Source organism: Agromyces sp. Root81, assembly GCF_001429165.1.
Taxonomy (GTDB): Bacteria; Actinomycetota; Actinomycetes; order Actinomycetales; family Microbacteriaceae; genus Agromyces.
In genome coordinates, this window is record NZ_LMIR01000004.1 from 442,923 (window position 1) to 627,827 (window position 184,905).

187 protein-coding genes, 2 tRNA genes, 2 rRNA genes and 2 riboswitches are annotated in these 184,905 nt (G+C 70.3%); of the genes, 71 read left to right on the plus strand and 120 right to left on the minus strand.

The window, feature by feature from the left end; genetic code table 11:
• Window positions 1-10: 10 nt before the first annotated feature.
• Complete coding sequence (locus ASE14_RS21470; protein WP_056658730.1) at window positions 11-595, plus strand: HNH endonuclease signature motif containing protein; 585 nt, start codon at window positions 11-13, stop codon at window positions 593-595.
• Between the two features lie 53 nt (window positions 596-648).
• Window positions 649-1,026 carry a hypothetical protein gene (locus tag ASE14_RS18895; protein ID WP_235511487.1) on the plus strand — a complete coding sequence of 126 codons (378 nt, stop codon included), beginning with the start codon at window positions 649-651 and terminating at the stop codon, window positions 1,024-1,026.
• Window positions 1,027-1,029: 3 nt separating this feature from the next.
• On the opposite strand, the gene ASE14_RS18900 is transcribed toward ASE14_RS18895, so the two are convergent.
• The gene (locus tag ASE14_RS18900; protein WP_056658733.1) at window positions 1,030-2,586 is read right to left on the minus strand and encodes an aminotransferase class V-fold PLP-dependent enzyme; all 1,557 of its coding nucleotides are present in this window, start codon (window positions 2,584-2,586) and stop codon (window positions 1,030-1,032) included.
• The gene (locus ASE14_RS18905) at window positions 2,586-3,977 is read right to left on the minus strand and encodes an MFS transporter (protein ID WP_056659342.1); all 1,392 of its coding nucleotides are present in this window, start codon (window positions 3,975-3,977) and stop codon (window positions 2,586-2,588) included. Before ASE14_RS18905 ends, ASE14_RS18900 begins: the two co-directional genes overlap by 1 nt.
• 89 nt (window positions 3,978-4,066) lie before the next feature.
• Here ASE14_RS18905 and ASE14_RS18910 point away from each other — a divergent pair, with 89 nt between their 5' ends.
• Window positions 4,067-5,617 (plus strand): succinic semialdehyde dehydrogenase, encoded by a 1,551-nt coding sequence (locus ASE14_RS18910; RefSeq protein ID WP_056658736.1) that lies wholly within the window; start codon window positions 4,067-4,069, stop codon window positions 5,615-5,617.
• Between the two features lie 71 nt (window positions 5,618-5,688).
• On the opposite strand, the gene ASE14_RS18915 is transcribed toward ASE14_RS18910, so the two are convergent.
• Window positions 5,689-6,087, minus strand: coding sequence for a twin-arginine translocase TatA/TatE family subunit (locus tag ASE14_RS18915; RefSeq protein WP_056658739.1), 399 nt, complete (start codon window positions 6,085-6,087; stop codon window positions 5,689-5,691).
• 91 nt (window positions 6,088-6,178) lie between these two features.
• On the opposite strand from ASE14_RS18915, the gene ASE14_RS18920 reads away from it, so the two are divergent.
• The gene (locus ASE14_RS18920) at window positions 6,179-6,811 is read left to right on the plus strand and encodes an O-methyltransferase (protein ID WP_056658742.1); all 633 of its coding nucleotides are present in this window, start codon (window positions 6,179-6,181) and stop codon (window positions 6,809-6,811) included.
• 85 nt (window positions 6,812-6,896) lie between these two features.
• Here the strand turns inward: ASE14_RS18920 and ASE14_RS20210 are convergent, their stop codons facing one another.
• From ASE14_RS20210 to dapE, 3 genes are all read right to left on the minus strand, one after another.
• Window positions 6,897-7,070: a DUF3117 domain-containing protein gene (locus ASE14_RS20210; protein ID WP_067875042.1), complete on the minus strand. Its 174-nt coding sequence runs from the start codon at window positions 7,068-7,070 to the stop codon at window positions 6,897-6,899.
• Window positions 7,071-7,210: 140 nt separating this feature from the next.
• Entirely contained in the window at window positions 7,211-8,443 is a 1,233-nt protein-coding gene (locus ASE14_RS18925; protein WP_235511488.1) for a hypothetical protein, read from the minus strand.
• A gap of 25 nt (window positions 8,444-8,468) precedes the next feature.
• Entirely contained in the window at window positions 8,469-9,566 is a 1,098-nt protein-coding gene (gene dapE / locus ASE14_RS18930) for a succinyl-diaminopimelate desuccinylase (protein WP_056658745.1), read from the minus strand.
• Between the two features lie 187 nt (window positions 9,567-9,753).
• Between dapE and ASE14_RS18935 the strand changes: the two genes are divergently transcribed.
• Window positions 9,754-10,800 (plus strand): LacI family DNA-binding transcriptional regulator, encoded by a 1,047-nt coding sequence (locus tag ASE14_RS18935; RefSeq protein ID WP_056658746.1) that lies wholly within the window; start codon window positions 9,754-9,756, stop codon window positions 10,798-10,800.
• Here ASE14_RS18935 and ASE14_RS18940 read toward each other — a convergent pair.
• Window positions 10,777-11,676, minus strand: a complete 900-nt coding sequence (locus ASE14_RS18940; protein ID WP_082601068.1) for an ROK family protein — start codon at window positions 11,674-11,676, stop codon at window positions 10,777-10,779. The genes ASE14_RS18935 and ASE14_RS18940 overlap by 24 nt on opposite strands.
• 157 nt (window positions 11,677-11,833) lie before the next feature.
• Window positions 11,834-16,471 (minus strand): GH92 family glycosyl hydrolase, encoded by a 4,638-nt coding sequence (locus ASE14_RS18945; protein ID WP_056658752.1) that lies wholly within the window; start codon window positions 16,469-16,471, stop codon window positions 11,834-11,836.
• Window positions 16,472-16,620: 149 nt separating this feature from the next.
• Between ASE14_RS18945 and dapD the strand changes: the two genes are divergently transcribed.
• Both dapD and ASE14_RS18955 read left to right on the plus strand, forming a co-directional pair.
• Window positions 16,621-17,574 carry a 2,3,4,5-tetrahydropyridine-2,6-dicarboxylate N-succinyltransferase gene (dapD, locus tag ASE14_RS18950; RefSeq protein ID WP_056658755.1) on the plus strand — a complete coding sequence of 318 codons (954 nt, stop codon included), beginning with the start codon at window positions 16,621-16,623 and terminating at the stop codon, window positions 17,572-17,574.
• 188 nt (window positions 17,575-17,762) lie between these two features.
• Window positions 17,763-20,306: a penicillin acylase family protein gene (locus tag ASE14_RS18955; RefSeq protein WP_082601070.1), complete on the plus strand. Its 2,544-nt coding sequence runs from the start codon at window positions 17,763-17,765 to the stop codon at window positions 20,304-20,306.
• A gap of 61 nt (window positions 20,307-20,367) precedes the next feature.
• Here the strand turns inward: ASE14_RS18955 and ASE14_RS18960 are convergent, their stop codons facing one another.
• The 5 genes from ASE14_RS18960 to ASE14_RS18980 all read right to left on the minus strand — a co-directional run bounded on the left by ASE14_RS18960 (window position 20,368) and on the right by ASE14_RS18980 (window position 24,167).
• On the minus strand, window positions 20,368-21,678 hold the full coding sequence (locus ASE14_RS18960; protein ID WP_082601108.1) for a citrate synthase: 1,311 nt from the start codon (window positions 21,676-21,678) through the stop codon (window positions 20,368-20,370).
• A gap of 183 nt (window positions 21,679-21,861) precedes the next feature.
• The gene (gene dapC / locus ASE14_RS18965; protein WP_056658758.1) at window positions 21,862-22,977 is read right to left on the minus strand and encodes a succinyldiaminopimelate transaminase; all 1,116 of its coding nucleotides are present in this window, start codon (window positions 22,975-22,977) and stop codon (window positions 21,862-21,864) included.
• A gap of 2 nt (window positions 22,978-22,979) precedes the next feature.
• A complete protein-coding gene (gene fdxA / locus ASE14_RS18970) occupies window positions 22,980-23,300 on the minus strand; it encodes a ferredoxin (RefSeq protein WP_056658762.1) in 321 nt (106 codons plus the stop codon).
• A 37-nt stretch (window positions 23,301-23,337) separates the two neighbouring features.
• On the minus strand, window positions 23,338-23,721 hold the full coding sequence (locus tag ASE14_RS18975) for a DUF6113 family protein (protein ID WP_056658764.1): 384 nt from the start codon (window positions 23,719-23,721) through the stop codon (window positions 23,338-23,340).
• The gene (locus ASE14_RS18980) at window positions 23,718-24,167 is read right to left on the minus strand and encodes a hypothetical protein (RefSeq protein WP_056658767.1); all 450 of its coding nucleotides are present in this window, start codon (window positions 24,165-24,167) and stop codon (window positions 23,718-23,720) included. The genes ASE14_RS18975 and ASE14_RS18980 overlap by 4 nt, the downstream gene beginning before the upstream one ends.
• A gap of 156 nt (window positions 24,168-24,323) precedes the next feature.
• Here ASE14_RS18980 and ASE14_RS18985 point away from each other — a divergent pair, with 156 nt between their 5' ends.
• Window positions 24,324-25,133 carry an enoyl-CoA hydratase/isomerase family protein gene (locus ASE14_RS18985; RefSeq protein ID WP_056659355.1) on the plus strand — a complete coding sequence of 270 codons (810 nt, stop codon included), beginning with the start codon at window positions 24,324-24,326 and terminating at the stop codon, window positions 25,131-25,133.
• A gap of 13 nt (window positions 25,134-25,146) precedes the next feature.
• On the opposite strand, the gene ASE14_RS18990 is transcribed toward ASE14_RS18985, so the two are convergent.
• The 6 genes from ASE14_RS18990 to ASE14_RS19015 form a co-directional block, all read right to left on the minus strand.
• Window positions 25,147-25,986, minus strand: a complete 840-nt coding sequence (locus tag ASE14_RS18990; RefSeq protein ID WP_082601071.1) for a M23 family metallopeptidase — start codon at window positions 25,984-25,986, stop codon at window positions 25,147-25,149.
• 200 nt (window positions 25,987-26,186) lie between these two features.
• On the minus strand, window positions 26,187-28,091 hold the full coding sequence (typA, locus tag ASE14_RS18995; RefSeq protein WP_056658772.1) for a translational GTPase TypA: 1,905 nt from the start codon (window positions 28,089-28,091) through the stop codon (window positions 26,187-26,189).
• Between the two features lie 232 nt (window positions 28,092-28,323).
• A complete protein-coding gene (locus ASE14_RS19000) occupies window positions 28,324-30,093 on the minus strand; it encodes an ABC transporter ATP-binding protein (protein WP_056658776.1) in 1,770 nt (589 codons plus the stop codon).
• Window positions 30,090-31,043 (minus strand): ABC transporter permease, encoded by a 954-nt coding sequence (locus ASE14_RS19005; protein WP_056658778.1) that lies wholly within the window; start codon window positions 31,041-31,043, stop codon window positions 30,090-30,092. The genes ASE14_RS19000 and ASE14_RS19005 overlap by 4 nt, the downstream gene beginning before the upstream one ends.
• Entirely contained in the window at window positions 31,033-31,962 is a 930-nt protein-coding gene (locus ASE14_RS19010) for an ABC transporter permease (protein ID WP_056658781.1), read from the minus strand. The genes ASE14_RS19005 and ASE14_RS19010 overlap by 11 nt, the downstream gene beginning before the upstream one ends.
• A 186-nt stretch (window positions 31,963-32,148) precedes the next feature.
• Complete coding sequence (locus ASE14_RS19015) at window positions 32,149-33,771, minus strand: ABC transporter substrate-binding protein (protein ID WP_056658784.1); 1,623 nt, start codon at window positions 33,769-33,771, stop codon at window positions 32,149-32,151.
• A 206-nt stretch (window positions 33,772-33,977) separates the two neighbouring features.
• Between ASE14_RS19015 and ASE14_RS19020 the strand changes: the two genes are divergently transcribed.
• Window positions 33,978-34,742, plus strand: a complete 765-nt coding sequence (locus ASE14_RS19020; protein WP_056658787.1) for a CPBP family intramembrane glutamic endopeptidase — start codon at window positions 33,978-33,980, stop codon at window positions 34,740-34,742.
• Here ASE14_RS19020 and ASE14_RS19025 read toward each other — a convergent pair.
• Window positions 34,688-35,140 carry a hypothetical protein gene (locus ASE14_RS19025; protein WP_056658790.1) on the minus strand — a complete coding sequence of 151 codons (453 nt, stop codon included), beginning with the start codon at window positions 35,138-35,140 and terminating at the stop codon, window positions 34,688-34,690. The genes ASE14_RS19020 and ASE14_RS19025 overlap by 55 nt on opposite strands.
• Before the next feature lie 191 nt (window positions 35,141-35,331).
• On the opposite strand from ASE14_RS19025, the gene ASE14_RS19030 reads away from it, so the two are divergent.
• Window positions 35,332-35,547: a hypothetical protein gene (locus ASE14_RS19030; RefSeq protein WP_056658793.1), complete on the plus strand. Its 216-nt coding sequence runs from the start codon at window positions 35,332-35,334 to the stop codon at window positions 35,545-35,547.
• Window positions 35,548-35,558: 11 nt separating this feature from the next.
• On the opposite strand, the gene ASE14_RS19035 is transcribed toward ASE14_RS19030, so the two are convergent.
• The 3 genes from ASE14_RS19035 to ASE14_RS19045 all read right to left on the minus strand — a co-directional run bounded on the left by ASE14_RS19035 (window position 35,559) and on the right by ASE14_RS19045 (window position 37,399).
• Window positions 35,559-36,059, minus strand: coding sequence for a hypothetical protein (locus ASE14_RS19035; protein ID WP_082601072.1), 501 nt, complete (start codon window positions 36,057-36,059; stop codon window positions 35,559-35,561).
• 123 nt (window positions 36,060-36,182) lie between these two features.
• Complete coding sequence (locus ASE14_RS19040) at window positions 36,183-36,896, minus strand: anti-sigma factor (protein ID WP_056658796.1); 714 nt, start codon at window positions 36,894-36,896, stop codon at window positions 36,183-36,185.
• The gene (locus tag ASE14_RS19045; RefSeq protein ID WP_056658799.1) at window positions 36,893-37,399 is read right to left on the minus strand and encodes a sigma-70 family RNA polymerase sigma factor; all 507 of its coding nucleotides are present in this window, start codon (window positions 37,397-37,399) and stop codon (window positions 36,893-36,895) included. Before ASE14_RS19045 ends, ASE14_RS19040 begins: the two co-directional genes overlap by 4 nt.
• Before the next feature lie 100 nt (window positions 37,400-37,499).
• Here ASE14_RS19045 and ASE14_RS19050 point away from each other — a divergent pair, with 100 nt between their 5' ends.
• Window positions 37,500-38,015 carry a DUF2231 domain-containing protein gene (locus ASE14_RS19050; RefSeq protein ID WP_056658802.1) on the plus strand — a complete coding sequence of 172 codons (516 nt, stop codon included), beginning with the start codon at window positions 37,500-37,502 and terminating at the stop codon, window positions 38,013-38,015.
• Window positions 38,016-38,030: 15 nt separating this feature from the next.
• Here ASE14_RS19050 and gcvP read toward each other — a convergent pair whose 3' ends face one another.
• Genes gcvP through gcvT form a run of 3 tightly spaced genes read right to left on the minus strand, consistent with a single transcriptional unit; the run spans window position 38,031 to window position 42,522 of the window.
• A complete protein-coding gene (gene gcvP / locus ASE14_RS19055) occupies window positions 38,031-40,928 on the minus strand; it encodes an aminomethyl-transferring glycine dehydrogenase (RefSeq protein WP_056658805.1) in 2,898 nt (965 codons plus the stop codon).
• Window positions 40,929-40,936: 8 nt separating this feature from the next.
• Entirely contained in the window at window positions 40,937-41,308 is a 372-nt protein-coding gene (gcvH, locus tag ASE14_RS19060) for a glycine cleavage system protein GcvH (RefSeq protein ID WP_056658808.1), read from the minus strand.
• Between the two features lie 44 nt (window positions 41,309-41,352).
• Window positions 41,353-42,522 carry a glycine cleavage system aminomethyltransferase GcvT gene (gene gcvT / locus ASE14_RS19065; protein ID WP_056658812.1) on the minus strand — a complete coding sequence of 390 codons (1,170 nt, stop codon included), beginning with the start codon at window positions 42,520-42,522 and terminating at the stop codon, window positions 41,353-41,355.
• A gap of 164 nt (window positions 42,523-42,686) precedes the next feature.
• A riboswitch (glycine riboswitch) is annotated at window positions 42,687-42,792 on the minus strand.
• 166 nt (window positions 42,793-42,958) lie between these two features.
• On the opposite strand from gcvT, the gene ASE14_RS19070 reads away from it, so the two are divergent.
• The 7 genes from ASE14_RS19070 (at window position 42,959) to ASE14_RS19095 (ending at window position 50,439) form a co-directional block, all read left to right on the plus strand.
• Entirely contained in the window at window positions 42,959-43,690 is a 732-nt protein-coding gene (locus ASE14_RS19070; RefSeq protein ID WP_056658814.1) for an NUDIX domain-containing protein, read from the plus strand.
• Complete coding sequence (gene nadA, locus ASE14_RS19075; protein ID WP_056658817.1) at window positions 43,687-45,060, plus strand: quinolinate synthase NadA; 1,374 nt, start codon at window positions 43,687-43,689, stop codon at window positions 45,058-45,060. Before ASE14_RS19070 ends, nadA begins: the two co-directional genes overlap by 4 nt.
• Window position 45,061: 1 nt before the next feature.
• Window positions 45,062-46,612, plus strand: a complete 1,551-nt coding sequence (gene nadB / locus ASE14_RS19080; RefSeq protein ID WP_056658821.1) for an L-aspartate oxidase — start codon at window positions 45,062-45,064, stop codon at window positions 46,610-46,612.
• Entirely contained in the window at window positions 46,612-47,466 is an 855-nt protein-coding gene (gene nadC / locus ASE14_RS19085; RefSeq protein WP_056658824.1) for a carboxylating nicotinate-nucleotide diphosphorylase, read from the plus strand. The genes nadB and nadC overlap by 1 nt, the downstream gene beginning before the upstream one ends.
• Window positions 47,463-48,608 (plus strand): cysteine desulfurase family protein, encoded by a 1,146-nt coding sequence (locus tag ASE14_RS19090; RefSeq protein ID WP_056658827.1) that lies wholly within the window; start codon window positions 47,463-47,465, stop codon window positions 48,606-48,608. The genes nadC and ASE14_RS19090 overlap by 4 nt, the downstream gene beginning before the upstream one ends.
• Window positions 48,605-48,739 carry a hypothetical protein gene (locus ASE14_RS21365; RefSeq protein WP_255356112.1) on the plus strand — a complete coding sequence of 45 codons (135 nt, stop codon included), beginning with the start codon at window positions 48,605-48,607 and terminating at the stop codon, window positions 48,737-48,739. Before ASE14_RS19090 ends, ASE14_RS21365 begins: the two co-directional genes overlap by 4 nt.
• A 242-nt stretch (window positions 48,740-48,981) precedes the next feature.
• Complete coding sequence (locus ASE14_RS19095; RefSeq protein ID WP_056659361.1) at window positions 48,982-50,439, plus strand: DHA2 family efflux MFS transporter permease subunit; 1,458 nt, start codon at window positions 48,982-48,984, stop codon at window positions 50,437-50,439.
• A gap of 98 nt (window positions 50,440-50,537) precedes the next feature.
• On the opposite strand, the gene ASE14_RS19100 is transcribed toward ASE14_RS19095, so the two are convergent.
• A complete protein-coding gene (locus ASE14_RS19100; RefSeq protein ID WP_056658830.1) occupies window positions 50,538-52,247 on the minus strand; it encodes a VWA domain-containing protein in 1,710 nt (569 codons plus the stop codon).
• A gap of 163 nt (window positions 52,248-52,410) precedes the next feature.
• Between ASE14_RS19100 and ASE14_RS19105 the strand changes: the two genes are divergently transcribed.
• Window positions 52,411-53,535 carry an N-formylglutamate amidohydrolase gene (locus tag ASE14_RS19105; protein ID WP_056659364.1) on the plus strand — a complete coding sequence of 375 codons (1,125 nt, stop codon included), beginning with the start codon at window positions 52,411-52,413 and terminating at the stop codon, window positions 53,533-53,535.
• Between the two features lie 129 nt (window positions 53,536-53,664).
• Window positions 53,665-54,315, plus strand: coding sequence for a phosphoribosyltransferase (locus ASE14_RS19110; RefSeq protein ID WP_056659368.1), 651 nt, complete (start codon window positions 53,665-53,667; stop codon window positions 54,313-54,315).
• Window positions 54,316-54,327: 12 nt separating this feature from the next.
• Here ASE14_RS19110 and ASE14_RS19115 read toward each other — a convergent pair whose 3' ends face one another.
• Complete coding sequence (locus tag ASE14_RS19115; protein WP_235511489.1) at window positions 54,328-55,140, minus strand: putative protein N(5)-glutamine methyltransferase; 813 nt, start codon at window positions 55,138-55,140, stop codon at window positions 54,328-54,330.
• Between the two features lie 170 nt (window positions 55,141-55,310).
• Here ASE14_RS19115 and ASE14_RS19120 point away from each other — a divergent pair, with 170 nt between their 5' ends.
• A complete protein-coding gene (locus ASE14_RS19120) occupies window positions 55,311-57,218 on the plus strand; it encodes an anthranilate synthase family protein (RefSeq protein ID WP_056658836.1) in 1,908 nt (635 codons plus the stop codon).
• On the opposite strand, the gene ASE14_RS19125 is transcribed toward ASE14_RS19120, so the two are convergent.
• Window positions 57,181-57,720, minus strand: a complete 540-nt coding sequence (locus ASE14_RS19125) for a DUF2510 domain-containing protein (protein WP_056658839.1) — start codon at window positions 57,718-57,720, stop codon at window positions 57,181-57,183. The two genes, ASE14_RS19120 and ASE14_RS19125, sit on opposite strands and share 38 nt — an antisense overlap.
• 133 nt (window positions 57,721-57,853) lie before the next feature.
• On the opposite strand from ASE14_RS19125, the gene ASE14_RS19130 reads away from it, so the two are divergent.
• Entirely contained in the window at window positions 57,854-58,282 is a 429-nt protein-coding gene (locus ASE14_RS19130; protein ID WP_157373094.1) for a hypothetical protein, read from the plus strand.
• A gap of 178 nt (window positions 58,283-58,460) precedes the next feature.
• On the opposite strand, the gene ASE14_RS19135 is transcribed toward ASE14_RS19130, so the two are convergent.
• The 4 genes from ASE14_RS19135 to ASE14_RS19150 form a co-directional block, all read right to left on the minus strand.
• The gene (locus tag ASE14_RS19135) at window positions 58,461-60,137 is read right to left on the minus strand and encodes an ABC-F family ATP-binding cassette domain-containing protein (RefSeq protein ID WP_056658845.1); all 1,677 of its coding nucleotides are present in this window, start codon (window positions 60,135-60,137) and stop codon (window positions 58,461-58,463) included.
• Window positions 60,138-60,169: 32 nt separating this feature from the next.
• Window positions 60,170-60,958: a GNAT family N-acetyltransferase gene (locus ASE14_RS19140; protein ID WP_056659371.1), complete on the minus strand. Its 789-nt coding sequence runs from the start codon at window positions 60,956-60,958 to the stop codon at window positions 60,170-60,172.
• 97 nt (window positions 60,959-61,055) lie between these two features.
• Window positions 61,056-61,631 carry a GNAT family N-acetyltransferase gene (locus ASE14_RS19145; RefSeq protein WP_056658848.1) on the minus strand — a complete coding sequence of 192 codons (576 nt, stop codon included), beginning with the start codon at window positions 61,629-61,631 and terminating at the stop codon, window positions 61,056-61,058.
• Between the two features lie 26 nt (window positions 61,632-61,657).
• A complete protein-coding gene (locus ASE14_RS19150) occupies window positions 61,658-62,518 on the minus strand; it encodes an Fpg/Nei family DNA glycosylase (protein WP_056659374.1) in 861 nt (286 codons plus the stop codon).
• A gap of 133 nt (window positions 62,519-62,651) precedes the next feature.
• Between ASE14_RS19150 and ASE14_RS19155 the strand changes: the two genes are divergently transcribed.
• The gene (locus tag ASE14_RS19155; protein WP_056658851.1) at window positions 62,652-63,449 is read left to right on the plus strand and encodes a hypothetical protein; all 798 of its coding nucleotides are present in this window, start codon (window positions 62,652-62,654) and stop codon (window positions 63,447-63,449) included.
• A 9-nt stretch (window positions 63,450-63,458) separates the two neighbouring features.
• Here ASE14_RS19155 and ASE14_RS19160 read toward each other — a convergent pair whose 3' ends face one another.
• From ASE14_RS19160 to ASE14_RS19180, 5 genes are all read right to left on the minus strand, one after another.
• A complete protein-coding gene (locus tag ASE14_RS19160; RefSeq protein WP_157373095.1) occupies window positions 63,459-64,844 on the minus strand; it encodes a hypothetical protein in 1,386 nt (461 codons plus the stop codon).
• Between the two features lie 81 nt (window positions 64,845-64,925).
• Window positions 64,926-65,447 (minus strand): RNA polymerase sigma factor, encoded by a 522-nt coding sequence (locus ASE14_RS19165; protein WP_056659376.1) that lies wholly within the window; start codon window positions 65,445-65,447, stop codon window positions 64,926-64,928.
• Window positions 65,448-65,548: 101 nt separating this feature from the next.
• Window positions 65,549-66,409 carry a DNA-formamidopyrimidine glycosylase family protein gene (locus tag ASE14_RS19170; RefSeq protein ID WP_056658857.1) on the minus strand — a complete coding sequence of 287 codons (861 nt, stop codon included), beginning with the start codon at window positions 66,407-66,409 and terminating at the stop codon, window positions 65,549-65,551.
• A gap of 101 nt (window positions 66,410-66,510) precedes the next feature.
• Entirely contained in the window at window positions 66,511-66,768 is a 258-nt protein-coding gene (locus ASE14_RS19175; protein ID WP_056658860.1) for a DUF6458 family protein, read from the minus strand.
• 45 nt (window positions 66,769-66,813) lie between these two features.
• On the minus strand, window positions 66,814-66,996 hold the full coding sequence (locus ASE14_RS19180) for a CsbD family protein (protein ID WP_056658862.1): 183 nt from the start codon (window positions 66,994-66,996) through the stop codon (window positions 66,814-66,816).
• 159 nt (window positions 66,997-67,155) lie between these two features.
• Between ASE14_RS19180 and ASE14_RS19185 the strand changes: the two genes are divergently transcribed.
• A complete protein-coding gene (locus tag ASE14_RS19185) occupies window positions 67,156-67,383 on the plus strand; it encodes a hypothetical protein (RefSeq protein ID WP_056658865.1) in 228 nt (75 codons plus the stop codon).
• Between the two features lie 54 nt (window positions 67,384-67,437).
• The gene (locus ASE14_RS19190) at window positions 67,438-68,160 is read left to right on the plus strand and encodes a hypothetical protein (RefSeq protein ID WP_056658870.1); all 723 of its coding nucleotides are present in this window, start codon (window positions 67,438-67,440) and stop codon (window positions 68,158-68,160) included.
• 20 nt (window positions 68,161-68,180) lie between these two features.
• Here ASE14_RS19190 and ASE14_RS19195 read toward each other — a convergent pair whose 3' ends face one another.
• From ASE14_RS19195 to ASE14_RS21315, 3 genes are read right to left on the minus strand one after another with little or no spacing between them, the layout of a single operon-like run.
• Complete coding sequence (locus ASE14_RS19195; protein ID WP_056658873.1) at window positions 68,181-68,585, minus strand: DUF4279 domain-containing protein; 405 nt, start codon at window positions 68,583-68,585, stop codon at window positions 68,181-68,183.
• Window positions 68,586-68,611: 26 nt separating this feature from the next.
• The gene (locus tag ASE14_RS19200) at window positions 68,612-68,902 is read right to left on the minus strand and encodes an NIPSNAP family protein (protein ID WP_235511501.1); all 291 of its coding nucleotides are present in this window, start codon (window positions 68,900-68,902) and stop codon (window positions 68,612-68,614) included.
• Window positions 68,787-69,350: an N-acetyltransferase gene (locus tag ASE14_RS21315; RefSeq protein ID WP_235511490.1), complete on the minus strand. Its 564-nt coding sequence runs from the start codon at window positions 69,348-69,350 to the stop codon at window positions 68,787-68,789. Before ASE14_RS21315 ends, ASE14_RS19200 begins: the two co-directional genes overlap by 116 nt.
• Between ASE14_RS21315 and ASE14_RS19205 the strand changes: the two genes are divergently transcribed.
• Both ASE14_RS19205 and ASE14_RS19210 read left to right on the plus strand, forming a co-directional pair.
• Window positions 69,343-69,687 (plus strand): LysR family transcriptional regulator, encoded by a 345-nt coding sequence (locus ASE14_RS19205; RefSeq protein ID WP_056658879.1) that lies wholly within the window; start codon window positions 69,343-69,345, stop codon window positions 69,685-69,687. The two genes, ASE14_RS21315 and ASE14_RS19205, sit on opposite strands and share 8 nt — an antisense overlap.
• Window positions 69,688-69,718: 31 nt before the next feature.
• The gene (locus ASE14_RS19210; protein ID WP_056658882.1) at window positions 69,719-70,168 is read left to right on the plus strand and encodes a VOC family protein; all 450 of its coding nucleotides are present in this window, start codon (window positions 69,719-69,721) and stop codon (window positions 70,166-70,168) included.
• A gap of 74 nt (window positions 70,169-70,242) precedes the next feature.
• On the opposite strand, the gene ASE14_RS19215 is transcribed toward ASE14_RS19210, so the two are convergent.
• The 4 genes from ASE14_RS19215 to ychF all read right to left on the minus strand — a co-directional run bounded on the left by ASE14_RS19215 (window position 70,243) and on the right by ychF (window position 72,514).
• Window positions 70,243-70,797: a GNAT family N-acetyltransferase gene (locus ASE14_RS19215; RefSeq protein ID WP_056658885.1), complete on the minus strand. Its 555-nt coding sequence runs from the start codon at window positions 70,795-70,797 to the stop codon at window positions 70,243-70,245.
• Window positions 70,794-70,979: a hypothetical protein gene (locus ASE14_RS19220; RefSeq protein WP_056658888.1), complete on the minus strand. Its 186-nt coding sequence runs from the start codon at window positions 70,977-70,979 to the stop codon at window positions 70,794-70,796. Before ASE14_RS19220 ends, ASE14_RS19215 begins: the two co-directional genes overlap by 4 nt.
• Window positions 70,980-71,087: 108 nt before the next feature.
• Window positions 71,088-71,444, minus strand: coding sequence for a zinc ribbon domain-containing protein YjdM (locus ASE14_RS19225; RefSeq protein WP_056658890.1), 357 nt, complete (start codon window positions 71,442-71,444; stop codon window positions 71,088-71,090).
• Window positions 71,441-72,514 carry a redox-regulated ATPase YchF gene (gene ychF, locus ASE14_RS19230; protein ID WP_056658894.1) on the minus strand — a complete coding sequence of 358 codons (1,074 nt, stop codon included), beginning with the start codon at window positions 72,512-72,514 and terminating at the stop codon, window positions 71,441-71,443. Before ychF ends, ASE14_RS19225 begins: the two co-directional genes overlap by 4 nt.
• Before the next feature lie 104 nt (window positions 72,515-72,618).
• Here ychF and ASE14_RS19235 point away from each other — a divergent pair, with 104 nt between their 5' ends.
• Entirely contained in the window at window positions 72,619-72,933 is a 315-nt protein-coding gene (locus tag ASE14_RS19235) for a helix-turn-helix transcriptional regulator (RefSeq protein WP_056658897.1), read from the plus strand.
• Complete coding sequence (locus tag ASE14_RS19240; protein ID WP_200953391.1) at window positions 72,930-73,373, plus strand: SRPBCC domain-containing protein; 444 nt, start codon at window positions 72,930-72,932, stop codon at window positions 73,371-73,373. Before ASE14_RS19235 ends, ASE14_RS19240 begins: the two co-directional genes overlap by 4 nt.
• Before the next feature lie 38 nt (window positions 73,374-73,411).
• On the opposite strand, the gene ASE14_RS19245 is transcribed toward ASE14_RS19240, so the two are convergent.
• Both ASE14_RS19245 and ASE14_RS19250 read right to left on the minus strand, forming a co-directional pair.
• The gene (locus tag ASE14_RS19245; RefSeq protein ID WP_056658900.1) at window positions 73,412-74,317 is read right to left on the minus strand and encodes a DMT family transporter; all 906 of its coding nucleotides are present in this window, start codon (window positions 74,315-74,317) and stop codon (window positions 73,412-73,414) included.
• A gap of 78 nt (window positions 74,318-74,395) precedes the next feature.
• The gene (locus ASE14_RS19250; RefSeq protein ID WP_056658903.1) at window positions 74,396-75,193 is read right to left on the minus strand and encodes a class I SAM-dependent methyltransferase; all 798 of its coding nucleotides are present in this window, start codon (window positions 75,191-75,193) and stop codon (window positions 74,396-74,398) included.
• A 135-nt stretch (window positions 75,194-75,328) separates the two neighbouring features.
• Here ASE14_RS19250 and ASE14_RS19255 point away from each other — a divergent pair, with 135 nt between their 5' ends.
• Together ASE14_RS19255 and rmuC are read left to right on the plus strand one after the other, a co-directional pair.
• Window positions 75,329-75,946: an exonuclease domain-containing protein gene (locus tag ASE14_RS19255; RefSeq protein ID WP_056658906.1), complete on the plus strand. Its 618-nt coding sequence runs from the start codon at window positions 75,329-75,331 to the stop codon at window positions 75,944-75,946.
• A 55-nt stretch (window positions 75,947-76,001) separates the two neighbouring features.
• Window positions 76,002-77,360, plus strand: coding sequence for a DNA recombination protein RmuC (gene rmuC / locus ASE14_RS19260; RefSeq protein ID WP_056658909.1), 1,359 nt, complete (start codon window positions 76,002-76,004; stop codon window positions 77,358-77,360).
• Between the two features lie 47 nt (window positions 77,361-77,407).
• Here the strand turns inward: rmuC and ASE14_RS19265 are convergent, their stop codons facing one another.
• Both ASE14_RS19265 and ASE14_RS19270 read right to left on the minus strand, forming a co-directional pair.
• Window positions 77,408-78,040, minus strand: a complete 633-nt coding sequence (locus ASE14_RS19265) for a MurR/RpiR family transcriptional regulator (RefSeq protein ID WP_056658912.1) — start codon at window positions 78,038-78,040, stop codon at window positions 77,408-77,410.
• Window positions 78,041-78,174: 134 nt separating this feature from the next.
• Window positions 78,175-79,092 (minus strand): LD-carboxypeptidase, encoded by a 918-nt coding sequence (locus ASE14_RS19270; protein ID WP_056658915.1) that lies wholly within the window; start codon window positions 79,090-79,092, stop codon window positions 78,175-78,177.
• Between the two features lie 210 nt (window positions 79,093-79,302).
• On the opposite strand from ASE14_RS19270, the gene ASE14_RS19275 reads away from it, so the two are divergent.
• Complete coding sequence (locus tag ASE14_RS19275; RefSeq protein ID WP_056658918.1) at window positions 79,303-80,175, plus strand: serine hydrolase; 873 nt, start codon at window positions 79,303-79,305, stop codon at window positions 80,173-80,175.
• Between the two features lie 7 nt (window positions 80,176-80,182).
• Here the strand turns inward: ASE14_RS19275 and ASE14_RS19280 are convergent, their stop codons facing one another.
• The 4 genes from ASE14_RS19280 to ASE14_RS19295 form a co-directional block, all read right to left on the minus strand.
• Window positions 80,183-80,578: a VOC family protein gene (locus ASE14_RS19280; RefSeq protein WP_056658921.1), complete on the minus strand. Its 396-nt coding sequence runs from the start codon at window positions 80,576-80,578 to the stop codon at window positions 80,183-80,185.
• A 100-nt stretch (window positions 80,579-80,678) separates the two neighbouring features.
• The gene (locus ASE14_RS19285) at window positions 80,679-82,058 is read right to left on the minus strand and encodes an MFS transporter (protein ID WP_082601073.1); all 1,380 of its coding nucleotides are present in this window, start codon (window positions 82,056-82,058) and stop codon (window positions 80,679-80,681) included.
• Between the two features lie 173 nt (window positions 82,059-82,231).
• A complete protein-coding gene (gene glpX, locus ASE14_RS19290; RefSeq protein ID WP_056658924.1) occupies window positions 82,232-83,233 on the minus strand; it encodes a class II fructose-bisphosphatase in 1,002 nt (333 codons plus the stop codon).
• Window positions 83,234-83,417: 184 nt separating this feature from the next.
• On the minus strand, window positions 83,418-84,383 hold the full coding sequence (locus ASE14_RS19295; RefSeq protein ID WP_056658927.1) for a fructose-bisphosphatase class II: 966 nt from the start codon (window positions 84,381-84,383) through the stop codon (window positions 83,418-83,420).
• A gap of 181 nt (window positions 84,384-84,564) precedes the next feature.
• Here ASE14_RS19295 and fbaA point away from each other — a divergent pair, with 181 nt between their 5' ends.
• Window positions 84,565-85,593, plus strand: a complete 1,029-nt coding sequence (gene fbaA / locus ASE14_RS19300) for a class II fructose-bisphosphate aldolase (protein ID WP_056658929.1) — start codon at window positions 84,565-84,567, stop codon at window positions 85,591-85,593.
• Window positions 85,594-85,600: 7 nt separating this feature from the next.
• Window positions 85,601-86,257 carry a DUF6264 family protein gene (locus ASE14_RS19305; RefSeq protein WP_056658932.1) on the plus strand — a complete coding sequence of 219 codons (657 nt, stop codon included), beginning with the start codon at window positions 85,601-85,603 and terminating at the stop codon, window positions 86,255-86,257.
• Between the two features lie 111 nt (window positions 86,258-86,368).
• Here the strand turns inward: ASE14_RS19305 and ASE14_RS19310 are convergent, their stop codons facing one another.
• Genes ASE14_RS19310 through ASE14_RS19320 form a run of 3 tightly spaced genes read right to left on the minus strand, consistent with a single transcriptional unit; the run spans window position 86,369 to window position 90,869 of the window.
• The gene (locus ASE14_RS19310) at window positions 86,369-88,492 is read right to left on the minus strand and encodes an ABC transporter ATP-binding protein (RefSeq protein ID WP_369816512.1); all 2,124 of its coding nucleotides are present in this window, start codon (window positions 88,490-88,492) and stop codon (window positions 86,369-86,371) included.
• Entirely contained in the window at window positions 88,489-90,222 is a 1,734-nt protein-coding gene (locus tag ASE14_RS19315) for an ABC transporter ATP-binding protein (RefSeq protein WP_056658935.1), read from the minus strand. Before ASE14_RS19315 ends, ASE14_RS19310 begins: the two co-directional genes overlap by 4 nt.
• The gene (locus tag ASE14_RS19320) at window positions 90,216-90,869 is read right to left on the minus strand and encodes a TetR/AcrR family transcriptional regulator (RefSeq protein WP_082601075.1); all 654 of its coding nucleotides are present in this window, start codon (window positions 90,867-90,869) and stop codon (window positions 90,216-90,218) included. The genes ASE14_RS19315 and ASE14_RS19320 overlap by 7 nt, the downstream gene beginning before the upstream one ends.
• A 164-nt stretch (window positions 90,870-91,033) precedes the next feature.
• Between ASE14_RS19320 and ASE14_RS19325 the strand changes: the two genes are divergently transcribed.
• Complete coding sequence (locus tag ASE14_RS19325; RefSeq protein WP_157373096.1) at window positions 91,034-91,546, plus strand: hypothetical protein; 513 nt, start codon at window positions 91,034-91,036, stop codon at window positions 91,544-91,546.
• A gap of 31 nt (window positions 91,547-91,577) precedes the next feature.
• Here ASE14_RS19325 and ASE14_RS19330 read toward each other — a convergent pair whose 3' ends face one another.
• Window positions 91,578-92,618 carry a 4-hydroxy-3-methylbut-2-enyl diphosphate reductase gene (locus ASE14_RS19330; RefSeq protein ID WP_056658943.1) on the minus strand — a complete coding sequence of 347 codons (1,041 nt, stop codon included), beginning with the start codon at window positions 92,616-92,618 and terminating at the stop codon, window positions 91,578-91,580.
• 88 nt (window positions 92,619-92,706) lie between these two features.
• Here ASE14_RS19330 and xseA point away from each other — a divergent pair, with 88 nt between their 5' ends.
• Genes xseA through ASE14_RS19355 form a run of 5 tightly spaced genes read left to right on the plus strand, consistent with a single transcriptional unit; the run spans window position 92,707 to window position 97,029 of the window.
• Window positions 92,707-93,996, plus strand: coding sequence for an exodeoxyribonuclease VII large subunit (xseA, locus tag ASE14_RS19335; RefSeq protein WP_082601076.1), 1,290 nt, complete (start codon window positions 92,707-92,709; stop codon window positions 93,994-93,996).
• Window position 93,997: 1 nt separating this feature from the next.
• Complete coding sequence (locus tag ASE14_RS19340) at window positions 93,998-94,246, plus strand: exodeoxyribonuclease VII small subunit (RefSeq protein ID WP_056658946.1); 249 nt, start codon at window positions 93,998-94,000, stop codon at window positions 94,244-94,246.
• A complete protein-coding gene (locus tag ASE14_RS19345) occupies window positions 94,246-94,887 on the plus strand; it encodes a DUF4245 domain-containing protein (RefSeq protein WP_056658949.1) in 642 nt (213 codons plus the stop codon). The genes ASE14_RS19340 and ASE14_RS19345 overlap by 1 nt, the downstream gene beginning before the upstream one ends.
• A 10-nt stretch (window positions 94,888-94,897) precedes the next feature.
• On the plus strand, window positions 94,898-95,554 hold the full coding sequence (locus ASE14_RS19350; RefSeq protein WP_235511491.1) for a carbonic anhydrase: 657 nt from the start codon (window positions 94,898-94,900) through the stop codon (window positions 95,552-95,554).
• Between the two features lie 59 nt (window positions 95,555-95,613).
• A complete protein-coding gene (locus ASE14_RS19355) occupies window positions 95,614-97,029 on the plus strand; it encodes a class II fumarate hydratase (RefSeq protein ID WP_369816513.1) in 1,416 nt (471 codons plus the stop codon).
• Between the two features lie 68 nt (window positions 97,030-97,097).
• Here ASE14_RS19355 and ASE14_RS19360 read toward each other — a convergent pair whose 3' ends face one another.
• The 3 genes from ASE14_RS19360 to ASE14_RS19370 all read right to left on the minus strand — a co-directional run bounded on the left by ASE14_RS19360 (window position 97,098) and on the right by ASE14_RS19370 (window position 100,640).
• A complete protein-coding gene (locus tag ASE14_RS19360) occupies window positions 97,098-98,465 on the minus strand; it encodes a PhoH family protein (RefSeq protein WP_082601111.1) in 1,368 nt (455 codons plus the stop codon).
• 200 nt (window positions 98,466-98,665) lie between these two features.
• Window positions 98,666-99,784: an aminotransferase class V-fold PLP-dependent enzyme gene (locus ASE14_RS19365; RefSeq protein WP_056658951.1), complete on the minus strand. Its 1,119-nt coding sequence runs from the start codon at window positions 99,782-99,784 to the stop codon at window positions 98,666-98,668.
• 70 nt (window positions 99,785-99,854) lie between these two features.
• Window positions 99,855-100,640, minus strand: coding sequence for an isoprenyl transferase (locus tag ASE14_RS19370; RefSeq protein WP_056658954.1), 786 nt, complete (start codon window positions 100,638-100,640; stop codon window positions 99,855-99,857).
• Window positions 100,641-100,713: 73 nt separating this feature from the next.
• Here ASE14_RS19370 and ASE14_RS19375 point away from each other — a divergent pair, with 73 nt between their 5' ends.
• A complete protein-coding gene (locus tag ASE14_RS19375) occupies window positions 100,714-101,517 on the plus strand; it encodes a hemolysin III family protein (protein ID WP_082601078.1) in 804 nt (267 codons plus the stop codon).
• 48 nt (window positions 101,518-101,565) lie between these two features.
• Here the strand turns inward: ASE14_RS19375 and ASE14_RS19380 are convergent, their stop codons facing one another.
• The gene (locus ASE14_RS19380; RefSeq protein WP_082601112.1) at window positions 101,566-101,877 is read right to left on the minus strand and encodes a hypothetical protein; all 312 of its coding nucleotides are present in this window, start codon (window positions 101,875-101,877) and stop codon (window positions 101,566-101,568) included.
• A 98-nt stretch (window positions 101,878-101,975) separates the two neighbouring features.
• Here ASE14_RS19380 and ASE14_RS19385 point away from each other — a divergent pair, with 98 nt between their 5' ends.
• Both ASE14_RS19385 and greA read left to right on the plus strand, forming a co-directional pair.
• Complete coding sequence (locus ASE14_RS19385) at window positions 101,976-102,386, plus strand: DUF4307 domain-containing protein (protein ID WP_056658957.1); 411 nt, start codon at window positions 101,976-101,978, stop codon at window positions 102,384-102,386.
• Window positions 102,387-102,507: 121 nt separating this feature from the next.
• Window positions 102,508-102,999 (plus strand): transcription elongation factor GreA, encoded by a 492-nt coding sequence (greA, locus tag ASE14_RS19390; RefSeq protein WP_056658960.1) that lies wholly within the window; start codon window positions 102,508-102,510, stop codon window positions 102,997-102,999.
• A 56-nt stretch (window positions 103,000-103,055) separates the two neighbouring features.
• Here greA and ilvA read toward each other — a convergent pair whose 3' ends face one another.
• Together ilvA and ASE14_RS19400 are read right to left on the minus strand one after the other, a co-directional pair.
• A complete protein-coding gene (gene ilvA, locus ASE14_RS19395) occupies window positions 103,056-104,303 on the minus strand; it encodes a threonine ammonia-lyase (RefSeq protein WP_056658963.1) in 1,248 nt (415 codons plus the stop codon).
• Window positions 104,300-105,523 carry an AI-2E family transporter gene (locus tag ASE14_RS19400; protein ID WP_082601080.1) on the minus strand — a complete coding sequence of 408 codons (1,224 nt, stop codon included), beginning with the start codon at window positions 105,521-105,523 and terminating at the stop codon, window positions 104,300-104,302. Before ASE14_RS19400 ends, ilvA begins: the two co-directional genes overlap by 4 nt.
• A 105-nt stretch (window positions 105,524-105,628) precedes the next feature.
• Here ASE14_RS19400 and ASE14_RS19405 point away from each other — a divergent pair, with 105 nt between their 5' ends.
• The gene (locus tag ASE14_RS19405; protein ID WP_056659397.1) at window positions 105,629-106,843 is read left to right on the plus strand and encodes a winged helix-turn-helix domain-containing protein; all 1,215 of its coding nucleotides are present in this window, start codon (window positions 105,629-105,631) and stop codon (window positions 106,841-106,843) included.
• A 28-nt stretch (window positions 106,844-106,871) separates the two neighbouring features.
• On the opposite strand, the gene ASE14_RS19410 is transcribed toward ASE14_RS19405, so the two are convergent.
• Window positions 106,872-107,750, minus strand: coding sequence for a M48 family metalloprotease (locus ASE14_RS19410; RefSeq protein WP_056658966.1), 879 nt, complete (start codon window positions 107,748-107,750; stop codon window positions 106,872-106,874).
• A 9-nt stretch (window positions 107,751-107,759) separates the two neighbouring features.
• Entirely contained in the window at window positions 107,760-108,326 is a 567-nt protein-coding gene (locus ASE14_RS19415) for a LemA family protein (RefSeq protein ID WP_056658969.1), read from the minus strand.
• 133 nt (window positions 108,327-108,459) lie between these two features.
• Between ASE14_RS19415 and ASE14_RS19420 the strand changes: the two genes are divergently transcribed.
• The 3 genes from ASE14_RS19420 to ASE14_RS19430 are packed head-to-tail and all read left to right on the plus strand — an operon-like array spanning window position 108,460 to window position 110,634.
• Window positions 108,460-109,122 carry a TetR family transcriptional regulator gene (locus tag ASE14_RS19420; RefSeq protein ID WP_235511493.1) on the plus strand — a complete coding sequence of 221 codons (663 nt, stop codon included), beginning with the start codon at window positions 108,460-108,462 and terminating at the stop codon, window positions 109,120-109,122.
• Complete coding sequence (locus ASE14_RS19425) at window positions 109,112-109,903, plus strand: ABC transporter ATP-binding protein (RefSeq protein ID WP_056658973.1); 792 nt, start codon at window positions 109,112-109,114, stop codon at window positions 109,901-109,903. Before ASE14_RS19420 ends, ASE14_RS19425 begins: the two co-directional genes overlap by 11 nt.
• Window positions 109,900-110,634: an ABC transporter permease gene (locus ASE14_RS19430; RefSeq protein WP_056658976.1), complete on the plus strand. Its 735-nt coding sequence runs from the start codon at window positions 109,900-109,902 to the stop codon at window positions 110,632-110,634. Before ASE14_RS19425 ends, ASE14_RS19430 begins: the two co-directional genes overlap by 4 nt.
• Before the next feature lie 54 nt (window positions 110,635-110,688).
• Here ASE14_RS19430 and ASE14_RS19435 read toward each other — a convergent pair whose 3' ends face one another.
• The 4 genes from ASE14_RS19435 to ASE14_RS19450 form a co-directional block, all read right to left on the minus strand.
• Entirely contained in the window at window positions 110,689-112,002 is a 1,314-nt protein-coding gene (locus tag ASE14_RS19435; RefSeq protein ID WP_056658979.1) for a D-arabinono-1,4-lactone oxidase, read from the minus strand.
• A 164-nt stretch (window positions 112,003-112,166) separates the two neighbouring features.
• Window positions 112,167-113,414, minus strand: a complete 1,248-nt coding sequence (locus tag ASE14_RS19440) for an amino acid deaminase/aldolase (RefSeq protein ID WP_056658982.1) — start codon at window positions 113,412-113,414, stop codon at window positions 112,167-112,169.
• Window positions 113,414-114,694 (minus strand): MFS transporter, encoded by a 1,281-nt coding sequence (locus ASE14_RS19445; RefSeq protein ID WP_056658985.1) that lies wholly within the window; start codon window positions 114,692-114,694, stop codon window positions 113,414-113,416. The genes ASE14_RS19440 and ASE14_RS19445 overlap by 1 nt, the downstream gene beginning before the upstream one ends.
• Window positions 114,691-115,287: a TetR/AcrR family transcriptional regulator gene (locus ASE14_RS19450; protein ID WP_082601081.1), complete on the minus strand. Its 597-nt coding sequence runs from the start codon at window positions 115,285-115,287 to the stop codon at window positions 114,691-114,693. Before ASE14_RS19450 ends, ASE14_RS19445 begins: the two co-directional genes overlap by 4 nt.
• Window positions 115,288-115,373: 86 nt before the next feature.
• Here ASE14_RS19450 and ASE14_RS19455 point away from each other — a divergent pair, with 86 nt between their 5' ends.
• Entirely contained in the window at window positions 115,374-116,300 is a 927-nt protein-coding gene (locus ASE14_RS19455) for a Ppx/GppA phosphatase family protein (RefSeq protein WP_056658988.1), read from the plus strand.
• A gap of 184 nt (window positions 116,301-116,484) precedes the next feature.
• Complete coding sequence (locus ASE14_RS19460) at window positions 116,485-116,925, plus strand: iron chaperone (RefSeq protein WP_056658990.1); 441 nt, start codon at window positions 116,485-116,487, stop codon at window positions 116,923-116,925.
• Window positions 116,926-116,973: 48 nt separating this feature from the next.
• Here the strand turns inward: ASE14_RS19460 and ASE14_RS19465 are convergent.
• The 10 genes from ASE14_RS19465 to ASE14_RS19510 all read right to left on the minus strand — a co-directional run bounded on the left by ASE14_RS19465 (window position 116,974) and on the right by ASE14_RS19510 (window position 126,070).
• Window positions 116,974-117,047 (minus strand) — tRNA-Leu (locus tag ASE14_RS19465).
• A gap of 53 nt (window positions 117,048-117,100) precedes the next feature.
• Window positions 117,101-118,507 carry an NAD(P)/FAD-dependent oxidoreductase gene (locus ASE14_RS19470; RefSeq protein ID WP_056658992.1) on the minus strand — a complete coding sequence of 469 codons (1,407 nt, stop codon included), beginning with the start codon at window positions 118,505-118,507 and terminating at the stop codon, window positions 117,101-117,103.
• Window positions 118,508-118,556: 49 nt separating this feature from the next.
• Complete coding sequence (locus ASE14_RS19475) at window positions 118,557-119,888, minus strand: S8 family serine peptidase (protein WP_235511494.1); 1,332 nt, start codon at window positions 119,886-119,888, stop codon at window positions 118,557-118,559.
• Window positions 119,885-120,454, minus strand: coding sequence for a DUF501 domain-containing protein (locus ASE14_RS19480; protein ID WP_056658995.1), 570 nt, complete (start codon window positions 120,452-120,454; stop codon window positions 119,885-119,887). Before ASE14_RS19480 ends, ASE14_RS19475 begins: the two co-directional genes overlap by 4 nt.
• On the minus strand, window positions 120,451-121,209 hold the full coding sequence (locus ASE14_RS21320) for a septum formation initiator family protein (protein ID WP_235511495.1): 759 nt from the start codon (window positions 121,207-121,209) through the stop codon (window positions 120,451-120,453). The genes ASE14_RS19480 and ASE14_RS21320 overlap by 4 nt, the downstream gene beginning before the upstream one ends.
• A gap of 78 nt (window positions 121,210-121,287) precedes the next feature.
• The gene (eno, locus tag ASE14_RS19490; RefSeq protein WP_056658998.1) at window positions 121,288-122,568 is read right to left on the minus strand and encodes a phosphopyruvate hydratase; all 1,281 of its coding nucleotides are present in this window, start codon (window positions 122,566-122,568) and stop codon (window positions 121,288-121,290) included.
• Window positions 122,569-122,807: 239 nt separating this feature from the next.
• Entirely contained in the window at window positions 122,808-124,082 is a 1,275-nt protein-coding gene (gene hisS / locus ASE14_RS19495) for a histidine--tRNA ligase (protein WP_056659409.1), read from the minus strand.
• A gap of 64 nt (window positions 124,083-124,146) precedes the next feature.
• Entirely contained in the window at window positions 124,147-124,587 is a 441-nt protein-coding gene (locus tag ASE14_RS19500; protein WP_056659001.1) for a hypothetical protein, read from the minus strand.
• 75 nt (window positions 124,588-124,662) lie between these two features.
• Window positions 124,663-125,367, minus strand: a complete 705-nt coding sequence (locus tag ASE14_RS19505) for a MazG family protein (RefSeq protein ID WP_056659004.1) — start codon at window positions 125,365-125,367, stop codon at window positions 124,663-124,665.
• A 49-nt stretch (window positions 125,368-125,416) separates the two neighbouring features.
• Entirely contained in the window at window positions 125,417-126,070 is a 654-nt protein-coding gene (locus ASE14_RS19510) for a LysE family transporter (protein ID WP_056659006.1), read from the minus strand.
• A gap of 171 nt (window positions 126,071-126,241) precedes the next feature.
• Here ASE14_RS19510 and ASE14_RS19515 point away from each other — a divergent pair, with 171 nt between their 5' ends.
• Both ASE14_RS19515 and ASE14_RS19520 read left to right on the plus strand, forming a co-directional pair.
• On the plus strand, window positions 126,242-127,441 hold the full coding sequence (locus ASE14_RS19515; RefSeq protein WP_056659009.1) for a Na+/H+ antiporter NhaA: 1,200 nt from the start codon (window positions 126,242-126,244) through the stop codon (window positions 127,439-127,441).
• Between the two features lie 20 nt (window positions 127,442-127,461).
• On the plus strand, window positions 127,462-127,758 hold the full coding sequence (locus ASE14_RS19520; protein ID WP_056659012.1) for a hypothetical protein: 297 nt from the start codon (window positions 127,462-127,464) through the stop codon (window positions 127,756-127,758).
• 130 nt (window positions 127,759-127,888) lie between these two features.
• Here the strand turns inward: ASE14_RS19520 and mfd are convergent, their stop codons facing one another.
• The gene (gene mfd / locus ASE14_RS19525; RefSeq protein ID WP_056659015.1) at window positions 127,889-131,596 is read right to left on the minus strand and encodes a transcription-repair coupling factor; all 3,708 of its coding nucleotides are present in this window, start codon (window positions 131,594-131,596) and stop codon (window positions 127,889-127,891) included.
• A 142-nt stretch (window positions 131,597-131,738) separates the two neighbouring features.
• Here mfd and ASE14_RS19530 point away from each other — a divergent pair, with 142 nt between their 5' ends.
• Entirely contained in the window at window positions 131,739-132,461 is a 723-nt protein-coding gene (locus ASE14_RS19530; protein WP_056659018.1) for an RNase H family protein, read from the plus strand.
• Between the two features lie 58 nt (window positions 132,462-132,519).
• Here the strand turns inward: ASE14_RS19530 and pth are convergent, their stop codons facing one another.
• Both pth and ASE14_RS19540 read right to left on the minus strand, forming a co-directional pair.
• Window positions 132,520-133,149 carry an aminoacyl-tRNA hydrolase gene (gene pth / locus ASE14_RS19535; protein WP_056659021.1) on the minus strand — a complete coding sequence of 210 codons (630 nt, stop codon included), beginning with the start codon at window positions 133,147-133,149 and terminating at the stop codon, window positions 132,520-132,522.
• Between the two features lie 99 nt (window positions 133,150-133,248).
• A complete protein-coding gene (locus ASE14_RS19540) occupies window positions 133,249-133,887 on the minus strand; it encodes a 50S ribosomal protein L25/general stress protein Ctc (protein WP_056659023.1) in 639 nt (212 codons plus the stop codon).
• 217 nt (window positions 133,888-134,104) lie between these two features.
• Here ASE14_RS19540 and gndA point away from each other — a divergent pair, with 217 nt between their 5' ends.
• The 4 genes from gndA to ASE14_RS19560 are packed head-to-tail and all read left to right on the plus strand — an operon-like array spanning window position 134,105 to window position 136,828.
• A complete protein-coding gene (gene gndA / locus ASE14_RS19545; RefSeq protein ID WP_082601083.1) occupies window positions 134,105-135,706 on the plus strand; it encodes an NADP-dependent phosphogluconate dehydrogenase in 1,602 nt (533 codons plus the stop codon).
• A gap of 43 nt (window positions 135,707-135,749) precedes the next feature.
• Window positions 135,750-136,103 (plus strand): YidH family protein, encoded by a 354-nt coding sequence (locus ASE14_RS19550; protein WP_056659029.1) that lies wholly within the window; start codon window positions 135,750-135,752, stop codon window positions 136,101-136,103.
• Between the two features lie 24 nt (window positions 136,104-136,127).
• Window positions 136,128-136,466, plus strand: coding sequence for a DUF202 domain-containing protein (locus ASE14_RS19555; protein WP_056659032.1), 339 nt, complete (start codon window positions 136,128-136,130; stop codon window positions 136,464-136,466).
• Window positions 136,463-136,828, plus strand: a complete 366-nt coding sequence (locus ASE14_RS19560; protein WP_056659034.1) for a hypothetical protein — start codon at window positions 136,463-136,465, stop codon at window positions 136,826-136,828. Before ASE14_RS19555 ends, ASE14_RS19560 begins: the two co-directional genes overlap by 4 nt.
• Window positions 136,829-136,857: 29 nt before the next feature.
• Here ASE14_RS19560 and ASE14_RS19565 read toward each other — a convergent pair whose 3' ends face one another.
• From ASE14_RS19565 to ASE14_RS19585, 5 genes are all read right to left on the minus strand, one after another.
• Window positions 136,858-137,352, minus strand: a complete 495-nt coding sequence (locus ASE14_RS19565; protein WP_056659037.1) for a hypothetical protein — start codon at window positions 137,350-137,352, stop codon at window positions 136,858-136,860.
• A gap of 11 nt (window positions 137,353-137,363) precedes the next feature.
• Window positions 137,364-139,064: a long-chain-fatty-acid--CoA ligase gene (locus tag ASE14_RS19570; protein WP_056659040.1), complete on the minus strand. Its 1,701-nt coding sequence runs from the start codon at window positions 139,062-139,064 to the stop codon at window positions 137,364-137,366.
• 8 nt (window positions 139,065-139,072) lie between these two features.
• Window positions 139,073-140,050, minus strand: a complete 978-nt coding sequence (locus ASE14_RS19575) for a ribose-phosphate diphosphokinase (protein ID WP_056659043.1) — start codon at window positions 140,048-140,050, stop codon at window positions 139,073-139,075.
• A 38-nt stretch (window positions 140,051-140,088) separates the two neighbouring features.
• A complete protein-coding gene (gene glmU / locus ASE14_RS19580; RefSeq protein ID WP_056659045.1) occupies window positions 140,089-141,531 on the minus strand; it encodes a bifunctional UDP-N-acetylglucosamine diphosphorylase/glucosamine-1-phosphate N-acetyltransferase GlmU in 1,443 nt (480 codons plus the stop codon).
• A 54-nt stretch (window positions 141,532-141,585) separates the two neighbouring features.
• Window positions 141,586-141,657: transfer RNA gene (locus tag ASE14_RS19585), tRNA-Gln, on the minus strand.
• Between the two features lie 132 nt (window positions 141,658-141,789).
• Here ASE14_RS19585 and ASE14_RS19590 point away from each other — a divergent pair.
• Together ASE14_RS19590 and ASE14_RS19595 are read left to right on the plus strand one after the other, a co-directional pair.
• On the plus strand, window positions 141,790-142,281 hold the full coding sequence (locus tag ASE14_RS19590; RefSeq protein ID WP_056659048.1) for a MarR family winged helix-turn-helix transcriptional regulator: 492 nt from the start codon (window positions 141,790-141,792) through the stop codon (window positions 142,279-142,281).
• 104 nt (window positions 142,282-142,385) lie between these two features.
• The gene (locus ASE14_RS19595) at window positions 142,386-143,909 is read left to right on the plus strand and encodes an HNH endonuclease signature motif containing protein (RefSeq protein ID WP_056659051.1); all 1,524 of its coding nucleotides are present in this window, start codon (window positions 142,386-142,388) and stop codon (window positions 143,907-143,909) included.
• A 35-nt stretch (window positions 143,910-143,944) separates the two neighbouring features.
• Here ASE14_RS19595 and ASE14_RS19600 read toward each other — a convergent pair whose 3' ends face one another.
• From ASE14_RS19600 to rsmI, 12 genes are all read right to left on the minus strand, one after another.
• Window positions 143,945-144,163: a hypothetical protein gene (locus ASE14_RS19600; RefSeq protein WP_056659055.1), complete on the minus strand. Its 219-nt coding sequence runs from the start codon at window positions 144,161-144,163 to the stop codon at window positions 143,945-143,947.
• 40 nt (window positions 144,164-144,203) lie between these two features.
• A complete protein-coding gene (locus tag ASE14_RS19605) occupies window positions 144,204-144,863 on the minus strand; it encodes a methionine ABC transporter permease (protein ID WP_056659058.1) in 660 nt (219 codons plus the stop codon).
• Window positions 144,863-145,891, minus strand: coding sequence for a methionine ABC transporter ATP-binding protein (locus ASE14_RS19610; RefSeq protein ID WP_056659412.1), 1,029 nt, complete (start codon window positions 145,889-145,891; stop codon window positions 144,863-144,865). The genes ASE14_RS19605 and ASE14_RS19610 overlap by 1 nt, the downstream gene beginning before the upstream one ends.
• A 100-nt stretch (window positions 145,892-145,991) precedes the next feature.
• Window positions 145,992-146,882: a MetQ/NlpA family ABC transporter substrate-binding protein gene (locus tag ASE14_RS19615; RefSeq protein ID WP_056659061.1), complete on the minus strand. Its 891-nt coding sequence runs from the start codon at window positions 146,880-146,882 to the stop codon at window positions 145,992-145,994.
• A 184-nt stretch (window positions 146,883-147,066) separates the two neighbouring features.
• On the minus strand, window positions 147,067-148,926 hold the full coding sequence (locus ASE14_RS19620) for an ABC-F family ATP-binding cassette domain-containing protein (RefSeq protein WP_056659063.1): 1,860 nt from the start codon (window positions 148,924-148,926) through the stop codon (window positions 147,067-147,069).
• Between the two features lie 49 nt (window positions 148,927-148,975).
• Window positions 148,976-149,908, minus strand: a complete 933-nt coding sequence (locus ASE14_RS19625; RefSeq protein WP_056659066.1) for a 4-(cytidine 5'-diphospho)-2-C-methyl-D-erythritol kinase — start codon at window positions 149,906-149,908, stop codon at window positions 148,976-148,978.
• 9 nt (window positions 149,909-149,917) lie between these two features.
• Entirely contained in the window at window positions 149,918-150,490 is a 573-nt protein-coding gene (locus ASE14_RS19630) for a hypothetical protein (RefSeq protein WP_157373097.1), read from the minus strand.
• Window positions 150,491-150,511: 21 nt separating this feature from the next.
• Window positions 150,512-151,384: a 16S rRNA (adenine(1518)-N(6)/adenine(1519)-N(6))-dimethyltransferase RsmA gene (gene rsmA / locus ASE14_RS19635; protein WP_082601084.1), complete on the minus strand. Its 873-nt coding sequence runs from the start codon at window positions 151,382-151,384 to the stop codon at window positions 150,512-150,514.
• Entirely contained in the window at window positions 151,381-152,319 is a 939-nt protein-coding gene (locus tag ASE14_RS19640) for a TatD family hydrolase (RefSeq protein ID WP_056659072.1), read from the minus strand. Before ASE14_RS19640 ends, rsmA begins: the two co-directional genes overlap by 4 nt.
• A gap of 22 nt (window positions 152,320-152,341) precedes the next feature.
• Complete coding sequence (gene metG / locus ASE14_RS19645) at window positions 152,342-153,901, minus strand: methionine--tRNA ligase (protein ID WP_056659075.1); 1,560 nt, start codon at window positions 153,899-153,901, stop codon at window positions 152,342-152,344.
• Between the two features lie 9 nt (window positions 153,902-153,910).
• Window positions 153,911-155,023, minus strand: coding sequence for an NADP-dependent oxidoreductase (locus ASE14_RS19650; protein WP_157373098.1), 1,113 nt, complete (start codon window positions 155,021-155,023; stop codon window positions 153,911-153,913).
• Window positions 155,024-155,120: 97 nt separating this feature from the next.
• The gene (gene rsmI / locus ASE14_RS19655) at window positions 155,121-155,945 is read right to left on the minus strand and encodes a 16S rRNA (cytidine(1402)-2'-O)-methyltransferase (RefSeq protein WP_056659418.1); all 825 of its coding nucleotides are present in this window, start codon (window positions 155,943-155,945) and stop codon (window positions 155,121-155,123) included.
• 51 nt (window positions 155,946-155,996) lie between these two features.
• Between rsmI and ASE14_RS19660 the strand changes: the two genes are divergently transcribed.
• Window positions 155,997-157,664 (plus strand): dolichyl-phosphate-mannose--protein mannosyltransferase, encoded by a 1,668-nt coding sequence (locus ASE14_RS19660; RefSeq protein WP_082601085.1) that lies wholly within the window; start codon window positions 155,997-155,999, stop codon window positions 157,662-157,664.
• 30 nt (window positions 157,665-157,694) lie between these two features.
• Entirely contained in the window at window positions 157,695-158,666 is a 972-nt protein-coding gene (locus tag ASE14_RS19665; RefSeq protein WP_056659078.1) for a YeiH family protein, read from the plus strand.
• Between the two features lie 18 nt (window positions 158,667-158,684).
• Here ASE14_RS19665 and ASE14_RS19670 read toward each other — a convergent pair whose 3' ends face one another.
• The 4 genes from ASE14_RS19670 to ASE14_RS19685 are packed head-to-tail and all read right to left on the minus strand — an operon-like array spanning window position 158,685 to window position 161,345.
• A complete protein-coding gene (locus ASE14_RS19670) occupies window positions 158,685-159,650 on the minus strand; it encodes an NAD(P)-dependent alcohol dehydrogenase (protein WP_056659080.1) in 966 nt (321 codons plus the stop codon).
• Window positions 159,647-160,672 carry an NAD(P)-dependent alcohol dehydrogenase gene (locus ASE14_RS19675; RefSeq protein WP_056659084.1) on the minus strand — a complete coding sequence of 342 codons (1,026 nt, stop codon included), beginning with the start codon at window positions 160,670-160,672 and terminating at the stop codon, window positions 159,647-159,649. Before ASE14_RS19675 ends, ASE14_RS19670 begins: the two co-directional genes overlap by 4 nt.
• Window positions 160,669-160,920, minus strand: coding sequence for a helix-turn-helix transcriptional regulator (locus ASE14_RS19680; protein ID WP_056659087.1), 252 nt, complete (start codon window positions 160,918-160,920; stop codon window positions 160,669-160,671). The genes ASE14_RS19675 and ASE14_RS19680 overlap by 4 nt, the downstream gene beginning before the upstream one ends.
• A complete protein-coding gene (locus tag ASE14_RS19685; protein WP_056659424.1) occupies window positions 160,914-161,345 on the minus strand; it encodes a hypothetical protein in 432 nt (143 codons plus the stop codon). The genes ASE14_RS19680 and ASE14_RS19685 overlap by 7 nt, the downstream gene beginning before the upstream one ends.
• 191 nt (window positions 161,346-161,536) lie before the next feature.
• Between ASE14_RS19685 and ASE14_RS19690 the strand changes: the two genes are divergently transcribed.
• Window positions 161,537-162,703, plus strand: a complete 1,167-nt coding sequence (locus ASE14_RS19690) for a low temperature requirement protein A (RefSeq protein WP_082601086.1) — start codon at window positions 161,537-161,539, stop codon at window positions 162,701-162,703.
• Here the strand turns inward: ASE14_RS19690 and ASE14_RS19695 are convergent.
• Together ASE14_RS19695 and ASE14_RS19700 are read right to left on the minus strand one after the other, a co-directional pair.
• Entirely contained in the window at window positions 162,700-163,026 is a 327-nt protein-coding gene (locus ASE14_RS19695) for a multidrug efflux SMR transporter (RefSeq protein WP_056659093.1), read from the minus strand. The genes ASE14_RS19690 and ASE14_RS19695 overlap by 4 nt on opposite strands.
• A 13-nt stretch (window positions 163,027-163,039) precedes the next feature.
• Window positions 163,040-163,104: riboswitch (guanidine-III (ykkC-III) riboswitch) on the minus strand.
• Between the two features lie 79 nt (window positions 163,105-163,183).
• Window positions 163,184-163,483: an antibiotic biosynthesis monooxygenase gene (locus ASE14_RS19700; RefSeq protein ID WP_056659427.1), complete on the minus strand. Its 300-nt coding sequence runs from the start codon at window positions 163,481-163,483 to the stop codon at window positions 163,184-163,186.
• A gap of 128 nt (window positions 163,484-163,611) precedes the next feature.
• On the opposite strand from ASE14_RS19700, the gene ASE14_RS19705 reads away from it, so the two are divergent.
• From ASE14_RS19705 to ASE14_RS20740, 4 genes are all read left to right on the plus strand, one after another.
• On the plus strand, window positions 163,612-164,907 hold the full coding sequence (locus ASE14_RS19705) for an O-acetylhomoserine aminocarboxypropyltransferase/cysteine synthase family protein (RefSeq protein WP_056659096.1): 1,296 nt from the start codon (window positions 163,612-163,614) through the stop codon (window positions 164,905-164,907).
• Window positions 164,908-165,038: 131 nt separating this feature from the next.
• Complete coding sequence (locus ASE14_RS19710) at window positions 165,039-165,557, plus strand: CoA-binding protein (RefSeq protein ID WP_369816517.1); 519 nt, start codon at window positions 165,039-165,041, stop codon at window positions 165,555-165,557.
• A 136-nt stretch (window positions 165,558-165,693) separates the two neighbouring features.
• Complete coding sequence (locus tag ASE14_RS19715; RefSeq protein ID WP_157373099.1) at window positions 165,694-166,164, plus strand: hypothetical protein; 471 nt, start codon at window positions 165,694-165,696, stop codon at window positions 166,162-166,164.
• A 42-nt stretch (window positions 166,165-166,206) separates the two neighbouring features.
• A protein-coding gene (locus tag ASE14_RS20740; RefSeq protein ID WP_157373100.1) for an IS5 family transposase occupies window positions 166,207-167,104 on the plus strand; the annotation gives its coding sequence in 2 pieces (ribosomal slippage) (window positions 166,207-166,557 and window positions 166,559-167,104; 897 coding nt in all).
• Here ASE14_RS20740 and ASE14_RS19730 read toward each other — a convergent pair.
• The 4 genes from ASE14_RS19730 to ASE14_RS19745 are packed head-to-tail and all read right to left on the minus strand — an operon-like array spanning window position 167,101 to window position 169,629.
• Window positions 167,101-167,946, minus strand: a complete 846-nt coding sequence (locus ASE14_RS19730) for an ABC transporter permease (protein WP_056659104.1) — start codon at window positions 167,944-167,946, stop codon at window positions 167,101-167,103. The two genes, ASE14_RS20740 and ASE14_RS19730, sit on opposite strands and share 4 nt — an antisense overlap.
• Window positions 167,943-168,872, minus strand: coding sequence for an ABC transporter ATP-binding protein (locus tag ASE14_RS19735; protein ID WP_157373101.1), 930 nt, complete (start codon window positions 168,870-168,872; stop codon window positions 167,943-167,945). Before ASE14_RS19735 ends, ASE14_RS19730 begins: the two co-directional genes overlap by 4 nt.
• Window positions 168,873-168,908: 36 nt before the next feature.
• Window positions 168,909-169,400: a Clp protease N-terminal domain-containing protein gene (locus ASE14_RS19740; protein ID WP_056659110.1), complete on the minus strand. Its 492-nt coding sequence runs from the start codon at window positions 169,398-169,400 to the stop codon at window positions 168,909-168,911.
• Window positions 169,393-169,629: a hypothetical protein gene (locus ASE14_RS19745; RefSeq protein WP_056659112.1), complete on the minus strand. Its 237-nt coding sequence runs from the start codon at window positions 169,627-169,629 to the stop codon at window positions 169,393-169,395. The genes ASE14_RS19740 and ASE14_RS19745 overlap by 8 nt, the downstream gene beginning before the upstream one ends.
• A 123-nt stretch (window positions 169,630-169,752) precedes the next feature.
• Between ASE14_RS19745 and ASE14_RS19750 the strand changes: the two genes are divergently transcribed.
• Window positions 169,753-170,190, plus strand: coding sequence for a GNAT family N-acetyltransferase (locus ASE14_RS19750; protein WP_056659115.1), 438 nt, complete (start codon window positions 169,753-169,755; stop codon window positions 170,188-170,190).
• Between the two features lie 36 nt (window positions 170,191-170,226).
• Here ASE14_RS19750 and ASE14_RS20220 read toward each other — a convergent pair whose 3' ends face one another.
• The gene (locus ASE14_RS20220) at window positions 170,227-171,279 is read right to left on the minus strand and encodes a GNAT family N-acetyltransferase (RefSeq protein ID WP_082601089.1); all 1,053 of its coding nucleotides are present in this window, start codon (window positions 171,277-171,279) and stop codon (window positions 170,227-170,229) included.
• 173 nt (window positions 171,280-171,452) lie between these two features.
• On the opposite strand from ASE14_RS20220, the gene ASE14_RS19760 reads away from it, so the two are divergent.
• On the plus strand, window positions 171,453-172,826 hold the full coding sequence (locus tag ASE14_RS19760) for an L-serine ammonia-lyase (RefSeq protein ID WP_056659118.1): 1,374 nt from the start codon (window positions 171,453-171,455) through the stop codon (window positions 172,824-172,826).
• A 74-nt stretch (window positions 172,827-172,900) separates the two neighbouring features.
• Window positions 172,901-173,098 (plus strand): hypothetical protein, encoded by a 198-nt coding sequence (locus ASE14_RS19765; RefSeq protein WP_056659120.1) that lies wholly within the window; start codon window positions 172,901-172,903, stop codon window positions 173,096-173,098.
• An 83-nt stretch (window positions 173,099-173,181) separates the two neighbouring features.
• Here the strand turns inward: ASE14_RS19765 and ASE14_RS19770 are convergent, their stop codons facing one another.
• Window positions 173,182-173,700, minus strand: coding sequence for a rhodanese-like domain-containing protein (locus ASE14_RS19770; protein ID WP_056659123.1), 519 nt, complete (start codon window positions 173,698-173,700; stop codon window positions 173,182-173,184).
• Window positions 173,701-173,828: 128 nt separating this feature from the next.
• On the opposite strand from ASE14_RS19770, the gene ASE14_RS19775 reads away from it, so the two are divergent.
• Complete coding sequence (locus ASE14_RS19775) at window positions 173,829-175,490, plus strand: sodium:proton antiporter (protein WP_056659126.1); 1,662 nt, start codon at window positions 173,829-173,831, stop codon at window positions 175,488-175,490.
• Between the two features lie 16 nt (window positions 175,491-175,506).
• Here ASE14_RS19775 and ASE14_RS19780 read toward each other — a convergent pair whose 3' ends face one another.
• Together ASE14_RS19780 and ASE14_RS19785 are read right to left on the minus strand one after the other, a co-directional pair.
• Window positions 175,507-176,781: a M18 family aminopeptidase gene (locus ASE14_RS19780; protein ID WP_056659129.1), complete on the minus strand. Its 1,275-nt coding sequence runs from the start codon at window positions 176,779-176,781 to the stop codon at window positions 175,507-175,509.
• A gap of 27 nt (window positions 176,782-176,808) precedes the next feature.
• On the minus strand, window positions 176,809-177,741 hold the full coding sequence (locus ASE14_RS19785; protein WP_056659132.1) for a J domain-containing protein: 933 nt from the start codon (window positions 177,739-177,741) through the stop codon (window positions 176,809-176,811).
• A gap of 220 nt (window positions 177,742-177,961) precedes the next feature.
• Here ASE14_RS19785 and ASE14_RS19790 point away from each other — a divergent pair, with 220 nt between their 5' ends.
• A complete protein-coding gene (locus tag ASE14_RS19790; RefSeq protein WP_056659136.1) occupies window positions 177,962-178,390 on the plus strand; it encodes a DUF1761 domain-containing protein in 429 nt (142 codons plus the stop codon).
• Window positions 178,391-178,402: 12 nt separating this feature from the next.
• Here the strand turns inward: ASE14_RS19790 and ASE14_RS19795 are convergent, their stop codons facing one another.
• A complete protein-coding gene (locus tag ASE14_RS19795; RefSeq protein ID WP_369816515.1) occupies window positions 178,403-180,028 on the minus strand; it encodes a methyltransferase in 1,626 nt (541 codons plus the stop codon).
• A gap of 60 nt (window positions 180,029-180,088) precedes the next feature.
• Window positions 180,089-180,673: an alpha/beta hydrolase gene (locus ASE14_RS19800; protein ID WP_056659139.1), complete on the minus strand. Its 585-nt coding sequence runs from the start codon at window positions 180,671-180,673 to the stop codon at window positions 180,089-180,091.
• Between the two features lie 211 nt (window positions 180,674-180,884).
• Here ASE14_RS19800 and ASE14_RS19805 point away from each other — a divergent pair, with 211 nt between their 5' ends.
• Entirely contained in the window at window positions 180,885-181,217 is a 333-nt protein-coding gene (locus ASE14_RS19805) for a hypothetical protein (protein ID WP_056659141.1), read from the plus strand.
• On the opposite strand, the gene pnuC is transcribed toward ASE14_RS19805, so the two are convergent.
• The 5 genes from pnuC to ASE14_RS19830 all read right to left on the minus strand — a co-directional run.
• A complete protein-coding gene (gene pnuC, locus ASE14_RS19810) occupies window positions 181,168-181,851 on the minus strand; it encodes a nicotinamide riboside transporter PnuC (RefSeq protein WP_056659145.1) in 684 nt (227 codons plus the stop codon). The two genes, ASE14_RS19805 and pnuC, sit on opposite strands and share 50 nt — an antisense overlap.
• Window positions 181,848-182,264 (minus strand): DUF3054 domain-containing protein, encoded by a 417-nt coding sequence (locus ASE14_RS19815; RefSeq protein WP_056659148.1) that lies wholly within the window; start codon window positions 182,262-182,264, stop codon window positions 181,848-181,850. Before ASE14_RS19815 ends, pnuC begins: the two co-directional genes overlap by 4 nt.
• A gap of 54 nt (window positions 182,265-182,318) precedes the next feature.
• On the minus strand, window positions 182,319-184,208 hold the full coding sequence (locus ASE14_RS19820; RefSeq protein WP_056659151.1) for a thioredoxin domain-containing protein: 1,890 nt from the start codon (window positions 184,206-184,208) through the stop codon (window positions 182,319-182,321).
• A gap of 169 nt (window positions 184,209-184,377) precedes the next feature.
• Window positions 184,378-184,494, minus strand: a 5S ribosomal RNA gene (gene rrf / locus ASE14_RS19825).
• Window positions 184,495-184,714: 220 nt separating this feature from the next.
• A 23S ribosomal RNA gene (locus ASE14_RS19830) occupies window positions 184,715-184,905 on the minus strand; the annotation flags it as partial.

Below are 184,905 nucleotides of genomic sequence, written 5' to 3' on the forward strand. Positions count from 1 at the left end.
CGCACGGCACATGATCTGCACCGGCGGCATCCAGACCGTCGTCCACGACGACGCGGGCCGCATCCTCAGCCTGGGCTCGCCCGAGCGCTGCTTCACCCCCCACCAACGCCGCGCCATCACCCTCCGCGACGGCGGATGCCTCATCCCCGGCTGCACCGTGCCCGCCGCGTGGTGCGAGATCCACCACGTCACCCCCGACAGCGACGGCGGCCCCACGCACACCGACAACGGCGTGCTGCTCTGCTGGTTCCACCACCGCTCGATCGATACCTCAGGCTGGGCGATCCGCATGCGCCACGGGGTGCCCGAGATCCGGCCACCATCCTGGCTCGACCCCGGCGGCCGATGGCGCACCACCACCACCTCACCCACCCGACTCGCCGACCGACTCGACCGCCGCTACGCGCCCACCATCCTGGCTCGACCCCGGCGGCCGATGGCGCACCACCACCACCTCACCCACCCGACTCGCCGACCGACTCGACCGCCGCTACGCGCCACCCGAACTCGTATCGGCCTGAGCGCAGGTGCGGGAAACCGACCCGGTGTTGACAGGCGCCAGGGCTGCGTGAAGATGGAGAGCACGTGCCGTTGACGCTCTGACGCTCTGACGCTCTGACGCTCGGCATCATGGTGAAGGAGAGAGCAATGGCGGTGCCTGCTGACTGGATCGCGCATCGTCGCCGCGACGGTGAACTGCTCGGGTGGATGCGCCCCGACGGCGACGGCTTCGTCGTCATCGATCTGCTCGGTCGGCCCGTGACCGAGGCCGTCGACTGGCTGAACGCTGAAGAGACGCTCGAGTCGACCGGCATCGGCTACCTCGCCGAGGTGTACGAACTGCGTCTCGACGACGGCACCTGGCTTCGCGTGCGCATCACCGAGGTCTCCTCGACCGCGGTGCGGGTGAAGAAGGACGACTTCGGCGCCATCGACGCGCCCGTGATCGAGCACGAGGTGCCGTTCCCGATCACCGATCGGCTCCGCCCGCTGACCGGCGAGCGGGCGTACATCCTCGATCTCTGACGGTCACCCGAGTTCGGAAGCCGACGGCGGCTCGACGACGCGAGCGAGCAGTTCGACGAGCAGCCGCTCGGTGAGCTGCGGCGGCAGCGCGCCCACGAGCGCGAGCACCGGGGCGAGCCGGTCGGGCAGCGCACCGTCGGCACCCGCCGCCGTTGCGCCGGCCGCCGGTGCCCCGCCGAGCAGCCCGAATGCGCGCAGCAGGCCCGCAGCGCTCTCCGAGTCGAGGTCGACGGATGCCGCGGCGAGCGCGTCTGCGCCACCCGGCAGCGCCTCGGCGAGCCCCGCCACGAGCGCCTGCCCGTCGACGGCCGGTTCGCCGCGCACGGCGTCCGCCGCGGCGACGAGCGCTTCCGACAACTCACCGACCACATCTTCGGTCACGGGCGTCACGGTGAGGTGCGTCGTGTGCGGCAATCGGGTGCCGTCGGCCTGGGTGAGACCGGGCTGCAGCTGCAGGTGCCAGCCCGCCGCGCGGGCGGCATCCGCCCAGTGGTGCGGGTCGACCCGGAGCTCGGCCGGCGCCGACTCGTCGGTGGCGACCGCGAAGAGCGGGCCGGTCGGAGCGCCGACGACCCGCAGGCCGGCGATGCCCTCGACGACCTCGCGCAGCGCAGCGGTCGCGCGCGCGGCGCGCGCCGTGAGCTCGGTGAACCCGTCTTCGCCGAGGGCCTCGACGATCGCCCACGCCGCGGCGAGGGGCCCGGCGGGCTTCGAGCCGGTGAGCGTGGGGTTCACGACCGGGTAACCCGGCCAGGCGGTCGTCGCGAAGTACTGGAACCGCTGGCGGTCGCGACCGCGCGTGAGCAGCACCGAGACGCCCTTCGGCGCGTAGCCGTACTTGTGCAGGTCAGCCGAGAGGCTCGTGACGCCGGGCACCGACAGGTTCCACGCCGGCAGCTCGTCGGGCCAGAAGGCGAGCGCGAAGCCGCCGATGCACGCGTCGACGTGCAGCGCGATGCCGCGCGGCCCGGTGATCGCCGCGACATCCGCGACGGGGTCGAGCGCCGCGAACGGATACGACGGCGCACTCACGACGACGAGGGCGACATCGTCGCCGAGCCGCTCCTCGATCGCGGCGGCCGAGACGACGCCCGTGACCGGGTCGACGGGCACGAGATCGAGCTCGAGCCCGAAGTACTCGGCCGCCTTGTGGAACGCGGCGTGCACGGTGACCGGGGCGACGATGCGCGGCACGCGCGGGCTGCCCGCGCGTACCGACCGCCACAGGTCGCGGGCCGACTTCACCGCGAGCAGGCAGCTCTCGGTGCCGCCCGAGGTGACCGAGCCGACGATGTCGTCGTCGCCCGCACCGCCGAGCACGCGACGCGCGAAGCCGACGACGCCGGCCTCCATCGCGGCGACCGAGGTGAAGGTCGTCGGGTCGAGGCCGTTCACGGGCTGCACGAGGCGGGCGGCGTCGGCGGCGAGCTCGTCGAGCTCGTCGAGTCCCGAGTCGTACACGTACGAGAGGACCCGGCCGCCGTGCGTGGGGGCGTCGACGGCTCGCATCGCCTCGAGTTCGGCGAGGATCTCGGATGCCTCGCGGCGGAAGTCGGTCATCAGGCCACTGTATCTGCGGTCGTGGCGGCGGCATCGGCTTCGATGTCGCCGCGGCGGAGGGGGTACTTGCGCAGGGCGACGAGGCTCGCTGCGACGAGCAGTGCCGGGATCGCGCTGAAGCTGATCGCGATGCCGGCGATCGCGGCCGGCGACTGGGTCACCGTCTGGGAGCCCACCGACTCGACGTAGCCGGTGAGGGCGAGCACGATCGTGAGCACGGTGGCGCCGAGCGCCATGCCCGCGGTCTCCCCCGCCGTCCAGACGCCGCCGAAGCTGCCGGCGCGGCCGATGCCGTGGGTGCGGGCGTCGTGCGAGATGACGTCGGGCAGCATCGCCATCGGCAGCGACTGCATGCCCGCGTAGCCGGCGCCCGCGAGCGCGACGGGCACGTAGACCCACGCGCCCGGCGCCCAGATCATGCCGACGAGGCTGAGGGCGGCGATGCCGAAGAGGGTGCTCGCGAGCGCGAACCCGCGCTCCTTGCCGACGCGGCGGGCGACCGCCTGCCAGACCGGCGCGAACAGTACGGCCGGGCCGATGAGGGCGACGAAGAGGTAGGTCACCGCGCGCTCGTCCTGGAGCACCCAGGTGGCGACGAACTGCGCACCGGCGAGCATGAGGCCGGTCGCGAGGCCTTGCAGCACGAACGCGACGAGCAGCGCGCGGAAGGCCGCGCTGCGCTTCACGGCGGCGAAGCCCTCGGCGTAGCCGGCACGGATGTCGCGGCGCGGCGGGGCATCCGTCGAGGCGCTGGGCTTGGACGCACTGCCCTTCGCGGCCGTCGACGTCGCGACGAACATGCCCGCCCCGATCACGAGGCCGGCGATGATCGCCATCACGAGGTAGCCCGTGTGCTCGTCCTCGAACGCCGCCCGGATCTCGGGGCCGCCGGCGCCGAAGAGCAGGATCGCGATCGTGAGCACGACGACGCGCCAGGTGAGGAGCCGCGTGCGCGCGTCGTAGTCGGCCGTGAGCTCGGCCGGCAGCGCGATGTAGGGCACCTGGAAGAGGCTGAACGCCGTCGCCGTGGCGAGGAAGGTCAGGAACACCCAGGTGCCGGATGCCCCGGGGTCGAGGCCCGCGGGCACGGCGAAGGTCAGCACGAAGCCGACGGGCAGCGCGAGCGCGCCGACGACCATCCACGTGCGGCGGGTGCCCGTGCGGGCGAGCGCCCGGTCGCTGCGCTCGCCGATCCACGGGTCGATCACGACGTCCCAGACCTTCGCCGCCGTGACGACGAGTCCCGCGACGAGGGCGGTCACGCCGAGCGTGTCGGTCAGGTAGTACACGAGCACGAGGCCGGGCAGCGTGGCGAAGCCGCCCGTGCCGATGGAGCCGATCGCATAGCGGGCTACGACACCGCGGGTCAGGGAACGCTCCGATGCGGTCATGGAGGCAGTGTACTCACCCGGCAGGGCCTTCCCGACTGCGAACTGGGTCAACTGACCTAGAACTGGGTCGACTGTCCTAGACTGTGCGCATGCGCGCCCCCACGGCCTCCCCCGACCTGTACGCGAGCCTCACCGACGACGTCGTCGCCTCCGGCTCCGAGACCATCGCCGTCCCGACCCCCTCGACGGGCGAGACGCTGCACGAACTGCCGCGCTCGAGCGCCGACGACGTGCTCGACGCGTTCGCTCGCGCCCGCCTCGCCCAGCTCGCCTGGGCGCGCGCCGGCTTCGCCGAGCGCAAGCGCGTGCTGCTGCGCGCGCACGACCTCATCCTCGAGCGACGCGACATGCTGCTCGACCTCATCCAGCTCGAGAGCGGCAAGACGCGCGGCCAGGCCTTCGAGGAGATCTTCGAGGCCATCTCCGTCACCCGCTACAACGCGCTCTCCGCCCAGCGCGTGCTGCGCGGGCGCCCCGTCCGCTCGGGCCTCCCGATCGTCGCGACGACCCGGGTGCGGTACAGCCCGAAGGGCGTCGCCGGCGTCATCACGCCGTGGAACTTCGCACTCAGCCTCGCCGCGATGGATGTGGTGCCCGCCCTCGCGGCCGGCTGCGGCGTCGTGCAGAAGGCCGACGACCAGGGCGCCCTGTCGATCCTCGCCCTGCGCCGCGCCTTCATCGACGCGGGCGTTCCCGCGGCGCTCTGGGCCGTCGTCACCGGTCCGGCGGCCGAGGTCGGCGAAGCGCTGACGGATGTCGCGGACTACATCTGCTTCACGGGCTCGACCGCGACCGGCCGCAAGATCGGCGAGAAGGCCGGCCGCCGACTCGTCGGCTCCTCGCTCGAACTCGGCGGCAAGAACGCCCTGCTCGTGCTCGACGACGTCGACCCCGCGACGGCTGCGGCCAATGCCGCACACGCCGCCTTCTCGGCGATGGGCCAGCTCTGCGTCTCGATCGAGCGCATCTACGTGCACCAGAAGGTGGCCGGACCGTTCCAGCGCGCCCTCGTCGAGCGGCTGCGGGCCTCCAAGCTCGGCTCCTCACTCGACTTCGGCGCGGACTTCGGCTCGCTCGCGAGCGCCGCGCAGCTCGCTCGCGTCCAGGAGCACCTCGACGACGCGGTCGCGAAGGGCGCCGTCGTGCTCGTCGGCGGCAAGCACCGCCCCGACATCGGCCCGTGGTTCTTCGAGCCGACCGTCCTCACCGGCGTCACCCCCGACATGCTCGTGTACGCCGAGGAGACCTTCGGCGCGATCGCCTCGCTCTACCTCGTCGGCAGCGACGAGGAGGCCGTGCTCGCCGCAAACGCGAGCGAGTACGGACTGAACGCCGCCGTCTTCACGGCTTCGGCCGGCCGGGCGCGACGTGTCGCCGACGCCCTCGAAGCGGGCAGCGTCAACATCAACGAGGGCTACCGCGGCTCGTTCGCGTCGGTGGCCGCGCCGATGGGCGGCGTCAAGCAGTCCGGTCTCGGCCGGCGCAACGGCGAAGCCGGACTCCTGCGCTTCGTCGAGCCCGTCACGGTCTCATCGGTGACGGGGCTGCTGCAGCTGCCGCGCACCGCCCGCGAGTACGAGGAGCAGGCGCCGCTCCTCGTGCTGCTCGCGCAGGCGCTGAAGGCGCTGCGCCTGCGCTGAGCCCCGTCGGCACGTGGCATCCGCTCAAGTGCCGCTCAGCTCGCTCCGGAGCCTGAGCCGAAGCGTGCCGTTCAGGTCGCTTCGGAGTCGAACGGCGCGATCTCGTCGGCGCCGAGCGGCTCCCGCTTGCGCTTGCGCTGCAGGTAGGCCGAGTTCTCGTTGACGGAGGCGCGCGCCACCACGGGCGCGGCGGGAGTCTCCTCGGCGAAGGGGTCGATGTCGGTGAGCGCCTCGCGGATGATGCGTCGCGGGTCGTATTGCCGAGGGTCGAGCTTCTTCCAGTCGACGTCATCGAAGTCGGGGCCCATCTCGTCGCGCATGCGGTCCTTGGCGCCGTTGGCCATGTCCCGCAGCGATCGCACGAGGCGGCCGAGCTGCGCCGCGTAGTGCGGCAGTCGCTCCGGCCCGAGCAGGAAGACTGCGATGACACCCACGATGAGGAGCTTGTCGAACGTCAGTCCACCGAACATCCCTACAGGATAGTCGGCGGCGAGGCGTGCGAACGACACGCCGTCCGCGCTCTAGGCTTAGGGGCTGAGAGATGCATCCGGGAGCCGCCACGTGTCCGAACACGACTTGAACTGGAAGTACGTCGACGACTCGGTCGCCGTGACCGAGTCGATCGCCAAGGCCCGTCAGCAGTCCCTCGAGCTCGGCGTCGAGCCGGTCTCGCCCGCCGTGGGCGCCCAGCTCGCCGTGATCGCCGCCGCATCGCGCGCCCAGTCGATCATCGAGGTCGGCACGGGAGTCGGCGTCTCCGGCCTCTGGATGCTGCAGGCCGCGCGCCGCGCCCTGCTCACCTCGATCGACACCGAGACCGAGTACCAGCAGCACGCCCGCCAGCACTTCGCCGACGCCGGCATCGCCGCCGCACGTGTGCGACTCATCGCCGGCCGGGCGAGCGAAGTGCTGCCGCGCATGAACGAGAGTTCGTACGACATCGTCTTCATCGACGCCGACGCCCCGTCGGTCATCGAGTACGCCGAGCACGGCCTGCGCCTGGCCAAGCCCGGCGGCATCGTGCTCGTCGCACGGGCGCTCTGGAAGGGCCGAGTGGCCGATCCGGCGCGACGCGACGAGTCGGCGAGCGCCTACCGCACCCTCATCTCGGAGCTGTCGACGTCGACGGCGGTGGCGACGGCGATCTCGCCGGCCGGCGACGGTCTGCTGCAGATCGTCAAGCTCGGCGTCTAGCACCGCGCGACCCGGCATCGAGGTTCGAACCCCGGAAACGACTCGAGCCCCGAGAGATCTCGGGGCTCGATTCGAGTGATGTGACTCAGGCGGGATTCACGACGCCGCCGAGGACGTCGTACAGCTCCTTGGCCTCAGCATCGTTCACCGAGACGACGAGGCGACCGCCACCCTCGAGTGGAACTCGAACGATGATGAGTCGCCCCTCCTTCACAGCCTCCATTGGCCCGTCTCCGGTGCGTGGCTTCATGGCCGCCATTGAGCTCCCCTTTCGTGGCTGAGATTCCATTATCTGCTAACACAGGCGGTGCTGGGAAATCGCCGCGAGCCTGTGGACAAGCCGATTGACGACATCCCACAGACGGAGAGCGTCCTCCGTTACCTCGAATCCCCCTCCGATCAGGGAGGCGTCCAGTCGCGACCGTCCACGCCCCACGCGATGAGGAGCCATCCGAGCTGCAGCAGGATGGAGAGCGCGACCATCCCCCAGCGGTACCAGCGCGAGCGGGGCTGCGCGAGCGCACCGACGAGCGGGAACATCGGCGCGAGCAGGCGGAACGTGCTCGACTGCGGAAAGAACACCGCGAGCAGGTACAGCGCGTAGCTCGCGAGCCAGAGCCGAAGGTCGACGCCGAGTCGGCGCACCGCGGGCAGGAAGAGCGTCACCACGAACCCGGCGATGAGCGCGATCACGACGATCGGGCCGAGCGGCTGGCCGATCCACCAGTCGGCCGACTGGAACCACGCCGTGAACGGCACGAGCTCCTGATAGCCGATGTACGCCGAGCGCCAGGCGAGTTCGGTGGCCGTGTAGCCGTGCAGTTCACCCGTCGCCAACCAGACGACGCCGGGCCATGCGAGTCCCACGAGCCCCGCGAACACGGCGACGGATGCCGCGACCACCCGCTCTCTCATGGGGAACGGGTCGCTCCGCCGCGAGAACCAGCGCCACACCCAGTGCAGGCCGAGCGTGAGGGCGAAGGCGAGTGCCCCTGGCCGCGTGAACGCCCACACGGCGAGCACGGGCACGAGCCATCCGTATCGCCGATCGACGAGGAGGAGCAGCGCGAGCGCGAGCCACAGCAGGCCGAGCGACTCCGCGTAGCCGAACTGCATGATCGGCGAGACCGGCGCGACCGAGAAGAGCACGATGGCGAAGATCGCCCGGTCGGGTTCGAGGAAGCGCGACATCAGCCGGTAGGTGACGAGCGCGGCGCCGAGTCCCGCGGCGAGCGAGACGACGACGGATGCCGCGTTCCACGGCACCCCGAACCAGGTCACGACGCCGACGAGCATCGGGTAGACCGGCAGGAACGCCCACGCGTTCTCGGCGACCTGGCCGGTCTCGGTCAGCGGGAGCTCTCGCGGATAGCCGCCCAGCCAGATGATCTGGTACCACCTGGCGTCCCAGAGGTTCGCGTACTCGAAGAAGCCGGGTCGGGCTTTCGTCCACGGGTTCGAGCCCTGCACGCTTGCGAGCACGAGCACCATGACCGTGGTGATCGCTCGGGCGCCGAGGAAGATCGCGACGACCTTCGCCCACCACGGGGCGAGCCGCCAGCGCACGCGCGGCGACCAGCGCGTCACGCGGAACGGGTCGGGTTCGCGAAGGGCGGCCGACGGCGTGGTCACGTATGCCTCGTTCCAGCCGGGCCGCTCAGGCGGCGGTGCCGGTCAGCCAGGCGCGGAGCGCGTGCTCGGTGTGCAGGATCTGCGCGACGTCGACCCGTTCGTCATCGGCGTGCGCCTTGAGCGGGTCGCCCGGGCCGAAGTTCACCGCTGGGATGCCGAGTGCGCTGAAGCGCGCGACATCCGTCCAGCCGTACTTGGGGCGCGCCTCGGCGCCGACGGCGCGCACGAACTGCTGGGCGAGCGGGTCGTCGAGTCCGGGCCGGGCGCCTTCGGCGCTGTCGACGATCGCCACCTCGTAGCCGTCGAAGAACCCGGTCACGAAAGCGGATGCCTCGGCGACGCTGCGGCTCGGCGCGAAGCGGTAGTTGACGGTGAGCACCGCCTCGTCGGGGATCACGTTGCCCGCGATGCCGCCCGAGACGAGCACGGCGTTCAGCCCCTCGCGGTAGGCGAGGCCGTCGACCTCGACGGTCTCGGCCTGGTACTCGGCGAGCTTCGCGAGCGCCGACGCGAGCTTGTGGATCGCGTTCTCGCCGACCCAGCTGCGCGCCGAGTGCGCCCGCAGGCCGGTGGCCCACACCTCGGCGCGGAGAGTGCCGTTGCAGCCGCCCTCGACCTGCCCGTTCGACGGTTCGCCGAGGATGGCGAAGTCGCCGGCGAAGAGGTCGGGCCGGTTGCGGGAGAGCCGCCCGAGGCCGTTGAGCGAGGCAGCGACCTCCTCGTTGTCGTACCACATCCAGGTGAGGTCGACGATGGGGTCGGTGAGCTCGAGCGCGAGCTTCAACTGCACCGCGACGCCGGCCTTCATGTCGACGGTGCCACGCCCCCACAGGTATTCGACGCCGTCCTCGGTCTCGAAGCGGGTCGGCAGGTTCTCGTTGATCGGCACGGTGTCGAGGTGCCCGGCGATCACGACCCGGCGCTCGCGACCGAGGTTCGTCCGTGCGACGATCGTGTCGCCGTCGCGGATCACCTCGAGGTGGGATGCCCCGGCGAGCGCCTGCTCGACGAGGTCGGCGAGCGGCGTCTCATCGCCCGACACGCTCGGCACGTCGCAGATCGCCTGCGTGATGGCGACGGAATCGGCGGTCAGGTCGAGCGTGAGCGGTGATGCGTCGGGCATTCCCCGAGTCTATTCGCGCTGGTCGTGCCCGCGCGGCGGTGCTGCTTCTCTCAGACATGCGGCTGGCAGCGGCCGACAGCGGCGGACTCGGGAGGAGGCACCGAGAACCCGGCGGCCCCGCGGGGCTCAGCCATGACGACGGCCCTAGGAGATATTGTCGTTGATCCGACGCACGTCGAGGAGAGGCATGCAGGACGCACAAGAACACGTACGGAGGGTCACACTCGCCCAGGTCGCCGATCTCGCCGGGGTGAGCCTGAAGACGGCGTCACGGGCGCTCGGCGGAGAACAGTACGTGAGCCAGGAGACCCTCACGAACGTCCTTGCCGCGGCAACTTCCCTGGGCTACCGACGCAATGCAGCGGCGAGCATGCTGGCGAGCGGGCACCTCGCCGAGTCGCTCGGGCTCATCGGCGGCGACTTCACCAACCCGTTCTACTCCGCGCTCGCGCAGAGCTTGGAGAACGATATCCGCCGGCAGGGGATGCTGCTGTCCGTCGCCACGTCAGGAGAGTCCGCCGAGCAGGAGCGGCGCATCGTCGATGACCTTGCCAACCGCCAGGCCAAAGCGCTCGTCGTGGTCTCGGCCATGTCGGATCATGCCGAGTACGCACATGTGCAGGCGCGCGGCGTTCCGGTCGTCTTCGTCGATCGTCCCGCAGTCAATCTCGATGCTGATTCCGTCGTGTTCGACAATCGAATGGGCGGTCGCCTCGCCGCTCAGCACCTCCTCGACACCGGCCATACCCGAATCGCATTCGTCGGCGACTACGCGTGGCTTCACACCTATCGAGAGCGACTCGAGGGCATGGCCGCAGTCCTCGACGGAGCAGCGCCCTCGTCATGGCGGGATCTTCTGCGGGATGATGCGCATGACATCGATTCATCCCGCGCACGAACCCGCGAGCTCTTGGCGCTCCCGAAGCCGCCGACGGCGATCGTCGCGGGCAACAACCGGATCCTCCTCGGGGTCCTCGAGGAACTGTCGGTGACAAGTACGGGCGACGTCCCCGTTGTCATCGGCATCGACGAACCCGAATGGGCGCGCGTGATGGGCATTACCACCGTGGCGGGAGACGTTGAAGAAGTCGGGCACCACGCCGCCCGCTTGGCCGTCTCGCGACTCACCGATCGCACTCGTCCCGTCGAACACGTCGTGCTCCCGATGCATCTCACTCCCCGCCGGTCGACGGCGAGACACGACCCCGATTCAGAGGGCCTGCGCGCCGAGTAGTGCCGCGTCGGCGGCGTAGGCGGCGCCGATCATCGGTGCTTCGTGGGAGAGTTCTGCCCGGATGACCGGGAGGCCCGGTCGTCCGAGTCCGTCGGAGAGCTGCGGTTCGAGGAGATCCCATGAGCGGGCGATGGTTCCGCCGATGATGAGCGCCTCTGCCTCGAACCGGGCGAGCGGACCGGCGAGCGCTCGGCCCAGGTACGCGAACGCATCCTCGAGTACCTCGCGCGCGATCGGGTCGCCGCTGCGGGCGAGGTCGGCGATCTCCTTGACGTCGGGCACGGCCGCCGTGGGTCGCGTCCGTCGTGCGAAGGCGGCCCTGATCGCTCGCCGCGACATCCGCGCCTCGATACGTTGCCCTTCGAACTCGAGCAGGTGCAGTTCACCGCCCGGTGCCGCACCGTCGGTGCGCTCGCCGGCGACCACCCACCCGGAACCGACGCCGGTGCCGAGTGTGACGCAGCAGAACCTCGACAGGCCGCGTGCTGCGCCTGCGGCGTACTCACCGAGGGCGAACGCGTCCGCGTCGTTGACGAACGTGAACGAGATCGCCTCCCCGTCGAGTGCGTCGGTGAGTCGTGCGCGAACATCGACCCCGTACAGCGAGTCGAACTTCCCCACATCGGAGTACCGAGCGATGCCCGCAGCGAAGTCGAACGGGCCCGGAACGGCCACCGCCCAGCGCCCAGCATGGTCGGATCCGAGTCCGCGAGCCGCAGCAGCGATGTTCTCGAGGATCTCATGGACGTCGCTGCCCGAGTTCAGCGGTCGGCTCCGGTAGGTGCCGTCGATGATCGCGCGGGCGCTGGTGTCGACGACGGCGACAGCCACGTGGGTCCCCCCGAGTTCGATGGTCGGTACCCGGTTGCGTGTCACGGTGCCCTTTCAATCTGGGTCGCCGGTGGATCGACGAACTCCGTGGTCTCAGCATGCTCGAACCGGTCGACGGTGCGACCGGTTCGAATCGACGGGTGCTCGACGGGCCGGCGCGAGGCCGACCCGCCGAACGATCAGTTCGCGTTCATGATCAGCGCTATGACTTCGCTTCGACCAGGCGTTCGTATGCCCAGACGAGGCGGGACACCGCTGCCACGTACTCGTCGTAGGTGCTCGTCGCCGCGTCGAGCGCGGCCGCCGCGGCGATCGCGTTCTGGAGCTTGCGATACGACACCGGCGTGACCTCGTCGGCCTCGACGGCCTCGGCCTTCGCACGCCAGTCGGCGACCTGCTTGACGACCTTCCACTGCAACTTGCCGGCGGCGACGTTCAGCACGCGCAGCGCATCTGCGACTCCGCCTGACGTCGCGGCGGCGTCCGCGTCGACGGCCTTCGCCGCGTCGAGCGCTCGCGTGAACACCGCGAAATCGGTCGCGAGGTACAGGCCCGCGTCTGCGGGAATCGCCGAGTACTTCGTGATCGCCGCCTGCAACGCCGTCTTGTCGACGGCGTACTCGAGCGAGAACCAGTCGAGGTTGCCGACGTAGGGCTGGGTCGCCGTCGGCGTGCTCTGGAGCGCGAAGTACAGGGTGTGGTTGCCGGTGATCCCGGACGGAAGCGCGACCTTCGCCGTGCCGTAGGTGCCCCAGCCCGAGCCGGTGGGCTGGAGCGGGACGGTGACGAACGGGTCGCCGGACATCGCGTCCAGGTAGACGGCGAGTCGGCCATCGACCACCTTGCCCGTCGGCGCGTCGTAACGCACGCTGAGCGTGGAAGCGCTGCGAGCACCGAGATCGACATCACGGTACCGAATCCACGCGCCGTCCTTCGTGCCCGCGAGCTGACCACCGACCGATCCGGCCTCGGTCTTGAGGTCGGCACCCGAGAAGTCGGTTCCTTCCACGAGACCCGAGTCGGCGGCGTTCAGCATTCCGTAGCCAGCCCGGATCGATTCGAACTGAACCGTCTTCGACGTCTCGGTGGCATCTGCCGCAGCTTGGAACTGGAACCAGTCGACGTTCGCGACCCAGCTCTGGCCCGAAGCGAGGGCGCCCGTGAACACGAAGTACACGTCGTTGACACCGGCGAGCTTCGCGATTTCGTCCGCCGTGAACGTGTGCGTGAGCGCCTTGTAATTCGCCCAGCCGTTCGTGGTGGGCAGCGAGACCGTGGTCACCACTGGACCGGTCGCCGAGCCGGTGCGGATCTCGACCGCGGAGCTCGCCGATGCCGAGGCGGGGTTGTGAGCGTAATTGATCACGACCGACGCGAGCGGGGACGCGGAGAAGTCGAGCCCGCGGAACGCGAGCCAGGCACCGGGTGAGATTCCGCCCACGGTGGTCCCGCTGCCGCCGCTCTCGGTCTTGAGTGAACCACCGGACCATTGGTCGTAGCTTTCGGCCTGCAGCACCCGGTAGCTGTCGCCGGCGATCGTGAGGCCATCGGCCGCGACCTGCAGGAGCGCAAGCGCAGTCGACAGCGTGCGCTCCGACGAGTTCTCGTCGTCCAGCGCCTCCTTCGCCTTCGCAATTGCCGACTCGAGTTTCGCGAACGTCGCCGCGGAATAGCCGTCGGCTGTCACGAGGCGCGCATCGTCGTACAGCGCCTGGAGCTCAGCGCGCGTGTCCGAGGACGGCGACACGGTGAATGGGTCGAGCGCCGTCGTGCCGGCGCCGGTCACCTGGGCCGCCGTAGCGCCCTCGAGTGCGGAGTCGGCGAGCAGCAGCGTGAACTTGGTACTCGTCGGGCTCTCGGGCTTTCCCTTGAACGTGACCTGGGCGGTGGTGTCGCTCGTCCGCCTGACGGTGGCCGTGATGCCCTGGTCGAGTCCGGGGAACGTGATCTCGCCGTTCGAGAGCGCCGGCTGGTTCTTGCCGGTGAACGTGGCACCGCCGCTGAGGGTGAGGTCGATCGTGGCCTTCACGGCGCCTTTTGCGTCCGCCGTGAGGGTGGTGGTACTCGGCGTGAGCTGGTGTCCGGCGTAGCGGACCTTGAGGGCGAGTTCCCGCTCCGCAGCGCTGGGCGCCGTTCCGGAGAAGGCGGCCGGCGCGAAGGTGATCGCGAGGGCGTCGGTCGAATCATCGACCAGGTGCTGGTCCGCCTTTCCCTGCAGGGTCAGGTCGACCGTGTTCGTCCCCGACTGCGTCGCCACAAGTGTGAGGCCGGCCGGCACGCCGGTGGCCTCGAGCTGCGAAGTCAGGTCGGATCCGATCTCGCCGGTGAACGTCGCCCCGCTCACCTGCACGGAGATCGCGTCGTCGATGGATCCGTCGTTCGCGCCGGACTCCTCGAACACCTGCGACGTCGTGGAGACTGAGTCGGCCGGGTGGTACAGGGCGCTGCTGACGTGGTCGTTGAGCGAATCCGCGGCGACGCCGTCGGCGCCCCATGACGACGGGCTCGAGCCCATCGTGAAGTGCAGGACGCCTCCCGCGTTCATCTCCGCGGCCGTGAGCCACGTGCGGTTCAGCGGCTGGCCGTTGAGGGTCGCGCTCTGGATGAAGTGATTCGTCGTGCTGACACCGGGCGCCTCGACGACGAAGTCCTTGCCTCCGGGGTAGTGCATCGTCGTGCGGTCGAAGATCGGCGTGGTGATCTGGAACGAGTCGCCTCCCGCCATCACGGGGTACAGCCCGATCGCGCTCGACACGAAGTACCCCGACATCGTCCCTGCGTCGTTGTCCATCGTCTGGAGCAGGCCCTTCGGGTCGTTCTGGAACACCATGCGCTTCGACGGCGTCGTGCCGCTGCCGTCGGCGGTGTACCGCACACACACAGGCTCGGTGACCGCTCGGTACGTCCAGTCCTGCGTGTTCGCGGGCTGGCCGACGTAGTTGAAGAGGAATGGCGCGTGAACCGAGATCTCGTTGGCGAACAGGTGGAGGTTGCGCGTGCAGTCATCGGGTGCCTGGTTGCCGAAGAAGTAGTTCACGGCCTTCGCAGCGTCCGCCTTGCCGCCCATGAGATCGACCATGCCGCCAAGGTCCTGGGCGTCGTACCAGTTGTACTGCCAGAACGTGCCCTGGTAGAGCCCGCTGCTCCAGCTCTCCGGATTCTTCACCGTGAAGCTCGCCGAATCGTCGTTGCTCGAGCGCGGCATCATGAGGCCGACTTCGTCGACCCCCGCAGCGACGCCGGTCGCCGCGGTCGCATTGGCATCCTTCTTGAGGGCATTCGTGTCGAATGCCTTCGCCCAGCGCGCTCCCTCGTTCCGGTAGTGCTCGGCGTCGGCCGTCTCGCCGATCGCGTCGGCGATGACCGAAAGACCATAGGCGTCGTAGGAGTACCCGAGGAGGCCGCCGCCGACAGAGTTGAGGTTCGTCAGGTTCGCGGACTTCCCGGTCTGTGCCACGAGCGCAGGGTACGCATCTTCGAGTCCCTGCAGCGGCACGCCCTTCGAGATCGCATCCGCCACGACGACCGGGGCGCGCTCCCACCGCACCGTCGGCACGGACTGCAGCAGACCTCCGACCGAGCTCTTCCCGCTCGTGGCGTAGAGGTCGACGAGCGACTGGACGACGTCGCGATAGACGTCGGGGAAGACGGAGGCCACAGCCGAGTACTTGTGGAAGTCATCCCACAACGACCATGAATCGTAGTGCGTGTAACCCGTTGCCTCGTAGATGACGCCGTCGGCGCCCCGGTATGTGCCATCCGTCGATGTCGCGTTCATCGGGGTGTTGGCGAGCCGGTAGAGGTGCGTGTAGAACTGGGTCTTGAGGTCGCCCGTGGGGTCGTTGGTCGCGGTGGCGTCGACGTCGACCTTTCCGAGGCGATCGTTCCACTCGTTCTTCGTCGCGGCGCGGATCTCGTCGAACGTCTTCCCGCCGACCTCGACGGCCGCGTCGCGTTCCGCCTGCTCTGCGCTCACTGGGGAGAGCGTGATCCTGAGACCCACGTGCTCGCCCGCAGCCCGGTCGAAGTTGAGAACCGCCCCGATGTCCGTGCCGTCCTGCTTGGTCGCCGTGGAGCTGAGCCCACCGCTCCCCCACGTCTGGACGGAGGAAGCCGGGACCGTGGTCTCCGCGTAGTAGAACAGCTTGTACGACGAGTTGTAGAAGAATCCGGTGAAGGATCCGGAGATCGTCGTGTTGCCGTCCGCGCTCGTCCCGATCTCGAGGTCGGTGGCTTTGCGACCGTTGCCGGTGTGCTTGAGGTCGACCACGAGGGCGGCGTGGCCGCCGGCGTCGAAGGCATAGTCGTGAACGCCCGTACGAGTGGCAGCCGTCACCTGGGCGTCGATGTCGTCGCCCGACTCGTCGAGGCCGACTTGGTAGTAGCCCGCCGTGGCCGACTCGTCCTTGACGCCGTCGCTCGTGCGGATCGTCTTGGCGTAGCTGCCGGTGCCGGGTCGGGACGTATAGCTCTGGTAGGTGGGTACGACGAGCACGTCGCCCGCTCCACCCCCGCCCCCGACCCCGTCGAGCGCGATGTTCGTGAAGCCTCGGAGCGTGCCCGCCGTGTACTCGTAACCGACGTGGTTCCCGGGCGTCGTCGTCGGGGTGACGGTCGCGAGCCCGTACGGCGCGAAGGCCCCCGGGCCGTCCTGACCGTGGTCGCCCTCGGTGCCGATGAACGGGTTGACGTACTGGGTGTAGTCCGTCGGATCGATCGAGGCATGCGCCGCGTTCGCCGGCCCGGCCAGGGGCAGGATGGCCGACGCCAGCAGCGCGAGCGCGATGGGCAGGGCGGCCAGTCGTGGACGGGGGGCGCGAATCGAGGGGGCAGTGTTCACCTGGGCCGGATCCGGATAAGACAGCGCTGTCATGCGGTGGACAGTAGCACACCTGTCGGGCGTGTCCAAGAACTCATCCATCACTCCTCGATCAAGAGCCGCCCGACACCCCATGTCACACTCAAGCCGCCGCTCGGTACCCTTGAACCATGCCCACGAACGCCGCCGTGCCCAGCTCCGCCCGCCTCGCCTCCGGTTCCGGACTCGCCACCGTCGCCGCCGACGGCACGGTGCTCGACACGTGGTTCCCCGCACCGGTGCTCGGCGACACCGCCGAGCCGCTCGCCGCCGAGCACGGCGCCCTCGCCGGCGCCGACGAGCGCCGCGCCGTCACCGTGAAGGCCGTCGAGCTCACGATCGACCTCGACGCAGCACCGACGGGAACGAGCGACGCATACCTCCGGCTTCACGTGCTCTCCCACCTGCTCGCGGCGCCGAACACGGTGAACCTCGACGGCATCTTCGCCCACCTGCCCGCCGTGGTCTGGACCAACGCCGGCCCGGTGCATCCGACCGACTTCGATCGGCTGCGCCCCGCGCTGCAGCGGGCCGGCATCCACGCGGTCGGCGTCGACAAGTTCCCGCGCCTGCTCGACTACGTCACGCCCGACCGGGTGCGCATCGCCGACGCCGCCCGGGTGCGCCTCGGCGCCCACCTCGCACCCGGCACGACGGTCATGCACGAGGGCTTCGTGAACTTCAACGCCGGCACGCTCGGCGCCTCGATGGTCGAGGGTCGCATCTCGCAGGGCGTCGTCGTCGGCGACGGCTCCGACATCGGCGGCGGGGCATCCATCATGGGCACCCTCTCCGGCGGAGGCACGCAGCGCGTCGTCATCGGCGAACGCGCGCTCCTCGGCGCGAACTCCGGCATCGGCATCTCGATCGGCGACGACAGCGTCGTCGAGGCGGGCCTCTACGTCACCGCTGGCACCAAGGTCGTGCTGCAGGGCCGACCGGGCGAACGACCGAACACGGTCAAGGCCGTGGTGCTCTCGGGGGTGCCGAACCTGCTCTTCCGTCGCAACTCGCTGAACGGCCAGGTGGAAGCGCTCTCGCGCTCGGGCGAGGGCGTGCAGCTGAACGCCGCGCTGCACGCGTAGCGCCCGGTACGCCGCGGCTCGGGCCCGGCGGTTCTGCGCACATCACAGCCCTGCAACGACCCTGCCGGAACACGGGTCGTCTCGGCTACAGTTGGTGACCCGGGCCGCCGAGTGGCGGCCCCTCGTCTTGCGCATCACGAAGGAGTGGCGTGGGTACCGACGCATCGCGAACCAGTCGGCATCGGGCGATGAGGTTCGTCATCGGCCTGCTGATCACCGTGCTCGTGCTGGCCGTCCTCGCGGCCGGACTCGGCTGGTGGACGGTGCAGCGCTCGTTCCCGACCACGAACGGTGCCGTCGCGGTTCCGGGGCTCGGCGCCGAGGTGACCGTGATCCGCGACGATGCCGGCATTCCGCAGCTCTACGCCGAGACCGACCGCGACCTGTTCTTCGCGCAGGGCTACGTGCACGCCCAGGACCGGTTCTGGGAGATGGACTTCCGCCGCCACGTCACCGCCGGCCGGCTGGCCGAGCTCTTCGGCGAGTCGCAGGTCGGCACCGACGCGTTCATCCGCACGCTCGACTGGCGGGGCATCGCCGAGCAGGAGTACGAGGCGCTCGATGACACGTCGCAGGCGCACTACGACGACTACGCCGCGGGCGTCAACGCCTACCTCGCCGAGCGCAGCGGCCCCGACCTCTCGCTCGAGTACGCGGTGCTCGGGCTGCAGAACCCCGGCTACTCCCCCGAGCCGTGGTCGGGCGTCGACTCGATCGCCTGGCTGAAGGCGATGGCGTGGGACCTGCGCTCGAACCTCGGCGACGAGATCGACCGCGCCATGCTGTCGACCGCGCTGCCGGCCGACGAGGTCGCCCGCCTCCACCCCGACTTCGCGTGGGGCACCATGCCGACGATCGTCGACGGGCAGCCGGTGGCGGCCCCCGCAGCATTGTCGTCGACCCCGCTCACTGCAGGCGATGACCCCGACGAGACGGATGCCGCGGCGGCATCCGCTCTCGATCCCGGCGTCGCCGGCGCACTCGCCACGCTGAGCGCGGCGATCGACGGGGTGCCCGAACTCCTCGGCCCCGAGGGCGGCGACCTCGGCTCGAACTCGTGGGTGGTGTCTGGTGCACTGACCGAGTCGGGTCTGCCGCTGCTCGCCAACGACCCGCACCTCGGCCCCGCCATGCCGTCGATCTGGACCCAGATGGGCCTGCACTGCGTCGAGATCACCGAGACGTGCGGGTTCGATGTCGCCGGCTACTCGTTCTCGGGCCTGCCCGGCATCGTCATCGGGCAGAACGCCGACATCGCGTGGGGCTTCACCAATCTCGGACCCGACGTCGCTGATCTCTACCTCGAGCGCGTCACCGGAGACAGCTACACCCTCGACGGCGCGCAGGTGCCGCTCACGCTCCGCGAGGAGACGATCGAGGTCGCCGGCGGCGACCCCGTCACGATCACCGTGCGGTCGACCGCGCGCGGCCCGATCGTGACCGACATCGGCGACGACTTCGGCGCCGTCGCGGCCGAGTATCCCGCAGCCTCGACGCAGCCCGACGGCGACTACGAGGTCTCACTGCAGTGGACGGCACTCTCACCCGGCACGACCGCCGGCGCGATCTTCGCCCTCGACCGCGCCCACGACTGGAACGGGTTCCGCGCGGCCGCGGCGCTCTTCGACGTGCCGGCGCAGAACCTCATCTACGCGGATGCCGCGGGCAACATCGGCTACCAGGCACCGGGCCGCATCCCCGTGCGCAAGTCGGGCGATGGCACGCTCCCCTTGCCGGGATGGACGAGCGCCAACGGGTGGTCGGGCACGATCCCCTTCGACGATCTGCCGTCGGTGCTGAACCCGCCCGCCGGCTACATCGTCACGGCCAACAACGCGGCCGCCGGACCCGACGGTCCGATGCTCACTATGGACTGGGACTACGGATACCGCGCCGCGGGCATCGACCGCCTCATCCGCGACCGCATCGACGCCGGCGAGGCGTTCACGGTCGACTCGCTCGCCGCGATCCAGCTCGACACCGGCGACGCGAACGCCGACGCCTTCCTGCCGGTGATCGCCGAACTCGAGCTCAGCGGTGACGCCGCCCGCGGCGCCGAGCTCCTCAGCGACTGGGACGGCAGCGCCGAGGCCGACAGCGCGCAGGCCGCCTACTTCGCCGTCTTCTGGCGCACCCTGCTCGACGACATGTTCGGCGACCTCCCCGATTCGGCGCAGCCGCAGGGCGGCGACCGATGGTTCAACGTCGTCGGCACCCTGCTCGCCGAGCCCGACGACTCGTGGTGGACGAACGAGGAACTCGGCGTCACCGGCCGCGACGCGATGATCGCCCACGCCCTCGACTCGGCGTGGAGCGAGAGCGAACAGCGTCTGGGCTCGAACCCCGACTCGTGGCGTTGGGGGCGGCTGCACACGCTGACCCTCACGAACCAGAGCTTCGGCGAATCGGGCGTCGGCCCGATCGAGTGGCTCTTCAACCGTGGCCCGTACGAGCTCGGCGGCGGCTCGTCGATCGTCAACGCGATCGGCTGGGACGCGAGCATCGGCTACGGCGTCGACTGGGTGCCGTCGATGCGCATGGTCGTGGACCTCTCAGACCGCGACGCTTCGCGCTGGATCAACCTCACCGGAGCGTCGGGCCACGCGTTCCACCCGAACTACTCGGACCAGGCGCCGCTCTGGCAGCGCGGCGAGCTGCGCGACTGGGCCGTCACGACCGATGCCGTGAAGGCGAACGCCCGCGACATCCTGACGCTGACGCCCGAGGGCTGAGGCCCGGAACGACGAAACGCCGGTCGCACCCGAAGGTGCGACCGGCGTGGACGTCTGCGACTCAGACCGAGGGGTAGTGCCGCTCGGGCTCGCCGATGTAGAGCTGCTGCGGGCGCCCGATCTTCGTCTGCGAGTCGACGTTCATCTCACGCCAGTGCGCCATCCAGCCGGGCAGGCGTCCGATCGCGAACAGCACGGTGAACATGCGCGTCGGGAAGCCCATCGCCTTGTAGATGACACCCGTGTAGAAGTCGACGTTCGGGTAGAGACGACGCTCCTTGAAGTAGTCGTCCTGCAGGGCGAACTGCTCGAGCTCCTTGGCGATGTCGAGCAGCGGGTCGGCGACGCCGAGCCCGGCGAGCACCTCATCGGCCGACTGCTTGACGATCGTCGCGCGCGGGTCGTAGTTCTTGTAGACGCGGTGCCCGAAGCCCATGAGCTTCACGCCGTCTTCCTTGTTCTTCACGCGCTCGACGAACTTCTCGACGCCTTCGCCGGAGTCGCGGATGCGGGCGAGCATCTGCAGCACTGCTTCGTTGGCGCCGCCGTGGAGCGGGCCGGAGAGCGCCTGGATGCCGGCGGAGATCGAAGCGTAGAGGTTCGCGCCGGTCGAGCCGACGAGTCGCACGGTCGAGGTCGACGCGTTCTGCTCGTGGTCCTCGTGCAGGATGAGGAGCCGGTCGAGCGCGGTGGAGAGCACCGGGTCGACCTGGAAGGGCTCTGCCATGTTGCCGAAGTTCAGCTTCAGGAAGTTGTCGACGAACGACAGCGAGTTGTCGGGGTACAGGAACGCCTGCCCGATCGACTTCTTGTGCGCGTAGGCCGCGATCACCGGCAGCTTCGCGAGCAGGCGCACCATGGTGAGCTCGACCTGCTCGGGGTCGTTCGAGTCCGTCGAGTCCTCGTAGTACGTCGAGAGCGCCGACACGGCGCTCGAGAGCACCGACATCGGGTGGGCCGTGTGCGGCAGCGACGAGAAGAAGCGCTTGAGGTCTTCGTGCAGCAGCGTGTGGTGACGGATCTTCTCGTCGAACTCGCCCAGCTGATCGGCCGTCGGCAGCTCGCCGTAGATGAGCAGCCACGCGACCTCGAGGTACGTGGAGTTCGCCGCGAGCTCTTCGATCGGGTACCCGCGGTACCGCAGGATGCCCTGCTCGCCGTCGATGTAGGTGATCGCCGACCGCGTCGACGCGGTGTTCACGAACCCGTAGTCGAGCGCGGTGAGCCCGGTCTGCCGGGTCAGCGTCGACACGTCGATGCTCGAGTTGCCCTGCACCGCACGGTGGACGGGCAGTTCGGCGGTCGTGCTGCCGAAGCTCAGGGTCGCGGTCTGGGGGGTCTCCCCTGCCGCATTGTTCCGGACGTCGCTCACGGCGCCTCCTGTGATCGTCACTTGCGCGGTCACCTGCTTTCCGGTCTCGGCCGCTCTGACGGCCTCGACCCGACTACAGCCTAGACGGGGTCCGAACACACTGTCGCACCCGCCAACAGATCATCCTATCCGTTGGCGAGAGTCACAGTCGGCAGGGCGATCCCCCACGCGAACGAGCGGATGTCACGCCGCAGCAGCGGCCCGAAGTCGCTCGGCCGCCGCCGAGATGCGCTCGTCGGTCGCCGTCAGCGACAGACGCACGTGCTCGGGGTGGTGCACGCCGTAGAAGTGGCCGGGGCCGGCGACGATGCCGAGGTCGGCGAGCCGTCCGATCGAGTCCCAGGCGTCTCGCCCCTCGGTCGCCCAGAGGTAGAGGCCGGCCTCGCTGCGGTCGACTCGGAACCCTGCGGCTTCGAGCGCGGGCTTGAGCAGCTCGCGACGAGCGCGGTAGCGCTCCTTCTGCTCGGCGACGTGCTCGTCATCGCGCAGCGCCGCGATCATCGCCGCCTGCAGCGGCTGCGGGAGCATGAGCCCGGCGTGCTTGCGCACGGTCGTGATGCGCCCGATGACGGTGCGGCAGCCGGCGATGAACGCGGTGCGGTAGCCGGCCATGTTCGACTGCTTCGAGAGCGAGTAGGCGACGATCGTGTTGCGGCGGCTGTCGCCGACGACGCGCGGGTCGAGCAGGCTCGGCACCGGGGCATCCGCCCATTCGCCCTCCCAGCCGAGCTCGGCGTAGCACTCGTCGCCGACGATGATCGCGTCGAGCTCGAGGGCCCGATCGCGTGCGGCGCGCAGTTCGTCGATCGTGAGCACGCGGCCGTCGGGGTTGCCTGGGCTGTTCAGCCACACGAGCTTCGTCGCGGCCGGCCACTCGGCCGGGTCGTCGGATGCCATCGCGGTGGCGCCGACGAGCACGGCGCCCATCTCGTAGCTCGGGTACGCGGCACGGGGATGCACGACCACGTCGCCCTCGCCGAGGCCGAGCAGGAACGGCAGCAGCGCGACGAGTTCCTTGGAGCCCACCGTCGGCAGCACGTTCGCCGCGGTGAGTCCGGTGACGCCGCGACGACGGGCGAACCAGTCGATGATCGCGCCGCGCAGTTCGTCGGTGCCGGTCGTCTGGGGATAGGCGTGCGCATCGGTCGCATTCGCGAGCGCTTCGCGGACGAGGGCCGGGGTCGGGTCGACCGGCGAGCCGATCGAGAGGTCGACGACGCCGTCGGGGTGCACCGCGGCGCGCTCGCGGAAGGGAGCCATCAGGTCCCAGGGGTAGTCGGGCAGTTCGCCGCGGGCCATGCTCAGTGCGCCTGCGGAGGGAGCACCGCGATCACGGGGTGGTCCTTCGGGATGACGCCGATCTTGGCCGCGCCGCCGGGCGAGCCGATGTCGTCGAAGAACTCGACGTTCGCCTTGTAGTAGTCGGCCCACATCTCGGGCAGGTCGTCTTCGTAGTAGATCGCCTCGACGGGGCAGACCGGCTCGCAGGCACCGCAGTCGACGCATTCGTCGGGGTGGATGTAGAGCGAGCGCTCACCCTCGTAGATGCAGTCGACGGGGCATTCGTCGATGCAGGCGCGGTCTTTGACGTCGACGCACGGAAGGGCGATGACATAGGTCACGGTGTTCGCTGTCCCTTCGGGAGGATGGGACTCCAGTCTAGGCGTCGCGCGGGCGCGGCGATGGCAGCTTCGGCCATGCCACCACGAGTACCGCGATGAGCGCCGGGGCGATCGACCACACCGTGCCGGTGAGATCGCCCACGATGAGCACCGAGCCACCGGGGCCGGGCAGCGTGAGCACGAAGGTCGCGACGACGATGCCGGCGCCCGCTGCGGCCGCGGCACCCCTGCCGCCCGCGACGAGCCGGATGCCGAGCAGCAGCCCGGCGACGCCGACGAGTGCGGCAACGAGACCCCACGGGATCGAGACCTCGCCGATCTGCAGCGACGCCCGGTGCCCGACCGTGCCGAGCGCGCCGTAGACGAGTCCGATCACGAACGCGACGACGAACGTGCCGATGCGGCTGCCGCGGTCGGTCATTTCGGCTGCTGGGTGACCGTGTACGAGACGGCCTCGCCGTCGCCGGCGAGCAGCACGAGGTATTCGCTGTCGGAGTACACGAGGGCACTCGCCGCGTCACCGGACAGCGTGGTGTCCTTCGTGAAGCCGGCAGCCTCGAGCTTCGCGGCCGCGTCGCCCACTGGATCGGCCGCACTCGACGAGATCATCACGATCCAGCCCTCGCTGCCGCCCGCGCCGGCTGCGAACGCGATGTCGCCGTCGATGAGCGCGACGGACTCGGGGAAGTCGGCCGGCAGTTCGCCGCCGAGGCTGACATCGCCGCCCGTGGCATCCTCGATCGCGTCTTCGACCCCCTTGTTGACGAGGTCGCCCGGGTTCGCGAAGCAGCCCGAGAGCAGGAGCGCGGTCACGGCCGCGATCACCGCGGCGGCGCCCGCGCGACGGTGGATGGTCGAGTGTCGCATGGCCGGCTCCTCGTGTGCAGCGGTCTGGAGAGGGGGCAGGCGCGATGCCGTCGCGGCATCCGCCGTCCCCGCTCCGAATTCTATCGCCCGCCCTCGTCGATGCGATGGCGTAGCGTGGAGCGCGACACGGAACGGGCCGTGCGGAGAGGATCGACGATGGCCGAGCCCAGCATCCAGGAGAACGGGCCCGACGTGCGCGTCGAGCGCGACGGCGACCTCGCGATCGTGACGATCGATCGCCCGAAGGCGTTGAACGCCCTCTCCCCCGACGTGCTGTCCGCCCTGCTCACCGCATTCGAGACGCTCTCCGCAGAGGGCAGCGCTGTGCGTGGCGTGCTGCTGACCGGCGCCGGCGGCCGGGCTTTCGTGGCGGGCGCCGACATCCGCTCCATGGCGGAGCTCACGCCGGAGCAGGGCGAGGACGCGTCGCGCCTCGGCCACCGGGTCGCCGCCGCGATCGAGGGCCTTCCGGCTCCGGTCATCGCGTGCGTCGATGGCTTCGCGCTCGGCGGCGGCCTCGAGCTCGCGCTCGCCTGCGATTTCATCTACGCGACGGATGCCTCGAGCTTCGGCCAGCCCGAGGTGCACCTGGGTCTCATCCCGGGCTTCGGCGGCACCGTGCGGCTGCCCCGGGCGGTGGGGCTCGCTCGGGCGAAGGAGCTCATCTACACCGGGCGGCGCATCGACGCGGCCGAGGCGATCGAGATCGGACTCGTCTCACGATCGTTCGCCGACCGCGACGCGCTCTTCGCTGGCGCGCGGGCGACGCTCGACGAGGTGCGCGCGAACGCGGCACCCGCGGTCGGCCTCGCCAAGCGCGTGCTCGTCGACGCGGCCGGCCGCCGCACCGAGTCGGCGACCGAGCTCGAGATCGCGGGCTTCGGCGACGCGTTCCGCACGGAGGACATGCACGAGGGCGTCGCGGCCTTCATCGAGAAGCGCGTGCCGGAGTTCACCGGCGCCTGATCGATCCGGCGCGTCAGCCGACGCGCGCCGACAGCCAGGCGAAGCCGTCGAATCGCGCACCGTCGGTGCCGAACATCTCGAGGTGCAGGTGCGGGCCGGTGGACTGGCCGGTCGTTCCGACGACTCCGAGCTGCTGGCCGGCCGAGACCTGCTGGCCGACGGAGACGGCGATCGAGCCGAACTGCATGTGCGCGTAGGAGCTCGTGACGAGCTCGCCGCCGACGTTGTGCTGCACCTCGACGTTGACGCCGAGTCCGCCGCCGTTCTCGGTGGCGAGCACGACCACGCCGTCGGCGATCGACATGACGGGGGTGCCGTTGCCGGGAGTGAAGTCGACGCCGTCGTGGAAGGTCGAGCAGCCCGAGCACGGCGCCGAGCGCGGTCCGTAGCCGCCGCTGCGCTTCTCAGGGGTGAGCACCGGCCAGACGACCGCGCCCGTGTCGATGAGCGACACGCTGCCGACGCTCGCCACCTGCGAGACGATGGGCGGCGGGGCCGCGGCGACGTCGTACTGCTCGGCCGCGAGCGTCGACATGATGCCGTCGCTGCCGACCTCGACGGTCTGCGGGGCCAGCTCGATCGTGTCTTCGGCGGGCGCGTAGACCGAGGCGCGTGCCACGGTGTCGGTCGCCGTGATCGCCAGCGCGGGAACGCTCGTGGCGACCATCATGGCGCCCGCGAACGACATCGCGATGACCGAGAGGACCGGTCGCAGTGAGACCCCGGCAGGACGAGAGCCGCCCGTTCGGGTCAGGCGGCTCATGATGCCGGCGACGAAGTCGGAGCGGCGAGCGGAGGTCGGGCGGACAGGGCTGGGGGTGGCCGCGCGGCGGCCGTGCTTGGGGGGAGTCATAGATAGGGTGCGTTACGTATTTTCTGAGTCAGGTGCGAGACAACCTCAGATACGCTACGCACCGACTCTGGGAAGAACCTCCGATACGCATGCATATTCCCCGCGAACGTGAGGGCGGCCCCTCCCCTGGCGCACGCGAAACGAGCGGATGCCCCGCGGTCGGTCGACCCCGGGGCATCCGCTCGTCTGCGGTGGTGCTGCTAGTTCTGCTTCTTCAGGCGCGACGTCGTGCGGGCACGAGCCGTCGCGTCGAGCTCGACCTTGCGGATGCGAACGGCGGTCGGCGTGACCTCGACGCACTCGTCTTCACGGGCGAACTCCAGGCACTCCTCGAGCGAGAGCTGGCGCGACGGCGTCATCGACTCGAAGTTGTCGGCCGTCGACTGACGCATGTTCGTCAGCTTTTTCTCTTTGGTGATGTTGACGTCCATGTCGTCGTTGCGCGAGTTCTCGCCGATGACCATGCCCTCGTAGACCTCTTCGGTCGGGTTCACGAAGAACGTCATGCGCTCCTGCAGGGCGATGATCGCGAAGGGCGTCACGACGCCCGAGCGGTCGGCGACGATCGAGCCGTTGTTGCGGGTGACGATCTGGCCGGCCCACGCGTCGTAGCCGTGCGAGATCGCGTTCGCGATGCCGGTGCCGCGCGTGGTGGTCATGAACTCGGTGCGGAACCCGATGAGCCCGCGGCTCGGAACGATGAACTCCATGCGGACCCAGCCCGTGCCGTGGTTCGACATGTTGTCCATACGGCCCTTGCGGCCGGCGAGCAGCTGCGTGATCGCGCCGAGGTACTCCTCGGGGGCGTCGATCGTGAGGTGCTCGTAGGGCTCGTGCGTCTTGCCGTCGACCTGCTTCGTGACCACCTGGGGCTTGCCCACGGTGAGTTCGTAGCCCTCGCGGCGCATCTGCTCGACGAGGATCGCGAGTGCGAGTTCGCCGCGGCCCTGCACCTCCCAGGCGTCGGGGCGGCCGATGTCGACGACCTTCAGCGACACGTTGCCGACGAGTTCGCGGTCGAGCCGATCCTTCACCATGCGGGCGGTGAGCTTGTGCCCCTTCACCTTGCCGACGAGCGGCGAGGTGTTCGTGCCGATCGTCATCGAGATCGCGGGCTCGTCGACGGCGATGATCGGCAGCGGGCGCACGTCTTCGGCGTCGGCGAGGGTGTCGCCGATCATGATGTCCTCGAAGCCGGCGACCACGGCGATGTCGCCGGGGCCGGCGCTCTCGGCCGGGTAGCGGTCGAGCGCCTTCGTGAGGAAGAGCTCGGTCACGCGCACGTTCTGCACGGTGCCGTCGTGCTTGACCCAGGCGACCGTCTGGCCCTTCTTGATGGTGCCGTGGAAGACGCGGAGCAGCGCGAGGCGGCCGAGGAAGGGCGACGCGTCGAGGTTCGTGACGTGGGCCTGCAGGGGGTGCTCGTCGTCGTACGTCGGCGCCGGGATGTGCTGCAGGATCGCTTCGAAGAGCGGCTCGAGGTCGTCGTTGTCGGGCAGCTCGCCGTTGCCGGGCTTGTTGTGGCTCGCGGCGCCGTTGCGGCCCGAGGCGTACACGACGGGCACGTCGAGGATCGCGTCGAGGTCGAGGTCGGGCACGTCGTCGGCGAGATCGGAGGCGAGGCCGAGCAGGAGGTCCTGGCTCTCGGCGACGACCTCGTCGATGCGCGCGTCGGGTCGGTCCGTCTTGTTGACGAGCAGGATCACCGGCATGCGGGCCTCGAGCGCCTTGCGGAGCACGAAGCGGGTCTGCGGCAGCGGGCCCTCACTCGAGTCGACGAGGAGGACGACGCCGTCGACCATCGACAGGCCGCGCTCGACCTCGCCGCCGAAATCGGCGTGGCCCGGGGTGTCGATCACGTTGATCGTGATCGGCGAATCGCCGGCGTGCTTGCCCTTGTACGTGATCGCCGTGTTCTTGGCGAGGATCGTGATGCCCTTTTCGCGCTCGAGCTCGTTGGAGTCCATGGCGCGCTCTTCGACGTGCGCGTGCGCGTCGAAGGAGTTCGTCTGGTTGAGCATCGCGTCGACGAGCGTGGTCTTGCCGTGGTCGACGTGTGCGACGATCGCGACGTTGCGCAGATCGTTCCGGGTGGCGTTGGCCATGTTTGGTCCTCGAGGGTGCCGGCCCCCCGTCGCCCCCGAGCGTCGAGATCAGCGCACGGAGACAGCGTGGAAGCGCTGAGATGAAGGTCTGTGGGAGCGCAGGATGCCGCAGTGACGGCGTGCGCCCCTCTAGCGTACCCTGTCGCGCGCCCGTGAAGCTGAGAACGCGCGAGCGCCCGGTCTCCGAGAGTTCGGAGACCGGGCGCTCGCAAGTGCGTGTGCCGGTCGGTGCCTAGGCGCCGAGCTCGATGCTGGCACCCGGGATCGCCGCGAGGAGATCCTTCGTGTACTGCTCCTGCGGGTTGTCGAACACGTCGTCGGTGGCCGCCGCCTCGACGATGCGGCCCTTCTGCATCACGCAGACGTGGTCGGCGATGACGCGCACGACCGCGAGGTCGTGCGTGATGAAGAGGTACGTCAGACCGAGCTCGGCCTGCAGGTCCGCGAGCAGGCGCAGGATCTGGGCCTGCACGAGCACGTCGAGGGCCGAGACCGCCTCATCGAGCACCACGATCTCGGGCTTCAGCGCGAGCGCACGCGCGATCGCGATGCGCTGACGCTGGCCGCCCGAGAGCTCGTTGGGGTAGCGGCTGATGAGGGTGCGAGGCAGCGAAACCTGGTCGAGCAGCTCGTTGACCCGCTCGCGACGCGAGGCGCTCGTGCCGACCTTGTGCGTGAACAACGGCTCCGCGATGGTGTTGCCGATGTTGCGCAGCGGGTTCAGCGAACCGTACGGGTCCTGGAAGACCGGCTGCATGCGGCTGCGGAGGTTGAAGAGCTCCTTGCCGGTCACGCTCGCCAGGTCTTTTCCGCCGACGACGATCTTGCCGCTCGTGGCGTCTTCCAGCTTCAGGAGCATCTTCGCGACGGTCGACTTGCCCGATCCCGACTCGCCCACGAGCGCCATGGTGGTGCCCTTGGGGATCTGGAACGAGACCTTGTCGACCGCCGTGAACTCGCCCGAACCACGGATCTTGAAGACCTTGGTGAGGTCTTCCACGATGATCGCCGGTGCAGCAGCGGGAGCAGCGGCGATCGCTTCGGCGCGTGCCTCGGCGGTGGCGATCAGGTCGATCGTGTCGCCCGCGGCATCCGCTGCGCCCACGGCCATCGAGGATTCGGCCGCCGAGATCGAGCCCGTCGCCTGGATGCGGCGCGAGGCGAGGCTCGGGGCCGCGGCGACGAGTCGCTGTGTGTACGGGTGCTGCGGGTTCTGCAGGATCTCGACCGACGGACCGGACTCGACGACGCGACCCTTGTACATGACCACGAGCTGCTCTGCGCGCTCGGCGGCGAGGCCGAGGTCGTGCGTGATGAACAGCAGGGTCGTGCCGAGTTCGCGGGTGAGCGACTCGAGGTGATCGAGGATGACCCGCTGCACCGTGACGTCGAGCGCCGAAGTCGGCTCGTCGGCGATGAGCAGCTGCGGGTTCGCGGCGAGGCCCATGCCGATCAGCACGCGCTGGCGCATGCCGCCCGAGAACTGGTGCGGGAACTGCCGCATGCGACGGTCGGCGTCGCCGAGGCCCGCCTGCTTCAGCACCTCGATCGCGCGCTTCTTGACCTCCTGGCGCCCGGTCGCGATGCCGTTGGCCTTGATGGCCTCCTCGACCTGGAAGCCGATCGACCACACGGGGTTGAGGTTCGACATCGGGTCTTGAGGGACGAAGCCGATCTTGCGGCCGCGGACGGCCTCCATGTCCTTCTTCGACGCCTTCGTGAGGTCCTGGCCGTCGAGCAGGATCTGACCGCCCGAGACGTGCCCGGTGCCGGGGAGCAGGTTGATGATCGCGTGCGCGGTCGTCGACTTGCCCGAGCCCGACTCCCCCACGATCGCGAGGCTCTGCCCGCGGTAGAGGGTGATGTTCACGCCGTCGACGGCCTTGACGAGACCGTCCTGGGTGTTGAACCCGACCTGGAGATCCTTGATCTCGAGCAGCGGGCGTTCGGCGCCGGCGGCGCGTTCTGATTGCACGTTCGATCCGTTCGAAGTCTCGCTCATCGCTGCGCCCTCGCCTTCGGGTCGAGTGCGTCGCGCACGACCTCGCCGAGCATGATGAAGCTCAGCACGGTCACCGACAGCGCGATCGAGGGCAGGATCAGCGTCTGGGGCGCCGTCCGGAGGTCCATCTGCGCCTGGCTGATGTCATTTCCCCACGACATGGTCGTCGAGGGAAGTCCGACACCGAGGAAGGACAGCGTCGCCTCCGCGACGATCGCCGATGCCAGCGAGATCGTCGTGATGACGATGACGGGCGCGATCGAGTTCGGGAGCACGTGACGGAGCAGGATTCGGAACCTCGAGACGCCGAGGGCGGTGGCCGCCATCACGAAGTCGGAGTTCTTCACCCTGAGGATCTCGGCTCTCAACACTCTGGCTGTCGCCGGCCACGCGAAGATGCCGATGGCGAGCGAGATCACCCACACGTTCGCGTACTGCGAGAGCACCGACATGATGACCACGGCCGCGAGGATGTAGGGGATCGAGAAGAAGATGTCGCCGAGGCGCGAGAGCACCGAGTCGAGCCATCCGCCGTAGAAGCCCGCGAACGCGCCGAAGACGATGCCGAGCACGGCGACCAGCACGGTCACGATGATGCCGACCGAGAGCGACGTCGAAGTGCCGTGGATGATTCGCGAGTAGATGTCGCAGCCCTGCTTGGTGAAGCCGAGCGGGTGGCCCTCCGTCGGACCGCCGTTGCTGTTCGCGAGAAGGCAGTCGTTGTTCGGCGGCGTCTGCGTGAACAGGCCGGGGAACAGGGCGACGACCACGACGATGAGGATCAGCACGGAGGAGATCCAGAACATCGGGCGCTTGCGCACGTCGTTCCAGGCGTCGCGCCACAGGTTCGAGGGCTTGCCCTCGGTCTTCACCTTGTCGATCGCGACGAGCGGAGTTTCTTCGATCGGAGCGACGAAGTGCCCCTGATCAGGTCTGGTGTTACTTGGCATAGCGGATCCTCGGGTCGAGAACGGCGTACAGAAGATCCACCAGCAGGTTCACCACGAGGTAGATCAGCACCATGACGGTCACGAAGGAGACGACGGTCGGTCCCTCGCCTCGGATGATGGCCTGGTACAGGGTGCGGCCGACGCCGGGCACGTTGAAGATGCCCTCCGTGACCGTCGCGCCCACCATGAGCACACCGAAATCGACCGCGAGATAGGTGACGACGGGGATCAGCGAGTTGCGCAGGATGTGGACCGGGACGATTCGGCTGCGGGAGAGGCCCTTGCTCGCGGCAGTGCGAACGAAGTCCTGCCCACCCGTATCGATGACTGACGCCCTCGTCAGTCGAACGATCTGGGCGAAGCTGATCGTGGCGAGCACCAGAGCCGGGAGTATCAAGTCCTGGATCGGCGCCCCGGTACTCACCGTGGTGCGGAACCACCCGAGTTGGATGCCGAAGATGTACTGGGCGACGAAGGCGACGACGAAGACGGGCAGCGAGATCAGGATGAGGCTCACGACGAGTGCGCTCGCGTCGAAGATGCCCCCCTTGCGCAGGCCCGACACGAGGCCGACCGTGATGCCGGCGACCATCTCGAAGAAGATCGCGAGAGCCGCGAGCCGCAGGGTCACCGGGAACGTCGCCGCGAGGATCTCGGAGACCGGCTGGCCCGAGAACGAGGTACCGAGGTCACCGCGGAAGATGCCGCCGAGGAAGTAGAGGTACTGGACGATGAACGGCTGGTCCAGGTGGTACCGCTCGCGCAGCTGTTCGATCACCGCGGGCGGCGGGGTCTTCTCACCGAAGAGCGCGACGATCGGGTCGCCGGGCATGGCGAAGACCATGAAATAGATCAGGAAGGTGGTGCCGAGGAAGACAGGGATCGCCTGCAGCAGTCGGCGCAGGATGTAGCCGGCCATGGATCAGGCCCTGCGTTCTGCGAATGTGGACATGTTGAAAAGAAACCTCACCGTTTGCGAGTTCGATTCCACGATGCTACGCCGATCGGGTGAACACCGTGGATACGTGGGAGTGGGGCGGCAGCCTGCTCGGCTGCCGCCCCACGGGCGCCTCAGAGTATAACCCCGAGGAACCTCGAACGAGAATTACTCGCTCTTGGTGATCTGGTAGAGGATCGGCCAGGTGTCCCAACCGAACTCGACGTTGTCGACGCTCTCGCCCCAGGCGCCCATACCGTTCGTGTACCACAGCGGGATGGAGGGCAGGTCCTCGAAGAGGATCTCCTGCGCCTGCTGGAACTTCTCGATGCCGGCCTCGACCTCAGTCGCGGACGAGCCCTCGTCGAGCAGTGCGTCGAACTCGGGGTTCGAGTAGTCGCCGTCGTTCGAGCCTGCACCCGTGCCGTAGATCGGGCCCAGGCCGTTGAACATCGACGGGTAGTCGAACTGCCAGCCGTTACGGAAGGCCGTCTGGGTCGTACGGTCGGTGATGAGCGTGCGGTGCTCGGCGAACGTGGGGATCGGGTTGCCAGCCGCCTCGATGCCGAGGTTGTTCTTCAGCTGGTTCGCGATGGCGTCGACCCAACCCTGGTTGGGGCCGTCGGCGTTGTACTGGATGCCGAAGGTGCCGCTCCACGGGGAGATGGCGTCGGCCTCAGCCCACAGTTCCTTCGCCAGGTCGGCGTCGAACTCGAGCACCTCGGAGCCCGGGATCTCTTCCGAGTATCCGTCGATGACCGGCGAGGTGAAGTCGTGCGCCGGCGTACGCGTGCCGTTGAAGATCACGTCGGTGACCTCTTCGCGGTTGATCGCGTGCGAGATGGCGGCACGGCGCAGCTTGCCTTCCTCACCACTGAAGTGAGCGAGGCGGTCGGGGATCGTCAGCGTCGCGTTCGCGGCTGCCGGCTGGTTGACCGTGCGGCCCTCGAACTCGGACTCGAAGGTCTCGAGCGCGCTGTCGGGGATCTCCTGGATGACGTCGAGGTTGCCACCCTGCAGGTCCGCGTATGCGGCGTCGGTGCTGGCGTAGAGGATCATGTCCAGTCCGCCGTTCTGCGCCGCGCGCGGACCGGTGTAGTCCTCGTTCTTCACGAGGTCGATGCGCTCGTTGTGCTGCCAGGCGCCCTCCTCTTCGAACTTGTACGGGCCGTTGCCGATCGGGTTCTCACCGAAGGCCTCGATGTCATCCCATGCCGCGGCGGGCAGCGGGAAGTACGCCGTGTAGCCGAGGCGGAGCGGGAAGTCGGACTCGGGCTGCTTGAGCTTGACCTCGAACGTGAGGTCGTCGACGACCGTGAGGCCGGACAGCTCGGGCACGTTCTCCTCGTACGAGAAGCCTTCGATCGACTCGAAGAAGTAGCTCGAGAGCTGTGCGTTCTCGAGGGCTGCGCCGTAGTTCCACGCGTCGACGAACGCCTGGGCGTCCACCGGGTCGCCGTTGGAGAAGGTCTGGTCGGCCTTGATCTTGATCGTGTAGGTCTGTGCGTCCTCGGTCTCGATCGACTCGGCCACATCGTTGTGGACGGCGCCTTCGGCGTCGTAGTAGACGAGGCCCGCGAAGACGTTCTGCACCACGAGACCGCCGCCGACCTCGTTCGTGTTGGTCGGGATCAGCGGGTTCTGGGGCTCAGTGTTGTTGACGGTGATGACCGCGGTGGCATCGCCTGCGGGTGCCGACGGGTCAGCGCCGCCGCTCGTGCAGCCCGACAGCGTCAATGCGCCGGCGGCAGCAAGAGCAATGGCTGCAACGCCGATTCTCTTGATCTTCAATGTTCCTCCTGTGAGATGTGCGACGGCAGCGCGGCTCGTGGCCGTACTGGAGCGCTGGTAGATCGAGACTATGAACCCCGCCACCGGTAAGCAAACCAGAAGGGCAAACCGTTACCGACGCGCAACCTAGCGACACATGCGCCGCCGTATATCGTCACGAATCCGCACGAATATTGCGTCTGGGCCGCTCATGCGATGATTGCCGCATGTCTTCCGCACGACGACTGCGACTCGAGGTCGTCATCGTGCTCGGGCTGTCGCTCGGGGCATCCGCTGTCTATTCGATCGTCTCGATCGTCGCGAAGGTCACCGCCGAGACGCCGCTGGGCGAGCAATCCGTCGCGCTGAACCCGTCGCGGGCACCCCGCGAATGGCTCGACTTCACGTACCAGTTCCTCGACGTGTTCTTCGGCCTGTTCGCCGTCGCGCTCGTGCTCTACCTGCTCTGGGCTCCGGGCACGAACCCCTTCCGCCGCATCGGCCTCGACCTGACGAGACCGGGGCGCGACGCGGCATCCGGTGTGCTGCTGGTCGCCGCGATCGGCGTGCCGGGGCTCGCGCTCTACGCGCTCGGCCGTGCGCTCGGCCTGACGGTCGCGGTCGAGGCGTCACCCGCCGACTGGCTGTGGTGGACGGTGCCGATCCTCGTGTTCCGGGCCCTCGAAGCGGCGCTCACCGAGGAGGTCATCGTCGTCGGCTACCTCTTCGCGAGGTTCAGGGAGCTCGGAGTCGGCCCGTGGGCGACGATCCTGTCGAGCGCGGTGCTGCGCGGCAGCTACCACCTCTATCAGGGCTTCGGCCCCTTCTTCGGCAACGTCGCCATGGGTGTCGTGTTCGGCTGGTGCTACCAGCGCTGGGGCCGCACGATGCCGCTCGTCATCGCGCACTGGATCCTCGATGTCGTGTCGTTCGTCGGCTATCCGCTCGCCGTGGGCTGGTGGCCGGGGCTGTTCGCCGTCTCGACCGGCTGAGCTGTGCGAACCGGATGCCTCGTGCGGGAAGCGCGCGGCACGTGCTCGCTCCGACCGAGCGCGACCACGGTCGTCGGCATCGGCGGCAACGACTCCTCGGCGGCTTCGACCCGCAGGTCGGAGTCGATGCCCCGAACCCGGGCCAGGTCGAGCCCGCTGCGCCTGGACGGCGTGCAGACGGCGGAGTAGAAGCCCTCGTCGCCGAAGACGCTGCCGCTGGAGAAGTCGGTGATCGACTGGGCTCTTCGCAGCGCCTCCGCCGTTGCCGGATCACGTCGCTCGAGGAGCCCCGCGCGCTGTTCGAGCCCGAGGCCGCGGCCCGCGAGCATCGAGGTGCCGACGAGGAATCCCACGAACCCGACGGTGGTGAGCACCGCGATGAGATCGACGGACATCATGCCCCCTCTGCTTCGAGAGAACCCGGGCCCTACGACAGAACCCGTGGGGACTTTCGAGAGAACCTCAGTGTACTCCCGGGGGTGGCTCTCGGGGTCTCCCTGATCCGTCGATCCACGGCATTCGCGAGCATGGGGTCATCCTCGTCACGAGGCCCCGACCGGCACCGCCGGACACACGATGGAACGGAATCATGACACTCGCCGCAGCCTTCGCCGCAGGTCACCTCGCGGCCCGCACCGCCGACCGCCGCTTCCGCGCGACGGAGTCGGAGATCCGCGCGGCGCACGAACGCGTCGCGGCTCGGCGCACCGCCGTCGTCGCCGCTGCCGCGCCGGCGCCCGCTCCTGCCGCCGCACGGCGCGAGTACACGGAGCGCGGCCGTCACGCGGCACCGCGCCCCGCATAGTCGCTTCGCCGTCAGCCGCCGATCTTCTCCCCGGCCGGGCTGAGCACCCACCACACGCCGTTCACGCCCTGGCCGTTGGTGTCGCCGGCGGCGCTGTCGCCCGCGAAGTAGTAGAGCGGCCAGCCGTTCAGCGTCACCTGCGTCGAGCCGTCGACGCCCGTGATGGTGCCGACCTCTCCCGTGACACCCTCGACCTCGGGGGCATCCGAATCCGTCGTCACGGCGGGCCAGTTGGTGGCGCACTGCCCTTCGCAGCTGCTCGCCTCCGCACCCTGGGTGTCGTTGTCGAACATGTAGACGACCATGCCCTCGCCGTCGACCACGATCTCGCCGAGCGCCGAGTCCGCGGTCGTGAGGAGGGCGTCGGACGCCTCAGCACCCATGTCGGGCGCTTCGGTCTCGGTCGAGGTGCCGCCCGTCTCCGCGGGCTCCTCCGCCGCTGGAGCGGAACACCCGGCGAGGGCGACGACGAGGCCCATCACGGCCAGTCCTGTTGCGATGCGCAGCTTCATGCGAGGTCCTTCTCTCGTACTCACGGCCGCGGTCGCGGCCTCTCCAGAAGCACGAGACGCAGCGCCGGATGGTTCAACGGAGGGGCGACCCGCACCGACCACCGCGGCCGCGACGGCCGCAGATCAGTCGAACTCGCTCCGCATGAGCACCTCTCCGCTGCCCATCGCGCGGATCTCGAGCGACGCGATCTCGTCGAGGTCGAGGGCGGCGCCCGCCGACAACCTGGCTGCCGCCCCGGGGCTCGCCCGCCAGCTCGAGACGTCGGTGCGCGCGCCGTCGCGATCGACGACCACCAGCGCGTACGGCCAGCCGTCGGCCGGGACATCGGATGCCCCGGACTCGGCGTAGCGGCAGTCGAGCTCGATCTTCGTGCCCCACGCGACCTGCGTGAGCGTCGCCGTCGCGGACAACGGCGCCTCGGCGACGGACTCGAATGCGATGGCCTGCGAGACGACCGGCGGCTGGAGTGCGACGAGCGGCACCGCGATCGCGGCGATGACGACCACGGCCGCCGCAGCGGAGGCGATCCACCACGTGCGGGTCCTGCGGCGCCGACGGCGCCGATCCTCGAGGCGCACCACGTCGAGGAGGTCGTCGCGGGGACCGCGTGCCGGTTCGGCGTCCGCACCGGCGTCGGCTTCTCCGAGGAGGGCGGTGGCCCGCTCGGGCGAGAGCCGCGCGAGGAGCCCCGGCATCGGAGCGAGTTCGGCGACCGATCGGCGGCACAGCTCGCACGACTCGAGGTGATGCTCGTACTCGCCGCGTTCGACGGGCGAGAGCGCGCCGAGCACGTAGGCGGAGTCCCAGTCCGCGAAGCGCGCGTGATCCGGGTTCATCGCGTCACCCCTTTCTCCTGCAGCGCGAGCCGCAGCGCCCGAAGCCCGTAGTGCAGCCGGGACTTCACCGTACCCTCAGGGATGCCGAGCCGCCGTGCGACCTCGGCCACGCTGCATCCGCCGTAGTAGGCGTGCACGATCACCGCGCGATGCTCCATGCTCAACGTCACCAGCGCCTCCTCGACCAGCAGGCTCTCGAACAGGGCGTCGGTCGCGTCGTGGGCCACTCGCTCCGGCGTCTCGGCGACGCCGATCTCGTGGCGTCGCCGTGCACTGCGCGCCTCGTCGATCACGAGGTTGCGGGCGACCGTGATCATCCACGACCTCGTCGACGCCGGCTCCTGAGCCAGGATGCGGGGGCTCCGCCAGGCCCGGAGCAGGGTCTCCTGCACGATGTCGTCGGCGCCAGCTGCGTCACCCGTGAGGTGCACCACGTACCTCCACACCGACGGACCGTGCGCATCGTAGAGCGCGACGAGCCGGCTGTCGTCGTCGAGCGGCATCCATCACCTCCTGTTCCCTGCCCGGAGAACGAGACGGCGGTCCGAATGGTTCATTCGCGGCGACGGTGAACCCGAACGGTGCCTGCGACGTGTTCTCGGCATGGATCCCACGAATCTCGCACCGGTCGCCTCGGAGGACCTCCTCCAGGTCGCGGGCTTGCCACTGCACCCGCTCATCGTGCATGCGGTGGTCGTGCTCACACCGCTCACGGTACTCGCCCTGCTGCTCGGCGCGTTCTGGCCGGCGGCACGCCGGCGCCTCGGCATCGTGACCGCCATCGGAGCGCTCGTCGTACTCGTCCTCGTGCCGATCACGGTCGTCGCGGGGCGATCCCTCGCGGCCGTCATCGGCCCGGTCCCCGCCGTCGCGCGGCACCAGGGGTTCGGCGAGATGCTGCTGCCCTGGGCGATCGCGCTCTTCCTCGTCGCGGCGGCCCAGTGGGCGTGGTTCCGCTCCCTCGACGAGCGGATGCGACGCACATCGCCCGGCATCGCCAGAGCGGTGCGGATCGGCCTCGCCGCGGCATCCGTCGTCGTCGGCGTGGGCACCGCCGTGCTGCTCGTGCTGATCGGAGACTCAGGAGCCCGCGCCGTGTGGGGCGGGCTCCCGAGCTGACGGTTCCGAAACGGGCTACGCGAACGCCTCGACCGGCGGGCAGGCGCACACGAGGTTGCGGTCGCCGAAGGCCTGGTCGATGCGGCGCACCGGAACCCAGTACTTGCCGCGCACGAGCGAGTGCACCGGGTACACGGCCTGCTCGCGCGTGTATGCGTGAGTCCACTCCCCCGCGATGACCGACTCCGCGGTGTGCGGCGCGTTCACGAGCGGGTTGTCGTCGACCGGCCACTCGCCGGCGGCGACGGCATCGGCCTCGGCCTTGATCGCGACCATCGCCTCGATGAAGCGCTCGAGCTCGGCCAGGTCCTCCGACTCGGTCGGCTCGACCATGAGCGTGCCCGCGACGGGGAACGACATCGTCGGCGCGTGGAAGCCGTAGTCGACGAGGCGCTTGGCCACGTCGTCGACGGTGACTCCGGTCGCCGCGGTGAGGGGGCGCAGGTCGAGGATGCACTCGTGCGCGACGAGGCCGTTCTCGCCCGTGTAGAGCACCGGGAAGTGCTCGCGGAGGCGCGAGGCCACGAAGTTCGCCGCGAGCACCGCGGACGCGGTCGCCTGCTTGAGCCCCTCGGAGCCCATCATGCGCACGTACGCCCACGAGATCGGCAGGATCGACGGGCTGCCGTACGGCGCGGCCGAGACCGGTCCGCCGTCGTGCGTGACGCCGCCCGAGTGGTCGGCGCGCTGCGCCATCGGGTGTCCCGGCAGGTACGGCGCGAGGTGCGCCTTGGCTGCGACGGGGCCGACGCCGGGGCCGCCACCGCCGTGCGGGATGCAGAACGTCTTGTGCAGGTTCAGGTGCGAGACGTCGCCGCCGAAGTCGCCGAACCGGGCGAAGCCGAGCAGGGCGTTCAGGTTCGCGCCGTCGACGTAGACCTGGCCGCCGGCGTCGTGGACGGCCTGGGTGATGTCCTTCACCTCGTGCTCGTAGACGCCGTGCGTCGACGGGTAGGTGATCATGAGCGCGGCGAGGCTCTCGGCGTGCTCGGCGATCTTCACGCGGAGGTCGCCGAGGTCGACATTGCCGAGCTCGTCGGTCGCGACGACGACGACGCGCATACCGGCGAGCACCGCGGATGCCGCGTTGGTGCCGTGCGCGCTCGACGGGATGAGGCACACCGTGCGCTCGGTGTCGCCGTTGGCGAGGTGGTAGCCGCGGATCGCGAGGAGACCCGCGAGCTCGCCCTGGCTGCCCGCGTTGGGCTGCAGCGACACCGTGTCGTAGCCCGTGACCTCGGCGAGCCAGGTCTCGAGCTGCTCGATGAGGCCGAGCGTGCCGACGACGTCGGCCTCGGGGGCGAAGGGGTGCAGGTTCGCGAACTCGGGCCACGTCACCGACTGCATCTCGGTGGCGGCGTTGAGCTTCATGGTGCACGAGCCGAGCGGGATCATGCCCCGGTCGAGCGCGTAGTCGCGGTCCGCGAGGGTCTTCAGGTAGCGCATCATCTGCGTCTCGGAGTGGTGCGTGTTGAAGACGGGGTGCTCGAGGTAGCCGCTCGTGCGACGCAGCTCACCGCTCGCGACGGCCGGCAGGGTCGCCGTCTCGATCGCGACCTCGGTGCGCTCGGGCAGGCCGAACGCCTGGGCGACGAGCGAGAGCTCCTCGGCCGTCGTGGTCTCGTCGACGGCGACGTGCACGGTGGCGTCGCCCGCCTCCCACACGTTCACCCCGAGCGCGCGGGCGCGCTCGACGATGTTGCCCGCGAGTCCGGGCACGTGCACCCGGATCGTGTCGAAGTAGGCGTCGTGCGCGAGGGTCAGGCCGTAGCCGGTGAGCACCTCGGCGAGCGCGGTCGCCTTCGCCGCGGTCGAGCCGGCGATGTGACGGATGCCCCGGGGCCCGTGGTACACCGCGTACATCGACGCCATCACGGCGAGCAGCACCTGCGCGGTGCAGATGTTCGAGGTCGCCTTCTCGCGCCGGATGTGCTGCTCGCGGGCCTGCAGGGTGAGGCGGTACGCGGGCGCGCCGACGGCGTCCTTCGAGACGCCGACGAGGCGTCCGGGCAGCTGGCGCTCGAGTCCCGTGCGCACGGCCATGTAGCCCGCGTGCGGGCCGCCGAAGCCCATCGGCACGCCGAAGCGCTGCGAGGTGCCGACGGCGACGTCGGCGCCGAGCTCGCCCGGGCTCGTGATGAGCGCGAGCGCCAGCAGGTCGGCGGCGACGACGGCGAGGCCGCCCTGCGCCTTCGAGGCGGCGATGACGGATGCCGGGTTCCACACGCGACCCGATGCGCCCGGGTACTGCACGAAGATGCCGAAGTGCTCGCCGAAAGCGGCGACATCCGTTTCCTCGACGAGGTCGGCGACGACGAGCTCGATGCCGACCGCCTCGGCGCGCGACTCGAGCAGCGCGAGGGTCTGCGGCAGCGCGTCGGCGTCGACGATGAAGCGGTTCGAGGTCGACTTCGATGCGCGGCGCGCGAGCAGCATGCCCTCGACGACCGCGGTGCCCTCGTCGAGCATCGACGCGTTGGCGGTGTCGAGGCCCGTGAGATCGGTGACCATCGTCTGGAAGTTGATGAGCGCCTCGAGGCGGCCCTGCGAGATCTCGGGCTGGTACGGCGTGTAGGCCGTGTACCAGCTCGGGTTCTCGAGCACGTTGCGCTGGATCACCGACGGCGTGACCGTGCCGTAATAGCCGAGACCGATCATCGAGGTGCGCACCGTGTTCTGCTCGGCGAGCGCCGCGAGTTCGGCGAGCGCCTCACGCTCGGTGGCTGCAGCGGGGATCGCCGAGTTCAGCACCTCCCCCATGCGGATCGACGTGGGCACCGCGGCGGCCATGAGGGCGTCGAGGGAGTCGTAGCCGAGCTCGGCGAGCATGAGCCCGTGGTCGCTCGGGCTGGTGCCGATGTGGCGGCGCCCGAAGGCGTCGAGGTCGAATGCGGAGGAGGTGGGGGTGCTCATCGCTGTGTTTACTCTCCGACCAGTGCGCGGTACTCGGCGTGCGAGAGGAACTTCGGCAGGCTCGAGGCGTTCACCTTGATGAGCCAGCCCTCGCCGAACGGGTCGCTGTTGACCAGCTCGGGCGAGTCGACGACGGCCTGGTTGGCCTCGACGACCTCGCCGCTGACGGGGGCGAACAGCTCGCCGACCGACTTCGTCGACTCGATCTCGCCGACGACGGTGCCCTCGGTCACGGTCGTGCCCGCTGCGGGCAGCTCGACGAAGACGACGTCGCCGAGCTTGTCGGCGGCGTAGTCGGTGATGCCGATCGTCGCGATGTCGCCGTCGAGGGCGATCCACTCGTGTTCTTCGGTGTAGTGCAGTGCGGTCGTGTCGGTCATGTCGTGCTCCTCGTGAGTCGTGCGGTGGATGCGATCGTGCTGGATCAGGCGTTGCGCTTGTAGAAGGGCAGGGCGACGACGGATGCCGCGACGCGCGTGCCCCGGACGTCGACGAAGAGCTCGCGGCCGGGCTCTGCGGCGTCGGGCGCGACGAAGGCCATGGCGATCGGGTGGCCGAGCGTCGGCGAGAGTGCGCCGCTCGTGACGATGCCGACGCGGGTCGCCTCGGCGTCGTCGCCGTCGTAGATCTCGTAGTCGGCGCGTGCCGCGCGACGACCCTCGGCGGCGAGGCCGACGAGCACCGGGGCATCCGCTGCGGGGCCCTGCTCGATGGCGGCGCGTCCGACGAAGGCGTCGGGCTTGGCGAGTGCCACGACGCGGCCGAGGCCGGCCTGCACCGGCAGGATGTCGCGGCTCAGCTCGTGCCCGTAGAGCGGCATGCCCGCCTCGAGGCGGAGCGTGTCGCGGCTCGCGAGGCCGCAGGGCGTCACGCGCGGGCCGCCGGTCTCGGCGAGCGCCTCCCACAGGCGCGCCGCCCGCTCGGGCGCGAGGTAGAGCTCGAATCCGTCTTCGCCGGTGTACCCGGTGCGCGCGACGAGCACGGGCTCGCCCTCGAACGTGGCCGGGAACGCGCGGTAGTACTTGAGGGCCTCGAGCTTCGCGTCGAAGTCCTCGCCGTCGTTGCCGGGGCCCTCGACGCCGAAGCCCGGCGTCTCGAGCAGCACCGCGCGGGCGTCGGGGCCCTGCAGCGCGATGAGGGCGACATCGTCGCTCTCGTCGGAGACGATCGTGTCGAAGCCGGCCGCGCGCGTACGCAGCTCATCGGCGACGACGGACGCGTTCGACGCGTTCGCGACGACCATGTAGCGGTCGTCTCCCGTGCGGTAGACGACGAGGTCGTCGATGATGCCGCCGTCGTCGGCGAGCAGCAGCGAGTACTTGGCCTGGCCGATCTCGATGGCCGAGAGCTTGCCGGCGAGCGCGTGGTCGAGTGCTGCAGCGGCCTCCGCGCCGATGAGCACGATCTCGCCCATGTGCGAGAGGTCGAAGAGGCCGGCCGAGTTGCGCACGGCGTGGTGCTCGGCGAGGTCGCTCGAGTAGCGCACCGGCATCTGCCAGCCGGCGAAGTCGGTGAAGCTCGCGCCCGCTGCGCGGTGCACGGCGTCGAGGGGGCTGAGCCGCTCGGGGGTGGTGGTACCGGGTTCGTTGGTCACGAGAGTTCTCCAGACGTGCCGACGTCGCCGGCGTTGTCACGGTCGCGGAAGCGACACCGTGTGGGAACTCCCCCTCTGTCATGAGCCTGAGAGTTTCACGCGGGATCGCGCTTTCACCGTGGGCGGGAGGCCGCGGGCATGCGGAATCCACTTTTCAGAGCGGCCTCGTCATCGCGGTGTAGTGACCTGAGAGATTGGCGGGGAGGCTTGCTCCTTCGGTGCCGGTCCAGCGCTTTCACTGGTGCTGACCGGCTCTCCCGCGACGCGTCGATGGCCCGGTATGAGATTGTGCTCCGATCCTAGCAGCGGCGAGCGGGGGCGTCAGCTGGCCGTCGGCCGTGATCGGCGCGGTGCCGGATCGTGTTCAGGTCAAAATGACTGTAAGCTGTCGTTCGCACGAGTTCGAGTCATTCTGACCAGAAGAGCGAGGCATCGGATGCCGCAGCAGACCCAACCCCACGGCGACGCCCCGACCCGCCTCGCCGTCTCGACCGTGATCTTCGCGCTGCGCCCCGATCACTCGGGCAGACCCGTGCTCTGGACGCCGCTCGTGCGTCGCACCCGTGAACCGCAGCTCGGCCTGTGGGCCCTGCCCGGCGGCTGGCTGCCCCCGAACGAGGAACTCGAGGCCGCCGCGGCCCGCACCCTGCGACTCACGACGGGCCTCGCCCCCAAGTACCTCGAGCAGCTCTACACCTTCGGCGAGGTCGACCGCTCCCCCGGCGTCCGCGTGGTCTCGGTCGTCTACTGGGCGCTCGTGCAGAGCGACGAGGCCGCTCGCGCGGTCGCAGGGCCGAACGTGCGCTGGGTGCCGGCCGACACGCTGCCCGGGCTCGCGTTCGACCACAACCGCATCGTCGAGTACGCGCTCTGGCGGCTGCGCACCAAGGTCGAGTACGCCTGGATCGCGCACGCCTTCCTCGGCGACGCGTTCACGCTCGCCGAGCTCCGCGAGGTCGTCGAAGCCGTGCTGCAGCGCCCGCTCGACCCGGCCAACTTCCGCCGCACCATGCTCGCCTCCGGCCGCCTGCACGAGACCGGCGAGCGCCTCGCCGGCGCACGGCATCGGCCCCCGAAGCTCTACCGCTACGACTCCTCCGCCCTCGCGGCGGTGGTCCCCGAACCGACTGCGCACACCGAACCCATGAGGGAGCGACCGGCATCATGACCATCTCCATCGACGACCTGCAGACCGACGACACGCGCGCCGCGGCATCCGTCGACCGCACCATCCGACTGATCACGACGGGCGCCGGCAGCGGCGAGTCGTGCTCGCCCGAGCTCGCGAAGGGGCCGTGGGAGTTCGACGCCGGGCCGGCCGGGTACGGCCCAGGCTCGTCGATGGGCGACGTGATCCCCACGGGCTCGCCCCGCCAGGGCGCGCTGCCCGAGTCCTACCGCACCGCCCCAGCCGAGGAACTGCACCGGCGGATCCGCACCGCGAAGGCGACCCTCGGCGACCGCGCCGTCGTGCTCGGCCACTTCTACCAGCGCGACGAGGTCATCGAGCACGCCGACTTCGTGGGCGACTCGTTCCAGCTCGCGAACGCCGCACTCACCCGGCCCGACGCCGAGGCCATCGTCTTCTGCGGCGTGCACTTCATGGCCGAGACCGCCGACCTGCTCTCGACGCCCGAGCAGGCCGTGATCCTGCCGAACCTCGCCGCCGGCTGCTCGATGGCCGACATGGCCGACGAGAGCTCGGTCGAGGAGTGCTGGGAACAGCTCGCCGAGGTCTACGGCGACCTGGCGGCGACGGATGCCGAGGGCCGGGTGCCCGTCATCCCGGTGACCTACATGAACTCGTCGGCCGCGCTCAAGGGCTTCGTCGGTCGGCACGGCGGCATCGTCTGCACCTCGTCGAACGCGAAGACCGTGCTCGAGTGGGCGTTCGAGCGCGGGCAGCGGGTGCTCTTCTTCCCCGACCAGCACCTCGGCCGCAACACCGCGAAGGCCATGGGCGTTCCGCTCGAGCAGATGCCGATGTGGAACCCGCGGAGGCCCCTCGGCGGCAACACCGCGGGCGAGCTGGACGACGCCCGCGTCATTCTCTGGCACGGCTTCTGCTCGGTGCACCGCCGATTCACCGTCGACCAGATCGCGCAGGCGCGCATCGACCACCCCGGCGTGCAGGTCATCGTGCACCCCGAGTGCCCGATGCCCGTCGTCGACGCAGCGGATGCCGCGGGCTCGACCGACTTCATCGTGAAGGCGATCCAGGCGGCACCGGCCGGCTCGACCTTCGCGATCGGCACCGAGATCAACCTCGTGCAGCGCCTCGCGGCCGAGTACCCGCAGCACACGATCTTCTGCCTCGACCCCGTCGTGTGCCCGTGCTCGACGATGTACCGCATCCACCCCGGTTACCTCGCCTGGGTGCTCGAGGAGCTCGTCGCCGGTCGCGTCGTCAATCGCATCACCGTCGCCGACGAGGTGGCGGAGCCCGCACGAGTCGCGCTCGAGCGGATGCTGGCGGCGAAGCCGCCGGCGGCGGCGACCCAGCCCTCGGTGCCGCAGCCCTCGAACGCGGGGGCCTGACATGGCGCGCGTGCTCGTGATCGGCGGCGGCATCGCCGGGCTCTGGGCCGCCGTGAAGGCGACGGATGCCGGACACGCCGTCGAGCTCGTCACGAAGACCGAGCTCGCCGAGGGCAACACGCGCTACGCGCAGGGCGGCATCGCCGCTGCCCTCTTCCCCGACGACTCGGCCGAGCGCCACTTCGCCGACACGATCGAGGCGGGCGCCGGACTCGCCGATCTGGCCGCTGTGCGAGTGCTCGTCGACGAGGGCCCCGACCGGGTGCGCGACCTGATCCGCTTCGGGGTCGCGTTCGACCGGGGCGAGTCGGGACTCGAGCGCGGCCTCGAGGCCGCGCACTCGCGTGCGCGCATCCTGCACGCCGGCGGCGACGCCACCGGTGCCGCGATCGAGCACGCCCTCGTCGCCACCGTGCGGCGTCGCAAGGTCGAGATCGCCGAGCAGACGATGCTCGTCGACCTCCTGGTCGAGAGCGGCCGGGTCGTCGGGGCACTGCTGCTCGGGGCATCCGGACGCGTCGTCGAACGCCGCGCCGACGCGGTCGTGCTCGCGACCGGCGGCAGCGGGTGCCTCTTCCTGCATACGACGAACCCCGCCGTGGCGACGGGCGACGGCGTGGCCGCCGCATGGCGCGCCGGTGCGCGCGTGGCCGACCTCGAGTTCACCCAGTTCCACCCGACGGCGCTGGCCGCACCGGGCACGCCGCTCATCTCCGAGGCAGTGCGCGGCGAGGGCGCGGTGCTGCGCGACGCGAGCGGTCGCCGCTTCATGCTCGACGTCGACGGGCGAGGTGAACTCGCCCCGCGCGACGTCGTGGCGCGCGCAGTCTGGCGGCGATCGCTCGAGCAGGGCGGCTCACCCGTGCTGCTCGACGCAACGGCGATCGGCGGCACGGAGCTCGCCCGCCGCTTCCCGGGGCTCGACGCCGTCGTTCGCGCGGCCGGCCTCGACTGGGCTCGCGAACCGATTCCGGTGACGCCGGCAGCGCACTACGCCATGGGCGGCGTCGCCACCGACCTCGACGGGCGCACGAGCCTGCCCGGCCTCTCCGCGGTGGGCGAGGTCGCCCGCACCGGCGTGCACGGGGCGAACCGGTTGGCGTCCAACTCGCTGCTCGAGGCGGCGGTGTTCGCCGAGCGAGCGGTGCGGGCGATCACCGCTTCGGAACGTTCGGACCGGCACTCCGCGGCCGCCTCCCCCATGGCCGGCATGCCGCGCGGAGGTTCCGAAGCGCAGGGCACCACACCCGTCGAGCGCGACGAGCTCCGGGCGCTGATGTGGCGACGTGTCGGCCTCGAACGCGACGGGGCCGGGCTCGCCGAGGCATCCGCTCGGCTCGAAGCGTGGCACGCGCCCGAACCCGTCGACCGCCGCAGCGCGGAGGACCGCAACCTGCTCGACCTGGCACGGCTCACCGTGGCGGCGGCGCAGGCGCGGCGTACGAGCTGCGGGGCGCACTTCCGCACCGACGACCACGACGCCGCAACCGCGACCGACGCCACCACCTGGGAACACCCCACCCCGACCCCGCTCGAACGAGAGGCCGCCTGATGACCGACGCACGAGAGATCGACCGCATCGTCGGCGCCGCGCTCGACGAGGACGCCCCGTGGGGCGACCTGACCTCCGAGGTGCTGATCCCCGCCGGGGCGACCGCGACCGCCGTGCTCATGGCCCGCGAGCCGGGCGTGCTCAGCGGCATCGAGGTGTTCGCGGCGGCCTTCCGGCTCGTCGACCCGGCGATCGTCGTCGAGGCCCGAGCGGCCGACGGAGCGCCGTTCGAGTCCGGTGCGGTGCTCGCCCGGGTCAGCGGACCCGCACGCGGCATCCTGCGCGCCGAGCGTGTGGGCCTGAACCTCGTGCAGCGCATGTCGGGCATCGCGACGCTCACCTCCCGATTCGTCGCGGAGACGGCGGGCACCCGTGCGCGCATCGTCGACACCCGCAAGACCACGCCGGGCCTGCGCAGCCTCGAACGCCAGGCGGTGCGCGACGGCGGCGGGCGCAACCACCGCCGCTCACTCTCCGACGCGGTCATGGCGAAGGACAATCACCTCGCCGTGCTCACGGCGGGCGGCCACGACCTCGCGACCGCGCTCCGGGCGGCACGCGAGCGGATGCCGCACACGGCGCACCTCGAAGTCGAGGTCGACCGGCTCGACCAGGTCGAGGCGGTGCTCGCGGGCGGCGCAGACACGGTCATGCTCGACAACTTCACGGCCGACGGGCTCCGAGCGGGCGTCGAGCTCATCGCGGGGCGGGCGATCGTGGAGGCATCGGGCGGCGTCACGCTCGAGTCGGTGCGAGAGATCGCCGCGACCGGCGTCGACGTGATCTCGGTCGGCGCGCTCACCCACTCGGTGCGCTCGCTCGACCTCGGCCTCGACGTGGCGGTCGAGACGTGATCTTCCTCGATCACGCGGCCACCACGCCCGTGCGACGCGAGGCGCTCGAGGCGATGTGGCCGTACCTCTCGGGCTCCTTCGGCAACCCCTCGAGCCGCCACGCGCTCGGCGACGAGGCCGCCCGCGCACTCGCCGCCGCCCGCGCGACCGTTGCCGCGGTCATCGGCTGCCGCCCCGGCGACGTCGTCTTCACGAGCGGCGGCACCGAGGCCGACAACCTCGCGGTGAAGGGCCTCGCCATCGCGCACCCCCGCGGGCGCCATGTCGTCGTCTCGCCGATCGAGCACGAGGCGGTGCTCGAATCCGCGGACCACCTCGCCAGGGTGCACGGCTTCGAGGTCGGCGAGGTCGCCGTCGACGCGGGCGGCGTGGTCACGCCCGAGGCGCTCGCTCGCGTCATCCGCCCCGACACCGCCCTCGTGTCGGTGCAGCTCGCGAACAACGAGATCGGCACCGTGCAGCCGATCGCCGAGCTCGCCGCGGTGGCACGCGCTGCCGGAGCGCTCATGCACACCGACGCCGTGCAGGCGGCCGGCTGGCTGCCGCTCTCGCTCGACGACCTCGGCGTCGACGCCCTCTCGCTCGCCGGCCACAAGGTCGGCGCCCCGAAGGGCACCGGCGCGCTGATCGTACGAGGCCGGCTCCCCCTCGAACCGGTGCTGCACGGCGGCGGACAGGAGCGCGGACGCAGGTCGGGCACCGAGAACGTCGCGGGCGCGGTCGCGTTCGCCACCGCCCTGCGACTGGCCGAAGCCGATCGAGCGGATGCCGCGGCGCGCGTCGCGGCGCTGGGCTCCGGGTTCACCGCTGCGGTCGCCGGCACGGTGCCAGGCGCGCGCCCGACCGGCGACCCCGAGCACCGGCTGCCGGGCACGGTGTCGTTCGTCTTCCCCGGCACGAGCGGCGAGGCGGTGCTGCTCGAGCTCGAGCGCGACGGTGTCGTCTGCTCGAGCGGTTCGGCCTGCGCGGCGGGCAGCGACGAACCCTCGCACGTGCTCACTGCGATCGGCCTGCCCGCCGAACTCGCGCAGACCGCGGTGCGGTTCACGCTCGGCGCGGAGACGACGGCGGAAGAGCTGGCGGATGCCGCGGCATCCGTCGCTCGTGCCGTGTCGGCGGTACGCGGTATCGTGGCCGCATGAGCGATTCGACATCTGCTGCTGACAAGGCCAACGAGAAGCGCATCGAGAACGAGCTCGCTCCCGAGGAGCTCCTGCTCGAGGGCTGGCTCCCGCGGCCGACCCCGACCGACGGCCCGGCTCCGGCTCCGTAAACCGCCCCGCTTGACCGAATTTCCCAACCGACCGAAGCGCCTCCTGTGCGCTCGGTTTCATGCGTTCCGATCGATGTCGGAATCGGGGAATAGCGAGTCACCCGACGCGGGTTGACCAACGTATTCGACGCAATTCCCCGGGCGCAGTTCTGCGCTCACATCGATTGGACGCATCTTCCTTGACCGAACGCGCCGTTCCCGAACTCCGTGACCCCGTCGTCGCCCCTGCCGGCGACTCCACCATGCACGAGCACTCCGATGTCGAGGCGCTGCACGGCGCCCGCAACAACCGGGTGATCTGGCTCCTCCTCGCCGCCTCCTTCGTCGTCATCCTCAACGAGACGATCATGGGCGTGGCGATCCCGCACCTCGTCGTCGACCTCGACATCTCGATCTCCGCGGCGCAGTGGCTGACCACCGCGTTCATGCTGACGATGGCCGTCGTCATCCCGATCACCGGCTTCCTGCTGCAGCGCTTCGCCACCCGACCGATCTTCATCGCCGCGATGAGCCTCTTCTCGACGGGCACGCTCATCGCAGCCCTGGCGCCGGGCTTCGAGGTGCTCCTCGTCGCGCGCGTCGTGCAGGCCAGTGGCACGGCCATCATGATGCCGCTGCTCATGACGACGCTCATGACCCTGGTCGCACCCAGCGACCGCGGGCGACTCATGGGCCGCGTCGCGATCGTGATGTCGGTGGCCCCCGCGATCGGCCCGACCATCTCGGGCCTGATCCTGAACTCGCTCTCATGGCGGTTCATGTTCTGGCTCGTGCTGCCGATCGCGCTCGCGATGCTCGTCATCGGCATCCGCCGGGTCGAGAACGTCAGCGAGCCCCGCAAGATCCCCCTCGACGTGTTCTCGGTCGTACTGTCGGCCTTCGGCTTCGGCGGCCTCGTCTACGGGCTCAGCCTCATCGGGGCCGAGACCGCCGGCAGCAGCCTCGGCGCCGCGCCCATGTGGGTCGCCTTCGGCGTGGGGGCGATCTCGATCGCCGCGTTCATCTGGCGCCAGCTCATCCTGCAGAAGAAGGACCGTGCGCTGCTCGACCTGCGCACCTTCCTCTCGCGCAACTTCTCGATCTCGATCGGCCTCATGACGATCATGATGGCGGCCCTCTTCGGCACGATCATCCTGCTGCCGATCTACCTGCAGAACGTGCTGCACCTCGAACCGATCATGACCGGCCTGCTGCTGCTGCCGGGCGGCCTCACGATGGGCCTGCTCGGACCGACCGTCGGCCGTCTCTTCGACCGGCTCGGGCCGACCCCGCTCCTCGTACCCGGCGCGTTCGTCGTGAGCGGCGTGCTCTGGTCGCTCACGATGGTGACCGACACGACGTCGCCGTGGCTGCTCCTCGTCGCCCACATCGTGCTCTCGGCCGGCCTCGCGTTCATGTTCACGCCGCTGTTCACCTCGGCACTGGGCTCCGTCGACCCGAAGTTCTACTCGCACGGTTCGGCGATCGTCGGCACCGTGCAGCAGGTCGCCGGGGCGGCGGGCACCGCGCTCTTCGTGACGATCATGGCGACGCAGTCGCTGACCGCGACGACGGCAGGTGCAACGGCCGAGGCGGCGGCGGCATCCGGCATCCGCTCCGCGTTCATGGTCGGGGCGATCCTCTCGCTGTTCGCGATCGTGGGCGCGTTCTTCGTGCGCAAGCCCGCCGACATGATGGACGGCGCGCCGATGGCGCACTGACGCGGACGCACCGACCGGTGCATCGCGGTCGAACGAAGGGGCCCGGCATTCGCCGGGCCCCTTCGTCGTACCTCCGTCGTCGCCGCGGCGTACCGACGTCAGCCGCAGTTCGGGCGGCAGCTGCGCTGCGAGAGCGCGTCGACGAGCACCGTCCCGAGATCCTCGGGCTTCGAGGCCGAGTACGCGGCACCCTTGGTCGCCTGGGCGATGCGCTGCATCGCGGCGAGGTCGGTGTCGGGACCGAAGCCGATCATGATGACGGGCACGGGCTTCGAGGGGTCGTCGATCTTCGCGAGCTCGGCGAGCAGGGTATCCAGGTCGATGCCGTTCTCGTCCTCGTTCTTGCCGTCGGTGAACAGCAGCACCGAGTTGACCTTCTCGGGGTCGTACGTCTCCCGCACGCGCTGCACGGCCGCGAGCGTGGTGTCGTAGAGGCCGGTCGCCCCGCCGAGACGGGCAGGCAGCGACTGGATGATGCCGGCGATCTCCTGCGTGTGTGCGGCGTCGGCGAGCGGCGCGATCGGCGACAGGTCCTCGTAGTCGAGTTCGCCGTTGCGGGCGGTCGAGAAGACCCACACGCCGAGTTCGACCTCGCCCGAGAACTTCTGCATCGCGCCGACCGCGGCCTGCTGGAAGATGTCGATGCGGCGCAGCCCGTTCTCGGCCGGCTCCTCCATCGAGCCCGACACGTCGATCACGGCGAGCATGCGCGAGCGCAGCGTCAGCACGGACCAGGCACGCAGGATCTCGAGCTGCGCGGCCCCGTCGAGCGCCGCCGTCGCCGACGGCGCTTCCGTGCCGAGGCCCGGGATGTCGAGCTCGCCCGTGCCGTCTGGGGCACGGAATCCCGCGGCGGCCAGTTTCTTCGTGCTCTTCCGAACCGCGGTCTCGAATGCGTCGAGCAACTCCGCACGCGTCGCAGCACCCGCGTCGGCGGTGTCGGCCGAGCCGGTACCGGCCGCGGCATCCGACGCCGTCATGCGGACGAACGGGTAGTCGAGCGAGACCGTGCCGTCGACGGGATACGCGGCGACGAGGGTCTCTGCGGGCCCGTCGGAGTTGTACGCGGCGACCTGCGCCTCGCTCGTGACGACGACGGCGGGCTGGTCGGCGGCACTGACGGCGCCGAACGCGGCGCTCGTCGAGGCGGGGATGGACTTGCCGAGCTCGATCATGGCGCCCGCGAACTGGCGCGGGTCGTCGGGCGACGAGTGCCCGCGCAGGGCGAGCAGACCGGCGAGGCTCGCAGCGGATGCCTCGGGGTCGGGCAGGATCGTCGGCAGCGTGCCGCCGAGCACACGTGCCCAGCTCACGGGTTCGGTCGCGAGCTCGGTGGCCTTCGTCGCGGCACCGGCGAACACGACCGGCGATGACGCGATCGACTCGCGCACCTCGACCTCGGGCGCCGATTGGCCGAGCGAGGCGGCGGTCGCGTTCATGCGGTCGAGCCAGACGCTCGATTCGGGCACCCAGGCGTCAGCCTCCGCCCCGCCCGAGGCGACGACCGCTGCGGTGTCGGCCGAGTCCTGGGCCGTGATCTCGGTCGAGACGCACAGCTCGGAGTTCTCGTCGAACTTCTCGGCGATCTTCGTGAGCGCGGGCGCGATCGACGTGTCGGCGACGATGGCGAGCTCTTCGGTCTGCGCGCAGCCCGAGTCGGCTGACGCGAAGATGGGGTTCAGGTAGCCGCCGACCCAAAGGAAGACGCCGGAGGAAACGACTCCGACGACGACGACTGCACCGATGATGGACAGGATGAGTTTGCGGCCCGGCTTCTTCGCCGATGCCGCGACACTGTGACGTCCCACGGAAACTCCAAGCCGACGGGAGTGGGCCCCGTCGAATCCTCAGTTCGGGTTCCCCCAGATGGGGAAGGATTTGGTTCAGTGTAAGCGACGACTCCCGAGACGCGAACTTCACTCGAATTCGACGAGGGGTCGGCCCGGTCTCCGCCGGGCTATGGTCGGAGGCATGGATGCCGCATCGCCGCAGCTGATCCCCGCCGGAACCGTCTTCACGCCGCAGGAGATCACCCACTACGCAGGCAAGAGCGAACTGAGCCTCGACGAGGCGATCGCCCGGGCCGACGTCCTCGTCACCGCACCGCACGCGGGTGCCGCGATCCCCGAGGAACTCGCATCGTTCCTCGCGCCCGAGTTCACCCGGCGCCTGCAGTTCGACTACACCGATTGCTCGACGAGCCCGGTCGTGCGGCGCTGGGCGGAGATCGACCCGCGCATCGTCGTCGTCGAGAACCCGCATCCGCGCATGGTGCGCGACCCCAACCGCGAGAAGCCCGCCGATCTCGCGGCGACGCTCGCCGAGGCGTTCGATCGCGTGCGCGCCGCCGGGGCGTGGAACCGGGTCGACCTCACCGGCGTCGACGCGATCCGCCCGGTCACCTTCTCGTTCTTCCCGTTGCTGCGCGTGCCGCAGTCCGCCGCCGAGCTGCACGAGCTCGTCGAGCGGTTCTCGGCCGTCGCCGAGCAGGGTCTCGGCGTCTACGAGCGCACGAGGGACGCGCTCCTCGAGCGCTTCCAGCAGCAGGCGTTCGCTCTCGCCGCACCCGGGTCGCCGACGGCCTTCACGATGCTCGCATTCCACGACACGATGAACCGCACCACCACGCGCGACGGGGCGATCGCGGTCGAGCGCGCTCTCGAGGACCGACTGCCCGACGTCGTCGCCCTCTCGAATCGCGGCGACCACCGCGGCGACCCGATCGGCGACTCCCCCGTCACGATGGAGCCTCGGCTGTTGCGCCGACTCGCCGACTCGGCACGCCGCGCCTTCGAGGTGGATTCGCCCGACGCGGTCGCCCCCAACCGGCCCTACCTCGGCAGCTACGAGATCATCGCCGCCGGGCGGCGCTTCCGCGAGCTCGGCGGGCGAGCGGATGCCGCGGGCGTCGTGCTCTCGGCCGTGCAGGCGGAGTTCCGGCGCGAGTTCCTGCTCGGCGAGGCGAACACACGCGTGCTCAGTCGGCCCGGCACCGGCTGGATCGAGCCCGACGCCGATCGTGTCGACGCCCTGGCCCACGCGTGCAAGGCGATGTTCGACGGCGTGCGCACGCGCCTCGTTGCGCCGGAAGCCTGACGCGGGGACGCGGCATCCGTCGCCAAGCGACCTCGATTCCTTGGCACCCGGGCGCGGGTGGTGCGAGCATGGATCCGAACCGTTCGGGTCGCGATCCGCGGGCCGGCGGCGGTTCGATGGGCGCACGACATGGAGCACTTCACCAATCGGGCGGACGCCGGTCGTCGGCTCGCCGCGGCACTCGAGAGCGTCGACCTCGAGCGACCGGTGGTGCTCGGCCTGCCGCGCGGCGGCGTCCCCGTCGCCGCCCCGGTTGCGAGGGCGCTCGGGGCACCACTCGATGTGCTCGTGGTGCGCAAGCTCGGGGTGCCAGGTCAGCCCGAGGTGGCGATGGGCGCCATCGGCGAGCAGGGCGCGCGCGTGCTGAACGACGACATCGTCGATGCCGCCTACGTCTCCCCGGGCGAGCTGCGCGAGATCGAGCGAATCGAGCGCGCAGAACTCGAAGCGAGGGTCGCCCGCTTCCGCGGCGGTGCACCGCCGGTGCCGCTCGAGGGACGCACAGCGCTCATCGTCGACGATGGGGTCGCGACCGGCGCGACAGCGCGCGTGGCCGCGCACGTCGCGAAGGCGCGCGGGGCCGACCGGGTCGTGCTCGCGATGCCCGTCGGCGCCCCCGATGCCCTCGGCTCGCTCGCGGCCGACCCCGCGATCGACGAGATCGTCTGCCTGTCCGCGCCGCGCGGCTTCATGGCGGTCGGCATGCACTACCTCGATTTCGCGCAGACCACCGACCTGCAGGTCGCCGAACTGCTCGCGGCTGCGCGAGCCGGCGGCTGACCGAGCCCCACTTCAGCTCGCAGTGCCGCGCACGCCGACGACGATCGTGGCGTCGGCCTCGTCGTCGTGCACGATGCGCGCGTCGAGCCCGCCCGCCTCGAAGAACGCCACGGCGACGGGCGCTTGACGCTCGCTCGTCTCGATCAGCAGCGCACCGCCGGGGGCGAGCCACGAGCGAGCGGATGCCGCGACCCGCCGGTGCACGTCGAGCCCGTCTCCCCCGCCGTCGAGCGCCATGCGCGCCTCGTGGTCGCGCGCCTCGGGCGGCATCATGGCGATCGCGTCGCTCGGCACGTATGGCGCGTTCACGGCGAGCACGTCGATGCGCCCGCGGAGCTCTGCGGGCAGCGCGTCGTAGAGGTCGCCCTCGTAGACGAGGCCGCCGAGCGGTTCGAGGTTCAGGCGCGCCGCCTGCACGGCGACGGGGTCGAGGTCGGCCGCGACGAGGCGCAGCGGCCCGGCGGCATCCGCGATCGCCGCGCCGATGGCGCCGGCGCCGCAGCAGAGGTCGACGACGACCGGAGTGCGCAGGGCATCACCCGGTGCGGTGTCGGCGGCACGCGCGGCGAGGCGCGCCGCCTCGGCCGCGAGGAACTCGGTGCGGCGGCGCGGCACGAAGACGCCCGGCAGCACCCGGATGCGGCGGCCCGCGAACTCGGCCCAGCCGAGCACCTGCTCGAGCGGCTCGCCTTCGATCCGGCGCTCGATGAGTGCCTCGAGTTCGCCCGCTTCCGCCCCCGTCTCGAGCAGCAGCGCCGCCTCGTCTTCGGCGAACACGCACCCGGCCGCCCGGAGGCGAGTCACGATCTCTGTCTCAATCAGCATCATTCGAAGCGTAGCGGCGGTGATGCTAGAGTCCTCGACATGACTTCGTCGATCCAGAACTGGTGGCCCGCCTCTTAGGCGGCCACGCGTTTCGACGTACTGACGACCGCCCGAGGGCGGTCGTTTCGCGTTTGCGGAGGGCCCGACCGAGGGCCCGACCGGAGAACCCCATGACGCGACTGCTCGCCGCACTGCTCGACACCGCCGATCCCGCGCCCTTCGCCGTCGTGCGCCGGGAGCACGAGCCGACGCTCGACGTGCTCGTCGGCGACGTCGTCGACGTCGACCGCCTCGCCGACATCCCGCTCGACGGGGCCGAGGTGCTCGCCCTCGTGCCGTTCCGGCAGGTGCGCGAGCGCGGCTTCGTCGCCCACGACGACGGGGCGCCGCTGCGCTGCCTCGTCGTGCGCGAGCGGGAGACGATCGGACTCGACGAGGCGATCGGCCTCCTGCCGGAGCATCCGCTCGCCGTCGACGACCTCGACGTCGACGTCAGCGACGCCGACTACGCCGCTCGCGTGCGCCGGGTGATCGAGGAGGAGATCGGGCGCGGCGAGGGGGCGAACTTCGTGATCCGCCGGGAGTTCACGGGGCGCATCGAGGCATCCGCTGCGCACGCCGTGCTCGGCTGGCTGCGCGCGCTGCTCGAGCACGAGGCCGGCGCCTACTGGACGTTCGCGGTGCACACGCCCGGCCTCTCCGCGGTCGGTGCCACGCCCGAGCGGCACGTCTCGTCGATCGGCGGGGTCGTGTCGATGAATCCGATCAGCGGGACGTTCCGGCACCTCGCGGGACCGCCCGCCGACGACGAGCTGATCGCCTTCCTCGGCGACGTCAAGGAACGCGAGGAGCTCGTGATGGTCGTCGACGAGGAGCTCAAGATGATGAGCGCGGTCTGCCCCGACGGCGGACGCATCCGCGGGCCGTTCCTGAAGCGGATGTCGCGGCTCACGCACACCGAGTACCTCCTCGAGGGGCGCAGCGACCTCGACCCCCGCGAGGTGCTGCGGCGCACCATGTTCGCACCGACCGTGACGGGCTCGCCGATGGGCAACGCCTGCACGGTGATCGCGCGCCACGAGTCGACGGCTCGCGGCTACTACGCGGGCGTGCTCGCGCGGTTCACGCCCACCGCAGGCGGCTACGACCTCGATGCGCCGATCCTCATCCGCACGGCCTACGTCGACGGCGACGGCCGGGTGCGAGTGCCGGTGGGGGCGACGCTCGTGCGGCACTCCGACCCGCTCGGCGAGGTCGCGGAGACGCACGCGAAGGCCGCAGGGGTGCTCACCGCGCTCGGGGCGATCCCCCGCGCGAGCGTGACCGGGGCACGGGGCACGAATCCCCCGCCTGTCGCCGGCGGTGACGCACGCGGGGCCGACCGCATCGCCACGCTCCTCGACTCGCGCAACGACCACCTCGCGAGCTTCTGGAGCACCCCGCAGGCCGCACACCCCTCGCGCGGCGCGACCGCGCTCGTCATCGACGCGGGCGACGACTTCACCACGATGCTCGCCCACCAGCTGCGGCACCTCGGCGTCGCCGCGCGGGTCGTGCCGTGGAACGAGGCGGTGCCCGAGGCATCCGACGACCTCGTGGTCTTCGGCCCCGGGCCGGGCGACCCGCGGAATGAGACCGACCCTCGCATCGCCCGGCTGCGCGAGCTGATGGTCGAGCGGCTCCAGAGCGGTGCGCCGCTGCTCGCCGTGTGCCTCAGCCACCAGGTGCTCGCGACGGTCGCCGGGCTGCCGATCACGCCGCTGCCTACGCCGCGGCAGGGCGTGCAGCTCGACGTCGACCTCTTCGGGGAGCCGGCGTCGATCGGCTTCTACAACACCTTCAGCGCGACGGCCGCCGATCGCTCGATCACGCCGCGACTCGGCCTCGAGGTGGCGTCGGATGCCGCGACGGGCGTGGTGCACGCGCTCCGCGGGCCGTGTGTGGCGTCGGTGCAGGGGCACCTCGAGTCGGTGCTCTCACCCGACGGGCTCACGACGCTGTCGCGGCTGCTCGACGGGCTGCTCGTTCCCGAGGAGGACCTCACAACGTACGGAGTGCGTTCGCGGACACCACGGTGACGATGACGAGCATGCTGAGCACGGGCGGCCCGACGAGCACGCAGATGCCGCCGACCAGTCCGGTGAGTGCTGGACGCCGACCACCGAGTACTCGGGCCCGGCTCAGCCCGATGCCCCCGAACACGATCGCGAGGATCGACAGCACGAGCGCCGGCACCATGCCGATCCACACCATCAGGATGCCGATCGACTGGAGTTGCGGATTCGGCATGGCGGTCAGGGCGACCGGTGCGACCCAGAAGACGATGCCGACGCCGAGCGCCCAGAAGAAAGCCCTCCGGGCCCGGTCCGCGAACGCATTGCCGCTTCCCTTCCCGGCCGGCGCTGAGAACGTGGCGGCCTGTACCCGATCGGCGACGAACCGCTCGCCCCATCGCTCGACCGGCTTCGGCCGGAACTCCGTGTCGGACCAGCTCGCGCCGTCCCACCAGCGGAGGAGGTCGGCGGCCTCCGGGTCCTCGTACCACCCCGGCACCGCAGATGCCTGAACTTCGCCGGTCATGCGTCCCCTCTCGTGAGCTGACGCGAGCCTATCGGGCCGGATGATCCCGCACTGCGGCGAGTTCCGCAAGGCATTGCCAAGTATGATCTCGGCGCGATGTGCTGGCATGACCGACCTGAGGAGGCGGATCACCGTGGAAACCAGCACCATTGTCTGGATCATCATCGGCATCATCGTGGTCGTCGCGATCATCGTCGCCATCGTCATGGCGACGGACAAGCGGCGCCGCATCGCCCGTGTCGAGGCCGACCGGCGGAGGGCCGCCGACCTTCGGCAGAGCGCGGCGGAGACGGAAGCCGCGGCACGCCAGCGCGAAGCGGATGCCGCCCGAGCAACGGCCGATGCGAAGCAGGCCGAAGCAGCGGCCGCACAGGCCCGGCTCGATTCCGACCGCCTCATCCGCGAGAGCACCGACCACCGCTCCGATGCGGCCGGCCTGCACTCCGAGGCCGACGATCGACTGAGGAAGGCCGACACGCTCGATCCCGATGTCGACACCGCGCCCGAGACCGAGGTCGAGACCGGCGGCACGGGCCGGCACGGGGCGACGCCCTCGACCTGACACGGACTCGAATCCAGGAGTACGAGCCGAGCGCGATGACCGCGTCGAGGGTCTCGTCGTCGAGACGGCGGTCGGCGTAGATCACGCGCTGGAGATGCGTCGTGCCGCCGGGCGTCGACGGGGTGAGGCCCGGGTCTCGTCGATCATCGCCCCCGAGTGTCGCATCGGCGGCCGACACTCAGTCGTCGGTGACGTGACCGGCCTCCACGTTCCAGCGGCGGTCGAGACGCACATGCTCGAGCATGCGGCGGTCGTGCGTGACCAGCAGCAGGGTGCCGTCGTACGAGTCGAGCGCCTCTTCGAGCTGCTCGATCGCGGCGAGGTCGAGGTGGTTCGTCGGCTCGTCGAGCACGAGCACGTTGACACCGCGCGCCTGCAGCAGCGCGAGGCCGGCGCGGGTGCGTTCGCCCGGCGAGAGCGCGTCGACCGGGCGCAGCACGTGATCGGCCTTCAGCCCGAACTTCGCGAGCAGGGTGCGCACCTCGCCCGCCGAGTACTCGGGCACGAGGGCTTCGAACGCGTCGGCGAGCGGCGCTTCGCCCGTGAGCTGGGTGCGGGCCTGGTCGATCTCCCCGATGGCGACGGATGCCCCGAGGCTCGCCGTGCCCGCATCGGCAGCACGCCGGCCGAGCAGGAGGGCGAGCAGCGTCGACTTGCCGGCGCCGTTCGGGCCGGTGATGCCGATGCGCTCCCCCGCGTCGACCTGCAGCGAGACCGGGCCGAGCGTGAAGTCGCCCTGCCGCACCACTGCTTCGTTGAGCGTCGAGACGACCGAGCTCGAGCGGGGCGCCTGTCCGATCGTGAACTCGAGCTGCCATTCCTTGCGCGGCTCCTCGACCTCGTCGAGACGCGCGATGCGGCTCTCCATCTGCCGCACCTTCTGCGCCTGCTTCTCGCTCGACTCGGTCGCGGCCTTGCGCCGGATCTTGTCATTGTCGGGCGACTTCTTCATCGCGTTGCGCACGCCCTGGCTCGACCACTCGCGCTGCGTGCGCGCCCGGGAGACGAGGTCGGCCTTCTTCGCCGCGAACTCCTCGTAGTCGTCGCGCTGCTGGCGTCGGGCGGTCGCGCGCTCCTCGAGGTAGGCGTCGTAGCCGCCGCCGTAGATGCGGTTCGAGTGCTGGGCCAGGTCGAGCTCGAGCACACGGGTGACGGAGCGGGCGAGGAACTCGCGATCGTGGCTGACGAGCACGACACCGCCGCGGATGCCGCGGACGAACGCCTCGAGCCGCTCGAGCCCGTCGAGGTCGAGGTCGTTCGTGGGCTCGTCGAGCAGCACGATGTCGAAGCGGGAGCAGAGCAGGGCCGCGAGGCCGACCCGGGCGGCCTGACCGCCCGAGAGCGAGGTCATCAACGAATCGGCCGAGAGGTGGGCGTCGCCGCCGCCGAGGCTGAGCCCGAGGTCGGCGAGCACGGCGGGCAGCCGCTCGTCGAGGTCGGCGGCGCCCGAGGCGAGCCACCGCTCGAGGGCCACCGAGTACTCGTCGGCTGGGTCGGGGGCGCCGGGCGCCGGAGCATCCGTCGACCCGAGCGCAAGCGCTGCCGCATCGAGACGAGCGGATGCCTCGGCTGCGCCGGTGCGCCGCGCGACGTAGGCGGCGATGGTCTCGCCCGCGACCCGCTCGTGCTCCTGCGGCAGCCAGCCGACGAAGGCGTCGGCCGGCGAGAGGTGCACGGAGCCGGCCTGCGGTTCGAGTTCTCCTGCGAGGATGCGGAGCAGCGTCGACTTGCCGGCGCCGTTGACGCCGACGATGCCGACGACATCGCCCGGGGCGACCGTGAGGTCGAGGCCGTCGAAGAGTGTGCGGTGGGCGTAGCCACCGGCGAGGCCTTGGGCCACGAGTGTTGCAGTCACCGGTCAACCCTAGTCAGGGGCTGCTGTGGGTTTCATCGTCGCCAGCGGTACGGCGTCGTCGTCGAGACCCTGATGAGTCCGGACCGTTCGAGGATCGGCCGCGAGAACTCCGTGGAGTCGGAGTTGATGAGCCGCTTGCCCATGGCGATCGCCGACTTCGCGCGTGCCGCGGTCAGCGCCCGATAGATGCCGCGGCCGCGCCATTCCTCCCGGGTCGCACCGCCCCAGATGCCCGCGAACTCGGTGTCGGGCACGGGTTCGAGCCGGCCTGCACTGACGATGTCGCCGTCGGCCTCGGCGACCCAGAGCTCCATGCCGTCACCGCGCGCGAGGCGGGCGAGCACCGCATCGGACGTCGCATCGGAGAACTCATCTCCGAACACCTCGCCCTGCATGCGGCACATGGCGCGGACATCGGGTTCCTCGGTCACTCGTCGCACCGAGACGCCCGCGGGCAGTTGCACGTCCGCGAGGAGTGCACTCGCCTCGCCGATCATGATCGACTCGACGTCGTCGGCCTCGAAGCCATTGGCCAAGAGTGTGCCGTGAAGGCCGGGCGCGGCATCGTGACCGCGGCTCTTCCACTCCACTCGCGTGATCTCGGGATCGGCGAGGAAGTGGGCGAGCGCACCGACGACGAGGCCCGCGATCTCGGTCGCGGTCGCGCCGTCGAGGTCGCGGTAGGTCACGAATCCGCGGCCTCCCGCGAACGTGACCAGGCGCAGCGGGCCGAGCCGCTCGACGCCGATCGCACTCGGCGTCTCGGCGTCGGTGCGGAGTTGGTCGTCGTAGGCGCGCAGCAGCTCGTCGGCGAGGGTCATGGCCCCCATACTGGGGGTACAGGGCGGCAGGCTGCAACGTCGCGAGGATTGCTCGCGCAACTCCGCGCTGCGCAGCGGACCCGAGAGGCCACTGCGCTCAGCGTGCCGCCTGCCACTCCTCGGCGAGCATCGCGTAGGTGAAGCCGTCGACCCATCCGAGCTCGGCATGCCAGGCGTCGCGCACGCCGTGCCCTTCGCGCCGCATGCCGAGCTTCTCCATCACACGCCACGAGGCGATGTTGTCGGCGAAGCAGCCGGCTGTGACCCGGTGCACGCCGAGTTCGCCGAAGGCGAGGTCGAGCAACGCGCGCGCGATCTCGGTTGCATAACCGTTTCCCGCGTGGGCCGGATCGAGCACATACCCGAGGCCCGCCTCGGATCGGCGCCATGGGCCGTCGTCGACGTGCGACTGCCCCATGGCGTCGGTGATCCAGAGCGCGCCGGTGCCGATCACCTCGTCGCCGAGGACGGCGACGACGGAATGATCGTACGGGTCGTCGTCGTCGAGCCAGACCTTGCGGAACGCCTCGGGCTCGACCTCGGTACGCAGCAGCCATCGTGTGACGTCGGGGCTGTTGCGCCACTCGAGGACCTGGTCGAGATCGGTGTTCGAGGGCTCGCGGAGGACCAACGGCCCGGCTGAGCGCGGCCACTGCACGTCTGGCGTCGTCATACCCTCCTGCTTAGCAGGAGAGACCACTACTTCACGAGTCGGGAGAGCACGCGATCCGCGAGCGGCTTGCCCCCGGTCTGACAGCCCGGGCAGTACTGGAAGGTCGATTCGGCGAAGATGACCTGCCGGATCGTGTCGCCGCACACCTCGCAGGTCTCGCCCGTGCGCCCGTGCACCTTCAGTGTGCGGCGCTTCGCGTCTTTGAGCTCGGCGGGCGGGCGACCGGATGCCGCGGCCGACGCCTCGGCGAGGGTGTCGCGCATCGCGCGGTACAGCGTGTCGACCTGTTCGGGCGTGAGCTTCGCGGCGAGCGCGTACGGCGACATCTTCGCGGCGTGCAGGATCTCGTCGGAGTAGGCGTTGCCGATGCCGGCGAACACCGATTGGTCGCGCAGCACCCCCTTGATCTGCGTGCGGCGCCCGTCGAGCACCGCGGCGAAGTCCGCGAGGGCGAAGTCGGGTGCCGTCGGGTCGGGACCGAGCCGCGCGATGCCCGGCACCTCGGCCGGGTTTCGCACGACGTACACGGCGAGCGACTTCTTCGTGCCGGCCTCGGTGAGGTCGAAGCCAGATCTGTCGTCGAGCCGCACACGCAGGGCGAGCGGCGACCGACCGGGCTTGACGGGGGTCGACGGCAGCTCGTCGTACCACCGCAGCCAGCCGGCGCGCGCGAGATGGAAGACGAGATGCAGGCCGCCCGCGTCGAGGTCGAGGAACTTGCCGTGTCGGTACACCCGCTCGATGCGCTCACCCTCGAGCGCCGACAACGGCGGATCGAAGGTCTTGAGCGCCGAGATCGCCGCGACCCGCAGGGAGACGAAGGCGTGCCCCACCGCCCGCTCGCCGAGGAACGCGGCGAGCGCCTGCACTTCGGGAAGCTCCGGCACACGGCCATCCTGCACCCGACGGCCGACAACGCCACCTGAATCGTCGGGAATCGGGTGATGCGGCGGGGCTCCCGCGGGTGCATCGTGGAGTGGTGAACGGCATCGCGACCGTTCGTTCGAATCGAGGCGCGTCATGTCGGGCATCCGTGGCAGCAGGCCGTCCATCGCCGTCATCATCGCGGCCACTGCGCTCATCCTGGCCTCGTGCGTTGCCGGGGCGCCGCCGACTGCCACGAGTGCCGACCTTCCGCAGGGCGACGACCCCGTCTCACTCGACCCCGCCGACTTCACGACCGAGATCGACCATCCGTACTGGCCGATGGAGCCGGGCACGCGGTGGACCTACGTCGAACTCGACTCAGCGGGCGGCGAGCTCACCGTCGAGGTCACCGTGACGAGCGAGACGAAGCTCATCGCGAACGGGATCGAGGCACGGGTCGTCCGCGACACCGTCTCCCGCGGCGGCGAGATCGTCGAGGACACCTTCGACTGGTACGCGCAGGATGCAGCGGGCGCGCTCTGGTACCTCGGCGAGGACACCGCGGAGTTCGAGCACGGAGAGATCGTCTCGCGCGAGGGATCGTTCGAAGCCGGTGTCGACGGTGCGCTTCCGGGCATCGCGCTGCCGGCCCATCCGGTGCCCGGCATGGAGTACCGGCAGGAGTACTCCGCCGGCATCGCCGAAGACACCGGCGCGGTGCTGAGCGTCGAGGAACTCGTCGAAGTGCCCTACGGCAGGTTCGACGGCGCCCTGCTCACCCGCGACACGAATCCGCTCGAACCGGATGTCGCGGAGTTGAAGCTCTACGCTCCGGGCATCGGCCCCGTGCTGACCCTCGACATCTCTGGCGGAAGCGGGCGCGAGGAGCTCATCGACATCACGACCGTGCCCGATGGCACGAGCACGGGCCCACTCGGTTCACCCGACTGATGGTCGGAGTCAGTCGGTCGCGAAGTCGAGCTTCGAATCGGTGACCGCGATGACCGACCAGGTGCCGCCCTCGGCATCGGTGAACTCGTACGCCGGAACGACCACCACGCTGCCGTCGGGCTGCCACTGGCTCGTGAGGCCGAGACGTGCACTGACGATCTGCACGTCGTCGACGGGCCAGGCGATGGCGGCGCCCTTCGCCGGGGTGGCCGGCGGCTCGGTCGGAGGCACCCACTCCTCGGTGGTCGTCATGACCCGCTGGTCGGCGGCTGCGAACGGCATGGCGGTCATCTGGGCGCCGAACCGCAGGTCGGAGAGCCGTTCGAAGCCCTCCTGTTCGCTGACGATGTCGTAGTCGCCGATGGGGACGAGGTCGGCGAGTGCGCCGTAGGCGCTGACGATGCCGGCCTGCGTGAGTTCGAGCGACCAGGCCTGGTCGATCCGCTGCCCGTCGACGACGGGCCAGGCCTGCGCCATCCGCGTCACCGCGCCCTCCCAGGTCTCCGAGCTGTATTCGAAGGCCTCGGGATCGTGCCCGGCCGCCGCGACGAGCGAGCGCAGGGCGTCGATCGCGGCGGACTCATCGGGCAGGTCGGCGGCGGGGGTCTCGCACATCGGCATCACGGGGAGCGTCGCGTCGGGCGCGTCCGGCTGCGGCGCGACCGGCTCCGGCGCAGCCGGCCCGGTGCACTCCCACGGATTGATCTGCGGGTCGGAGTACGAGAAGCCGAGTGTGCCGTCGATGGAGACGTAGAGCGTCGGGCCGGTGCCGTCCTGCGGCCCGACGGTCCAGCCGCCGTTCTGCAGCTCGGGGGTGCCCTCGACACCGAGCACCGCGGCGAGCGCGGCGACGGTTTCGGCGTTGGAGGCGGCTCGCGCGTCGAAGGCGTAGGCGGGGGCGCTGCCCGCTGCCGTGGCGAGACCCGAGGCGCTGAAGGATCGGCGACCGTATCCGTAGGGCATCATCACGTCGCTGACCCCGGGGCCGGCCATCTTCTGCCCGCCGGCGTCGAAGGCCGAGGGTCCCTCCTGCGTCGCGCCGTCCGTGCCGGCGCCGCCTTGCAGTGAGATCGGCGGCGCCGAGGCGAGTTCGGTCGATCCGCCCGTCATCGCGCCGAGGCCGAACCCGGCACCGCCGACGATCGCGACCGCGGCGGCGACCGCGGCGACCATGAGCCAGCGCGGGCGGCGCCTGGCGCGCTCGGCGGCGAGATCCGTGACCTCGGCCTGGGCTGCCGATGCGGCGGCGGTCGCACCCACCGACGCCGTCGCCGCCACCTCCGCCGTCGCCTGCGCGATGACGTCGTCGGCGAATCCCGCGCGAGGTTCGACGCCGGCAGCGGGGTCGGCGGCGCGCAGTCGTGCGACCGGGTCGAGCTCGTTGTCGTCGTTCATGTCGAACACCCTTCGTGCGTGCGGTTCACTTGGGGATATGTCCCTCGTGGGCGCGATCTTGCAGCTCGGGAACGACCGGGCTCAGAACGTCATCCGCTCGCCCCACGCCTCGCGCAGGCGTTTGCGGGCTCGGGAGAGTGCCGCATCGGCTCCGGAACGCGAGATGCCGAGCACCTCTGCGAGTTCCTGACCGTCGAGCCCCTCCCACGCGTGCAGGAGCAGGATGCGCCGGTCGCGTTCGCCGACGCTCTCGAGCGCGCCGCGCAGCTCGGCGTCGAAGAGCACGCTGAGCTCGGGGTCGTGTTCGATGCGCACCGTCCCGCTCTCGGGCACCTCCTCGACGGGGAGATCTACGTGCTTGCGGCGGCCGTTCGCGAGCGTGAACCCGGCGGTGCGGTAGAGCCAGGGCAGCACCGCCTCGCGCGGCACGTCTGCGCGGCGACGCCACGCGGTGGCGAAGACCTCTGCGGCGAAGTCCTCGGCGTCCTGACGCGGACCCCGACGGGCGAAGTACCGCACGAGGGCGGTCGAGTGCTCGCGGACGATCCCGGTGAACCATGCCGTGTCCGTACTCGTCACGGCCGCGTCTGCGGGCTCGGGCATCGCCACCTCCTCGGCTGCGTCGGCGGGTGCTGCGGTGCTGGCGATCCTCACACCGGGTATGTGTCGCGTCAGCCGCGAGTCTTGCACGGCCCGCGCGCGAACTACTCCGCGGCTGGCAGCGGCAGCTGTTCTCCACCCGTCTGGCACGTCGGGCAGTACTGCGCGGTGGTACTCGCGAACGAGAAGTCGAGCACCGTGTCGCCGCAGACCGGGCAGGCCTCGCCCGCCCTGCCGTGCACCCGCATCGACGCGACCTTCGCGGCCTTGAGCTGGTCGATCGGCACCCCGCGTTGCCGGTCGGTCGCGCCCCTGATCATGCCGACCGTGGCATCGAAGAGGCGGTCGAGCTCGGCCTCCGTCAGCGCAGCGGCGTGCACCACGGGCGAGATCTTCGCGAGGTGCAGGATCTCGTCGGAGTAGGCGTTGCCGATGCCAGCGAGCGACTCCTGCTCCTGCAGCACGGCCTTCACCTGCTTGCGACGACCGGCGACGACCCGGTCGAAGTCGGCTCGTGCGAACCCGGCGTCGGCGGGGTCGGGCCCGAGCTTGGCGACGGCGGGCACCTCGCTCGGGTCGTCGACCACCCAGCAGCCGAGTGACACCCAGTCACCGGCATCCGTGAACTCGACGACCGTGCCGTCGTCGAAGGTCAACTCGACGAGCGTCGGCGGGGCGTCCGCGACGGCGTCGGCAGCGGATGCATCCGCCGCACTGCTGCCGTACCGTGCCCAGCCGTGCCGGCCCAGCGAGACGACGAGGTGCTGCGCATCGCCAACGGCGAGGTCGACGTGCTTGCCGCGACGGGCGGCCCCGCGCACGCGTTCGCCGCGCAGCGACGATGGTGGCCGGCTGCGCGTCTTGGCCGCACGGAACTCCACGACGTCGACGCCGGTGATCTCGCGGCCGGCCAATCGCGTGCCGAGATCCTCGACGAGCGCCTCCACCTCGGGCGACTCTGGCATGCCGTCAGCTTCGCACACCGGGCCGCAGCACAGATAGCCCCTCGACACCGGCAGCGCGGATGCCGCGCCCCCCGGCGCGGCATCCGCTCCCCCAACAGGCCTCACACCTCGGGAGGTGCGGCCTGGTCTTCGGTCCGCGTGACGCGCTGGCCCGCCACCGGATCGGTGGTCGTGCTCGTCGTGGAGATGCTCCGACGACGTCGCATCATGAAGATGAGACCGAGGATGATGACGACCGCTCCCGCGATCATCAGGATGTATCCGACGAGATCGAGGTCGATCCAGTCGACCGTGACGTTCAGCGCGAACGTGAGGACCGCGCCGATCGCCACGAGCAGAATGCCGAGGCCGATGCTCATGGTCGTACCCTCCGGTTCAGTCGTGGAATTGGGATCGCCGCTGCGCTACTTCGTGCCGTCCTCGAACGCGTCCTTGACCTTCTCAGCGGCCTGCTTCGCGTCGGCCTTGACCTGGTCGGCCTTGCCCTCGGCTTCGAGTCGCTCGTTGTCGGTGAGCTTGCCGATGCCCTCTTTGACCTTGCCGGTCATTCGTTCGGCGGTGTTGCCGAGATCGTCCTTGGCGCTCATGGCGTCCTCCTCAGGAATCGGTTCCGCCGGCGCACCTGTTCAGTGCGTCGGCTCCTCCACGGTAGGCAGGGCACCACGAGCGCGACAACGGGTTGACAACGCCAACGACGGCACCTATGGTCGCGCGCGGATGTCGGCGGGTACTGAGACACTCTCACTATGACGACGATCGAACTGCGAGAGACCCGGCACCTCGCCGTGGGCGACACGCTCGTCAGCGTCTCCGGCAGCAATTACGAGATCACGAAGCTCGCGCGCGTCGGCCGCGGCATCCGCGTGCACTATGTCGCCGACGACGGCGCTGCAGGGCGGTTCACCGCCGCACCCGAGGCCGTCAGCCGCGTGCTCGCGGGCGGGCACGACAGCCCGGCACGGCACGTCGCCTGAAGCTCTTCGGGATTCGGAGCACCAGGTGCCGCTGCAGACCCATATGATCTCGTCGTGGAATCCATCGCCGCCCGTGCCGCACTGAACCTCGACCCTGCGCTCCGGCTCACGCCCGACGGCATCGAGGCCGCCTACCGCGCGGCACTCTGGGCTCGGCATCCGTGGCGCTACCCCGATGGTGAGAGCCGGCGCTCGGCCGAGCAGTGGGCAACGACGCTCGGCGAAGCGCGCGCGACCCTGCTCGCCGAGAGTGCGGCTGACCGTGCTGCACATGCGACGACGCCCGCTTCCCGCCGAGGCCTCTCGACAGGCTGGATCGTCGGGATCGTGGCGGGCGGTACGGCGATCGTCGTCGGGCTCATCGTGGCGCTCGCGTTCGGCGTCTCGGCGCTCAGCGAGCGCGTGACCGAGCTCGCCGAACCGCCCTTCGAAGGCGGCTCCGATTCAGAGACGGTCGAGCACTACTCCGCCGCGGAGACGATGTTCGGCTTCCCGGCCGCGCTCGAGTACTACTTCGACGAACGCTACCTCGATCAGTGCTCGCTCGAGTTCGAGCAGGGGTGCTGGACGGCCGGCGTCATCCCCGAGAGCGACTGCGAGATCATGATCGTCTCGATCAGCTTCGCCTCGACTGAGGAGCAGGCGACCTCCGACTTCGACCAGACGCTCCGCTTCTTCGACGTCGTCGCCGGCGAGACCACGCCCGTCGTCTACGGCAACGACGAGTACGCCTCCTCCTGGATCCAGGACGTCACCTGCAACGAGGGGTCCGTGTAGCAGCGAGTCGAGGGCGCTCCTCAATCGCCGTTCGCGGTGATCTCGTCTTCGAGGAACGCGGTGCCGAACACATCGATGTCGAGCTGCCCCAACGAAACGAGGAGATCGGCAGGCATCACGAAACCGCCTTGCGTCGAATCCGAATCGCCGCTCCACCAGATTCGTAGTTCGCAGTCATCGCGGAGATGGTGGAGCGCTTCACGGTTCGGTGCGAGCACGTCGACCAGGCGTCGCAAGGATCCCATGCCGGTGTGATCACCGGATTCACGCGGATCATCCGTCAGATCGAGCGTCCAGACGGCGCGGAGTGCCGAGGAACGCCTCTGCCGCTCGGCACTCGGCTCGATTCCGAGCCGTCGAGTGATCTCATCTCTGTTCAGGCGTGTGCTGTGAATGGCGAGCGATGCCCGGTTCCATCGGATCATTCGATGCAGTCCGATCGGTCAAGGGCTCAAACGAAGACCGGCGAGAGGAACCGCCGCTCGTAGCGCCGGATGCACTTCGTCGCGACGGCGAACTCGTAAGCCTCGATGCACTCGGGGTCGTCGGCGGCGGCCAGCCGGTACTGCTCGTAGTCGGCGAGCGACGGGAACGTGAACAGCGCGAACGCCTCGTCGCTGTCGCCTTCACTCGGGAGGAAGTAGCCGTGATGCGTGCCGCCGAGCCTGTTGACGAGGCGGATCCAGCGCTCCCCGTACTCGCGGAACTCGGCGATCTTGTCGGCATCGATCTCGTAGCGCAGGTGCACGGTGATCATCAGGGGGCGACTCGTTTCTGTCGGGCGGTGTGCTCTGCGAGACGCGGAGCTCGCGAACGAGTATTTCAGGCCGGGCCGAGTTCGTCCCGCGTGATGAAGACCGATCGCTCGTCGATCTCGGCGCCGAGCGACGGTACGTGGCGAGCGCCGCCGCGTTGTCGCGCTCAGTGCCCGTCCACATGCCGCGGCACCCGAGTTGCACCGCGACGTCGCGCAACGCGAGAAGCAGCGCCTTCGCGATGCCGCGGCGACGCCAGGCCTCGTCGACGCCGAGTTCGTAGACGAACATCTCGGCATCCTTGTCGGGATGCCGCATCTCGACGCCCGACACGAAGCCGACGCCTGCGCCGTCGGGGCCTGTCGCCTCCGACTCACGTACCCTGAAGCACAGGCCGCGATTCGCGCGCGCCGACGAAAGGCTCCCCGTGAACATCACCCTGCTTCGACGTTTCGTGGCAGTCGCCGAGGAGCTGCACTTCCCGCGGGCCGCAGCCGCCCTCGGAATCCCGCTCGCTTCGCTCTACTCGTCGATCGAGAAGCTCGAGGCCGAGGTCGGGCACCCGCTCTTCACTCGGCAGGGCGAGACCCAGTTGACCAAGGTCGGAGTCCTGTTCCTCGAGGAGGCCAGGGCGGAGATCGCCGCGGCGCCCGCTCCCGCCGAGAAGCCCGTGGTGAAGGCCGGCGGCAAGGCGAAGGCCTCGAAGGGCAAGGGCCGTGCCCCCATCGTGAAGGGGAAGCCGAAGCCGTACAAGAAGCGCCAGGGTCGCTGACCCGAGAAGCGTCTCTCTCTAGGCTGGCGCCATGACCGTGAGAATGGACAACGTCGGCATCGTCGTCGAGGATCTCGCCGCGGCGATCGAGTTCTTCCGCGAACTCGGACTCGAACTCGAAGGTGAAGCCGTCGTCGAGGGAGAGTGGGCCGGACGCGTCACCGGCCTGGGTCATCAGCGCGTCGAGATCGCGATGATGCGCACACCCGACGGCCACAGCCGGATCGAGCTCTCGCGCTTCCTCGAGCCGTCCGTCGTCGCCGATCACCGCAACGCCCCGGTGAACGCCCTTGGCTACCTGCGCGTCATGTTCGCGGTGGACGACATCGATGAGACCCTCGGCCGCCTGCGCGAGCACGGCGCAGAACTCGTCAGCGCGGAAGTGGTGCGATACGAAGAGGCCTACCGGCTCTGCTACGTCCGCGGGCCCGAAGGCATCCTCATCGGACTCGCCCAGGAGCTCGACAACGCCGACACGTGAGTCAGAACGACGCCGAACCTACATGTCGACGCGGAACTCGACCGCGTTCGGATGGTCATGGAGTATTCCGACGCTCACCAGGCGCGCCCGCGCAGATCGACGTCCCCGACAGGCCAGTCATCGGCGGTTGATTCGAGCGGGAGGATCAGGATCGGCTGCCCTGGAGCGGCTTCTACCGGCAATCCTTCGCGAGAGATCGACCGCTCGGCTGCCGAGATCCGGTACCACCCGCCGGATTCGTAGAATGGCACGACCTTCTCTCTGCAGCCGAGGAAGCCGAACTCGATACCACCGGCGTCCACCATCGTCTGCTTCGCGCAGGCCATCAGCCGATTCCCCAGCCCTTGCCCTCGAACGCGCTCAGAGATCAGCACTCCACCGACACCGGCGATCTCGACCTCACCCTGACCGACCTCGATCGTTCGTCGTTCCCAACCGACATGGCCGACCACGCTTTCACCGACGCGAGCAATCGCATGAACATCATGAGGGGCGTAGCCGTACGGCCGATCGATATCCCACGCGCCGAAGTCGCGGAGATACTCCGCGTCGAACAGCTTTCGGAGCTGATCGACATCGCGCGAGGACAACGCGTTGTGAGCAATGGACACGATTGAGATCTTCGTCATGCGTCCTTCAGCGGCGTGATCGCCGCGATCTCATCCCTCAACGCACGCCGTTCGAGGCGCAGCTCAGAACTGTCGAGGCGCAGCTCAGAACTGCGGTACTGCTCATGCCAGATCCGCTCGGTGTCCGGACTCCCGAACGATCTGATCACGAGATCAGGACACGCTTCATCGAGCATCGTCACCAAGCGTCACGTTCGCATCCAACCACAGTGGGTCGGGACACCGAAGCTCACCGAGTGCCACCCGCGACGTCTCCTCGGCGCACCGCGAACCGCGAAGCGCACGCAGGCTCAGGCCTTCTTGACGACGCTCGACTTCAGCTGAGTCGGGCCGATGCCGTCGACCTTGCAGTCGATGTCGTGGTCGCCGACACCGTCGATGAGCCGGATGCCTCGCACCTTCGTGCCCACCTTGATGACGGTCGACGAGCCCTTGACCTTCAGGTCCTTGATGACCGTGACGGTGTCGCCGTCGGCGAGCACATTGCCCACGGCATCGGTGATGACGCGCGGGCCCGGCTCCGCGGCATCCGCTGCAGCCTCATCGGCGACCCACTCGTGCCCGCACATGGGGCAGACGAGCAGGGCACCCATCTCGTAGGTGTGCTCGCCCGAGCATTCAGGGCAGATCGGAAGCGCGTCGCTCATACGTTGAAGCGGAACTCGACGACGTCGCCGTCGTGCATGACATAGTCCTTGCCCTCCATGCGGGCCTTGCCCTTCGCGCGGGCCTCGGCGACCGAACCGGTCTCGACGAGGTCGGCGAAGGAGATGACTTCGGCCTTGATGAAGCCGCGCTCGAAGTCGGTGTGGATGACGCCGGCCGCCTGCGGCGCCTTGGCGCCCTTCGGGATCGTCCAGGCGCGCGACTCCTTGGGGCCCGCCGTCAGGTAGGTCTGCAGGCCGAGCGTGTCGAAGCCGATGCGGGCGAGCTGGTCGAGGCCCGACTCGTCCTGACCGGTCGAGGCGAGCAGCTCGGCGGCGTCGACCGGGTCGAGGTCGATGAGTTCCGACTCGATCTTCGCGTCGAGGAACACGGCCTCGGCGGGCGCGACGAGCGCTGCGAGCTCCGCCTTCTTCGCGTCATCGGTCAGCACCGTCTCGTCCACGTTGAAGACGTAGATGAAGGGCTTGGCCGTCAGCAGGCCGAGCTCCTTGATGGGGCTCAGGTCGACGGATGCCGCGGAGAGGGGCGTGCCCTTCTGCAGCTCCTCCTGCGCGGCCTTCGCGGCGTCGAGCACCGAGGGGTCGAGCTTCTTGCCCTTGATCTCCTTCTCGAAGCGCGGGATGGCGCGCTCGAGAGTCTCGAGGTCGGCGAGGATCAGCTCGGTGTTGATGGTCTCCATGTCGGACTTCGGGTCGACGGTGCCCTCGACGTGCACGACGTCGGAGTCCTCGAAGCCGCGCACGACCTGCGCGATCGCGTCGGCCTCGCGGATGTTGGCGAGGAACTTGTTGCCCAGCCCCTCACCCTCCGAGGCACCGCGCACGATGCCGGCGATGTCGACGAACGACACTGCGGCGGGCAGGATGCGCTCCGAGCCGAAGATGCCGGCGAGGGTCTCGAGCCGCGGATCGGGCAGGTTCACCACGCCGATGTTCGGTTCGATCGTCGCGAACGGGTAGTTGGCCGCGAGCACCTGGTTCTTGGTCAGCGCGTTGAACAGGGTCGACTTGCCGACATTCGGGAGACCGACGATTCCGATAGTGAGAGCCACGGGGGTCTATCGTACCGGCCGGCACCTCCGAGACTGTCCGGGCGCCTCCTCAGACCCGGGATCGACCGTTGCCGACCCAGCCGGTAAGTGGTAACTTACGGTTCGTGGAGGCTTACCAAGTCCTGAATGCACTCGGCGACCCGACCAGGCGTCGCATCATCGAGCTGCTCGGTGATCGGCCCCACGCGGTCGGTGAACTCGCCGAGCGCCTGCCCGTGAGCAGGCCCGCGGTCTCGCAGCATCTGCGGGTCCTCGCCGAGAGCGGACTCGTCGCACGGGAGTCGGTCGGCACGCGCAACGTGTACCGCCTCGACGACCCGGGTGTCGACGCGCTCCGCTCATGGCTCGACGGATTCTGGACGACCGCCCTCACTCGCTTCGCCGGGCAGGCGGAGCAGGAATCAAGGAGTCCGTCATGAAGCACACGAGCATCGACGCGATCGTGAAGACCGTCCGCGTCCCGCTCCCCCAGTCCGAGGCGTTCGCCCTGTTCACCGCACGGATGTCGTCGTGGTGGCCGCTCGACACCCACTCCGTGGGCAAGGCGGACGCCGTCGACGTCGCCTTCCCCGCGCAGGTGGGCGGCGAGATCGTCGAACGGCTGCGAGACGGCGGCTCCAGCGTGTGGGGCACCGTCACGCGCTGGGATCCGCCCGCCGGGGTGGCGTTCACCTGGCATCCGGGCGGCTCGCCCGACGAGGCGACTTCGGTCGACGTCGGCTTCGAACCCGATGACGGCGGCACGGTCGTGCGCCTCACGCACGACGGATGGGTGCGCCGCGGCGACGGCGATGCCGCTCGGCCCGGGTACGACACTGGCTGGGATCTCGTGCTCGGCCGTTTCACCGCCGCCGCCTGAGCGAGTTCCGGCACGTTCCTGGTGCCCGCCCGCGAGGCCTACCGCGGCGTCGGGTGGGTCGCGGCATCCGCTCGCCCTGCCCGACCGACCCTGAGCGTCAGGTACACGCCGAGCAGCACGAGCGCGCCGCCCGCCATCGCGATGGGTTCGAGCGACTGCCCGAGCGCCACGGCGATGAGCACCGTGAAGACCGGCAGCAGGTTCAGGAAGATGCCGGCGCGGGCCGGACCGACGGCGCCTGATCCGAGGTTCCAGAGGGCGTAGCCCAGCATCGACGGGAAGATCACGATGTAGACGAGCCCCGCGATGCTGCCCGCGGTGGTGGGCAGGGTGACGCCGACGACGGCGACGAGGGGCAGCATCGTCACGACCGCGAACACGGACTGCACGGCGGTGGCCGTGATCGGCGGGGTGCGAAGGCGCCGGGCCACGATCGAGTAGGCGGTCCAGACGATGACGGATGCCACGACGAGCAGATCCCCGACACGGAACCCCTGCTCGAGCACGGCCAGCACGTCGCCGCCCGTGAGCACGAGCGTGACGCCCGCGAAGGCGACCACGAGCCCGACGATCTGCAGTCCGCGGAGCCGCTGGTGCAGGAAGATCGCCGCGGCGAGCGCGATCGTCGCCGGGTTGATCGCGGAGATGACCGAGGCGTTCACCGCGCCGGTGAGCCCGAGCGCGCTGTAGAGGAAGAGTGTGTACCCCGTGAGGCCGAGCGCCGACTGCAGCAGGTGCAGCGGCCACTCGCGCACTGCAGCCCGCCAGTCGGGCCGTTCGATCGCCCAGGCGAGCACGAGCAGCGGGATCGCGGCGAACACCCAGCGCCAGAACGTGAGCGAGACGGGCGAGATCTCGGCGGTCACCATCTCGCCGAAGACGTAGTTGCCCGCCCAGAACAGGTTGGCGAGCGCGAGTGCCAGGTACGCCCGTCCGCGATGCATCAGGTCAGGATACGGTCTCGCTCGGGCCGGATCGCGCCGGTCGCGTCGTCGAGCACCGTCGTGAGTGCGGTCTCTCGTTCAGTTCGCGAGCACGGCGCGGAAACAGCGCGTCACGTACGGCACGACGAGCTCGTCGGCGCCGGCGAGGTCGGGGTGCGTCGACAGCAGCGTCTCGAGCGCGACGATGGTCGCGTGCTGCTCCTCGGGCGACGCCGTGATGAAGTAGCTGCGCGAACGCACGAGGTCGAGGAACCCCTCCCGCGACATCCGGGCACCCCATTCGACGGTGTGCTCGGCGATCTCGCCGAACGGCGGCCCGACCTGCACGTAGCTCTCGAAGGTGGCGCTCGCGTCGTGCCGCTCGTGCATGATCTCCCCGGCCTCGCGGAGCCAGTCGACGCGGGTGTCGCGGCTGTTCCAGACGAGGCCGAGCACACCGCCCGGACGCAGCACCCGTGCGATCTCGGGGATCGCGCGATCGGGCTGGAACCAGTGCCACGCCTGCCCGGCGACGACCGCGTCGACCGCGTCGTCTTCGATCGGGATGTCCTCGGCCGTGCCGAGGAGGCGCGGCACCCCGGGCACCGCCACCTCGAGCTCCTCGAGCATCTCCTCGACGGGGTCGACCGCGATCACCTCGCGGTCGAGGGCGACGAGCGCCTCGGTGAGCTTGCCGGTGCCGGCGCCGAGGTCGAGCACGCGCGTCGCGTCGCCGATCAGCCAGGCGATCGCCTCGGTCGGGTAGCCGGGCCGGGCCTGATGGTAGACGGATGCCGCTGCGCCGAACGATCGCGCACTCTCGAGCGTCGCGGGGTCGGACGGGTCGGCGACGAGTCCGTGCTCGCGGGGCTTCGAGGCCTCGGGTCGATCGTTCATCGCGATTGCTCTCCTCACATCGCCCCGGCCGACCCGGGTCACCGCCATTCCACGCCCTGCCCGGGGCATCCGTCAACCTCGGCGTTCGCGGCGCGGGTGGCGGGCGGTGTCGGCCCGGCGTGCGACGATGCCTGTGTGCCAGTGGACTTCACCGCGATCGACTTCGAGACCGCCAATTCGTCGAGTGCGTCGGCCTGCTCAGTGGGGCTCGTGAAGGTGCGGGCGGGGCGCGTCGTCGAGCGGGAGCACCGCTACATCCGTCCGCCGTTCCCGCACAACGAGTTCTCGGAGTGGAACATCCGCATCCACGGCATCACGCCCGAGATGGTCGCCCGCGCCGACGACTGGTCGGTGCACCTGCCGGCGCTCCGCGAGTTCGCCGGCGATGACATGCTCGTGGCCCACAACGCGGGCTTCGACATGGGCGTCATCGCGAAGACCTCGACCGCCCTCGGCCTCGAGGTGCCCGACTTCCGCTACCTCTGCAGCCTGCAGGTCGCCCGGCGCACCTACCACCTCGACTCCTACCGCCTGCCCGTCGCGGCGATGGCTGCGGGCTTCGAGGGCTTCTCGCACCACGACGCGCTCGCCGACGCCGAGGCCTGCGCCGCGATCATGGTGCACGCTGCGGCCCGGCACGAGGTCGACGACCTCGACCGGCTCGCGCACATCACCCGGGTGAAGATCGGCGCGATCGGCCCGGTCGCCACGCGCGACGACCGTGCGGCGCACGGTCCCATGGCGCTGCAGTAGCGGCCCGCCGGGGCATCGGCCCGCGGATGTCGGCGGGCACTGCGACACTGTGGGCATGGACATCCTCGCCCTCGTCATCGGCCTCATCGTCGGCATCGCGCTCGGCGCCCTCGTGGCCGCGCTCGTGCTGCAGCGCCGCGCGGCGCAGGTCGCCGCCGGGGCCCCGGTCGCCGAAGACCCGGCACTCGTCGAAGCCCGCATGCAGGCCCGGCTCGCCGAGGTGCGCGTCGGTGAGGAGGCCGCGAAGGCGGTGCTCCGAGAAGAGCTCGCCTCGACGCAGGCGACGGCAGAGGCGCTCCGCGAGCAGATCCTCTCCGCACAGCACCAGTACCGCGAGCTCGTGGAGCGGCAGCGCGCCGAGGTCCAGGCCCGCGAGGCGCGCGACGCCGCAGAGAGCAAAGTCCTCCAGGCCCTCGCCCCGGTGAAGCAGTCGCTCACCGAGATGCAGTCCAAGGTGACCCAGCTCGAGAGCCAGCGCAGCCTCCAGCACGGCGAGCTGACCCAACAGTTGAAGTCCGCCGCGGAGTCCGAGGAGCGGCTGAGGTCGACGGCGGAGTCCCTGGCATCGGCGCTTCGCTCGAACAGCACGCGCGGTGTCTGGGGCGAGACGCAGCTGCGCAGCGTCGTCGAGGCCGCCGGTCTCATCGAGCGAGTCGACTTCGACGTGCAGTCGAGCATCACGAGCGACTCCGGCCACGGCCGCCCCGACATGGTCGTGCGCCTGCCCGGCGGCAAGTCGATCGCGGTCGACGCGAAGGTGCCGTTCAACGCCTACCTCGAGGCGAGCCAGATTCCCGCCACCGCGAGCGGGGCGGAGGGTGCGCGACGCGCCGAGTTCATGAAGCAGCACGTCGCCGCCGTTCGGGCGCACATCACGGCGCTCGGCTCGAAGGGGTACTGGAACGGCCTCGACGCCTCCCCCGAACTCGTCATCGCGTTCATCCCGAGCGAGTCGCTCGTCTCCGCAGCCATGGAGGCCGACCCGACCATCATGGAGTTCGCGTTCTCGAAGCGGGTCGCCCTCGCCTCGCCGGTCACCCTGTGGTCGGTGCTGAAGACCGTCGCGTTCTCGTGGCAGCAAGACGTGCTCACGAACGAGGCGAAGACGTTGTTCGACCTCAGCCGCGAGCTGTACTCGCGCCTCTCGACGACGGCGAGCCACATCGAGAAGCTCGGCCGCACCATCGAGCGCAGCGTGAAGGACTACAACGCGTTCGTCGGTTCCCTCGAACGGCAGGTGCTGCCGACCGCCCGCAAGCTCGGCGCGCTCGACGAGTCGAAGGTGCTCGCGCCCCTCACGGGCATCGAAGAAGCGCCCCGCGAGCTCACGGCGTACGAACTGGTCGCAACGTCCGGCGCCGACCTCGACCCCGAGCTGCGTCGCCAACTCGAGAACCCCGCAGACGCTGACTGAACCGCTCCGCGCCGGCCATCTCGACTAGTCGTAGTACAGGTCGAGGCCTAGTCGTAGTACAGGTCGAGGCTCTCGCTCAGTCGGTCGCGTTCCTGCAGCCGGCGACCCGCGCCCTTGGCACTCGCCGTCGTCAGGGTGACGAGCACATGGATCACGAGCGCGACCGTGGTCGGCGAGTTGGCGAACGAGGCGCTCTCGGTGTCGACGATGAGCAGCTCCTGGGCCACGTCGGCGAGCGGGGCATCGGCTGAATCGGTGATGACGATCAACGTTCCTCCGGCCTCCGCGAACCGCCGGGCGATGTCAACCGTGTACTTGCGGTACCGCGAGAGCGAGATCGCCACGAGCACATCGGTCGAGCGGACGTCGCTCAGCACGTCGAGCGGCCGCACGATCGTGCCGTCGATGAGGGACACGTTGGCGAGCCCGGCGCTCAGGTCCATCGCGAGCAGCGACGCGTAGGTGAACGACTTCGCCGCGCCGAGGATGAATCGACGACGCGATGCCACGATCGTCGCGGCGATGCGCTCGAAAGCACCCTCTTCGTGAGCCCAGTCGAGCGCCGCGAGGAAGTGCTCGCGCTCCTGTTCCACGATGCGCCGCTTGAGCAGGAGCGCAGAGCGCCGCTGCACGCGCGCGTCGTATCGTTCGTGCGGACTCCCGAGTTCGTCTGACGCCATGTCATCCCTTCCGATGCAATCGTGCACGGTCGAGGGCGGTGCCAGCGACAGCGACACCCGTGCAGAGCCCCGGACTGGGGGCGTTCTCGGCGTCGTACCGTTCGCAGACCGCCCTCTCGCGGTCGTTCATCGGCTCACCCTGCAATGACGAGCTCGGGCGTCGGCCCGGCCGACAACGTCCCCTGCACCCCGAGCGGGACGCTCGAGGCACGAGGTCCGTGACCGAAGCCGAGCTCCCACACGAGCGGGATGCCGAGCGGAGCAAGCAACTCCTCTGCGAGGGCGCGGACCTCGGCGAGATCGCCGCACCCCTTCCAGCTCCCGAGAGCGATGCCGGCGACTCCGTCGAACCAGCCGGCCCGGAGCAGCGAGGTCAACAGGCCGTCCAGCCGGTACGGCTCCTCGTCGACGTCTTCGAGCAACGCGATGCACCCGCTGTGGTCTGCGACCGGCCGGCCGTGAGCTCCGAGCGTCATCGCGAGCAGGCTGAGGTTGCCGCCGATGATCCGGCCATGCGCCTCGCCGGCCACGATCGTCTCGGCGTCCGGCGCGGTGAACGTTCGACCCGACGCGGGCTCGAAGACGGCTCTCCGGAGGCTCTCGACGGCATCGGGGTCGTCGAGCAGGTCCGCGGTCGCCGTCATCGGCGTGAACCAGGTCGCCAGTCCCAGCCGCTCGAGCCAGTACTCGTGGATGCCCGTCACATCCGAACTGCCGCACAGCGGCTTCGGGGTCGCGGCAGCGAGCGCCTCGTGGTCGAGAAGGTCGATCATCCGAACGGAGCCGTATCCGCCACGAGCGCAGAACACGGCGTCGATCGTCTCGTCGCACCAGGCATCCTGCAGGTCGGCAGCGCGCTGCGAGTCAGAGCCTGCGAGATAGCGCGCACGCGGATGCTCCGCCGTCGCGCTCGGGTACACGACGGGTTCGAGCCCCCACTCCACGAGCAGTTCGAGCGAGCGGGCAAGCAACTCCGACGGTGGCGGCCCGCTCGGCGCGACGAGGGCGACGCGCGCGCCGGGGCTGAGTGGGCCGAGTTCGGTCGTGGTCATCCGGGCTCCAGATCTTCATGGCTTGGCAACTTACGTTCCGCATGGCACCCCATTCATGGCGCCGCGATCGGCAGTGATTCGCGGTTTCGCGCCCGGCGTACACCGAGGCGGACGGTCGCTGTACGCAGGCGTTGCTCGATGATACGGTGCGTAACAGGCCGTTGAGCATCGTTTCAGCATCGAGAGCCGCAAACGACGTGAGGAGCCGCGATGACCGAGCGATGGAACGTGCAGGGGCTCGACGAGGCGATCTCGGCGGACCTGGCCGACCTCGGCTCCGTCGAATGGTCGGCGGCAGTCGCCGACGCGAGCACCGGTGCACTGCTGTGGTCCCACCACCCCGATCGGGTGCTCAAGACCGCGAGCGTCGGGAAGGTGTTCCTGCTCATCGAGGCGGCACGTCAGGCGGAGACCGGCGAGCTCGATCTGGATGAGCTCGTGGAGCGCCGTCCCGAAGATCTCGTCGCCGACTCCGGGCTCTGGCATGTGCTCGACGCAGGAGCGCTGAGCATCCGCGACGCCTGCGCCCTGATCGGAGCCGTGAGCGACAACCTGGCCACCAACGTGCTCGTACGCCGGCTCGGCATCGACCGCATCGGTGAGACCGGCCGAGCGCTCGGCTTCGCGTCGTCGGCATTGCTCGACCGGGTGCGAGATGACCGCGGCCCGCAGCATCCGCCGACGCTCTCGCGCGGCAACGCGGCCGAACTCGTACGCCTGATGGCCGACCTCTCCCAGGGGCGCATCGTCTCTCGGCAGGTCTCGGCCCGAGTGCTCGGGTGGCTCGCGCTCAACACCGACCAGTCGATGGTCGCCGCACCGTTCGGCGTCGATCCGCTCGCCCACACCGAACCGGACAACGGATTCCTGCTGCGCAACAAGACCGGCACCATCAGCACCGCGCGCATCGACATCGGAGTCTGCGACATCGTCGACGGCGCTGGGCTCGCTTGGGCGGTGCTGGCGAACTGGCACGACGCGATCGACCGTCGCGATGCGGTGCTCGAGCGCATGACGGCGATCGGGGCCGAACTCCGCGGCGCCCTCGAGCGATCGGTCACGGCCCGCCCGACCGACGGGTGAGGCCCGCTCAGCCGACGAGCACGCTCAGCACGTTGCCTGCTGGATCGGTGAACCACGCGATGTCCGGGCCCTGGCCGCTGGCCGAGCCTCGCGCGATGCCGCGTTCGTCGGTGCCGAAGTCGTCGGGCGCGGTGTAGATCTTCGTCACCACACCCGCCGCGTTCAGCTCGTCGACCGCGCGGTCGATGTCGTCGACCACGAGGTTCAAGATCGTGAAGCTCGCCGGCTCGTGGTTCGGCTTCGGGTAGATGAAGACCCCCTGGCCCGACGGCAGCGTGATGCGCAGTGCACCCGCGCCGGGTTCGTCGCCCACCGGCAACCCCAGTCTCGTGCCGTAGAACTCGCGGGCCGCCTCGACGTCGTCGACGCTGAACCCCGGAAACGCATCTCGAACCGTGACCATCGTGAACCCCTCTCACCGATAGGTGCGCCACTCGTGCGCGTGCGCACCTCGACGCCCAGACTCGCACGCGGCCCGGCAGACGTCGACCCCTGACAGGGCGTTAACCGGGTTCAGGGTCGGTGCGCGCGCCGAACTCACGGTCGTGCGGCTCGTCGACGGGCGGCTCGAAGCCGGCAGCGGCCTCTGCGCCAGTCACCGGCTCGGCGTCGAGCATCGCGTCGAGCGGGTGCGCGAGCTCGTCCTGCCCGAGGCGGGCGAACGCCAATGTGCCGATCGCGAGCAACGGCGACACGAGGCCGGCGATGAGGAACGCCGGCGCGATGCCGATCCACTCGCCCACCGGGCCCGCGACGGCCATCGAGATCGGCATGAGCGCGAGCGAGACGAAGAAGTCGAGGCTCGACACCCGGCCGAGCATCGCGGGCGGCACGCGTCGCTGCAACAACGTGCCCCACACGACGCTCGCGCCCGAGAACAGCAGGCCGCAGATGAAGAGCGCCACGACCATCACCCAGAGCCACGAGGTGAATCCGATGATCGCGAGCGGGAGGCATCCGAAGCCCCACGCAAGGATCATGAGCGTCAGGTAGCGCCGCGGCAGTCGCATGGACGCGACCGCGAGCGAACCGATCGCCCCGCCGACGCCGAACGCGGCGAGCGCGAGGGCGAACGCCCCGGCGCCGCCACCGGTCTGGTCCTTCACGGCGAACGGCAGGAGCACCTCGATCGGGCCCATGATGACGAAGACCAGCAGGATCGAGAAGACGAGCGTCGCGAAGAGCCATCGCGTGCGGAGGAGGTAGGCGAAGCCGTCGCCCAGGTCGATGAAGGTCTGGCGCACCGGATGCACCGGCGGCCCGTCGAGCACCCGTCGCACGGGAGTCGTGCGCATCACGCCGAGCACCGCCGCGGCGACGACCTGGAGGACCGCGACGACCGCGAACGCGAGCCACGGCCCCTGCAGTGCGATCAGGGCGCTCGCGATCGCGGGACCGGCGGCGTTCATCACCGACGGCCGCAGCACGCCCTCGATGCCGTTGGCGGCGAGCAGCTGCCCCTCGGGCAGGATGGCCGGCAGCCAGGCCGAGTAGGCGGGGTAGAAGAATCCGTCGGCGATGCCGAGCGCGAACGAGATGACGGCGATGTGCCACACCTCGATTTGCCCGCTGATCGCGAGGAACGCCGCCACCGAGAAGCCGACGCCGCGCACGACCTCGACCGTGAGCAGGATGCGCCGCTGCGGGATGCGGTCGGCGGCGACACCGCCGAAGAGCACCGCGAGCACGAGCCCGAGGCTCGACCCGACGGCCACGAACGAGAGGTCGACGGGCGTGCCGCCGAGTTCGACGACCTGCCAGACGGCGGAGACGATCCATGCTCCGGCGCTCAGCAGGGACGCCGCGAGCGCCGTCGTGAGCAGCCGGTACTGGCCCGATCCGAAGGGTCGGAGGGCGCGCGGGAGTCGAGCGGCGGTGGTCACCTGTCCATCATGTCTCGGGCCACCGTCATGGGTGGTGCGCCCGGAGCGAACGCTCGCACCGGTGCCGGTTCGCCGCCGAGCGGACAGTTGTCGTCGCTTCACCTGCGCGATCTGCGACGACTCGTGTCATCTCGACGGCTGGTCACGCACCATCCGCCACGCCTGCCGGCGCGTCACAGCATGTCGTCGACGAGCCACTTCTCGATCAGGTGGTCGGCCCGCACGCGGCGGATCGTGCCGGACTTGCCGCGCAGCACGATCGACTCGGTGCGAAGGATCGGGCCCTTACGCGAGACGCCGTCGATGAGCTCGCCGTCGGTCACGCCCGTCGCGACGAAGAAGGTGTTGTCGCCCTTCACGAGGTCGTCGAGCTCGTAGACCTGGTCGCAGTCGAGGCCGGCCGCCTCGCCGCGGGCGCGCTCCGCGTCGTCCTTCGGCGCGAGGCGGCCCTGCATGAAGCCGCCGAGCGCCTTGATCGCGCACGCGGTGGTGATGCCCTCGGGGCTGCCGCCGATGCCGACGCACATGTCGATGCGCGAGTCGTAGCGTGCCGCGTTGATGCCGCCCGCGACGTCGCCGTCGCTGATGAGCCGGGTGCCGGCGCCTGCGGCGCGGATGTCGGCGATGAGCTGCTCATGACGAGGACGGTTGAGCACGGCGACGCGCATCTCGCCGACCTGCTTGCCCTTGGCCGCGGCGAGCGCCCGCAGGTTCTCGCCGATGGGCTTGCGGATGTCGACGACACCGATGCCCGCTGCATCCGTGACGATCTTGTCCATGTAGAAGACCGACGAGGCGTCGAGCATGGTGCCGCGATCGGAGACGGCGATCACCGAGAGCGCGTTCTGGCGCCCGGCCGCCGTGAGCGAGGTGCCGTCGATCGGGTCGACCGCGATGTCGCAGGCAGGGCCGCGCCCGTTGCCCACGCGCTCCCCGTTGAAGAGCATCGGGGCTTCGTCCTTCTCGCCCTCGCCGATGACGACGACGCCGTCGAAGTTCACCGTGCCGAGGAAGGCGCGCATCGCGTCGACCGCCGCGCCGTCGGCGCCGAGCTTGTCGCCCCGACCGATCCACGGGTACGAACGGATCGCCGCGGCCTCGGTGGCGCGCACGAGTTCGAGTGCGATGTTGCGGTCGGGGTGCAAGAACAGGCTTGCGGTGTCGGTGCTCACCATCGAGGGTCCTCCCGGACGCTAGTGCGGCCGGCCAGTCGGGCGGCCATGGAACGATTCCTCAAGCCTATGCAGCACGCCCACTGATCTCGCCCGTTTTCCGCGCGGAGGCGATGAAAGAATGTGCATTCTTAACCTGACGTTCAGGGCGCGCCGGCGCGCCGGGCCGCGCGCCGAGCCGGGCGCCTCACTCGGTGCGCACCTCGCCGACGACCGCGGCGACGCCCGGCCCCGCGTGCCAGGTGCTCACCACGGCCTCACCGCCCGGCATCGTTCGCACGCCGGGCATGACCACGCCGCCCGGTGCACACCCGGTCACCGCGCTGAGGAACACCCAGGCCGGCGCGCTGCAGAGCTCGCCGAGCGACCAGACGCGATCGAGCGCGAGGCCGCCGGCCAGCAGTCGCTCCCGCTCCCCGCCCGACTGGGGCGCGAGTCGCGCCCACATCGAGCCGCCGAGCGCGCGCACTGCCGCTGCGGTCAGCACGCCCTCCGGCGCCCCGCCGATGCCCGAAACGAGGTCGAGCCCAGCTCCGCCGCCTGCCGCACGCAAGCTCCGCTCGACGTCGCCGTGCACGAAGAGCTCGACGGATGCCCCTGCCGCCCGCGCCTCGGCGACGAACCCCTCGTTCCTCGGCCGCTCCTGCACGGCGACCCGCACCTCGGACGGCGCGATGCCCCGCGCCGCCGCGATGCGGGCGACGAGTTCGCCGACGGAGGCGCCGGCCGGGGCATCCGGAAGCCACGTGACGTGCTTCTCGAGGTAGTGGGCGGCGCCGAGCGCGGCGAGCGCACCGCGCGGCGCCACCGCGAGCACGGCCATCGCACCGGGCGCTCCCGACGCGGCGAGTCGCGTGCCGTCGACCGGGTCCACGGCGAGATCGAGCGCGGGCGCATCACGGCCGGCGCGTCCGAACCGCTCGCCCACGAAGAGCATGGGCGCCTCGTCCTTCTCCCCCTCGCCGACCACGACGACCCCGTCGACGTCGAGCCCGCCGAGCGCAGTGCGCAGCGCCCGCACGGCGAGCGCGTCGACGCCGTGGCCGTCGCCCGAGCCGACGAGGGGCGCTGCGGCGAGAGCGGCGAGCGCTGTCGCGCGGCGGAATCCGTCGACGAGTCCGAGTTCGGCGAGGCGGAGCGGGTCGGTCGGCACGCGTCCATCCTGCCCTCCCCGAGCGGCGCTCACCCCGCTACCGCGGAGATCTGCGCGAATACGGATGCATCTGCGGCACGGGATCCGAATCTGCGCAGATCTCCGAATCCGGCGACACCTGAGCACACCTCGGCAAGTCGGTAGACTCGACGCCAAACCCACTGTCGTCCGAAGGAGCACCATGCCCATCGCCACCCCTGAGCAGTACGCCGAGATGCTGGACACCGCGAAGGCCAAGGGCTTCGCGTTCCCGGCCTTCAACGTCTCCTCCTCGCAGACGCTCAACGCGGTGCTGCAGGGCCTCACCGAGGCGGGCTCCGACGGCATCATCCAGGTCACCACCGGCGGCGCCGACTACTTCGCCGGCCACACGGTGAAGGCCCGCGCCACCGGCGCCCTCGCGTTCGCGAAGTTCGCCCACGAGGTCGCCAAGAGCTACCCCATCACGGTGGCGCTGCACACCGACCACTGCCCGAAGCCCGCCCTCGCCGACTTCGTCTTCCCGCTCATCGAGGCCTCCGAGGCCGAGGTCAAGGCCGGCCGCAACCCGATCTTCCAGTCCCACATGTGGGACGGCTCGGCCGTGCCGCTCGCCGAGAACCTCGAGATCGCCAAGGAGATCCTCCCCCGCATGAAGGCGATCAACGCCATCCTCGAGGTCGAGATCGGCGTCGTCGGCGGCGAGGAGGACGGTGTCAGCCACGACATCAACGACAGCCTCTACACGACGCTCGACGATGCGATCGCGACCGTCGAGGCGCTCGGCCTCGGCGAGCAGGGCCGCTACATGGCCGCCCTCACCTTCGGCAACGTGCACGGCGTCTACGCACCCGGCAACGTGAAGCTGCGCCCCGAGCTCCTGAAGGAGATCCAGGACGGCCTCGCCGCGAAGTACAGCCTCGGCGCGAAGCCCCTCGACCTCGTCTTCCACGGCGGTTCGGGCTCGACCGACGCCGAGATCGCCGAGGCCGTCGCGAACGGCGTCGTGAAGATGAACATCGACACCGACACGCAGTACGCCTACACGCGTGCGATCGCCGACTACATGCTCAAGAACTACGACGGCGTGCTGAAGGTCGACGGCGGTGTCGGCAACAAGAAGCAGTACGACCCGCGCGCCTGGGGCAAGATCGCCGAGACTGCCATGGCCGCACGCGTCGGCGAGTCGACGCGTCAGCTCGGTTCCGCCACCCAGTCGATCAGCGCGTAAGGCACGGATGTCGCAGCACGAGGCCGCTCGAACGCCCGACGAGTCGGGCGACGCCGCAGCGATGCACGCCGAGGCGGCGACCCCGCCCACGGTGCCGTCGCCGCCCCGCGACGAGCGGCCTCGTCCGCAGTACGGCGAGTACGCCCCCGAAGGGTGGACCTGGACGCCGCCCGTCGATGAGCGCGCCGCGGCGAGCGCGGCGGCCGCAGCGGCTGCGGTCGCTGCGCCGGTGGCAGCCCCCGGTTCCACCGCCGTGGGTTCCGCGGCAACCCGCGCACACCCGATCGATCGCATGTGGACGATCACGCTGCTCGTGTTCGGCGTGTTCGGCGCGCTCTACAACAGCCTGGCGCTCTTCCAGCTGCCGACGACGGCCCTCGAGTCGGCGAAGCTCTCGGCATCGATGCTCGGCATCGACGGCCCGGCCGACTTCACTCCCGGCCCCGCCGTGCCCGTGTTCATCTTCGTCGGCATCGCCCTGCAGGTCGCGCTGTGGCTCGGGGCACTGCTCTGGTCACGGGCGCGGATGCGAGCCGGCCGCATGGCGTGGTGGATCCCGCTCGTCGCGGGCGTCGCGGCGTTCATCGTCGTGGTGATCGTGGGCATGCTCGTGTTCGCGAGCGACCCGGCCTTCCTGCAGTCGTTGGCCCCCGCCCAGCCGTAGGCCGAGTCGGCAGCAGGCTGCTTCGCCGCAGCGCCTCATCCAACCGTCGAAGTCCGCCCTCCAATAGTTTCGGAAGGGCGGACTTCGTCGTTCCACCGCGAGCGCAGCAGGTCAGCTCGCGGCGCCCTCCGGCACCGCCTGCACGCCGCCCGTCGCCGGGTCCGCTCCCGTTCCCAGCCCCGGTCCCGCGACATCCTCGGGGTCGACGAGCGATTCCGCGTCGGCGGGGGCCGCGAACTGCGCCTCGTAGAGCCGCGTGTACGCGCCGCCGACGGCGAGCAGCTCGGCATGGTCGCCCTGCTCGACGATGCGCCCGTCCTCCATCACGAGGATGAGGTCGGCGTCGCGGATCGTCGAGAGCCGGTGCGCGATCACGAAGCTCGTGCGGTCCTCGCGCAGCGCGTTCATGGCGTGCTGCAGCAGCAGCTCGGTGCGGGTGTCGACCGAGCTCGTCGCCTCGTCGAGGATGAGCACGGCCGGCTGCGCGAGGAACGCCCTCGCGATGGTCACGAGCTGCTTCTCACCGGCCGAGAGGTTCGACGCCTCGTCGTCGAGCACCGTGTCGTACCCGTCGGGGAGCGTCCGCACGAAGCGGTCGACGTACGTGGCACGGGCCGCCTCGAGGATCTCCTCCTCCGAGGCATCCGGTCGCCCGTAGGCGATGTTGTCGCGGATCGTGCCCGTGAACAGCCAGGTGTCCTGCAGCACCATGCCCATGCGCGCTCGCAGCTCGTCGCGCGTCATGCGCGTGATGTCGACGCCGTCGAGGGTGATGCGCCCGGAGTCGAGCTCGTAGAAGCGCATGATGAGGTTCACGAGCGTGGTCTTGCCCGCGCCGGTCGGGCCGACGATCGCGATCGACTGCCCGGGTTCGGCGGTGAGCGAGAGGTCGGCGATGAGCGGCTTCGCGGGGTCGTAGCTGAACGAGACGTCGTCGAAGACGAGCCGGCCGGATGCCTCGCCGTCAGCGTCGACCGGCGCCTCGGGCTCCACCGGGTCGGGCACCTGCTCGTCGGCGTCGAGCAGCTCGAAGACCCGCTCGGCGCTCGCGACGCCCGATTGCAGGAGGTTCGCCATCGAGCCGAGCTGGCTGAGCGGCTGCGTGAACTGCCGCGAGTACTGGATGAACGCCTGCACGTCGCCGAGACTGATGCTGCCGGCCGCGACCATGAGGCCGCCGACGACGGCGATCGCGACGTAGACGAGGTTGCCGACGAACATCATGGCGGGCATGATGATGCCGCTCACGAACTGCGCGCCGAAGCTCGCCTCGTAGAGCTGGTCGTTCTTGTCGTCGAACCCGCGCTCGACCTCGCGGCGGCGGCCGAAGACGCGCACGAGGGCGTGGCCCGAGTAGGCCTCCTCGATCTGCGCGTTGAGCGTGCCCGTGTGGGTCCACTGCGCCACGAAGAGCTTCTGCGAGCGCTTCGCGATGACCGTCGTGATGAGGATCGTGAGAGGGATGGTGACGAGCGCGATGACCGCCAGCAGCGGCGAGATGATGAACATCATCACGAGCACGCCGACGACCGTGAGGAGCGACGTGAGCAACTGGCTCATCGTCTGCTGCAGCGACTGCGAGACGTTGTCGATGTCATTCGTCACTCGTGAGAGCAGCTCGCCGCGCTGCATCTTGTCGAAGTACGACAGTGGCAGTCGGTGGAGCTTCTCCTCGACCTCCTGGCGCAGGCGGTAGACCGTGCGCTGCGTCACACCGTTCAGCACGTAGCCCTGCGCCCAGCCGAAGAGCGAGGCGAGCACGTACAGCGCGAGCACCCACAGCAGCACGGTCGCGAGGGCGCCGAAGTCGATGCCCTGCCCCGGCACGAGGTGCATCGAGGCCACCATGTCGGCCTGCTGGGTGTCGCCGGAGGCGCGCAGTTGATCGACGACCTGCTGCTGCGTGGCTCCCGCGGGCATCTGCGACGAGAGGAAGCCCTCGAAGATGATGTTCGTGGCCTCACCGAGGATCTTCGGGCCGAGCACCGAGAAGACGACACTGACGACGCCGAGCAGGATCACGGCCACGACGAGCGCGCGCTCGGGACGGAGCCGGCTCAGCAGGCGCTTGGCCGACGGCCAGAAGTTCATCGACTTCTCGGCCGGCATGCCCATGCCGCCCATCGGGCCGCCGCCCATCGGGCCGCGGCGAGGCGGACCGATCGGTCGCGTCGGCGCGGCCGGCTTCTCCTGCGGCTCGGCGGACTCCTGCGGCTGTCCCTGCGACTCGCTCATGCCGCCTCCTCCACGCTCAGCTGGCTCTCGACGATCTCGGCGTACGCCTCGGAGCTGGCGAGCAGTTCCTCATGCGTGCCGTGCGCCGTGATGCGGCCGTCTTCGACGACCAGGATCTTGTCGGCCCCCACGATCGTCGCGACCCGCTGGGCGACGACGATCATCGTGGCATCCGACACCGTGCTCGACAGTGCCGCGCGGAGGCGGGCGTCGGTCGCCGTGTCGAGTGCCGAGAAGGAGTCGTCGAAGAGGTAGATCGGCGGTCGTTTCGCGAGGGCGCGGGCGATGGACAGCCGTTGTCGCTGCCCACCCGACACGTTCGTGCCGCCCTGGGCGATGGGGGCGTCGAGCTGGCCGGGCATCGCCGCGACGAAGTCCCGTGCCTGCGCGGTCTCGAGCACGCTCCAGAGCTCGCCGTCGCTCGCGTCGGGGTCGCCGTAGCGCAGCGTCGAGCCGACGGTGCCGGCGAAGAGGTACGGCTTCTGCGGCACGAGGGCGAGCTGGGCGCCGAGCACCTCGGGGTCGAGTTCGCGCACGTCGACGCCGCCGACGAGCACAGAGCCGCCTGTTGCGTCGAAGAGCCGCGCGACGAGGTTGACGATGGTCGTCTTGCCCGAGCCGGTGGCGCCGATGATCGCCGTCACCTGGCCGGGTTCGGCGACGAAGCTCACGCCGTGCAGCACGGGCTCCTCGGCGCCGGGGTAGGCGAAGTCCACGCCGCGGAACTCCACGGCGCCGGGAGCGGTCAGGCCGAAGACGGGGTGGTCGGGATCGACGACGCTCGACGCGGTCTCGAGCACCTCGCCGATGCGGCCCGCCGAGACCGCGGCGCGCGGCAGCAGGAAGGCGATCATCGTCGCCATCATGACGGCCATCAGGATCTGGATGAGGTAGCTGAGGAACGCGGTGAGCGAGCCGATCTGCATCGAGCCGTCTTCGACGCGGAAGGCGCCGAACCAGAGCACCGCGATGCTCGAGACGTTGAGCACGAGCATGACGACCGGGAAGACGAGCGCGAAGAGGCGTCCGGCCTTCAGGGCGGTATCCGTGAGCGCGTCGTTCGCCTCGTCGAAACGCTCGCTCTCGACGCCTTCTCGCACGAAGGCCCGGATGACCCGGATGCCGGTGAGCTGCTCCCTGAGCACCCGGTTCACGCCGTCGATGCGCTTCTGCATCGACTGGAACAGAGGCACCATGCGGCTGATGATGAGCCCGACCGAGATCAGCAGCACGGGAACGGCGACGACCATGATCCACGAGAGGGCGAGGTCTTCGCGGAGCGCCATGATGACGCCGCCGATCGCGAGGATCGGCGCGGAGACGAGGATCGTGCACGACATGAGCACGAGCATCTGCACCTGCTGCACGTCGTTCGTCGAGCGGGTGATGAGGCTCGGCGCGCCGAAGCGCGACACCTCCTGTTCCGAGAAGTCGGCGACCTTGCGGAACACGGCGACCCGCAGGTCGCGGCCGAAGGCCATCGCCGCCTTCGCGCCGAAGTAGACCGCGGCGATGGCGCACGCGACCTGGGCGAGGGTGATGGCGAGCATGACCCCGCCTGTGGAGATGATGAAGCCGGTGTCGCCCTTGGCGACGCCGTCGTCGATGATGTCGGCGTTCAGCGTCGGCAGGTAGAGCGAGGCGATCGACTGCGCGAGTTGGAACACGACGACGCCCACGAGGAGCGCCCAGTACGGCCGCAGGTGGCGGCGCAGCAGTTTCATCAGCATGGAGCGGTTCCCATCGGGCTGGTCGTGGTGGTCGGGTCGGTCGGTGCAGCGGATGCCGCGGTCGCAGGTGCGGCCGTCGGTTTCGCGATGCCGTGCACGATGAGGTGCGCGAGCTGATCGGTGTCGAGCCCGATGGTCGGGCCGAACTGCGGCATCGCCGACGAGAACGCGACGAGTCGCACGAACTTGAAGACCTGGGCGGGCGGCACGCGCAGCGCCTCGAGGTCGGGGGCGAGCAGCTCTTCGAAGATGCTCGTGATGATCTCGAGGTTCTGCGCCGGCGGTCGTGGGCGACCCCCGAGCGCGGCGAAGACGCCGAAGATGCCGCTGAACCGGTCGAGGAAGCGGGCGAGCACGAGCTCGACCTTCATCTCGAGGGGCAGCGACGGATCGATGCTGCGAAGTGCCGCTCGAAACGGCTCGGGGTCGAGGAAGCGCTCGACGGCCGCGTCGATGATCGCCTCCTTGTCGTCGAACACGCGGAAGAGTGTGCCCTCGGCGACGCCGGACGCATCGGCGATCTGCCGGGTCGTGACGTCGCGGCCGTGGGCGACGAGCAGCGGCAGCGTCGCCTGCGCGATCGCCCCTCGACGCTCTTCGACCGGCATCGGCTTCGCGCGCATCGCGCGCCCCGTACTCGTCGTCATGCGGGCGATACTACGCGGAGTGAGCGCTCACTCCACCACGGGATGCGCGAGAATCCGGCGATGCACGGCCTTGTTCGCCGATGGCGAAACGAGTGGCCGAAGCATCCGGCGATTGGGAGGTGGTTCCTCCCGATGGATCCGTTTCGCTACCTTGAGTCATGGCCATGAGTCGAGAGACTGCTCGAGCAGTCGTGCTGGTGATCGCGTCGGCGACGTTCGCATTCGCGGCCTGTGCATCGCTGTGGGTGGCGCCTCGAGCGCTCGGGTCGGGCGCTCCGGAGGCGTACGCGACATTCCATGATGGAAGCCGCTTCGGCATCGTGCTCTTCACGGTGGCGTGGACACTGTGGTCTGCTGCGTGCGTCACGCTCGTGCTCGTGAACCTGACGCGCTCCGACGCGTGGGCTCGCGGGGGCCGCCACCGCTCGATCAGCCTTGCGGGGTCGGCATTGATGACCTACGGCCTCATCGGGACGGCATCCTGGATGCCCTACCTTCAAGTGGATCTCGCGATGGAGCACGTGATTCCGTGGCAGCAGCGCGAATCGGGCGCGTCCGCGCTCTTTCACGTGGTGTGGGTCACCTCGGCGTGCGCCATGATCGCCGCGTTGGCCCTCGGGGCCGCAGGGGCCGCGATCGACCGAGCGATCGGCAAAGCACCCCTCCTGACCGCGTAAGAGGCCGGCGGACCCGGGCCAGGGGGTACGGCTAGCGCTGTGCGCGACCCCGCCCGCCGAGCGCACGCTCGTCGCGGTTGCCCTGGAGGTCTTTGCGCAGTTCCTTCGGCAGCGAGAACATGAGGTCCTCCTCGGCCGTCTTCACTTCGGAGACCTCGCCGTAGCCGGCGTCGGAGAGCGCCTCGAGCAGCTCTTGCACGAGCTCTTCGGGCACGGACGCCCCACTCGTCACGCCGACCGTCTCGACGCCGTCGAGCCACTCCTGCTTGACCTCGCTCGCGTAGTCGACGCGGTAGGCGGCCTTGGCGCCGTACTCGAGCGCGACCTCGACGAGACGCACGCTGTTCGAGCTGTTGGCCGAGCCCACCACGATCACGAGGTCGGCGTCCTGCGCGACCTTCTTGATCGCGACCTGGCGGTTCTGCGTGGCGTAGCAGATGTCGTCGGAGGGCGGGTCCTGCAGGTTCGGGAACCGCTCGCGCAGGCGCCGCACGGTCTCCATGGTCTCGTCGACCGAGAGCGTGGTCTGCGAGAGCCACACGACCTTGTCGGGGTCCTGGACCTCGATGTTGTCGACGTCGTCGGGGCTGTTGACGATGGTCACGTGATCGGGCGCTTCGCCCGCCGTGCCCTCGACCTCTTCATGCCCTTCGTGGCCGATGAGCAGGATCTCGAAGTCGTCGCGCGCGAAGCGCACGGCCTCGCGGTGCACCTTGGTGACGAGCGGGCAGGTCGCGTCGATCGCGTGCAGGCCGCGGTCGGCGGCTGCGTTCACGACGGCCGGCGAGACGCCGTGCGCGCTGAAGACGATGTGGGCGCCCTCGGGCACCTCGTCGACCTCCTCGACGAAGATCGCGCCCTGCGCCTCGAGCTCGGTGACGACGTGGATGTTGTGCACGATCTGCTTGCGCACGTACACGGGGGCACCGTAGTGCTCGAGCGCCTTCTCGACGGCGATCACGGCGCGGTCGACGCCCGCGCAGTAGCCGCGCGGCGCCGCGAGCAGCACCCGCTTCCGTCCGGGGACGGGGTTATCCTTGAGCCGGCCGCGCACGCCCGGAACTCGGGGCATGCCAAGGCCGATTCGCGGGGTGTCCGTAGTGCTCGTCACGGTGCCCATCCTACGCGGCTGACGCGGGCCGACGGCTGGGAGGCCAGACATGACGGATGCACCGGCGACACGCGAAGCCCCGTGGCCGGTCGCGCTCCTCTCGGGCAAGCTCAAGCAGTACATCGACCGGCTCGGCACGGTGTGGGTCGAGGGCGAGATCACCCAGTGGGGCGTCTCGGGCGGCAACGTCTACGGCAAGCTGAAGGACCTCGACGCCGAGGCGACCCTCTCCTTCCAGGTGTGGTCGTCGGTGCGCGCCCGGTTCGACGAGCAGTTCAAGCAGGGCGACCGGGTGATCGCGCTCGTGAAGCCCAATTGGTGGGTCAAGGGCGGCTCGCTGTCGATGCAGGTCTTCGAGCTGAAGCACGTGGGCCTCGGCGACCTGCTCGAGCGGCTCGAGCGCCTGCGCGCCCAGCTCGCGGCCGAGGGGCTGTTCGATGCCGGGCGCAAGCGCCGCCTGCCGTTCCTGCCCGGCGTCGTCGGCCTCATCACCGGCAAGGACAGCGACGCCGAGAAGGACGTGCTGCGCAACGCCAAGCTGCGCTGGCCGGCCGTCGAGTTCCGGGTCGTGCACGCCGCAGTGCAGGGTGAGCGCACCGTCTCCGAGGTCGTCGCGGCGATCGAACGCCTCGACGCCGACCCCGAGGTCGAGGTCATCATCGTCGCCCGCGGCGGCGGCGACTTCCAGAACCTGCTGGGCTTCAGCGACGAACGCGTCGTGCGGGCGGCGGCAGCGGCATCCACCCCCATCGTCTCGGCCATCGGGCACGAGGCCGACCGGCCGCTGCTCGACGAGGTCGCCGACCTTCGAGCCTCCACTCCGACGGATGCCGCGAAGCGCGTCGTTCCCGATGTGAACGAGGAGCTCGTGCGGGTCGAGCAGGCCCGCGCCCGGCTCGGCATGCGGCTGCAGGCGATCCTCTCCCGTGAGATCGACCGCATCGGCCACCTGCGCTCGCGACCGGCACTGGCCGAGACCGCGTGGATCGTCGACCGCCGCGGCGAGGACCTGACCCGCTGGGTGGCGCGCGGCGCGGAGCTCGTCGACCGCACGATCGACCGGCAGACCCATCGCATCGCCGAGTTGCGCGGGCACCTGCGGGCACTGTCGCCGCAGGCCACCCTCGACCGCGGCTACGCGATCGTGCAGGGCGCCGACGGCCATGTGGTCCGCGGTCCGGCGGGAGCGCCCGACGGCGCAGAGGTCACCGTCACGCTCGCCGACGGCGCGTTCGCCGCGGTCTCCCGCGGTGCCGTGCCGTCGGTGCACGACCTCGTGTCGGAGTCGTCGCCCGAGCCCGCAACGGGCCCGCGCGGGGCTGTCGGCGACGCCGAATAGAATGGATCCCATGCCCACCCCCACCGACGTCTCCGAGCTGAGCTACGAGCAGGCGCGCGACGAACTCGTGCAGGTCGTCGGCGAGCTCGAGCAGGGCTCGGCGACCCTCGAGCAGTCGCTCGCGCTCTGGGAGCGCGGCGAGGCCCTCGCGGCACGGTGCGAGGAGTGGCTCATCGGCGCGAAGGCGCGTCTCGACGCGGCCCGCGCCGGCGCTGCTCGCGGCGCGTCCGACGAAGCCGGCGACCGCTGATGGCGAAGCGTCCACCGCGGGTCGTCGCTGAGCTTGGCCGGCCGGAGACCCCTGAGGAGACGGCCGCCCGCAAGGCCGAGAACTCGCTCAAGCACCGCCAGCGCCAGACGCTGCGCAACCTCCTCCTCGCACTCGGCGCGAGCCTCGCCGTCGTGCTCGTCATCGTGCTGATCGTGCCGCGCAGCGACACCCCCATCGAGCGGAATGTCGACGTGGCGTCCCTCGCCCAGCAGGCGCAGGCCGCGAGCGTCGATCCGCTCGCCGTGCCCGAGCTGCCCGAGGAGTGGCGCGCGAACGCCGCCGAGCTGCGCGTCAGCCAGGCCGACGAGGTGACCGCGTGGTACGTGGGCTACCTGACCCCGAGCGACGAGTTCATCGGGTTCTACCAGGGCCTCGACGCGAACCCCACGTGGGTGGCCGGGCTCCTCGCCCGCACGCTCGCCGTGGGCACGACCACGATCGACGGCGTCGAGTGGACGGTCTACGACAACCGCGACTCGACCGAAGACGTGGGCAACGCCCGGTACGGGCTCACCACCGAGGCGGGCGGCAGCACCTTCGTGCTGCTCGGCACCGCGACGCCCGAAGAATTCGAGACGCTCGCGTCGGCACTCACGCCGACGATCGAGGCGCAGGACTGAAAGGCACGCCGTGACCACGCAGCCGATCGATCGCCCCACGACGCCGGCTGAGACGTGGCGCGAGCTGCGACGCGGCAACGAGCGATTCATCACCGGCGAACCGCAGCACCCGCGTCAAGACGTCGACCACCGCAACTCCCTGGCACGCGGCCAGCGGCCGCTCGTCGCGATCTTCGGATGCAGCGACTCGCGTCTTGCGGCAGAGATCATCTTCGACGTCGGCCTCGGCGACGCCTTCGTGGTGCGCAACGCCGGCCAGGTCGTCACCGATTCGTCGCTCGGCTCGCTCGAGTACGCCGTCGGCATCCTGAACGTCCCGCTCATCCTCGTGCTCGCCCACGACGAGTGCGGCGCCGTGCGCGCCGCCATCGACTCGCAGGCCGCCGACGCCGCTCCGCTGCCGAGGCACATCACAGGGCTCGTCGACGCCATCGTGCCCGCCGTCCGCAAGGTCGCCGGCGCACCCGATGGCGCCGCGATCGAGCCCGAGCACGTCGACGCCGGGTTCGTCGGCCGCGAGCACCTGCGCAACACCGTCACCGGGCTCGTCGAGGGCTCCGAGATGATCAGCGACGCGATCGCAGCGGGTACGCTGGCTATCGTCGGCGCGAACTACCGATTGTTCGAAGGTCGCGTCGAGACCGACATCGTCATCGGTCGCATCTGACGCCGTCACTCGGCATGCCGGCACCGACCGGCACTCGCAGAACCGAAGGGGAACACACCGTGGTGGACAACGCCGCCGACTATCGCATCGAGCACGACACGATGGGCGAGGTGCGGGTCCCCGCATCGGCGCTCTACCGGGCGCAGACCCAGCGTGCCGTCGAGAACTTCCCGATCTCGGGCGCGGGCCTCGAGCCCCAGCAGATCCAGGCGCTCGCGCGCATCAAGAAGGCCGCAGCACAGGCGAACGCGCAGCTCGGCGTGCTCGACCCGGCCATCGCGAAGGCGATCGAAGACGCCGCCGACGAGGTCATCTCGGGCGTGCACGGCTACGCCGAGCACTTCCCCGTCGACGTGTACCAGACCGGCTCCGGCACCTCCTCGAACATGAACATGAACGAGGTGCTCGCCACGATCGCGACGGGCAAGCTCGGCAGCGCGGTGCACCCCAACGACCACGTGAACGCCTCGCAGTCGTCGAACGACGTCTTCCCGACCTCGGTGCACATCGCGGTCACGGCGGCGCTCATCGACGACCTCATCCCGGCGCTCGACCACCTCGCCGTCGCCCTCGAGGCGAAGGCCGTCGAGTGGGCCGGCGTCGTGAAGGCCGGCCGCACCCACCTCATGGATGCGACCCCGGTCACGCTCGGCCAGGAGTTCGGAGGCTACGCCCGCCAGATCCGCCTCGGCATCGAGCGCGTGCGCACGGCACTCCCCCGCGTTGCCGAGGTCCCGCTCGGCGGCACCGCGGTCGGCACCGGCATCAACACCCCGGCCGGGTTCCCGCAGCTCGTCATCTCGCTGCTGCAGAGCGAGACCGAACTGCCGATCACCGAGGCCGCCGACCACTTCGAGGCCCAGGCCAACCGCGACGGCCTCGTCGACGCTTCGGGTGCGCTGCGCACGATCGCCGTGAGCCTCACGAAGATCACGAACGACCTCCGCTGGATGGGTTCCGGCCCGAACACCGGCCTCGGCGAGCTCCGCATCCCCGACCTGCAGCCGGGCTCCTCGATCATGCCTGGCAAGGTCAACCCCGTCGTGCCCGAGGCCGTGCTCATGGTCTGCGCACGGGTCATCGGCAACGACGCGACGATCGCGTGGGGCGGGGCATCCGGTGCCTTCGAACTCAACGTGCAGATCCCGGTCATGGGCACGGCGCTCCTCGAGTCGATCCGCCTGCTCTCCAACTCGGTGCGCGTGCTCGCCGACAAGACCATCGACGGTCTCGAGGCCGACGTCGAGCGCGCAACCGCCCTCGCGGGCATGTCGCCGTCGATCGTGACGCCGCTCAACAAGCTCATCGGCTACGAGGCCGCGGCGAAGATCGCGAAGCACTCGGTGGCGAAGGGCATCACGGTGCGCGAAGCCGTGATCGAGCTCGGCTACGTCGAGCGCGGCGACCTCACGGTCGAGCAGCTCGACACGGCGCTCGACCTGCTGTCGATGACGCGCCCGCCGCAGGCGAAGTAATCTCACGAGACTGATCGGATGCCCCGTGCCGAGCCTCGGCACGGGGCATCCGTCGTCTCTGCCGCCCCCTACGCCAGCTCGTGCCCGTCGAGCATCTCGGCGACGAGCGCCGCGATGGCCGAGCGCTCCGAGCGGGTGAGCGTGATGTGAGCGAACAGCGGATGCCCCTTCAGCGTCTCGATCACGCTCGCGACGCCGTCGTGGCGGCCCACGCGCAGGTTGTCGCGCTGGGCGACGTCGTGCGTGAGCACCACGCGCGAGTTCTGGCCGATGCGGGAGAGCACCGTGAGCAGCACGTTGCGTTCGAGCGACTGCGCCTCGTCGACGATCACGAACGCGTCGTGCAGCGAGCGCCCGCGGATGTGCGTGAGCGGCAGCACCTCGAGGATGCCCCGGTCGATGACCTCCTCGAGCACGTTGTCGGAGACCACCGAGCCGAGCGTGTCGAACACGGCCTGGCCCCAGGGGTTCATCTTCTCGCCCTGATCGCCCGGCAGGTAGCCGAGCTCCTGGCCGCCGACCGCGTACAGCGGGCGAAACACCATGATCTTCTTGTGCTGCTGCCGTTCGAGCACGGCTTCGAGACCCGCGCACAGGGCGAGCGCCGACTTGCCGGTGCCGGCCCGGCCGCCGAGCGAGAGGATCCCGATCTCGGGGTCGAGCAGCAGGTCGATCGCGAGCCGCTGCTCGGCCGAGCGCCCGTGCAGCCCGAAGACCTCGCGGTCGCCGCGCACGAGCCGCACCTCGCGCTCGCCCACGACCCGGCCGAGGGCCGAGCCCCGATCGGAGTGGATGACGAGACCCGTGTTGATCGGCTGCTCGAGGTCGGCGGGCACCGTCAGATGTTCGTGCTCGTAGAGCTTGGCCATGTCGTTGGAGCCGAGGTCGAGCTCGGCCATGCCGTTCCAGCCCGAGTCGATCGCGAGCTCGTGCCGGTACTCCGCGGCGTCGAGCCCGATCGACGCGGCCTTGACGCGCAGCGGCAGGTCCTTCGAGACGACGGTGACGGCGAGGCCGTCGTTGGCGAGGTTCAGCGCGCACGCGAGGATGCGCGAGTCGTTGTCGGAGAGCCGCAGCCCCGACGGCAGCACGCTCTGGTCGCTGTGGTTCAGTTCCACGCGGAGCGATCCGCCGTCGCCGACGGTGATCGGGAAGTCGAGTCGCTCGTGCTCGACGCGCAGTTCATCGAGGATGCGCAGGGCCTGACGGGCGAAGTAGCCGATCTCGGGGTCGTTCCGCTTGGCCTCGAGCTCCGTGATCACGACGACGGGCAGCACCACGGCGTGCTCGTCGAAGCGGAACAGGGCTTTCGGATCGGAGAGCAGCACCGAGGTGTCGAGCACGTACGTGCGCTCCTGCTGTGCTGCTGCGGCGCCTGCCGCGAGATCGGTCGACTTGGAGGTAGAGAGTGACACGCCAGCTCCCGCCCCGAGCATCAGCTCGGCATTCCGCGCCGGCGGCGAACCTCCCACGAGCGGTTCACGAGCCGACTCGATCGGACGACTTGTCCGATGCCACAGACGCTACGACGGTGCCGGCGAATCGGCACGACCGACACGCTGTGCGACACACGCCGTTCACCTTCGAGCGGATGCCGCGGCGCACGCCCTCCCGAGAATCGGGCCGCTCGCCGGCCTCAGTACGAGGCTGCCGTGCTGTACGACACGAACGCGGCGCGGAGCATCTCGAGCGTCTCGTCGGAGGTCGCGGCGTGCACCGACAAGCGGATGCGCCCCTGCCGCATGGTCGCCGTGACGCCGTGGTTGTGCAGCGAGGCGGTGAGCAGGGTGACCTGCTCGGTCGGCGGCTCGAGCACGACGATGCCGGCGCGCTCGCGCTCGTCGCGCGAGGAGACGACGGCGATCGCGAACTCGTCGGCGAGCTCGATCGTCTGGCTGACCCGCTCGGCCATGGCGGCGTTGATCGCGCCGACGCCGGCCCTTGCGATCTCCTCGAGGCTCGCGGCGAACCGGGCCTCGGCGATCGGGTCGGGGTTCGAGATCCGGAAGGCGCGGGCGTCGGGAGCGGGCGGCGGCACCTCGCCCCACGGTTCAGCCTCCTCGGTGCCGCTGAAGCCGGAGAACACGGGAGTCAACTGGTCGAGCGCACGCGGCGAGAGCGCCATGAAGCCCGTGCCCCACCCGGCACGGCACCATTTGTGCCCGCCGGTCAGCACGACGTCGGCGACCTCCCACGGTGCGTCGACGACGCCGAAGCCCTGGATCGCGTCGACGATCAGCAGCCGGTCCCCGATGACCTGCCGGATGCCCTCGATGTCGCACAGGTAGCCGGAGCGCGAGTCGACGAGGCTCACGGCGACGGCCGCGACGTTCGACTCGAGTTGCTCGCGGATCTGCCCGGGGGTCACCTTGCCGTGATCCGTCTCGAGCCAGACCGGCTGCACCGTGTGCAGGGCCTCCTGCGCACGAACGGCCGCGATGGGCAGGCTCGGGAACTCCTCGGCCGAGAGCAGCACGCCCCCGGTCAGGCCGAACATCGCGTGCATGATGCCCGTCGTCGTGTTGGGCTGGAAGACGATCTGCTCGGCCGGGAACCCGGTGACCGCCGATGCCGCTGCACGCACCCGGGTATCCTGCTCGCGGATCTCGTCGAGGCTGCCGTGGCGCGCACGCTGGAGCACCTGGGTGAAGACGAGCGACTCCTCGGCGGCGGCGGTCGAGAGCGGCCCGACCCGGCCGTAGTCGAGGTATCCGGGTTCCTGGGTGAACCCGGCGGTGAAATCGTCGATGGTCACGTGTGCGTGCCCCCTTCTTCGAGGCAGAGGTTGTCGGCGGGCATAGTCTGTCAGACCGGGGTGACGCGAGTCATCCGCCGAATCGGCGATGACGCTTCGTGTAGTCGCGGAGGGCCCGCAGGAAGTCGACCTTGCGCAGGTCGGGCCCGAGCGCCTCGACGAAGTAGAACTCGCTGTGCGCCGACTGCCAGAGCATGAAGTCGCTGAGGCGCTGCTCCCCCGAGGTGCGGATGACCAGGTCGGGGTCGGGCTGGCCGCCCGTGTAGAGGTGCTGCCCGATGAGGTCCGGCGTCAGTCGCTCGGCGAGGTCTTCGAGGCTCCGCCCCTCGGCGTGATGCGCGGCGACGATCGAGCGCATCGCGTCGGTGATCTCCTTGCGGCCGCCGTAGCCGACGGCGAGGTTCACGTGCAGGCCGTGCTTGTCGGCGGTGCGGTGCTCTGCGGCGTCGAGCGCCGCGACGAGCGGCTCGGGCAGGCCGGCATCCGACCCGACGTGCTGCACGCGCCAGTCGCGGTAGTGCGAGAGCTCTTCGGCGAGCTCGGCGATGATCTCGATCAGGTCGGCGAGCTCGGCGCTCGGCCGGTTGCCGAGGTTGTCGCTCGAGAGCAGGTAGAGCGTGACCGTCGAGATGCCGGCGTCGTCGCACCATTCGAGGAACTCGCGCATCTTCGCGGCACCGGCGCGATGGCCGTGCGCCGCCGTGTCGTAGCCCAACTGCTTCGCCCAGCGCCGATTGCCGTCGATGATCATCGCGACATGGCGCGGCACGGCCGCCGGGTCGAGTCCGCGCCGGAGCCGGTTCTGGTAGAGGCGGTAGAGAAGGCCGCGACCGAGGGGCTGATCGCTCGTCTGCACGGGACTACGCTACCCCTCCGACGCATCCGACACTCACAGCCGGCCGTGACCGGCGAGGTCCTACGCTGTGAGGATGACCTCGAAGCGCCGGCGCGGATCGCACGACACCGCGGCAGAACTCTCCCGCCCCGTCGCGGCGGAGGACCCGGGCGACACTGCCGTCGCGCGGGGCGACCACGGCCCCGACCTGCCGAACATCCCGCTGCTCGACGATTCGCTCGCGCACCCCGAAGAGGTCAAGCCGACCTGGCGCGGCTGGATCCACGCCGGCACCTTCCCGGTCACGATCGTGGCCGGCATCGTGCTCATCGTGCTGGCAGAGGGCGCTCCCGCGAAGTGGGCCTCCGCGGTCTTCGTGCTCTCATCGATGCTGCTCTTCGGCAACTCCGCGCTCTACCATCGCTTCAACTGGAAGCCGAAGACGAAGCTGATGCTCAAGCGCATCGACCACGCCAACATCTTCCTGCTGATCGCCGGCACCTACACGCCCCTCGCGGTGCTCGCACTGCCGCCCGACAAGGGCTGGCTACTGCTCGGCGTCGTCTGGGCCGGCGCCCTCGCGGGCATCGGCTTCCGCGTGTTCTGGATCGGCGCCCCGCGCTGGCTCTACGTGGCGCTCTACCTGCTGCTCGGCTGGGCCGCCGTGATGTACCTCGGCGACCTGCTCGCGGCGAACGCCGCGATGATGGTGCTCGTCATGGTCGGCGGACTGCTCTACACGGGCGGCGCCATCGTCTACGGGCTCAAGAAGCCCAACCCGTGGCCCGGCGTCTTCGGATTCCACGAGATCTTCCACACCTGCACGGTGCTCGCGTTCATGTGCCACTGGACGGCGACGCTGCTCATCGCGATGGCGCCGGTGTATCACGTCGGTTGAGTCCGCGTCGGTTGAGTCCGCGTCGGCCGAACCGCCGCGGGGCGTCGATCAGCGAGCGGATGTCTCGTCGGGATCGTCGTCGGGCGAACCCGGCTCGGCGGGCGGGAGCGTGCCCGAGGCATCCGTGACCTGACCGTCGGCCTCGGCGATCTCGGCATCGCGCGCCTCGGCCTCGAGCTGCTCGCGCACCTCGATGCGGTAGTTCGTGCGGCGGATGCGGCGGACCATGTCGAGGATCAGCAGCAGCACGACGACCATGATCAGGAACGTCACGACGAAGCCCCAGACACCGGGAGTCACCGTGTTGGGGTCGAACTCCTCGTCTTCTGCCAGGAAGGTCAGGGCGGGGACGACGAGCATCGGACTCTCTTTCACGCTTGCACGGGCGAGCTCGGCCCTTCGCTGGGCGCGTTAGGCTTGAATCCAAGCCTAGACGATCGACCTCGAAGGAGCTCGCGGTGACCGCGCCCCAGAACGCAGCGCTCGACGCGCGCTATGGGCGCACCCGAACGCACCGCACCCGCGACCGCGTGCTGCTCATCGGCGGCGCCATCGCCTTCGCGGTCGTGCTCGTCGCGTGGGTCGTGTGGGCGGGGCTCGACGGCCAGAAGCCGCAGATCGAGGTCACCGACACCGGTCACCGCCTCATCAACGAGGACCGCGCGGTCGAGGTCAGCTGGAACCTCTCGGTGCCGCCCGGCAACGACACCGCGTGCGTCGTGCAGGCCCTCAACGAGGATTTCACCGTCGTGGGCTGGAAGGTCATCGACGTTCCGGCCTCGGAGCGGCACATCCGCAGCCTCACCGAGACCGTGCGCGTCGCGCAGGAGGCCAACACCGGTTTGATTTACGGTTGCTGGCTCACCTAACATAGGACATTCGCTCCGACGTCCGTCGGGGCGACACGTCTATACGGCGTGCAGCTGAGGCTGCACCAGCCGACAAATTGTGTATCCGTCAGTCGGATACCCATTCACGGGAGTGTGCATCATGGCGCAGGACGTCACCGTCACCTGGCTCACCCAGGAGGCGTACGACCGCCTCGCGGCGGAACTCGAGCACCTCTCCACCCACGGCCGCGAAGAGATCGCCAAGCGTATCGAGGCCGCGCGCGAGGAGGGCGACCTCAAGGAGAACGGCGGCTACCACGCCGCCAAAGACGAGCAGGGCAAGATGGAGGCCCGCATCCGTCAGCTCAAGGAGCTGCTCCGCACCGCCGAGGTCGGCGACGCGCCCCAGTCCACCGGCGTCGTCGAGGCCGGCACCGTCATCACCGCGATCATCGCGGGCGACGAGGAGACCTTCCTCATCGGCAGCCGCGAGATCGCGGGCGACTCCGAACTCGATGTCTGGAGCACGCAGAGCCCGCTCGGCGCCGCGATCCTCGGCCTGAAGATCGGCGAGAAGACCAGCTACACCGCGCCCAACGGCCGCGAGATCGCCGTCGAGGTCACCCGCGTCGAGACCTGGGGCGGCCAGTAGGCCCGTCAGCGCTCAGTGCGTGAGCACCGGCGGCGACGGATGACCCGTGCCGCCGGTCACTCGTTGTCGACGACCGGTTCGTAGCCGGCCCGTCGCAGCACGTCGACGACCTCGGCGCGATGGTCGGGACCGCGGGTCTCGATCGAGAGCTTGAGCTCGACCTCGGAGATCTGCAGCCCCGAACCGTGCCGCGTGTGCAGCACCTCGATGACGTTCGCGTTCGCCTCGGCGAGAAGCTCGGCGATGCGTGCGAGCTGACCAGGGCGATCGGGCATGCCGATGCGGAGGGTGAGGTAGCGATCGGAGGCCGCGAGTCCGTGGGCGATCACCCGCTGCATGAGTAGCGGATCGATGTTGCCGCCCGAGAGCATCGCGACGACCGGGCCGTCCGAGGTGATCTGCCCGGTCATGATCGCGGCGACCGAGACGGCACCGGCCGGTTCGACGACGAGCTTCGCGCGCTCGAGCAGCACGAGGAGCGCCCTCGCGATGTCGTCTTCGGAGACCGTCACGATCTCGTCGATCGCCTCGCGGATGATCTCGAAGTTCAGCTCGCCCGGCCGGTAGACGGCGATGCCGTCGGCGATCGTCGGCACGACCGGTACGCGCTGCGGGGATCCGGCCGCGAGCGACGCGACGTAGGGCGCCGCGTTCTCGGCCTGCACGCCGACGACCCGGATCGTGCGCCCGAGCTGGGCGGCGCGCTGCTTGGCCGCGCTCGCGATGCCAGCGGCGAGCCCGCCGCCGCCGATGGGCACGATGATCGTCGCGACGTCGGGGGTCTGTTCGAGGATCTCGAGTCCGAGGGTGCCCTGGCCGGCGATCACGTCGGGGTGGTCGAACGGCGGGATGATGACCGCGCCGGTCTCGTCGGCGAACGCCGCGGCCGCTTCGAGCGTCTCTCCGACCGAGTCCCCGCGGAGCACGACCTCGGCGCCGTAGGCGCGCGTCGCCTCGAGCTTCGGGAGGGCGACGCCAACCGGCATGAAGATCGTGGCGCTGATGCCGAGCTCGCGAGCGGCGAAGGCGACGCCCTGGGCGTGGTTGCCGGCCGAGGCGGCGACGACGCCGCGCGCCCGCTCCGACTCGGTGAGCGCGGCGATGCGGTTGTAGGCGCCGCGGAGCTTGTAGGAGCCGGTGCGCTGCAGGTTCTCGCACTTGAGGTGCACGGGGACGCCGAGCAGCTCGGCGAGGAACCGGGACGACTCCATCGGAGTCTGCCGGGCGACGGCCGAGACCACGCCTCGCGCACGCTCGAAGTCGGCCAGGCCCGGCCCGGCGATCGTGGTCGTCAACTCGTTCATTCTCCTCGTTTGTAGCCTGGGCGTTGCGGCACGGTGCGCCAGAGCGGCGACCGCACCGGCGGCGGCGGGCCTGCGTCGTTCTTCCAGGCACCGCTCGCGACCGAGAGGATCATGACGTTCACGACGGCCGCGACGGGCACGGCGAAGAGCGCGCCGGGGATGCCCGCGACGAGCGATCCGGTCGCGACCGCGAGCACGACGCCGAGCGGATGCACCTTCACGGCGGTGCCCATGATCAGCGGCTGCAGCACGTGGCCCTCGACCTGCTGGACGAGCAGCACGATGCCGAGCATGATGAGGGCGATCACGGGCCCGTTGTACACGAGCGCGACGAAGACGGCGAGGGCACCCGTCGCGACCGCACCGACGATCGGGATGAACGAGCCGAGGAAGACGAGGATCGCGATCGGCACGGCGAGCGGCACACCGAGGAAGAAGGCACCGAGGCCGATGCCGATCGCATCGATCGTCGCGACGAGGATCTGCACCTTGACGAAGTTCTGCAGCGTCGCCCACCCGGCTTGTCCCGCTCCGTCGATGGCGGCGCGCCCTCGACGCGGGAAGATGCCGACGATCCAGTTCCAGATGCCTCGGCCGTCGATGAGGATGAAGAGCGTCGCGAAGAGCGCGAGCAGCATGCCCGCGAGGAAGTGCCCGAACGTGGTGGTGACCGAGAGCGCACCGCTCAGGAGCACCCCGGTGTCCTGCTGCACCGACTGGATGATCTGGTCGGCCCAGTCGTTCAGTTGCGCTTCGGTGATGTGGAACGGCCCGTCGAGCAGCCAATCGCGGAAGCGATCCCAGGCGACGAGCGACTGCTCCGCGAGCTCGTCGGATCCGCGCACGATCTGCGAGATGCCGAGGGTGAGCAGGCCCCCGACCGCGATGAGCGCGGAGAGCATCGCGGTCGTGACCGAGAGCCATTTCGGCCAGCGGCGCTTCTGCAGGAAGCCCGAGAACGGCACAAGAAGGGCGCCGATGAGCACGGCCACGAGCATCGGGATGACGATGAGGCGCAACTGGATGATCAGGAACACCACCACGGCGAGCACGCCGCCGATGAGCAGGATGCGCCATGACCAGCCGGCGGCCAGCCGCACCCCGAACGGGATGCTCTCGGTGACCTCGCTCTGCGCGTCCTCCGCCTGCTGCGCGGGCGTTGACGTCTCCGCCACGCCCCGCGACAACCGGCCCCGTTTCCGCCCCGTGGAGTCCGTCATCGCTCCAGTCTAGGCGCGGCGTATGAACGGGGCGGCATGGGCAGCGGATGCCCCGCGTCCGCGTCGGTCTACGATGTCGGCCGTCCCCGCTATCGTCGAGGCATCATGGTCGACGTCGTCAGCCCCGCCCTCGCCCGCCGCATCGCGCTGGCGGCCCAGGGATTCACCCGCCCGCTCCCCGAGGCGCCGGGCACGCGCGCCGTCAACGGGGTCATCGATCGCCTCTCGTTGCTCCAGATCGACTCGGTCAACGTCTTCGAGCGGAGCCACTACCTGCCCGCGTTCAGCCGGGTCGGCGCCTACGACCGAACCGCGCTCGACCGCATCACGACCGGTCGCCGCGGGCGCATGGTCGAGTACTGGGCGCACCAGGCCGCCTACATCCCGCGCGAGCTGTGGCCGCTCTTCGAGTTCCGGCGCGAGGCCTACCGCGCCGCGGGCAGCGACTGGGGCGGCTGGGTCGCCGAGAACGCGCCCCTGGCCGAGTGGCTTCGAGCCGAGCTCGCCGCGAACGGCCCCATGCGGGCGAGCGAGATCGAGCACGACTCCAACGAGCGGCGCGGCCCCTGGTGGGGCTGGTCCGACGTCAAGCGCACGCTCGAGATGATGTTCCGCACGGGCGACGTCGTGTGCGTCGAGCGACGGCGCTTCGAGCGCGTCTACGCACTCCCCGAGCAGGCGCTGCCGGGCGAGCTGCTCGGCAGCGCCCCGGCAGAGGCCGACGCCGTGCGGGAGCTCGTGGGGCTCGCGGCATCCGCTCAGGGCATCGCGACCGAGGCCGACCTCGCCGACTACTGGCGCATGAAGCGGGCGCCGGTGCGGCAGGCGATCACCGAACTCGAAGACTCCGGGGTGCTGCTGCCGGTCGAGGTGCCCGGGTGGACCACCGGGGCGCGTCGGACCCCGGCCTGGCTGCACCGCGACGCGAGACGACCGCGCCGCATCGAGACCGCCGCGGTGCTCTCGCCGTTCGATCCCGTGGTGTGGTTCCGGCCGCGCACCGAGCGGCTCTTCGACTTCCACTACCGCATCGAGATCTACACGCCCGAGCCCGATCGCAAGTTCGGGTACTACTCGCTGCCGGTGCTCATCGACGACCGTGTCGTCGGCCGGGTCGACCTGAAGAGCGACCGGCAGGCCGGCGTGCTGCGGGTGCAGTCCGCGTGGAGCGAGCCCGGGGCGCCGGCCGACACCGCGGCGCGACTCGTGCCGGTGCTGCGGCGTGCGGCCGCCTGGCAGGGACTCGACGAGGTGACGGTCACGGGTCGGGGCGACCTCTCCCCCGCGCTGGCGGCAGAGCTCCGCACGGCGGCCGCCTGAGCGGCGGATCGCCTGAGCGGCGGATCGCCTAGAACGCGCCGCCCATCTCCTCGAGCCGCTTGATGCGCTCTTCGATCGGCGGGTGGGTGGCGAAGAGCTTGTCCATGACGCCCGGCTTCAGCGGGTCGGCGATCCAGAGGTGGGCCATCGACGAGTTCTGACGCTTCATCGGCCGGCCGTACGTGTCGAGCTTCGCGAGGGCACGGGCGAGCGCGTCGGGGTGGCGGGTCGTCATCGCACCCGTGGCATCCGCGAGGTACTCGCGCTGGCGCGAGACGGCGAGTTGCACGAGGCTCGCGACGAGCGGCGCGATGAGCATCGCGACGATGCCGAAGATCATGACGACCGGATTGCCGTTGTTGTTGCCTCGGCCACCGAAGAAGGCCATGCGCACGAGCATGTCGGAGATGAAACCGACCGCGACGACGAGCCCGAAGACGATCATCGAGAGGCGGATGTCGTAGTTGCGCACGTGCCCGAGCTCGTGGGCCATGACGCCCTCGAGCTCCGCGTCGTCCATGATCTCGAGCAGACCCGTGGTCGCTGCGACCACGGCGTGTTCGGGGTCACGGCCGGTGGCGAATGCGTTGGGCGCGGGATCGGAGATCACGAACACCCGCGGCATCGGCGTGCCAGTGGTGATCGAGAGGTTCTCGACGGTGCGCCAGAGCCGGGGGTGGTCGGCCTTGGAGTGCAGCTCGACCGCGCCCGACATCGAGAGCGCCTGCCGGTCGGCGGTGAAGTACTGGAACAGCGCGTACGCGGTCGCGATGACGAGCGTCACGACGACGATCGTGACGTCTTGGTAGATGAACGCCGCGAGCCAGCCCAACCCGCCGATGATGGCGAGGAAGAACAGGATGATGAAGACGGTGTTGCGTTTGTTCTTCGCGATCGCGCGGTACAACGCCGGCCCTTAGAACTGGACGCGCGGAGGCTCGGCGATCGCCGCCGGCTCCGTGACCTCGAAGAAGTCGCGCTCGTGGAAGCCGAGGCCGCGCACGAACAGGGTGTTCGGGAAGACCTTGATCTTCGTGTTGAGCTCGCGCACACCGCCGTTGTAGAACCGGCGCGAGGCCTGGATCTTGTCTTCGGTGTCGACCAGCTCGGACTGGAGCTGCAGGAAGTTCTGGCTGGCCTGCAGCTGCGGGTACGCCTCGGCGACGGCGAAGATCGACTTCAGCGCCTGCTGCATGTGGTTCTCGGCCGCACCGGCCTGGGCTGGGCCCTGAGCCGAGAGCGTCTCGGCGCGCGCCTGGGTGACGGACTCGAAGACCGACTTCTCGTGCGCCGCGTAGCCCTTGACCGCCTCGATGAGGTTCGGGATCAGGTCGGCACGACGCTTCAGCTGCACCGTGATGTCGCTCCATGCCTCATCGACGCGCACGTTCAGCGTGACGAGGGAGTTGTACGTGGCCCAGAGGTAGATGCCGATGATCACCACGAGCGCAACGACGATGATGACGGGGATGAGCCATTCCATGGCACGGACTCCTAAGCGCTCTGAGCGACGGTTGCTGTGTCCGGTCATTCTACCGAGCGGGCCTCCGCGTGAGCTGTGCTTCCCATGAGACTCGGAGGAACCGGAGAGCTGTCTCCGGGCGTAGGCTCAGCCTGTGACGGAGCACCCGGAACGCCGTCGGCGAGGACGCCCCCGCGGGGCCAACGCGGGCGACACCCGCGCGCGCATCCTGGCCGCCGCGACGGCCGAGTTCGCAGAGCACGGCTACGAGGCGGCGTCGATGCGCGCGATCGCCCGCCGGGCGGACGTCGATCCCGCGTTGGTGCACCACTACTTCGACGGCAAGCAGGCGCTCGTCGCCGAGGTCGTCGAGGTGCCGCTGCGTCCTGAGCGGGTCGTGCGGGAGGCGCTCGCCGCCCCGATCGAGGAGCTCGGCGGACGCCTGGTGCGCGCGGTGCTCACGGCGTGGGACTCCGGTGCCGTTCGACCTGCCGCCGTGGCGGCACTGCGCTCGGCGATCGGGCAGGGGCCGGTCGCCAGGATGCTCCGCGAGTTCCTGCGCCACGAGATCATGCAGCGCATCGCCACCGCGCTGGGCGATGCCGATGATGCCGACCTTCGGGCGGAACTCGCCGCCTCGCAGCTCGTCGGGGTCATCATGGTGCGCTACGTGCTCGAGTTCGAGCCGGTCGCGTCGGCCGACATCGAGGAGCTCGTGCGCCGGGTCGGCCCGGCCGTGCAATGGCACCTGACCGGGAGTCCTGAATCGCTTGACAGCGCGGCGCCGTCGGCGAAGGATTCGGCACATGATGAATAACTCGGATGCCACGGCCCACGCCGCATCCGGCGCCGCGGTCATCGTGGAGGACCTGACCGTCGTCCGCGGGGGCGCAACGGCGCTCGATCGGCTCTCGCTCGCCGTGCCGCGCGGGCACGTCATCGGCCTGCTCGGCCCGAGCGGCAGCGGCAAGACGACCCTGATGCGCGCGATCGTCGGCGTGCAGCTCGTGAAGTCGGGCACGATCGAAGTGCTTGGGCTGCCGGCGGGCAGTCGGGCACTCCGCACCCGCATGGGCTACGTGACCCAGCAGGCGAGCGTGTACGACGACCTCTCGGTGCGGCAGAACCTCGCCTACTTCCGGCGCATCATCGGCGCACCGGCATCCGATATCGACCGCGTCGTCGAACGCACCGACCTCGGCTCGGTCGCCGGCCGGCTCGTCGGGTCGCTCTCGGGCGGCCAGCGCAGCCGCGTCTCGCTGGCCGCGGCACTCCTCGGCGACCCCGAGGTGCTCGTGCTCGACGAACCCACGGTCGGCCTCGACCCCGTGCTGCGCGTCGAGCTCTGGGGGCTGTTCCGCAGCCTCGCCGACGACGGCGCGACCCTGCTCATCTCGAGCCACGTCATGGACGAGGCGAAGCGCTGCGACCGGCTGCTGCTCCTCCGCGACGGTCGGCTGCTCGCCGACGACACCGTGCGGGGCCTGCTCCGGGTCACCGGCACCGACGACGTCGAGCAGGCCTTCCTCCGCCTCATCGAGCGGGGCGAGCCCGACCTGCGCCCGACGACCGAGACGGAGACGGAGACGGAGCGATGACCCTCAGCCGCACCTTCGCGACCACCGGCCGGGTGCTCGGCCAGATCCGCCACGACCACCGCACCGTCGCCCTCCTCCTCGTGGTGCCGAGCCTGCTCATCGGCCTCGTCGCCTGGATCTTCGTCGACACCGACGTCTTCACCGACATCGGCCCCGCGATGATCGCCCTCTTCCCGTTCATCGTCATGTTCCTCGTGACGAGCATCTCGACCCTCAGGGAGCGTCGCAGCGGCACCCTCGAACGACTGCTCTCGATGCCGATGGGCAAGGGCGACTTCATCCTCGGCTACGCCCTCGCCTTCGGCCTGCTGGCCGTGTTCCAGACCGCGATCGCCGTCTCGTTCGCCGTGTGGGTGTGCGGACTCGAGATCGAGGGGTCGATCTGGCTCCTCTTCGCCGTGGCGGTCGCCGACGCCCTGCTCGGCACCGCGCTCGGCCTCCTCGCGAGCGCGTTCGCGCGCTCCGAGTTCCAGGTCGTGCAGTTCATGCCGCTCATCGTCTTCCCGCAGATCCTGCTCGGCGGCATCTTCATCCCCCGCGACCAGCTGCCCGCCGCCCTCGAGGCGATCAGCGAATGGCTGCCGCTGAGCTTCGCGATCGACGCACTGCAGGCCGTCGCCGCCGACTCGGAGAGCGCCGCCTGGATCACGGCGAAGATCCTCGTGATCGCGGCGTGGATCGTCGGCTCGATCGTGCTCGGATCGATCACGCTGCGTCGCCGCACGGCCTGATCGACGACGAGGGGCGGATGCCACGCGGCATCCGTCCCTCGTCGGATCTGCGAGCTAGGCGCCGAGCACCCGGTCGAGGTACGGATTCGCGAAACGCCGCTCGGGGTCGAGCTCGTCCCGCACCCGCAGGAAGTCGTCGAAGCGCGGATACACCTCGCGCAGCGACTCGGCGTCGCGCGTGTGCATCTTGCCCCAGTGCGGGCGTCCGCCGTAGCCGCGCATGATCGCCTCGACCGCGGCGAAGTACTCGGTCGGGTCCTCACGGTAGTAGCGGTGCACGGCGATGTAGCCCGACTCGCGGCCGTGGGCCGTCGAGAGCCAGTTGTCATCGGATGCCGCGGCGCGCACCTCGATCGGGAAGCTGATGCGCCATCCCTTCCGCTCGATGAGGTCGCGCACCTCGCGCATGGCCTCGGGCACCGCCGCGAGCGGCACCGCGTACTCCATCTCGCGGAACCGCACCGTGCGGTTCGTGATGTACACCTTCGGCGAGAAGTCGGCGAAGTCGCGGTCGCCCGTGAGCTTCTCGACCTGGCGGGCGAACACCGGCACGACCCCCGGGGCGACCGTGCCGAGCGCGCAGACGCCGCGGTACGCGCCGTTCGCGAGCAGTTCGTCGTCGACCCAGCGCGAGAGACGCCCGAGCGGACGCCGAGGAGCATCGCCCGGCAGCCGGGTGTTCGTCTTCGTGAGGGCCGCCTCGGTGTGCGGGAACCAGTAGAACTCGAAGTGGTCGGCCGCGCGCACGCGCTCCTCCCAGCCGTCGAGCACCTCGCCGAGCGGCTCGGGCTTCTCGACGGCGTGCAGCACGTACCGCGGCACGAGCTGCAGCGTCACGTCGACGAGCACGCCGAGCGCACCGAGGCCGAGGCGCACAGCAGGCAGCAGCTCGGAGCGCTCGGTCTCGCTCACGGTGATGAGTTCGCCCGTGCCGGTCACGAGGCGGGCGGCGACGATCTGGGTGGCGAGCCCGCCGAACCCGAGGCCCGTGCCGTGGGTGCCGGTCGAGGTCGCACCCGAGATCGTCTGCCGGTCGATGTCGCCCATGTTCGCGAGCGCGAGCCCGTACGGCGCGAGCAGCTCGGGCAGCTCGTGCAGCCGGGTGCCGGCGCCGAGGGTGACCCGGCCCGTCGCGACATCCGCGTCGATGACTCCCGAGACGCCGGTCATGTCGAGCTGCACGCCCGGCGCGACCGCGATGCCGGTGAAGCTGTGGCCCGAACCGACGGGCTTGATCGGCAGGCCGGATGCCGCGGCCGCCGTGACCGCCCGCTGCACCGCCTCGGCACTGGCCGGACGCTCCACGCGAAGGGGCCGCACCGACTCCGTGCGACCCCAGTTGCGCCAAGTGGCTCCGGTCGCGGTCACAGGGACTCCTCGGTTCGCTTCACGTGCCAGATGGCTCCCGTCGCGGTCACGGGGACTCCTCATTTCGAGCCGCATCGCGACCCGCGCTCACGTGCCAAGTGGCTCCGGTCGCGGTCACAGGGACTCCTCGGTTCGCTTCACGTGCCAGATGGCTCCCGTCGCTGTCACAGGAACGCCTTCCCTTCTCCCCGATACGTCGGGATGGTATCGACGACTTCGCCCGCATCGACCAGGGCGAACTCGTTCAGGTGCTCGGCCAGCTCGCCCGACTTCGTGTGGCGCAGCCAGACGCGGTCGCCGACCTTCATGCGGCGGGCGGCGTCGCCGCTCACCGGGGTCTGCACTTCGCCGGCCATCTCGCGCGACTCCATCACGAGGCCCTCCGGCCACACGATCTTCGGCAGCCGGTCGCCCGCGGGCGGGCCGGAGGCGACCCAGCCGCCGCCGAGGATCGTCGCATGATCGCGGCTCGGGCGCCGCACGACGTCGAGCGCCCATGCGGCGGCGGGTGCCGGCGTGAAGTGCTGGTAGCCGTCGAAGAGGTGCCCGCCGAAGATGCCGGATCCGGCCGCGATCTCGGTCACCGAGGCATCCGCCGCCGTGGCCTCGAGCGAGCCGGTGCCGCCGCCGTTGACGAACTCGAGCTCGGCGATCTCGCGCACCGCGGCGACCGCGCGGCCGCGACGTTCGCGCAGCTCGGGCATCGATCGCGACTGCATCCAGCGGTTCACGGCGCCGTCGACGGGTCGGCCTGCGGGCTGGTTCACGACACCGGCGATCTGCGCCTCGTAGGCCATCATGCCGACGAGTTCGAACCCGGGGCGCTTCACGATGTACGCGGCGAGCGCGGCGGCGTCCTCCGGCGCGTGCACGGGCGACCGGCGCACACCGAGGTGGCCGAGCACCGGCGCGTTCCACGACGCGTCGAGCTCCAGGCACACCCGGATCGACTCGCGCTTGCCGGGCGGCAGCACCGCGTCCACGAGATCGAGCTGCGCCGGCGAGTCGACCATGAGGGTCACCCGCTTCGCGAGCTCGGGGTCGCTCGCGAGCCGGCGGATGGCCGCCCGCTCGGCCGTCGGGTACCCGACCACGACGTCGTCGACGGTCGCGGCGAGCCAGAGCGCCTCGGCGAGCGTGTACGCGAGCACGCCGTGGTAGCCGGGCATCGCGAGCAGCGCTTCGACGATGCCGCGCACGCGCAGCGACTTTGAGGCCACGCGGATCGGCGTGCCGTGCGCCCGGCGGAGCATGTCGAGGGCGTTGTGGCGCAGGGCCCCGAGGTGGAGGGCGCCGACGGGCGCGTCGAGGTGCGCGGTGGCGGCGGTCAGCGACGGCCAGTACCGCTCGGGCCGCAGCCAGTCGGAGGCATCCGATGCCGGGGTGCCGGTCTTGTGCAGGTCGATCGTCATCAGCGCACGCTCCTGACCCGGGCGACGGCGAAGGCGCCGGCGAAGGAGAACGCCGCGCCGAGCAGGAAGACGAGCATGAACGAGCCCGACACGACCACCGCTGCTGCGCCGATCATCGGCGCGATCGCCTGCGGCACTGCCGAGGCGATGTTCATGATGCCGAGGTCCTTGCCGCGCGAGGCGGCGTCGGGAAGCACCTGCGTCGCGAGGGCCTGGTCGACCGAGAGGAAGCAGCCGTAGCCGAGGCCGAGGAGCCCCGCGCCGATCATGGCGACGGTGAGGTCGGGGAAGAGCCCCAGCATCAGCGCGGCGAGACCCTGGAGGCCGGAGGCGATGAACACGAACATCTTGCGGCGCCCGAGCTTGTCGGAGAGCTTGCCGAGGATGAGGGAGGCGAGGATCACGAACACCATGTAGATGAGCGTGAGCACGATGAGGTCGTCTTCGGCGTTCTTGTCGTTCAACTGGAACATCAGGAAGTAGAGCAGCAGGCTCGTGCCGAGCGCGTTGCCGACCGAGACGAGCACCCGGCTGAGCAGCGTCCAGCCGAAGTCGGGGTGCTTGCGCGGGCTGATCCAGAAGCCGGTGAGGATGCTCTTGGCCGTGACGCGCACCCGCTCGGTCGGCGCGAGCGGCTGGTCGGGGCGGAAGAGGAACGGCACGGCCAGCACCACGAGCACGACCGCGAGCAGGATGTAGCCGAGCGAGGCGTCGGTGACGAGCTCGGTCACGAGCACGAGTCCGACGATGATGCCGACCGCCTGCGGCGCCGACATCCAGCCGGAGACGAAGCCGCGCTGGTTCACGGGCACCTGGTCGGAGATCGTCGCGGTGAGCGCTGCGGTCATGATGCAGAAGCCGACGGATGCCGCGACCCACGTCGCCCCGATCGCCCAGATCTCGGTCTGCTGGCCGAGCACGACGAGCGACAGTCCGAAGACGACCGCGCCGATCGCGATCCATGGGCGGCGACGGCCGAACCGCGATGTGGTGCGGTCGGAGAGGGCGCCGGTCAGCGGATACGCGATGATCGTCGCGATCGCGGCGATGCCCGAGATGATGCCGAACGCGACGACGCTGTCGACCCAGTTCTCGGGGTGGAGCTGCGCGTCGATCTGGGCCGGCAGCAGCAGCTGCACCGGGGTGAGCTGCGCCATCCAGATGCCGAGCCAGACGGTCGCGAACGACGCGATCCAGCCGGCGGAGACGCGGCGGACCGGCTCGCCGAGTGCGGCGGTCGTGGGTTGCTCCGCCTGGGGGGCGGAATCGAGGCTCGTCATCGGGGCTCGGCCATTCTCGAAAGGGCGTCGGCGGCCGCATGTGCGACCGCCTGTGCGACGTCGTCGTCGCGGGTGACGAGCCACGTGAGGGTGAGCCCGTCCGTGAAGGCGATGAGCACCCGTGCGACCTGCTCGACGGGAGTGCTCCACACGACGCCGGCGAGCTCCGCCGCGGCCGAGAGCGATCGGGCGCCGAGCTCGGTGTACCGGGCGTACTGCGCGACGGCGAGCGGATGCCGCTCGGGCGAGCGCAGCGCGTACTGGGTGAGCTCGAGCATCGCCTGCTCGTGCTCGGGATCGGCACGGAGGTGCTCGAAGTAGCGCAGCAGGCCGGCCTCGAGCATGTCGCGGATGTCGTGCCCCTGCAGGTCGTCGGGCAGCACCGCCTCCTGCTCGCGGGCGACGACCGTCGTGATGAGCTCGTCGATGAGCTCATCGCGCGAGTCGAACGCGTAGTGGAAACTCGCGAGCGACATGCCCGCTTCGGCGACGATCGCCCGAGTCGTGGCATGCGCGATACCGCGCTGCGACACGACTCGGAGCGCCGCCTGCACGAGTGCTGCGCGCCGCTCTGGGGCGGGAATGCGGGCCATGCGACTCCTCTCGACACCATCGACGACTGAAGTGGGACGATCGTCCCAGTCGCATCAGTATGCACGAAAACCGTTACGCTCGCAGCATGCGCCTCGGAGTCCTCGATGTCGGTTCCAACACGGTGCACCTGCTGGTGGTGGAGGCGCACCCTGGCGCGCGCCCCATTCCCACAGCCTCGCACAAGTCCGTGCTGCGCCTCATGCGCTACCTCGAGCCCGACGGCGCCATCAGCGCCGAGGGCGTCGCCGCCATCCTGACGGCGGTGGGCGGTGCGGCATCCGCTGCTCGCGAGGCGGGCATCGAGGAGCTGCTCGCCTTCGCGACCTCCGCGATCCGCGAGGCGGCCAACGGCGAGGCCGTGCTCGACCTCGTCGAACGCGACACCGGGGTGCGCCTGCAGGTGCTCTCGGGTGACGACGAGTCGCGCCTCACCTACCTCGCCGTGCGCCGTTGGTACGGCTGGTCGGCCGGGCGCCTGCTGCTCTTCGACATCGGCGGCGGTTCGCTCGAACTCGCCCAGGGCAACGACGAGGTGCCGGATGTCGCGCGGTCGCTCCCCCTCGGCGCCGGGCGATCGACGATCTCGTTCCTGCCCGACGACCCGCCCTCGCCCGCGCAGGTCGCGCGCCTCCGCGCCCACGCCAGGGAGGTGCTCGCCGAGGCCGTCGAGCCGTTCAAGGCCCTGCCGTCGCCGAACCACGTCGTCGGCTCCTCGAAGACGATCCGCTCGCTCGCCCGGCTCGCCGGCAGCGTCGAAGACGGATTCGGCGACACCGAGCGCAGCATCCTCACCCGCGACGGACTCGACGACTGGACGCCGCGGCTCGCGCGCATCCCCGCCGATGCCCGGCCGGCGCTGCCCGGCATCACCGCCGACCGCACGTTCCAGATCGTCGCCGGCGCGGTGGTGCTCTCCGAGACGATGCGCGCCTTCGGCGTCGACGAGCTCGAAGTCTCGCCGTGGGCACTCCGCGAGGGGCTCATCCTCCGGCGGCTCGACCGGCTCAGCTGACGCGGTCTCTCGACGCGGTCGTCCGACGGGGTCGCCTGGGGGCCGCCACCTGTGGTCGCCATTTCGGACACGCCCCGGATCGATCAGGAATGGAGAAGCGCGGAGCCGGCGCATCCGCCTAGCCTGAGATCGACGCCCCGCCCATGCGGCGGCAACGATGAGAACCCCCGAAGGGAGCACGACGATGGCAACGACCGACACGTCCGGAGGGCTCAGCAAGGAAGAGCGCGACGCCGTCAAGCAGCGCGCCAAGGAACTCCGCGACCAGGAGAAGGCCGGCAAGAACCGCGCGGCCGGTGACAAGGCGGTGCTCGACGCCATCGCCGAGATGGAGCCTGCGGACAGGTCGCTCGCCGAAGGGCTCTACAAGGTCGTCACCGAGGTCGCACCCGACCTCATGCCCAAGACGTACTACGGCATGCCCGGCTTCGCGAACGCCGAAGGCAAGATGGTCGTCTTCATCCAGGCGGCCGCGAAGTTCAAGACCCGCTACGCGACCATCGGCTTCGAGGATCGGGCGAACCTCGACGACGGCGACCTGTGGCCCATCGGCTTCGCGGTCCGCAACTGGACGCCGGCGGTCGAGCAGCAGGTCACCGAGCTCGTACGGAGGGCCGTCGGCTGACGACCATCGGGCGCCCGAGCGGTCGTCGGGGGCGGCGCACCTTCGCGGTGCTCCCGCTGGGATTCGAACCCAGACTGAGGCGATTTTAAGTCGCCTGCCTCTGCCGATTGGGCTACGGGAGCGCGGCGCCGCCCCGAAGGGCGGCGCCGCGTCACAGCATAGTCAGGGGTCGTCGCTACTTGGCGGCGACCGCCTCCTTCTTGGTCGAGCTCTCCGCCTTCGCGGCAGGCTCGGCAGCCGGGGCCGGGGCCTCGACCGCCGGCGGCTTCGGACGCGCGGCGAACAGCTCGAACTGGGCGCGCGGCTGCTGCACGGCGCTCAGCGAGACGATGTCGCGGCCGAGCCAGAAGTTGTTCCACCAGCCCCAGAACACGCGGAACTTGCGCTCCCAGCTCGGGATTGCGAGGCCGTGGTAGCCGCGGTGTGCGAACCAGGCGATGAGGCCCTTCAGCGCGATCTTGCCCGACTGGAAGACACCCGAGCCGACGCCGAGACCGGCGACGGCGCCCATGTTCTTGTGGAAGTACTGCTTCGGCTCCTCGCCGCGGAGCACCGCGACGATGTTCTTGGCGAGCAGCTTGCCCTGACGCACCGCGTGCTGGGCGTTCGGCACGCAGTAGCCGCCGACGCCGCCGCCCGTGAGGTCGGGTACCGCGGCGATGTCGCCTGCGGCCCAGGCGTCGGCCACGAACTCCTCGTCGTCGCCGATGCGCAGGTCGGCGCGGGCCTTGATGCGGCCGCGCTCCTCGACGGGGAGGTCGCTCGAACGCACGATCGCGGGGTTCGCCATGACGCCGGCGGTCCAGACGATGAGATCGGTCTCGAAGCTCTCACCCGTCGACAGCTCGATGACGCCGTCGACCGCGCTCGTGAGCTGCGTGTCGAGGTGGATCTCGGCCCCGCGCTGGGCGAGGTGCTTGATGACCCAGTGGCTCGTCTCGAGCGAGACCTCGGGCATGATGCGGCCCATCGCCTCGATGAGGTGGAAGTGCGTCTCGTCGAAGGTGAGCTGCGGGTAGTACTCGAGCAGCGAGCTCGCGAAGGAGCGGAGCTCGGCGAAGACCTCGATGCCCGCGAATCCGCCGCCGACGACGACGAAGGTGAGCAGGCGCTCACGCTCGGGGCCGGGGGGAAGGTTCGAAGCCTTGTCGAAGTTCGTGAGCACGCGGTCGCGGATGGCGACGGCCTCTTCGATCGACTTGAGGCCGATGGCGTTGTCGGCGATGCCCGGGATCGGGAAGGTGCGCGAGACGGCGCCGCCGGTGACCACGACGACGTCGTAGTCGAACTGCCACGGCTCGCCCAGCTCGGGCGTGATCGTCGCGGTCTTGGCCGCGTGATCGATGCGCGTGACCTTCGCGGTCACGACGTTGGTCTTCTTCAGGTGCCGGCGCTGCGCGACGACGGAGTGCCGCGGCTCGATCGAGCCCGCAGCGACCTCGGGCAGGAACGGCTGGTACGTCATGTACGGCAGCGGGTCGACGATCGTGACCTCGGCCTCGCCGGCACGCAGCCACTTCTCGAGCTTCCACGCCGTGTAGAACCCCGCATAGCCACCGCCGACGATGAGAATCTTGGGCACGGTGAATGGACTCCTCAGTTTTGGAACGTGCGGGCTGATTTGCGTGCGATCACTGCTCGCGAATGCGGACAGTCCGCCTGGTATGCCGAGTGGCGCCGATGCCCAACAGCGCTGCTAGCGTACCAAACCCTGCGACGAGTGAGAGCGGCACGGTGATGTAGGCGAGGGTCCACTGCGTCGGAAGCAGCGTCTGCCCTCCGTCCGACTGCGGCAACGGCGGGTCCGCCACCGGCACGACCGGTTGCAGCTCGCCGCTGTGCTCGGGCGTCTCGACCTCGGCACGACGGTGCAGCGTGATCCAGTCGGCGAGCGACCCGAGCGGGTTCTCGTCGACCTTCGGCACCTCCGCCTCGAGCGCGGCGACCGGGTCGATCAGGCCGTAGCCGTAGAGCGCGCTCGGCACCGTCTGGCCGTTGGGGTCGGCGGTCTCGATGAGCCGGTTGATGACGTTCGCGGCATCGAGCTCGGGATACTCGGACCGGATCTGCGCCACGAGGCCCGACACGATCGGCGCGGCGCCGCTCGTGCCGTTCCAGAGCACGTAGCCGCCGTCGGGAAGCAGCCCCACGAGGTCCTCGCTCGGTGCCGCGACGGCGATCGTGATGCCCTGCGAGCTCGCGTCGAGACTGGCGTTCTTGTCGGTGTCGACGCCGGCGACCGTCAGCACACCCGGAATCGTGGCGGGCGCACCCACCTGGGTCGTGCCGCTGCCGCGGTTGCCCGCGGCGGCGACGACCACGACGTCGTTCTCGAACGCATACATGAACGCGTCGTCCCAGCTCTCGGGCCAGTCGGGGGTGTTGCGGGTCAACGACATGTTGATCACGTCGGCGCCGTTGTCGACCGCCCAGCGAACGGCTTCGGCGATCTGGTCGTCGTTCGACTTCACCGCACCGGTGTCCTGGCCGAATGCCACCGACACGGTCAGCAGGTCCGCCTCGGGCGCGGTCCCGATCATGCCGTTGCCCTCACCGGTGCCACGACCGGCGAGGAGGCCGGCGACCATCGTGCCGTGGTTCTGGTCCTCGCCCACCGGCGTCTGCCCGTCGGGACTGCCGAGGCCCGAGACATCCGTGCCGCCGACGACCGCGCCACGGAGTTCGGCGACGTTGCCGTTGACGCCCGTGTCGATGATGGCGACCGTGACGCCCTTGCCGCGCGAGGTGTTCCACGAGGTCGTGAAGCCGTAGTCGGTGAGCCAGTACTCGTAGTCGCGCACGGGATCGGCATGCGCGGCGCCGGCTCCGGCGAGGGCGAGCATCGTCGCGGTGGCGAGCGTCGCCGTGGCCCGCACGACGAACGCCAGCGGCGTGCGGGCGCGACCGGTGCGCCCCGGACGCGCTGGGCGTTCGGGGCGACTCGGGCGCGGCCGCTGGTTCACCCGGCGGACCCCTCGACGGCCTCCGCGGGCGCATCCCCGGCAGCGGGCGCCTCGTCGACGCCGTAGTCGGGGCATCGGCAGACGTCGGGCGACCAGGTCGAGCGCTCGAGTGCGATGTCGCCCATCGGGTTGATCCCCGGGCCGGCCGCGAGCGAGTGCGCGACGAGCGCGTGCAGGCACTTGACGCGCGTCGGCATGCCGCCCGCCGAGATGCCCGCGAGCTCGGGCACGACGGCGATCGACTCGCGGTCGGCGAGGTAGTCGCGGTGGGCGCGGCCGTAGGCCTCGGCGACCTCGGCGTCGCTCGCCAGCAGCTCGGAGCACTCGACCATCAGCTGCGCGGCCTCGAGGAACGACATCGCGGCGGTCGCCGCCGGGTGCGAGAGGTAGTAGAAGGTCGGGAACGGAGTGCCGTCCGACAGGCGCGGCGCCGTGGCGACGACCGTCGGCGCTCCGCACACGCAGCGGGCGGCGATGCCCACGACGTCGCGGGCCGGGCGCCCGAGCTGCGCCGAGACGATGCGCACATCGCGCTCGCTCACCTGTTCGAAGGGCGGGCGGGTCATCGGATCTCCTCGGCTGCGGGAACGGCGGGCGGTGTCGTGGGGGCTGGGGGCTCTGTTGCGGGATCGGCGGGCGGTGCGGCCTCGGGCGCGAGCCCGGCGGTCAGCACCGAGTCGAGGAGGGTTCGCATCCAGTCGCCCTTCGATTCGGTCACCTCGGCCGAGACCTCGGCCGTGGCATCCGTCTTCGCCGCTTCCGTTCGATCGTCGATGACGAGGTAGCTCACCTCGCCCGGCATCACGTAGTCGAGGCGCTCCCGCGCCTGGGTCACGATGAAGGTGTCGTCGTTCCAGCGCTCGCGTTCATCGCGGAGCCGCTGCACCTCCTCCTCCTGAGCGGAGACGGCGGCGCGAAGCTCGGCGATCTGCTGCCGTTGCTGTGCGTACGCCGCGATCGTCGGCGCCAGCACCACGACGGCGAGCACGAGCACTCCCATCATGATGAGGGAGAAACCTGAGAATCGGATGCCGCTGAGCCAGCCTGCCCCGGCGGCGGCACCCTGCTGGGCCGGAGCCCGCCCTGCGGCCGACTTCGCGGACTTCTCCGGTTTGGCGCCTGCGGACGACTTCGCGGGGCCGCTCGACTTCGCGGCGCCGTTCGACGTCGCGGCCGACGTCGACTTCGCGGCCGATGTCTTCGAGCCCGTCGTCTTCGATCCCGCACCCGACGCAGCGGGGCCGCGCTTCGCGGCCGGCTTCGGCGTCGGTACGGATGGACGTCGTGGGGTGCGGCCGGAGCGACCGGTGTCGTCTCGCATCGCCCCTCCTCATCGTCCAACCCGGAAGAACGATGACGGGGGCGGCCACTCGGCCGCCCCCGTCACGCGTGATGCTGTCTAGGCCGTGTAGCGGGGGAACGCCGTGCGGCCGGCGTACACCGCGGCCTCACCGAGTTCCTCTTCGATCCTCAGAAGCTGATTGTACTTGGCGACTCGCTCGCTCCGGGCGGGCGCGCCAGTCTTGATCTGACCGCAGTCGGTCGCGACGGCGAGGTCGGCGATCGTCGTGTCCTCGGTCTCACCCGAACGGTGCGACATGACGGCCGTGTAGCCCGAGCGCTGCGCGAGCGTCACGGCGTCGAGGGTCTCGGTCAGGGTGCCGATCTGGTTCACCTTGACGAGGATCGAGTTGCCGGTGTGCTTCGCGATGCCTTCGGCGAGGCGCTTCGGGTTGGTGACGAACAGGTCGTCGCCGACCAGTTGCAGCTTCGTGCCGAGCTCGGCGGTGAGGGCGGCCCAGCCGTCCCAGTCGGACTCGTCGAGCGGGTCCTCGATCGACACGAGCGGGTACGCGGCAGCGAGCTCGGCATAGTACGCGTTCATCTCGGCCGAGGTGCGGTCCTTGCCCTCGAACTTGTAGACGCCGTTCTCGTAGAACTCGCTCGCCGCGACGTCGAGGCCGAGCGCGATGTCGGTGCCGAGCGTGAATCCGGCCTTCTCGATCGCCTCGGAGATGAAGTCGAGCGCCGCGCGGTTGTGAGCGAAGTCGGGAGCGAAGCCGCCCTCGTCGCCGAGGCCGGTCGACAGACCCTTGGCCTTCAGCAGGCTCTTGAGGGCGTGGTAGGTCTCGACGCCCCAGCGGAGGCCCTCGGAGTAGCTCGGCGCGCCGATCGGCAGCACCATGAACTCCTGGATGTCGACGCCGGTGTCGGCGTGCGCGCCGCCGTTGATGATGTTCATCATCGGCACGGGCAGTACGTGGGCGTTGGGTCCGCCGAGGTAGCGGAAGAGCGGCAGGTCGGCCGAGTCGGCGGCGGCCTTCGCGACCGCGAGGCTCACGCCGAGGATGGCGTTGGCGCCGAGGCGGCTCTTGTTCTCGGTGCCGTCGGCCTCGATGAGGGCGGCGTCGACGAGGCGCTGGTCGGCGGCGTCGAGGTCTTCGATGGCGGGGCCGAGGTCGTCGAGCACGGCGTCGACGGCCTTCTGCACGCCCTTGCCGAGGTAGCGGTCGTTGTCGCCGTCGCGCAGCTCGTACGCCTCGAACGCACCGGTCGATGCGCCGGAGGGCACCGCGGCGCGGGCCAGCGAACCGTCGTCGAGCAGCACCTCGACCTCGACGGTCGGGTTGCCGCGCGAGTCGAGAATCTCGCGTGCGCCTACAGCTTCGATGATTGCCACAGTGAACTCCTCTGTGATGGGTGGGTGTGCAGCGGACGACTCCGTCGTGATCCGGTGTCAGTCTAGTAATGCTCACGACTGGCGTTCATCCCGGCCGGACGAGCTGCCCGCCCGCCGCGAGTTCGGAGATCCGCATGATCTCGGAGTGCTTCGGGCACCGGCACCCGAATGCGCGCAGTTCTCCGATGCTGTGCGAGCGGCAGCGAGTGCGGCGCGTAGGCGCCGCACTCGCGTGTGAGCTACGCGGAGAGGTCGCGGAACGCGAGCGACGCGGCATCCGCCGTCTCGGCGCCGACCGACGCGAACGCGTCGAAGCCGTCGGCGGTCACGCGGTCGAGCAGGGCGCGCAGGTTCTTGACGCGGCGCTCGAGACGAACCCGCGAACCGGATGCCACGAGCTCGCCCTTCAGCTCGAGCAGGCGCCCGGCCGGGACATCCGCGTCGTAGACGAGCACGACCGCGCGCGGGCGCTCCTCGTCGCGCACGGCGAGCAGGTCGACGATGCGCTCGAAGCCGATGGAGAAGCCGCACGCGGGCACCTCCTGGCCGAGGAAGCGACCGATCATGCCGTCGTAGCGGCCGCCGCCGCCGAGCGAGTAGCCGTAGTCGGGGTGGGCGATCTCGAAGATCGTTCCCGTGTAGTAGCCCATGCCGCGCACGAGGGTCGGGTCGAACTCGATGGCCGCGTCGGGCAGCGCTGCGCGCAGTGCGAGCAGGTCGGCGTAGGCCTCGCTGTCGAGCCACGAGGGCGTGGGCTGCGACGCCTGGCGATCCGCGAGGTGCCAGTCGGCGGTGGTCAGCGCCTCGAGTTCGGCCGCGACATCCGCATCGCCCGTGACGATGCCGAGCTCGGCGAGCTCCGCCGCCACTCCCCCGGTGCCGATCTTGTCGAGCTTGTCGATCGTGATGAGCGCTCGTTCGCGCAGCTCGTCGGGCACGCCCCATGAGCCGAGGATGCCGGCGAGGATGCGCCGGTCGTTCAACCGGATCGTGCAGCCCGAGAGCCCCAGCGCGTCGAGCGTCGCGACCGTCGCGGTGAGCAGCTCGAGCTCGGCGAGCGCACCCGCCTCGCCGATGATGTCGATGTCGCACTGCACGAACTGGCGGTAGCGCCCCTTCTGCGGGCGCTCTGCGCGCCACACCGGCGCGATCTGGATCGAGCGGAACACGGGCGGCAGCGCGGCCCGGTGCGTCGCGTAGAACCGGGCGAGCGGCACCGTGAGGTCGTAGCGCAGGCCGAGGTCGGCGAGCGAGAGGGCGTCGCCGGATGCCGCGGCGCGAGCGAGGTCGTCGGCGCCGAGTCCGCGCTTCATGACGGCGAACGCGAGCTTCTCGTTGTCGCCGCCGAGTCCGGCGTGCAGCCGCGAGGAGTCCTCCATGACCGGCGTCTCGATCTCGTCGAAGCCGTGCGCCGCGTACACCCCGCGGATCACGCCGAGGGCGTGCTCGCGACGGGCCTTCTCGGCGGGGAGGAAGTCGCGCATGCCGCGCGGAGGGGTGACGGATGCAGCCATGCCGACCATTCTTCCAGCACGCGGGCGTCGATCGCGGCGCGGGCCGGCCGGTCGCCGTTCGCACCTAGCCCGCGTCGAGCTCGATGCCCTTCGCCGCAGCAGCCCGGCGCAGCGCGTCGGCCTCGTCGATGCCGACGGCGAGGTAGATCCGCAGGCCGTCCGCGTCGTCGCGCACGAGGTACTCGACGTCGCTCGTCACGATCAGTTCGTCGCTCGCATCGAGGTAGCTCCAGCGCACGCGGACCATCGAGATGACGTCGGTGAGCGCGCTCACGGCGCGCAGCTCGGGCACGATCGATTCGAAGCCGAGCCGGCGGTAGAGCGGATACGACGACGAGAGCCCGGTCGCCATGTCGGCGCGGCTCTCGAGCGCCCCGGCGAACTCGTCGGTGATCACCATGCCCGGCAGCCCCCAGAGGCGTGCGGTGGCGTCGGCGTCGAAGTCGCGCTGCGCCGCCGCGTAGACGTCGAAGAACTCCTCGAGCCGCCAGTCCTCGATGCCCATGGCTCCCCCTTCGGCGGCGTTTCGTCCGACGGTACGCCCGCGCCGCGAGTTCCGCGAGCCTTCGCCGGCTGCGATTCAGGCGTCGCCGGGCGCCTCGGCTGCGCGCACCTCGGCTTCGAGGGCGCGCACGGCGGTGCGCAGCGCCCGCTCGGCGTCGAGGCCCTGCGAGCGAGCGGATGCCACGAGCCCGAGCAGCACCCGGCCGAGCTCGTCCTCCGTGGCGGGCGCGAGCGCCGCGGGAGCGGGCGCCGCGGGAGCGGGCGGTGCAGGAGCGGCCGACGCGGGCGCCGAGGCATCCGTCACGCCCACCTTCTCGGCCTTGCCGAGCACTTTCTGCGCGAGCGCGAGGGCCGGCATGCCGCGCGGGATGCCGTCGAGCACGCTCGTGCGGTGCGGCTTCTCGTCGGCCTTGAGGTCGTCCCAGAAGGCGACGACGTCGGCGGCGGTCTCGGCCTCGCGATCGCCGAAGACGTGCGGATGCCGCGACACCATCTTGGCCGTCATGTGCCGCGCGACGTCGTCGATGTCGAAGCGCTCGCCGTCGGCGTGTGCGGCGAGGTCGGCGTGGAAGAGCACCTGGTACAGCACGTCTCCGAGCTCTTCGATCATCTCCTCGCGACTGCCCGACTCGATCGCGTCGATGAGCTCCCAGCTCTCCTCGACGAGGTACTGAACGAGGCTCTCGTGCGTCTGCTCGGCATCCCAGGGGCAGCCGCCCGGAGCACGGAGCAGGGCCACGGTGTCGATGAGTTCGTCCAGTCCGGGGTGCGCTGCGCTCATACCGGCAGCCTAGGTGCACACCCGACGCGACGGCGTCGGCCGAACGCCCTCAGTGCACGACCGCGAGCAGCACGCCGACGGCGATGAACAGCGCCCCGAAGACGCCGTTCAACGCGCGCTGGCCGCGCACGGAACGGGTGAACCGCCGCATGCTGTGCGCCGCCGCCGCGAAGAAGCCCCACATCACGATCACGTCGACGACCACGACGGTCAGGCCGACGATCAGGTACTGCGGAAGGAGCGGCAGATCGGGCCGGATGAACTGCGGCAGGAACGCGAGGAAGAAGACGATCGCCTTGGGGTTCAGGAGGTTCACCCAGAGACCCCTGCGGAACATCGACCAGCGCGACTCGGAGCCCGCCGTCGGCGCCGGCCGTGAGGCATCCGCTTCGCCGTCGTCGGCATCGGAGGGCGGCTGCGGCTTCGCGAGCAGTTGCCGGATGCCGAGGTAGACGAGGTAGGCGGCGCCCGCGTAGCGGATGACCTCGAATGCGACCGGCGATCCGGCGACGACGACTCCGACGCCGGCGGCGACGATCAGGATGTGCACGATGAGGGCGGTCTGCTGGCCGAGGATGCCCCAGATCGAGCGACGGAAACCCACGTTCAGGGAGTTGCCCATCGTGTTGATCGCGCCCGCGCCCGGGGTGAAGCTGATGACGAAACAGGCAGCGAGGAGCGTCGCCCAGAGCGAGAGTGTCACCGCACCAGCGTAGGCGCGGCAACCGGTCGCGAACGCGCATCGCCCGTAGACTGGCCCGAGGAGCGCCGGGAAGTCTGGTCGGCCGACGGGAGACCGTCGTCACTCACCGTCGACGTCGCAGCCCTGCTCCGCGCAGCTCGTGCACGCGATCTCCGAACTGGAGTCCCACACATGAACTTCCTCCGCTCCGAGCGCTGGGCCGCCGCCCTCCTCCTCATCGCCGCCGTGCTCGGCCTCCTGGTCGCGAACCTGTCGTTCGGGCCGGCGCTCATCGAGCTGAAGAACGCGCACATCGACCTGCCATGGCTCGGCCTCGACCTCTCGGCCGGCCACTGGATCAGCGACGGCCTGCTCGCGGTCTTCTTCTTCATCGTCGCGGTCGAGCTGAAGCGCGAGCTCGTCATCGGCGAGCTCAACAGCCTGTCCAAGGCCCTGCTGCCGGCGATCGCCGCGATCGGCGGGGTCGTCGTGCCGGCCCTCATCTTCTTCGCCTTCACGGCGGGCACCGAGACGGTCGACGGATGGCCCATCCCCACCGCGACCGACATCGCCTTCGCACTCGGGGTGCTCGCCATGTTCGGCACCTGGATCCCCACGCGCGTGCGCGTGTTCCTCCTCGCCCTCGCGGTGCTCGACGACCTCATCGCGATCCTGATCATCGCGTTCTTCTTCACCGCCGACGCGAACCTCGCGTCGATCGGATTCGCGGGCATCGCGATCGCGCTGTTCGGCGCGGTGAGCCGCATGATGAAGCCGCGCTCGGCGTGGATCCTCTCGCGCAGGCCGCAGTGGCCGATCGCGCTGGTGCTGATCGTGCTCGGTGCGCTCGCCTGGTACTTCGTCTACCAGTCGGGCGTGCACGCGACGATCGCGGGCGTCGCCCTCGGCCTCGTCATGGCGCGTCGCCCGGGCGGCCGGGCGGTACACGCGCTCGAGCCGTGGTCCAACGGCGTCATCCTGCCGCTCTTCGCCTTCTCGGCGGCGATGGTCGCCGTGCCGCAGGTGCAGCCGAGCGAGCTCGACCCGGCGTTCTGGGGCATCCTCATCGGGCTGCCGGTGGGCAAGATCATCGGCATCATGGTGGCGGGCGGCCTCGGCGCACTCGTCGCGCGACGCCGCTCGGGCACGCCGCTCACCCTCGGCGACCTGTTCGTCGTCGGCGCGCTCGGCGGCATCGGGTTCACCGTGTCGCTGCTCATGAACGAGCTCGCCTTCGTCGGACTGCCCGAGGTCGCCGACGAGGGCACGCTCGCGGTGCTGCTCGGCTCGGGCGTCGCGATCGTCGTCTCAGCCGTCGTCGTGAGCCTGCGCTCGCGTCACTACAAGCGGCACGGCGGCCACGCCGGCGTCGGCGGGGCGTTCTCGCGCTGAGCGCGTGCCAGACTCGAACGATGAGCGACAGCACGCCCGCCGCCCGGTTCCTTCGCGCCGAACTCCAGGAGACCCGCCGTCGGGGGCTCGGCAAGGCCTGGCACACCGCGCTGCTCATCGCGGGCGAGGCGACAGGTCTCGGTGGGCCGTCGATCGCCGATCTCGTCGTCCTGCGCACGAGCACCGATGCTCCGGTGATCCGCACGCGCGCCGGGTCGCTCGATGAGGCTGATGCCCTGCTGCGTGCGATCAACGCCGACCTCGAGCGCATGTCGGTCGAGGAGTTCCTCGCCGAGTGGGGTCACCTGAAGGTCTAGCCGGCGGCCCCGTCGACGATCTTCGTCACGATCTCGGAGATCTGCGCAGGTTCGGGTCCGCCGGTCGGCTCGGCTCCGAAATCGCGCAGATCTCCGAACCTGTGGCGGCGCCTCGACGCCGCGGGCGGACTCAGCTGCCGGAAGCTGCGGCTGACGCCTGCCCCGGCGCATCCGCCGCCGGCGCCTCCGGGATCGGGAAGATCGCGATGATCAGCCGCGACACCCAGTCGATGAGGTCGGCATCGCTCGGCAGTTCGCCGTTCGTCACGGGGAACGGCACGAGGATCACGTCGTTCTGGGCGAAGTGCTTGGCCCCCGGGTACATGCGCTCGAGGCGCACGCGGCGCGAGTCGGGGATGTTCGCGGGTGCGATGCGCAGCTTCGAGCCCGTCGCGATGACGTCGGAGAGCCCCGCCCGCTGCGCCTCCCGACGCAGCCGCGAGATGGCCACGAGGTGCTTGACCTGCTCGGGCGGTTCTCCGTACCGGTCGACGAGCTCGTCGACGACCTGGTCGATCTGGCCGTCTTTCGCGGCCGGGCCGCTCGCGGCCGAGAGCTTCTGGTAGGCCTCGAGTCGCAGCCGCTCGGAGTCCACGTAGTCCTCGGGGATGTGCGCGTCGACGGGCAGCTCGAGCCGGAGCTCGGTCTGGCCGGTCGCCACATCGCCGCGGAATGCGGAGACCGCCTCGCCGATCATGCGCAGGTAGAGGTCGAAGCCGACGCCCGCGATGTGACCGGCCTGCTCGGCGCCGAGCAGGTTGCCCGCGCCTCGGATCTCGAGGTCCTTCAGCGCGACCTGCATGCCGCTGCCGAGCTCGTTGTTGGCCGCGATCGTCGACAGGCGGTCGTGCGCGGTCTCGGAAAGCGGCTTCGCCGGGTCGTAGAGGAAGTACGCGTACGCCCGCTCGCGACCACGACCCACACGGCCGCGCAACTGGTGCAGCTGCGAGAGGCCGTACTTGTCGGCCCGGTCGATGATGATCGTGTTGGCATTGGAGATGTCGAGGCCGGTCTCGATGATGGTCGTCGAGACGAGCACGTCGAACTTGCGCTCCCAGAAGTCGACCACGATCTGCTCGAGCACGTGCTCGTTGAGCTGGCCGTGGGCCACGGCGATGCGCGCCTCGGGCACGAGCTCGGCGAGCTGGGCTGCGACGCGGTTGATCGACGACACCCGGTTGTGCACGAAGAAGACCTGGCCTTCGCGCAGCATCTCGCGCCGGATCGCCGCACCGACCTGCTGCTCGGAGTACGGCCCCACGAAGGTGAGAATCGGGTGCCGGTCCTCGGGCGGCGTCGCCAGCGTCGACATCTCGCGGATGCCGGTGACCGCCATCTCGAGCGAACGCGGAATCGGCGTCGCGCTCATCGCGAGGATGTCGACGTTCGTCTTCAGCTTCTTCAGCGCGTCCTTGTGCTCGACGCCGAATCGCTGCTCCTCGTCGATGATGACGAGGCCCACGTCCTTGAACTTCACCGTCTCGGTGAGGATGCGGTGCGTGCCGATCACCAGGTCGACCGTGCCGTCGGCGAGCCCCGCGATCGTCTCGCGCGCCTCCTTGTCGGTCTGGAACCGGCTGAGCGCGCGCACGTGCACGGGGAAGCCCGCGAACCGCTCGCTGAAGGTCTCGAAGTGCTGCTTGACGAGCAGGGTGGTCGGCACGAGCATCGCGACCTGCTTGCCGTCTTGGATCGCCTTGAACGCGGCGCGCACTGCGACCTCGGTCTTGCCGAAGCCGACGTCGCCGGCGAGCAGACGGTCCATGGGGATCGACCGCTCCATGTCGGCCTTGACCTCGTCGATGGTCTGCACCTGGTCGGGCGTCTCGGTGAACGGGAACGCCTCTTCGAGCTCGTGCTGCCACGGGGTGTCGGGCCCGAATGCGTGCCCCTTCGACGCCATGCGCGCCGAGTAGAGCTTCACGAGCGAGACGGCGATGTCGCGCACGGCCTTGCGTGCACGCCCCTTGGCCTGCGCCCAGTCGCTGCCGCCCATCTTCGAGAGCGACGGCGCCTCGCCGCCGACGTAGCGCGAGAGCAGGTCGAGCTGGTCGGTCGGCACGAAGAGCCGGTCGCCGGCATGCCCGCGCTTCGACGGCGCGTACTCGATGACGAGGTACTCGCGCACCGCAGTGGGCTGCTGCTGGATGCCCGCGGTGCGGCTCGGACCGGTCGGCCGCGCACCGGTCGCGACCTCGCGCTGCACCATCTCGATGAACTTGCCGATGCCGTGCGTCTGGTGCACGACGAAGTCTCCGGCCTTCAGCTGCAGCGGGTCGACGACGTTGCGGCGCCGGCTCGCGAGCTTCTTGCCCTGACGGGCGTCGTACCCGGCGGCGCGCCCGTAGAACTCCGACTCGGCGATGAGCCCGAGTTTGACCGCCGGCACCTCGTAGCCGTGCGCGGCGTCGGCCTGCACGAGATAGGCCACGCCGGCTTCGAGTTCGGCGGGCACCGCGTCGACGAGCCGGGCCGCGAGTCCCGCCTCAGCGAGCACGTCGCGCGCCCGCTCGACGAGACCGTGACCGGCGGATGCCACGACGAGCGCCCACCCGTCGCGCAGGCGTTCGGCCGCATGATCGACGGCGCCGGCCACGTTGCCCTGGAAGCTCGGCATCGCGTTCGCCGCGAGGCGCACGGTCGCGGATGCCCCGGTCAGGTGCGCCTCGGCCTCGCCGCCCGCAGCGGCGACGATCTCGGCGGCGTCGCCCATGTCGAAGCCCGAGAAGTTCCACCACACGCGCTGCGGGTCGGGCTCGCCCGGCGCGCTGAACAGCGCGGCATCCCGAAGCCGGCGCACGGTGAGGAAGTCACCGGCCGCGAGGTCGATGGGCGCGGCGGCGCCGACGGTCGCGGCGTTCCATGCCGCGGCGAGGAACTCGCGGTTCGTCTCGCCGAGGTTGACCGCACGGCCGGCGACCCGCTCGGGCTCGAGCACGGCGATCGCGGCGCCCCGCGGCAGGTAGTGCGAGAGCGGCACGAGTCGTTCGAGCAGTGCGGGGGCCAGCGACTCCATGCCCTCGACCGGGATGCCCTCCGAGACCTTCTCGAGCAGCCCCGCGAGGCTCGGGAACTCGTGCACCATCTCGCGGGCGCGCTGCCGCACCGGCTCGGTGAGCAGCAGCTCGCGACTCGGGGGGAGGGTCACGCGCTCGACGACGTCGGGCAGGGAGCGCTGGTCGGCGACCGAGAACGCGCGCAGCTCCTCGACCTCGTCGCCGAAGAACTCGACGCGCACCGGGTGGTCGGCGGTGGGCGGGAACACGTCGAGGATGCCGCCGCGCAGTGCGAACTCGCCGCGGCGGGCGACCATGTCGACGCGCGCATACGCGAGATCGACGAGCTGCACGGCGAGGTCGGCGAGGTCGTACCCGCGCCCGCCGGCGACGAGCTCGATGGGGTCGAGCGCCGCGAGGTTGTCGGCGAGGGGCTGCAGTGCGGCGCGCACCGAGGCGACGACGACGAGCGGATGCCGCGAGCCGTCCGCAGCCCAGTCGTGCATGCGCCTCAGGGCATGGAGCCGTCGGCCGACCGTCTCGGCCGAGGGACTCAGCCGCTCGTGCGGCAGCGTCTCCCATGCCGGGAACTCGATGAGCTCGGCATCGGGCAGGTACGGCGCGAGCGAGGCGCGCAGCGACTCGCCCTCGCGACTCGTGGCGGTGATGACGAGCAGCGCGGGCGGCAGGCCGGCCTCGCTGCGGCGCTGAAGCAGGCCGGCGAGGAGCGGGGCGTCGAGACCGGCCGGCGCCGAGAAGTCTGCGTTCCGCTGGGCTTCGGCGAGCGCTGCATCGACGGTTTCGGCACGCGAAAGCGCCGTGAGAAAGCCCTGGAGGTTCACCCGTCGAGTCTACGCGGCGCATCCGACAGGCCTCACTCAGGCTGGTTTCGAGACGCTCGCTTCGCTCGCTCCTCAACCCGCAAGTATCGGTGCCGGCCGATACGATGGGCGCCGCAGACGAAACGCCAGGAGGCCCTCCGCAATGATCACCGCCGCCGCCGACGGATCCGCCCTCGGAAACCCCGGCCCAGCAGGCTGGGCCTGGTACGTCGACGACTCCTGCTGGGCGGCCGGCGGGTGGAAGCACGCGACCAACAACCAGGGCGAGCTGAAGGCCGTGCTCGAGCTCTTCCGCGCGACGGCGCACCTCGACGAGGAGCTGCTCGTGCAGTGCGACAGCCAGTACGTGATCAACTCGGTGACGAAGTGGATGCCCGGCTGGAAGCGCAAGGGCTGGCGCAAGGCCGACGGCAAGCCGGTCATGAACGTCGAGCTGCTGCAGGAGATCGACGAGGCCATCGCCGGCCGGCGATACCGCTTCGAGTGGGTGAAGGGCCACATCGGCCACCCGCTCAACGAAGCGGCCGACACGCGTGCCCGCGCCGTCGCCGAGGCCTACCAGCGCGGCCGCGAGGTTCCGGCGGGCCCCGGGTGGAGCAGTGACTGCGAAGACGGCACGCCGGCACCGGTGCAGGCTGCCCGCGAGACGGCATCGTTCGACCCCGGCGCCCCGGTCGACCTCGGCGCACCCGACTTCGTGGTCGCCGAGCCCGAGCTCGACGACGCGCTGTTCAGCCTCGACGAGGAACCCGAGGCCTGGCACAGCGTCAGACTCGAGCTCTCCACCGAAGAGATCGACCGCCTGCGCGTTCGCGCCCAGGCAGTGGGGCTGTCACCAGAGGAGTTCCTCCGCGGGCTCATCTGATCGCCGGGTTCCGGCTGTCGCGCGATCGGGCCGCGCTCAGCGCGCGACCGGCGTCCGATCAGCTCGGCGCGTGGAATCGCTGCTGGGCCGCCACGAGACCGTCGCTCGCGACCGCCTCGACGGCGTCCGCGGCATCCGACAGCAGGTTCGGCAGGGCCGCGCGCTCGGTGCTCGAGAAGTCCTTGAGCACGAAGTCCGCAGCGTCCTGACGCCCGGGCGGGCGGCCGATGCCGACGCGCACGCGCAGGAACGGCGCGGCATCCGTCGCCTTCTGGATGTCGCGGAGGCCGTTGTGCCCGCCGTGCCCGCCGCCCTGCTTCAGTCGAACGGTGTCGAACGGCAGGTCGAGCTCGTCGTGCACGACGATGAGCTGCTCGGGGGTCAGCGAGTAGAACTTCAGGAGCGCAGCGACCGGCCCGCCCGAGGTGTTCATGTAGCTGTTGGGCTTGGCGATCACGAGCTTCGGGCCGCCGGGGCGGAGGAAGCCCTCGGCCACGCGCGACGGCGTCTTGTGGCTCTTGAAGGGCGCGCCGATGCGCTCGGCGAGCTCGTCGGCGACCATCTGGCCGACGTTGTGCCGGTTGCCGGCGTACTGGGCCCCGGGGTTGCCGAGGCCGACCACGAGCCAGGTGTTCTGGGGCACGGCGTCGTCCTTCCGGCGCGGGCGCAGCAGGTCGAGGATTCCCATCGAGCCTCCGAGCGTGTGTGGAACGGGCGAGGCCCCGCGCCCCGCAGTCCGAGCGTACCCGGATGCGGGAGGCGGGGCCCCGTCGCGGTGGTTCGAGTGCTACTCGGCCGACTCGGCGGCGGCGGCCTCTTCGGCTGCGGCTTCCTCGGTCGTCTCGCCCTCGGCAGCGGCCTCAGCGGCCTCCTCGCCGAGGTCGACCTTCTGGGGCGTGTGCACGTTGATGACGAGCGCCTCGGCGTCGGTGAGGAGCGTCGCGCCCTTGGGCAGCACGATGGCGCCGGCGTGGATCTGGGTGCCCTCTTCGAGGCCATCGACGCTGACGACGACGTTCTCGGGGATGTGGGTCGCCTCGACCTCGAGCGACAGCGTGTGCAGGTCGAGGTCGGCGATCGTGCCGGCGGCGGTCTCGCCCTCGACGTGCACGGGGACCTCGACCTGGACCTTCTCGCCCTTCTTGATGACGATGAGGTCGAGGTGCTCGATGACCTGGTGCACCGGGTCCTTCTGCACGTCCTTGACGAGGGCGAGCTGGCTCTTGCCGTCGATCTGCAGGTCGAGCACGGCGTTCGCCTTGCGCAGGATCAGGCCGATCTGGTGCGCGGGCAGCGCGACGTGCTGCGGGTCGGTGCCGTGACCGTAGACGACGGCGGGGATCTTGCCGGTGGCGCGCAGCTTGCGGGCAGCGCCCTTGCCGAACGATTCGCGGATGTCTGCGACGACCTTGTTGTCTTCGTCCATGATGTCTCTCCTTGCGGGCTCGCGGCCCAGATCGTGTGTCTGTTGTTTTCGACTCGAACGCGCGCAGTCGAACTGCGCAGAAGCGTGAGGAAAAGCCGTGGAGCCTGCTCCTACCGCGTCGATCACGGATGCCCGTCGCGCCCGCTCACGCGGACGACCCCGGGCCTCCCTCGCCGAAGTTCACGGTCAAGTGCGCCAGAGGTGCACGTGACCGACCATGCAGTCTACCAGCCCGGCCCGTGCACAGCGCGCGAGCCCGCTCGGCAGCGCCGCTCTGCAACACCGCGCTGCAGCGCCGCGTAACGGTGAGGGCCGCTCACAGTACGCTGGAAGCCGAACCCATCCCTGTGTCGAGGAGATCTCCGTGCCTGTCACCCCTTCTGCAAACATCGGCGTCGTCGGCCTCGCGGTCATGGGGTCGAACCTCGCCCGCAACCTCGCGAGCCGCGAGGGCAACACGGTCGCCGTGTTCAACCGCTCGCCCGAGCGCACGCGCACGCTGACGACCGAGCACCCCGAGGCCGGGTTCGTCGCGTCCGAGAGCTACGACGACTTCGTCGCCTCGCTCGCGAAGCCCCGCACGGCGATCATCATGGTGCAGGCGGGCACGGGCACCGATGCGGTCATCTCCGAACTCGTCGCCCGCTTCGAGCCGGGCGACATCATCGTCGACGGCGGCAACGCGAACTTCCACGACACGATCCGCCGCGAGGGCGAGATCGCCCCCACCGGCATCCACTTCGTCGGCACCGGCATCTCGGGCGGCGAAGAGGGCGCGCTGAACGGCCCGTCGATCATGCCGGGCGGTTCGGCCGAGTCCTACGAGACGCTCGGCCCGATCCTCGCCTCGATCGCCGCCGTCGCCGAGGGCGAGCCGTGCGTCACCCATGTCGGCACCGACGGCGCCGGCCACTTCGTCAAGATGGTGCACAACGGCATCGAGTACGCCGACATGCAGCTCATCGCCGAGGCCTACGACCTCATCCGACAGGGCACCGGCAAGTCCCCCGCCGAGATCGCCGACATCTTCGCCGAGTGGAACACGGGCGAGCTCGAGAGCTACCTCATCGAGATCACCGCGGAGGTGCTGCGCCAGACGGATGCCGCGACGGGCCAGCCGCTCGTCGACGTCATCCTCGACGAGGCCGGCGCCAAGGGAACCGGCGCCTGGACCGTGCAGAACGCCCTCGACCTCGGCGTGCCGACCTCGGGCATCGCCGAGGCGGTCTTCGCCCGCAGCCTCTCCTCGAAGCGCGCGCAGCGCGAGGCATCCGTCGACCTGCCCGGCCCCGCCGCGGCGTTCACCGTCGACGACGCCGACGCCTTCATCGAAGACGTGCGCCTCGCGCTCTACGCGTCGAAGATCATCGCCTACTCGCAGGGCTTCGATGAGATCATCGCCGGCGCCGAGCAGTACGGCTGGGACGTGAAGAAGGGCGACATCGCCAAGATCTGGCGCGCCGGATGCATCATCCGCGCCCGCTTCCTCAACCGCATCGCCGACGCCTACGCCGACGACCCCGCGCTCGTCGCCCTCGTCGTCGCCCCGTACTTCCGCGACGCCGTCGCCGGCGCGCAGGAGGCGTGGCGACGGGTGGTCGCGATCGCGGCGCAGTCCGGCATCCCGACGCCCGCGTTCTCCTCGTCGCTCGCCTACTACGACGGCCTCCGCGCGACCCGTCTGCCCGCGGCGCTCGTGCAGGGCCAGCGCGACTTCTTCGGCGCGCACACCTACAAGCGGGTCGACAAGCCCGGCGTGTTCCACACGCTCTGGTCGGGCGACCGCTCGGAGATCGAGACCACCCCGTCCTCGCACTGAGGGCAGGCGAACCGGGCAGGGAACGGGGAGCAGGCGAGCAGGTATGGGCGAGCCGAAGTGGCGTGAAGAGGGCGAAGAGCCCGATTACCGGTTCACGCTGGCCAACGAGCGCACCTTCCTCGCCTGGATCCGCACGGCACTCGCGCTCCTCGCGGGCGGTGTGCTGTTGCACCAGTTCGCGACCGAACTCGATCCCCGACTCGTCGTCACGGTGCTGTCGACCGGGCTCGGCGTCGTCGCTGCGGTGCTCAGCGTCGTGTCGTACACCCGCTGGCGCGGCAACGAGATCGCGATCCGCAACGGCCGGCCGCTGCCGTTCAGCTGGGTGCTGCCCGGCCTGGCCGCGGTCTGCCTCCTGACGAGCGCAGTGCTCGTGGTGCTGCTCCTCGTGACGTGAGCGCCGAACGGGTGACCGGCTGACATGACGGCGTACAGCGTTCCCGCAACGGGCGATCCGGGGCTCCAGCCCGAGCGCACCGCCCTCGCCTGGAGCCGCACCGCGCTGACGCTCGCAGTCAACGCGCTGCTCTCGATGCGCGCGGGCTTCGTCGTGGGCGAGCCCTCGCTCGTGGTCGTCGGCGCCGTGCTGTTCGCGGCATCCGGGGCGGCCGTCGCCGTCGGCACGGTGCGTCGCAGGCAGCTCTCGGGGCACCGGCTCGTGATCACTCCCCCGCGCGGGGCGCTGGCGGGGGTCGCTGCGGCGACCCTGCTCGCGAGCGTCGGCGGCATCGCATCGATCTTCGCGGGTGGTGGATCATGAGCGAGCCGCACCCCGAACTCGTGGGCGACGATGACGACGGCCGCGGGCCGGTCTACGGCGATCGGCGGCGGCGCGCCATCCGCATCACCGTGCTCGTCGCGCTCTGCGCCATGCTGCTGCCCGTCGTGCTGTCGGTCTTCGGCACGGCCCGATCGGCCGCGCAGCGCGCCTGCGCGGTCTACGCCGCCCAGTTCGACACGGATGCCGCGGGCGCCCGCGTCGCCTTCGAGCTCTTCGGCCGTGGCGGGCCGGGCTGGCAGTGCTTTTCGGTCGGCGACACCGGCGTCGAGACGCTCATCGCCGAACTCGGCCTGCTTCCGGGCGCACCCCGCCCGATCGATCCCGAGGAGCGCGACGTCTGAGCACGGCGTGCGCGAGCCGCTTCCGCGGCTCACGCCTCGGGCAGGAACACCCGCTTGTAGGTGCGCCCGTCGGGAAGTTCCACGGTCTTGACCTCCATCAGCCCGCGCGTGGCCCGCTGGTAGATCGCCTGCGGCGTCACGCCGAGCCGGGCGGCGGCTTCGGAGACCGAGAGTCCGGGCAGATCGGTCGGCACGCTCGACGGGCGTTCGCGCTTCCGCTTGCGGCTCGCCTCGTGCCTGGCCTCGATCTCGTCGTCGTCGCCCGCCCACCGGTACTTCGCCGCCGAGGGGCTGAGGCCCGCGGCATCCGCGATCTCGTCCCAGCTGCGCCCGGCGGCCAGCGCGTCGCGCACCGAGGCGAGCGTCGCCGGATCGGCCTCGAGGGCGGCGACGAGCGAGCGGATGCCTCGGAGCCGCTCGAGCGGCGAGGCATCCGACTCGTCGTCGGAGACGTCGCCGTGCAGTGCGTCGAGGGCCACGAGCTCGGCGAGAGCACGGGCCGTCTCAGCGGAGAGGAACGACATGGCGGCCCTCCTCAGCCGTTCAGCAGGCCGTTGCGCACTTCGCGGCGCAGCACCTTGCCGATGAGCGACTTCGGGAGCTCGTCGGCCTGCACGACGCGCTTGGGCACCTTGTAGGGCGTGAGTCCGTCACGGGCGAAGTCCCGCAGCGCCGCCTCGTCGAGCGTTGCGCCGTCGCGCAGCACGACCACTGCCACGACCTGCTCGCCCGAGTGCTCGTCGGGCAGGCCCACGACCGCGGCCTCCTCGACGTCGGGGTGCGCCCGCAGCGCCTCCTCGACCTCGCTCGGTGCGACGTTGAAGCCGCCCGTGATGATGAGTTCCTTGATGCGGTCGACGATGCGCACGAAGCCCTCGTCGTCGATCGAGACGATGTCGCCGGTGCGATACCAGTCGGCGCCGCCGTCGGTGGCCGGAACGAAGACGGCCTCGGTCTCCTCGGGCTTCTTCCAGTATCCGGAGAAGACCTGCGGGCCGCGCACGATGAGCTCCCCCTCGGCGCCGGTGGCGACGTCGGTGTCGGGCGATTCGGGGTCGACGACGCGCACCTCGGTCGAGGGCAGTGGCAGTCCGACGGTCCCGGCCTTGCGGTTCGGGGCGACCGGATTCGCCATGAGCACCGGCGAGCACTCCGAGAGGCCGTAGCCCTCGACGAGGTACCCGCCGGTCTGGGCCTCCCACGGCTCGACCACATCGGCCGAGAGCGGCATGGCGCCCGAGATCGCGATGCGGATGCCGTCGAGCGAGACGCCCTCGGCGACCGCGGCCTTCGTGAGCCGGTCGTAGATCGGCGGCACAGCAGGCAGGAAGGTCGGCGGATGCCGCTTCACGACCTTCAGCACGAGGTCGGGATCGAACTTCGGGAACAGCACGAGGCGGGCGCCCATGCTCATCGCGAAGGTGAGGCAGAGCGTGAGCCCGTAGGCGTGGAACATCGGCAGCACCGCGTAGACGACCGAGGTGCCGCGTTCGATCTCGGGCACCCACGCGCGAGCCTGGGCCGCGTTCGCGCCGAGGTTGCCGTGCGTGAGCGTCGCGCCCTTCGGGCTGCCGGTCGTGCCGCTCGTGTACTGGATCACGGCCACGTCGGAGACCGAGGGCCCGATGATGTGCTCGTCGATCGGGTCGGCGCCGACGATCTTCTCCCACGGCGTCGTGCCGCGCACGCTCGCCGTGAGGGCGGCGCGCGATTCGCGGGCCTTCGCGATCGGCAGGCGCAGCATCGCCCGCATCGTGAAGGGCATCGCCCGGGTCACGTCGACCGAGATGATCGTCTGCACCGCGACATCCGCCGGGAACTCCTGGATGGTCTCGACGACGTTGTTCCAGGCGATGACGACGCGCGCCCCGTGGTCTTCGAACTGGTGGCGGAGCTCACGCGGGGTGTACAGCGGGTTGTGCTCGACCACGATCGCGCCGAGCCGCAGCACCGCGTAGAACGCGACGATGTGCTGCGGGCAGTTCGGCAGCACGAGTGCGACCGGGTCGCCCTTCTGCACGCCGAGGAGCCGCAGTCCCTCGGCCGCACGCTCGATCTGCTCGCCGAGCTCGGCGTAGCTCGTGGTGCGGCCGAAGAACTCGAGCGCGACGTTGTCGGGGTAGGTCTGCGCCGACCCGCGGATCAGGTCGGCGAGCGAGCCCGTCTCGGCCGGGAGATCGGTCGGCACCCCCGAGGCGTAGCTCGAGAGCCACGGGCGAGGCGTCGTGATCGCCATGGTCGTGCCTACGCTGCGCCGTCGAACATGCTCGTGACCGAGCCGTCTTCGAAGACCTCGTGGATCGCACGGGCGAGGAGCGGCGCGATGGGCAGCACCGTCAGGCGGTCCCAGCGCTTCTCTTCGGGGATCGGCAGGGTGTCGGTGACGACGACGCGGTCGATGAAGTCGGACTGCAGGATCTCGGTCGCGGGGTCGGAGAACACCGCGTGCGTCGCGGCGACGACGACGCCGGTGGCGCCGGCCTCCTTCAGCGCCTCGGCGGCCTTCACGATCGTGCGGCCCGTGTCGATGAGGTCGTCGACGAGGAGGCAGACCCGGCCCTCGACCGGGCCGATGATCTCGTGCACGGAGACCTGGTTCGGCACCAACGGGTCGCGACGCTTGTGGATGATGGCGAGCGGAACGCCGAGCTTGTCGCTCCAGATGTCGGCGACGCGCACACGGCCCATGTCGGGCGAGACGACGGTGAGCGTGGAGGGGTCGAGCGAGTTCTTGAACTCCTCGAGCAGCACGGGCATCGCGAAGAGATGGTCGACGGGGCCGTCGAAGAAGCCCTGGATCTGCGCGGCATGCAGGTCGATCGACATGATGCGATCGGCGCCCGCGGCCTTGAACAGGTCGGCGACGAGGCGGGCCGAGATCGGCTCGCGCCCGCGGCCCTTCTTGTCTTGCCGGGCGTAGGGGTAGAACGGCGCGACCACGGTGATGCGCTTGGCCGATGCGCGCTTGAGCGCATCGATCATGATGAGCTGCTCCATGAGCCACTCGTTGATCGGCGAGGTGTGCGACTGGATCACGAACGCGTCGCACCCGCGCACGCTCTCGTCGTAGCGGGCGTAGATCTCGCCGTTCGCGAAGGTGCGCGCATCGGTCGGCACGAGCTCCGCGCCGAGTTCGGCGGCGATCTCCGTGGCCAGCGACGGGTGCGCCCGCCCCGACACGAGTACGAGGCGTTTCGAACCGGTGGTCTCGATTCCCGACATGTCTCGGTGTGTCCTCTCCACCCGCCTCGGCCGGTGCGTCAGTCGGCGGCGGGGCCGGATGCCTCGGCGGCGTCGGCTGCCTCAGCAGCCGCGGTGCCGGCTCGATGCGCCTGGACCCATCCCTCGATATTGCGTTGCGGCGCCACGTTCACGGCGAGTGCTCCGGCGGGGACGTCCTTGCGGACGACCGTGCCGGCACCCGTGTAGACGCCGTCCCCAATCCTAACGGGCGCGACGAAGACGCCGTGCGAGCCGGTTCGCACGTGCGAGCCGATCTCGGTGCGGTGCTTGTTCACCCCGTCGTAGTTCGCGGTGATCGAGCCGGCGCCGACGTTCGAATGCTCGCCGATCGTGGCGTCGCCGATGTAGCTGAGGTGGGGCACCTTGCTGCCTTCGCCGATGTTCGCGTTCTTCGTCTCGACGAACGCGCCGATCTTGCCGTCGGCACCGAGCACCGTGCCCGGTCGCAGGAACGAGAAGGGCCCGACGGATGCCCCGGCGCCGACGACCGCGAGGGTGGCGTCGGTGCGCTTCACCTCGGCGTTCTCGCCGATCTCGCAATCGACGAGCGTCGTGTCGGGGCCGACGATCGCGCCGGTGGCGATGAGCGTCGCGCCCTTCAGCTGCGTGCCGGGGCGGACGGTGACGTCGGGCTCGATGCGCACGGCGAGGTCGATCCAGGTCGTGGCGGGGTCTTCGATCGTGACGCCGTTCAGCTGCCACCCGCGCACGATGAGCGCGTTCAGCCGGGCGGCGGTCTCGGAGAGCTGCGCCCGGTCGTTGATGCCGGCGACGAGCCACGGCTCGGACACCGGCACCGCCTCGACCTCGGAGCCGGCGGCGCGGAGCAGGCCGATCACGTCGGTGAGGTACTTCTCGCCCTGCGCGTTGTCGGTCGTGAGGTTCGCGAGCTGGTCGCGCAGTGCCGCTGCGCCGAAGGCGTAGATGCCCGCGTTGATCTCGGCGATGGCGCGCTCCTCGGCGCTCGCGTCCTTCTGCTCGACGATGCGGTCGAAGAGGCCCGCGGCGTCGCGCACGACGCGGCCGTACCCGGTGGGGTCGTCGTAGACGGCCGAGAGCACGGATGCCTCTGCGGCATCCGCCCGGTGCTGCTCGAGGAAGGCGGCGAGGGTGTCGGCGTTCAGGAGCGGCACGTCGCCGTTCAGCACGAGCACGTCGCCGTCGAAGTCGGCCGGGAGCGCCGCGAGCGCCTGCTCGACCGCTCGGCCGGTGCCAGGGATCTCGTCCTGGTCGACGATGATCGTGCCAGGCAGCTCGCGCTCGACCACGGTCGCCACGAGGTCGCGTTCGTGCCGCACGACCGCGACGATGTGCACGGCCTCGAGCGCCCGCGCCGTGGCGAGCACGTGCGCGACGATCGGCGCGCCGGCGAGCGGGTGCAGCAGCTTCGGCACTGCGGACTTCATGCGCGTGCCCTGGCCCGCGGCGAGAACGATGATGGCGAGGTTCTGGTCGGTCATTCGCGCGTATTCCTATCGGTGCGGTCTGTGGGAGGCATCGGGCGGCCGTTCCGGCTCCGCCACCAGGATTCGAACCTGGACCGAACAGCTCCAAAGGCTGCCGTGCTGCCGTTACACTATGGCGGATCGCTCGGGGTCCAGCCCGTGCGCGACAACCAGTCTGCCATGCCCCGGCCGTCGCCCTGGAGCCGGCAGGCGCCCCGCGGCATCCGTCGACATCTGCGGCAGGGGCCGTCCCTGTCGCGGGATAATGACGGGATGACCGATGCAGACGAGGTCGACCGGATCGTCGACGACTGGGAACGCGAGCGCCCCGACCTCGATTTCGCCCCGTTGCAGGTGCTCTCCCGCGTCGCACGCCTTGCGAAGCACCTCGACCGTGCGCGGCGCCAGGCATTCGACCGTTCGGAGCTGGAGTCGTCGGAGTTCGACGTGCTCTCGGCCCTCCGTCGCGCGGGCGCACCGTACCGGCTCTCCCCCAAGCAACTGCTGCAGCAGACCCTCGTCTCGAGCGGCACCATGACCAACCGCATCGACCGGCTCGTCGAGCGCGGCCTCGTGACGCGCCAGACCGACCCCAACGACGGCCGCGGCATCCTCGTCGAGATGAGCGCCGCCGGCCTCACCCGGGTCGACGCGGCGATCACGCGCCTCGTCGACGCCGAGGCCGAGCTGCTCCGTAGCCTGCCCGCCGCGGAGCAGAAGCGGCTCGCGGGGCTGCTTCGGAAGCTCAGCCTCGGCTTCGACTGAGCAGGCAGGCCGGCAGCACTTCGGATGCTTCGGCAGCCGCACGAGATCGAGCGAAGTTCCTTCCATCACTCGAACATACGTTCGATTCCCGGTATGATCGACTCATGCCGATCGCACCCGTGAACGCCCGATCACGCCGCGTTTCGGTGCGCGACGGCGCCGACCCACGCAACGCCGTCAGCGACTCGTCACCGTATGCGATCGCGCAAGACGGCCTGGAACAGCTCGTCGAGGCCGCGGTGCACGCCCAGCGGGTCGAGGCGATGAATGCGGCAATGGGAGTCGACGTGATCTTCTTGACCGTGTCGTTCGCGCTCCGCGCCGAGCAGGCGTTCGTGTCCCCCAAACTCTCCCCTTCCCGACGGCGCGAGATGGCGCGTCGCAGCGTCACCTCCGAACTGGCGACCGCGCTGCACGTGCCCGAGCGCACGATGCAGCGCCAGATCGATGATGCGTGGGCGCTGTCGACACAACTGCCCGCGACGCTGTCGGCGCTCCGGTCCGGGTCGCTCAGCCTGCATCACGCGCGCGTCATCGTCGAAGCCGTTGCCGGGCTCGACGATGATCCGCGCGTTCGGACCGACCTCGACGAGCAGCTCTCGCGATTCGCGGCCGAGCACACGGCGGCCACCGTGCGCCGTAGAGCACGCTCGCTCCGCGAGAAGCTGCAGGCGCAATCGATCGCCGAGCGACACCGCGCGGCCCGCGCGAAGCGGCGCGTCGAGATCGAGCCGGCCGCCGACGGTATGGCCTGGCTGCACGCCTTCCTGCCGGCCGCCGACGCGTTGCTCATCAGAGACCGCCTCGATCGAGTGGCGCGCGAGTCCGACGGGTCGGCGAATGCCACGTCTGCGGCCGATGGCGGGCAGCTCGGTTCCGACCGATCCGTTCGCACCGATGCCCCGATGACCATCGGGCAACTCGATCCCGACCATCCCCGCGGGCCGGACTCACCCACGACCATCGGGCATCGTGGCGGAGGCCAGGTGGTGGACACCGCGCGGGTCGTGGCGCTGACGAACGATCAGGCCCGTGCCGACGCCCTTCGAGATCTTCTGCTGTACGGCGGGCTCGGCGACGATTCCGCGTTCGCAGCAGCTTGCGGCCGCGTGCGGCCGAGCGTTCACGTCACCGTGCCCGTGCTGACGCTCATGGGTTCGTCGGATGAGCCCGGACTTCTCGACGGATATGGGCCCATCGACTCCGAGACCGCTCGTCGCCTCGCGACAGGTGCGCCGTCATTCGTGCGGCTGCTCACCGATCCAGTGACCGGAGCGGTACTCGATGTCGATCGCAGGAGCTACCGCCCGCCTGCCGATCTGAAGCGCTGGCTCCAGGTGCGCGACGGCACGTGCCGATTCCCGGGCTGCAACCGCAGCGCCAGTCTCAGCGATCTCGACCACAGCGTCGATTGGGCCGACGCCGGCCGCACCGCCTTCGACAACCTGGCACATCTCTGCCAGCTGCACCATCAGCTCAAGCACGAGACATCATGGTCGTTGCGACATCTTGCCGGCGCCGTGCTCGAATGGACCTCCCCCACTGGTCGCGTACATCACACCGAGCCGGCGCACGCGATGTCGAATCAGGACGCCGAACCGGGCTTCGCCAACGCTCCTCCGTTCTGATGCAGGCACTGCCAGGCCAGGGGACGGGTTGCCGATTACGCGTAGTCGTCCGGGGCGAACCACCGAACGCCGTCGTCGTGGAGGATCAACTGCGCGCGCACCTCGATGCCTTCCGTTCGACACGCCTCCCCGAGCGCACGCGCCCAGGCGCGATCGGCCGGCGTCGATGCGGCGGGTCCAGTGCGCTCCCACACGAACACGAGCTTGGCGGCGTCGATCTCCCGGGCGATCATCGCGAGCCGACTCGCGAGCACCTCGGGGAACCGACGCGGGCGCCGAGAAACCGTTCGTCGCCTAGCGCCGCATGACCTTGCGGGCCAGCCAGTTGCCGAGGAACTGCAGGCTCTGCACGAAGATCACGATGATCAGCAGCGCCGCCCACGTGATGGCCGGCTCGTACTGCCGATACCCGTAGACGAGCGCGAAGTTTCCGAGGCCGCCGCCGCCGATGAAGCCCGCCATCGCCGTCATGTCGACGATCGCCACGAGCACGAAGGTGTAGCCGAGGATGAGCGGACCGAGCGCCTCGGGGATCACGACCGTGCGGAGGATGCGCAGCGGCCCGGCGCCCATCGCCTTCGCCGCCTCGACGACGCCGGGCGAGACCGTGACGAGGTTCTGCTCGACGATCCGCGCGATCGCGAACGACGAGGCGATCGACAGCGAGAAGATGAGTGCGTCGTTGCCGATTCCGGTGCCGATCACGTAGCGGGCGAACGGCTGCACCGCGGCGATGAAGATGATGAACGGGATCGGCCGGAAGAAGTTGATGACCACGTTCACGATGTTGAAGACCGCACGGTTGGACAGCAGACTGCCGGGACGGGTGGAGTAGAGCACCACACCGAGCAGGAGCCCGAAGAACCCGCCGATGACGAGCGTGGCCGCCACCATGTAGAGCGTCTCGGCCGCGGCGACCCAGAACTCGGAACCGAGTTCGAAGAGGCGATCCATCACGACACCTCCGTCACGTCGACGCGGGAGGATATCTCGGCGAGCACCGTGTCGACCGTGGCATCCTCTCCCCTGATCGCGAGGGTCAGATGACCGAAGGCACGGCCCTGGATGTCGTTGATGCCGCCGTAGACGAGCTCGAACTCGACGCCGGCGGTCGCGAGCGCGACGAAGACCGCGGCCTGAGAGGCGTCGCCGTCGCGGAAGGAGATCGTGACGATGCGGCCCTCGTGGCGCTCCTGCAGCACGGCGAGCTCCGCGGGCGAGGGGATGCCCTTCACGACCGTGCCGACGAAGCGCTGCGACGACGGGTTCTGCGGGTTGGAGAACACGTCGAAGACGTCGCCGTGCTCGATCACGCGGCCGCCGTCCATGACCGCGACCTTCGTCGCGATCGACTGGATGACGTCCATCTCGTGCGTGATGACGATGATGGTGACCCCGAACTCGCGGTTCACGCGCTTCAGCAGCGCGAGCACCTCCTGCGTCGTCTCGGGGTCGAGGGCGCTCGTCGCCTCGTCGGCGAGCAGCAGCCGCGGCGAGGTCGCGAGTGCACGGGCGATGCCGACGCGCTGCTTCTGCCCGCCCGAGAGCTGGTCGGGGTAGTTCTTCGCCTTGCCCGCGAGGCCGACGAACTCGAGCAGCTCGGCGACGCGCGACGCGATCTCGCCCTTCGAGGCCCCGGCGACCGTCAGCGGGTAGGCGATGTTCGCCCAGACAGTCTTCGAGTTGAAGAGGTTGAACTGCTGGAAGATCATGCCGATGCCGAGGCGGATGCCGCGGAGCTCGCGTTCGGGCATGGTCGTGATCTCGCGGCCGTCGACCTCGATCGAGCCCGAGGTCGCGGGTTCGAGCGCGTTCACGAGCCGCACGAGCGTGGACTTGCCGGCACCCGAGTAGCCGATGATGCCGTAGACATCGCCGGGTTCGATCTCGAGGCTCACGCCGTCGATCGCGACGACGGGCGGCGCCCCCTTCTCGGGTGCGGGGTACGTCTTGGTGACGTTGCGCAGGGCGACGAGCGCCATGGTGTTCTCCTCTGCAACGCCGAACGGGGCGGCGAACACCGGCGTCGGTGCTCGCCGCCCGTCGGCGGGTGGTCGATCGACTGAGTCGGGACTCGGCCGATCAGCCGTTGAAGGCCTTGGTGTCGGCTTCGACCTTGGTGAGCGACTTCTCGAGGTCGGCGACGGAGGTCTGCACCGAGACGCCGGTGCCTCCGGACGCCTCGAGGAGGCCGGCCTGCACCTCGGGGTCGGTCTGGAAGATCTCGACGAGCTTCTTGTAGGTCGCGTTGTCCTTGTCTTCGGCACGGGTCGCGAAGATGTTGACGTAGGGCAGTGCATTCGGGTCGGTCGGGTCGTCCTGGGCGATCGCGTCCTCGAAGCTGAGTCCGGCGTCGGCGACGTAGTCGTTGTTGATGACGGCCGCGGCGAGGTCGGGCAGCGAGGTCGGCGTGAGCGATGCCTCGAGTGCGGTGACCGTGACCTTCGATGCCGACTCGTCGATGTCGGCGAGGTCGGAGAAGATCGTGCCGCCGCTCTTGAGTTCGATGAGGCCGGCCGACTGCAGCACGAGCAGCGCGCGGGCCTGGTTGGACGCGTCGTTCGGCACGGCGACCGTCTCGCCCGCGGGGATCTCCTTCACCGAGCCGTACTTGGTCGAGTAGAGGCCGAGCGGGTAGATCGCGGTCGAGCCGATGGGCGCGAGGTCCTCGCCCGCCGACACGTTGTAGTCGGCGAGGTAGACGATGTGCTGGAACTGGTTCAGGTCGAGCTCGCCCTCGGTCGTCGCGGGGTTCGGCTGGGCGTAGTCGGAGAAGTCGACGAGTTCGATCTCGATGCCCTCGTCGGCAGCAGCCTCTTCGAAGGCGGTCCACTGCGCGTCGCCCTTGCCGACGACGCCGATCTTGATGACCTCGCTCGTCGCCTCGCCCGCGGCCGGTGCGGCGCATGAGGCGAGCCCGAGGACGAGGGGCACTGCGGCGAGTGCGGCGATGAGCTTGAGCTGACGTGACATGGTGAGTTCCCTTTCGCTGTGGTGCACGCGATCGGGTGCTGTTGGCGTGGAGCAGGCATGGCTCCGCCACAGTGGTTGACGGTGGGGGCTTCGATGCCGCGATCGCGGGTGCATCACCAACGCTAGGCGAAGATTCTTTGCCCGCTTGACGACATGGTCACACTGCGTCACAGCTTCTGCGGCGTCAAGCCTCCAGCGACTCAGAAACTTCGAGCCAGCGGGTTTCCAGGTCGGCGACGGATGTCTCGAGCTCGCGCAGCGTGTCGCCGAGTGCGCCCAGGCCGACGTAATCGCCCTGATCGTGCACCGCGAGCTTCTCGTGCTGCACGGCGATCTGTGCCGACAGCTTCTCGAGCTTGCGGTCGATCGAGGCGAGCTCCTTCTCGGCGTTGCGCTTGTCGGCGCCCGCGAGCGGGACCGGCCCGCCGGCCTGCTTCGTCTCGGATGCCGCAGCGGACGCGGCGGCCGTCGGCGCGGCGAGCGCCGCGGCATCCGTGGCCCTGCGCAGCTCGAGGTACTGCTCGACGCCGCGCGGCAGGTCTCGCAGGTGCCCGTCGAGGATCGCGAACTGCCGGTCGGTGACGCGCTCGATGAGGTACCGGTCGTGCGAGACGACGAGCAGCGTGCCCGGCCACGAGTCGAGGAGGTCCTCGATGGCGGCGAGCATGTCGGTGTCGAGGTCGTTGGTCGGCTCGTCGAGGATGAGCACGTTCGGCTCCTGCAGCAGGATGAGCAGCAGCTGCAGGCGTCGCTTCTGGCCGCCCGACAGGTTCTTGACCGGGGTCGACAGCTGCGCGGTCGTGAAGCCGAGTCGCTCGAGGAGCTGGCCGGGCGTCATCTCCTTGTCGCCGACCTGGTAGCTCGATCGCTGCTCGGCGACGACCGCGGAGACGCGCTGCTCGGCCCACTCGGTGAGCTCGTTCAGCTCCTGGCTGAGCGTGGCGATGCGCACGGTCTTGCCGCGCTTGACGCGGCCGCTCGTCGGTTCGACGGCGCCGGTCACGAGTCCGAGCAGCGTCGACTTGCCGGCGCCGTTGACACCGAGGATGCCGGTGCGCTCACCGGGCGCGATGCGCCACTCCACGTCGTGGAGCACCGTGCGCGTGGCCGGGGCGCCGGTCACGGGGTCGGTCATCGGGTCGTCCTCGCGAGCGGGATAGGCGACCGACACGTCGATGAGGTCGACGACGTCCTTGCCGAGCCGCGAGACCGCGAGCCGGTCGAGCTCGACCTTGTTGCGGATGGGCGGCTCGTTCGCGATGAGCTCGTTCGCCGCGTCGATGCGGAACTTCGGCTTCGAGGTGCGCGCCGGGGCGCCGCGGCGCAGCCACGCGAGCTCCTTGCGCATGAGGTTCTGGCGCTTCGCCTCGGATGCCGCTGCGGAGCGGTCGCGCTCGACGCGCTGCAGCACGTAGGCCGCGTAGCCGCCCTCGAAGGGTTCGACGATGCCGTCGTGCACCTCCCACGTGGCGGTGCAGACCTCGTCGAGGAACCAGCGGTCGTGGGTCACGACGACGAGCGCGCCGGAGTCGGCCGGCCAACGGCGCTTCAGGTGCCCGGCGAGCCAGGCGATGCCCTCGACGTCGAGGTGGTTCGTGGGCTCGTCGAGGAAGACGACGTCCCAGTCGCCGACGAGGAGCGCCGCGAGGCCGACGCGGCGGCGCTGGCCGCCGGAGAGGCTCGCGATCTGCCCGTGCCACGGCACGTCGCCGAGGAGACCGGCGATGACGTCGCGCACCTTCGCGTCGCCCGCCCAGACGTGCTCCTCGATGCCGCCGACGACGAACTCGGCCACCGTCTTGCCCGGGTCGACGACGTCGGACTGGTCGAGCGTGCCGATGCGGATGCCGCGGCGGTGCGTGACCCGACCGCCGTCGGCGGAGAGTCGCCCGTCGAGGAGCTTCAGGAGGGTGGACTTGCCGTCGCCGTTGCGGCCGACGACGCCGATGCGGTCGCCCTCGTCGATGCCGAGGGTGACCTCGTCGAAGACGACGCGCGTCGGGAACTCGAGGTGCAGGCGCTCGGCGCCCAGAAGATGTGCCATGTCCTCACGAGCCTACTTGCAGTTGCCCCGCCCGAGATCGTGCGGTTGCTCAGCCCGAGATGATCCGAGCCCCGTGCACCGGGCCGTGCACGTGCACGGCGTGCAGGCGGGCCGCAGAGAGGGCGACCTGCAGTTCGAGCGCCGAATCGGTGTCGTCGACGAGGAAGGCGACCGTCGGCCCCGAACCGGAGACGAGCCCCGCGAGCGCGCCATGCGCCCCGCCGAGGTCGAGGATGCCGCCGAGACCCGGCGCGAGGCTGAGCGCCGCCGCCTGCAGGTCGTTGTGCAGCGACTCGGCAAGCCGCCGGGAGTCGCCGGCGCGCAGCGCCTGCAGCACCGCCGTGTCGACGACCGGCGCCGAGCCGTCGGGCACGAGGGCGAGCCGCGACTCCCGCTGGCGGTCGAGCTCCTGGTAGACGGCGGGCGTCGACAGCCCGAACTCCGCCACCGCGAGCACCCAGTGGAACGACCCCGTCGCGAGCGCCGGGCTGAGCTGGTCTCCGCGACCGGTGCCGATCGCCGTGCCGCCGGAGAGCGCGAACGGCACGTCGGCGCCGAGCTTGGCCGCGAGCGTGTGCAGCTCCTCCTTCGAGAGTGCGGTGCCCCAGAGCGCATCGCAGGCCACCAGGGTGGCCGCCGCATCCGCGGATCCGCCGCCCATGCCGCCCGCGATCGGCACGTGCTTGTCGATCTCGAGGTGCACGCCGCCCGGCACGCCCGCGGTGCGGGCGAGCAGCTTCGCGGCCTTGATGGCGAGGTTCGAGCGATCGGTCGGCAGCCCCGAGGTGTCGACGCTGCCGCCGAACGAGACGCTGAACTCGTCGTCGGGCCAGGCGCGCACGTCTTCGTAGAGCGATACCGCCTGGTAGGCGGTGGCGACGTCGTGATACCCGTCGGCCTGCACCTCGCCGACGCGCATGAAGAGGTTGATCTTGCCGGGTGCCCGAACGTGCACTGCCTCGTCGGTCGCCGCGATCGTCATGGCTCCACGCTAACCGACCGACTCGATGGTCACGGCGTCGAGCCAGCCTCGGAGCGTCTGCTTCGCCTCGGCGAGGTCGTCGCCCGTCGGCATGCGCCCGCGCGTGAGGCCGATCGACGTCTTGCCCGCGCCGCGCGCGGACGCCGAGGCGAGCACGAACTCGCCGCCGTCGAGCGGGAACCGCGCCGTCGGATACTTCGCCGAGAGGTTCAGGGCGAGCGGCTCGACACCGGTCCGTGCGGTCACCACGGCGGCGAGGGCGCGGAGCGCCGGTTCGACGTCGCCCGCGATCGTGCGCGTGACGCTCACCTCGAACGTGCCGTCCTGGCGCTGGCCGGGCGAGCGGATGCCTCGTGCCTGCTCGTACCCGACGGTGACGCCCTGCGCCCACCACGGGTCGACGCCCTGGTCTCGTGCGAGCCAGTTCGCGATCGCCTGGTGCTTCCACTCGGCGGCGCCGGCCGCGTCGAGCAGCGCGAACCACTCGTCGCGCGTCCGTCCGGTCGCGCTGACGACCGCGTCGTCGCCGATGCCGTCGGCGTTGCCGCCGACGCCTCGGCTCCCCATGCCCTGCGTCCCCACGGCACCCACGCTAGCGCGTGATCAGACCGCGCGGGCGATGCGGAGGAAGTCGGCGACGGTGAGTTGCTCGCCGCGCGCCTGCGGGTCGACCCCTGCGGCCTCGAGCACGGTGGTCGCGTGCCCCGAACCGCCACCGAGCACCGTCGAGAGCGACTGGCGCAGCATCTTGCGGCGCTGCTGGAATGCGGCGTCGACCAGGGCGAACGTCGCGACGCGTTCGGCCTCGGAGCCCGGGGCATCCGCTCGCTCGAACCCGACGAGCACCGAATCGACGTTCGGCACCGGCCAGAAGACCATGCGAGAGACCTGGCCGGCGGTGCGCCAGTGGCCGTACCATGCGGCCTTGACGCTCGGAGCGCCGTAGACCTTCGACCCGGGCTCCGCGGCGAGTCGGTAGCCGACCTCGGCCTGCACCATGACGATGCCCGACTGCAGCGAGTCGAAGTGCTCGAGCAGGTGCAGCAGCACCGGCACCGAGATGTTGTAGGGCAGGTTCGCGACGAGGCGCACCGGGTCGCCGGGCAGCTCGGTGACGCGCATCGCGTCTTCGGTGACGACCGTCAGCGACGTGCCGGGCTGCATGATCGCGGCCGTGTGCGGCAGCTGGGCGGCGAGGCGTTTGTCGATCTCGACGGCGACGACGGACGCCCCGGCCTCGAGCAGCCCGAGCGTGAGCGAGCCGAGCCCCGGTCCGATCTCGAGCACCGTCTCGCCCGACTGCACGCCGGCGGTCTGCACGATACGGCGTACGGTGTTCGCGTCGTGCACGAAGTTCTGGCCGAGCTTCTTCGTCGGCGTGACGTCGAGCAGCTGTGCGAGATCGCGGATCTCGGCGGGTCCGAGCAGGCGCGGCGCGGTCTCGGCGCCCTCGGCCGCATGCCGATGCGCGTTCACGCTTCCGCCCCGCTCTCGCGGTCTCGGCGCTCCGCTGCCCCCGTCACGGGCTCATCTTGCCATGAGCCGTACACCTGCACGGTGTTCGCCGCGAGCTGTTCGCAGAATTCGTCGAGCTCGGCGCCCAGCACCTCGGCCATGAATCGCACCGTGTGCGGCACGAGATACGGCGCGTTCGGGCGGCCGCGGAGCGGCACGGGCGTGAGGTACGGGGCATCCGTCTCGACGAGGATGCGGTCGCGCGGGGCGACGCGCAGCGCCTCGCGGAGGTTCTCCGCGTTCTTGAACGTGACGTTGCCGGCGAACGAGAGGTACCAGCCCTCGTCGGCGGCGAGCCGGGCGAGCTCCTCGCCACCCGAGAAGCAGTGGAAGACCGTGCGTTCGGGCGCGCCGACCCGGCGGAGCGTCGCCACGACGTCGTCATGGGCGTCGCGGTCGTGGATCTGGAGGGCGAGTCCGTGCCGCTTCGCGATGGCGATGTGCGCCTCGAACGATCGGAACTGCGCGCCGCGACCGTCTTCGCCGGTGCGGTAGAAGTCGAGGCCGGTCTCGCCGATCGCGCGCACCCGCGGGCGGCCCGCGAGCTCGTCGATCACGGCGAGGGCGTCGTCGAGCGTTCCGGCGGCGTCGAGCTCCGGCGCCTCGTTCGGGTGCAGCGCGACCGCGGCCAGGAGCCGCGGCTCGCGTGCGGCGACCTCGGCCGACCAGCGGCTCGTCGCGACGTCGGTGCCGACCTGCACGGCTCCGGCGATGCCGACGGATGCCGCGCGCTCGAGGTGCTCGTGCACGTCGATGGGCAGCGCGCCGTCGGCGATCTCGAGGTGCGTGTGGTTGTCGTAGACGGCCACGGGCAGCGGCTCGGGTGCCGGCGGGTACTCGACGGCGCGACCGCCGTCGGAGCGGGTGCGGAGGTGTGCAGGCGCGGGGTCGCTCACGCGGCCGGTGCTCCGAACTGCATCATTCGGCCACCTCGACGCGCGGGAACAGCGCCTCGAGCGGTGCGACCTGTGTGCCGGTCGTCCAGGCGTCGGCCTGGTCGATGCGCTGCTCCTGCACGGCGCCCGGGGCGCCGAGCGCGGTCCAGAGCTTGGCCGTCGCGACCGGCAGCACGGGCGAGAGCAGCACGGCGAGCGTGCCGAGGCCGTGGTACGCCGTGGCGAGCACCGTCTCGAGCCGGTCGCGCTTGGCCGGGTCCTTCGCGAGGGTCCACGGCTCCTCGATCGTGAGGTAGCCGTTGAGGGCGTCGACGAGCTCCCACGCCGCTCCGATGGCGTCGTGGATCGCCAGACGGTTGATCGCCTCCCACGAGGCATCCGTCGCCCGGCGCTCGACGCTCGCGATCTCGATGTCGGCGGCCGTCAGGGTGCCCGCGGTGGGCACGGCGCCGTCGCAGTAGCGGGTGATCATCGCCACCACGCGCGAGGCGAGGTTGCCGAAGCCGTTCGCGAGTTCGGCCTGGTAGCGCGCTGCCAGGTCCTCCCACGAGAACGAGCCGTCCTGACCGAACGCGATCGCGCGCAGGAAGTAGTAGCGGAACGCGTCGGAGCCGAAGGTCTCGGTGATCTGCTCCGGCGCGATGCCGGTGAGCTTCGACTTCGACATCTTCTCGCCGCCGACGAGGAGCCAGCCGTGGGCGAAGACGCCCTTCGGCACCTCGAGGCCACCGGCGAGCAGCATCGCCGGCCAGATGACGGCGTGGAAGCGCAGGATGTCCTTGCCGATGATGTGCTGCGCGGGCCAACGCCGCGCGAACTCGGCGTCGTCTTCTCCGTAGCCGACCGCGGTGATGTAGTTCAGGAGCGCGTCGAACCACACGTAGAACACGTGCGACTCGTCCCACGGGACCTTCACGCCCCAGTCGAACGTCGACCGCGAGATCGAGATGTCGGAGAGGCCGCGGCTCACGAACGAGACCGCCTCGTTGCGAGCGGACTCGGGCTGCACGAAGTCGGGGCGCTCCTCGTAGAGCGCGAGCAGCTGGTCGGCGAAGGCCGACATGCGGAAGAAGTAATTCTTCTCGTGCAGGAGCTCGACCGGCTTGGAGTGGATCGCGCAGACGAGCTGGCCCTCGTACTCCCCCGTGCCCGGCACGAGGTCGGACGGCTGCTTGTACTCCTCGCAGCCGACGCAGTAGTAGCCGTCGTACTCGCCGGCGTAGATGTGTCCGTCGTCGTAGAGCTTCTGCAGGAACTTCTGGACGTTCTTCTCGTGCCGCTCCTCGGTGGTGCGGATGAAGTCGTCGTTGGCGATGTCGACCGTCTCGAGCAGCGGGATCCACGCCTCGGCGACGAGCTTGTCGGCCCACTGCTTCGGCGTCACGCCGTTGGCGGTCGCGGTGCGCAGGATCTTCTGGCCGTGCTCGTCGGTGCCCGTGAGCATCCAGGTGTCGTCGCCGGCCTGGCGGTGCCAGCGTGCGAGCACGTCGGCAGCGACCTCCGTGTAGGCGTGCCCGATGTGGGGCACGTCATTCACATAGAAAATGGGCGTGGTGGTATAGAACGAGGAGCCGTCGGCCATCCCCCAATCCTACGGGCGAGCGGATGACCCGGCGTTCCGGTTACGCCGGCGCCGGCGAACGCTCCCGTCGCCGATGGCCGGCGGGATCGCCTCCTCGACCTCCATGTGCTCGTGCGGGGTGGGCACCCCGAGGGTGACGTCCTGCTCCTTGATCGCCGGTTCGTGCACCCGCTGGCCCGGGTAGCCGACGATGCGCAGGCCGAGCACGATCTTGCCCGGCGCCTCACGACGGTCGAGGGCGCGGTACGCGTCGGCGACGGACTCGAGGGGGAAGACATCGGCGATCGGGAGGCGCGCACGCCGGGTCGCGACGAGTGCGGCGACGCGACCGAGGGCGACGACATCGCCGGCGTAGACCTTGACCGCCTCTTCGTCTTGCACCGCATCCCAGTCGAGCACGGTGAGGATGCGCGACGGCGGCACGCCGAGGGCGAGCGCCGCCTCGGTCTCACCGCCGAGGAAGTCGAGGAAGCCGGTGATCGGCCCGGGAGCCACCGGTCGTACTCGCTCGGCGAGGTCGGGGCCGTAGGCCACCGGGAGCACCCCGAACTGGCGGAGGAAGTCGAATCGGGTCTCGATGCTCGTGCCGATGACCGTGGCGCCTCGCATGCGGGCGAACTGGGCGGCGAGGCATCCGACGCCCCCTGCCGCGGCCGTGATGACGACGGTGTCGGCCGGCGAGAGGGCGAGCGATTCGACGGCCGTCCACGCGGTGGTGCCGGCCACGTAGAGGGACCCGGCGACCTCCCAGGTGAGTTCGGGCGGCTTCGGCAGGAGCTGGCGCTCGGGCACGACGACATGGCTCGCATGCGCGCCGCGCTCGACGAACCCCATGACCTCGTCGCCGTGCGAGAACGACGACACGCCGGGACCCGTCGACACGACGACACCTGCGAGATCGCGGCCCTGCAGCGAGGGGAAGCTCACGGGCCATCGCTCGGGGTGGTCGCCGCGCCGGATCGCGCTCTCGACCGGGTTCAGCCCGGTCGCGAACACCGCGACGAGCACTTCGCCCTCGCCGGGTTCGGGCATCGGCTGTCCGACGACCTCGAGCACCTCGGGTCCGCCGTACTCGGAGAACCGGACGACATGCGCCAGGTCGTGGTCGGGGTCGTGAGTCATCTCGCACCTCCACCGCTCTACCGGTACTGCCATTCTCCGCCAGGCAGGCGGATTCCGACAGGGCTGGACGCGGTGCGCCGCGACGGCCCGGGCGGCGTCAGCCTCGCTTGCGCGCCTGCAGGCCCGCCTCGTAGAGATCGCGCGTGCTGAGGCCGCTCTCCGCGGCGACGAGGGCCGCCGCGTCCTTCAACCGGGTTCCGGATGCCGCGAGCTCGAGCACCCGCGCGAGGGCGTTCTCGGGGTTCGCCTCCTGCTCGGCGGCACCGCCGACCACGATCACGATCTCGCCCCGCACCCCGCCCTCGGCCCAGGTCGCGAGCTCGCCGAGCGGGCCGCGCCGCACCTCCTCGTACATCTTGGTGAGTTCACGGCAGACGGCGGCCGGCCGGTCGGCCCCGAACGCCTCGGCGAGCGCGGCGAGGCTCGCGGCCAGCCGCGACGGACCCTCGAAGAACAGCAGCGTGCGGCGGTCGCCGGCGAGCTCGGCGAGGCGACGGCTGCGCTCCCCCGCCTTCCGCGGCAGGAATCCCTCGAACGCGAAGCGGTCGGTCGGCAGGCCGGACACGGCGAGCGCGGTGACCACTGCCGAGGGCCCGGGGATCGCGGTGACCTCCACACCCGCGTCGGCGGCGGCCGCGACGAGCGGGAAGCCCGGGTCGGACACCGTCGGCATGCCGGCGTCGCTCAGCACGAGCAGGTCGGTGTCGCGGGCGAGCTCGACGAGCTCGGCGGCCTTCTGCCGTTCGTTGTGCTCGTGCAGCGCGATGAGCTTCGGCCGGTTCTCGATGCCGAGCCCGGCGAGCAGGCGCTGCGTCACCCTCGTGTCTTCGGAGGCGATGACGGTCGCGGCCTCGAGGGCGTCGCGAAGTCGGGCGGAAGCGTCGCCGAGGTTGCCGATGGGCGTCGCCGCGAGGATGATCATGAGCTCAAGCATGACACCCGCCGATCGGGCCGCCTCGTTTAGGGTTGGCGCATGGGAGTGGAGCCGGGCGCCGCCGAGACGCGCGAGAAGCGCATCGACGGGGCATCCGCTCCCGACGAGTCGATCGAGGAGTTCGCCGACGAACCGCTCGAGGATCGCCGCGGCACCCGCCTCGACGACTGGTGGAGTCGGGTGCTCTCGACCCCGCGCCGCCGCACGCTCTGGTACTGGGGCGGCCCGATCCTCGTCACGCTCCTCGCCGCCGTGCTGCGGTTCTGGAACCTCGGACACCCGGCGGCGATCGTCTTCGACGAGACGTACTACGTGAAGGACGCGTGGACGCTCCTGCAGAACGGCTACGAGTCGAACTGGCCCGAGGGCGCCGACGCCGACTTCGCCGCCGGCGACACCGGCATCTTCAACGACTCCCCCGCTTACGTCGTGCACCCGCCGCTCGGCAAGTGGATGATCTCGCTCGGCATGGCCGCCTTCGGTGCCGGCGACCCGTTCTGGTGGCGCGCCTCGACGGCGCTCACGGGAACGATCGCGGTCTTCCTGATGACGCTCGTCGCCCGCCGCCTCTTCGCGTCGACGATGCTCGCGGTCATCGCCGGCCTGCTCTTCGCCGTCGACGGCAACGCGATCGTGATGTCGCGAGTGGCCCTGCTCGACAACTGGGTCATGCTCTTCGCCCTGCTCGGGTTCTGGTTCGTGCTGCTCGATCGTGACCGCTCGCGCCGATTGCTCGAGGAGCGACTCGACGCCGACCGCGCGACAGGGCGCGAACCGCACTACGGCCCGGCGATCTGGGCCCGCCCATGGGTGGTCGCCGCGGGGGTCGCGTTCGGCGCCGCCTGCGCCGTGAAGTGGTCGGGACTCTGGTTCCTCGCCGCCTTCGGCATCTACCTCGTCGTCGTCGATGCCGTCGCGCGCCGCCGTGCGGGCGTGCCGTTCTGGCTCACGGCGTCGATCCTCAAGCAGGGGCCGGTGACATTCCTGCTGCTCGTGCCCGTCGCCGCGGTCGTCTACCTCGCGTCGTGGACGGGCTGGCTCGTCACCGACGGCGGCTACTACCGGCATTGGGCCGAGGAGGCGGGCAACGCCGCGACCGGCTGGCTCTCGTGGGTGCCGCTCTCACTGCAGAGCCTCTGGCACTATCACGAGGCCGCCTACGGCTACCACGTCGGCGTGCACAGCCCCCATCCGTGGCAGTCGAACCCGCTCACCTGGCTCTTCATGATCCGGCCGACGAACATGTACTACTCCTCGAGCGACGACGGTTCGGGCGGCTGCGGCGCCGACACCTGCTGGTCGTCGATCATCGAGCTCGGCAACCCGCTGATCTGGTGGGCGGCTGCGGCGGCGTCGATCTACCTCGTCTACCGGCTCGTGCGGTATCGCGAGTGGCAGGTCGGTGCGATCCTCGTGGGTCTGGCAGCGGGCTACCTGCCGTGGCTCGGGTACCTGAACCGCACCGTGTTCCAGTTCTACTCGATCGCCTTCGAGCCGTTCACTGTGCTCGCACTCGTGTTCGTGATCGGCCTCATGCTCGGCCGGCGCGACGACCCGACATGGCGACGCGAACGCGGCATCGCCGTCGTCGTCATCTTCCTCGCGTTCGTGCTGGCCGTCTCCGCGTTCTTCTTCCCCATCTGGTCGGGCATCCCCGTCACGCCGACGTTCCGGCAGCTGCACTTCTGGCTGCCGAGCTGGGGCTGACCAGTCGGCTAGCGTTGCAGGGTGCGTGGAATGCTGTCGGGACTCGTGGTCGCGGCCTCCGCGGCCCTCATCGCGTGGCTCTGCCACCTCGCATTCCCCGTGGTGCCGCTCCTCACCGCCGCGGTCGCGCTCGGCATCGTCGTCGGCCAGATCCCGGCGCTGCGCCCGGCCCTCGCGGGCGGGCTCGCGCCCGGCCTGAAGATCTCCGCCCGCCGGCTGCTCCGCATCGGCATCGTGCTGCTCGGCCTGAAGCTCAGCCTCGTCGACATCGCGTCGCTCGGCTGGGTGTCGATCGCGACGACCGTCGCGGTGGTCGTACTCACTTTCGTCGGCACGATCGGCCTCGGCCGCGCCCTCGGACTGCCGGGCCATCAGCCGCTGCTCGTCGCGAGCGGGTTCTCGATCTGCGGCGCCTCGGCGATCGGCGCGATGGGCGCCGCGGTTCGCGCCCGCGATGAGGAGCAGGCCGTGCCGGTCGCCCTCGTCACCCTGTGCGGCACGCTCGCGATCGCGGTGCTCCCCGCCCTGTGGCATCCGCTCGGTCTCTCGAACGTGCAGTTCGGTCACTGGGTCGGCGCGGGCGTGCACGATGTCGGTCAGGTGGTCGCGACCGCGCAGATCGCCGGCACCGCGGCCCTCGCGGTCGCCGTCGTGGTCAAGCTCACCCGGGTGCTCATGCTCGCCCCGATGGTCGCGATCACCGCGGCGGTCGAGCGACGACGGGCGGTGGATGCCGCGGGCCCGCGCCCCGCGATCGTGCCGCTCTTCGTGGCCGGATTCCTCGCCGCCGTGCTGTTGAACACCTTCGTGCCGTTGCCCGAGTGGGTGCTGACGGGCGCCGACGCGTTGCAGACGGCGTTGCTGGCGATGGCGCTCTTCGCCCTCGGCGCCTCGATCCGGCTCGGCGAGCTCGCGGGCACCGGGTGGCGGGCGCTCGTCGTCGGCCTCACCTCGTGGGTGCTCGTCGCGGGCCTCGCCTACGGAGCCGTGCTGCTCGGCTGACGGTGCCGGCATCCTCGCTCACACGGCGATGACCACCTTGCCCCGCACTTCGCCCGACTCGAGCCTTGCGACCGCCGCTGCGGCCTCGTCGAGCGGGTACACCCGGTCGACGACGGGCCGCACCTCCCCCGCGTCGATCCGGCGGGCGAGCTCGGCGAGGTCGTCGCCGCTGCGCACCGCGGCGAGCGGGCGGAGTCGTTGCGAGACGAACGGCGAGGTCGCGGATGCCGCGGCCATCCGCCGCATCGGGCCGAGCACCGTGCCCCCTCGCCCCGACGACAGCACGAGCGTGCCCCGGCGGGTGAGCGAGCGGCGCACCCGACCGAGCGGGTGGTCGGCGACCAGGTCGAACACGACGTCGTACCGGCCCTCGGTGTCGGTGAAGTCCTCGCGGGTGTGGTCGATCACGTGATCGGCGCCGATGGCCAGCACGTGCTCGGCCTTGGTGCCGCGGCAGACGCCCGTCACCTCGGCGCCCATGGCCTTCGCGAGCTGCACGGCGAAGCCGCCGACGCCGCCCGAGGCGCCGTTGACGAGCACGTGCTGCCCCGCCGTCACGCCGGCGAGACGCAGGCCCTGCAGCGCCGTCGTCCCCGAGACCACGACGGCCGCGGCGTGCACCGCGTCGACCGACGTCGGCCGGGCGGCGACGAAACGCTCGGGCACCGCGACGAGTTCGGCGAATCCGCCCTGGTCGGACTCCGCGTACACGGCGTCGCCGACGTCGAACCGCGTGACGCCCGGCCCCACCGCGACGACCTCGCCCGCGACATCCCGGCCGATGATCGGGCGCTTCGGTCGCCGCAGGCCGTACGCGAGGCGCACCGCCCGCGGCTCGCCGCGCATCAGCAGCACGTCGCCCATGCTGACGGCCACTGCGGCGACCCGGATGAGCACCTCGCCGCGAGCCGGCTCGGGCGGGTCGACCTCGGCGAGCGCGAGCGTCTCGGGCCCGCCGTAGCGGTGCTGCACGATCGCCCTCATGAACCGGCCTGCTTCAGCGACGGAGACGATGCCGGAGCCGCCACCGGTGACACCGCGACCACGACGCTGCCGACCTTGTGCCCGGTGTCGACGCGTCGGTGCGCCTCGGCGATGTCGCCGAAGGCGACGACGCGATCGACGACCGGCACGAACTCCCCCGCCTCGATGAGTTCGACGAGCAGGGCGAGCTCCGCCGCCTTGAGACGGATGTCGCGGAGCCCCGTGAAGGCGATCGCCGCCCGCCGCCCGCGGCTGAACCAGCGCGTGAGCGGCCACTGCACCATGATCGCGGCCGTCGGCACCGTGGTGAGGTAGACGCCGTGCGGCGTGAGTGCGCGGCGGACGGCGCCGAACGATCGCTTGCCGACCGCGTCGAAGACCACGTCGTAGGCACCTCGGGCCTCGGTGAAGTCGTCGCGCGTGTAGTCGATCACGCGGTCGGCCCCGAGCGACGTGACGAGTGGCGCGTTCGCTGCGCTGCACACGCCGACCACCGTCGCCCCGAAGTGCTTCGCGAGCTGCACCGCCCCCGAGCCCACAGTGCCGGACGCCCCGTTGACGAGCACGACCTGGCCGGGGGCCACCTCTGCGAGATCGCGGAGGAAGGGCAGCGCGGTGAGGAACCCGTCGACGGTCGCGACCGCCTCGGCTGCGTCGAGCCCGTCGGGGATGTGCGCGATCGGTGCGTCCTCGTCGATGGTCACGAGTTCGGCATGCGCGCCCATGGCGGGCGCGAGGGTGCCGAACACCCGGTCGCCCGGCGCGAATCGGGTCACTCCGCCGCCGACGCGTTCGACCACGCCGGCGAAGTCGGAGCCGAGCACCGGGTGCTTCGGCTTCGTGAGTCCGAAGAAGAGGCGGGCGAAGCGCGGGGTGCCGCTGCGCCCGGCGCTGTCGGAGGGACCGACCGTGCTCGCCTCGACCCGCACGAGCACTTCGGTCGCGCCGACCACTGGATCGTGGGTTTCCCGCAGGTGCAACACCTCGGGCGGACCGTACCGTTCGTAGACTGCGATTCTCATGATGCCGACTCCTCCGAGTCCGTTGCCGCGTCGTGCTCGGGGTACTGGAAGACGTCGTCGAGCGGTACCCCGAAGATCCGCGCGATCTGGAACGCCATCTCAAGCGACGGCGAGTAACGGCCCTGCTCGATGGCGATGACGGTCTGCCGGGTCACCCCGAGGCGCTTGGCGAGCTCGGCCTGCGTCATCTCGCCCGCCCGGAACCGCAGCGAGCGGATGTCGTTGGTGACCTTCGTCGGCTTCACCACGTCGGCACTCCCCTGCGGTAGGCCACGAGCTTCGTGATGCTCGAGACGATCGCCGAGAGCACGAAGCAGAGGTAGACCGTGTTCGCGATCCAGAAGCCGTCGACGTCGAACATCGCCAGCAGGAGCGCGCCGAGCGCGCCGGCCACGACGAACGAGCTGCCGACGCGTTCGCCGAGTCGGTCGATCTCCTTGTCGCGGATGTCGCCGCGGGTGCTCTCGCTCGGCGACAGGATCTCGACGAGGATGCGTCCCACGATCGACGCCACGATCGCGCCGCCGATCACCCAGAGCATGGCCGGCACGTAGTCGACCTGCCCGGCCGGCGTGCCGCCCAGCAGCTCGGGCAGCATGAGCGACAGGTACACCGTGCTCCCCACGACGGCGACCACGAGGTAGACCCACGTGCCCTTCTCCTCGTACGACATCACGGTCTCCCTCTCTCGTTCCGGCTGGTGGTCCATCGCCCGACGCAGGTCGACGGACGCTCCGATGTCAAAGATTGTTTACGCCTTCAATGTAAAGCTCAGACGACATGATGTCAATGTTTCTTGACATGTTCGCTTGAGCTGCCGACGAGTGCTGGCGGAATCGCCCGCCACCCCGCCACACTGTCTCCATGATTCGGGCACATGCCGCACCGGCTCCGGCGCCACCGGCCAGGGTGACCACGTTCGAGCTGTTCTTCGACCTGGTGTTCGTCCTGACGATCACGAGGCTCACCGGGGTGCTCCACCACGAGCCCGACGTCATCGGCCTCCTGACGGTCTTCCTGATCCTCGCCAACATCTGGTGGATGTACTCGGGCTACAGCTGGCTCACGAGCCACACCGCCACCTCGTCACTCGGGCGACGCGCGCTCCTGTTCGTCGCCATGGGCGGATTCCTCGTCATGGCGATCGCGACACCCGACGCCTTCGGCGACGACGGACTCGCGTTCGGCCTCGCGTACCTCGTCGTCGTCATCGTGCACCTGGGCATGTTCGGGCGCGTGTTCGAACACGGCGCCGTGCGGGAGATGCTGCAGATCGCGCCGTACAACCTCGGCTCCGCCGCACTCCTGATCATCGCCGGGTTCGTCGAGGGCGCCGCGGACTGGTGGCTCTGGGGCGCCGCAGCGGCACTGCACGTCGTGCTGCTCGAAGTCGGCCGGTACCGCAGCTTCTCGCTGCCGCAGGCGCACTACGTCGAACGCAACGGAGTGGTGCTCATCGTCGCGCTCGGCGAGTCCATGGTGTCGCTCGGCCTCGGACTCGGCGACGAGGTGCTGACCCTGCCGGTGCTCGCCGCCGCCGTGCTCAGCCTCGCACTCGCCGCGGCCCTCTGGTCGCTGTACTTCGTCGACACCGACGCCGCTGCCGAACGCTCGCTCGAATCGGCACCTCGCGAATCGGTCCTCCGGATCGCGGGCCTCGCCTTCTCCTACGCGTTCGTGCCCCTGCTGGGCGGCATCGTCATGATCTCCTCCGGGCTGACCGAGGTGCTCGCGCATCCGCTCGAACCGCTCGCGACCGCGAGCGCCGCCTTCATCGGCGGCGGCGCGGCGCTCTACGTGCTCGGCATCGCCGCCTTCCGCCAGGCGATCGGGGCTGCGGGCGCCGCCGTCTGGCTGGCCTCCGCCTTCGCCGCCATCGCGTGCATCGGCACCGTCTGGCTCGGCACGGCGACGACGGCGATCGCGGAAGTCGCCGTGGTCATCGGCATCCTGTTCGCGCTCGTCGCCGTCGCTCACCGCCGCTCCCGACACCTGGAAGCGGCGACGGCCCGGGCGGTCGACGGGAACTAGTGGCTGCCGCCGTCGACGAACTTGAGGCCGACGACGCAGCCGACGAGACCGACCAGCAGGGCGATCTTCACCCACGAGACTTCAGCGTCGCCCGTGACCATCGCCCAGACGACCGTGAGCGACACGCCGATGCCGACCCAGACCGCGTAGGCGGTGCCGGTCGGGATGTCGCGCATCGCCCAGGCGAGTCCGCTCATCGAGAGCGCGAGCGCGCCGAAGAAGACGACCGACGGCCAGAGCTTCGTGAAGCCCTCGGACTTGCCGAGTGCGGTGGCCCAGACGGCTTCGAGCACGCCGGACACGATGAGGATGACCCAAGCCATGACTGTTCACTCCTGTGGCCAGTCTTGTCGCGTTCCGGGTACTGATCCCTCGTCCGGGGCCGCAGTCGGCGGCCTGGTCATGATCGTAGCAACGCGGACTGGGCAGGCCCTGTGCAGCCGGCCGAGCGGATGCCGCGGCGCGCGCCACTCGCTCGGATCAGCCTGCTCGCGCGACCTCGGCGAAGTGCTCGACGACCGGGAAGGGCTCGTAGAACCGGTGCAGCAGCTCGCGCCAGCGGGCGTACTCGGGCGAACCGCGGAACCCGACCTCGTGCGCCTCGACGCTCTCCCAGTGCACGAGCAGCAGGTATTCGTTCGGCGTCTCGATGGAGCGGGAGAGGCGCAGGTCGATGAAGCCGGGCATGCTCGCGATGATCGCCTTCGCCTCGGCGAACGCGGCTTCGAAGGCGGCCTCGCGACCTGGGACGACGGGCAGCAGCGCGTGCTCGAGGATCATGCCCGCCACGGTAGCGCACGCCCCGACCTCTGCGGAGGTCGGTGGGTCGGGCACCCGGCCCGCGGCATCCGTTGCCCTGCGTTACGCCGCCGAGCTGCCCCCGCGGCGGCCCGCAGTAGCGTTGCCGCATGGCAGACCGCGAATACGGCTTCAAGACCCGCGCCATCCACGCGGGCAACATCCCCGACCAGGTGACGGGCGCCCGTGCGCTGCCGATCTACCAGTCGAGCGCGTTCGTCTTCGACGACACCGCCGACGCGGCTGCACGGTTCGCCCTGCAGAAGTACGGCAACATCTACTCGCGCCTCGCGAACCCCACCGTCGCGAGCTTCGAGGAGCGCGTCGCGAGCCTCGAGGGCGGCCTCGGCGCCGTCGCGACCGCCTCCGGGCTCAGCGCGCAGTACATCACCTTCGCGAGCCTCGCCGGCACCGGCGACCACATCGTCGCCTCGGCGAACCTCTACGGCGGCTCGATCACCCAGCTGGATGTCACGCTGCGCCGCTTCGGCATCGAGACGACGTTCGTGCAGTCCGCCGACGCCGCCGACTACGCCGCCGCGATCACCGACAAGACCAAGGCCCTCTTCGTCGAGACCATCGCGAACCCCTCGGGCGAGATCGCCGACCTCGAGGCGCTCGCCGACGTCGCGCACGCCCACGGCATCCCGTTCATCGTCGACTCGACGATCGCAACCCCCTACCTGAACCGCCCGATCGAGTGGGGCGCCGACATCGTCACGCACTCCGCCACGAAGTTCCTCGGCGGCCACGGCACCACGCTCGGCGGCGTCGTCGTCGAGTCCGGCCGCTTCGACTGGCACTCCGACAAGTTCCCGCTCTTCGGCCAGCCCGTTCCGAGCTACGGCGGCCTCCAGTGGTCGGGCAACTTCGGCGAGTACGCGTTCCTCACGCGGCTCCGCGCCGAGCAGCTGCGCGATATCGGACCGGCGCTCGCCCCGCACTCGGCGTTCCTGCTCGCCCAGGGCGTCGAGACGCTGCCGTACCGCATCCAGGCGCACATCGACAACGCTCGTGCCGTCGCCGATTGGCTCGACACCGACCCGCGCATCGAGCGGGTGCTCTGGGCGGGCCTGCCCGACCACCCGCACCACGACCGCGCGCTGAAGTACCTGCCGAAGGGCCCAGGCTCGGTGTTCAGCTTCGAGGTGAAGGGCGGCCGCTCCGTCGGCCAGGCGCTCATCGAGAACGTCGACCTCGCCAGCCACCTCGCCAACATCGGCGACGCCAAGACGCTCATCATCCACCCCGCCTCGACGACGCACGCGCAGCTCAGCGAGCAGCAGCTCGTCGACGCCGGCGTGCTGCCGGGGGTTGTGCGACTGTCGGTGGGCATCGAGGATGTTGAGGACATCATCGACGACCTCGACCAGGCCCTCACGATCGCGACGGGAGCAGCACGATGACGACGAATGCCACGAGCACGGCGGTGCTGAGCGACGCGACAGCGCTGAGCGAGACGGATGGCGCGGCATCCGCTGCCCTCGAAGCCGGCGACCTCGAGACCGTGCGTCTCGTCAACGGCCTCTCGTGCGAGCTGCCGGCGAGCTCACCGCTCGCGAAGCTGCTGAAGTCGCAGCGCACGTGGACGGGCCCCGACGCGAAGCAGCGACTCAAGATACTGAACGCGGCGAAGTCGGTCGCGATCGTCGGTGCTTCGCCGAAGCCCCAGCGCTCGAGTTTCTTCGTCGGCACCTACCTGCAGCAGTCGAGCGACTACCGCCTGTACTTCGTGAACCCCATGGAGACCGAGATCCTCGGAGAGCCCGCCTACGCGAGCCTCGCCGACCTGCCCGAGGTGCCCGACATCGTCGTGGTGTTCCGCCGCGGCTCCGACATCCCGCAGGTCGTCGACGAGGTGCTGGCCTCGGGCGCGAAGACGATCTGGGTGCAGCTCGGCATCTGGAACGAGGTGGCCGCGTACTCCGGCGAGGAGCAGGGGCTCACCGTCGTCATGGACCGCTGCATCAAGGTCGAGCACGCCCGCTTCCACGGCGGCCTGCACCTGCTGGGCTTCGACACCGGTCAGATCACGGCGCGCAAGACCGTGCGCTGACGGCGGCGGGTCGGGACCTAGGGCATGTCTGACAAGTGCTTTGCCCAGACAATGCCGGCGTGGAGGACGGCGGCCGCATCCGGTTGGTCTCCTGCCATGCACCGGGGCCTTCATTGGCCGTGCTTTACTTTCGCCTGTGGACACACCTGAACTTGCCGCCCTGGTCCCAGGCTTCATGGCTCGGCATCCGGGGCAAGAGTGGACGCTGACGTCGGGGAAGGGCGCGGGCGAGGACCTCGTAGTCACCCTGTCTCCTGCGACCGCCCCTGAGCGGATTGCGACAGTCCGGGTCTACGCGGGGGCCGAGGTCTTTCTCTTCGACTTCTCCGGTCACAGCAGCGCCGACTTTGCATACGACGACGAAGATCGCCCCGCAACCCTTCAGGAGCGAATCGACATCGCAGTTGCGGCCACGCTCGGGCCTACGCGGGTCACCCTGGATTTTGACCGGGACGTCATCGTCGCATCCACTCTCGTGATCGACCCAGACGGACAAAGCCCACGCGAGTACAGCTTCTCCTGGCCCCTCCGGCGACTCAAGGCGCGCGTCAGGGGCCGTCGGATCAGTCGCCAGGTCATCGACCTTCCTGCGGCTGGTGGCATCTAGGGCAGGTCTAACAAGCGGGCCGGCTTCTGGGATCCTTTCGGGGTGTCGCGGTTTCAGTTGCTCTCGGATGCTCAGTGGTCGTTAATCGAGGGGATGCTGCCGAGGCCGACCGGCCGCAAGGGTCGCCCGTTCTCGGATGCGCGCACCATGATCGAGGCAATTGCCGACCGGTATTGGTGCGGGATCGCCTGGCGGGATCTGCCTGAGGTATTCGGGCCGTGGCAGACGGTGTGGACCTGGCATCGTCGCCTCGCTGCCGACGGCACCTGGGACCGGATCCACGCCCGCCTCTTGGCAGCCGCCGATGTCCTCGGCGCGGTGGACTGGGCTGTGTCCGCCGACTCGACGATCGCGCGCGCCCATCAGCACGCGACCAATGTGACGCGCCTCACAGGGGGCTGGGTCGAACTACAAGAATCCGCTGGTCGAGCCGCCTGATCACGCCGTCGGACGTTCCCGCGGCGGGCTGTCCACCAAGATCCATCAGCTCGTCGACGGGCGCGGTCTGCCGTTGGTGATCGCCTGCACGCCGGGGCGGGCCGGGGACTCGCCGATGCTGCTGCCGATGCTCGGGCAGCTGCGCGTCGAACGGGTCGGGCCCGGCCGGCCACGGGTGCGTCCGGACGCGCTGCGTGCCGACAAGGCGTACTCGTCACGGGCGATCCGCGCCCACTTGCGGGAGCACGGCATCGTCGCGGTGATCCCCGAGCCTGCCGACCAGCAAGGCCACCGGAAACGCCGCGGCTCACGCGGCGGACGCCCGCCGGCCTTCGACGCCGACGAATACCGCGGCCGCAACGTCATCGAACGCCGCTTCTGCCACCTCAAGCAATGGCGCGGGCTGGCCACCCGGTACGACAAGCTCGCCATCACCTACCGCGCCGCCGCCGTCCTCCACGCGGTCATCGCCTGGGCGAAGCACTTGTCAGACACGCCCTAGCCGACCCGTTGCAGTGCCTTCTCACGACGCTCGGCGACCCTCGATCCCGACTCCCGTCGCGCCATCCGCCGCAGCACGACGGGTGCGAGCACGAGTCCGACGATCGCCCATGCGCCCAGCACCGCCGCCGTCTCGAGCTGGCGCCATGATTCACCGATCTCGACGACGACCGCGTCGTCGGGAAGGAACGACGCGCGCATGCCGAGGCCGAGCCAGTAGATCGGGAAGACCTGGGCGATCCACTGCAGCCATTCGGGCAGGCCGGTGATCGGGGCGAAGATGCCCGAGATCGCGATCAGCCCGAGGACGGGCAGGGAGAGGTATCCCGCGCCGCGCGGCGTCGCGACCAGCGAACCGAGGATCGCACCGATGGTCTGGGTCGCGACGAGCCCCAGCACCAGCACCCACGCGAAGGTGATCCACGACTGCGGGTCGGCGACGTCGAGACCGTCGACGAGGAACACGCCGGGGATCAGGATGATCGCGAGATACGCGAGGATCGTCGCCGAGATCTGCACGAGCTTGCCGACGAGGTAGGCGCGGATCCCGTTCGGCGTCGCCTTGGCACGCAGAAGCGTGCCGTCTTCGCGATCGGCCGCGAGCTGCTGCACGACGAGGAGCAGACCCAACGCGACGAACATGCCGAGCGTGCCGGGAAGGATGATCGTGCCCAGCGTGAGCCCGGTGGTTCCGATCGCCATGTCGCGGAGGAAGAACACGGCCACCAGCGTGGCCACCGGCCAGAGCAGCTGGTTCACGAGTTCCGTGCCCGTGAACGCCTGCCGGAGCTCGATGAGCCCCCGCCCGATGCCGGCGCGGAGGGCATGGGTGACGGCGGTCATCGGGATGCCCCGTTCGGTTCGGGTTCGACCTCGGCGGCCTCGGTGCCGTCCGACTCGGCGTTCCTCACGAGCGTCAGGTAGGTCTCCTCGAGCGACGCGCGGCGGAGTTCGAGTTCGCGGATGTCCTCCCCTTCGCGTGCGAACAGCTCTCGCGCGAACGCGGTCGAGTCCGGAACGTACCGCACGAGATGCTCCCCTCCCTGCACCCAGCGGACTTCATCGTGGCCGACGATCTTCCGCGCGAGTTGTTCGGAGGTGCCATCGGCGACGATGCGCCCGCCGGTGAGGATGACGATCCGGTCGGCGAGCTTCTCCGCCTCGTCGAGGTCGTGGGTCGTGATGAGCACCGTGGACTCGAGGTCATCGCGAATCCGCCTGACCAGCGCGTGGAAGTCGCGCCGCGCCTTCGGATCGAGGCCGGTCGTCGGTTCGTCGAGGAAGACCAGCTCGGGTCGGCCGACGAGCCCGATCGCGACGTCGAGTCGTCGCCGCTGACCGCCCGAGAGCGTCGAGATCGGCTTGCCGGCCTGCTCGGTCAGTCCGACCGCTGCGAGCAGGTCGTCGACCTCCCACGGACGGCGGATCCGCGCCGTCGAATAGGGCTCGTAGAGCGACCCCTGGAATGCGAGGAGTTCCCGCACGCGCCACTTGGGGTGGTCACGCCACGACTGCAGCACGATTCCGATCCGTGCACGCCACTCCTCGGTGCCGTGGGCCGGATCGGCTCCGAGGACCGCCACCCGTCCGGCCGACCGCATCCGGAAGCCCTCGAGGATCTCGATCGTCGAGGTCTTGCCCGCACCGTTCGGGCCGAGCAGCGCGAGCATCTCGCCCTGGCGCACCTGGAACGACACGTCGTGCAGGACATCGGTCGTGCCGTATCGCATTCGAAGCCCCTCGACCTCGATCGCGAGGTGGTCCGTCATCGCCATCGCATCCTCCAGCTGTCGGCTCGGTCGTCGTCAGAGCCGCTCGATGGCGGCGATGAGCGCCTGCCGGTCGACACCTGCGAACGCGAGCGCACGAGGCACCGTGCCGAGCTCTGCGCGCAGGATGCCCACGAGCGCATCGGCGACGGCGAGGCGTTCGCGCTCCGCGCGAGGCCGGCCGCGGTGCGCCCCGAAGTCGGCACGCCGCAGCGCCTCGCGCACCGTCGCCCCCCAGCTCGGCCGTGACTTGCGCGTGGCGGCGAGCCGTTCCTCGGCGACGGGCTCGATGCCCGCTGCGCGCAGCGAGCGTTCGCGTTCACCGCGAAGCGCGGCGTCGACGCCGTCGTGATCGAGGCCGAACTCGGCGAGCGTGCGCCCCGCGATGTCGTGACCGGCCGAGATCGCGAGCAGCAGGTGCTCGGCCTCGACGCTCGATGCGCCGCGACCGATCGCCTCGTCGATCGAGCTGACGATGACCTCCTTCAGCGTCGGGTCGAGTGCCGTGTCGTCAAGTCGGTCAGGCATTGCGCCTCCTCAGTTCGATGCCGGCGAGTTCGAGCCGCCGGTGGTGCTTCTTGTGCACGGCCTGCCGGGTGACGCCGAGCGCCTCGGCGACCTGCGTCCAGCTCCAGCCGGCGCGCATCGCACGCTCGACGGTGGCGTCTTCGAGACGGTCGGCCAGCTCGCGCAGGGCGACGACGGCGGCGAGGTCGTCGGCCTCGGCTCCGGTGGGATCCGGGATGTGCGGGGTCATGTAAGCAACCTAAGTTGCTTCGCTCACATTGTCAACCCAAGTTGCTCATCGCGACTCGCGGAACGGGCCACGGACCTCGAATTGGCCGTTGCCCCACGCGTGCCAGTGCGGTTGCATCGAGGAATGCCAGACTCCGCCGACTTCGAGTTCTCCGACGACCCCGCACGGCTCGACCTCGATCGGGTGCACACCTGGCTCGCCGACGAGTCGTACTGGGCGATGGGTCGCTCACGTGCGGCACTCGAGGCCGCGGTCGCCGGTTCGCGCAACTACGGCATCTACGACCGGGCGAGCGGCGCGCAGCTCGCCTACGCGCGGGTCATCACCGACGGCGTCACCTTCGCCTGGCTGTGCGACGTGTTCGTCGACAGCGAGGCGCGCGGCCGCGGCATCGGCGTGGCGCTCGTCGAGCAGATCATGGGCTCCCTCGAGCCCCTCGGCCTCCGGCGCATCGGCCTCACGACCGCCGACGCGCACAGCCTCTACGAGCGGTTCGGGTTCCGCTCGCTCGACCAGCCCGAACAGTGGATGTCACGCACGGGGCCGCTCACCACGGCCTGACGACGCCGGCGCCCGGGCCGCTCAGCTCGACGCGGCTCAGGCCGCACCGGACTCACGCCGGACGGCGTCGACGTCGGCGTCGCGCCCGTACGCGAGCATGAGGAAGCTCGTGCCGTCGGCGCGCTCGAAGGTGAACTCGCGCTCGTGCAGCCGGGCGAAGCCGAGGCGCTCGTACAGCCGCTGGGCCGCGACCATGTCGGGGCCGGTGTTCAGCACCACTCGATCGATGCCGCGCATGCGCGCGAGCCGCAGCACGTGCTCGACGAGCACCTCGCCGATGCCTCGACGCCGCGCCTCGGCCGCGACGCCGAGAAAGCGGAAGTCGAGTTCGCCGTCGCGTGCGAGCGGAGAGATCGCGGCGCCAGCCACGGGGGTGGACACGGTGCCGAGCAGCGCGCCGCTCGCGGCATCCGTCGCCACCCAGACCTGGTGATCGCGCGCCCGCTCGGCGACCGCGAGGATGTCGGCCCGGTAGGCCGCGTTCAGCTCGAAGTCGATCGCGTACGCGCGTTCGACGAGCTCGGCCACGGCCTCGGTCTCATCGGCGTGCATGAGGCGCACCCGCACGTCGGCGCGCTCCTGCAGGGCGAAGCGGTAGGCGAAGCCCACGACCTCGCCGAAGTGCTCGTCGCGCTCGGGCAGCCGTTCGAAGCCGAGCCGGGCGTAGAGCTCCTGCGCCCGCAGGTTGCGGTCGCCGGTGTCGAGTATCAGCGCTTCGGCACCCCACCCGGCGGCCTCCTCCATGCTCGCCCGCATGAGGGCTTCGCCCACGCCGGCGCCCTGGGCAGACGGATCGACGGCGACGAGCCGCACCTCGGCCTCGCCGGGCAGCGCCACGCGCGAATAGGGCGTCTCCGCGCGCAGCACGCTCGCCGTGCCCAGGAGCCACTCGCCGTCGACGGCGACGAGCACGGTGCCGGATGCCACGCGGCCCGCGACATCCCGCTCGAAGGCACGTCGCTCGGCGCTCACGGGCAGATGCCCGTAGGGGCCCGCCGCGAAGGCCTGCGCGATGAGGGCGGGTTCGGCGGCGGCTTCGGCGTCGCTGATCGGACGGATGACGAAGGAGGCGTTGACGGTCTGCATCATCGTCCAGCCTACGAGCCGCGCACCGTGTCCCGGCGGCGCTGCCCGCACCCGGAATGGGCCGCGTGCGCGAACACCCCCGATCGCGCGGCGAACGAGCGCGGCATTCGCCGCACGCGCATGATTCTGCGAGTCGGTGCCACAACGCTGCGCGCCGCTCCGCGTACGCTTGAAGCGTGACAGCGTTCGTCTCAGCCCTCGATCTCTTCTCGATCGGGATCGGCCCCTCGAGTTCGCACACCGTCGGTCCGATGCGGGCGGCGCGTGCCTTCGCCGAGCGACTCGCGAGCGAGGGCCTGCTCGACCGGGTGACCCGCATCACGTGCTCGCTCTACGGCTCGCTCGGCGCCACCGGTCTCGGTCATGGCACCCCCGACGCGGTCATCGCGGGCCTGGCGGGCCTCGAACCGCACGACTGCGATCCCGACGCCGTGCGCGGCGCCTGGTCGGTTCTCGGCGACGACGGCGCCGACGTGCTCATCGCCGGCACGCACTCGATACGGATGGCGCGCGGCGATGTCGCCCTCGTACCTCGCACGCGCCTGCCCGGCCACCCCAACGCGATGACGCTGCAGGCCTGGGGCGGCGACCCGCTCCCCCTCGCCGAAGACACGTACTACTCGGTCGGCGGCGGGTTCATCCGCCGCGAGGGCGAGACGGCGTCCGAGGCCGAGGCGCTGCGGCATCCGCTGCCGTACTCGACCGCCGATGAACTGCTCGCGCTCTGCGAGGAGCACGGCGTCTCGCTGTGCGACGTGGCGCGCCACAATGAGGTCGCCGTCCACGGCGAGCAGGGCATCGACGACGGCCTCGACGCGATCTGGGCGGCGATGGCCGAGTGCGTCTCGAACGGCCTGTCGGCCGACGGCACGCTGCCCGGCGGCCTGCGCGTGAAGCGACGCGCCTCCCTGGTGCGACAGCGCCTCGAGGAGTACGACCGCGACGAGCATCTCCGCGACACCTCGACCGAGTGGCTGCAGGCGTTCGCGCTCGCGGTCAACGAGGAGAACGCCTCGGGCGGGCGGGTCGTCACCGCCCCGACGAACGGCGCGGCTGGCATCATCCCGGCGGTCGGCCACTACTACCTGAAATTCGTGCCCGGCGCGGATGCCGCCGGCATCCGCCGCTACCTGCTGACCGCCGCGGCCATCGCCTCGCTCGTCAAGAAGAACGCCTCGATCTCCGGGGCGGAGGGCGGCTGCCAGGCCGAGGTCGGCTCGGCGTGCGCGATGGCGGCCGGCGCGCTCTGCGCCGTGCTCGGCGGCACCCCGCGGCAGATCGAGAACGCCGCCGAGATCGCCATGGAGCACCACCTCGGCCTCACGTGCGATCCGGTGGGCGGTCTCGTGCAGGTGCCGTGCATCGAACGCAACGCGATCGCCTCGTCGACCGCCGTCTCCGCCGCGCGCCTGGCACTGCACGGCGACGGCACGCACGTGGTCTCGCTCGACACCGTCATCGAGACCATGCGGCAGACGGGCCTCGACATGATGACGAAGTACAAGGAGACGAGCGAGGGCGGACTCGCGGTCAACGTCGTCGAGTGCTGAGGGCCGGCTCGAACCGCTCGTGACCCCCGATCGGGACTCTCGCGCGACCCGCGACCGTCTGGCACGCTGTGCAGATGGACACCCCCGACCCGACCATCCCCGAGCTGTTCTGGGGCGCCGGCCTCATCGGCCTCGTCATCGGCCTCGCGATCTACCTCGCGGTGCTCGCCCTCATGCTCTGGATCGGCTACCTGATCATCAAGGCCGCCGTCCGCAACGGCCTACGGGAGCACACGCTCTGGCTCGAGAGCCGCCGAGGCCCGATGCGGTGACCCCGCGAGCGACCCGGTGCTGACGACCTCGGCGCCCGCCGGTGTCCCGGCCGGCGGACGCCGAGGTGCAGTGCGCCCCGGTGTCAGCAGGCGCAGCTGATGGCGTCGGCTGAGACGGCGCCGCCGCCGAGCCCTGCCTCGGCGATGTTCGTGAGCGGGTCGGGCGCGAGCTGCGCCGACCCGTCGGCGGTGTCGTAGGCGAAGCCCTCGCGCACCCAGTACTCGAACCCGCCGAGCATCTCCTTCACCGGGTGGCCGAGCAGCGCGAACGCGAGCGCGGCGCGCGTCGCCCCGTTGCATCCGGGCCCCCAGCAGTACACGACCACGGGCGTGCCCGCCGGAATCCGCGATGGGGCCTCGGCGGCGATGCGCCGCCCCGGCAGGTGGATGGCGCCCGGCACGTGGCCCTGCGCCCACGACGCGTCGCTGCGGGTGTCGACGAGCACGAACCCGCGGTCCGGTGCGGCGAGCGCGGCCGCGACATCCGACACGTCGGCCTCGAAGCCGAGGCGACCGCGGAAGTGCGCGACCGCCGCGTCGCGGTCGGCGACGTGCGCGAAGAAGTCGGATGCGGGCTGCGATGCGGTGGTCGTCTCGGTCATGCTCTTCACCCTGTCATCGGGCCGGCCGCGGCGGCAGGTGAAATCGCGCCGACGTCGCGCGACATCCCGCCACCGTGGCGGCGGCCGGGCCACTCGCACGCGAGCGTGGGCACGCCTACCCTGAGTCCATGCACCTCGGCGAGATCTTCCTGTTGCTCGGCGGTTCGCTCGCGATCACCGCGTTCGCCCGATGGCGCGGCTGGCCGGCACCGCTGCTCGTCATGGGGGTCGCCTTCGTCGTCTCGGTGGTGCCGGCGATCCCCGAGATCGACGTCGACGGCGAGCTCGTGCTGAGCCTCGTGCTGCCGCCGCTCCTGTACTCGGCCGCCCTCGACGTCACGTACCTGAACTTCCGGCGCAGCATCCGCCAGATCCGTCGTCTCGGCATCGGACTGCCGATCGCCACGGCCTTCGCGGTCGGCGCGGTGGTGTGGCTCATCGCCCCCTCGCTCGGCCTGCCGCTGGCGCTGCTGATCGGGGCCATCGTGGCACCGTCCGATGCCGTCTCCGCCGCCGCCGTCGGCCGCAGGCTCGGCCTGCCCCGGCGGGTCATGACGGTCATCTCGGGCGAGAGCCTCGTCAACGACGCGACCTCCATCACCCTGTTCCGCACCTTCGCGGCCATCGTCGCGGGGGCGACCGTCACCTGGCTCGACGGCATCGGCTCGTTCCTCGTCGCCGTCGCCGTCGGCACCGGCTTCGGGCTCGTCATCGGCTGGCTCGTGAACGTCGTGCGCTCGAGGCTCGACGACCCGGTCATCCTCGGCACCATCAGCCTGCTCGTGCCGTTCGCGGCCTACGCGATCGCGGAGCGGCTCGGCGGGTCGGGCGTGCTCGCGGTCGTCGCCGCCGGAATCCTGATCGGGTACAACGCCCCGAAGACGGGCTACGCCACACGCCAGCAGGAACGGCCGCTGTGGCAGTCGATCGACGTGCTGCTCGAGGGCCTCGTGTTCGCACTCATCGGGCTGCAGCTCAGCCCCGCCGTCATGGACGTGCTGTCGAGCCCGCTCGGGCTCGGGGTGAACGTCGGCCTCGCGCTCGCGGTGCTCGCGACCGTCATCGTCGTGCGCATCGGCTGGGTGTTCGGAGGCTATGCCGTGTCACGTCGCCTCGGCGAATGGCTGGCGCCCGTCTGGGCGCGGCGCGGGCGCCGATATCGCGTGGAGCCGAGGCTCGAGGCCAAGGAGCTCGCGGTCATCTCGTGGGCGGGCATGCGCGGTGTCGTCACCCTCGCCACGGCGACCGCGATCCCCACGATGGCCGATCCGACGGCGGGCAGCACGGTGTTCCTCATCGCGTTCGTCGTGACCATCGGCACGCTCCTGCTGCAGTCGACGACGCTGCCGACGCTGATCCGCCGGCTCGGGGTCGTGGCCGACGACGAGCGCGAGCAGGACCGCAAGGAGATCCAGGCGGTGCTGCGGCGCAGCGGCAAGGCGGGGCTCGCCTACATCGAGAGCCGGCGCGACGAGTGGCGCGCGCGCTTCGGCGCGGAGCACGCCGACAGCGTCATCGACCGCTTCGAGCAGCGCATCAGGGCGGATGCCGCGAAGAGCCGCCGGCTCGAGAGCGACGAGGAGTCCGCCGCCACGGTCTCGCCCGCCGAGTTCACCGAGCTCTCCCGCCAGTGGATCGCCGCCCGGCGCGCCGTCGTGCTCGAGGAGCGCGACGCCGGTCACCTGAACGAGGAGGTCATGCGCGAGCTGTTCTTCGCGCTCGACGCCGAAGAACTCGCACTGGACTCCCGCACCGCGGTGCGCTCGGACGCCCGCGGCGAAGTGGCGTGACGCCGGACCGGTGCCGCTAGGCCGCCGGCGAGAAGAAGGCGGTGACCGCGGCGCCGAGCGCCACGAGGTCGTCGACGTGCGCGAGCTCGCGCGCCGAGTGCATCGACAGCAGCGGCACGCCGACGTCGACGGTGCGGATGCCGAGGCGGGTCGCCGAGAGCGGGCCGATGGTCGACCCGCAGGGAATCGCGTTGTTCGACACGAACGGCTGGGTCGGCACGCCGGCCTGCGCGCAGACTCTGGTCCAGAAGCCCGCGCCCTCGGCGTCGCTCGCGTAGCGCTGGTTCGCGTTCAGCTTCAGCAGCGGGCCGCCGCCGAGCGCCGGCCGGTTCGCGGGATCGTGCCGGTCGGGGTAGTTCGGGTGCACGGCATGGCCGGCGTCGGAGGAGACGATCCAGGATGCCGCGTAGGCGCGTCGGCGCTCGACGTCGCCGGCACCGAGCCCGGCGCCGATGCGCACGAGCACATCGTCGAGGAACGGGCCGCTCGCCCCCGAGCGCGACTCGGAACCGAGCTCCTCGTGGTCGAACGCGGCGAGCACGCTGATGTGCGCGGCATCGCTCGGGGCCGCGAGCAGGGCGACGAGTCCGGCGTAGACCGAGCTCAGGTTGTCCATGCGCCCCGAGGCGAAGAGCGCGTCGTCGAGGCCGAACCGAGCGGGGGTCTGCGTATCGGCGACGAGCACGTCGTGGCCGACGACCTGCTCGGCCGTGACCCCCGCGGAAGCGGCGAGGACGCCCAGGATGTCACCGTCGGCGCCGGCGCCCCAGATCGGCTGCACGTGTCGCTGCTTGTCGAGGGTCAGCCCCTTGTTGACTTCGCGGTCGAGGTGGATCGCGAGCTGCGGGATGCGCAGCAAGGGACCGGTGCGCACGAGGTGCGTGGCGCCGTCGGCGGTGACGATGCGGCCGGCGAGCTCGAGTTCGCGGTCGAGCCACGAGTTCAGGAGCGGCCCGCCGTACACCTCGACGCCGGCCTGGAGCAGCCCCTCGGAGCTCGAGCTCGGGCGCGGCTTCAGCTTGAACGATGGCGAATCCGTGTGGGCGCCGAGGATGCGGAACGGCGTCGTGCCGTCGGCCGCCTCTGGCGCGACCCACGCGATGACCGCGCCGTCGCGCACGACCACGCGGCGACCGCCGGTGGCCGGCCACTCGGCGCGCTCATCGAGTCGCTCGAACCCCGCCTCCTCGAGTCGGCGGGCGACCTCGGCGGCGGCGTGGTACGACGACGGGGAGGCGCGGACGAAGTCGGCGAAGTCGGCGATGTAGGCGTCGGTGCTCGTTGCGGACATCCCCCCATCCAACACCGGTCGAGCGCGCTACGCGAACCGGACGACCGCCTGCAGGCGTGAACGCACTTCCATCACCTCGGTGCCGCCGAGGTGGGCCGACCCCGGCAGGCCTTCTCGCACCGCGCTCGCGAGGCGCGACCGGCGCACGAGCGCGACGACGGCGCCGCGATTGGTGCCGCCGAGTTCGAGCGATTCCTCGGCGTGCTCGTCGGGCACCACGATGACGAGCGCGGTCGGCTTGACCTTGGCCGCGCGGCCGATCGCCTTCGCCCGGGCCGCGAGGGCGCGCATCGGGCGTTCGCCGCCGAGCGCCTCGCCGACGAGCTCGCCCCGCTTCATGGCGACGGGTCCGCCCCAGTCCTCGGATTGGATCGCGAAGAGTCCGGTGGGACCGAGCACGAGGTGGTCGAGCTTCGGCGGCAGGCCGTGGCCCGCGGCATCCGTCGCCACGTCGTGCCACACGGTGTAGGCGATGCCGAGCGTCGACAGCGACCGGGCGCTCGCCTCCTCGGCGAGCGCGTCGGCGAGCACGTGACGGATGTCCCGCGGTGCACCGCGCACGAGCGCGGGATCATAGGGGTCGTCGAGGGCGACTCCGCGACCGACCCACTCGCGGATCAGTCCGAGGTAGCGTTCGCGCGAGAGGCCGCCGGGGTGGCCGTAGGTGCGGGCGAGCGGACGCGAGTCGCGACGGGGCCTCGGCGCGGCCGGGGCCCACGCCTCATGGCTCGGCGCCGCGGCGCCGCCTCGCGCTCCGCGGTCGAAGAGCGCCCGTGCATCGGGCGTGCCGACGAGCTCCCAGGCCAGCTGCACGGCGTGGAACCGCACGACGTCGCCGCCCGTGTCGGGATGCGCGCTCCGGAGCGCCCGCCGGTAGGCGAGCCGCAGGGTGGCGTCGTCCGCGTCGGACGCGACGCCGAGCACCTCGTACGGTGAGGAGGAGAGCGGACTGTCGGGCATGGGCTCGCTTTCGATGTGCGACCACGAGAATACCGCGGCGCGGCTGTACGCGGGTCTAGACTGCCGACCACAGGGGCCCGAGCGGGTCGCAGGAGAGGCAGAGATGCTGATCAACGTCGCGATCACAGGGGACTGTCGGGATGAACCGCAGGAGAGGCAGAGATGCTGATCAACGTCAAGATTTCAGGGACCGACCGCGTGACGGGCAGGAGAGGCTGAGATGCTGATCGACGTCAACTACTGGGCGGTCATCATCGCCACGCTGTCGACGATGCTCGTCGGGTCCATCTGGTACACGCCGAAGGTCTTCGGCAACTACTGGATGCGGGTCGCGAAGGTCGACGATTCGGGCGATCGCGGGGCGGTCGGTCCGATCCTCACGACGCTCATCGTGAGCTTCATCTCGGCGTGGGTGCTCGCGATCGCGACCCAGGTCGCGTGGACGGCGCTCAGCGGCAACTACCTGGTCATGGCGATCACGACGGGCCTCATGCTGTGGGCCGGGTTCACGGCCGCGCGCTTCATCACGCACGACGTGTTCGAGGGCCGGCCTGCCGGCCTGACCATCCTGAACATCGGGCACGAGTTCGTGACCGTCGTCGTGATGGCGGTCATCATCGGCGTCTGGCCGCCCGCCGGCACCGTCTGACCGCCGCTCGACTCAGTCGGCGAACCGCAGCATGCCGTCGTCGACGAGCGTGCGCACCGCCGGCAGCAACTCCGCCGCGAGCGCCGCTTCGTCGACCTCGAGCAGATGGGCGAGCGCCGCGACGATCGCACCGATCGAGAGCTCGCCGTCGCTTGCTCCGACGAGCGCCGCGAGCCCCGTGTCGAGGCTGATCGCGCGCCCGAACCCGCCGCCCTGCCGCAGCAGCATCGCCGTCGGATCGTCGTCGCCAGGCCAGTAGTGCCGTTCCTCCGTGACGTCGCCCGCGGTGGTGAAGCGGGCAGCGGCGAGCGCGGTGTCGTCGAGCGCCGCCTGGCGGTCGTGACCGTCGAGGCACTCGGCCAGGTGGCCGCCGAGCCCGGCGTCGTTCGAGCCGAGCGGCCCGTGCAGGCGTTCGAGCCGGGCGAGACCGGCGGCAGCGGCAGCGGCCGACGAGCGAGCGGATGCCGCGGCATCCGCTCGTCGCAGCAGCACGTAGCCGAAGCCCACCTGTTCGACGCCGCGCGCGGCGAAGTCGTCGAGCCAGGCGTCGTAGAGCCGGTCGAACTCGGGGGTGCCGGGTCGCGTGCCGCCGTCTCGGATCCACGTCTCGGCGTACTCGGCGACGTGCTGCACCTCTCGCTCGACGACCCAGTGCTCGAGCGCGGCGGCCCAGTCGCCGACCCGGTCGAGCCCGTCTTCACCGTCGCGGTACTCCCAGTTGCCGAGCAGCTGGGCGACACCGCCGGGCTCGAGGTGGTCGTGGGCATCGCGGACGACCGCCTCGACGAGCGCATCGCCCACCATGCCGCCGTCGCGATAGTCGTACTCGGGCACCCCGTCGAGACGCGGCGTGATGACGAAGGGCGGGTTCGAGACGATGCGGTCGAACCGCTCCCCCGCGACGGGCTCGAAGAGGCTGCCGAGCCGGAGTTCGACGCCGTCGATGCCGTTCAGCGCGAGGTTCAGCCGGGCGATCTCGAGTGCCCGCTCGGAGATGTCGGTCGCGACGATGTGCTCGGCGAACCGGGAGGCGTGCATCGCCTGGATGCCGCACCCCGTGCCGAGATCGAGCACCCGCTTCGCGGTCGTCGGCAGCATGAGCCCCGAGAGCGTCTTCGACGCACCGCCGACCCCGAGCACGTGGTGCTCGCCGAGCGCGTGCCCGAGGGCGAGTTCGCCGAGGTCGGAGATGATCCACCACTCCGCGCTGCCGCGGGCGTCGGTGAACGCGTACGGACGCAGGTCGAGGCGCGCCCGAACGGATGCCCGGTCGCCCGTGTCGCCCGCGCCCGCTGCGTCGCCCACGAGCCCGAGTTCGACCGCCCCGGCGAGGCCGAGGCCCGGGAGCGCTTCGGCGAGCTCGCCGCGCGGCACCGCGACGCCGAGCACGAAGAGCTCGGCGAGGGTCGCCAGTCCCGCGGATGTCCCGTGCTCGGCCCGTCGGGCGTCGAGCACCCGTCGCGCGGGGACTCGTTCGCCGCGGTGGAGCGCCGCGGCGGCGTCCTCTCCCCAGAGCGCGTCGAGGGCCGTGACCGAGAAGTCCGCGGCGACGAGATCGTCTCGGAGCCGGCCGAGCAGCTCGGCCGCGCGAGCCTCATCGGCGGCCGTCACGGGCGAGGGTTCGGGTTCGGTGCTCACCCGACCATTCAAGCGCACCGGTGCCGTGCTGCTCGTGCCGGCGGGCAGGAGGTCAGGAGGTCAGGAGGTCAGGAGGTCAGGAGGCCAGGAGGTCAGGAGGTCGAGCATCAGCGGGAACGGGCCGAAGCCGTCGTCGATCGTGAGGTGCCCGCCGCCCGGCACCGTGACGTGCTCCGCCCCGAGCGGTGCGGCGAACACGCGGCCCGCCCCCTCCGGGCAGTAGGGATCGGCATCGCCGGCCACTACGATCACCTGGTCGGCGGCGGCATGCACGGCATCGCCGTCGGCGGCGAACGACGTCAGCTCGGGGATTCCCCGGAGCACGGCGTCCGAGGCCGGTGCGACGAGCAGCAGACGCGCGGCCGCGGCATCCGTGCGCCCCGCTGCTGCGCGCCGTGCTGCGAACGCGAGCCAGGCCGCGCAGCCGAGGCTGTGGCAGACGACGGTCAGCGAACCGGGGTCGGTGCCGTCGAGTGCGGTCTCGATCGCCGCGATCCAGTCGTCGAGCACTGGCTCGTCGGGCTCGGGAAGCTGGGGATGGCGAACGGATGCTCCGCGCCCCTCGAGCTCGGACGCGAGCCACCGCTGCCAGTGCCCGTCGGGCCGCCGGTTCTGGTAGCCGTGCAGGATCAGGTACTGCGTCACTTCAGACTCCTCGTCAACTCGCCCAGCGGATCCGGCCGTCGTGCGCGTCCCGGCAGTGCGCACCATTCAAGCAGGTGACCCGGCGAATGGACGATGCCGGCCGTCATCGATTCGTCATCTGGCGTACACGTGGGATTGCGCTCTGTAACCCGCCCGTCACACGGTGCGTTTAGCGTTGATTACGATCAAGAAGAGTCGAGGGGAGGCGCGCATGGCAGAGTCGACGACACTGGAGCGGTTGCGTCAAGACGCACGCGACGAGCTCTCGGCGCTCATCGAACTCCGATGCCGCCTCGGCGAAGACCCGTGGGTGTTCCTGCCCGACCTGCCGTCGGTCGACGAACAGGTCGTCGCGACGCTGCGTGAAGATCGCATGCACTCCGAGCGCTGGCGCAGCGCGCGAGCGCGCGCCTACCACCCCGCCGCTCGCGAGGGCGACGTTCAGAAGTTCGAGTACGAACTGCTGCGCGAGATCGCCCTCGAGCACCCCGAGCTCAGCTCGGCGGTGTGGTTGGTGCTCGACCGGGTGCCGTCGCGCTGGTGACCCGCTGCACGCGCATCCAGGTGATGAAGCCGAAGATCGTGAAGAGCCCGTAGAAGACGTAGAGCAGGGCCGAGGCGTAGTAGCCCGCGCTGATGAGCAGCGGCACACCGACGATGTCGACGGCGACCCAGATCAGCCAGAACTCCGTCCACCCCTTCGCCATGCCCCAGGTGGCGAGCAGTGATCCCATGAAGATCCATGCGTCGGCCCAGACCGGCTCGAACGAGCCGAGCGCCCGGAAGATCGGCGTCAGCACGAGCGTGCCGCCGACGAGTGCGACCCCGAGCAGGATGCGCGCCCGTGCGCTCGCCCATCGAGGCTCGACCGCGCTGTCGCTGACCTGCTTGTGCCGGCTCCAGCGCACCCAGCCGTAGATCGACACGGCGATGAACATGAGCTGCCGCCCGGCCTGGCCGAGCAGGTTCACGGGGTTGGGGGTCTCGAAGAGGGCGCCCATGAAGACCGTGAAGAGCAGCGCGTTGCCGACGATGCCGACGGGCCACGCCCAGACCTTGCGCCGGAGGCCGCCGAGCGCGCTCGCCAGTCCGAACGCGTTGCCGACGATCTCGCGCCAGAGGATGACCTGGTCGCCGATCACGAGCTGGGCGTCGAAGAGCCACTCGATCGGGTTCATGCCGGATCGCTTCGCGCGGCGTCTGCGGTGCGGGCGCGGGTTCGGGTCACGAGCAGCGCGCTGAGCCGCCATCCGAGCAGGAACGCGGCGAGCGTCAGCGTCGCGACGACGATGAAGGCGAACTGCGTGCCCTGCCCGCTCACGACGCGCAGCAGCATGCCGCCGATCACGGTCACCGCCCAGACGATGACGCCGGTCGGCCAGACGGCGAGCGGATGCCGCCACGCCCGCGCCGCGAGCCAGCCCACCACGAGGGCGGCGAGGAACGGCCACGCGGTGACCACGATGCCGGCGAGATCGAGCCCCTCCGCGTGGCTGCGCCGACCGATCAGCACGAAGACGACGACGAGCACCGCGTCGAGGATCGCCGCAGTCGCGATCATGCCGGTCCGGGGGTTCACGGGCTGCGTCATGCTCTCATCGTACGGATCGCGGAGTTGTCATGCGCACCGCGGTGCGACCCGCTCTCACTCCCGCAGCCCGAGGGCGCCGAGCATCGATGCGTCCTCGACCGGCAGGGCGCAGACGAACGCCTCACAGCGATAGGCGGCCGCCGCGCCGGACCGCGACGTGCGCGCCTCGAACAGCGAGAATCCCGACGCGGCGAACTCACGCGCCTGCCGCTCGTCGACGATCAGGGCGACGGATGCCTCGTGCATCCGCGTTGCGGCGAGGAGCGCCGTCTCGGTGCTGCCGGTGCCCGCCTCGGCGTCGCGCTCGACGACGACGGTCACGAGCTGCACCACCGGCGCCGCGAGCCGGGCCATCAGGGCGAGCGCGCCACCGAACGCGAGCGGCCGCGACAGTGCGATCCCGGCAACCGAGCTCATCGCCTGCTCAGCGGCGACCCGGTACCCGTCGCCGGCTCCGAGCACGTACAACCGCCACGCGGCATCCGCGCACGCCGTGAGCCCCGACGGGGCAGCACCCTCAGCCGGATCGTCGGGCAGCTCGAGACCGCGGGCGCTCAGCACGGGATCCGCCCCGCCCGGCGCCGCGAACGGGAGGCCGTCATCGCTCGCGGCCGCCATCGCCGCATCGACGAGGCGCCTGGCCGCGACCGCGTAACCTGGCTCGCCGGTCACGGCGGCGAGTTCGAGCAGACCGCAGGCGAACATGCCCGTGTCCTCGAGCGTCGCGACGGCCGGCGAGGCCCGGCCGTCGAGCGACGCTCGCACGAGGCCGCCGTCGGAGCGGACATGCGATGCCAGCAGCAGTTCGGCGCTGCGCCGGGCGGCGTCGACCGACCGCACGTCGTTCCGCACGAAACCGTGCCTGGCCAGGGCACCGATCGCGAGGCCGTTCCAGCCGGTGAGCACCTTCTCGTCGAGCGCCGGCGAGGCGAGGAGTGCGCGCCCCCCTGCGTCCTGTCGGTAGTAGCCGCCCTCGCTCCGTTCGCCGTCGATCACGCTCTCCGAATCCTGGGCGCTCGCGAAGCCGCCGCTCGGCAGCTGCAACCGGTTGATCAGGAATCGGGCGATCCCGTCGGCGATCGACACCGTGTGCTCGTCGTCCGGTCGCGCTCGCCCGAGCTCCGTCGCGACCCGGAGGAGGAGCGCATTGTCGGTGAGCATGCGCTCGTAGTGCGGCTCGGTCCAGTCGGCCTGCGTGGCGTAGCGGAAGAATCCGCCGTCGACCGGGTCGTGCAGCGGCGAAGCGCCCATGAGTCTCACGGTGCGCGCGGCGAGCGACCGGCCGGGCTCGCCCGCTTCGACCAGGAATTCGAGCACCGGCGCGACCGGGAACTTCGGGGCACCGCCGAACCCGCCATGACGGTGATCCTCCTGTTCGGCGAGCGAACCGACGGCCGCCTGCAGCAGGTCGCCTCCTGGGAGCGCACCTTCCGTCTCCACAGCGGATGCCGCGGCCAGGGCTTCGGCCACCGCCGCCGCGGTCTCGTCGAGCTGCGGTCGGCGCTCCCGCCAGGCCCCGGCGACGGCAGCGAGCACCTGGCCGAACGCGGGAACGCCGCGCGTCTCCCGCGGAGGGAAGTACGTGCCCGCGTAGAATGCCCGGCCTTCCGGTGTGGCGAAGACGGTGAGCGGCCACCCGAGCTCTCGGGTGAAGGCCGAAGCGGCCGCGAGGTAGCTCGCATCGACGTCGGGATGCTCTTCCCGATCCACTTTGATCGCGACGAACTCCCGGTTCATCAGGGACGCGACCACCGGGTCACTGAAGCTCTCCCGCGCCATCACGTGGCACCAGTGGCACGTGGCATAGCCGATCGAGATGAGCACTGGCACATCCCGGTCCTCGGCAGCGGCGAAGGCCTCCTCGCCCCAGGGGTACCAGTCCACCGGGTTCCCCGCGTGGGCACGCAGGTACGGGCTCATGGCTTCGGCGAGACGACTGCCCATGCATCTCAGACTAGTGATCTCGGCCGATTCGTCCCCGGAAACGTGAAAAGGCCGCCCGGTGGGCGGCCTTTTGTGTTTCGTGTGTACTGCGTGTGGGTGCTGGTGGGCGGCGGGGGCGTGTTAAACCAAAGAGAGCCGCCCAACCTTGGGCGGCTCTCTTCGAAATTATGTCCGGCGGTGTCCTACTCTCCCACAGGGTCTCCCCTGCAGTACCATCGGCGCTGCGAGTCTTAGCTTCCGGGTTCGGAATGTGTCCGGGCGTTTCCCTCGCGCTATGGCCGCCGAAACTCTTGCCACACCTCGCCCGCCAACACGYGGGTTGGGGTGGGTGTGTGGTCTCGGTGACCGCACCACGAACACCCGAAACGGGGTGTGTGGTGCGGGTTCAACTGTGTTGAATTGTGTTGGGTTTCCGTCTGAAGGGAACCACAGAGTGGACGCGAGCGTATCTTTGGCCACTCACACGGCCTTTTCATGAACATKTTCAAACGTGTGTGAGTGTAGTGATTATCAAGTTATCGGCTTATTAGTACCGGTCAGCTCCGACAGTCGTTAGTCCTGTCTTCCACATCCGGCCTATCAACCCAGTCGTCTGGCTGGGAGCCTCTCCCCCGAAGGGATGGAAATCTCATCTCGAGGCCGGCTTCCCGCTTAGATGCTTTCAGCGGTTATCCATTCCGAACGTAGCTAACCAGCG

Excerpts from the sequence above, each read along its gene's own strand:
- ASE14_RS19415 (WP_056658969.1), bottom strand. The coding sequence starts at position 108,326 with ATGGAATGGCTCATCCCCGTCATCATCGTCGTTGCGCTCGTGGTGATC.
- ASE14_RS19820 (WP_056659151.1), bottom strand. The coding sequence starts at position 184,208 with ATGGGCAGTCGTCTCGCCGAAGCCATGAGCCCGTACCTGCGTGCCCAC.
- ASE14_RS19020 (WP_056658787.1), top strand. The coding sequence starts at position 33,978 with ATGTCTTCCGCACGACGACTGCGACTCGAGGTCGTCATCGTGCTCGGG.
- ASE14_RS19805 (WP_056659141.1), top strand. The coding sequence starts at position 180,885 with ATGGCAGAGTCGACGACACTGGAGCGGTTGCGTCAAGACGCACGCGAC.
- ASE14_RS19110 (WP_056659368.1), top strand. The coding sequence starts at position 53,665 with ATGGAGCACTTCACCAATCGGGCGGACGCCGGTCGTCGGCTCGCCGCG.
- ASE14_RS19700 (WP_056659427.1), bottom strand. The coding sequence starts at position 163,483 with ATGATCCTCGAGCACGCGCTGCTGCCCGTCGTCCCAGGTCGCGAGGCC.
- ASE14_RS19265 (WP_056658912.1), bottom strand. The coding sequence starts at position 78,040 with ATGGCGTCAGACGAACTCGGGAGTCCGCACGAACGATACGACGCGCGC.
- ASE14_RS19500 (WP_056659001.1), bottom strand. The coding sequence starts at position 124,587 with ATGGGCATCGAGGACTGGCGGCTCGAGGAGTTCTTCGACGTCTACGCG.
- ASE14_RS19240 (WP_200953391.1), top strand. The coding sequence starts at position 72,930 with ATGAAGCACACGAGCATCGACGCGATCGTGAAGACCGTCCGCGTCCCG.
- ASE14_RS19245 (WP_056658900.1), bottom strand. The coding sequence starts at position 74,317 with ATGCATCGCGGACGGGCGTACCTGGCACTCGCGCTCGCCAACCTGTTC.
- ASE14_RS19610 (WP_056659412.1), bottom strand. The coding sequence starts at position 145,891 with ATGGCGCTCGTCGCCCTGCGCAACGTCACCAAGACGTACCCCGCACCC.
- ASE14_RS19705 (WP_056659096.1), top strand. The coding sequence starts at position 163,612 with ATGGCAGACCGCGAATACGGCTTCAAGACCCGCGCCATCCACGCGGGC.
- ASE14_RS18915 (WP_056658739.1), bottom strand. The coding sequence starts at position 6,087 with ATGTTCGGTGGACTGACGTTCGACAAGCTCCTCATCGTGGGTGTCATC.
- ASE14_RS19280 (WP_056658921.1), bottom strand. The coding sequence starts at position 80,578 with ATGGTCACGGTTCGAGATGCGTTTCCGGGGTTCAGCGTCGACGACGTC.
- nadC (WP_056658824.1), top strand. The coding sequence starts at position 46,612 with ATGACCGACGCACGAGAGATCGACCGCATCGTCGGCGCCGCGCTCGAC.
- greA (WP_056658960.1), top strand. The coding sequence starts at position 102,508 with ATGGCGCAGGACGTCACCGTCACCTGGCTCACCCAGGAGGCGTACGAC.
- ASE14_RS19440 (WP_056658982.1), bottom strand. The coding sequence starts at position 113,414 with ATGACGATCGACCTGCACAAGACCGGCACCCCGGCATCGGATGCCTCC.
- ASE14_RS19140 (WP_056659371.1), bottom strand. The coding sequence starts at position 60,958 with ATGACCCTCGCCGACGAGCTGCTGCGCGCCTACGACGACCAACTCCGC.
- ASE14_RS20210 (WP_067875042.1), bottom strand. The coding sequence starts at position 7,070 with ATGGCGGCCATGAAGCCACGCACCGGAGACGGGCCAATGGAGGCTGTG.
- ASE14_RS19045 (WP_056658799.1), bottom strand. The coding sequence starts at position 37,399 with ATGCCGCTCGACGACGACAGCCGGCTCGTCGCGCTCTACGATGCGCAC.
- dapE (WP_056658745.1), bottom strand. The coding sequence starts at position 9,566 with ATGCCCGACGCATCACCGCTCACGCTCGACCTGACCGCCGATTCCGTC.
- ASE14_RS19660 (WP_082601085.1), top strand. The coding sequence starts at position 155,997 with ATGGGAGTGGAGCCGGGCGCCGCCGAGACGCGCGAGAAGCGCATCGAC.
- pth (WP_056659021.1), bottom strand. The coding sequence starts at position 133,149 with ATGGGAATCCTCGACCTGCTGCGCCCGCGCCGGAAGGACGACGCCGTG.
- ASE14_RS19605 (WP_056659058.1), bottom strand. The coding sequence starts at position 144,863 with ATGGATCGCCTCTTCGAACTCGGTTCCGAGTTCTGGGTCGCCGCGGCC.
- gcvP (WP_056658805.1), bottom strand. The coding sequence starts at position 40,928 with ATGAGCACCCCCACCTCCTCCGCATTCGACCTCGACGCCTTCGGGCGC.
- ASE14_RS19590 (WP_056659048.1), top strand. The coding sequence starts at position 141,790 with ATGACCGATGCAGACGAGGTCGACCGGATCGTCGACGACTGGGAACGC.
- ASE14_RS19520 (WP_056659012.1), top strand. The coding sequence starts at position 127,462 with ATGAGCGACAGCACGCCCGCCGCCCGGTTCCTTCGCGCCGAACTCCAG.
- ASE14_RS19555 (WP_056659032.1), top strand. The coding sequence starts at position 136,128 with ATGACGGCGTACAGCGTTCCCGCAACGGGCGATCCGGGGCTCCAGCCC.
- ASE14_RS19565 (WP_056659037.1), bottom strand. The coding sequence starts at position 137,352 with ATGTCGTTCCTCTCCGCTGAGACGGCCCGTGCTCTCGCCGAGCTCGTG.
- ASE14_RS19450 (WP_082601081.1), bottom strand. The coding sequence starts at position 115,287 with ATGGCCCGCATTCCCGCCCCAGAGCGGCGCGCAGCACTCGTGCAGGCG.
- ASE14_RS18935 (WP_056658746.1), top strand. The coding sequence starts at position 9,754 with ATGCAGGACGCACAAGAACACGTACGGAGGGTCACACTCGCCCAGGTC.
- gndA (WP_082601083.1), top strand. The coding sequence starts at position 134,105 with ATGCAGTCTACCAGCCCGGCCCGTGCACAGCGCGCGAGCCCGCTCGGC.
- metG (WP_056659075.1), bottom strand. The coding sequence starts at position 153,901 with ATGGCCGACGGCTCCTCGTTCTATACCACCACGCCCATTTTCTATGTG.
- ASE14_RS19325 (WP_157373096.1), top strand. The coding sequence starts at position 91,034 with ATGAGTCGAGAGACTGCTCGAGCAGTCGTGCTGGTGATCGCGTCGGCG.
- ASE14_RS19560 (WP_056659034.1), top strand. The coding sequence starts at position 136,463 with ATGAGCGAGCCGCACCCCGAACTCGTGGGCGACGATGACGACGGCCGC.
- ASE14_RS19780 (WP_056659129.1), bottom strand. The coding sequence starts at position 176,781 with ATGTCCGCAACGAGCACCGACGCCTACATCGCCGACTTCGCCGACTTC.
- ASE14_RS19175 (WP_056658860.1), bottom strand. The coding sequence starts at position 66,768 with ATGAGCATCGGCCTCGGCATTCTGCTCGTGGCGATCGGCGCGGTCCTC.
- fbaA (WP_056658929.1), top strand. The coding sequence starts at position 84,565 with ATGCCCATCGCCACCCCTGAGCAGTACGCCGAGATGCTGGACACCGCG.
- ASE14_RS19460 (WP_056658990.1), top strand. The coding sequence starts at position 116,485 with ATGGCAACGACCGACACGTCCGGAGGGCTCAGCAAGGAAGAGCGCGAC.
- nadB (WP_056658821.1), top strand. The coding sequence starts at position 45,062 with ATGGCGCGCGTGCTCGTGATCGGCGGCGGCATCGCCGGGCTCTGGGCC.
- ASE14_RS18990 (WP_082601071.1), bottom strand. The coding sequence starts at position 25,986 with ATGACTCCCCCCAAGCACGGCCGCCGCGCGGCCACCCCCAGCCCTGTC.
- ASE14_RS19550 (WP_056659029.1), top strand. The coding sequence starts at position 135,750 with ATGGGCGAGCCGAAGTGGCGTGAAGAGGGCGAAGAGCCCGATTACCGG.
- ASE14_RS19050 (WP_056658802.1), top strand. The coding sequence starts at position 37,500 with ATGGATCCCACGAATCTCGCACCGGTCGCCTCGGAGGACCTCCTCCAG.
- ASE14_RS19375 (WP_082601078.1), top strand. The coding sequence starts at position 100,714 with ATGACCTCGAAGCGCCGGCGCGGATCGCACGACACCGCGGCAGAACTC.
- ASE14_RS19125 (WP_056658839.1), bottom strand. The coding sequence starts at position 57,720 with ATGACCGGCGAAGTTCAGGCATCTGCGGTGCCGGGGTGGTACGAGGAC.
- ASE14_RS19165 (WP_056659376.1), bottom strand. The coding sequence starts at position 65,447 with ATGCCCGAGCCCGCAGACGCGGCCGTGACGAGTACGGACACGGCATGG.
- ASE14_RS19275 (WP_056658918.1), top strand. The coding sequence starts at position 79,303 with ATGACCGAGCGATGGAACGTGCAGGGGCTCGACGAGGCGATCTCGGCG.
- ASE14_RS19225 (WP_056658890.1), bottom strand. The coding sequence starts at position 71,444 with ATGAGCGACGCGCTTCCGATCTGCCCTGAATGCTCGGGCGAGCACACC.
- ASE14_RS19310 (WP_369816512.1), bottom strand. The coding sequence starts at position 88,492 with ATGAGCGAGTCGCAGGGACAGCCGCAGGAGTCCGCCGAGCCGCAGGAG.
- glpX (WP_056658924.1), bottom strand. The coding sequence starts at position 83,233 with ATGGTGAGCACCGACACCGCAAGCCTGTTCTTGCACCCCGACCGCAAC.
- ASE14_RS19330 (WP_056658943.1), bottom strand. The coding sequence starts at position 92,618 with ATGCCCCGAGTTCCGGGCGTGCGCGGCCGGCTCAAGGATAACCCCGTC.
- ASE14_RS19685 (WP_056659424.1), bottom strand. The coding sequence starts at position 161,345 with ATGTCGTACGAGGAGAAGGGCACGTGGGTCTACCTCGTGGTCGCCGTC.
- ASE14_RS19665 (WP_056659078.1), top strand. The coding sequence starts at position 157,695 with ATGCTGTCGGGACTCGTGGTCGCGGCCTCCGCGGCCCTCATCGCGTGG.
- ASE14_RS19095 (WP_056659361.1), top strand. The coding sequence starts at position 48,982 with ATGCACGAGCACTCCGATGTCGAGGCGCTGCACGGCGCCCGCAACAAC.
- dapD (WP_056658755.1), top strand. The coding sequence starts at position 16,621 with ATGCCCACGAACGCCGCCGTGCCCAGCTCCGCCCGCCTCGCCTCCGGT.
- ASE14_RS19025 (WP_056658790.1), bottom strand. The coding sequence starts at position 35,140 with ATGATGTCCGTCGATCTCATCGCGGTGCTCACCACCGTCGGGTTCGTG.
- ASE14_RS19315 (WP_056658935.1), bottom strand. The coding sequence starts at position 90,222 with ATGCTGATGAAACTGCTGCGCCGCCACCTGCGGCCGTACTGGGCGCTC.
- ASE14_RS19270 (WP_056658915.1), bottom strand. The coding sequence starts at position 79,092 with ATGACCACGACCGAACTCGGCCCACTCAGCCCCGGCGCGCGCGTCGCC.
- ASE14_RS19785 (WP_056659132.1), bottom strand. The coding sequence starts at position 177,741 with ATGCCCGACAGTCCGCTCTCCTCCTCACCGTACGAGGTGCTCGGCGTC.
- ASE14_RS21365 (WP_255356112.1), top strand. The coding sequence starts at position 48,605 with ATGAGCGATTCGACATCTGCTGCTGACAAGGCCAACGAGAAGCGCATC.
- ASE14_RS19155 (WP_056658851.1), top strand. The coding sequence starts at position 62,652 with ATGTCGGGCATCCGTGGCAGCAGGCCGTCCATCGCCGTCATCATCGCG.
- ASE14_RS19425 (WP_056658973.1), top strand. The coding sequence starts at position 109,112 with ATGATGAATAACTCGGATGCCACGGCCCACGCCGCATCCGGCGCCGCG.
- ASE14_RS19695 (WP_056659093.1), bottom strand. The coding sequence starts at position 163,026 with ATGGCTTGGGTCATCCTCATCGTGTCCGGCGTGCTCGAAGCCGTCTGG.
- ASE14_RS19690 (WP_082601086.1), top strand. The coding sequence starts at position 161,537 with ATGATTCGGGCACATGCCGCACCGGCTCCGGCGCCACCGGCCAGGGTG.
- ASE14_RS19515 (WP_056659009.1), top strand. The coding sequence starts at position 126,242 with ATGAACTTCCTCCGCTCCGAGCGCTGGGCCGCCGCCCTCCTCCTCATC.
- ASE14_RS19185 (WP_056658865.1), top strand. The coding sequence starts at position 67,156 with ATGACGACGATCGAACTGCGAGAGACCCGGCACCTCGCCGTGGGCGAC.
- ASE14_RS18980 (WP_056658767.1), bottom strand. The coding sequence starts at position 24,167 with ATGCGACACTCGACCATCCACCGTCGCGCGGGCGCCGCCGCGGTGATC.
- ASE14_RS19120 (WP_056658836.1), top strand. The coding sequence starts at position 55,311 with ATGACGCGACTGCTCGCCGCACTGCTCGACACCGCCGATCCCGCGCCC.
- ASE14_RS19670 (WP_056659080.1), bottom strand. The coding sequence starts at position 159,650 with ATGAGGGCGATCGTGCAGCACCGCTACGGCGGGCCCGAGACGCTCGCG.
- ASE14_RS19675 (WP_056659084.1), bottom strand. The coding sequence starts at position 160,672 with ATGAGAATCGCAGTCTACGAACGGTACGGTCCGCCCGAGGTGTTGCAC.
- ASE14_RS19210 (WP_056658882.1), top strand. The coding sequence starts at position 69,719 with ATGACCGTGAGAATGGACAACGTCGGCATCGTCGTCGAGGATCTCGCC.
- typA (WP_056658772.1), bottom strand. The coding sequence starts at position 28,091 with ATGGCCAACGCCACCCGGAACGATCTGCGCAACGTCGCGATCGTCGCA.
- ASE14_RS19215 (WP_056658885.1), bottom strand. The coding sequence starts at position 70,797 with ATGACGAAGATCTCAATCGTGTCCATTGCTCACAACGCGTTGTCCTCG.
- ASE14_RS19620 (WP_056659063.1), bottom strand. The coding sequence starts at position 148,926 with ATGGCACATCTTCTGGGCGCCGAGCGCCTGCACCTCGAGTTCCCGACG.
- ASE14_RS19115 (WP_235511489.1), bottom strand. The coding sequence starts at position 55,140 with ATGCTGATTGAGACAGAGATCGTGACTCGCCTCCGGGCGGCCGGGTGC.
- ASE14_RS19775 (WP_056659126.1), top strand. The coding sequence starts at position 173,829 with ATGCACCTCGGCGAGATCTTCCTGTTGCTCGGCGGTTCGCTCGCGATC.
- dapC (WP_056658758.1), bottom strand. The coding sequence starts at position 22,977 with ATGGCCCGCGGCGAACTGCCCGACTACCCCTGGGACCTGATGGCTCCC.
- ASE14_RS19400 (WP_082601080.1), bottom strand. The coding sequence starts at position 105,523 with ATGACGGACTCCACGGGGCGGAAACGGGGCCGGTTGTCGCGGGGCGTG.
- ASE14_RS18905 (WP_056659342.1), bottom strand. The coding sequence starts at position 3,977 with ATGACCGCATCGGAGCGTTCCCTGACCCGCGGTGTCGTAGCCCGCTAT.
- rsmI (WP_056659418.1), bottom strand. The coding sequence starts at position 155,945 with ATGATCATCCTCGCGGCGACGCCCATCGGCAACCTCGGCGACGCTTCC.
- glmU (WP_056659045.1), bottom strand. The coding sequence starts at position 141,531 with ATGACCGACCAGAACCTCGCCATCATCGTTCTCGCCGCGGGCCAGGGC.
- ASE14_RS19480 (WP_056658995.1), bottom strand. The coding sequence starts at position 120,454 with ATGACCCGCCCGCCCTTCGAACAGGTGAGCGAGCGCGATGTGCGCATC.
- ASE14_RS19040 (WP_056658796.1), bottom strand. The coding sequence starts at position 36,896 with ATGAACCCGGATCACGCGCGCTTCGCGGACTGGGACTCCGCCTACGTG.
- ASE14_RS19770 (WP_056659123.1), bottom strand. The coding sequence starts at position 173,700 with ATGACCGAGACGACCACCGCATCGCAGCCCGCATCCGACTTCTTCGCG.
- ASE14_RS19360 (WP_082601111.1), bottom strand. The coding sequence starts at position 98,465 with ATGCTCGGGGCGGGAGCTGGCGTGTCACTCTCTACCTCCAAGTCGACC.
- ASE14_RS19160 (WP_157373095.1), bottom strand. The coding sequence starts at position 64,844 with ATGAACGACGACAACGAGCTCGACCCGGTCGCACGACTGCGCGCCGCC.
- ASE14_RS19530 (WP_056659018.1), top strand. The coding sequence starts at position 131,739 with ATGATCACCGCCGCCGCCGACGGATCCGCCCTCGGAAACCCCGGCCCA.
- ASE14_RS19740 (WP_056659110.1), bottom strand. The coding sequence starts at position 169,400 with ATGCCTGACCGACTTGACGACACGGCACTCGACCCGACGCTGAAGGAG.
- ASE14_RS18955 (WP_082601070.1), top strand. The coding sequence starts at position 17,763 with ATGAGGTTCGTCATCGGCCTGCTGATCACCGTGCTCGTGCTGGCCGTC.
- ASE14_RS19030 (WP_056658793.1), top strand. The coding sequence starts at position 35,332 with ATGACACTCGCCGCAGCCTTCGCCGCAGGTCACCTCGCGGCCCGCACC.
- ASE14_RS19105 (WP_056659364.1), top strand. The coding sequence starts at position 52,411 with ATGGATGCCGCATCGCCGCAGCTGATCCCCGCCGGAACCGTCTTCACG.
- ASE14_RS19505 (WP_056659004.1), bottom strand. The coding sequence starts at position 125,367 with ATGAGCGCAGCGCACCCCGGACTGGACGAACTCATCGACACCGTGGCC.
- ASE14_RS19405 (WP_056659397.1), top strand. The coding sequence starts at position 105,629 with ATGGTCGACGTCGTCAGCCCCGCCCTCGCCCGCCGCATCGCGCTGGCG.
- ASE14_RS19250 (WP_056658903.1), bottom strand. The coding sequence starts at position 75,193 with ATGAACGATCGACCCGAGGCCTCGAAGCCCCGCGAGCACGGACTCGTC.
- ASE14_RS19540 (WP_056659023.1), bottom strand. The coding sequence starts at position 133,887 with ATGGACGAAGACAACAAGGTCGTCGCAGACATCCGCGAATCGTTCGGC.
- ASE14_RS20220 (WP_082601089.1), bottom strand. The coding sequence starts at position 171,279 with ATGATGCAGACCGTCAACGCCTCCTTCGTCATCCGTCCGATCAGCGAC.
- ASE14_RS19195 (WP_056658873.1), bottom strand. The coding sequence starts at position 68,585 with ATGATCCGATGGAACCGGGCATCGCTCGCCATTCACAGCACACGCCTG.
- ASE14_RS19815 (WP_056659148.1), bottom strand. The coding sequence starts at position 182,264 with ATGACGCAGCCCGTGAACCCCCGGACCGGCATGATCGCGACTGCGGCG.
- nadA (WP_056658817.1), top strand. The coding sequence starts at position 43,687 with ATGACCATCTCCATCGACGACCTGCAGACCGACGACACGCGCGCCGCG.
- ASE14_RS19430 (WP_056658976.1), top strand. The coding sequence starts at position 109,900 with ATGACCCTCAGCCGCACCTTCGCGACCACCGGCCGGGTGCTCGGCCAG.
- ASE14_RS19145 (WP_056658848.1), bottom strand. The coding sequence starts at position 61,631 with ATGACGACGCCAGACGTGCAGTGGCCGCGCTCAGCCGGGCCGTTGGTC.
- ASE14_RS19735 (WP_157373101.1), bottom strand. The coding sequence starts at position 168,872 with ATGACGGACCACCTCGCGATCGAGGTCGAGGGGCTTCGAATGCGATAC.
- ilvA (WP_056658963.1), bottom strand. The coding sequence starts at position 104,303 with ATGAACGAGTTGACGACCACGATCGCCGGGCCGGGCCTGGCCGACTTC.
- gcvH (WP_056658808.1), bottom strand. The coding sequence starts at position 41,308 with ATGACCGACACGACCGCACTGCACTACACCGAAGAACACGAGTGGATC.
- ASE14_RS19305 (WP_056658932.1), top strand. The coding sequence starts at position 85,601 with ATGTCGCAGCACGAGGCCGCTCGAACGCCCGACGAGTCGGGCGACGCC.
- xseA (WP_082601076.1), top strand. The coding sequence starts at position 92,707 with ATGACGGATGCACCGGCGACACGCGAAGCCCCGTGGCCGGTCGCGCTC.
- ASE14_RS19180 (WP_056658862.1), bottom strand. The coding sequence starts at position 66,996 with ATGAGCGCCAAGGACGATCTCGGCAACACCGCCGAACGAATGACCGGC.
- ASE14_RS19035 (WP_082601072.1), bottom strand. The coding sequence starts at position 36,059 with ATGAAGCTGCGCATCGCAACAGGACTGGCCGTGATGGGCCTCGTCGTC.
- ASE14_RS19570 (WP_056659040.1), bottom strand. The coding sequence starts at position 139,064 with ATGGCGATCACGACGCCTCGCCCGTGGCTCTCGAGCTACGCCTCGGGG.
- ASE14_RS21315 (WP_235511490.1), bottom strand. The coding sequence starts at position 69,350 with ATGTTCACGGGGAGCCTTTCGTCGGCGCGCGCGAATCGCGGCCTGTGC.
- ASE14_RS19790 (WP_056659136.1), top strand. The coding sequence starts at position 177,962 with ATGCTGATCGACGTCAACTACTGGGCGGTCATCATCGCCACGCTGTCG.
- ASE14_RS18975 (WP_056658764.1), bottom strand. The coding sequence starts at position 23,721 with ATGACCGACCGCGGCAGCCGCATCGGCACGTTCGTCGTCGCGTTCGTG.
- ASE14_RS19380 (WP_082601112.1), bottom strand. The coding sequence starts at position 101,877 with ATGCTCGTCGTCCCCGCCCTGACCTTCCTGGCAGAAGACGAGGAGTTC.
- ASE14_RS18900 (WP_056658733.1), bottom strand. The coding sequence starts at position 2,586 with ATGACCGACTTCCGCCGCGAGGCATCCGAGATCCTCGCCGAACTCGAG.
- ASE14_RS19575 (WP_056659043.1), bottom strand. The coding sequence starts at position 140,050 with ATGTCGGGAATCGAGACCACCGGTTCGAAACGCCTCGTACTCGTGTCG.
- ASE14_RS18910 (WP_056658736.1), top strand. The coding sequence starts at position 4,067 with ATGCGCGCCCCCACGGCCTCCCCCGACCTGTACGCGAGCCTCACCGAC.
- rmuC (WP_056658909.1), top strand. The coding sequence starts at position 76,002 with ATGGACATCCTCGCCCTCGTCATCGGCCTCATCGTCGGCATCGCGCTC.
- hisS (WP_056659409.1), bottom strand. The coding sequence starts at position 124,082 with ATGGCTGCATCCGTCACCCCTCCGCGCGGCATGCGCGACTTCCTCCCC.
- ASE14_RS18895 (WP_235511487.1), top strand. The coding sequence starts at position 649 with ATGGCGGTGCCTGCTGACTGGATCGCGCATCGTCGCCGCGACGGTGAA.
- ASE14_RS19730 (WP_056659104.1), bottom strand. The coding sequence starts at position 167,946 with ATGACCGCCGTCACCCATGCCCTCCGCGCCGGCATCGGGCGGGGGCTC.
- ASE14_RS19650 (WP_157373098.1), bottom strand. The coding sequence starts at position 155,023 with ATGACTCACGACCCCGACCACGACCTGGCGCATGTCGTCCGGTTCTCC.
- pnuC (WP_056659145.1), bottom strand. The coding sequence starts at position 181,851 with ATGAACCCGATCGAGTGGCTCTTCGACGCCCAGCTCGTGATCGGCGAC.
- ASE14_RS19625 (WP_056659066.1), bottom strand. The coding sequence starts at position 149,908 with ATGACGATCGCGGCGACCGACGAGGCAGTGCACGTTCGGGCACCCGGC.
- ASE14_RS19615 (WP_056659061.1), bottom strand. The coding sequence starts at position 146,882 with ATGTCACGTCAGCTCAAGCTCATCGCCGCACTCGCCGCAGTGCCCCTC.
- ASE14_RS19455 (WP_056658988.1), top strand. The coding sequence starts at position 115,374 with ATGCGCCTCGGAGTCCTCGATGTCGGTTCCAACACGGTGCACCTGCTG.
- ASE14_RS19745 (WP_056659112.1), bottom strand. The coding sequence starts at position 169,629 with ATGACCCCGCACATCCCGGATCCCACCGGAGCCGAGGCCGACGACCTC.
- ASE14_RS19170 (WP_056658857.1), bottom strand. The coding sequence starts at position 66,409 with ATGCCAGAGTCGCCCGAGGTGGAGGCGCTCGTCGAGGATCTCGGCACG.
- ASE14_RS21320 (WP_235511495.1), bottom strand. The coding sequence starts at position 121,209 with ATGCGAGACGACACCGGTCGCTCCGGCCGCACCCCACGACGTCCATCC.
- ASE14_RS19765 (WP_056659120.1), top strand. The coding sequence starts at position 172,901 with ATGGACACCCCCGACCCGACCATCCCCGAGCTGTTCTGGGGCGCCGGC.
- ASE14_RS21470 (WP_056658730.1), top strand. The coding sequence starts at position 11 with ATGATCTGCACCGGCGGCATCCAGACCGTCGTCCACGACGACGCGGGC.
- ASE14_RS19320 (WP_082601075.1), bottom strand. The coding sequence starts at position 90,869 with ATGACGACGAGTACGGGGCGCGCGATGCGCGCGAAGCCGATGCCGGTC.
- ASE14_RS19070 (WP_056658814.1), top strand. The coding sequence starts at position 42,959 with ATGCCGCAGCAGACCCAACCCCACGGCGACGCCCCGACCCGCCTCGCC.
- ASE14_RS19000 (WP_056658776.1), bottom strand. The coding sequence starts at position 30,093 with ATGAGCGAGACTTCGAACGGATCGAACGTGCAATCAGAACGCGCCGCC.
- ASE14_RS19005 (WP_056658778.1), bottom strand. The coding sequence starts at position 31,043 with ATGCCAAGTAACACCAGACCTGATCAGGGGCACTTCGTCGCTCCGATC.
- ASE14_RS19010 (WP_056658781.1), bottom strand. The coding sequence starts at position 31,962 with ATGGCCGGCTACATCCTGCGCCGACTGCTGCAGGCGATCCCTGTCTTC.
- ASE14_RS19750 (WP_056659115.1), top strand. The coding sequence starts at position 169,753 with ATGCCAGACTCCGCCGACTTCGAGTTCTCCGACGACCCCGCACGGCTC.
- ASE14_RS19595 (WP_056659051.1), top strand. The coding sequence starts at position 142,386 with ATGCCGATCGCACCCGTGAACGCCCGATCACGCCGCGTTTCGGTGCGC.
- ASE14_RS19345 (WP_056658949.1), top strand. The coding sequence starts at position 94,246 with ATGGCGAAGCGTCCACCGCGGGTCGTCGCTGAGCTTGGCCGGCCGGAG.
- ASE14_RS18985 (WP_056659355.1), top strand. The coding sequence starts at position 24,324 with ATGGCCGAGCCCAGCATCCAGGAGAACGGGCCCGACGTGCGCGTCGAG.
- ASE14_RS19340 (WP_056658946.1), top strand. The coding sequence starts at position 93,998 with ATGGATCCCATGCCCACCCCCACCGACGTCTCCGAGCTGAGCTACGAG.
- ASE14_RS19445 (WP_056658985.1), bottom strand. The coding sequence starts at position 114,694 with ATGACGAGCCTCGATTCCGCCCCCCAGGCGGAGCAACCCACGACCGCC.